The organism is Corynebacterium argentoratense DSM 44202 (assembly GCF_000590555.1).
GTDB classification, from domain to species: Bacteria; Actinomycetota; Actinomycetes; order Mycobacteriales; family Mycobacteriaceae; genus Corynebacterium; species Corynebacterium argentoratense.
Map to the genome: position 1 here is coordinate 977,232 of NC_022198.1, position 230,686 is coordinate 1,207,917.

A 230,686-nucleotide genomic window follows, 5' to 3' on the forward strand; every position below is an offset into this window, starting at 1 on the left:
GCGCGAGCCATGCAGCTGCTGTAGCGTACGCACCCCAGCGGGCACCGCTGCGTCATCACTCTCCGGCAAACCAATGGTGATGCAGCCAGCATCTGCCGCAGAACGCATACCGGTCGCCGAATCCTCGAAGGCCACGCAGGTGCTGGGATCTACCCCCAGCAGCCGCGCTGCATGCAGATACGGCTCGGGCGAAGGCTTACCCGCCGGCACCTCATCGCCACAGACAGTGTGGACGAAGAAATCCTCGCCGATCGCTCGGATAGATCCGGCCGCAATTTCACGCGGAGTATTGGTAACCAACACCATGGGTACCCCCTCAGCCCGCAGGGCTTCCAACAACTCCCGCGCCCCCGGGTTCAGCGTCAACCTCGTGGCGAATAGCTCCTGCATGCGCTCGACGGTAAAGCGGTAATTGTCTGCAATGAGCTGATCATTGAGCTTAACGCCAGCGTGCTCAGCGGCGATCGCAATCGTGTTGCGGAACGACCCGCCGATCGTGCGCTCCCGCAGCTCCGGGGTGAGGCGGCGGCCCAGTCGCTCACTCATTTCAAAGGTCGCGATACTCCACAGCGGCTCGGAGTCGACCAGAGTTCCGTCCATGTCCCAGAAAACAGCACTAAAAGACCTCACGATCCCTCACACTACACGTTGAAGTACTTAGCCTCCGGGTGGTAGAGAACGAACGCGTCCGTCGACTGCTCCGGGTGAAGCTGAAGCTCCTCAGACAGCTCAACCCCAATGCGGCCTGGCTCGAGAAGCTCGACCATGGTGGCACGATCCTCCAGGTTGGGACAGGAACCATAGCCGAAGCTGTAGCGAGCACCACGATACTCCAGGTCGAAGAAACGCGTTGGGTCTGTTGCATCAAAGTCGCCGACCTTCACACCACTGCCCAAGTCGAGCTCTCCACGCACGCGCGCATGCCAGTACTCGGCCAATGCCTCCGTAAGCTGCACGCCAAGGCCATGGACCTCCAGGTAATCGCGGTACTCATCGCGGGCAAACAGATCATTAGCGAAGTCCGCAATTGGCTGGCCCATGGTGACCAATTGTAAAGGCATGACGTCGACCTGGCCGGTAGCCTTCGCACGCTCCCGGCTGGTGATGAAGTCCGCAATGCACAAGAAGCGGCCCCTGCTTTGGCGGGGGAAGTCGAAACGCGCACGCACCGCGGCGTCAGGATGCGGTTCCTCCAAAATCAACACGCTGTCACCCTCGGAGACCGCGGGGAAATAACCGTAGACGACGGCCGCATGGTCCAGGATGCCCTCGGACTTCAAACGATCAATCCAGTAGCGCAAGCGTGGGCGGCCCTCCTGCTCCACGAGCTCCTCGTAGCCGGGGCCCTCTCCCCCACGCGTCGGCTTCAGGCCCCACTGGCCCATGAACAGCGCGCGTTCATCCAGGTTAGGCAGATACTCGGCCAAGGGTAGGCCCTTGACAATGCGGGTTCCCCAGAACGGCGGGGTCGCGATGGGAACGTCAACCTCCACGTCAGAGCGCTCCGGAATCTCCACCGGGGCTGCCTCCGCTTTACGCTTTTCTGCGATCTTCTTCGAGCGTTCGTGGCGGGCCTTGCGCTCCTCACGCTTCTTCTGCGCCGCTAACGCAGTCTCGAGAGCCTCGGCGCTTTGCTCAGTCGTCGAACCCCCCTTTTTCAGCGCCATGATCTCATCCATCAGACGCAGGCCCTCGAAAGCATCGCGGGCATAGTGCACGTCGCCCTCGTAAATTTCTGTGAGGTCATTTTCCACATAGGTACGCGTCAACGCCGCACCACCGAGGATGACGGGAATATCTGCCGCGCCGGCGGTGTTCATCTCCACCAGGTTTTCCTTCATCACCACGGTGGACTTAACCAGCAGGCCGGACATACCAACGACGTCCGCGCCAGCATCCCGCGCCGCGCTAATAATGGTGGAAATTGGCTGCTTGATGCCCAGGTTGACCACGTCGTAGCCGTTGTTGGACAAGATGATGTCCACCAGGTTTTTACCAATGTCGTGCACGTCGCCCTTGACGGTGGCCAGCACGATGGTCCCCTTCGAACCGGTGTCATCGCTAGCCTCCATGAACTGCTCCAGGTAGGCCACCGCAGCCTTCATCGTCTCAGCGGACTGCAGGACGAACGGCAGCTGCATTTTGCCCGAGCCGAAGAGTTCGCCCACCGTCTTCATGCCGCTCAACAGGTCTTGGTTGATGATCTCGATCGGTGTTTTTTCCTGCATACCTGCGTCGAGGTCCGCTTCGAGACCTTGTTTTTCACCGTCGATGATGCGCTGGGACAGCCGCTCAAACAAAGGCAACGCGGCCAGTGCTTCCGCACGCGCATCTTTTGCTGACGCCGCGGAAACACCCTCAAACAATTCCATGAAGGTTTGCAGGGGGTCGTAGCCTTCCCGACGACGGTCGTAGACCATGTCGAGGGCCACTTCGCGCTGGCGTTCGTCAATGCGGTTCATCGGCAGGATCTTGCTGGAGTGCGCGATGGCAGTATCCAAGCCGGCTTCGATGCACTCGTTCAAAAACACCGAGTTGAGAACCTGGCGGGCAGCCGGGTTGAGGCCAAAGGAGATATTGGACAAGCCCAGCGTGGTGTGCACGTCTGGGTACTTGGCCTTGAGCTGACGGATCGCCTCGATGGTTTCGATACCGTCGCGGCGGGTTTCTTCCTGGCCAGTAGAAATGGGGAAGGTCAGCGTGTCGACGATGATGTCTTGCTGGCGTAGGCCCCATGTGCCGGTGATGTCTTCGATCAGACGGCTGGCGATCTCTACCTTCTTCTCAGCCGTGCGGGCCTGACCTTCCTCGTCAATTGCGAGGGCCACCACCGCCGCACCGTGATCTTTAACCAAGCGCATGATCCGCTGGTAGCGGGAATCCGGACCATCGCCGTCTTCAAAGTTGACCGAGTTGACCGCGCAGCGTCCACCCAAGTGCTCCAACCCAACGCGGATGACCTCCGGTTCGGTGGAGTCAATCATGATCGGCAAAGTCGAGCTAGTGGCCAACAAACCAGCCAACGTAGCCATGTCCTCGCGGCCATCACGGCCCACGTAGTCCACGCACAAATCGAGCATGTGGGCGCCGTCGCGGGTCTGCTGCTTTGCGATATCGACGCACTTTTCCCAGTCCCCCGCCAGCATCGCTTCACGGAACGCCTTCGAACCATTGGCGTTGGTGCGCTCGCCGATCATGGTGATGCCCGTGTCTTGGGTCAGCGGCACGCTCGTGTACAAGCTGGCCACATGGTCGCTGGTGTCCGGATGCCTGTCTGCCTTGATGACGGCAGGGGTGGCGTCATCACCCAACACGGCGGTGCGGACTGCAGAAATGTGCGCAGGTGTCGTACCACAGCAGCCGCCGACCATAGACAGGCCGTAGCCGGTGACAAACTGCTGGAGGGCCTCGGCAAGTTCCGGGGCAGTCAAGGGGTACTCCGCGCCATTTTTGCCCAAGATCGGGAGACCAGCGTTGGGCATGACGGACACGGGGATAGTGGAATGCTGGGACAAATAGCGTAGGTGCTCGCTCATCTCCGCGGGGCCCGTCGCACAGTTCAGGCCAATCATGTCGATACCCAAAGGTTCAAGAGCGGTGAGTGCCGCGCCGATTTCTGAACCCAACAGCATGGTTCCGGTGGTCTCCACCGTGACGTGGCAGATGATCGGCAGGCGAACACCTGCTTGCTCGAACGCCTCGTGGCAGCCCAACACAGCTGCCTTTACTTGCAGCAAGTCCTGTGCGGTTTCCACCAAAATTGCATCTGCGCCAGCCTCGACCATGCCGAGTGCAGCCTTGATGTAGTAAGCCTTCAAGTCCTCGTAAGGGGCGTGACCCAGGGAAGGCAGCTTGGTACCCGGGCCGAGCGAACCGACGACGAACCTGGGCATCCCGTCCGGGCCGGGGCCCATCTCGTCTGCAACCTCGCGGGCGATCTTCACACCCTTGTAGGCCAGCTCCTGGCAGCGATCCTCGATGCCGTAATCAGCAAGGTTGGGTAAGTTGCAACCAAAGGTGTTGGTCTCCACCAAGTCTGCGCCGGCCTCAAAATAGGCGCGGTGGATCTCTCGTAATACATCGGGACGGGTGTCGTTGAGGATCTCATTACAGCCCTCAAGGCCTAGAAAATCCTTGTCGACATCCAGGTCGTAGCCTTGCAGCTGAGTACCCATCGCCCCGTCGCCAATGAGCACGCGAGTAGAGAGGGCATCCAGGAATTCAGTGCGGGTTTTCAAAGCCATGAGTAGACAGCTTAGTCCATTTTCTTCGAGGGGCTGTCATTGGGGGTTGTGAAAAGAAAAAACCCCACGTCATGCGGGGTTTTTGTGTGTGAGTATTTTAGGGCCGGAACTCAATCGCATCAACATCAAGCTCGACGCCACGGGCCTGACCCATGCGCGCAATCCACTGCCGTAGATCGGCCTCTTCCTCCAACTCGACCACCGCATAGTCATGCTTGGCATTGAAGGCGTCCACAGCCGCAGCAAAGGGTGCGATCCACGCATCCCACGCTTCCCCAGGAGCATCCTCTTCAGGCAGCGCATCCGCAAAGTCCAACAAGATAGCCTTCAACTCCGGCACGACAGCCGGATCAAAGGGCTGATCCCAGAAATCACGATCGTCCTCCGACAGATAAGAACCCGAGCCGAAGGCCTCCAACTGCTCGGTGAACTCGTCGATAAACGACTGCATAAATTCAAAAGGAAAACGGGCCATTAGGGAACCAACCTCACGCCCAACAGGGCCTCAATAGCATGTGCAACCTGCTCGGAGGACTCGCTCAAAGCAGCAGCATCCGCCGCATCACCAGCATAAGCAGACTGTTCAAGGCGGGCATCCGCCCACTGGTCAATCAAGAACAACACCCGTGGTGTGTCCAGATCATTAGCCAACGTCGCGTGCACGCCACGAACCATCGCCCGGTCACGCTGCACACTACCCGGCAGCTTGAAGGCCTCACGCCACCGCTGCAAGCGCTCGATCGCGGCGTCAAGAATCTCAGTCGACCACTCGCGATCATCACGATAGTGGCTGGCATAGAGGCCCAAACGAATCGCCGAAGGGTCCACACCCTGCTCAATCAACTTGGAGGCAAACACCAGGTTGCCCAGCGACTTGCTCATCTTTTCGCCATCCAAGCCGATCATCCCCGCGTGCACATAGTGGCCCGCCATGCGATCAATGCCGTAGCAAGCCTCCGCATGCGCCGCAGAGAATTCGTGGTGAGGAAACATCAAATCGCTACCGCCACCCTGGATGGAAAACACAGAACCAATACGGTTCATCGCGATAGCCGAACACTCCACATGCCAACCCGGGCGCCCCGCACCAAACGGAGCCTCCCATGAAGGCTCACCGGGACGAGCAGCACGCCACAAAAGCGCATCCAAAGGATCCTGCTTGCCTTGCCTATCCGGGTCTCCCCCGCGCTCGGCAAACAGTGCCTCCATGGTTGGCCGGTCGTAGTGCGACTCGTAACCAAACTGCTTGGTGGCGTCCACCTTCGCATACACGTCCGGGTATTCGCCCTCAACCTGGTAAGCGGCACCCTTATCGAGCAGCGTCTGGACCATGTCGATGACTTCATCCACCGACTCCATCGCACCAACGAATGCCACCGGCGGAAGGACGGACAATTGCTCCATGACGTCGCGGAACACCTGGATCTGCGAAGAGCCTAGCTCGCGCCAATCCACCCCGTCGCGCTCAGCACGTTCAAAGAGCGGATCGTCCACGTCGGTGACGTTTTGTACATACTCCACGCGTACCCCCTGCGCGAGGAGCATTCGATAAACCAGATCAAAGGTCACATAGGTCGCGGCATGCCCCAAGTGCGTGGCGTCATAGGGAGTGATGCCGCAGACATACATGCCTGCAACAGCCCCCGCGGCGTCATCGTTAAAAGCCTTGACCTCCCGCACAGTCTGCGAAGCCGAATCGTACAGCGACAGCTGCTGATCGGACAGAAGAGCGGGGGAAATTTCAGGTAAAGACGGTCGAGACCACGAATGCATGCGCTACAGCTTAGCCTGCCGACAGCACGCCGGTAGCGAGCAGGCCCATCACCAGCAGCCCCACGGGGATGCGGTAGGCCGCGAACCAACTGAAGGAATTGTTGGACACAAACTTCAACAACCACGCAATCGAGGCGTAGCCCAACACGAAAGCGATGAGCACACCCACCAACAATTGCGACCCCGTCGCCGCCTGACCAGCCTCAGGTGCGAAGGCATCCTTCAAACTAAACAGTCCGGACGCCAACACCGCAGGGATCGCCAGAAGGAAGGAAAAACGGGCCGCAGCCTCGCGCGACAAGCCCACAAACATGCCCGCCGAAATAGTGCCGCCTGAGCGAGACACACCCGGGATCAGAGCCAAGCACTGGGCCAAGCCCATGATGATCGCGTCTTTCATAGTGAGGTCTTTTTCTTCGCGCTGTTTCCTGCCCAGCTTTTCCGCAGCGATAAAAATGAAAGAAAAAGCGATGAGCACAGCGGCGGTGATCCACAGGTTTCTCAACGCCTCCCGGATGTAATCCTTGCCGAGGAAGCCAATAATCGACACCGGCAGGGTACCGACGATGACCATCCACCCCATCCGATAGTCCAAGCCCTTTTGTCCCGTGCGAAACTCCTTGTTGGCCAGTCCCTTGAACCAGCCTGTCAGGATGCGCCAGATGTCTTTCCAAAAGTAGACCAGCACAGCCGCTTCCGTCCCAAGCTGGATCACGGCAGTAAAGGATGCGCCGGCGTCGCGTCCCCACAATAGTTCCGACACGATACGCAAGTGCCCGCTGGAGCTAATCGGTAGGAACTCGGTCAAGCCCTGGACGATCGACAAAATAATGGTCTGTGCCCACGTGACGCCGTCACTGCTGTGGGCGGCGTCTGCGGCAGCAAGGACGCTGGTTACGCTTTCATTCACGCCAAGCCACGCTACCAGCCTGAGGGCGTGCGGGCGGTTAGGTGAGGGACATTGTTCGCTATTGTTGAGCCCTATGAGACAGCGCTTGGTTGGCAACAGTGGTTTGCGTGTGTCACGTATGGGTTTAGGCACGCGCGGTTGGGGTGCTGACGTCGCGGAGGAAGAGGCCCGCAGGATTCTTGCGGAATTCTTGGGTGCCGGTGGATCCGTAGTGGAGACTTCCCCCGCCTATGAGCAAGGACGTTCGGAGGCCATGCTGGGGGCACTGGTGCGTGAATTACCTACGTCTGTCCAAGACACCGTGATTATTTCGACTGCGGCGGGTGTGAACCCGCATCAGCCTTTGGGGCGCCGGGTGGATTGTTCTCGGCGCACGCTGTTGGCCGACTTGGATAGAACGCTGCGGGCGCTGGGGCGCGAATACATCGACATTTGGAATGTTGGATTTTGGGACGCAAAAACCCCTGCAACGGAAGTCGTTGACACTGTTGAGTATGCGGTGCGCAGCGGCAAGGTTCGTTACGCCGGTGTGCGTGGGTATAGCGGGTGGCAGTTGGGGCTCACGGCCGGTATTAGTGCGGCGCGCGGATCGGGTGGGTCGGCACTGATCGTCGCGCAGGCTGAATATAACCTGCTTGTGCGGCGGCCGGAAGAAGAATTGTTGCCTGCGGTACGCCACATGGAGATGGGCTTTTTTGCTGCCGCTCCCCTAGCTCAAGGCGTGTTGACCGGTAAGTACCGGTCGGGCATTCCCCACGGGGCACGTGCTGAAGATGCCCACCGCGGCGCCGAGGTCCAACTGTATTTCGAGGAGCGCAACGATGCCATCGTTGATGCGCTGACTACAGCTGCCTCCGGTTTGGGGTACCCGCCCAGCGTGTTGGCCACCGCGTGGGTGCGCGACCGGCCCGGCGTGACCAGCGCGATTGTGGGGCCCAAGACGGTAGAGCAAATGCGCGAATACATCGCATCGGAAGACATCCGCGTGCCACAGGCCATCAGCGAAGCCTTCGATGACATCACGTTGTAAAGTTAGCCCCATGCATACACGCAGGCTTCCCCGCGCTTTTTCCTCCTTCCGATTGCATCCCACCGCACTTTCTTTGGCTTCTGTTGCCTTGACCAGCGTGTCGTTGGTCGCGTGCACCCAGATGCCCGGTGGTTTGGAGGAACCCGGCGAGCTCGGACACGCCACACCCGTGGCTAACCCATCGGATAGCACTCCGGCCGGTGAGGTAGTCGACGGTGCCCTATCCGGCATGAACATTCTTGATGACGTCGCGGTGCTGCGGGCTGGAGGTGACGCGGCGTCAACAGTGCTGACTGTCCTCCCCACAACCGAGTTGGCGAGCGGCGGCGCGCTGGGCAGCGACAGTCCGCAGGCCAAAGAGATCACTATCGATGCGCACTGTGGCGAGCCCAGCGTGGGCTACACCCCGGCGGGAGGCAGTAATGACGAAAACGGCGGCGCGAAGGCTTCGACCCTGGTGATCGCCTGCGACGACGGTATTCACCTGATCGATGCCGCAGCCGGGACCGACACCCGCCTTGACACCGGTGATAAGACCTACACCACCGCTGCGCTGACCACCGATGGGGTGCTGGCTGCCGGAAACAACCAGTCCCTCGAGGTCGATGTGTACCGCGACTTCACCGCTGATCGTGGCGGGGAGCTTGGGCAAGCAAGCACCTTTAAAATTGACCGGGCGCCCGACCAACTCGTGGCTACCAGCAGCTATCCGGGAAATATTGCGGCGATCAACCGCTCCGAAACAGCCATCCAGCAGCTCAACCTTGAGAAAGACACCCGCGGCGCAGCACTGCGCGTGGGCACCGGAGTAGGACAGGCCGTCGGCGCGACCGGAGTTGCCCGCGACGTCATTTTCGCAACAGACACCGAAGGCGACCACCTCAACGTGTACACCATGAGCCCCATCGTTATGCTGCACCAAGTAGCCCCCGTAGACGACAGCCCCTACGCGCTGGCATGGGACACCAAGAGGCAGCTCGTGTGGGTTGCATCCACCGGCACCAACGCTGTTCAGGGCTTCGACATCAGCTCAGGTGTACCGGAGGAAGTAGCGCGGCTTGATTCCATCTCTGATGTCGCACAGCTCGGTGTTGACACCCAAGGAAACCTCTTTGCAGCCAGCGCAACACAGCTGCAGAAGATCAGCGCACAAGCCGTCGATGCAGCGAAGAAGTCCTAACAGCCTAGTAGAACCCATCCGAAAGTCGACCATTATGGCACACCCCATCCGCACCAAGGCCTACTCGCTCGCACTCAAGGCGATGTTCCAACTCAAGCCCGAACGCATCCACGTGCTGATGAACGACGGGCTGTCCGCCCTCCACTGGGCAACGCCGGTCAACCGCATCCTCAACAAAATGCTTCCCGTGCACGACGAGCGCCTCGCACAGGAGGTGTTCGGAGTGCGCTTCCCGCGCCCGCTGGGCTTGGCGGCCGGTTTCGATAAAAACGCCTCTGCTGCGGATGTGTGGTCCCCCATCGGTTTCGGTTTCGCCGAGCTCGGAACCGTCACCGCATCGCCACAACCCGGCAACCCCACCCCCCGGCTATTCCGACTACCCGAAGACAAAGCGATCCTGAACCGCATGGGCTTCAACAACAAGGGGGCCGCTGCCGCAGCCGACAATCTGCGACGGCGACAGTCCAACGACGTCATCGGAATCAACATCGGCAAGACCAAGGTAGTGCCCCCGGAGGGCGCTGTTGACGATTACCGCCGCAGTGCCACGCTACTGGGCAACCTTGCTGATTACTTGGTGGTCAACGTCTCCTCCCCCAACACGCCGGGTTTGCGTGATCTGCAGGCAGTGGAGTCCCTCCGGCCGATTCTCCAAGCCGTGCAGGAAGCTACCAACGTCCCCGTGCTTGTGAAGATTGCCCCGGACTTGAGCGATGAAGACGTCGACGCTGTGGCAGATCTCGCTGTCGAATTGGGACTGGCGGGCATTGTCGCAACCAACACCACCATTTCCCGCGAAGGACTCAACACCCCGGCCGACCAGGTAGAAGCCATGGGGGCTGGTGGAATCTCCGGTCCGCCCGTTGCTGCCCGCGCGCTCGAGGTGCTCAAGCGGCTCCACACCCGTGTTGGGGACAAACTCGTGTTAATCGGAGTCGGCGGAATCGACACTCCGCAGGCTGCATGGGAGCGCATCGCCGCCGGAGCCACCCTTTTGCAGGGCTACACCCCGTTCATCTATGGCGGCCCCGATTGGATTCGGGACATTCACCTCGGTCTGCTTACGCAGCTCGATGCCCACGGTTTCGATTCGATTTCTGACGCCGTCGGCTGCGGCCTCGACTGGGTGGACTAATACGCACCGGGGCGGGTACGGCAAACATTGCTCGCTTCTCTGTTCTCTACACCCTGGGTCTTCTTGCCTCCAGCATCGACCTGACCGTCACCGTCCGCAATGGGCATTCCCTCACGGGAACCAGTTTCGGTGGAGGTGGAACATCTGCCTACGCACTTATGGGCTGCGGCATTTTGTTCGCAGCAAAGTTCGGGATGAGGCTCATCGCCGTTTACGGGCCACGCCGCATGTTCACCATCGCAGGGTTACTGGCGGCTGGACTGTGTCAGCTGCGGGATGATCGTTGGCTCGCTGGTCTAGTCCTGCGGGATGACAGAGCGGCGCAGCCACAATCCCGCCAACAGAGCAATGCCCGCGTACATGATGATCCAGTACTGATCCATCACCATCAGCACTGGGCTTTGAAGCAGACGTGACAACAACACCATGACCACGGCAAGGCCCAAAGCGATGACGCGGCTGCGGGATGCCGCATCGCCCGAACGGACACCACCGAAAGCTCCCAGCAGCAGCGCAGCGACGACGATCAGCACAAAACCCGGTGTGATCACCAAAGGGGCCATCCAGCCTTGGGTGAAAATCTGGACGAACAACAGCAGCAACAACATGACTGCAAGGGTGATGAACGCCCCGCCGATGCGCAGCGTCATGGGAACGTTGGCACTGCTGCCGTTAGAGGGGACATGCTGTTGCTGCGGGTGGTCTGCGGAGTGGCGGCGCTGTGACATATCGCCCTAGTGTAGCGCGCGACACACAAGCATCAGTAGTTGGTCCTGTCGCGCGTCTCGGAGTCAGGTGCTAGTCGTTTTCGTACCAACCCCACGCGATGCTACGAGCGAGCGTGTGGAAATAGAGGTTGAAGCCCAGCACGGTCGGTGTTGCGTCGGGGTCAATATCGAGGGTTTCAACGTCCACGGCGTGCACAGCGAAAAGGTAGCGGTGCGGGCCGTGCCCGGAGGGTGGCATGGGGCCGAAGTACTGACGCAAACCAGAGTCACCCTTGAGTGTCACAATGTGCTCAGCGCCATCAACTGAGCTGATCCGCTCGAGTGCAGCGGTGGAGCCTGCTCCCGTGGGCAGTTCGTTGACCTCTACCGGGATGTTGAATACTGCCCAGTGCCAGTATCCGGAGCCGGTCGGCGCGTCGGGGTCGAGGCAGGTTATGGCGATGGACTTGGTTCCCTCGGGGAGGTTCGACCAGCTCAACTGTGGGGAGAGGCCGGGGTTATCTTCAGTGGCGACGATCCCGGGGCCAAACTTGTCACCGTTGTTGAAATCGGTGGAGCTCAAGGGGAATGTGGGGTGGTCGCCAAGCGCTGCGTAAGGATCAGGGCCCGGGAAGCGCGGGTCGACGTAATCAGGACGATCAGAGTTAGTAGACATACATCCCATTGTGCATGAAAACGTGGCCTACGGCACGTGTTTTGATCATTCCTCCTCCTTAGTACCGCTCCACCGCCTGAAGAGATCAGCGTAAGCGCCACCTGCCGCAACAAGATCATCGTGGGTGCCGTCTTCGATGATCTGGCCGTGATCCATCACCACAACACGATCCGCAGCCATCGCCTGATCCAAACGGTGAGCAACAACCAGTGTCGTCCGTCCCTTGGCTGTTCGAATAGCGGCTTGCTCCAGTGCCCGGCCGGATTGGCTCCCGGCTTCCGAGGTGGCCTCGTCCATGATCAGAACCGGGGCGTCGCGCACAATGATGCGCGCGAGCGCGATCTGCTGGGCGATCTCGGGCGGAAGATCATCGTTTCCGGCGCCGATGGCCGTGTCGAGCCCTTGAGGCAACCACCGCACCCAGCTTTCGCTGCGCGGGGACAAGCCCACCTCTGCCAACACATCAAGCAGCTGCTCATCGCTAGCTTGCGGGGCGGCGACCTTGAGGTCATTTCTCAGGCTGCCGGAAAACAGGTGCACCTCTTGGCTAATCAGGCTGACGTTTCTCGCTAGCCAAGAATTGTTGACGTCGCGGGTCACCACGTTGCCGATACGGATCGTGCCGGCGGTTGGGTAATGAAGGCCGGCAATGAGTCCCGCCACTGTCGATTTACCGGCGCCGGATGCGCCCACCAACGCCGTCGTAGTTCCGGGTTCTAAGGCGATCGAGAGGTTGTTCAAGATTGCCGCGCCTCCCGGATACGCAAATGTCACGTCATCAAGGCGAACCGGTACCGGACGAACAAGTTCCGGTCCGTCCGGCAAACGTCGTGAGTCGGAGCCCAAGAGAGCTAGGGCGACTGCACGGCCCAATGACGTCGCCGCGCGTTGGATGTCGCCGGCGAAAAAGAGCACGTTAAACACGACCATTTCCAGGCGGAGCACCAGCACCATGGCGGCGGAGGCCGCACCCGCTGAAATAGTCGATTGGCTCACCAGGACTACAGCCACAGCCATTGTGCTTAAGGCCAGCACACCATAGACGATGCTCCCCCATCGCAGCAGTCGAATCATCTGCGGAATAAAATCCGCCTGCGCCTGTACAGTAGCCCACGATTGACGGCGGAAACGCCCAATGGCCCACGGGCCGATCCGCAAAGCTTTAATAGTCGGCAACCCACGAATAGTGTCCAGAAGAATTTGGTTGCGGCGCGCCTCCGCACTCGACAACAGATTCGCAGCCACCGGAATATCGCGTGCGGCCACCCGAACCATCGGAACCAAAAGAGCCCCGATAATTAAAAAGACCACGATGAACCATGGTGACAATGCCAGCATCGACGCCGCCGTGAAAGGAACGAGCAAAAGCGACGTCAACAAGCGAACACCAATAGAATTAACAACACGAACAAAGGCATCAATATCGCTGGTCAGGCGGGTAAGAACATTGCCGGTGCCGAGCTCCATCACCTCTGGAATAGGCGCGCGCAACGTAGCCTCCACGCCTGCGGCACGCAGATCCACGCCCACCAACTTCGAACGAGCACTCAACAAGTACTCGCCCACCGTGTTGAACGCTTGCTCACCGACCAGAGCAAGGGACATCACAGCTGCCAAGGACCAGAAACGAGCGGTGTCACCAGTAGCCAATGCGGTGACCGTGAAACCCGTGAGCGTTGACGAACCCACAATGCACACCGTCTTGGTGCAAAACACAGCCCAGAAACCCAGCCACCACCCGCGATGCGGCCACCGAGGGCACTGCCTAACAACCGAGAAGCTTGTGCGCATGGACGCAGGGGCCAAAGCATCCGCGAGGCGATGCTCCGCAGTTGCTGCTTGGGTACTCATCAGAACTCCTCCACGTTATCGGCGCACACTTCCCACGGCCGAGAGGAAGTAATCACGATCGTCGTCTTGTTCCGACGCAGCAACGCCGTAGCGCTAGCCACCCGATCCAGTGTGACAGCATCAAGACCCGTAGTTGGCTCATCCAACACCAAGACCTCCGGGCTGCCCGCCAAGGCCCTAGCTAGTGCCACGCGCTGGCGTTGGCCACCAGACAGATTCAACCCTGCCTCACCGATCGGCCCGTCCGGCAGACGACCATCCGGCTGCCTACCGCCCAGTCGCACAATGATGTCTTCACAGCAGGCCACATCCAACGCGGCGTCAATAGCGCAAGCAGTCAGTCCCCTGCCCGCATCGATGTTGTCGAACAGTGAACCTTCAAACACACCAGGCGCATGGGGCGAATAGATAGCGTCAACCGAGCTATCGGCGATCGCTTGCGCATACTGTTGGGCAGCAAGCAAGCCATCCGCAGAACGCGGCGACAATACCGTCAGCCCCCGAGCAAGCTCAGTTGCATGAGCGTCGGACACGCCCTCGCGCATGGAAGGCTCGGCGCCAAATTCCGGCGGGTGATCAATCGCATGCTCCAATTCACGAACTCGCTGCGTCGCGGCCGCACCACGGGACCACACGAAAATCAAATAGCCATACGAACGCCCCAAAATGGTCATAGCCGGGCGAGCCAACAAAGTGATCGTGACAAAATCACCAACGCTCATGGCGTCCTGAAGGACCAGCCAACCCGAGTAGCCAAACACCGCGGCGCCCACAGCAGCGGGAAGGGTCTGCCGCCACAACGACATCCACGCATTAATCCGCGCTTCTTTGAGCAAAGCAGAATCAACCTCGGCAGTCGTACGCTGAAAACGCCCAAGGCTTTCATCCACCGCCCCCAGGCCCTTGACCACCCGAGAGCCCTGGGCAAGATCAGTAGCCAACGACGCCGAGGCCGTCTCCGCCTCTCGGCGCTGGGTTGCCGCATGTGTCAGCGGCGTCGCAGTCAGACGCGCAGCCACCGTCGTCGCCAATGCACCAGCAACAACGACACCACCGACCGCCGGTGAAATCGGAAAAATAATCGCGACCGTCGTGCCCAAGTAAAACAACATGCCAGCCGGGAAGCCGAAGACTTCCTTAATCTCGCCGACAGCGTTTGTGTCCTCATCGGTCGTATTCAACACATCGCCCGGCTTAAGATGCCGCGTATCCCCACCGATGAGTGCCTTGGTTAGTGATAGTCGCAAATCATGAACGGTCCGCGCCCGAGAGATTCCCTCTAGGCCGTCGAACACCAACTCGGCGACATAAGCAACAGCAATGAGCGCCAGGAACACAGCCATCGGCGGTGCAGCTGCCCACAGTGCATCCATAACGCCCTGCCAACCACTGCCGATGCCCTGGTCGTATCGGCCGAACACTGCGTCCGTGGCATGGCCGATAATGGCTGACTGCACCGCGTTGGAGGCGTTGATAACACCCTGCAAGATCACGATCGCCAGGACGATTTTCGGATAGGTCAGCAACATCGCACGTGTTGACGTCGCGCGCAGTGGACGGTCTTCAGGTGGTTCGGGTGGGGCGAACCAAGCCCAGAGTGGTGAACGGCGTAAACGTGCGGGAGCGGACATGCGCCCATCATATACGTCGCCAAGCGCACGCCCGAAGATCCTAGGCGCTCCGTGCACGCGCAAATAGATCTTTGAGCTGGGAATTTGTGTAGGTTAGCGGCGCAGGTCTATAGTTTAACGAGTGCCGAGGCCGTAAGGTCTCAAACACCCGGCCCGGGTGGCGGAATGGCAGACGCGCTAGCTTGAGGTGCTAGTGTCCTACTAATGGACGTGGGGGTTCAAGTCCCCCCTCGGGCACAAATTATGAGGCCTTGCTTAACAGCAAGGCCTCATTTTTTCTGCGACAACCCAGTTCTTCGCGGCCGCGATAGCGGCCGCTTGCAGCTTCCACCTAAGACGAAGTGTCTACCCCGTCAAAGGCATTGAGTACACGCTCGGCGCCCAAGGTCGGGGTGATCTGCCCGTCGCGCAGCTGGGATTCCACCAAAGCACGGACGGTCTTGACGTCCTCATTAGTGTTGAGCCGCTGAAGCAAGGTCTCGTGCACCATCGACCACATCCAACCCACCTGCTGTTCGCGGCGATTATGGTCGAAACGTCCAGATTCAAGCATCGCCTCATGATGCTCAAGCACAGTATCCCAGAACCTGTCCACGCCTTCGTGCTCGAGCGCAGACATCGTCATAGTCGGCGGATGCCAGAGGGAATCTTCGCTGCGCACCATACGCATCGCGGCAGCAAGCTCGCGGGCAGCACGCTTGGCATTCTTCAGATTAGGGCCATCGGCCTTATTGATGGCGACAAGATCAGCCATCTCCAGCACACCCTTTTTAATGCCCTGCAACTGGTCACCCGCGCCCGCCAATGCCAGGAAGGTGAAGCAGTCGACCATGTTAGACACGGCGACCTCGGACTGGCCCACACCAACCGTTTCCACCAAAATAGTGTCGAAACCGGCGGCCTCAAACACCACCATAGATTCGCGGGTAGCTTTGGCCACGCCACCGAGAGTGCCCGCTGAGGGTGAGGGACGAATAAACGCGTTGTCCTCAGCGGAAAGCTTCGCCATGCGGGTTTTATCACCCAGGATCGATCCCCTGGTTTTGGTCGACGAGGGGTCAATCGCCAGCACAGCAACGCGGTGGCCCTCCCCTATCAACTTCATCCCTAGAGCTTCGATAAAGGTAGATTTTCCGACACCGGGTACGCCAGTGATACCGACTCGCAAGGCCTTGCCGGAGAAAGGCAGAAGACGAACGAGTAGTTCCTGCGCTAGGACACGGTGAGCGGCCGCTGAAGACTCCAAGAGCGTAACCGCACGGGAGATAATAGTGCGGTTGCCCGCGCGGACACCGTCGAAGAGTTCGTCGACGTCAATCCTGCGACGCGCCCTTTTGACGATCTCTGGTGCGACTGCGGTGGCAGCACCCAGATCGGTGCCCGCGGTGGTCATGAGTGAACCGAGATGGTGTTCGAGAAACTCGTTGTGTTCCAACATGGCTTACAACACTCCTTAACTTCAACTGCCCGCAGGCTGCACAGTGGCGACCTGCGGGCAGAAGCGGGGGCCTTTTAGGCCTCCTCTACATCCAACTCCAGGCCGAGGCTGGCCGCGAGCTTGGTGATCATATCGATTGCGGAATCCGCGATGACCGTTCCGGGCGGGTAGATGGCGGCAGCGCCGTCATCGTAGAGCTCCTGGAAGTCACCCGGGGGAATCACGCCACCAACAACAATCATGATGTCTTCGCGTCCGAGCTTTGCGAGCTCTTCCTTTAGCGCGGGCACCAGGGTGAGGTGGCCAGCGGCGAGGGAAGATACACCCACAACGTGCACGTCGGCATCGACTGCTGCGCGGGCTGCTTCAGCAGGGGTCTGGAACAGCGGTCCGACGTCGACGTCCATGCCGAGGTCGGCGTAGGCGGAAGCGACAACCTTCTGGCCGCGGTCGTGGCCGTCCTGGCCCATCTTTGCGATGAAGATACGTGGGCGGCGACCCTCTTCAGCTTCGAAGGCGTCGGCCATTGCGATGGCTTTAGCAACGTTAGACACGGTGCCCTCCTTAGCAACTTCCTCCTTGTAGACGCCGGACAGAGTGCGGATCTCAGCCTCGTGACGGCCGAAGACCTTCTCCAAAGCGAAGGAGATCTCGCCGACGGTGGCCTTCGCACGTGCAGCGTCAACTGCTAGCTTGAGCAGGTTGGTATTGAGGTCGCCGGGCTCGCGGGTCTCCAAGCGTGCGGCTGCCTCAAGGGCATCCAGGGCGGCCTGGCAAGCTTCTTCGTCGCGTTCTGCGCGGAGGCGTTCCAGCTTATCGAGCTGTTCGGCGCGCACCTTGGTGTTATCGACCTTGAGAACTTCGATCTGCTCGTCTTCGTCAACGATGTACTTGTTGACGCCGATCAACGCCTGGCGGCCAGAATCGATGCGCGCTTGGGTGCGTGCAGCGGACTCTTCGATACGCAGCTTCGGGATGCCCTTGATCGTCGCCTCAGCCATACCGCCGGCGGCCTCGACCTCTTCGATGTGCTTACGTGCACGGTTGGCGAGCTCGTTGGTCAGCCACTCGATGTAATAGGAACCGGCCCACGGGTCGACGGGGCGCACGGTGCCGGATTCCTGCTGCAGCAGCAGCTGGGTGTTACGAGCAATACGCGCGGAGAAGTCGGTGGGCAGAGCCAGCGCCTCGTCGAGGGCGTTGGTGTGCAGCGACTGGGTGTGGCCCTGGGTTGCTGCCATGGCCTCGATGCAGGTACGAGGAACATTGTTGAAGACGTCCTGGGCGGTCAGCGACCAACCGGAGGTCTGAGAGTGGGTACGCAGCGACTGCGACTTGGGGTTCTTGTTGTCGAACTTGGCGACGAGCTCGCTCCACAGCAGACGGCCGGCGCGTAGCTTAGCGATCTCCATGAAGGTGTACATGGAGATGCCCCAGAAGAAGGACAAACGCGGTGCGAATTTGTCGACATCCAGGCCTACGTCTTTACCCGCGCGGATGTATTCCACACCGTCGGCCAGTGTGTACGCCAGCTCGAGGTCAGCGGTCGCACCGGCTTCCTGGATGTGGTAGCCAGAAATTGAAATCGAGTTGAATCGGGGCATCATCATCGAGGTGTACTCGAAGATGTTGGAGATGATCCGCATCGAGGGGTTTGGGGGGTAGATGTAGGTGTTGCGGACCATGAACTCCTTCAGAATGTCATTCTGAATGGTGCCCGCGAGGCGGTCAGGGGTGACACCCTGCTCTTCGGCGGTAACAATGTAGAGCGCCAGGACAGGTAGCACCGCGCCGTTCATCGTCATCGACACGGACACGCTGCCCAGGTCGATGCCCTCGAAGAGCTGGCGCATGTCCAGGATGGAGTCAATGGCCACACCGGCCATACCGACGTCGCCGACGACGCGCTCGTTGTCGGAGTCGTAGCCGCGGTGGGTTGCCAGGTCGAAGGCGACCGACAGACCCTTCTGGCCGGCGGCCAGGTTACGACGGTAGAACGCGTTGGATTCGGCAGCTGTGGAGAAACCTGCGTACTGGCGAATAGTCCACGGCTGGTTGGTGTACATCGTGGGGTACGGGCCACGCATGAACGGTGCCATGCCCGGGAATGAATCCAGCGGGTGTGCGGGACGCTCGTCGGTTTCTTCCAGCGTCGCGTTGCGGTCTGCACGGTCGAAGACGCGTTTGACGTCGATACCCTCAGGTGTCGACCAGACCTCCTGCCCCTCGTAGGGGTGTGCGCCGGCAGCAGCTTGTGCTGCAGCCTCGTCGACGCGCGGAGTTGAACTGAAATTAGGAATGGTGCTCATTTTAGGCTCCCAACTTATCCAGCAGCTCCGACAAGGTTGCCGCTGCGTCGATCTTCATGTTCAGGTAGCCGTCCGGAGCGACCTCGGCGCCTTCAAAGGAAGCGGGTGCGCCTGCTAGCAGCACCGTGGATACCCCTGCTTCGCGGAGTGCCTTGACAGCCTCTACACCGGATTCGGCGTACTCCGGGTCGGTACCACAGATAACGGCGATGTCTGCAGCGCGTGCAGCAGCTGCAAACTCCTCGGTACCGGGAACGACCTGGCCGGGGTTGAGCGCCTCGATGCCGCCGGAAGCCAACAGGTTGGTGCTAAAACCAGTGCGCACGTTGTGCTTAGACAGGGGGCCGAGCGGAATGAGGCCAACTTGGGGGCGCTGACCGTTAGCTTCGAAGAAGGCATCGGAACGGTTGCGCATCTCGGCGAAGTCCACCGCCCAGCGGCGAACGCCCTTGGGCTCTACGCGGCGGGAAGCATCCAGGGGCTTCTCGCCAAGGTTCGGGAACTCATTGATGCCGGTGATCTGCTTACGGCGGTGAGCAACATCGGCACGCAGGCGCTCGAAGGAAGCATCAAGGGCTTCTGCAACTGCGCCCGAGGCGGTGTTGGTGATAAAGCCCTCATTGGCTTCCACGCCAGTGAAGACCTCCCAGGCCTTGTCAGCCAATTCGTCAGTCAGGGCTTCAACGAAGTAGGAGCCACCGGCTGGGTCGACAACGAAACCGAGGTGGGATTCTTCCAACAACAACAGGTTGGTGTTGCGGGCGATGCGGTGCGCGAAGTTACGAGACGTACCTTCCAGGCCGCCCTTAACAGCCCAGTCGAAAGGCAAAACCTCAACATCGGTCGCACCACCCACGCCTGCGGCAAACGCGGCCACAGTACTACGCAGCATGTTGACCCACGGGTCGCGCTGGCTGAACATCAGCGGCGCGGTGACGGCGTGCTGAGGTGCAGAACCAGCCTCGGGAGCACCCACTACGGAAGCAACGCGAGCCCACAGTTCACGAGCAGCACGGAACTTTGCGATCTGCGCGAACTGGTCGTCGGTAGCCGCAAAGCGGAAAGTGATTTGCTCCAAAGCCTCGGCAGCGGACAAACCAGCCTCGGTCAGTGCACGCAGGTACTCGACACCGGCCGCCAGAGAGAAACCGACCTCTTGAGCATCGGTGGCGCCCTGGTTAGACAGCGAGACACCGTCGACGACAATGGCGCGAACCTTGCCGGGACGCTTGGAACAAGCCACAGCCAATTCCACAGCCTCATCCAAGCTCACAGTGTCGGTCTCATCGAAACCGGCGGTCAGCGGGCACGCACCAAGCTCGAGCACGCTGCCCTCAGCAACCCCCGCGGCGTCAACAAGCGAAAAGATCTGCTGAGCGGCGTCAGCGACCTTCGCTCCGGCCTTCAGACGGATCGGCGCCAGATCAAGGTAAACATCCTGCAGAACGGCAGGAAGATCGGCGGCCGAGAGCCCCTGGGTGAGATCAATAACGATGTTGGTGGTGCCATTGGCCAGAGCATGCAGCAGCTGCTTGTTGACCTCAGTGGGCGACACACCCGGAACGGAACCGAAGGTCTCGGTCACGCCCCAACCAATGCGGCTCGGGTCAGATACCTGCGCGCCACGGACAAACGGGAAGACGCCCGGCTCGGCGGCCTCCTGCAATTCATCCTGGCGGGTATACAGCGGATTGATGTCGATGCCGTCATAGGTTGTGCGGACAAGCTTCTTCCACACATCCAACGGGACATCTGCGACGTCCTTCTTCTGCACACGAGCGAACACACCCGCTACTGCCTTGTACCAAGCGTCGTACTTGGTGGACAGTTCGGGCAGCTCACTCGCGGCAGCAGACTGGTTGTCAGTCACGGTGGACTACTCCCCTCATGAGTATTCTCCAAAAATATAATCAGTAAATTGTGACGCGAACCCTCCGTGCGATAAGAAGGTCGAGTAGGCCACAACTCCTTCCCATATAGTAGCGCTGCTGCCTGCGCCACGCTCAACTCAGCTGACCCTCACACCCCAAGTGTGGCCGTTGTCACTTTCGCGTTGACCGCGGGTGGGCAGATCGCATGCCGCCATCCCGACTATGGCGGCGCCAGCGAAACAAGCCACGCGCCACAGGCTAAGGTCTCTAGACGTGAAAAGATTCCAGCACACTGTGCACCGCGTGCAGTCCGTGCGGCAGGTGTTCCAACGCCTCGTGCAGCAGCTAGTGCGTGCGCTGGCATCACTGTCGCTGGGTAAAAAAGTCACCCTAGCTGTTATCGCTGCAGTCGGCGTCTATGCAGTCTTCTTTGTCGACACCCCACCGCTATCCCAGGTGCGCGCCTACGCCGATCAGGCCGACTCGTGGCTGCTTCCCGTCTTTTTCATTCTTTATATAGTCATTACCCAATTCCCTATCCCCCGGACTTTTTTGACACTCAGCTCCGGCATTTTGTTCGGGCCCGTAGTGGGCTGCGTCGTTGCCCTGAGTGCCACCACAATTTCCGGCGGTCTAGCTTTGTGGGGCATCCGAAAATTTTTCGTTAATGACGCCGCGCGCGCCCGCATCAACGGACGCACCATCGACGCGATCAATGCGCGCCTGAAGGCCCGAGGCTGGTTGGCTATCGCTTCGCTCAGGATGATCGGTGCTGTGCCTTTTTTCGTCCTCAACCTCACGGCATCGTTTACCCAGGTGTCCCTCAAGCATTTCGTTATTGCCACCTTCGTCGGCTCGGCGCCGGCGACCATCGCCACCGTTTTCATCGGGGATGCCCTCACTGGTACGGCCAACCCGGCGCTGATTGGCGTTACCGGGGTGCTGCTCACCCTCGGTCTCATCGGGTTGGCTCTGGACTACAAGCTCCCCGTGGCGTAAGGGGGAATCAAGCCGCTAGGATTGACGGCATGTACGCTCTTCACGCCACTTACCGTGGCCACGCCACACGCCGGGCCGAACTGGTTAAACGATCTGCGGTTGCACTCTCCCAGCTGCCAGGTGTCCCAGAAGTGGAAGTGGTCGGGATTGAAGAGATCGCAGCAACGCTCACAACACCCGAGTCCGTTACAGACATCACCATGGCACTGCTAGCCGCAGGCGAATGGGCTATCGGCATTGGTGTTAGCCCCCTCGATACCGTCGCGCAAACTCAAGCGCACAAAATTTTAGGCAAGTCCCCCAAAGCCGCCAAGGTCTACGTTAGCCTCATCGACTCCGCCGAAGGACTGAGCGAAGACCTCGCCGCCACCTTCGAACTGCTGGCCTTCGTGTTAAGCAAACGAACCCCCGAAGGTCGCGAAGCTACCTCGCTGATCCGCAGAGGCCTCACCCAAACCGAAGCTGCCGCAGAACTGGGCGTGAGCAAACAAGCCGTCTCCCAACGCCTCCAAGCCGCAGGGTGGGTGGCAGAAACCCAAGGGTGGCGGCTGGCGGTTCGACTACTATCCCGGGCTACAGAAGATCTTCCTTCCGAATCTCCGGCACAGTAACAAAATCGACCAAACGCTCCACCGCCCCAATCAGGGTCGAATCCAAATCCCTGAAAGAATTCACGGCGGAATACACCCTGTTCCAGCCCTCACGAGTGTCACCCCAACCAAGCCTGTGGCAAATACCAGTCTTCCAATCCTCATCCCGGGGAACCTCCGGCCACTGCTTGATGCCTAGACGCTCCGGCTTGACCGCCGCCCAAATGTCGATAAAAGGATGGCCCGTGACCAACACATGCGGGCCCACCGACTCCGTCAACCGGGTCTCCTTAGAACCACTGACCAAGTGATCAGCCAAAACCCCCACCCGCCGACCCTCCGAAGGACCAAACTCCGCCAAGCGCTCCGGAAGATTATCCAAGCCCTCCAAAAACTCCACCACAACCCCCTCCACGCGCAAGTCATGACCCCACACCTTTTCCACAATCGCGGCGTCATGAATACCTTCGACCCAAATGCGCGACGGGGCCGCAACCTTAGCCTCCACCTGTGCCACGCGGCGGGAACCAGAATTCGAATGCTTCATCGCCTGGGCCAACTGCCGAGCCTGGTCAGTGACATAACGCGTGAGAGTCACAATGCGACCATCGATCATAAACGCACCCTCGCGCAGCTTAAACAGATTCTCCCGCCCATGGCGATCCTCCAAGCGCACAAAATCACCATCATAAGTGCGCTCAAAACCGGTGACCGCCCCAACAAAACCCGTCGCGCGAACCTCAACAACAAGCCCAGGCTCAGCGGGAACCTTCGGATACTCCGTAGGAGATCGACGAGAATGCCCCTTCAAAATGTCGCCACCATAACGATCAAAGCCAGTCATGACTGACTACCTTATCCGCTAGGCTATTGATCCTTATGGATTTCCGCTCACAGGTCTATTCGCCAGCACAAAACATCGCAGTGTGGATCGCCGCCTGGCACCTACACCACACCTCGACAGACAACTTCACCGACGCCATGCTCGCCCTCGGCGGCCCCACCGACCTCACCCTTCTCGCCCGCATTCGCGCGCTTCTTGACGCCGCCCACGCCCAGGCCCCAATGGAACAACCGCTCGTCCGGCTGGCGCTGAGTGGCCCCGGCGACCCCGGCCCCCACGGCGTCATCATTTCCAAAGGAGCACACCCACACGAGGCCCTGCTGCTCAGAGAGGTAGACACCCCGCCCGCATTGGCAGAACTGGACCCGCATCGGTCGGCAGAATGGGATCTGGTCGACCCCGGAGTGCTACCACCGTCCGACTACCTCATGCCCGGTGACGCAGACAGACTACTCGCGCAAGCCACCGCAGTAGCAGCCGACATGATCGAAGCCAAAGGGTTTAGCACCGACGCCCTCCACAACCCTCGACTTACCGTCGGCGCGCTAAGCGACTTCTACGACACCCCAGGCCTGCCCGACGCAACCCCCGGCAGAGCCGCCCAGCTATTCGCCCGCGCGGACCGCGTCGCAGCGATCATTGAAACCGTCGGCGATCGCATGGGCGAACACAGCGTCGACACAGAACTTATCCCGCTGTGGCGACACATCCGCCGAGCGCGCATCACAGGCGTCGAATATGCTGCCCGCGACATGCGACGATACGCACGGCCCTAAGTTCGTGCCCCGGCGTCCCGCACTCCGGCTAAGCGCCAGGCCTAGCCCCACCATGGGCAGCCGGTCGCTTCCTCGGGGCACAGCACCCCTGTGCGCACGGCTCACCATTAGCCCTACACCCGCGAAGCGCCGGAACCCCACCAGGAACATCCGAGGCGCCGCCAGGTCGTGTGCTATCAACGCGTGCAACGGGGGCCCCGCACTCCAGCTCCTCCAGCAAATCCACAACCATCGCCGCGAAATCAGCCGTTGGACCCGCCGTTCGGGTACGCACAATATCAATATCGAAATCGGCGGCCTCCTGCTGCAACTCCGAATCCAAATCCCACACCACCTCAATATGGTCTGAGACAAAACCAATCGGGCACACAACCGCAGCATCAACGTCCCCATGGATCGCCGCAATATGATCCACCACATCAGGATCCAACCACGGCACATGCTCAGGGCCCGACCGGGATTGCCAGACCACATCGTAGAAACCGTCAGCAGCGTGCGCACCAACAGCCGACGCGGCGTCATCAATCGGAGAAAAACCACAGCGCTGGGCAACCAACTCTGAGGCATAACGGATCTGGGAAGAATACAAGGCGCCGTCGGAATCCACACCCGACGATCGATCCGCGGACAAAGGGATGGAGTGGGCGGTAAACACCAAACGAATACGATCGCCGCGCCCGTGAGCACGCACCTTCGCTAAGGCCTCATCCACCGCGTCGACCATCGCATCTATATACCTGGGGTGGTCGAAGAATTGCCGCAACTTCACCATCTGAACGCCCTCGGCTAGGCCGCGCTGCTCCAGGTGCTGCATACAGCGGGCGATATCTTCGTGATATTGCCGACAACCCGAATACCCACCCCACGCAGAGGTCGCGAACACAGCAATCCTGCGGTGGCCGGCCGCCACCATCTGCTCCACCGTATCCTCAGCGAAAGGGTGCCAGTTGCGGTTGCCGAAGAAAACCGGCAGATCACGCCCCCGAGTGTGAAGCTCCTGCTCGACATGGTCGATAATTTCGCGATTGAGGGAATTCAAAGGACTCACTCCGCCGAAGTGGTGATAGTGCTCCTCCACCTCATCCAGGCGCTCAGGTGGGATACCCCGACCCCGGGTGACATTTTCCAAGAAAGGCCGCACGTCCTCGTGGCCTTCAGGGCCACCAAAGGATAAAAGCAGCAGTCCATCAAAAGGATGATTGTCCACTGGGTCGATAGTGTGCTTTTCGGGCATGTATAGCACTGTAGCCCGCTGCAAACGCAACGGGCTACTAAGGATGACCGAGCTAACTGACCTCGATGTGAAAAACCGGCCGAGAGCTAGATCATTCGCACAACGTACGGGCTCATACCGCCCCAACGAACCGGGCTGATCTTCACCGTAGAACCGGACTGGGGAGCCTCGATCATCTGCCCATCACCAAGGTAAATAGCGACGTGGTTTTCAGCATTCGGGCCGTAGAAGATCAGGTCGCCGCGCTGCATATCGCTGGGCGATACCTTAGTTCCCCGCTGGTACTGGTAGCCGGTGTAGTGCGGAAGCGAGATACCCGCAGCTGCGAAAGCGTAGAGAACCAGGCCAGAGCAGTCGAAGCCGTACTTGTTGTAGTCGCCGTGAGCATCAGCCACTCCACCGTCTCGAATACCGAGGGTCGGACCGTTGGCGTCGCCACCACCCCAAGCATAAGGAGTGCCTAGCTGCGACATTGCCCGGTTAATGACAGCCTCGATTTTCTCGTCTCGGCTGCCAGACACAACCTGGGTTGTTGCGGCAGTGATGTCGCGTGCGGTTTGAGGCGCCTTGTTGGTGCCTTCAGTGATCTGGTCGAGCAGATTAATCAGGCCACCGATGACGTCGTTGTCGCCGTCGGTTGTGCCTTCGGTGGTCTGGCTGACAGTGTCACCCGTAGCAGCATCGTTGCCTGCGGTCGGCTGCTGCTGTGCCGCGACAACCGCATCGGCGGCCTCTTCATCCGTCGGGTATGGGTTATCCAGCGCGGTGTGGTTCGGGGCGGTCGCAGCGATGACTGCTGCGGCGGCGGCGCTAGCGGCAGCAGCTGCGGCTTCGCGTGCCTGCTGGGCTTGCGCTTCGGCTTCTGCGCGCTGCGCGGCCTCGGCCTCGGCGCGCTCAGCCTCAGCCTTTTTGGCTGCTGCTTCCTCGGCCGCCTTGCGTGCAGCTTCTTGGGCCCTACGCTGTTGCTCGAGCTCTTGGGCAGAGGGGCCCTGCTCGTTGCCTGTCGCCGGTGCCTGGGGAGCTGTGGCTTGTTGAGCAGCCTGCGTGGCTTCCTCAGCGGCCCGTGCGGCGGCTGTGGCTTCCTGTTGAGCCTGCTGTGCTTGTTGCTGTGCTTGGTCGGTGGCTGCTGCAGCTTCGCGTGCTTGCTGCTCGGCCTCCGCACGTTGCTGCTTGGAGCGTTCGTAGTCCAGGTATTCCTGGCGTTGGCCCTCTAGGGTGCTGACAGTTCCGCGGGCGGAATCAAGCTGGCTTTGGGCACTATCGCGTCGCTCGACGAGTTGCTGGCGATGCGCTTGCTTTTCTTGGAGTGCGGCACCGTTGGTTTCGATCGCTTGGCGTGCGTGTGCCTCTGCGTCGGCGGCTTCCTGCTCGCGCTGCTCAGCAACCTTGCGGGCTTCGCGAAGTGCTGATTCATTGTTGGCTTTCTCGGTGCGCAGGCGATCGAGCTCGGCGATTGCTGCGCGTTGCTTTTCGGTTTGGACGCGCAGGAAGGTTTGGCGGTCCAGGCTGTCTTCGCTGTTGCGGGAGCCGGAAATCTCTCCGATGGGAGCGCCTGTTCCACCGCCACGGTAGGCCGTCCGTGAAATTTCATCGAGGGTGGCCTGGGCCTTGGTCATCTTTGCTTGCGTATCGTCAAGCTCGGCGCGCGCTGCCTTAGATTCCTGGCGGGCGCGTTCGGCTGTTGCTTGGGCATCGTGAAGATCGACCAACGCTTTATTCACCGCTTCGCGCAGGCCGCCCATTTCGTTTTCGAGGCGCGCGATGTCAGCTTCGGTTTGAGACAATGACGTCGCGAGCGATGCAACGTCGGAAGAGCGCGAATCGACGTCGTTGTGGGCTTGGGCGATGTGTGCGTCGTTAGGGTTGGTCGGCTGTGCATACGCAGGCAGGCTGGTCGCACTGAGGGCGACCGATAGCGTGATTGCGGTGAGCATCCGACGGCTGTTCTTAGTGTGCTTGTTGACAAAGCGGTCAGCGTGGCGGGCGCGTGGGGTGCTATCAGCACGGTGCGAGGCGAAAAGCACGAAAAAGCTCCTGCGGTAGACAACGAGAGGTAGTCAAGGCCGGTGGCCTGACCTAAGTGTTCACTCGCACGAGTGGAGACACGCAGGAAAGCTTCCCCACTTACCTGAAGTGTAGTGCATGGACTTGACTGGAGTGCTTGCTGCATCCCATTCAATTCAACTCAACTCACACGAGTGAACAGTTAGAACCTTATGCCACTTAAGTAACAGCAGCCCCTTTGAGTATCAGGTTTAACGTGGGGTGATAGCCCTTTAGTGCACAGTTTTTCGAAAACGCATGCGTGTGACCTGCACTGTTCGACACGCCGTAAAAAGTTGTGATCTTTACTACATAATAGAGTTGCAACGGTGCAATTTTGGAGATGTGTCCCCGATATACATATTCGGACCCTAGGCGGAGAAGCTGGAAATCGCTACTGTCCATCAAGTGTGGAAGCTTGACTAATTAGTACTGTCCCGGAGGCGCTCCCATGTGAAAGCTGCTGAGGTGACAAGTGCGGCCGCGACGGCAATGCAGGCGTTAATTAAAGGCCATGGGGTTGACTGGTGGCTGAGAGTGTCGATGAATGCCTGAAGTCCGGTGGATAACTCAGGGTGTGAAAGTAGTGCGCGCTGGGCCGTTTCCAAATCCGCCCGAGAGTAGGCGTCGGACACCACGGCTCCGGAACCGGGCGCCCTGACGATGATGATGTCCTGCGGAGCTTTTGTGGAAAGTTCCTGGGCGATGTCGCGTAGATCTGCTGTCATCCCCGGAGTTTGGTCGAGATAGACGACGCCGATGTCCCCCACCGGCGAACCCTCGGCCAGTGGGCTGATCTCATTTTTAATTTCCACTGGATCAATACCTGACGCCAGTGAAGGGTCGAGGTCAACCGCAACGTTACCCGACTCTAGCTGTTGGGCAAGGTCGTCAACATTAACGAAATCGGGAATCATGGTCTTGATATTAGGAACTCCCCCGCATTTATTTATGCGACACACCCCATGGCACCCCCAAAATTAAGCAACAGAACGCTCGTACTGTTATATTAGTTGCAGGACGCACGCAAGGCCCAGCCCAAGTAGCCTCGCGTGCTGAAACCGTAACAACTACTGCACCTACATAGGAAGTGGAGCTAACAACTATGACTGCTAGCAAAAACTCCTTCAATGCCCTGAGCACCCTTGAGGTTGGCGAAAAGTCCTACGACTACTACGCCCTCAACGCTGTTCCCGGTATGGAGAAACTCCCGTACTCTCTCAAGGTTCTTGGCGAGAACCTGCTGCGCACCGAAGATGGTGCCAACATCACTGCTGAGCACATCGAAGCTATTGCCAACTGGGACGCATCCGCTGAACCCAGCATCGAGATTCAGTTCACCCCGGCACGTGTCCTTATGCAGGACTTCACCGGTGTTCCTTGTGTGGTCGACCTGGCAACCATGCGTGAAGCCGTCAAGACCCTTGGTGGCGACCCCGACAAGGTTAACCCCCTGAACCCCGCAGAAATGGTCATCGACCACTCCGTGATCATCGAGGCATTCGGCTCCGAAGACGCTCTGTCCAAGAACGTTGAAATCGAGTACGAGCGCAACGAAGAGCGCTACCAGTTCCTGCGTTGGGGCTCTAAGGCATTCTCCAACTTCCGCGTCGTTCCCCCGGGAACCGGCATCGTCCACCAGGTCAACATTGAAAACCTGGCACGCGTCGTCTTCGACAACCAAGGTCTCGCATACCCCGACACCTGCATCGGTACCGACTCCCACACCACCATGGAAAACGGCCTCGGCATCCTGGGCTGGGGTGTTGGCGGCATTGAGGCCGAAGCAGCAATGCTTGGCCAGCCCGTCTCCATGCTGATCCCCCGCGTCGTCGGCTTCAAGCTCACCGGTCAGATCCCCGCTGGCGTCACCGCAACCGACGTCGTTCTTACCATCACCGAAATGCTCCGCCAGCACGGTGTTGTCCAGAAGTTCGTCGAGTTCTACGGCTCCGGCGTTAAGGCTGTTCCGCTGGCCAACCGCGCCACCATCGGCAACATGTCCCCGGAGTTCGGCTCCACCTGTGCCATGTTCCCGATCGACGAAGAGACTACCAAGTACATGCGTCTGACCGGCCGCTCCGAGGAGCAGGTCGCACTGGTCGAGGCTTACGCCAAGGCTCAGGGCATGTGGCTGGACGAGAACACCCCCGAAGCCGAGTACTCCGAGTACCTCGAACTCGACCTCTCCACCGTGGTTCCCTCCATCGCTGGTCCGAAGCGTCCCCAGGACCGCATCCTGCTGTCCGAGGCCAAGGAGCAGTTCCGCAAGGACCTTCCCACCTACTGCAGCGACGAAGTTGTTGAAGACGAGTCCCCCGCCGCTATTCGCATGGGTGCTGAAGGCGAGGCCCAGGATGACAACGAGAACCTGGCCCCCAACTTCAACTCTTCCCGCGAAGGCCACGGAGAGTCCGCAGCTGTAGGTGCAAAGGGCCGCGCATCCAAGCCGGTCGTCGTCAAGTCCCCCAACGGTGGCGAATACACCCTGGATCACGGCATGGTAGCTATCGCTTCCATCACCTCGTGCACCAACACCTCCAACCCCTCCGTGATGATCGGCGCAGGCCTCATCGCACGCAAGGCAGCAGAGAAGGGCCTGAAGGCAAAGCCGTGGGTCAAGACCATCTGCGCCCCCGGCTCCCAGGTTGTCGACGGCTACTACAAGCGCGCTGACCTCTGGAAGGATCTCGAGGCTCTGGGCTTCTACCTCTCCGGCTTCGGCTGCACCACCTGCATCGGTAACTCCGGTCCCCTGCCCGAAGAGATCTCCAAGGCCATCAATGAGCACGATCTCACCGCAACCGCAGTGCTGTCCGGTAACCGTAACTTCGAGGGCCGTATCTCCCCCGACGTGAAGATGAACTACCTCGCGTCGCCGATCATGGTCATCGCCTACGCTATCGCCGGCACCATGGACTTCGACTTTGAGACCCAGCCGCTCGGCCAGGACCAGGACGGCAACGACGTCTTCCTGACCGACATCTGGCCCTCCACTGAGGAGATCGAAGCCACCATCGAGCAGGCCATCTCTCGCGAACTCTACGAAGCTGACTACGCTGACGTGTTCAAGGGCGATGAGCAGTGGCAGAACCTCCCCACCCCCGAAGGCAAGACCTTCGCATGGGACGAGAAGTCCACCTACATCCGTAAGGCTCCCTACTTCGATGGCATGACCATGGAAGTTGCGCCCGTCAAGGACATCAAGGGCGCACGCGTCCTAGCCAAGCTTGGCGACTCCGTGACCACCGACCACATCTCCCCTGCTTCCTCCATCAAGCCCGGCACCCCCGCCGCGCAGTACCTGGATGAAAACGGCGTGGCACGCAACGACTACAACTCCCTGGGTTCGCGTCGTGGTAACCATGAGGTCATGATGCGTGGCACCTTCGCCAACATCCGCCTGCAGAACCAGCTCGTTGACATCGCTGGTGGCTACACCCTTGACTTCACCAAGGATGACAAGCCTCAGTCCTTCATCTTTGATGCTTGCGTGAACTACAAGGAAGCCGGCATCCCGCTGGTTGTCCTCGGCGGTAAGGAATACGGCACCGGTTCTTCCCGTGACTGGGCTGCTAAGGGCACCAACCTGCTCGGCGTGAAGGCCGTCATCACCGAGAGCTTCGAGCGTATCCACCGCTCCAACCTCATCGGCATGGGCGTCATCCCGTTGCAGTTCCCCGCTGGCGAGTCCCACGAGTCCCTCGGCCTGACCGGCCACGAGGTCTTCGACATCGAAGGCATCGAGGAGCTCAACAACGGCACCACCCCGAAGACCGTTCACGTTACTGCGACCAAGGAAGATGGTTCCACCGTCGAGTTCGATGCGGTCGTCCGCATCGACACCCCCGGTGAAGCTGACTACTACCGCAACGGCGGTATCCTTCAGTATGTGCTTCGCAACATGGCTAAGGCCTAAAGCCTGTGCCTGACACGGCGTCATAGATCATTGTGACGCCGCACCTCCCGCCCACCACTGCGCCACATGGTGTCACTGGTGGGCGGGGTGCTTTATCAACCAGTCACTAGTCGAGGAGAATGGCAGTGCCAAAAGTCAGTGACGCCGACCTAAACCAGCGGCGACATGACATTCTAGAAGGCGCCCGCCGCTGCTTTGCCGAATACGGCTACGAAGGAGCGACCGTCCGCCGCCTCGAAATCGCAACGGGTAAATCCCGAGGCGCAATCTTCCACCACTTCACGGACAAAGAAAACCTCTTTCTGGCCCTTGCGCGCGAAGACGCAGCCCGAATGGCTGAAGTAGTTGCCGGTGAAGGCCTCGTCGAGGTTATGCGAGACATGCTCACCCACCCTGAGCGCTACGACTGGTTGTCCACCCGACTAGAGATCACCCGTTTGCTGCGAACCGACGCAGCTTTTTCCGCACGGTGGCGCGAGCATCAGGCTGTCCTTGATGACGCCGTGAGGGTTAGGCTGCAAGCAAACGCCGCAGCCGGCCGCATGCGCGACGATGTTCCCGTAGGGGTGTTGCAGGTCTATTTGGACACCGTCATGGACGGTTTTATCTCCCGCCTCGCCTCTGGTGAAAACACCAGTGAGCTGGTGCAAGTGCTCGACCTTGTTGAGGATTCAGTTCGCCGGCATTAATGGGGCACTGTACGGGGTTAAGGCTCCTGCCCCACCTGTAGACTGCTTGGTATGCGATCATTCTTGCTAGTGTCACCACGCCACGGACAAACCATTGCTGCAGCGGAACACCGCGACTTTCTCACCGCCGCTGGTTTAGAACCCGAGGAACTAGACCAAGTAATGATCGACACCGCACAGGCAGAGCTACCTGACCTGTCTGGCTACGATGGCATCTTTGTTGGCGGTAGCCCTTTTAACATCAGCTCGCCCGAGTACGGCGAAGAACAATTGCACGTTCACGAATTGCTCGCCGAACTGATCGACAGCAAGACTCCCGTCATGTTCGTCTGCTTTGGCAACGGCCTCATCGCGCACCTCGACGGAGGAGCAGTGGGACACACCCACCCAGAGTCTGCCGGCCCAACCACCGTGGAGATCACCCCACTGGGGGCCTTGGACCCTCTGTTACGCGATATTCCCCAGACCTTCACCGCTTTAACTGGCCATACCGAAAACGTCACTGTGGTGGGAGCTCACTCGGTCGTTCTCGCTACCGGTGAAACCTGCCCTGTGCAAATGGTTCGCGCCAATGACACAACGTGGGCATGCCAATTCCACGCAGACATGGATGCCATTGCGATGAAAAACCGCATGGATTTCTACAAAGACTACGGCTACTTCAGCCCTGAAGCCTACGACAGTATCGTGTCCTCGCTGCCCGAGATCGATACCACCCACGCCAACCAGATCCTGCGAAACTTTGTTCGTTACTGCACCACTTAAACCCTAGAGACCTCACCATGCGCCCCTTCCTTCTTTTATCCACTCGGCCCGAAACTCTGGCAGCTGAGGCTGAATACGCGTCTTTTGTCGACTGCCTCCACATCGCCCCGTCACAGTTGGAACAGCGCAGGGTCGATCAGGCACCTCTAGGCGATGTGTGTCTCGAGGACTACGCAGGAGTTATTTTGGGCGGAGGCCCGTTCAACAACACCGACACGGATAAGTCTGATCTTCAACGCCGCGTTGAAGCCGACCTCGCGCAGCTCGCAGCCCAGTTGATTGAGAAAGACTTCCCTACTTTCGGTGCTTGCTATGGGGTCGGAATCATTGGCACAGCGATAGGTGCTGACCTTGATAGGGCCTATGCGGAGGAACCCGCTGCAGTGCCTATCTCCTTGACCCCCGAAGGACTGGCAGACCCCTTGTGTGAGGGGCTGCCTCCAGAGTTTCACGCACTGGTCGGGCACAAGGAAAATTGCTCCTCCTTGCCACAGATGGCCACCGTGTTGGCGACGGGACAACAATGCCCGATCCAGATGTTTAAAACTGGTGACAACGTCTACGTCACACAGTTCCATCCCGAGCTCGACCATGACAGCTTCGCACAGCGGCTAGATATTTATGAAGACGAAGGCTACTTTGACCCGACAGAAAAGCGTCGGATCAATAGCCAAGCTGCGCGCTACGCTGTCGACACTAGCGCACGCCTACTACATAATTTCGCTACCCGTTACATGCCTTGGAGGTAGAGTTTCGCTGCGAGATGCTGGGCGGGCACGCCGAGGTAGCCGATAAGCCGTTTCGGCTTTGACACCGCGTATACGTAGCCTCTCACGGCACCTCGCTTGTCCATTGACACGGCGAAGCATTCTTCGCCTTGCTCTGGGTGCTTGTTGGTTGTGCCGTAGCTGAAACAAGCCCACCGGTGCTCGATACGCTCGACGTCCAAAATGATGCACTCAGCATGAACAGGGCCGATATGTAGATCAACAATGCGCCCTGAGCTGTCTTCACTGAGCTCTGTAGCGTCTGCCCGGAGCAAAGGAAGGCTGTTGTGCATCCGCCAAGAAAAGATGTTCCTAACTGCCTCTTCCCAACGCTGCGGGCCGTAGCCCAGCATCTTCGAGTGTTTCAGCGTGAGAAAACCGCTCGGCAATTGAGTCCGGCTAGTGCTAGAAGACACAGATTTGGCTTCGATGCCAAGAGCCTTCTTGAGAAGGGATAGTGCACTGCCTCTTAGGGACTCGGGATAGCTTAACGATGGGGGCAAAGGCGCCATGTGGCCACCTTACCCCGTTAATGACAGTTGTCTACGCCTTTGAGGCAGCTTAGGGTTGGTATTGGGGCAATGCGTCTAGGTCTTGGGATCCGAGAGTGCCGCAGCTGTCGTCCTTGGTCTTCCCCAAGTGATATGCCGCGACAGCTAGAAGTCCCCACACGACCGCGAGGTAGACGAGCATCATGACTAGTGCTGTAGTACTCATTGTCTAGGACTCCTTAGCGAACTCGGGTTTGAGCTGCATGTGTTCTGCATCTGCTTGAGGGTCTACAAGATGCTGTCCGAACGGGGCGCCCTTGCCAGTCAACGGCACACCGAAGTCACCGGCAGGAGGACCATCGACGATGGTGCCTCGAGGCCACGGGATTCTCGACAAGCCAAAGGCACCCAGATATAGCATCAACCCGAGAATCCAGCCGAAGATGACGACCTTGTGGCTGGCGTAGCCGCCGTAGCCTTCGATCAACAGTAGGCGGACTTCCAGGATAAATGTGATGCCTAGGATCAGTGGCGTGATCACCGTCAGACTGAAATCCCACCAACGGCCAAGCTGGAGGGAAGATACGGCGTTGACGTGAGAGCGTAGTTCGGGGGTTCGTTTGAGCACCCACCCAATGGTGACGGTGGAGATCACAGCGATGAGTACGATGCCCAAGACATTGACGAACTTGTCGACGATATCCAAGGAGCCTAGGCCAGTGGTGACGGGGAACAGCACTAGAGAAGGAACTGCGCAAGCCACACCGACAGCGATGGATGCCGTACGACGTTCGAGACGGAACTTGTCTTGGAAGCTGGAGACGACAACCTCGACGATGGTGACCAGCGAGGTAAAACCAGCGATAAACAGGGAGCCGAAAAACAGCACGCCAAATAGGGGGCCGCCAGGCATTTGGTTAATAATGGTCGGGAAGGCGATGAACGCTAATCCAATTCCTGAGGTTGCGACCTCATCAACCGCAACACCGGAGGTGGAGGCCATGAAACCGAGGGTTGAGAACACGCCGATACCGGCCAAGACTTCGAAACCGGAGTTGGATAGTCCGACGACGGTGCCCAGGCCCGACAAGTTTGAACGGCGCTTGAGGTAGCTAGCTTGCGTCATCATGATGCCGAAGGCGATTGCCAGAGAATAAAAAATCTGCCCATAGGCTGCCATCCACACAGTCGGGTCGGCTAGTGCCGACCAGCGTGGGGTAAAGAAGGCTTCGAGCCCTTCACCTGCGCCTGGTAGAAACAGAGAGCGCCCAACCAGAATGAGGAATAGGACGATCAAAGTGGGGACGAAGACGCTCGAGAGCATTCCTGTTCCCTTGCGAATGCCCAGAGCCATAACCGCGACGATGAGAACCCAGATCACTGCCAGGGTGATGGCGATGGGCCACACCACGGTCGTGGAATTGATGGATTCATTATCGGCATGGAGAAAGTCTCCGACGAAGAAAGCCTCGGGATCTTCGCCCCACGCAAGTTTGAGCGAAAACCAGGTGTAGATCGTAGACCAAGCAAGAATCACTGCGTAGTACACGGCGATGATGTAGGTGATGATCGTCTGCACCCAACCGATGGCCTCGGTCCGGGCGGAGATACGCCTCCACACCAGTGGTGCGGAACCACGGAAGCGGTGCCCGAGCACATAATCCAGTACGAGAACTGGAACGCCTGCGGTTATAAGAGCGACAACATAGGGCAACAGGAATGCTCCGCCGCCGTTGTCGTAGGCGATGTACGGGAAGCGCCAAATATTTCCAAGACCGATCGCGGAGCCTATAGCAGCGAAGAGGAACATGCTGCGCCCGGTCCACGTTGCACGCGCAGGTGCCTGGCTCATAGGGGTTGTCCTTTATTAAAGAATGTTCAATCACTGACCTGGGGCGGTAGCTCGACTAGAGCCCCAGACGTTGTTGAACTTATCAGACCAACCGGTATGTCTTCTTATTGGGTCGACAGATAAGTGAGCGCCCATGTCTTAGGCTAGTTCCACGATCTCCATGTAGTCGTCATTCCACAGGTCTTCAACGCCGTCGGGAAGTACGATTACTCGTTCGGGGTCGAGTGCGCGCACAGCGCCCGGATCGTGGGTGACCAACACGACGGCGCCCGTGTACGAGCGCAAGGCATCAAGGACCTGTTCACGCGAGACGGGATCCAGGTTGTTCGTGGGCTCGTCGAGCAACAGTACGTTCGCGCGCGAGGAAACCAAGGCGGCCAACGCAAGACGGGTTTTCTCACCACCGGATAGGGTGCCGGCGGGCTGTTCAAGCTGCTCGCCTGAAAACATGAATGCGCCCAGGAGGCTACGCAAGTCCTGCTCCCCTGCATCCGGGCAGGCGCGGATCGTGTTCTCCCACACCGACAGTTCGCCATCGATCGTGTCGTGTTCCTGAGCGAAGTACCCAATTTTCAGCCCATGGCCACTGACGATTCCGCCCTCGCCGTCTGTTCGTTCCACGCCTGCCAACAGCTTGAGCAGGGTTGTCTTACCCGCGCCGTTGAAGCCGAGAACCACGACTCGCGAGCCTTTGTCGATAGCTAGGTCTACACCCGCAAACACTTCCAGAGAGCCGTACATTTTGGTCAACCCGGTCGCATTGAGTGGCGTTTTTCCACAGGGTGCGGGTTCGGGGAAGGAAATATGCGCCACCTTGTCCGCTTGGCGTAGATCATCGGTGCGCTCCACCATTTTTTCTGCCCGGGCCAGCATCTGCTTGGCTGCTGCAGCCTTGGTGGCTTTCGCCCCAAGCTTGGCGGCTTGTTGGCGCAGCGCTGCGGCTTTCTTTTCGGCGTTGGCGCGTTCGCGGCGTCGGCGTGCTTCGTCGGTTGCACGGGCGTCAAGATATTTTTTCCAGCCCATGTTGTAGATGTCTGCCTCGCCTCGCACGGCGTCGAGGAACCACACTTTGTTGCACACTGCCTCGAGCAGTTCCACGTCGTGGGAAATCATGATCAACCCACCCTCGTGTTTTTTGAGGAATTCCCTCAGCCAGGAGATTGAGTCTGCGTCAAGGTGGTTGGTTGGCTCATCCAGCAGCAAGGTCGTTGTGGATTTTCCGGAACCTTGTGACGCCGCGAAAAGGATCCGCGCCAGTTCAACGCGACGTCGTTGTCCGCCCGAAAGGGTTTTGAGCTGCTGATCCAGAATCCTCGCTTCGAGCCCCAGGGCATCGCAGATGCGGGCTGCTTCGCTGGAGGCTTCGTAGCCGCCGAGCGCGTGGTATTGCTCTTCTAACCGGGAGTATTTGCGGATGGCGGCGTCGCGTTTTTTGTCATCGCTGGTGGTTTCCATGATGGCTTGTTGGCGATCCATCGACGTCATGATTTGGTCCAGGCCGCGGGCCGACAGCACTCGGTCTCGGGCGGTGACTTCGATGTTGCCTTCCCTGGGGTCCTGCGGCAGATAGCCGATGTCGCCGGAGCGGATGACGGTGCCTCCGTAGGGTTCGCCCTCCCCCGCCAAAATACGCATCGTGGTTGTTTTACCAGCACCGTTGCGCCCAACTAGCCCGATGCGGTCGCCGGGCTGTACCCGTAACAGTTGTCCAGGGGCGTTGAGCAATGTTCGGGCGCCGACGCGTACTTCGAGGTCGTTGGTGACAATCACAGGGTGCTACTCTACCGCGTGCTTTTAGGGTTTGCGGATTGAGGCACCAAACACCACTGCGGCGATGAGTAGGCACATTCCTCCGATGCCAATGAGCAGGCCGCGTAGCCAGCTTCCTTGTGGCTCAGTGGTTGCGCTGAGTTCGGCGGCCGCAACTGTTGTGGCGGCGGCATCATCATTCGGTGTGCTTGATGACGTCGCGTTGGTTGGTGTTGCAGCTGTGCCTGCCGGCTTCAGTGGCGTGACCGGGGGTGCCGAGAGGATAGGATTTGCGGGTTTCACCACCGGTTTGGGTGCGGCGGTGTGTGGCATAGACACGTCCTTATTGGAAATAGAGAAAGCCTTATTGAAAGGGGATTTGATAAGATGACGGGCCGAATTTTAGACATTCGCACATTGTTGCCAATAGAACCGCTACTGCTTACCCCCGGTTTTTGAACACTAAATGAAAATCCCCGCGTTGTAAGTAGCCGCACAGGTGCTAAAAGAACCCGGCTGCGGCAGCGCACTACCCCCGGTTATAGTCACACCATGGACAGTGCACCACAGGCCATACCGCAACAACAGCCGGTCCCCGACCTGACAAAGCCCTATGACCTGGTGATCATCGGGCTCGGGCCGGCGGGTTGCATGCTGGGATCACGCGCAACCCACGCCGGCCTCCGTGTCCTCGGAATCGACCCCATACCACAATGGAATAACACCTACGGCATATGGGACTACCAGGTACCACCATGGCTGCCCACCGACGGCGCATCCTCAACACCCGCCCGCGTGCACGCCAACGGCACATCACGCAAGCTGCCCGGCCGCTACCTGATCCTCAACAACCAATGCACACGGTCACGCTTGATCACCTTCGACACCATTGCGGTCCAGGCGACAATCCTCTCCCCCACCAGCGTGCGCGTGGCAGGACACAACATCACAGCGCCCATTGTCGACTGCACTGGCGCAACCCACGAACAGCCTAGTGGCGGTGAAACGACAGTCGTCCAGCAAGCCTACGGCCGAGTGTTCACATACCTGCCCAAACACGAGGACAACACACGCTGGATGGACTTCCACACGCCCTGGGCACACACCCCGCACGACGAACCCCCACACAGCACCGAGACCTTCGGATATGTCGTGCTCACGCCCCAGGGCCTACTGATCGAAGAAACGCTGCTCTTGGGTGCACCCACCACTTGGAAGCAACTAGAGCAACGACTTCACGCACGAATCATCGATGTGCTCGACATCCCCCACCCCACACCCGACGGGCCGGTCGAAAAAGTATTCATCCCCCTGCACACCCCTCTGACTGACCGCACGCCCAACGGAGTGCTGGCCTTTGGAGCGCGGGCGGGATTCATTGACCCCATGTCCGGCTACAGCCTTGCAACCAGCGCACACTACGCAGACGCCTACGTTCGATGGTTGATGGACCACCGCGACGTCATCACCCAAGGACACAAACCAGCAGCACCAGTACCCTGGCTGGTTGCCTCCGCTCGTGCAACAAGGGCGCTGAGGCGTAGCTGCGCATGGGTCATGGGCATCCTCGGGACCTATGGGCATCAATTGGAACTCGTCCAGGCATCACTGCTGTTGCCTGGACGACAATTCAAGGCCTTCATGACGCCGTGGGTCTCCCCGTGGCGCTTTGCGAGCCTGCTACCGCTCGTACTGCTCAAGCTGGTCACAACCCGCATCAAGGCACGGCGGGGAACTACACGCTAAAGCCCAAGGCGCGCAGCTGCTCGCGACCCTCCTCAGTGATCATCGCGGGCGTCCACGGGGGCATCCACACCCACTGCAGCGTGAGCTTGGTGGCTACACCGTTGCCCACAACAGCAGCCTCTGCCTGGTCCTCCAGGACATCAGTCAACGGGCACGCCGGCGAGGTAAGCGTCATGTTGACGACGGCCTCCGTGCCATTTTCAATCCAGATGTCGTAGACCAAACCGAGATCAACAACATTGATACCCAGCTCCGGATCAATGACATCGCGCATGTACTCTTCCACGTCGCTCGCGCGCGCAAGATCCTCAGGTGTTTGGGTGTCGGGGCGTTCCCGCAGCTCCTTGGGCTGGGCGTCTGAATCTTCGGTGGTGTTTGTGGGTTCTTCCGAGGTCATGGTGCTCCTGTGAAAAGTAGATTGTAAGAAGGGGGCTATTGTTCGTCGAGTGCTTCTGCCGTGGCAGCCTGGAAGGCTTTCCACCCCAGCAGTGCACACTTGACTCGCGCTGGGTACTGCGCAACGCCTGAAAAGGCCACGCCGTCGCCGATCAGATCTTCATCGCCCTGTTCCTTGCCGCGGGAAGTAATCATCTTCTCGAACTCCGCGAGTTTGGCCATGGCCTCTTCCACAGGACGGCCGATGATCTCCTCAGCCATGACAGAGGTCGATGCTTGCGAGATCGAGCACCCCTCGGCGTCATAAGAAATGTCTTCAACTGTTGTGCCGTCCTTGGAGAGGTGCACGCGAAGTGTCAGTTCGTCGCCACAGGAGGTGTTGACGTGGTGCACTTCGGCGTTAAAGTTGTCCCGAAGGCCGGCATGTTGTGGGTGCCGGTAGTGATCAAGGATGACCTCTTGGTACATCTGCTCAATGTTCACCGAAGAACTCCTTTGCTTTCCTGACCGCGGCAGCAAGCCTATCGACTTCCTCACGCGTGTTGTAGAGGTAAAACGACGCCCTGGCGGTCGCTTGTGCTCCCAGAGTACGGTGCACGGGCCAAGCGCAATGGTGGCCGACGCGGATGGCGACTCCCTCGGAGTCTAAAATTTGCCCCATGTCGTGAGGATGCACACCTTCCAGCAGGAAGCTGACAGCGCCACCCCGCAACGTCATGTCCGTAGGCCCAACGATACGCACACCGTCGATAGCTGTGAGCTGCTCAATGGCGTAGCTCACCAGCTGGTGCTCGTGAGCGCTGATGGCATCCATACCGATGGAGCTCAAAAACCTCACCGCAGCGCCAAGAGCGACCACCTGGCTGTTCATCTGGGTGCCGGCTTCGAAACGCTCCGGAGCCGGTTGATAGGTGGAATGCTCCATACGGACGATTTCGATCATGCTTCCCCCGAAGGTAACCGGAGGGAGCTTGTCACGCAACTTGGGCGCGATGTAGCAGACGCCGATGCCGGTGGGACCACACATCTTGTGCCCGGAGAAAGCTCCGAAATCTACGCCGAGTTCCGCGAAGTTAACGGGCATGTGCGGCACGGATTGGCAGGCGTCAAGCACGGTGAGTGCCTGGGGTGCTTCGCGCTGAACCTTGTCCATCATCGCGGCGACGTCAGTGATAGCGCCGGTGACGTTGGATTGGTGGGTGAAGGCAACCACCTTGACGCTGGCGTCGAAGGCCAGGGAGTCAAGGTCGATGCGCCCGTCCGCGGTGGCGCTCAACCAGCGTAAAGTCGCTCCCGTACGCCGTGCTAGTTCCTGCCAGGGTACTAGGTTGGCGTGGTGCTCAAGTTCGGTCACCACTATGGTGTCGCCCGGCCCGACCGCAAGGGGGTTGGCGGCAGTGGCGTCCTGCGTGCGGCTCGCTTTCTTGTCACCTGAACGGGAGTCGCTAAAGAAATAGGCGATGGTGTTCAGCGCTGCAGTGGCGTTGCTGCAGAAGGAAATGTCCTGGCTGCTGGCGCCGACAAATGCAGCGATGTCCGCACGTGCTTGTTCGTACGCATCGGTTGCCAATTCTGCTAGCTGGTAGGCGCCGCGGTGAACCGGAGCGTTGGTTCCCAGCACGAATTCCTCTTCGGCCTTCCACACTGACCGTGGGCGTTGTGACGTCGCGCCCGAATCAAGGTAAGCGAGCGTCTGGCCGCCGCGCACGCGTGTGCTGAGGATCGGGAACTCCTCCCGGATGGCGGCGGTGTTGAGGCTGCCATCCGGAAGAGTGAACGCTGGGGTGCTCATGCTACTTGATGAAGCGATCGTAACCGTGTGCCTCGAGTTCGTCAGCAAGTTCGGGGCCACCAGAGGTGACGATCTTGCCGTCGGCAAACACGTGGACAAAGTCGGGGTGGACGTAGTTAAGGATGCGCTTGTAGTGGGTGATCATCAAAATGCCTCCGTTTTCGCGTTCCTTGTAACGGTTGATGCCCTCGGATACGACACGGAGCGCGTCGACGTCCAGACCGGAGTCGGTCTCGTCCAATACGGCGAACTTTGGCTTCAGGAGACCAAGCTGCAAAACCTCGTGGCGCTTCTTCTCGCCACCGGAGAACCCTTCGTTAACGCTTCGCTCAGAGAAAGACTTGTCGATGGAAAGCTCCTCCATTGCTTCGCGAACTTCCTTAACCCATTCGCGGAGCTTGGGAGCTTCGCCACGGATTCCGGATGCTGCTGTGCGCAGGAAGTTAGCCATGGACACGCCGGGTACCTCGACGGGGTACTGCATAGCGAGGAAGAGACCAGCACGGGCACGCTCATCGACATCCATGTCGAGAAGGTTCTCGCCGTCGAGTAGGACTTCACCCTCGGTCACTTCATACTTGGGGTGGCCGGCGATGGTGTACGAAAGGGTGGATTTGCCGGAGCCGTTGGGGCCCATAATGGCGTGAGTTTCACCAGAGTTGATGGTGAGGTTGACGCCTTTGAGAATTTCTTTACCTGCTTCGTCGTCGTTGGTGACGACCTTTGCGCGAAGGTTTTTGATTTCGAGAGTGCTCATGTGTGTTTCCTTATGATCCCAGTGAATGAATGTATCCGTTAGCGCTGCGTTGAGCGCGAATGCGTTTACAGCTCCGTTTGTTCGAGTTCTTCAGCAATTCGGCTTTCGAGTGCATCGCGTATGGCCGGCACCGGGATGCGGCCAATGACCTCAGAGAAGAAGCCACGAACGATAAGTCGGCGGGCTTGCTCGCTAGTGATACCGCGCGACAGCAGGTAGAACAGCTGCTCGTCATCAAATCGTCCAACGGTCGCGGCATGGCCAGCACCAGCAATTTCGCCAGTTTCGATCTCCAAGTTGGGCACAGCGTCTGCGCGAGCACCCTCGGTGAGGACAAGGTTGCGGTTGACCTCGTAGGTGTCGGTGCCCTGCGCATTGGAGCGGATAAGGACATCGCCCACCCAAGAGGTTCGGGCGCCCTCGCCTTGCAGCGCGCCCTTGTACATCACGTTGGAACGGCAGTTGGCGACAGCGTGGTCCACTAGCAGGCGCTGTTCAAAGAACTGCCCTGCATCGGCGAAGTACACGCCGAGCATTTCCGCATCTCCACCGGGCTCGGTGAAGCGCACAGAGGGAACGAGTCGCACCAGTTCCCCGCCGAAGCAGGCGACATTGTGGCGGAAGTAAGAATCGCGGCCAAGGACAGCCTTCTCGCCGGCGAGGTGCACGGCGTCATCATTCCAATCCTCGTGCACAACAACGGTCAGACGAGCATTGTCGCCCACCAGGTATTCGTGGTTGTCAGCATGGGTACCGGAACCAACAAAATGAAGGTTGACGAACGCCTCGGCGCCCTCCTCCACGTCAATGGTTAGTGCACCAAAGGAGGTCACACCGTCCCCGCGCCCCGTGACAGTAATGGTGATGGGCTCGTTGACAACCGCGTTCTTCTTCACGGTCACCAGCGTTGCCTTCTCGGCAGCAGTCCACGCCTGTGCACCAACGCGGTCAACCGCGCCGCCGGCACGACCAATCCGATCGTCATCGACCGAGACGCGCTCGACAGTGACGTCGGCGCCTTCAGGAACATCCACCGCGACGTCAGGACTGACAGCTTCGGCAAAAGTGCCATCATGAAGGCCGCGCAGGGAACGCAGGGGTACAAAGCGCCACACCTCGTCGCGTCCCTTGGGCACATCAAAATCTTGGACGTCGAAAGAGGTGAAGAGGTCACCCTTGTTGTTGTGGTACGTGGCGTTTTTCACCGGCATGGTGATTTCAGTTTCCTGCATGGTTCTTAGCCCACCGATCCTTCCATCTGCAGTTCAATCAGGCGGTTGAGTTCCAGCGCGTACTCCATTGGGAGCTCCTTAGCGATAGGCTCCACGAAACCACGAACGATCATCGCCATAGCTTCGTCCTCGGGGATGCCTCGGCTCATTAGGTAGAACAGCTGATCTTCAGACACCTGAGAGACAGTAGCCTCGTGGCCAAGAGACACGTGATCGTTGCGGATGTCGTTGTATGGGTAGGTATCCGAACGTGAGATGTTGTCAACCAGCAAGGCGTCGCACTCAACGTTCGAGGTCGAGTGGTGGGCATCCTTGTTGATCTGAACCAACCCGCGGTAAGCGGCGCGACCGCCACCACGCGCAACCGACTTCGACACAATATTCGAGGAAGTGTGCGGTGCCATGTGCACCATCTTGGCGCCGGTGTCCTGGAATTGGCCTTCGCCGGCCATCGCAACAGACAGCACCTCGCCCTTGGCATGCGGACCAGTCATCCACACAGCGGGGTACTTCATCGTCACCTTGGAACCAATGTTTCCATCGACCCACTCCATGGTGGCGCCCTCTTCGCACTTGGTACGCTTAGTCACCAAGTTGTAGACGTTATTCGACCAGTTCTGGATGGTCGTGTAGCGGCAGCGACCGCCCTTCTTCACAATGATCTCCACCACGGCGGAGTGCAAAGAATCAGACTTGTAGATCGGCGCCGTGCAGCCCTCGACGTAGTGGACGTAGGCGTCCTCGTCAACGATGATCAGGGTGCGCTCGAACTGACCCATGTTCTCGGTGTTAATGCGGAAGTACGCCTGAAGAGGAATGTCGACGTGGACACCCTTAGGAACGTAAATGAAAGAGCCGCCAGACCACACTGCGGTATTCAGTGCAGAGAACTTGTTGTCACCTGCGGGAATGACCGTACCGAAGTACTCTTTGAACAGTTCCTCATGCTCGCGCAGCGCGGTGTCGGTATCGACAAAAATCACGCCCTTTTCTTCCAAATCCTCGCGGATTTGGTGGTACACGACCTCAGACTCGTACTGTGCTGCGACACCGGCGACAAGGCGCTGCTTTTCAGCTTCCGGAATACCCAACTTGTCGTAGGTGTTTTTAATGTCCTCGGGAAGTTCTTCCCAGCTGGTGGCCTGCTTCTCAGTGGAGCGGACGAAGTATTTGATGTTGTCGAAATCGATGTCCGACAAGTCGGCGCCCCAGGTGGGTAGCGGCTTCTTATCGAAGATGCTCAGAGCCTTCAAACGGGTGTCAAGCATCCACTGTGGTTCGTTCTTCTTGGCGGAAATGTCAGCTACGACATGAGCGTTGAGGCCTCGTTGGGCGGAGGCACCAGCGATGTCTGGGTCATGCCAGCCGTAGTTGTATGCACCAATTGACTGGATAATTTCCTCGTCAGTTTTTGGCGCGTCCACAGTTGTTTGACTCTGAGTCATCGTCCGCTCCTTTCAAGTGTGTTAAGTGTTTGTATCCGAATGTGTGACGGTGTCGCCTTCAGCGTCCGAACAGCAGTGCTCTCGAGCGCGTGAGTGAACGACTGTCAAGGGGATGTGCGTCGTACAAATGCCATGGCCTCCCGCGATGGAAGCCAGAGGCTGAATGTGCGTGCCGAGCAGTTCAGCAATCACATCGTGCTCGGCCTCGCAGAGCTCAGGGAACTCCGCTGCCACTGCCGAAATAGGACAATGGTGCTGGCATAACTGCACACCGTTGTTGGTGTCGCCGAGCGAAGCTGCGTAGCCATGCTCAGCGAACTTGTCGACGAGGGCCCGGGCTGTGGCCAAAGTCGACTCCCTATGCGGGGCGGTGTCGTGGGCTAGCTCGCCCACTATATCCTCCACTCGGCTGCGAGCGAAGGCATAAATTGCGTCAGATCCACCGACTTCACGCAGCGAACGCAACGCCGCTGCCGCCAGTGAATCGTAGTTGTGACCAAAGTGGGCTCGCCCTGCATCGGTCAGTCTAAAAAGCTTTGCAGGTCGACCCCTGCCGCGGCTACGGCCGACCCCACCGTGTGGGGCCCGTGGGTGGAAGAATTCTGCAGAGCCTTCGTCAACAAGGTTGTCCAGGTGGCGACGGACACCTGCGGCCGAAAAGCCGAGTTCATTTCCGATGTCCGCCGCGCTCAAAGGGCCACCATGGAGCAACAGGAGGAGGATTTGACTGCGGGTGTTGGTGTGCGCCGAAGCGGACGAGGAAACATGGGTACTACCCATGCTGTCGCCCTGCATGTTCGCGTTGTTCGCGCTCGTATTCACCTGCTTCAAAGATCCTCAATGCTCAAGGTGTGAAAACCCGTCGGGGGACGGTATCGGAAAATTAGACAACACCAGTGTTCCTTAATTCTTTATTTCGCGCCAATTGCCCAGTTGAGAGCGAAATTCTATACACTAGTGCGGGTGAGCAATTCCCCCCTGCAGCGCGCCTGGCGCTATCTTCAACGCGACCTCCCCTCATTGGGAGCCTTGGGTTCGAAGACCTCCACGCTGCACGTGGAAAACCGACCTGCGGCTCCCACAACACCTCCTACGCGAGGCTACCGGGACCTCACCATCGCAGAAACTGTTCGCTTCAACATTTTGCGCTGGTTGGGTACCGTCGGCGCCTTGCTGATTGGGCTTGGTGGGCTGGGAGCAGGGGCGTTACCTGTCGTTGACAACAGGTACTGGAGGTTCCCCGGAGGGAGCATCATGGGTCGGCTGCTGCAAACCTCATCCATGGTGACCATGGTCGGCGTCGGGTTCCTGGTGACAGCATGGTTGCTGGCCATTCCTTTCGTAGGTGTGGCGTTGACGACCGCAGACAAGATTCGCCCTCGCGCATCGAAGTCATTAGTCAAAAGAACGTTTATCACGTGGGTGGCGCCAATTATTCTTACAGCGCCATTGTTCAGCCAGGATGTTTATTCATATTTGGCCCAGGGCTCAATAGCAGCTCAGGGCCTAGACCCCTACTCAGGAGGCCCCGCCGACCTATTGGCTGTAGATAACCCGCTCGTTCGCTCGGTGCCTTACATTTGGGCCCACTCCGGTTCCCCCTACGGGCCCGTGGCTCTTGGCATCGCCGAAGCAATATCTCGGGTAACACATGATCACATTGTGGCCGCGGTGTTCGTCCACCGATTGGTGTCCATCGTCGCGATGGTTGTCACCGCGTGGGCATTGACCCGGTTAGCAAAGCGCTGTGCCGTCAGCGCTCAGGCTACTTTGTGGTTGGCCATTCTCAACCCGCTAGCGCTCCTACACCTGGTTGGCGGTGTGCACAATGAGACCATCATGCTCGGGTGCGCACTCGCTGGTTTGGAATGTGGGTTGCGTGGCATCGACCACCTCAAAATGGGTCTTCGGCGCAACGCTGTGCTCTGGCTCGTGTGCGGCTCGGCACTGATTTCATGCGGCGGAATGGTCAAAGTCACCGGCTTCATTGGGCTCGGATTCCTTGGGATGGCCGTCGCCCGCGTGTTACGTGCCCGTGACGTACCGCAATGGCTGGCCTTGTCTGGCGCTGCCGTATTCGAGGCTGTGTGCTTGGTTGCTTCAGTGGCTCTGGTTACCGGTGTGACGGGCATTGGGACCGGGTGGATTAGTGGCCAGGGCGGTGCTGCAACCATCCGCAGCTGGATGTCGATGACAACCAACGCCGCCGTGGGGGCCGGAACCTTGGGAATGCACCTCGGCCTCGGGGACCACATTGATAGCATCGCAATTTTCACCCGAGGCGTGGGCATGGCTGTCGGGGCGGCGCTGACCCTCCGACTACTTATTGCGACCTACCTCGGAAGAATCCACCCCCTGGGCGGTCTCGGCGTGTCCACGCTGGTCCTCGTTGTACTGTTCCCCGTAGTCCACCCCTGGTACGTGCTGTGGGCAGTGGTTCCGCTTGCCGCATGGGCGAACCGGCCGGTGTTCCGCATCCCCGTTATTGTCTACTCGGCTTTAATGAGCTTCTTCGTCCTCCCCAGAGGTTTGGCGCTCCAACCCGGCACCGTATTGAGCATCTATCTCGGTGCGCTTCTGGTGTACCTCAGCTTTATGCTGTGCGCCTGGTGGCTGTTTCGCAAGATCCTGGCCTAAACTGGTCTGTCGTGACTGACATGCCTATATCCACCGCAGCCTTACAGGCCTCTCAACCAGCAACGGCACAACGCCCTGCGGCCCTAGAGCTACGCGACGTCGTTAAGCGATTTGGTGACTTCACGGCGGTGGATGGACTGTCCCTCAGCCTTCCCCCAGCCTCAGTCCTAGCACTGCTAGGCCCCAACGGAGCTGGCAAAACAACCACCATCGAGATGTGCGAAGGGTTCAGCAAACCCACCTCTGGCCAGATCCGTGTGCTCGGCCTCGATCCAAGTACACAGGCCAATGAAGTTCGCCGCCGCATCGGCATTATGCTGCAAGGTGGCGGCGCCTACCCGGGTATTAGGGTCGCTGAAATGCTTCACCTGGTGGCCTCCTACAGCGCTAACCCGCTGGATGAACAATGGCTGCTGGATGCCGTAGGGCTATCCGCGCACGCCAAAACCTCTTTCCGAAGGCTTTCTGGGGGCCAGCAGCAACGCCTGTCTCTAGCCTGCGCGCTTGTGGGTCGACCGGAACTCGTATTTCTCGATGAACCCACGGCAGGTATGGATGCGCAATCGCGACTGGCGGTCTGGGAATTAATGTCCAGGCTGCGGGAAGATGGCGTCACCATAGTGTTGACGACACACCTCATGGACGAGGCCGAAGCGCTCGCCGACCATGTTGTCATCATCGACCAAGGTCGAGTTGTTGCACAAGGCACTCCAGCGCAGTTGCGTGCGCAGGGGGCTGGCAGCATTGTCTCCCTGGAAACGACCACCCCGCTCGACGCTGCGGCTTTCGAACGCGCCGTACCCGGAGTATCCCTTGGTGCGGTTCGGCCTTCGAACTACCGCGTGGAATGCAGCACAGACATAACCCCAGAATTAATTGCTTCGATTGCCCATGCCGCTGCCGAGCAAGGTTGCTTAATCCGTCACTTAGACACCGATCAACAGTCTCTTGAAGATGTATTTTTGTCCATCACCGGGCGAGAGATGAGGAACTAGACCATGACTACCCCCATAACGCACGGTAGCGGTCGCTTCGACAATGTTTCTTTCGCACCCGACCCTCGAAGGGCTTCCACAGCCTCTATGGTGCGGGCGCAGACGGCTATCGAATCGAAACTTTTTCTACGCCACGGAGAGCAACAACTGCTCAGCCTGGTAATCCCCTTTGTATCTCTTGTGACCCTCACCGTTTTTGACGTGGTGGAAATGGGTTTGGACGTTGTTTTCCCCTTGACCTTGGCGATTTCTGCCATGAGTTCGGGTTTCACGGGACAGGCCATCGCGGTGGCCTTTGACCGTCGTTATGGTGCGCTTAAACGCATCGGCGCCTCCGGTGTTCCCCCGTGGACCATCATCGCGGGCAAAGTTGCGGCTGTGCTTGCCGTTGCTGCGGTACAGACCCTCATCTTGGGTGTGACTGCCGTGGTGCTAGGATGGCGCGCCGCGCCTGTTGACGTCGCGTTGGCTGCGGTGGTCTTGATTCTGGGCGTCGCAGCTTTCTGCGCACTCGGTTTGCTTCTGGGCGGTACCCTCGGCTCAGAGTTTGTGCTTGCGTTCGGCAACCTGCTGTGGTTCTTATTCGTCGGCATTGCTTCTTATGCGACTATTCGCCTGGGGGCTACTCCCCCGCTATGGCTTGAGCTTGTTCCTAGCGTGGCTCTTGCCGAAGGCCTCGAGTCCGCTTTCGCGGGGCATGTTCCAGTGGCTGAATGCGTGATCATCGGTGCATGGGCGCTGGTCGGATCGGTCGCTGCTACCCGATTGTTTAAATTCACATAGATTTCTTCTTGTAGCTGGGGTGTCCTTGGCTGCTTTGAGGGTGTGCCTGCGTCTATGCTGTTTAACGTGACTGATAAAAAACCCCAGTTTGTCCAGCGTTTTTTGTCTTCTTTGCGTAGCCAGAAGGGGCAGATGAGGGCAGCGATGGTGCTGCTTGTCTTCCAAGCCGGACTCGTATTCACCGGTTCACTTGTGCGCGTGACGGGGTCTGGTTTGGGCTGTGTGTCCTGGCCGAATTGCCACCCAGGTTCCCTGGTTCCCGTTGCCGGGGCCGCACCCTGGCTTCACCAAGCAATTGAGTGGGGTAATCGTCTACTAACCTTTGTTGTTGCCGCCGGCGCAATCGCATTCTGGTACGCGGTATTCGCTGGTGGGCGCCGCCGCGAGTTGCGCTACCACGCCGTGTTCCAGTTCGTTGGCGTGGTCATTCAAGCCTTGTTGGGTGCGATGTCGGTGTTGCTTAAACTCCAGTGGTGGTCGGTGGCTATGCACTTCCTGCCCTCGATGATCCTGGTATGGGCTGCTGCGGTCGCATGGGTGCGCGTGCAAGAACCTGATGACGGCCACCGCGTCGCCTTCTTCCCCGAACCTCTACGCTGGTTGGCTGTAGGCTCCGCGGCGTCATTGGCTTTGGTGCTGGCGACAGGCACAATGGTGACGGGCGCGGGACAACATGCAGGCGATGTGGACGTTACTGAAAGCTCACGCTTAGCTATTGATCTTGCTGAGATCGCGCACGTTCACGCCCACTTCATGTACCTCTACCTCGGCCTGACAATCGGCTTGATTGTTGCTTTGTACGCGGTGGCAGCGATCAAGGGATCCGTGCTGGGTGATAACCCCGAGGCCGCCCGCCATGCCCTGCGCTACGGTTGCGTGCTCATTGCCTTCATCGTCGTGCAGGCAGCCATCGGAATTATCCAGTACCGTTGGGGCGTTCCTCGGTGGACTGTCCCCTTCCACGTGGGTTTGTCCGGCGTGGTGACTGCCTACACCGGTTTTGTTTTCGCGTTTGGCCGCAGGCGTGTGGCTTAGGCGCTAGTCTGGGTAGCCATGAAGGCTATCGTTGTTTCCAAGCATGGTGGACCAGAGGTTCTGGTCCCGTCAGAAGTTAATGCCCCCACCCCGAGTGACTCGGAGGTTCTTGTGGCCGTCGACGTCGCCGGGGTGAATTTTATTGACGTGTATTTCCGCGAAGGCGTCTATCCCCATGAACTTCCACTGACCCCCGGGTTTGAGGGCACGGGTCGGGTACTTCATGATCCTCGGGGCGAGATCGCCGAGGGAACGCTTGTGGCCTGGTGTGACGCGTTCGGTTCCTATGCGGAGCAGGTGTGTGTCCCCCGTGATCGCTTGGTGGCCGTACCAGAGCAGGTAAAGCCTGAGGTCGCGGCGTCAATGTTGCTTCAGGGCATTACTGCGCACTACCTGACTGATGGGGTGTTTCCTTTGCAGGAAGGCCAGATCTGCTTGCTGACTGCTGGCGCCGGTGGCGTTGGTTTGCTGGCCACACAGATGGCGAAGGCACGTGGCGCACGCGTGATTTCAGTAGTGTCCACCGACGATAAGGAGGCCCTAGCGCGCGAAGCTGGTGCGGATCATGTTCTGCGCTACGGCGACGACCTTGCGGACCGCGTTCGTGCGCTGACTGATCGCCGCGGCGTGGATATTGTCTACGACGGGGTGGGTAAGGATACCTTCCAGCACTCCCTTGATGCTGTGCGCACACGTGGCACTGTGTGTTTGTTCGGTGCTGCTTCCGGGCCGGTAGAGCCTCTGGATCCGCAGGAGTTGAATGCACATGGCTCCATTTTCCTCACCCGCCCCAGCATCGGAGCGTGGACTAGCGAGCCTGGCGAGTTCGCTTATCGTGGCCAAGCTGTCGTGCAAATGATTGTCGATGGCACTTTAGACGTGCGAGTGGGGGCCGAGTTTGATCTTGATGACGCCGCGGTGGCTCACCGTGAGCTGGAACAGCGCCGCACCACAGGTTCGGTTGTGTTGAGGGTGTCTAAGTAATTGCCGTTGTGAGGCGGGGCCTACCTGCCTGGGTTTTAGATCAGGGTGGGTAGGCCTAGCAGGGCGTCAACGGACAGCGCTAGGAACACGGCTGACAAGTAGTTGTTCGACATGATGAAGAGGCGCATGGGGCGAACCTCTACGCCTTTTTTGACGCCCTGGTGAAGGCTGATTGCTAGCCAGGTAAACCAGATTCCAGCAGCGACAGCCACCACTGCGTAAAGCCAACCGGCAGCCGGCAGCAGAGCAAAGGTGGTGAGGACGGTCGCCACCGTGTACGCGATAATTTGTTTGGTGACCTCGAGGGGCTTTTTCACCACGGGCATCATTGGAACCCCTGCGGCTTCATAGTCTTCGCGGTAGCGCATCGCTAGAGCCCAGGTGTGCGGCGGCGTCCAGAAGAAGATGATGAGGAACAGTACGATGGCTTGCCACCAGTTGTGGGGCTGTCCCGCAGGTAGGTTGTCCACGATGACTGCCCAACCGACCATCACGGGCATACATCCAGCAGCGCCGCCCCAGACGACATTCATTGGCGTCGAGCGCTTAAGCCACTTAGTGTAGACGAAGATGTAGAAGGCTATGGTCGCCATGACGAACAGTGCAGCAAGCAGCGAATGGCACAACAGCCAAAGCCAGAAGAAACTAATGACGGTCAACGACCACGCGAAAATGGTGGCGTTTCGGTTGGATACCGTGTGCTTGGCTAGTGGTCGCCGTTCGGTGCGCTTCATCACCTTGTCGATGTCGGAATCGGCGATCATGTTGAAGGTGTTCGCAGCAGCAGCGCCCATCCACCCGCCGATCACGGTCAGCAAGATGAGAGCGATGTGGTTTTCGCCGCGGTCGGCCTGCAGCATTGCTGGGAATGTGGCGACCAGGAGCAGCTCAATGACCCTAGGCTTCGTGAGCGCAAAATAGGCCTTGATTGTCTCCAAGGGATTTTCCTCCAGCGCACGGTCGGTGCGGTTCGTGGTTACAAGTGCTAACTAGGACATGCTAGCCGTTTGTGTTGCTTATATCGACTCAGACACTACGACGGGGCTATGACAGTGGTCCTGCACACTGTACTCGTGGGGCGGCGTACGGCTGCGGCTGCTAAGCTGGGCCGAGTAAAAGTCACGCCCAATTTGATCGAGGGAGCCACCCATAGTGAGCGATAAAACCACCCATAACGCCCAGGATATTATCGATCAGCTTCCCGCTGACCTGCAGGGTCTCCTGAAGCCCTCATATCCTTCCGATTGGTCCCCAGTTGATTCGAAGGCTGTTGATACCGCCCGCCTGCTTGCTGCAGACGCAGTTCAAAAATGTGGCTCCGGCCACCCCGGCACTGCGATGAGCCTTGCACCTCTGGCCTACACCTTGTACCAGAAGGTAATGAACGTCGATCCGGCTCACCCGGAGTGGATGGGGCGCGACCGTTTCGTGCTGTCCTGCGGCCACTCTTCCCTGACGCAGTACATCCAGTTGTTCTTTGGCGGCTATGGCCTTGAACTTGATGACCTTAAAGCTTTGCGTACCTGGGGCGCCCTCACCCCCGGTCACCCTGAGTACCGTCACACCGATGGTGTCGAAATCACCACCGGCCCGCTGGGCCAAGGCTTGGCTTCTGCCGTCGGTATGGCGATGGCCGCACGCCGCGAGCGCGGACTATTCGATCCGGAGGCTCCCGCTGGCAAGTCCCTGTTCGATCACTTCATCTACGTGATCTGCTCTGATGGCGATGTTCAAGAGGGCGTCACCGCAGAGGCGTGCTCCCTCGCTGGAACCCAGCAGCTGGGCAATTTGATTGTCTTCTGGGACGACAACCGCATTTCCATTGAAGAAGATACCCGCATCGCCTTCACTGAGGATGTCGTCGCGCGATACAAGGCCTACGGTTGGCAGACCCTGGAAGTCGATGGCGGTGAAAACGTCGAGGGCATTCTCGAGGCTGTAGCCAAGGCTCAGTCCGACCCGCGCCCCACTTTCATTCGTTTGCGCACCGTGATCGGCTACCCTGCCCCGCGGATGAACACCGGCTCGGTTCACGGCGCAGCACTTGGAGCGGAGCAGATCGCTAGCGCCAAGCAGTTCCTGGGGTTTGATCCCGAAGTCGATTTCGCAGTGTCCGATGAAGTTCTCAAGCACACCCGTGCGCTTCGTGAGCGTGGCGCTGAACGCTACTCCCAGTGGCAACAGCGTTTTGACCAGTGGGCTAAAGCTAATCCGGAACGCAAGGCGCTTCTCGAGCGCGCGACCGCACGTGAATTGCCGCAGGATTGGGCAGACTCGTTGCCCACCTGGGATGCGGACCCCAAGGGCATGGCCACCCGCAAGGCATCAGAGGCCGTCATCCAAGCCGCAGCAGCGGCTCTCCCCGAGCTGTGGGGAGGCTCTGCGGACCTCGCTGGTTCCAACAACACCGTCATCAAGGGTGCTGATTCCTTCGGCCCCGAGGAGATCACGACGGACACCTGGACTACTTCGCCGTACGGACGCAATGTTCACTATGGCATCCGTGAGCACGCAATGGGCGCAATCATTAACGGTGCTGCCCTGCACGGCCCGACCCGTATGTACGGCGGAACCTTCCTGATCTTCTCCGAGTACATGCGTCCAGCTGTGCGTTTGGCCGCACTGATGGGTACCGATGCTTATTACGTCTGGACCCACGACTCCATCGGCTTGGGTGAGGATGGCCCGACCCACCAGCCGATCGAGCAGCTTGCCGCACTGCGCGCTATCCCCGGCGTATCCCTGCTGCGCCCTGCCGATGCTAACGAGACCGCAGCCGCATGGAAGGCTGCTCTGGAATACCGGGAGGGGCCGAAGGGCTTGGCCTTGACCCGCCAGAACGTTCCCGTGCTGGAAGGTACAAAGGAAAAGGCTTTCGAGGGTGTTACCCGAGGTGCCTACATCCTGGCTGATGTGGAGGATCCGCAGGTCGTGCTGATGGCTAGTGGCTCTGAGGTACAACTCGCAGTTGAGGCAGCAGCCGAGCTCTCTAAGGACGGTATTCGCGCCCGCGTTGTGTCGGTTCCTTGCATGGACTGGTTCGCGGAGCAGCCTCAGTCCTACATTGATGAGGTCCTGCCTCCGACTGTCCGCGCCCGCGTCTCTGTCGAGGCCGGGATCGCTATGCCGTGGTACCGCTGGCTGGGTGATGCAGGTGTGCCGGTATCACTGGAGCACTTCGGTGCATCCGCGCCGGCTGAAGAATTGTTTGAGAAGTTCGGCATCACCGCACAGGCTGTGGTCGACGCCGCTCGCGAATCCATGGAGGCCGCACGATGAGCAACCAGATCGCTCAACTATCCGCACTCGGTACGTCAACGTGGCTTGATGACTTGTCTCGCGACCGCATCAACAGCGGCAACCTCGCTAAGCTCATCGACAGTAAAAACATTGTGGGTGTCACCACCAACCCTGCTATTTTTGCAGGAGCCATGGGTGGGGAGTCCGACGCCTACGATGAGCAAATTGCGCAGCTCAAGCAGCGCGGTGCTGCTGCAGACGAGGCCGTGTTTGCAATGGCTATTGATGACGTCGCGGCTGCGTGCGATGTTTTCGCTCCCGTTCATCGTGCCACGGCTGGCGTTGACGGTCGGGTGAGCATCGAGGTCGATCCCCGCTATGCCGAGGACGCCGCGGCGACTGTGAGGCAGGCGAAGCAACTGTGGGAAGCCGTTGGTCGGGACAACGCGATGATTAAGATTCCCGCCACCAAGCAGTCCCTACCGGCGATCACGGAGGCTCTCGCCAACGGAATCAGCGTGAACGTCACTCTGATTTTCTCGGTTGAGCGTTACCGAGAAGTGGTTGATGTCTACCTTGAAGGAATTCGGCGTGCGCACGACGCAGGTTTGGATGTGTCCAAGATTTTCTCGGTAGCGTCGTTCTTCGTGTCTCGCGTGGATGTGGAGATTGACCGTCGCCTGGAAGCAATTGGTTCTGAGGAAGCCTTGGCGCTTCGCGGTAAAGCTGGTGTTGCGAATGCTCAGCAGGCTTACGCTGCATTTAGCGAACTGTTTAGCCGCGCAAAGGCGATGGGTGATCTTCCTCGCGGAGCCAACGTCCAGCGGCCCTTGTGGGCATCCACCGGAGTGAAGAACCCCGATTACCCAGCAACACTATACGTGTCTGAACTGGCCGGACCGGATACTGTGAACACAATGCCGGAGTCGACCATCGATGCTGTTCTCGCTGCAGATGATCTGCACGGTAAGACCTTGGTTTCCAATGATTCTGCCAAGGTCATGCAGCAGTTGCGCGCGGTCGGCGTTGACCTCGATGATGTTTTTGCCGTCCTCGAGCGCGAAGGCGTGGAGAAATTTGTTGACAGTTGGCAGCAACTACTCGACACCATTGAACAGCGCCTCTAACGCAGTTAACACAGTCGATCGAAAGAAACAGACAAATCCGTGAGTAATTCTCTTACTGGTGCTCAAGATAGCGCTCCGTGGTTCAACCCGCTGAGAGACTCTGATGACAAACGACTGCCCCGCATCGCTGGCCCGTGCGGGATGGTTATTTTTGGCGTAACAGGTGATCTGGCGCGTAAAAAGCTGCTTCCGGCTATTTACGATCTTGCCCATCGTGGCCTCTTGCCCCCAGGTTTCTGCTTGGTGGGTTACGGTCGCCGCGATTGGAGCAATGAAGAGTTTCAGGACTACGTGCTCGATGCCGTCAAGGCAGGTGCTCGTACCGAGTTCCAGGACAACGTGTGGAAGCGACTCACGGAAGGGATGGTGTTCTGCAAGGGAAACTTCGATGATGACGCCGCGTTCGACAACCTGGCAAGCACGCTGCAGTATCTCGATGAAACCCGCGGCACCGCCGGTAACTGGGCGTTCTACTTGTCTGTCCCGCCCGACTTTTTTGCCGACGTATGCCACCAGTTGGATCGCTCGGGGATGGCGCAGGCTACCGAGGAACATTGGCGCCGCGTCATCATCGAGAAGCCTTTTGGCCACGATCAAGAATCCGCACGGGCACTCAATAAGATCGTTAACCAGGTGTTCCCGGAGGACTCGGTTTTCCGCATCGACCATTACCTAGGTAAAGAGACCGTCCAGAACATCATGGTGCTGCGGTTCGCTAACCAGTTGTTTGACCCCCTGTGGAACAACCAATTCATTGACCACGTGCAGATCACCATGGCCGAGGACATCGGCCTGGGTGGACGCGCAGGTTATTACGACGGTATCGGTGCCGCCCGCGACGTCATCCAGAATCACCTGCTGCAGTTGTTGGCCCTGATCGCGATGGAGGAACCCATCGCCTTCACTCCGGCGCAACTCCAGGCAGAAAAGGTCAAGGTTCTTCGGGCTACGAGCCCCGTCTATCCCCTAGCGAAGACCACTGCCCGAGGCCAGTATTCTGCGGGGTGGCAAGGCTCGAACTATGTTCAGGGCCTTCGAGAGGAAGAAGGGTTCGACCCCGAGTCCGCTACGGAAACATATGCGGCCTGTACCTTGCAGGTTAAGTCGCGTCGTTGGAACGGTGTTCCGTTCTACCTGCGCACAGGTAAGCGTTTGGGGCGTCGAGTCACCGAGATCGCGCTTGTGTTCAAACCCTCCCCTCATCCGCCCTTTAGCGAAGAGTCGGCTGGGGAGGAAGCATCCAACAATGCGGTGGTTATCCGTGTGCAACCCGACGAGGGCGTGCTGATGCGTTTTGGATCTAAGGTGCCTGGCTCCACGATGGAGGTCCGCGACGTCAACATGGATTTCTCCTACTCTGAGGCCTTTACCGAAGAGTCCCCGGAGGCCTACGAGCGGTTGATCCTGGACGTCATGCTGGACGAGGCCTCCTTGTTCCCCACAAACGAAGAGGTGGAACTATCCTGGGCGATTCTGGATCCTATTCTCGAATACTGGGCTCAGCGCGGGAAGCCCGAGCAATACCCCGCAGGAACGTGGGGTCCGGAATCAGCAACCCGGATGATGGCCCGCGAAGGCCGCGTCTGGCGTCGTCCATAGTCACCTTTTAGCTAACGGAGTACAGCGATGTTAATCCACCTCGAAGACACTGACTCTTCAGCGATCGCCAAGCAGTTGGGCACCCAGGTGACCACAGGACGCGTCCTAACCCTTATCGTGGTGTGCAGCCCCGATGACGATATCGACTGCCTGATCACAGCAACCAATGATGCCTCCCGTGAGCACCCCTCGCGTGTACTCATGCTGGTTGCTGACCCCGAGGCTGAGACCGCCGGCGTCGACGCTGACATCCACCTGGGGGGTGACTCCGGGGCCTCCGAGCTAGTGGTGATGCATTTGCGTGGTGACGTCGCCCGGCATCTGGATGCTGTGGTGCGGCCACTGTTGCTGCCGGATACCCCGGTGGTCGCGTGGTGGCCTGCTGCCGCACCGATTGACCCTGCGGTCGACCCGATCGGTGCTCTCGCTCAGCGCCGCATCACTGATGCTTTGTTTGATCCACCGGTCGATAGTATTTATCGGCGTCGGAACAACTACACCCCGGGCGACTCAGATATGTCGTGGTCACGTATCACCCCGTGGCGTGGAGTCGTGGCTGCCACCATGGATCAGCCTCCACACGAGGAGATCATCGATGGTCGCGTTTTCGGCCCTGCGGACTCCCCCAGCGTTGATCTTGCTGCAGGCTGGTTGGCTGATCGACTGGGCGTCAACATTGTTCGGGAATCTACAGGCCAGCCGGCTATCCCTGTTGATGATGAGGGTAACCCGTGCATCGCCATCACCAAGGTGGAGATCATGCGCACGTCCTCAACTATCACCATCGAAGTCGCAGACGCCACCACACTGTCAGTGCAGATGCCTGGCAGGCCTCCGGCGCTGGTCGCTTTAAGTCGACGCTCGCAATCGGATTGCCTTGCCGAGGAGCTGCGTCACCTTGACCCCGATCGGGCTTATGGTCGTGCGCTTCGTGGCTTGAGTCGCGTTCGTTACGTTGATACGTTCAGCGCCCAGTAGTACCTAGCCGACTAACGGCCGACCAGCTACCGCCCTCTAAAATTTTCCGAAGGATCATGTGAGTCATATGAGCACCACCGAAGCCCCCGCCCCCCAGGTCAGCACTTTCGCAGACCTCGATCAGCTTGTTGATGCAGCTGCCCGGCAATTCGTCGAACTGGCGTGCAGCACCTTAGATAATCGCCCGCCGGAGGAGTCTTTCAACGTCGTGTTCACAGGCGGTACCGCGGGAATCGCAACGTTGCGTCGCATCGCAGAGCTTGACGCCGCGTCGCGCGCGCAGGCAGACAACTTCCCTATCGCCTCCATCGATTGGTCTCGTGTCCAGGTATTTTTCGGTGACGAACGCGATGTTGCTGTCAGTGACCCGGAATCCAACGAGGGGCAGGCGCGGGAAGCACTGCTCGACCACGTTGATATCCCTGAGTCCAACATCCATGGTTGGGGTTTGGATGGTAGCGCCGAAGAACTCGTGGAACGCGCTGTGGCCTACGCGGAAACCCTATTGGAGTTCGCGCCCAACGGATTCGATCTGCATCTTCTAGGAATGGGACATGAGGGGCATATCAATTCACTATTCCCGGGATCGGCTGCTACCAAAGAGCAGGGCGCTTTGACAATGGCTGTTACTGACTCCCCTAAGCCACCGGCATGCAGGGGGACCTTGACCTTCCCCGCTATCAACAGTGCCGATCATGTGTGGTTGCTCATAAGCGGTTCGCAAAAAGCGGAGGCTGCATCACAGGCCATCGCGGGTGCTGATCGCAACCAGTGGCCGGTTGGTGAAGCTCGAGGAAGGATCGAAACCACCGTGTTTATTAGCGAAGATGCCCAATATGCTGCGCCCAAGGCCGACATCGCGGCACGTGCAGATAATGTCGTGAAACGATACGGCAAGGACGATACCGCTGTGACCGCCTTGGGCGGCGTCAATATTGAGTTCCACAAGGGCGAGTTCACAGCCATCATGGGGCCTTCTGGATCTGGCAAGTCCACGCTGATGCACTGCATGGCAGGGCTGGATTCCGTTACCGAGGGCCATACCTACATCGGCGATACGGATTTGTCGACGCTCAAAGATAAGCAAATCACTACTCTCCGCAGGGACCGCCTAGGGTTTGTGTTCCAGTCCTTCAACTTGGTGCCCACCCTGTCCGCCGCAGAGAACATCACCCTACCGGTGGATATTGCTGGCAGGAAGGTCGACGAGCAATGGTTCGAAGAGGTCACCACTCGGCTGGGGCTGGATAAGCGACTCAAGCACCGCCCGAACGAATTGTCGGGTGGCCAGCAGCAGCGCGTGGCGGTGGCCCGCGCCTTGATTTCCCGTCCAGAAATCATCTTTGGGGACGAACCGACCGGAAACCTCGACTCGAATGCATCGAGCGAGGTCCTAGGTATCCTTCGCGCCGCTGTGGATGACCTTGGCCAGACAGTGGTGATCGTTACCCACGACCCCAAAGCTGCGAGCTACGCCGACCGAGTTGTCTTCTTGGCGGACGGTCAGTTGGTTGAGGATATTCGGCAGCCCTCTGTCGATGACATTTTGAAGGTCATGGCGAAGATTGAGGAGGTCTAAATGGCTTCCTCTCCCATGCGCACAATTTCTCTCCGTACCATCGCTGCCCACAAGGTTCGTCTGTTTCTAACCCTGTTGTCGGTGGTGTTGGGAACCGCCTTTATCGCTGGTTCTTCCATGTTTACTGCAACGTTGCAGCACAGTTTTGAATCCGTCGTGTCGACGGCGTTTGATGATGTCGACGTTGTGGTGCAGCAGGACATAAATCCTGCCGGCATTGACTATGCCGAGGCTGAGAAGCTGCGTAAAGACCCGCGGGTGGAGTCAGTGTCCGTTAGCGCCAGAAACGTCACGGTGGTTATCGGTAACGATAAGGGTGAACGCCTCGAAGGCAGCGGTGGTGCCCCCTCCGAGGCCTTGGCTTTTGTTCCGGGGGCTGCGACTAATAAGCAATTCGAGCTCACGGAGGGTAACTACCCCGAGGCCGGTCAGGTTGCTATCAATGACCGTACTGCTGAGCTCAACGGGATCAAACCGGGTGATACCTTAACCGTGATCACTCCGAAGGGGCGCAGTAAGGTGCCCGTGAGCGGCATCTACCACTACCCCACGTCGACCGGCGGCTCGAGCAGTTTGCTCTACCCAGAGTCTGACTTTGTCCGTGAGTTCACTGATGGCACCCACGTGTCTAGTGTCAGCATTGAGCTCAAAGATCACGACGAGGCTGCCACAAAGGCTTTTCGTGATGACGTCGCGAAAATGTTTCCCGATGAGAAAATCGCCGACGCCAAGGTGTTGGCGGAGCAGTTGACTGACACGATCAAAAAAGCGCTGAGCTTCGTCAACTATTTCCTGTGGGCCTTTGCGGGCATCGCGTTGATCGTTGGCACCTTCATCATTTCCAACACCTTCGCGATGATTGTGGCGCAGCGTAACCGCGAGTTTGCGCTGCTACGTGCCATTGGTATTTCGCGTAAGCAGATTACTCGTTCAGTGGTGTTTGAGGCCGTGGTTGTTGGCCTGTTTGGTTCGCTGCTGGGCATTGTCGCGGGCATGGGGTTGGTGAAGGCCTTGACTGCGCTGATGGAGGCCAAGTCTCTTGGTTTGCCGGATGCGGGCTTGTCTTTGTCCCCGCAGGGCATTATCGCGCCGCTTGTCGCGGGTACTTTGGTGACGGTGGTGTCTGCGTGGGCTCCTGCGCGCGCAGCTGGGCGGGTTCATCCCGTGCGGGCTATGCGTTCGCAAGAGCAGACCAGCGTGCGTTCCTTGTTGCTGCGCAGCATTATCGGTGGTGTGCTGGTGGTTGGCGGCGCCGTTGCCTCCGTTATGGCTGCCTACAGTGATGGCGAGGTCAAGCTCCGGTCGATCACCATCGGTGTCGCAGCCCTGGCCATCATCATCGGAACCTGGCTGATTTTGCCACTATTGTCTATTCCTTTCGTCGCTGGTATCGGACGGGTCTTGGGGCTTCCATTCCGTCGCGTTGGCCACTTGGCCTCGACCAACGCGCGGCGTAATCCCCGGCGGACAGCCGCGACTGCTTTTGCATTGACGCTCGGTTTGATGATGGTGTCCTCCATCGGCATGTTGGGTGCTACGATGCGTTCCTCCCTGTCGGACATGCTGGACACGGGGCTGAAGGCTGAGCTACTGCTCACCACCCCTCAGGGCAGCAACCTTTCGATCCCCGGCGACGCCATCGATAAAGTCCGCGAGGTGGACGGTGTCCGCGACGTCGTTACCGGTGCGTTGATTTCTGGTAGCGCCGAGGATATGTCTTTGGCCAGCCCGTTTGGCCCACCCACGTTGCCCATCATCGATGGGGATGTCACCCAGGCTATTGAGGTGGACAAAGTCTCCGGTCAACTTACTTCTGATCTGGTGGTCAACACGACCGTCAAGGATGCGTTGACAGCAGCCGGAATTTCCGATGTGAAGTTGGCTCACCTTAACAACAGCCTGACCCGCAGTGTCGGTGGCGTATTCAAAGACAATCCCATTTTGGGCCAGGGCTATATCAGTCCCGCCGTCGCCCGGGAGATTGCGCCGGGTGAAGACCTACCGGTCAATTCGGTGTTCCTCACATTGGACGAAGGCGCTAATGCTTCTGCCGTCCGCGCCGAAGTCGAGGCCGTGACCAAGCCGTACATGACCATTAACGTGCAGGACAAGGAAGAATACAAGGGTGAATCTGTTAAGACTGTCTCGACAATGCTGAGCGTCCTGTACGGGCTGCTGGGGCTGTCTGTGATCATTGCGGTGTTGGGCATTATCAATACTCTTGCCTTGAGTGTGATCGAACGTCGACAGGAGATCGGCATGCTGCGCGCGGTGGGTATGCTGCGCAGTCAAATCAGACGAATGATTTACATCGAATCTGCTAATATCGCGGTGTTTGGTGCGCTGGTTGGCGCCGCAATTGGTCTTGGCGTCGGCTGGTGTTTCGTCACTACCCTGTCCGGCCAGGGTCTCGATAGCATCATTGTTCCTTGGGCCAATATGGCGTGGATGATTGTCGCGTCGGGTGTTATTGGAGTACTAGCAGCTGTTATTCCGGGTACACGCGCAGCTCGCACCAAACCTCTTGAAGCGATCACGGACTAAAAGGGTTGTGCAGTGAGCATTAACAAGCATTCGACACTGGCTGGTGTCGGATTAGGTTTCAGCCTTGTGTATCTGGGCATGCTCGTGAACATGGCGTACAACGGCTTCCAGATGGATCTTCAGGTCTTCCAGGACGCAGGGTTTGCCATCGTCCGTGACGAGCCTCTATTCGACGGCTTTCACACTCGCTCAGGCTTCGCTTTTATTTATCCCCCCTTTGCTGCCTTGCTGATGGCTCCGATGTCCGTGATCGGGGCTGTACCCTTGCAGCTTGCGTGGGCTGCTGTGGAGGCGTTCAGTGTCGCTGTGACGATTTATGGTGGCCTGCGCCTTGCCCGAGTGGACAAGGATCACGCGTGGTGCTGGGCCGCGTGCTTGCTCGGCATCGGTCTGTGGATCGAGCCGATTCGCAACGGCTTGTTTTTCGGCCAGGTTGATATCGTTTTGGTCGCTTTGGTTGTTGCGGATTTGGCAGGAATGACGCCGCGTCGCTTCCGCGGTGTGCTGATCGGTATCGCCGCAGGCATCAAGATCACTCCCCTCGCTTTCCTGTTAATTCTTGCTTTGCGCAAAGACGTCGCGAGCATCCTGCGCGCCATCGTTACTCTGGCAGCAACCATCGTTATCGGTTTCGCGGCCCGACCCTCGGATAGTCGTCTGTTTTGGACGGAAGTTGTTCTGGACACCAACCGTGCCGGGGACAAGTCTTTTTTCCGCAATCAGGCTCTGACGGGATTGCTCAGCCGCCATGGTCTAACCCCGGATACTGCCCTGTTTGTGGGTGTGTGGGCCGTGCTCGTTGCGATCGTGTTGATTATCGCACTGTACGCCTTGGTTGTTTTGACCAAGCGCGGTGATCAGCTGGGGGTTCTATTCGTGTTTGCGTTGTTGGTGTGCACAGCGCAGCCGTACGCGGTTACCCACCACTGGGCGATCATGAGCGTACTCGTTCCCCTGGTTGCTGTTCAGTTCGCTCGCGGCTTTGAGTACAAGTGGTGGTGTGTGTTGCTGCTTGTCATACAGGGCGCTGGCCCCAACTGGTTGGCTGATCCGGACCGTGGTTTTTCCTCAAACCCTGTTCTCAGCGCACTTGGAGATATCCAAGGGGTTACTGCGATTATTGCTTTGGTGTGCTGTGCTTTGTTGGTGCGCCGCGGTATGGTGCTTACTCCCCCACCGCAGCAGCCAGTTGCCGCCACCGTGTAGCTAATAAAAAGAATGCCTCTACCAGGAACTCCTGGTAGAGGCATTAATTTTGAGGCTGCGGATTAGGCGTATGCTTGGAGAAGATTCAGGCCGATGATGCAGGCAATCCAGATGATCGCCATGATAATCGTCATGCGGTCAAGGTTTTTCTCAACCACAGTTGAACCCGAGAGGTTGGACTGGACACCGCCGCCGAAGAGGCTAGACAGGCCGCCGCCTTTGCCCTTGTGAAGAAGGACGAACATGGTCATAGCGAGGCTAGACACGACGAGGATGATCTGAAGAGTCAGTGCCATAAAAATTAAAACCTGCTTATCTCTGCGAGTAAAAATCGGACTTCGATGAGTATAGCCCACCGGAGCATAAACATTCACGTAGGCCGGGGCGTGTGAACATCCCCCGGCCTACGTGTTGGTTGCTCTATCGAGCGGCGTTGGCTGCCAGCTTGGCGAAGGCCTCGCCATCAAGCGAAGCGCCACCAACCAACCCACCGTCGACGTCGGGCTGTCCAACGATTTCTGCGACAGAGTCAGCCTTGACGGAGCCGCCGTAGAGGATGCGGATGCCGGCTGCGACATCTGCTCCGGCGAGCTCCTCAATAGCTACGCGGATGGCGTGGCAAACTTCCTGGGCGTCAGCTGCAGAGGCAACCTTGCCTGTACCAATCGCCCAAACGGGTTCGTAGGCGATGACAGTGTTGGACAAATCCTCGGCGCTGAGGCCCTCTAGCGATGCCTTCAGCTGGCTGACGACGTAGTCGACGTGGGTGCCAGCTTCGCGGATTTCCAGGGGTTCACCAACGCAGACGATGGGGTGGATCTCTTGGCCGAGTGCGGCCTTGGCCTTGGCAGCAACGACCGCGTCGGTTTCGCCGTGGTATTCACGACGCTCGGAGTGCCCAACCACAACCCAAGTGCATCCGAGTTTAGCCAGCATTTCGGCGGACACTTCGCCTGTGTAGGCACCGGAGGCATGCTGGGACACATCCTGTGCACCATAGGTGACCTGAAGCTTGTCGCCTTCGACGAGGGTCTGTACGGAGCGGATATCGGTGAAAGGCACGGTCACTGCGACGTCAACTGCCTCGTAGTATTCCTTCGGAAGTGCAAAAGCGAGCTTTTGCACGGTCGCGATGGCCTCGAGGTGGTTGAGATTCATCTTCCAGTTGCCGGCGATGAGTGGCTTACGAGCCATGGGATTCTCCTTGATGAGTTTCGGGGTTGTGGTCTAGGAGGCGAGTACAGCAACGCCTGGCAGCTGCTTGCCCTCAAGGTACTCGAGGGATGCGCCACCACCGGTGGAAATGTGGCTGAAGCCTTCTTCGTCGAGGCCTAGCACGCGAACGGAGGCTGCGGAGTCGCCGCCACCGACCACGCTGAAGCAGCCTTGCGCTGTTGCGTCGATGATGGCTTGCGCGACACCGCGGGTGCCTGCTGCGAATGCGGGGAACTCAAAGACGCCCATGGGGCCGTTCCAGAAGACGGTCTTGGCGGAGTTGAGTGTCTCTGCGAACAATTCGACAGACTTCGGTCCGATGTCCAGGGACATCCAGCCTTCGGGGATTGCGTCGAGAGCGACAACCTGATTGGCTGCGTCGGCAGCGAAGGTTTCGGCAGCTACGAGGTCTACGGGAAGAACGATCTTGTCGCCATGGCGCGCGAGGAGGTCCTTGCAGGTGTCGATCATTTCTTCCTGCAGGAGTGACTTCTGTACGTTGTAGCCCTGTGCAGCGAGGAAGGTGTAACACATGCCTCCGCCAATGATGAGCTTGTCAGCCTTGGTGGACAGAGCTTCGATTACGCCCAGCTTGTCAGAGACCTTGGAACCACCGAGGACCACGACATAAGGCTGCGCAGGCTGTTCGGCGACCTTCTTAAGAACGTCGATTTCCTTGCCGACCAGTTTGCCGGCGTAATGCGGCAGGCGCTGGGCAACATCGTAGACAGATGCCTGTGCACGGTGGACAACGCCGAAGCCATCGGAAACGAAGACACCATCGGGAACGAGGGCCACCAATTGGTCGGCGAATTCGCCGCGCTCTGCTTCGTCCTTGGAGGTCTCGCGGGGATCGAAGCGAACGTTTTCCAGAAGCAGGACGTCACCTTCAGTGAGGCCGTTGGCGCGCTCGTGTGCGTCCTCGCCTACAACATCCGATGCGAGGGCAACGTACTGACCGAGAGCGTCGGACAGGGCTTCTGCAACTGGAGCCAGAGAGAACTTCGGGTTAACTTCGCCTTTGGGGCGACCCAAGTGGGCCATGACGACGACCTTTGCGCCGCCCTCAGCTAGTGCTTTAAGGGTGGGCAGCGAGGCGGTGATGCGACCGGGATCAGTAATCACCCCGTTGTCGTCGAGGGGAACGTTGAAGTCGGAGCGTACGAGGACGTAGCGCCCGTCGACGCCTTCATCGAGGAGGTCCTGCAGGGTTTTAACAGCCATGATTGATCCTTGTGTTGTAGTAGTGCCGCGCCAACTGTACTGATAGTGCGGTTGTAGCAGCTCACGCGCTATGACGCTGTGGGGGTGAAAGTACAAAGCCCGCGCGGGCTTCCTAGTGGAAACTCGCGCGGGCTCTGCATGCTTATAAGCCTAGTGAAAAACTAGAGGCGCTCGCCAACGTACTCGGTGAGGGTGACGAGCTGGTTGGAGTAACCCCACTCGTTGTCGTACCAAGAAACGACCTTGACCTGGTCGCCAATGACCTTGGTCAGGCCAGCATCGAAGATGGATGCGTGGGGGTCGGTGACGATGTCGGTGGATACCAACGGCTCTTCGGAGTAAGCGAGGATGCCCTTGAGCGGGCCCTCTGCGGCAGCCTTGATAGCAGCGTTAACGTCTTCGACGGTCACGGGCTTTTCAGCGGTGAAGGTCAGGTCGGTAGCGGAGCCGGTCGGAACGGGGACGCGCATTGCGTAGCCGTCGAGCTTGCCCTTGAGCTCAGGAAGAACCAAAGCAACAGCCTTGGCTGCACCGGTGGAGGTAGGCACCATGTTGATGGCTGCGGCGCGGGCACGGCGCAGATCGCGGTGCGGTGCGTCGAGGAGGCGCTGGTCGCCGGTGTAAGCGTGGACGGTGGTCATCAGGCCGCGCTGGATACCGAAGGTATCGTTGAGGACCTTGGCCATCGGAGCCAGGCAGTTGGTGGTGCAGGATGCGTTGGAGATGACGTTGTGCTTCTCCGGATCGTAATCGGTGTGGTTCACACCGACGACAAAGGTTGCGTCCTCGTTCTTTGCAGGTGCAGAGATGATGACCTTCTTGGCGCCGGCTTCAAGGTGTGCCTTCGCGGCCTCAGCATCGGTGAAGAAGCCGGTGGACTCGATCACGATATCGACGTTGTGCTCGGCCCACTTGAGGTCCTTGGGGTCGCGCTCTGCGGAGACGAAGATGCGGTGGCCATCGACGGTGATGGACTCATCATCGAAGGTGACGTCAGCATCCAGGCGGCCCAGGGTGGAGTCGAACTTCAGCAGGTGAGCAAGAGTCTTGTTGTCGGTGAGGTCGTTAACAGCGACGATCTCGAAGTCGCTGCCACGCAGGCGTGCTGCGCGGAAGAAGTTGCGGCCAATGCGGCCAAAGCCGTTAATACCAACGCGAACGGTCACGATGTTCTCCTTGAGAAGGTTGTGGAACTTGTCCATTTAGGATGCTCTTAGCCCCAACACTTGCCGGTTGACTACTGTGCCTGGGGGGCTGTCCATCCCGGTAATTCCAACTGTAGACCAGCCTTGCCCGCTTGTGCACGAGATCGAGTCCGATTTATGCCCGTTTTCAGAAGGGTGAATGAAGCCGTGCTTAAACATGCTGGTCAAGTGGCTGATAATAGCGCGAAAAACGGTGGTGAGAATAGTCACAATTCCCACACAATCGGACATGATTCAACATTTGTCGGGCGTTGGATTCCACACCAGCCTGTTGTGGACTGTGCAGCCGTGGGACGCGTATGACCGCACGGCCTTACACGTCGTTGAGCAGTTCTTCCGTTACAGCAGCGTGGGTATCAGGGATGCCCATGTCTTTCGCTCTTTTATCAGCCATAGACAGCAAGCGCCTGATACGGCCTGCGACCGCATCCTTGGTCATCTGTGGGTCCGCTAAACGGCCGAGCTCTTCCAAAGACGCCTGACGGTGCTCCACGCGCAGCGTTCCAGCCTCCGCCAGGTGTTCCGGGACGTCATCACCCAAAATGGCCAGGGCACGCTCCACACGTGCAGCCGCCGCCACAGCCGCCCTCGCAGAACGCCGCAAATTAGCATCGTCAAAATTGGCCAATCGATGTGCCGGAGCGTGAGTTTGGCGTTCCGCGCGCGTTGATTCCCACTGCAGGCGCGACACTTGTGCGCCCATGCGAGTAAGCAGAGCGCCTACCGCGTCCGAATCCCGCACCACAACACGATCCTGCCCGCGTGACTCCTTGGTCTTTGCGCCAATACCCAGCCTGCGAGCAGCGCCCACAAGAGCCAAAGCGACCTCAGGACACGGGCAGATTACCTCTACCCCACTGACGCGCCCCGGATCAGTAACGACGCCGCGTGCCATGAACGCACCACGCCACACCCCCTCGGCGTCAGCCACCGTGCCGCTGACAACCCGAGGAGGCAGACCCACAACATACAGTCCATTGCGGCTGAGCAAACCTACCCGACGCAGCAAGTCCTCAACCTTGTCATCGGTGTGGAGTGTGTAGACAGTTGCTTTACGATGACTGCCATCCGACGCCGAAGACAGCGAAACCTTCCGGTTGAACTCCCCGGTCAAGACGTCCTGAACCCGTTGGGCAACATCTTCGCGATCGAGTTCGATCGTCAGCGAAGCCGCTGCGGAACCCGGAACCCCTGGATCAGGCAGTTCCACCGAACCAGCACAACGAATCAACGTCGCAAGTTCCGCTATACGAACCGACGGGCGTGTCACAGTGGCAGCCGCCAGTTCATCTTTGACCTGTGCGGTTAAAGCAACCATCGCCACATCCCTCTTTCACTTCAACAACTGCCGCGACGCTCGCAGCAACAAAACAGCCCTCAACATGCTACCGCACAGTGCGCCGCAACTTCCCCCGCTACGGTTCACCATCCGCATCATCCAACGGCAGCCGTCACGCTGAGAGTGCCGCAAGCGCAGCAGCCAGCTTATGGGGATCATGCCGTGGAGACTTCCAAGCCACCGAATCACGACCCTGCTGCCCATCTTCAACCAATGTAAGATCAGCGTACTCGACGCGGGCCCCAATAGACTCTGCAGCCCTAACCACATGCTCCCGTTCGCTCCGCGACAACAGGGTGGAAGAATCAACCAACACAGTATCCAAACGCAGCATCGGCGCATGCTGGCGCAACATATGGATATGGCGCTCCGTGGAAAAGCCCTGGGTCTCACCAGGCTCGGAAGTCAAGTTCAGAACCACTACTCGGTGCGCCGAGGTGTCATTCAACGCCTCCACAATCTCGGGAACTAGCAGGTGCGGAATGACCGAACTAAACCAAGAGCCCGGGCCCAACGTCACCAAGTCAGCCTCCATGATCGCAGACAAAGCCTCAGGTGTTGCCGCGGGTTGTTCAGGTACCACCCGCACCCGACGGACTTCACCCGGCGTAGTCGCCACAGCGACCTGGCCACGCACAGCCCGCATCATCCGGGGATCATCCTCAAGCCCCGCGACGTCAGCCTCAATATCCAAAGGAATCGGGCACACTGGCAGCACACGGCCACGAGAACGCAGCATCGACGCCAGCATGTCAAGGGCCTGGACGTGGCTCCCCAAAACATCCGACAAGCCCACCAGCAACAAATTGCCCAGCGCATGCCCCGCCAGCGCACCGTGGCCGCCGAAACGATGCTGGAGCGTCTCCTCCCACAAATTGCCCTGCGGAGTATCCGGAGACAACGCAGCCAACGCCATCCTCAAATCACCCGGGGGGATCGTATCCATCTCCCGGCGAATACGGCCCGAAGAACCACCATCATCAGCGACAGTCACCACCGCAGTGATCGCATCAGGCTCAAGCAATTTCGCGGCCGTTAACGTTTGAAACAGGCCATGACCGCCGCCCAAACACGCCACCGACCGAGGCGTACTGGAAGCACAACTACCCACGGCACTCCCCTAGTTTCGCGCAATATCGCGGTGGGTCACAGAGACATCCAAACGCTCATTGACGCTCAGCCGCCGAGCGAGTTCCTCTGCAACCGCCACCGAACGGTGATGCCCACCAGTACAACCAACGCCGACCGTGATGAAACTTTTTCCCTCACGCAAATAGCCATCAGTCATAGTGCTGAACATCCGGACAAAATTATCCAAAAAATCTTGCGCAGCTTGCTCACCCAACACATAATCCGACACCGGACGATCAACGCCACGGAACGGGCGAAGCTCCTCCACCCAATAGGGGTTCGGCAAGAAACGCATATCCACCACAATGTCAGCATCCTGTGGAGCACCATGTTTGAAACCGAAAGACTGAATAGTCACGTGCTGACGCTTGTCATCGGCCGACGCAAAACTTGACTCAATCGCTCGGCGCAGATCATGCACAGACAAATTCGACGTATCGATCACAATGTCGGCATCTTCCCGAAGCTTCGACAACAACTCACGCTCACGCTCAATGCCAGTGAGCAACGTGCCCGACCCCTGCAAAGGATGCGTCCGACGAACAGTATCGAAACGCTGCACAAGCACATCATCCCGCGCCTCCATAAACAGCACCGTCGGATTGATGCCCTCAGACTTCAACTGCGAAATAACCGTATCGATTGATCCCGTGAACTCCCGCGTGCGCACATCGGACACAACCGCGACACGCTCCACAGAATGCGCCCCCTGGGTCGCAATCTTAACCAAACTGACAATCAGCTCTGGCGGAAGATTATGCGCCACATACCACCCCAAATCCTCCAGCACCCGCGCCGCGGAGGACAAACCAGCCCCCGACATGCCAGTAACCAACACAGGATTCGTCGAATCGGGTGACATCGGAACGGGTTTCAAAGCCGGAGCACTCATAGGCAACAGTCTAGCCGCCAGCCCCTTCATCATGCAGCGCCTCAAACACCGACGCAGCCAACTTCGGGCCAAAACCACTGACCGCCTTAATATCAGCCACCGATGCCTCACGTAACTTCTTCATGCTGCCAAAATGCTTAATCAACGCCGCACGTCGCGCATCCCCAAGCCCCGCGACGTCATCAAGCACAGAGGTCTTCATCCGTGACGAACGCTGCTGCCTATGGAACGTGATCGCAAAACGGTGGGCCTCGTCACGCACATTCTGGAGCAAAAACAGGCCCTCGGACGTGCGCGGAAAAATCACCGGATAATCATCATCCGGGACCCAGACCTCCTCCAAACGCTTGGCCAAACCAACCACCGCCACATTCGAGACACCCAACTCCTCCAACACAGCTGCGGCCACATTAACCTGCGGCTTACCGCCATCGACGATGTACAAATTCGGCGGATAGGCAAAACGGCGACGGCCCGCCACCTCCCCCTCATCCTCAACCGGCGGCGACACATGGCGCTCAAAACGACGCCGCGTCACCTCCGCAATCGACGCGACGTCATTGGAATGCCCATCGCCGGCAGCCTCACGAATCTTAAAACGCCGATAATCCGAGCGCTTCGACAAACCGTCTTCAAAAACAACCAACGAGGCCACAACATCTGTGCCCTGAATATGCGAGATATCCACACATTCAATCCGCAACGGGGCGTCATCCAGCATCAAAAAGTCCTGAATCTGCTGCAAGGCCGCCGAACGGGCAGTCAAATCACCCGCACGCCGCAACTTATGCTGACGCAAAGACTCCGACGCATTCGCCACCACAGTCTCCATGAGCGCGCGCTTATCACCGCGCTGCGGAACACGAACTTCTACCGAAGAACCGCGCCACTGCGCAAGGGCCTGCTCCACAACCGCGCACTCCGCAACCTCGTGGCTCACCAACACCGAACGCGGAACAACCCCAGACGCATCCTCCCCCGCCTCTTCGGCGTGCTCCACGGCATCTCCATAAAACTGCGTCAGGTAACGCTCCAACAACACACCAATCCCCTCGGCCCCGTCCTCACTGGACGGTAGTTCCACCACAACACCACGCTGGCCCTGAATACGCCCCTGACGCACATGGAACACCTGAATCGCCGCCTGCAACTCATCCGCAACAACCCCCACGACGTCAGCATCAGTACCATCACCGAACACAACCGCCTGGCGCTCCATCACCTTCTCAATCGCGCCCAAGTCATCACGCAAACGAGCAGCACGCTCAAAATCAAGCTCTTCTGCCGCCTGATGCATCTGCTCCTTCAACGACGCCACCACAGGCCCCGTGCGCCCAGCCAAAAAGGCACACAGACCATCAACAATCTCGCGATGCTCAGCCTCGGAGACCCTGCCCACACACGGCGCGGCGCACTTATCGATATGCCCCAGCAAACACGGCCGACCCAACAGATTATGACGCCGGAAAACGCCTTGTGAGCAGGTACGCATAGGGAATACGCGAATCAAGGAATCCAGGGTTTTGCGAATAGCCCACGCATGTGAATAAGGGCCAAAATAGCGAACACCTTTACGCTGCGGCCCTCTATAGACCCACGCCCGGGGAAACTCCTGTCCAACAGACACCGCAAGCATCGGATAAGACTTATCGTCCCGATACTTCACGTTGAAACGCGGATCGTACTTTTTAATCCAGGTGTACTCCAGCTGAAGGGCCTCGACCTCACTGCCAACAACAGTCCACGTCACCCCGACCGCGGTAGTCACCATCTGACGGGTCCGAGGATGCAGCTGAGAAAGATCCTGGAAATAGTTAGACAGTCGAGCCCGGAGGTTTTTCGCCTTACCCACGTAGATGACTCGGCCGTCAGCATCACGGAAACGATAAACGCCCGGCTCCGTCGGAATCGTACCTGGGGCCGGGCGGTAGGTGGAAGGATCAGCCACAGCGTTTAGTCCTCCGGCATATAGCGATCTTCGAGGGCGCGGAAATCGGCGACGGCCTTCATCACACGCTCGCCATCCGCGGCGAAGAACGCCCACATGGCGACGTATTCAAACTCGGGCAGCTCAAGTCGAGCCCAGTGATCGCCCTTCGGGAAGGACAAACCATAGACCAAGTCCCACGGGTAGAAACGGGTACCGATGAAATTGCGGACCTCTACTCCATCGGAATTCACACGTACCCGAGGACGCGTAATCCCCAGACAGCACAGAGAAATAATGATCCCGATACCGACGAACGCCCACTGATCGACCGTCGTGACGGTCGCACCAGTGTCCCCAATCGCAACCACCACGGCCAAGAAAATGTGCGCGGCCATGACCACGACGATCGCGCCGGCTGCGATAAACTTCAAGCGACGCGACGTCACCACCAATTCCCAAGGTTTGTTGGTGGTAGTGGTTGGGTCAGCAACGGCGTAGGCTAGCTGCTCGTCAACAGAGACATGGTGCTGCTCGTTAGTCACGGAAGCTAAGCTTACCCCGATCACCCGAGGGTGTTGAATTACCCGCGCACAGCGTCCTTCGCGCACTCGCGCAACGCATCAACTTCCGCACCCGGATCTGACGCCTTGAACACAGCTGAACCGGCCACGAAAGCATCGGTACCCGCGGCGGCAGCAGAAGCAATGGTCTCGCGGGAAATACCGCCGTCGATCTCGATCAGCGTCGACAAACCCCGGCTATCAATGACGTCGCGGAGCTTACGGACCTTGTCTAGTTGATCCGGCATGAAGGACTGTCCACCGAAGCCGGGTTCGACGCTCATCACCAAGGCGAGATCGAACTCGTCCAGAACCTCCAAGTAGGGTTCGATGTCGGTACCGGGGCGCAGGGAGAAGCCCGCGCGGACACCCGCTGCACGAATATGGCGGGCCAAAGCTACCGGATCCTCAGTGGCTTCCACGTGGAATATCACGCACGAGGCGCCCGCCTTGATGTAGTTGTCCACCCACTTCTCCGGGTGTTCAATCATCAGGTGGACATCCAGCGGGAGGTCCGTCGAGCGGAACGCTGCGGCAGTGATGTCAGCGCCGAAACTTAAGTTCGGGACGAAGTGCCCATCCATGACATCGACGTGGATCCAGTCGGCGTTCGACACTGCTGCGATCTGCTCGCCGAGGCGGGAAAAATCAGCTGCGAGGATGGAAGGGGAAATAATCGGTGCTGTGCGCTCAGACATACCTCAGAGTGTAGAACAGTATCGCGCCTACGTGTTTTAGAGTTTGCGCAGCACCGAGAAGAACATTGCATCTGTACCGTGCTTGTGCGGCCACATCTGGACGCTGGGGTACCTACCGAGGTCCTCCATGCCGCACGCAAGCGGGTGTGCGTCTAGTTCCTCTACCTGCCCCTGGTTGTTTTTCAGCAACCGGTCGACAATCCCGCGGGTTTCGCGCAGATCTGGCGAACAGGTGGAATAGACCATGACGCCGCCGGGACGAAGCAAATCAAGCGCGGCGGAGGCCAGCGCGTACTGCAGGCCTGTGAGTTCGTCGATGTCTGATTCCTGTTTACGCCAGCGTGCATCGGGGCGACGTCGAAGCGCACCTAGGCCCGAACATGGTGCATCGACCAGAATACGGTCATATCCCTTGGCTAGCCCGCTGTCGCGCCCATCGGCGACGTGCACGTCTACGGGAAGGCCCTCACAGGACTTTTCCACGAGTGCAGCCCGGTGAGCTGCCGGTTCAACGGCGTCAACCCGTGCCCCGTCGACGCGCGCTAGCCCACCCAGCAAGGCTGCTTTTCCGCCGGGTCCTGCGCACAAGTCGAGCCAGCGCCCAGAGTCTTGACCGTTCGTGGGGGCCTCTGCGAGCGCACGGGCAATGACCTGGCTGCCCTCATCCTGAACTTGGGCGAGTGACTGCTTGACGGGCTCCAAGTCACCGGGGTCGCCGGATTCGAGGTAGACGGCGTAGGGGCTGTAGGCCCCCACTTCTCCACCGGTCAATACAGCAAGTTCTTCAGCGCTGAGCTCGCCGGGGCGGGCCGCCAAGTGAACAACCGGCCGTTGTGAATCGGCCTCGAGTGCTGCCTCGAGGTCATGCATGCCCAAGACTCGGGCGAAGCTCTGGGCAATCCATTCGGGGTGGGAGTGTCGAAACGCCAGACGTCCAAGTTCTGTGCTGGGTTGTAGGCGCTCAAGCCACACATCGACGTTGGTACGAGTGACCGTACGCAAAATGCCGTTGACGAAGCCTCGGGCCCGCTCCTGGCCAAGGAACACCACCAATTCCACGGTCGTGTCCACAGCTGCATGCTGGCCCACACGGGTGAACAACGATTGGTACACGCCCAGGCGCAACGCCGCGCGCACCTCCGGAGCCATGGACTGCAGTGAGCGGCTGGACACCTTGGCTAACACGGCGTCAACAATTCCCTGAGCACGCAACGTGCCGTAGAGCAATTCGGTTGCGAACGCAGCATCGAGGCCGCTAAGTTTTTCAGCGCGCAGCAGTTTCGGCAAGACCAGGTTGGCGTAGGCTCCGTGCTCGCTGACCTCAATCAAGGCGCCGACGGCAACGATACGCGGTGCATCTACTCTGCCGCGTTGCGCCTTGCTCGAGCCACGATCGTTGGAGCTGCGGCCGTTATGGCCACGGGCGCTCGGCGCTCGATTGCCGGAGCGGCGCTGGTTCGAGTTGGTTTCACGGGCTGGTGTGTGCCCGGCCGACTTATTCGATGATTGGTTCTGAGTGGAGCGTGAACGAAAGCCACCAGCCATGTTTAAGAAAACCTCATCCCATCAATGTCGGTTCCGCGCGCAAAGTCCTCAGCGGCCACCATTTTCTTACCCGGCGCCTGCAGCGCACCCAGTCGCACAGCACCATCTCCAGTGCCGACAAACACCGACGACTTGGTCGTCTTGATCAGCCCGGGCTCTAAGCCAGGCTCCTGCGCGGGTACAACCGGGCCGATCTTGAAGCGTTGATCTCCCAGTAGCGTCCACGCACCGGGAGCCGGCGTGTGCGCACGAATGGCGCAATCAATTGCCTTCGTCGACTGATGCCAGTCGATGCGGGCATCCTCCTTGGTTATCTTTGGTGCATAGCTCGCCTCGCCGGACTGGGCACGAAGCACGGCTGTCCCCCGGCCCAGCTGGTCCATCGTGTCGACGAGCAGTTCCGCCCCACGATAAGCCAAGCGTGTCAACAGATCATCGGCCGTATCAGTGCCTTCGATCGCGTACTCGCGCATGTCGATCACGGGGCCGGTATCCAGCCCTTCGTCGATGCGAAACGTGGACACGCCCGTGCTGGATTGACCGGCTTTGATCGCGGCTTGGACGGGGGCTGCGCCCCGCCACTGCGGCAGCAGGGAGAAGTGCAGGTTCACCCATCCGTGGGGTGCGATATCTAGTAGGTCCGGGGTGATGAGGTTGCCGTAAGCAACCACGGGAATGCAGTCGGGCGCAAGCTCTTCGAGCCTCTGCCTAATCTCCACCCCATCATCCGTATCCGGTTTAAGGCTGGTGGGGCGCAGCACCTCAATTCCATGCTCTAGTGCGCACTGGGCAACAGGAGAAGGCTGCAAGCTGCGGCCACGACCCCGCCGAGCGTCGGGGCGGGTCAAAACAGCAACCACGTCATGCTCGGAAGCCAGTAATGCTTCGAGGGCTACCACGGCGGGTTCGGGGGTGCCTGCAAAGACAAGGCGCATTAGATAAACCACTCCGATTCGCGAATCGTCTTCATTGCACGCTTCCTGCGTTCGGGAGTGAGGCGCTGCAGGAAGAGCACGCCATCGAGGTGGTCGGTTTCGTGCTGAATGCAGCGGGCAAGCAGACCTTTAGCCTTAAACTCCACGGGCTCGTTGTCCTTGGTGACGCCGCGAACAATCACGGCCTCATGCCGCTCAACCTCTTCGTACACACCGGGGATGGACAGACAACCTTCGCGGGCGAGGACCTTGCCGGGTTCTCCCTCTAGAGCCTCACCTTGGTCGTAGTCGGCCCCTTTGACCTCTTCGACCTCGCTGACGTCGATGGGTTCCCACACAGGGTTGATCACGTGCCCTCTAGCACCTGGGACCTCATGGGAGCAGTCGTAGACGAAGACGCGGCGCAGAACACCTATCTGGTTAGCTGCCAGGCCCACCCCCTGTTGTTCATCCATAGTGTCGAGCATGTCACTGACGAGCTGTTCCAGGCTGTCATCGAAAGCAGTGACCTCGTCTGCGCGCGTACGCAGCACCGGGTCACCGAATAGGCGGACGGGGCGAATACTCATGCCGACCATCCTAGCGCGCCAACTGTTGGGCATTGTCATCTGATCTGCACAGCGATTATCCGATGTTCAGCGGGTCGACCTGGACGCGCAGTGGCAGGTTCTCTTTGCGTACTGCTCGCTGCACAAGTGCGGATTTCAGTGCCTTTCCCAACGCATTGCGCGAAGCCAATGGGCAGCGAACCAGCATGCGTTGCGCGGGCCCATAGGTGCTTGCGTCGTAGTCGCCCGGAAGCGTCGTGCCGGGCGGCAAATCTACAGGCCCGAGGATTTCCGTTCCCGCCGGAAGCTCAGAGCTATGCTGCAGCGCATCAAAAAATACTCCGAGCGAGTGCTCGGGCCCATCCACCGCAGCCATGTGCGCTGCCGGCGGCAAGTGCGTGTCCGCCCGTTCAGCAAACTCGCGAGCAGCGGCGCCCGCGGCGTCAAAGCGAATGAGCGACTGCACCACCGCAAGACCTGGGTCTGCCACGACAACGACCTCTCCCCCACGTTCGTAGGGGCGCACCAATGACGCCGCGTTCATCCAACGCCCCAACGCCTGCTCGCCGGCCCGAAGGTTTTGCTGGCCCAGAAAAGCCCAAGTATCCAAGATGACCAGGGCGCCATATCCCTGCTCGGCGACAGGCTCAGCCCCTGGTGTCGCGATCACGATCCGTGGTGAATCGCCCACCTCGCCCACCACATGGGAACCTCCCGAAGCAACCACAGGGTAGCCAGGAAAAGCCCGCCCGAGTTCCTCCGCTGTACGCTCACTACCGATCACTACCGCGCGCAGCCGCATCGCGCCACACTCAGGGCACCGATAGCGAGCATCCGCACGACCGCACCACCGACACGTCGGGGCGACTGGCTCCTCACCCACAGCATGGGGCAGGCTCAGTGGGCCATGACAGTGCCTACAACGTGCTGGCTCCCGACAACTACCACACGCAAGCGTCGGGACATAGCCCTTGCGCGGCACCTGGAACAACACCGGCGCACCAGACTCTAGGGCCTTGCGCACCGCAGCGAAAGCCACACCGGGAATGCGAGCAGTGCGCGCGTGTGGGTCCCGATCCAACGCGGCGTCATTATCCCCCACTGCACGAATCCGCGGAGACACAGCACGTAGAACCGGGGCCGGGGCAATCAGATTGTGTGCCCAGCCACGCTCAACCAGCAGGTGAGTCTCAGCCGTGCGATGGAAACCACCGATAATCATCGCGCAACCCGACTGCGCGCTACGAGTGGTCAACACTTCCCGCGCATGCACATACGGCGCCCGCGGATCAACCAGGTTATCGTCGCCATCGTGCAAAAGCACTGCCAGTCGCAAATCAGCCACAGGCGCGAAAGCCGCACTACGCGTACCGATGACTATCCTCGAACGACCAAGCAATATATCCACGAAACGCCGGTAGCGGGCCTGTGGGCCAAGCTGGGAATTAAGGACCGTGATGTGCTTAGGGCTCACGTGCTGCGTACAGGCGTCCACCAAACGGTCAACATCGCGCTGATCCGGAACCACCACCAACACCCCGCCCCCAGTCAAAGCAGTTTTGACGATCAGTGCACTTAGCGCCTGCAACCAATCCCGGCCGGGCAGCATCTGCCACGCAGCACGCGCAGGCGCCCCACCCAAAACAGCATCAACAAAAGACTGGCCATGTGCGTAGGCCATCCAGTCAGACAAATCAGGCTCAGATACCCCGCCCAGCTCTTCCCAGGTCGTGGATGCCGCGAGGGCGGCCTTTTCTGCAGCGGCGTGGCGTGGCGGAATGGCTGCGCGAAAAATGTCGCTGCGGGTTCCGGCATAACGCAATGCCAAGGAATCAACCAGGCGCGCTGTAGCAGGCGGGTATACCACCAGCTCAGATATCACCCGGTCAATCCATGCAAGCTCACCGCTGTGGTCAGTATCTGACAGGCGCTCGATGATCAGCGCGTCAACTTTGCGGCCGGCGAAGCGGACACGGATGCGCACACCCGGCTGGGCTGCGGCGCTCAAATCCTCTGGAACCTGGTAGTCATAGAACCGGTCGAGCTGCGGAAGCCCCAACAACGGAACAACGCGCGCCACCGGCCTGTCTGAGGCGGGGACGCGCGGAGTTGTAGCCATAAGCCCGATAGTTTACACGGATACAGCCAGGGGGTTAGGCGATACCTGCGGCAGCTTTGAGCTCATCAACACGGTTGACCTGCTCCCAGGGAACGTTAAGGTCATCGCGGCCAAAGTGCCCATAGGCTGCGGTCTGTGCATACATCGGGCGCAAAAGATCGAGCTCGCGAATGATCGCGGCGGGGCGAAGATCGAACACCTTCTCCACTGCGGCCTGAATGCAGGAGTCAGTGAGCCCTTGCTGGGCGGTGCCAAAGGTTTCGACGTAGAGCCCAACCGGCTTGGCGCGACCGATGGCGTAGGCTACCTGAACCTCAGCGCGGTGGGCCAGGCCAGCTGCAACGATGTTTTTAGCAACCCAACGCATTGCGTAGGCCGCGGAGCGGTCCACCTTGCTGGGGTCTTTACCGGAGAAAGCGCCGCCGCCGTGGCGAGCCATGCCGCCGTAGGTGTCGACGATGATCTTGCGTCCGGTCAGTCCTGCGTCACCCATGGGGCCTCCGAGGATGAAGGAGCCCGAGGGGTTGACCAGCAGCTTAAAATGCTCGCCCAGGAGGTTCGAGAGGTTGCTTGCCTCGACGACCGGCTTGACCACGTTGTCCAGTAGTTGGGTGTACAACCAGTCTTGGCTGATGCCGGGGTCATGCTGGGTTGAGATGACGATGGTGTCGATGTACAGCGGTGTGCCGCCATCATCGTAGGCGAGGGTCACCTGGGTCTTGCCGTCGGGACGCAAGTGGTCGACGATGCCTTCTTTGCGGACCTCGGTCAGGCGACGTGCCAGCTTGTGTGCCAGGGAAATTGGCAGGGGCATAAATTCGGGTGTCTCGTCAGTGGCGTAGCCAAACATCAGGCCTTGGTCGCCCGCGCCGTTTTGGTCTTCAACCTCGGTGTTTTCGCCGCTGCGTACCTCAAGCGCGGCGTCAACACCTGCGCCGATTTCCTGGCTCTGCTCGCCAATGGCGACCGTCACACCACAGGTGGTGCCATCGAAGCCGACCTCGGAGGAGGTGAAGCCAATGTCGCGGAGCTTGTTTCGGACCAATTGGGGGATCTCAACGTAGCCGTCGCAGCGAACCTCCCCGACGACGTGGACGAGACCGGTGGTGACTACGGTTTCAACGGCGACGCGCGAGTGGGGATCGACTGCGAGCATGGCGTCGAGGATGGTGTCGGAGATCGCGTCGCAGATCTTGTCCGGGTGTCCTTCGGTAACCGATTCGGAGGTGAATAGGCGCACTGTGTTGGCGTTGTTGGCGTTGTCAGCCACGGGGTTGGTCCTTCCAGCCGCTGTTCGCGGCGCGAGGTGAAGCGCTTAAGGTGTTCGTAGCCAATTTAGACTAAGCGGTCTAGATGTGCAAGCTGTCGAGAATCTTCGACGCGACGACCAGCTTGGAGGCGCGTTCAACGTCGCTATATCCGCCGTCTTTATTAACCAGCCAGCCTGCGTTGGTGGATTGCCCAAAAACCTTGTTGACGCCAACCTCATTACACATCAACACGTCACACCCCTTACGCGCGATTTTTTGCTGCGCATACTCGAGCGCGCTGTACTTATCGTCGCCTGTTTCGGCCGCGAACCCGACGATCGTCAAGTCGGGGTTATCGCCCGCGTCCCGTTGTTTAACGACGGTCGCGAGGATGTCCGGATTTTCCATCAATTGGATACTGCGCAGCTCATTGGTGCTGCCTTTTTTAATTTTTGACGTCGCGGTGTATTCAGGCCGGTAGTCAGCCACTGCAGCAGCCATAATCAACACGTCGGCCGCGGCAGCGCCATCGGCAAACACTTCTGTGCGCACGGCGTCAAGCATGTCTTGAGCCGAACGAACAGGGACGATCCGCGCCGAAATCGGGGCGGGCATGTCATCGACGTTGCCAGTGATCAGCACCACATCTGCGCCCCGCTGAGCCGCGATCTCCGCCAGGGCGAAACCCTGTTTGCCTGAACTTCGGTTAGAGATGAAACGCACAGGATCGATGTCTTCAACGGTGCCGCCAGCTGTGATGACAACCTTTTGGCCGTCGAGGTCGCGCGCAAAATTAGCGCCATCTACCGCTGCCAGTGCGAGCTGATGGATCTGTTCTGGATCCGGCAAGCGACCTGGGCCAGAATCGCTACCTGTCAACCTGCCGTGGGCGGGATCAATAACAATGACGCCGCGGCTACGCAGGGTCGCCACATTTGCTTGGGTCGCGGGATGTTGCCACATTTCAGTATGCATGGCGGGTGCCACGACCACGGGGCACGTTGCCATCAGCGCGGTTGCCGTGAGCAGATCGGCGGCACGACCGGCAGCCAAGCGTGCGATGAGATCCGCTGTAGCCGGTGCTATGACCAATAGGTCAGCGTTTTTCCCTACCGAGACATGGCGGACTTCATCGACAGCTTCAAACACCGTCGTAGAGACCGGGTTGCCGGACAAAGCCTCAAAGGTAGCGGCGCCAACAAAGCGAAGCGCGGACTCTGTGGGTACCGCAGTGACATCATGGCCTTGTTCTTTGAACAGGCGGATCAGATTGCACGCTTTGTATGCGGCTATTCCCCCCGCCACGCCGACCACCACGTTCAACCGGGCAGGCTTGTCTGTGGGTTTGTGTGCTGCAGATTGACTCATGCTTTTCCTCATTATCAGCGGGCAGTCCGTGGACCGTTGATGGTGGGTTGAAAAAACCTCCCCGAGGCATGGTGCCGTGAGGAGGTTTTCATCGTGTTCGAAAGCTACGAGAAGCTAGCATAGGGCGCGGTGCGCGACCGAGCTGCAGTTAGCCTTCGACGTGCTCGAGCAGACCGCGATCGATTTCGCGGAGCGCGATAGAAAGGGGCTTTTCGTTATCCTTCGGGGTAAGAAGCGGCCCAGCGAACTCGAAGACACCTTCGTCAGACTGGTGGTAGTAGCTGTTGATCTGACGGGCCCGCTTAGCTGCAAAAATGACAAGCGCATACTTAGAAGAAACCTTCTTCAGTAGGTTGTCAATCGGCGGTGCGGTAATACCAATCGGATCATCGAAGATGGCATCGTTGACCGAATTTTCTTGGTTAAGGACGTTTGTCACATTAAGCCTTATCGGTTGGTTTGAGAAGAATAGTGCGAAGCGCGTCGACAGCTCGGTCGACGTCTTCATTAACCACCACGCTGTCGAACTCGTCTTGCGCAGCGAGCTCAGCCTTGGCGGTAGCGAGGCGACGTTCGATCACCTCAGGCGTTTCAGTACCACGACCGGTGAGACGCTCGACGAGAATCTCCCAGGACGGTGGTGCAAGGAACACGGTTTCGGCGTCTGGGCACAATGCCTTAATGGAACGAGCGCCCACCAGGTCCACTTCAACGAGAACCGGACGCCCCTCGTCCAGAGCATTCCGGATGGGCTCGGCCGGAGTTCCGGAGCGTTGAATGCCCCCATGGATATCCGCCCATTCGAGCATCTCACCTTGATCGATGCGACGCTGGAACTCGTCCTTGGTCACAAAGAAGTAGTCGACGCCGTCGACCTCACCGGGGCGAGGTGCTCGGGTAGTCATAGACACCGAAAAATATAGACCGGGAACTTCCTCGCGTAGACGCTGGACAACCGTGGACTTACCCACGGCAGAAGGGCCAGCTAGAACAACTAGCGAGCCCCGAGAATCGCCGGACATACCTGTGTGACCTCGCGGAATTATTCGCCGAAGCCGAAGCGCTCGAGGAGGGCGCGACGCTGACGCTCGCCCAGGCCACGAAGACGACGGGTCGAAGCGATCTCGAGCTCCTCCATGATCTCCTTAGCCTTGACCTTGCCTACCTTGGGCATAGCCTCGAGCAGTGCGGACACCTTGGTCTTGCCGATGATCTCGTCAGTCTGAGCCTGCTCGAGAACTTCCTTAAGGTTGGTGCCGCCGCGCTTGAGCTTTTCCTTCAGCTCTGCGCGTGCCTTGCGTGCCTCAGCGGCCTTCGCGAGGGCTTCCTTGCGCTGCTCATCGGTCAACTTGGGAAGGGCCACGGGGTTCCTCCATCTAGATTGCGGTTATATAACCGGGGATTATTGTTAATAGCTGCGGTGTACGCCCAAAATTTTAGGGCACAGCGTCGCGGACACACAGCATAGCGCCTTCGAATAAAAGGCTGACCATTGCGCCTAAGTTGCAACGGTTTGTTCCGCGAAGCTTGGATCAGTGTAGCACCATCGTTATAAAAACACAGGTCGCTACCCCATTGTGCCAGCTCACCGGCTTGATTGAAACTACCTAGCACGATCAAAAATTGCCGCTGAACTGCGCTTTTACTGCGGTATTTTTATCGCTTTTCATGGAGCACTCAAGCGTGTTGCATCCCCCTAGTTGTGCCCCGCCCCGAGGTATTGTTGGACGGGTGATCGGTGTTATCCAGGGTTTTAGCATTATCTTCGCGGTGATAGCCGTCGGCTACGTGCTCGCACGTCTGCGCATCATCGGTGGAGATGAGCAAAGGCTGGTGCTCAACCGCGTAGCTTTTTTCGCCGCAACACCTGCGTTGTTGTTCACCGTCGTCGCACAATCCCCCGTCCACCACTTGTTTTCTCCAGTCATTGGTGTCCAGGCACTGAGTGCAATTCTGACCGCTGGGGTCTTTGTACTGCTATCCCTCAAGTGCTTCCCCTCCGACAAAGGCAGCACAGTCATGGGGGCCGCATCCACCGCGTACGTTAATTCCAACAACATCGGGCTTCCCGTCGGGATTTACGTGTTGGGTAACGCCGCCTATGTACCACCGCTGCTGGTACTCCAACTGGTGGTGTTCACCCCGTTTATTCTTGCCCTCATCGCCCCCGGTAAGGCCCTCGCTGCAGTGAAACAGGCGGTGCTGAGCCCCATCGTGCTAGCCACCGCAGCTGGTTTAGCCGTATCGATGAATCAATGGTCGGTCCCAGAACTCATCTGGGAGCCTCTGCACCTGTTGGGCGGCGCGTCCATCCCGATGATCCTCTTAAGCTTTGGCGCATCGCTCCGTGACGCCAGGCCTCTATCTGAGCCGCCTTTTAGGCGCGCTGCTCTCACCGGTACCGCGTTGAAAGTCGTCGGGATGCCAGCGATCTCTGCGCTCTTAGCCCTCGGCCTGGGTTTGAACGGTGATGCCCTCTATGCCTCCGTCATCCTGGCTGCACTGCCCACCGCACAAAATGTCTACAACTACGCCGCCACATACCAAAAGGGGACGGTGGTGGCCCGCGACGTCATCTTATTGTCGACGTTCATCGCTCTACCAGCAATGTTGATCGTGGCAATGGTCTTCGGCCGCTAGCGGCCATACCAAACCCCCGAGTCACGAGCGCCCACCCAGCAGTGTCCACTGGGTGGGCGCATAATGAGTGCGGATTTTAGGCGACGGGAAAGTCCCCTGCCGCTTGTGCTACAGCTGTGCGCAGAGCCTCAACATCGGGGCCGTGCTTAAGAATGCCGCGGGAGATATTCGGGAAAACAAGATGAGCACAATCCCCTGCGATGCGGGCGACGTCCCGCGCGCTACCGCCCTGAGCGCCCACACCAGGCATCAGGATGGGGCCATTAAGCCTATCCAACGCCGGCGGATTATCCAGCGTCGCGCCAACAACCACGCCCACATTGCCAACACTGCCCTGCTCTCCATGCGAAGCATTGGAATCGGCGGCACAATCAACCATCATCTGCGAGGTGCTGACGCCGCGGGGGTTAAGCGTGTCCTGCACCTGCCGGCCCTCAGGGTTGGAGGTCGCAGCCAATACGAATACCCCGCGACCGGTAGCTTCCGCGACATCTAACACCGGGTCGAGGCTATGGTAGCCAAGGAACGGAGACACAGTCACGGCATCGCTGCACAAGGGGCTGGAGTCATCCAGCCACGCCGCCGCATAACCAGCCATGGTCGAGCCAATGTCGCCGCGTTTAGCATCGGCGACAACCAAGGCGCCCGCATCCCGCAGGTCTGCAATCGCTTGCTCCAACACCGCAAACCCTTGGCTACCGAAGGCCTCATAGAAAGCCACCTGGGGTTTAACCAAGGCCGCAGTGTCTTTGAAGGCCTCGACACAGATCTGGGTGAAGGTGCGTAAGCCCGCGACGTCAACACCCAATCCCCACGCTTTAAGCAACGCGGCATGAGGATCGATGCCGACGCACAGTCGACCCCCGCGCTTGCCAGCTAGCTCGACAAGACGATCGCCAAAGGTGAGAGCATCTCCCGACATTAGGCCTGCACCTGCTCCTCGGGAGCCTTGTCACCGGAGTGATCGATCTCTTGCAAAGCGCGAACGGACAAGTCACCGGCACGCAGGGCCTCAATACCCTGCACAGCGGCCGTGACGCCCTGAACGGTGGTGACCAGAGTGACGCCGCCGTTGACCGCCGCAGCGCGAATGTCGTAGCCATCATGGCGAGCACCGGAGGAACCAGCGGGCGTGTTGAGGATCAGATCAACTTCGCCGGCCTTGATGATGTCGACGATCGACCGGGCCTCTGGGTTCTCCCCGGACTCCTGCATGCGCTTGATATCAGACTGCTTAAACACGGTCTCACACTCGACACCATTGCGACGCAGCATACGGGCGGTACCGGCGGTAGCCAGCATGCGGAAGCCCAAGGCGGCAAGACGCTGGATAGGGAAAATCAAGGTGCGCTTGTCGCGGTTCGCGACGGAGACGAACACTGTGCCCTCGGTGGGTAGCGCGCCATAGGCACCGGCTTCAGCCTTGCCATATGCGGTACCGAAGTTGTCGGCCAGGCCCATAACTTCGCCAGTGGACTTCATCTCAGGGCTGAGCAATGTGTCCAGCATGTGCCCTTCCGGTGTGCGGAAACGGTTGAAGGGCAGCACGGCCTCCTTCACTGCGATGGGGGCGTCGAGCGGCAGGGAGCCACCGTCGTGATCGGTAGGGATCATGCCTTCCGCCTGGAGCTCAGGAATGGTTGCGCCGAGCATGATGCGCGATGCTGCCTTGGCTAGCGGCACGCCAGTCGCCTTGGAGACGAAGGGCACGGTGCGAGATGCGCGGGGGTTGGCCTCGATGACGTACAAGATGTCGTCCTTGAGGGCGAACTGAACGTTCATCAAGCCCTTCACACCAATGCCATGAGCCAGAGCTTCGGTGGAGCGACGAACGTTAGCGATATCTTCTTCACCGAGTGTCATCGGCGGGAGTGCACACGCGGAGTCACCGGAGTGAATACCGGCTTCCTCGATGTGCTCCATCACGCCGGCGAGGTAGACATTCTCCCCGTCGCAGAGGGCGTCTACGTCAATCTCGATAGCGTTGTCCAGGAATCGGTCGACTAGAACCGGGTGGTCAGAGGTGATTTCGGTTGCGCGATTGATGTAGTCCTCGAGTGAGGCCTCATCGTAGACAATTTCCATCCCGCGGCCGCCAAGAACATAGGAGGGGCGCACGAGCACCGGGTAGCCGATGCCTTCGGCCACTGCCTTTGCTTCTGCGAATGACGTCGCGGTGCCGAATGCTGGCGCGGGAAGTTGCGCCTTGCGCAGAACTTCACCGAATTCGCCACGGTCTTCGGCGAGGTCGATGGCTTCGGGGCTGGTGCCAACTACGGGAACGCCTGCGTCGCGCAGGCGCTCTGCTAGCCCAAGCGGGGTTTGGCCGCCGAGCTGAACGATGACGCCAGCCACTGTGCCAGACTCGCACTCAGCATGGTAGACCTCCATGACGTCCTCGAAAGTCAGGGGCTCGAAGTAGAGACGATCAGCGGTGTCGTAGTCGGTGGAGACGGTCTCGGGGTTGCAGTTGACCATGACGGTCTCGTAGCCAACGCGGGAAAGCTCGAGCGCTGCGTGGACACAGGAGTAGTCGAACTCGATGCCTTGGCCGATGCGGTTGGGGCCGGAGCCGAGGATGATGACCTTTTCACGCTCGGTCTGGGGGGCGACCTCAGATTCCGCAGCGGGATCAAGCTCGTAGGCCGAGTAGTGGTAGGGGGTCTTGGCTTCGAACTCGGCGGCACAGGTGTCGACGGTCTTGAATACCGGACGAATACCCAGGGACCAGCGCAGGCGGCGCACGCCGTCTTCGCCTGCAAATTCTGGGCGCAAAGCGGCAATTTGCTTATCGGACAGGCCGAAGTACTTTGCGGTGCGCAGCAGATCCTGGTCAAGAACGGGGGCGTCGATAAGCACCTGGCGGAAATCGACCAGATTCTTCAGTTCAGCGAGGAACCACGGGTCGATACCTGAGGCCTCGTAGACCTCATCGACGGTAGCGCCAAGGCGTAGCGCTAGCTCAGCATCGTAGAGGCGCCCTTCGGTAGGACGCTTGAGGTCTTCAAGCACAGCGGCCTTGTCTCCGGCGCGCTCCCCTGCGAAGCTTTCGTCGGGAACCGTCCAGAAACCATTCTGCTTGTTTTCCAGCGAACGCATGACCTTGCCGAGAGCGGCAATGTAGTTGCGGCCCAGTGCCATGGCTTCACCCACGGACTTCATGGTGGTGGTCAGGGTGTCGTCTGCGCCGACGAATTTTTCAAAGGCGAAGCGAGGCGCCTTGACGACGACATAGTCGAGTGTGGGTTCGAAGGCTGCAGGGGTCACACCAGTTATGTCGTTGGTGATCTCATCAAGGGTGTAACCAATGGCTAGCTTCGCGGCGATTTTTGCGATCGGGAAGCCGGTGGCCTTGGAAGCCAGGGCGGAGGAACGCGACACGCGCGGGTTCATCTCGATGGTGATCAGACGGCCATCTGTGGGGTTGATGGCGAACTGGATGTTGCAACCACCTGTGTCCACACCAACCTCTCGAAGAATAGCGATGCCCTGGTTACGCATGATCTGGAACTCACGGTCGGTCAGGGTCATGGAGGGGGCGACGGTGACGGAGTCGCCGGTGTGCACGCCAAGTGCATCCACGTTTTCGATGGAGCAGACCACGACGCAGTTGTCATTGGCGTCGCGCATCAACTCGAGCTCGTATTCCTTCCAACCGAGGATGGATTCCTCAATCAGAACGTTGGCTTCGGGGGAGGCTGCGAGGCCGCCACCTGCGATACGTTCAAGATCTTCCTCAGTGAAAGCAAGGCCAGAGCCTAGACCACCCATGGTGAAGGAGGGGCGAACCACGACCGGCAGACCGAGTTCTGCAACGGTCTCGCGGACTTCGTCCATATTGTGGCACACGCGAGAACGGGCAGATTCTCCACCGATCTTGGCAACAATGTCTTTGAACTTCTGACGGTCTTCACCGCGTTCAATGGCGTCGATGTCGGCACCGATGAGTTCAACGTTGTACTTCTTCAGGCTGCCGCGGCGATCGAGTGCGATGGCTGCGTTGAGAGCAGTCTGCCCACCGAGGGTAGCGAGTACCGCATCGATGGGGTGACCCTGCTCGATTTCGCGCTCGAAAATCTTCTCGATGTATTCGGGCTGTATCGGCTCGACATAGGTGTGATCGGCGAATTCTGGGTCGGTCATGATCGTTGCCGGGTTGGAGTTGATCAGTGTGACCCGCAGGCCTTCTTCTTTCAGCACTCGGCATGCTTGGGTGCCGGAGTAGTCGAATTCGCAGGCTTGGCCGATAACGATCGGGCCAGAACCGATGACGAGAACGTGGTTGATATCGTTGCGCTTCGGCATTTACTTGGCACCTTCCATAAGGGCGATGAATTGATCGAACAAGGGGTTTGCGTCGTGGGGTCCTGCAGCAGCTTCTGGGTGGTACTGCACCGAGTACGCGCTGCCATCGACGAGGGCCACGCCCTCCACGACGTCGTCATTAAGGCAGGTGTGGGTGACTTGGGCAGGGCCGAAGTCAGTGTCGAACACTTCGCCAGCCTTCCCCTTAAGTGCAAAACCGTGGTTCTGAGCTGTGATATCGATTTTGCCCGTGAGGTGGTTCATCACCGGCACGTTAATGCCGCGGTGGCCGAACTTGAGTTTGTAGGTTTCCATGCCGAGTGCTCGGCCGAGGATCTGGTTGCCGAAGCAGATGCCGAAGAAAGGAATTTTTGCTGCGAGCACTTCACGAACGACCTCTACCATGGCGTCGGCGGTTGCGGGGTCACCAGGGCCATTGGAGACGAAGACGCCGTCCGGGTTGTGTTCCTTGATCTTGTCAAAGGAGGTATTGGCAGGAACAACAACGGTGCGGATACCGCGAGCAGCAAAATTTCGAGGCGTGTTGGTCTTAATCCCCATATCGAAAGCAACCACGGTGTATCGTGCTTCCCCCTCTGGTTCGACGATGTAGGTGTCGTCAGCAGACACATCGCCAGCGAGGTCGGCGCCCTTCATAGAGGGTTGGGAGCGCACGATCTCAAGTAGCTCCTCCTCGCTGTGCGCAGCGTCCTGCCCGCTGAAGATGCCGGCAGCGATGGAGCCTTCACTGCGCAGCGCACGCGTGAGTGCTCGAGTGTCGACGCCGCGAATACCGATGATCCCCTGCGACTTCATTTCCTCTTCGAGGCTACGCGCAGAGCGCCAGTTGGATACGCGCTGGGCTAGGTCGCGGATAACTAGGCCGGCAACCCAAATCTGGTCGTTGCGGGATTCGCCATCTTCATCGTTCCAGCCAGTATTACCGATCTGTGGTGCGGTGCACACCACGATCTGACGGTGGTAGGACGGGTCCGTCATGGTTTCCTGGTAACCGGTCATGCCGGTGGTGAAGACTGCTTCACCGAGTGTTGTGCCTTGAGCGCCGAAGGCGAATCCTCGATAGGTTTTGCCGTTGGCGAGAACCACGATCGCGGGGGTGAACTTGTCTGTCACGGTGTCATCTTTCTGGTTGTGCTGGGCACTCACTGCTATTTTCCTTCTACTCGCGGTTCAGCTGAGGCCTGAGTCTGCTGGTCGTCTTCGAGGCTGTATGTCACGTGTCCGCGAAGCAACGTGGCGGTGACGCGGGTGCTAAATTCCATGCCCTCGTAAGGCGTGTTGTTGGACTTTGATCGCATGTCTTCGCCGTTAGCAACCCACGTGTGGTTGGGGTCGACGAGGGTGAGATTGGCTGGCTCGCCCACTGCAATCGGGCGACCATGGCCGGGAAGGCGGACGATTTCGGCGGGCCGCTCGGACATGACCTTTGCTACGAAACGCCAGTCGGCAAGCCCCTGCTTGACGAAGAGGTCAGCGATGATGGCCAGCGAGGTTTCTAGCCCGAGCATGCCGGGGCGCGCCTTTTCGAATTCGCAGCACTTGTCTTCACTGCCGTGGGGTGCGTGGTCGGTTGCAACGCAGTCGATGGTGCCGTCAAGCAGCGCTTCGCGCAGAGCGATGGTGTCGTGCTCTTCACGCAGGGGTGGGTTGACGCGATTGACGCCATCGTAGGTGTCTAGGCGCTGGTCGGTGAGAATGAGGTGGTGCGGTGTCACCTCAGCGGTCAAGGAGATGCCTTGGCTCTTGGCCCATTTGAGGAGTTCAACGGTTCCCGTAGTGGAGGCATGACAGATATGTACGCGGCCCCCGTAGTCTCGGCCGAGAAGCGCGTCGCGGGCGACGATCATTTCTTCAGCAGCACGTGGCCAGCCTCGAAGACCCAGGCGGGCCGCCATGTCACCTTCGTGAGCTACCGCCCCCTCAGTCAGGTGGGGTTCTTCGCAGTGTTGGGCGAGCAACACATCGGCAGCGCGGGAATACTCAATCGCGCGGCGCATGAGCTGGGGGTTAGCCACGCAGACGCCGTCGTCAGAGAACATGCGCACCTTGGCTTCGGAGCGCGCCATCATTCCGAACTCAGTGAGCTCTTTACCTTGCAGACCTTTAGTAATGGAGCCGACGGGGTGAACGTCGCACAGTCCAATCTGTTGGCCTTTGGCCCACACGGATTCCGCGATAATCGGCTGGTCCATGACGGGGATGGTGTTGGCCATAGTGAACACGGCTGTGAATCCACCCTTGGCTGCAGCTGCGGAACCGGTTGCGATGGTTTCGGTGTCTTCCCGACCTGGTTCCCGGAGGTGGACGTGAATATCGACTAGGCCTGGCAGCAACACCGCGCCATTGCCTTCGACAACACGATCAGCCTGAGTATCCGACGCGGCGTCAACATCAGTGATCACGCCGTCTTCGATGACAATATTGACGCCGTCGGTCTCGCCGTAGGGTTTAACGTTACGGATCAACACGGTGCCGGCAAAGGGGGCAGCCAAGGTACCAGTAGCTGGGTAGGATGCTGCGTTGTCGGCGGTGCTCTTGCCGCCTAGTTGCGAATCTGCTGTGTTCATTACTAGAAGGTCCCTTCGCTGGTGTTTCCGCCGACAAGCAAGCTAAACAACACGGCCATGCGGACATGTACGCCATTGTTTACCTGTTGCAGCACTGCAGACTGCGGGGCGTCAGCCACCGCGTAGTTAATTTCCATACCGCGCAGCATGGGGCCGGGGTGCATCACCACAGCGTGTGGCTGCAGGCGCGCCAAACGCTCTTTGGACAGCCCATACAGCGTTGCGTATTCGCGATGTGAGGGGAAGAAACCACCCAGCATGCGCTCCTGCTGCACACGCAACATCATCACCACATCGGCGTCATGCAACTCGGAGTCCATGTCGAAACTGGTGCGCACCGGCCAGGTATCCACTCCAGCGGGCATCAACGTCGGGGGTGCAACCAGCACGACTTCCGCGCCGAGGGTAGTCAAAAGGTCAACGTTGGAACGAACAACCCGCGAATGCAAGCAATCGCCGACAATAACTACCTTGAGTCCCTCTATGCGGCCGAGACGCTGACGCATGGTGACCGCGTCGAGCAAAGCCTGAGTCGGATGCTGGTGCGCGCCATCACCGGCGTTAATCACGCTCGGTCCCACGCCTGTCGCTGGGTCTACAACCCACTCAGACAATTGCTGGGCGGCACCGGAAGAAGGGTGGCGGATGATAATCGCGTCTGCGCCAATAGAGCGCAACGTCAGCCCAGTGTCTTTAAGGGACTCGCCTTTTTTCACCGAGGAAGATGAGGCAGAAATGTTGATCACATCTGCGCTCATCCACTTTCCAGCGGTTTCAAAGGAGGAACGGGTACGCGTCGAATTTTCGTAGAAGAGGGTAAAGATCGTGCGGCCCCGCAAGGTCGGCAGCTTCTTAACCTCCCGATCTGACAAAGCCTCGCGGAAGCGATCGGCCTCATCCATCAACCCGATGATTTCATCGGCTGACAGATCCCCAATGTTTAGCAGGTGTTTCATCAGAATTGTTCTCGATTCTGTTGTGCCTCACAGCTATCGCCGGCCGATTGTGTGGAGTGCCGCAACAGCACCACGGCGTCATCACCATCGATTTCTTCCAGGCGGACTTCGACGTCCTCAGTACGGGACGTGGGTATGTTTTTGCCCACGTAATCTGCGCGGATCGGCAGCTGGCGGTGCCCCCGATCCACCAGTACAGCAAGCTGGATCTCTTCAGGACGTCCCTCGTCACGCAGGGCATCCAAGGCTGCGCGAATTGTGCGCCCCGAATACAGCACGTCATCGACCAACACGACCGTGGTACCATCCACTCCACAATCCGGGATGTGCGTCGGCCGCAGAGCCCGGTGGGGTTTTGAACGCAGATCGTCACGATACAACGTGACATCAATTGCCCCGGTCGGAACATCCACCCCCGAAAATTCCGAAATTCTGTCCGCCAAACGGCGAGCCAAGGGAACACCCGCAGAGGGAATACCCAACAACACGACCTTCCCAGCGCCGTGGGCGTCGAGAGCAGTCTTTTCTATAATCTGGTGCGCGATGCGCGCGATCGTCCGAGACACATCATCTGCAGACAGCAGCTCTGTGACATCGACACGTTCAATGTCGCTCATCGTGACCTCCTTCCCCGCCTCTCAGTGCGGTCCGTTAAAGGATGTCTGACAGTCTCCAACATTATCAGCACGGGCGCACTCTAACCACCCCAAGTTTATGTGTGCCTGCCCACGCCCCGCACGCTTTCGTGCACAATGGGTGGGGTGAGTATTGAAACCAGCCACTTCATCCCCTACCCGCGCACCATCGTATGGGACTGGCACAGCATGCCGGGGGCAGTCGTCAGGCTAACCCCACGCAACGTGCCTATGCAGCCGGTTCAACAAGCAGACAACCTGGCCAGCGGCCTCACGCGATTCAGTCTGCCAGCTGGGCTTGTGTGGGACGCACAGCACGAATTAGCCGGCTACCGAAAAGGCCATCAATTCGTCGATGTCTGCACTAGTGCTCCAATCAAGCTTTTTTCCCAGTGGCGCCACGTCCACACGTTTAAAGATGAAGGCCCCAGCGGCACCACGATCACCGACAGCGTGAGCACGCGAGTACCGGCACGGGCACTCAAGAGCCTGTTTGCCTTCCGCCAGCACGCACTGCTCGGCGACCTTAACGCTCTAGCGCGAATCAACGCGACCGCGCCAGAGTCTATGTACGCTGATCCCTCAACTGACTCCGAGGCACTGCCCTCTGTATTGTCACTGGGTCTACCCGATAATCGCAGACTTCGACCGCTGACCGTTGCTGTCACCGGCTCGCGGGGTTTAGTTGGCCGCGCACTGACAGCTCAACTCACCACAGCCGGGCACAAAGTCATTCAGCTGGTTCGAGGCGATGCCAAACCCGGACAACGCCATTGGACCCCCCAGCGCCCCGACCCAGATCTTCTTGATGATGTCGACGTCCTTGTCCACCTAGCCGGGGAACCACTGCTAGGCCGTTTCAACGATGAGCATAAAAAAGCCATCTACGATTCCCGGGTGTATCCCACCTCCAAGCTCGCTGAAGTCGTCGCATCTAGCCCTCGCTGCGCCACGATGGTGTGCGCCAGTTCGATCGGTTTCTACGGTGCAGACAGGGGCGAAGAAAAACTCAGCGAAGACTCTTCGGCTGGCGAGGGTTTTCTTGCCACAATGGTTCAAGACTGGGAAGACGCCTGCGAGCCCGCCCGGGAAGCCGGTAAACGCGTCGTCAACATTCGCACTGGCGTTATTCTGGCAGCCAACGGCGGAGTGCTAGCAGTACTCAAAATGCTCTTCAGCGCCGGTTTAGGCGGGCCTTTCGGAGAGCGGAACCCATGGTTTTCTTGGATCAGCTTAGATGATCTGACAGATATTTACCTGCGGGCAGCCATAGACCCCGCGATTGAGGGGCCAGTCAACGCTACCGCCCCCAATCCCGTGCCCAATACCAAGATGGTGTCCGCACTTGGTGCCGAGCTCAATCGTCCAACGATCATCCCGATTCCCTCGATCGGGCCCAAGCTGCTCCTGGGAACCGAAGGTGCAGAAGAACTCGCGTTGGCCAACCAGCGTGTGCTTCCATCCCGCTACCTAGAACTAGGACACGAATTCAGACACAGCGCCATTGAAACCTGCCTCGCCCACGAGCTGGGCGGCCAGGAACTGCTGAACAACGATCAAGGAAGCAACGATGCCGACTAACTCCACCAATGATAGCGCCCACCCCGATGCTTGCACTCCAGTAGATGCTGAGCGCATTCGAGCGTTCACATACAAGCTAGGCGTCACCGCAACACTCAACGGAAGCACCGTGGCCTACGCGTACCCGGAAGCAACCTTCGGCTTTTCCGTTCTAGACATTCCGCAGCAACCCCAGCAGCTGGTCAGCGAAGCCGTATGGTCTAGTGCTGTTCCCACACAAGATGCTCCCCTTGTTCTAGCGGCATGTAACGAGTGGAACCTCCACAACATCACCCCAGCATTGCATTTCATTGAACCTGGTGGGGACCACGCAGGTTACCTCGCATTGCGGATGCATCGTTCAGCGATCGTGGATGCGGGGTTAAGTGACAATCAACTCGGAGCTTTCATCACTACCACGATCGAACTTGGTCGGCGGTGCTGTGCATGGCTAGAAACCCAACTACCGAACGCCATCAATGCCGCTGATGTTAAAGGACAGTAAAAACCATGACTGACTCTCACGCTAAGCCCAGCGCAGCAAGCTCTCCAGGAAACGTCGAAGTCACCATGCAAGGTCTGTGCGATGTCATGGGAAACTTCGGAGTGACGCTTCACACACACGAGGTTGAACAACCCGATGCCCCAGAGGCCATGCATGCCCAAGTGGCCACGGCAAACCTCAACGGGTACAACATGTGCTTCGCGCTCATGGGTGGCGCATTCCTCGTTGTTAGGGCAGACCGCCAGTTAGACATCCCGAGCCAAGAAGGCGACCCTGTCCCCTACCTGGCATGCAACCAAGCTAACGCAATGGAGTTCGGCGCGAAATGCTGCATTTTCGACAGGGCAGACAACCTCCTGCTTCGGGTTGAACGAGAAACTATCATCGGTGCCGGGATGAATGATCAACAGCTAACCCAAGCCTTGCGCTCGAGCGTTGACTGCACGCTGCTGATCCAACAGCGCTTAGAACAAGCTATGCAGGCACTACGCGCAGCCGACTAAGGCAATGCCGCCTGTGCAGGCCACAACACGCTGAAGGGCCCTGGCTAGTTCCTCAACTAACCAGGGCCCTTCTCCATGCGCGTTATTCAGCGCTAGGTTGAACCTCTGCCTCAAAGTGGCCAGAATCGACGACCGGTTCGGATTCTGCAGCGGACTCGACGAGCTCAACATCATCTGCCTCAAACTCACCAGGGAGCTCAGTGACAGTATTCAGAGCACGGGCATCCAAAACCTCATCACTACGCTTAGCCATGGCATCGAGCACAGCATTGACGTAGTCAGGGGCGACCACGGTGGAGTACTGGGTAGCCAGCTCCACGGCTTCGGTCAGCGACACCGCAGCATCGACCTCGTCGTTGTACAGCAACTCCCAGGCGCACACGCGCAGGATAGCGCGGTCCATGGCGGGGATGCGTTCCAGAGTCCACTCAGCGGACAAGTGCGTCGAAATAGCGTCGTCCACAGCATCCAGCTGAGTAGCTACACCGGTCACGATCTCCCGGGTGTAGGGACGGACTGGAGCTGTTTCGGGAATCGGAAGCGAAGACAGGGTCTCGCGATCCTGAACGATAGCCACAGGGTCGATATCGCGAAGTTCCGCTTCATAGACAATCTCGACTGCGTGCGCGCGGGCACGGTAGCGTGAGCCCCGGCGGCGTTGCCGCGGAACGCGGCTGGACTGTTGATCCACCTGTGAATTCTCCACGCTTAGTTGTTCACGCGGGAGAGGTACTCACCCGTGCGGGTGTCAACCTTCAAAACGTTGCCGGTTTCGATGAACAGCGGAACCTGAATCTCTGCACCGGTCTCGAGGGTAGCGGGCTTGGTACCGCCAGTCGAGCGGTCACCCTGCAGGCCGGGGTCGGTGTGTTCGACCTTGAGCTCGACGGAGATCGGGAGCTCAGCGAAAAGGGGTTCACCTTCGTGGAAGGAAACCTGGACGGTGGTCTCTTCGAGGAGGAATCGGCCGGCGTCACCGAAGAGGTGGGGTGCTAGTTCGATCTGCTCGTAGGTCTTGGTGTCCATGACGACGAAGCTGGTGCCATCGTTGTAGAGGTACTGCATGTCGCGGCGGTCAACCGTTGCGGTCTCTACCTTCACACCAGCATTGAAGGTCTTGTCGGTCACCTTGCCGGAGACAACGTCCTTGAGCTTGGTGCGCACGAAAGCGGGACCTTTACCCGGCTTGACATGCTGGAATTCGATGATCTGCTGAAGCTTGTTGTCGATCTTAAGCACGAGACCGTTTTTGAAGTCGGCGGTGGTTGCCACTGGCTGAAACTCCCTCTATATAAGTATTAAAAAACCAAGACGCTACTCTACACGATGCGCAGCTCTTTGCCGACTTTCGTGATGATTTCCGGTGCACCTTCCCGAATGATCAGGGTGTCCTCAATGCGGACTCCCCCGCGGCCGGGCACGTAAATCCCGGGTTCGATGGTCAGCGTCATACCTGGTTCGAGCTCGCTGGTACCTTTGCGGTTCGAAGCATAGGGCGCTTCGTGTACGTCCAGCCCAATGCCATGTCCGGTGGAGTGCACGAAATACTCGCCATAACCTGCATCATTGATGACGTCGCGGGCTGCCGCGTCAACGTCCGTCAGCGGCGTTCCGGGAGTGGACGCCTCAACGCCGGCAAGCTGAGCGGCCAGCACGACGTCATAAATTTCCTTCAGGAATGGGTCGGGTTGGCCGATAGCAAGGGTGCGAGTCATATCCGAGTTGAAACCGCGATCGTGTGCGCCGAAGTCGATTGTGACAAGGTCGCCTTGTTCCAGGATTCGGTCGCCCGCCCCGTGGTGGGGCTTGGCGGAGTTAGGTCCCGAGGCGACGATGGTGTCGAAACTAGGGTGCTCGGCACCGAGTACTCGCATCCGGTACTCGAGGTCGGCAGCTACCTGGCGTTCGCTACGGCCCGCAGCTACTTCGCCAGCGGCCAACATGTCTTCGAAAGCCTGAGATGCGAGTGCTGCGACACCCCGCAGGCGCTCTAGCTCCAAGGGATCTTTGCGCAGGCGGATTTCTTCGATGACACCGGAAATCGGGACCAGTGTGATGTCCTCGGGTGCAGCCTCTTGTAGTGCCTCGAGTTGTTTGACGCTGACGAAATCTGCCTCGAATGCGACCCTACGCGGCCCGGTGATCCTGCTGAGCAATTCCAGGTCAACAGCCTTGGTTGCGATGACTTTTTCGAGGTCTGGAACCTCTTCTTCGATCTGGGTCAGGTAGCGGCCATCGGTCGCGATTGTTGCGGAGAGGTCTTTGTTGAGCAGCACGGCCCCATTGGAACCGCTGAAGTTAGACAGGTAGCGAACGTGTTTGAGGTGCGTCACCAGCACTGTGTCGATCCGTAACGCAGCCAATTGCGCGGCGAGGGCACGCCTGCGGTTGGAAAAGCGGGTGTCTGCAAGCATCGTCATCGTGGGGTCCATTCTTTCAGAGGTTGTGGCTAAAGTGCGGGCTAGTGGTGCACTAGTTAGCGTCGGCACATAAGTAACGCAATGCTAACTCATATCCCTGGGTGCCGCATCCAGCGATCACTGCGCGGGCGATCGGGCTCAGGTAACTGTGGTGGCGGAAGGGTTCGCGGGCGTGCACATTGGAGATATGCACCTCCACAAAACCCTGACCGTCAGCGATCTCCGCCAGCGCATCCCGCAGCGCGACCGACGTGTGTGTAAAGCCGCCGGGGTTGATGATCACCGCAGCCTGCTTGTCGGCAGCCTCATGCACGGCGTCGATCAAGACGCCCTCGTGATTGCTTTGCACGCAGACGAGCTCCGCGCCAAGCTCTTCGGCGCGCTGCTGCATCCCCTCGAGGACGTCCTCAAGGGTGGTGGTGCCGTAGATGTCCGGCTGGCGCTTGCCCAACCGGTCGAGGTTTGGTCCATTGAGTACGTAAATCAGCATGCGGTTCCTTAACACTGGAAAATGTTCACGGGCGTATGTGTGGGTCAGTCGGCTAAGGCCGCGTAAGCGTTGCGAAGTTCGTCGAGGTTGGCGTCCTCAATGCGGGTGGTTTCGCCGACATCGGTCAGTGCAACGAAACGGATGTGTCCATCGCGGTTCTTCTTATCACGTCCCATTGCGTTTAGTAGCTCATCGAAGCAGCCTTGCTCGTAGGTGGTGGGCAGCCCTATCCCCTGGAGCAGTGTTCGGTGTCGCTGCAGCAAAGCGTCGTCGATCAAGCCGCGGCCATGCGCAAGGTTGGCCACAAACATCATGCCTACGGCGACAGCACGACCGTGACGCCATTGGAACTGTTCGCGCAGTTCGACAGCGTGCCCAAACGTGTGGCCATAGTTCAGGATTTCCCGAAGGCCCGATTCCTTCAGGTCGCTCGCCACAACACTGGCCTTGACCGCCACACTGCGCTCAATCAGTTCTGGCAGGTAGCCGTCAACACGCAAGCAGGCCTGCGGATCGGTTTCGTAGCGTTCCAGGATCACGGGGTCAGCGATGAAACCGGTCTTGATAATCTCCGCCGAACCAGCAACGAGTTCTTCCTTCGGGAGGGTTGCAATAGCATCCAGGTCAATGAACACCGCATAGGGTTCGTGGAAGGAGCCGACCAGGTTTTTACCTGCCGCAGTGTTGATTCCTGTCTTGCCGCCGACCGCGGCGTCAACCATTGCAAGCAGCGTGGTCGGGACCTGGATCACCTTGATTCCACGCATCCAGGTTGCAGCGACGAAACCAGCAAGGTCTGTGGCTGCTCCCCCACCGAAACCAATAATGACGTCGCGTCGCCCAAAGTTTGCAGCACCCAAAGCGTCCCACAGGGTTGCGCACGTGCTGACGGTCTTCGCAGCCTCTGCGTCGGGGATTGGCAGCATATGGCATTCCAAGCCGCACTGTTCAATCGCAGCCTTTAGACGGAACAATAGATCGGTAGCTCCCCCCGGCTGATGAATAATAGCCACCTTGGTTGCACCCGGTGCCTTGGCAGCACATTCAGCGATGCGCGGAGCCAGGCCATGCTCAATAACAACCTCGTAGGGCGAAGCGGAGCTAACGTTAACGATCGACATGGCCGTCCTTTACTGAATCCTTTTGTGAGTCTTTCACTGCGTCAAGATGCGCAAGAATATCGGCAACAATTGCCTGGGGCCGCTTGCCATCAGTGCGCACGCGGTAACCCGAAACGGAGGAATACAAGGGACGACGCTGTTCGTGGAGCATCCGGTAGCGAGCCTCAGGATCATCGGCCGCCAAGACCGGACGGGAAGTGTCGTTGGCTGTACGGCGCACGCCTTCCTCCACGCTGACATCAATCCACGCGACGTCATGATCCAACAACAATTCACGGGTGCGTTCAGTAAGCACCGCCCCGCCGCCTAAGGACAACACACCGCCCATCGTCAGGGCCTCAGCGATAACTTCTGCTTCGACCTCACGGAATTTCTCCTCGCCCAAAGAACTAAAAACCTCGGAGCAGGGGGAGGAAAAACGCCGCTCGATCAACACATCAGAATCAACACAGGCGACATTAAGCGCGGTGGCCAAACGACGACCAATAGTCGTCTTGCCAGAACCCGGCATGCCGACCAACACCACTATAGGTTTAGGCATCTTCCATCACTCCTAGGAGAACCTATACACCGTTGTCGAAACGGAGACGACGATGAGTTTCCTCAAGATAGCTATTAATGTTCCGGCGGATTTCAGCAAGGCTGTCGCCACCAAACTTGGCTAGCACAGCGCGCGCCAGCACCAACGCAACCATTGCCTCCGCCACAACACCAGCGGCAGGAACCGCGCACACATCAGAGCGCTGATGAATCGCGGAAGCAGGCTGCCCAGTGGCCATATCCACCGTCTTCAACGCGCGTGGCACCGTGGAAATAGGCTTCATCGCAGCACGCACGATAAGGGGCTGACCATTGGTCATTCCACCTTCCAGCCCGCCTGCACGGTTCGTTAGTCGCGTAACCGACGCGGCGTCATCAGTACGCACCATTTCGTCATGAGCCTCAGAACCACGACGACGCGCTTCCTCGAAACCGTCGCCGATCTCGACGCCCTTAATGGCTTGGATGCCCATAACTGCGGCAGCAAGCTGTGCATCCAGACGATCCTCGCCGCTGATATGCGAACCCAGCCCAATCGGCAGGCCATCAACGACAACCTCAACAATGCCACCGAGGGTGTCCCCGGCCTTCTTCGCAGCCTCGATCTGCTCCACCATGGATTGCTCCGCCACAGCATCTGCGGCACGCACCGGTGAATTATCGATGACTTCAAGCAGATCAAAAGTCGGGGTCGGACCGGAATAGGGCTCAGAGCGGCCGATAGACAACACGTGGCTGAAAACCTCGACGCCCAAAGCCTCCCGCAAAAAATTGCGAGCGACTGTTGCCGCAGCAACACGGGCGGCGGTCTCGCGGGCAGATGCGCGCTCCAACACTGGGCGGGCCTCGTCAAAGCCGTACTTCAGCATGCCGGAAAAATCAGCATGCCCCGGCCGAGGCCGTGTCAGCGACGCCCCGCGTCCAGATTCCATCGCCGCGCGGACCTCAGCGTCCTTCATGTCGATCGGGTCGGGCGACATGATGGTCGTCCACTTGGGCCACTCGGTGTTACCGATCATGATCGCAATGGGGCTGCCCAAGGTCAGGCCGTGACGAATGCCCGCCAGAAGGGTGAGCTCATCGGCCTCAAACTTCATGCGAGCACCACGCCCATAACCCAACTTGCGGCGCGCAAGCTGGTACGAGATGTCCTCGCGGGTAATGGGAACACCTGCGGGCATGTGTTCGATCGTGGTGATGAGTGCTTGTCCGTGCGATTCGCCGGCAGTTGTCCATCGAAGCATGTGCGCTATTGTCTCACGAAGCCGGGAGCGAGTGCATCAATGGGGGCTCCCCACCCCAAACCATAAGCCGCCACCCCCAGTGCAGCCAGCAGCATCATCGGTCCGTGAGCGACCGTTGCCCTGCGCGTCACTACACCCACAAGGACCGTCAGCAGTTGCGCAACAACGATGGCCACAAACACGGCCTCGGGTGATACGGCTGCGGCCAAAGTGCCGGTAGAGAAGCCCAATTTAATGTCCCCTGCGCCGAACGCAGCCGAATATGCCGCGGCGCGGCGAGCAGACCGAGCACTCCTGCGTACGCGCCTGCGCAGGCGGCTCAGAGCGCGCATCAACGCGTACAGGCCAGCCCACACCAGGCCGCCAAGCAGCCAGCGTGGATTGCCCGTGCCCACAGACACAACGAGCGCGACAATCGCCCCAGTGTATGTTCCGATATTCGGTAAACGCCGGCGCATGATGTCATATGCGCTGAGCACAACGGCCCACACCACCACGCAGGTCGCCGCCCCCACCATCACCCACCCAGGAACATCCACGAACTACTCCGCAGTGCCCAGGTGGTGATCCAAAGCTGCACGCATCTCAACCCGCGGGGCATCCACGCCCGTGAACAACTCGAATTGCTCAAAGGCCTGGTGGGCAAGCATCGCGTGACCCCCCACCGCTGCCCACCCAGCTGCCCGCGCCGCGAGCACCAGAGGGGTAGGCCACGGGTCGTAGATCACATCGAAAACCGGCGCCTGCGCCAAGGCCTGCTCCATACCCTGCAACGCCACGGAGGGCACCGTGGAGACAACCAGTGCCGCTCCCCTGACCAACTCCGTCAACCCCTGTTGGTCCTGCGAGGGCCCTGGAGCGTCCGACCACAGTTCATCGAAGGTATGGAAACGCATCCGCAGCCCGGCGGCCTCAACAACGTCACGCAAATCATCGGACTTATCGCTTCGATTAATGACGTCGACTTCGGCAACGCCGAAATCATTGCCCAGGCTGTACAACACCGGCCTGACCGTTCCGCCCCCACCAATGACCACGACACGGGAGCCTTCCATATCTCGCGAAGCCTCGCCCTCAGCACCCGACCAGAGTTCCTCAATCGCGCCCCGTACGCCCGCGACGTCAGTATTGGTGGCAAACCACCCCGAGCCATCCCGCACCAGAGTGTTCGCAGCACCAACTGTACGGGCCACATCACTGACGCAATCGGCGCACTCCAAAGCGGCGAATTTTGCCGGCATGGTCACAGACAGGCCCCGAACCCCTTGCCCGAGCCCCTCAAGGAAACCCGAGAGTCCCTCCCCTGTGTGCTCTACCCGACCATACGACCACTGGGAATCAATGCCCGCAGCTGCATAGCCGGCGTTATGCAGCAGCGGCGATAGTGAGTGCGCAATAGGGCTACCGAGCACCGCAGCTCGACGCGGCGTCATCAAATGAAAAAGATCATCAGAGGCTGTCGACATGACAAAAGTGTATCCTGCCGCCGACGCTAAAGACCTTAGCGATTGGAATCCAACACACCGTTGTCGATTGACTTTTGCATGTCCTGCTGGTGCTCTTCAAAGGTGCGGTTAAATTCCGTCGTGCCTTTCTGATCAACAGTGACGAAGAACAGCCAGTCGCCATCGGCCGGGTTTTCCATCGCCTTAATAGCATCCAAGGAAGGAGAAGCGATCGGAGTATCCGGCAGGCCCACCTTGGCGTAGGTATTCCACGGGGTCTCGCGGGCCCGATCCTCGTCAGTGGTGGCTACCTCTTGGTCTTCGAGGTCGTAGTTAACCGTCGAGTCGAATTCCAGTTGCATGTCCTCGTCCAAGCGGTTGAGGATCACGCGGGCAACCTTGCCGAAGTCTCCCGCAGGGGCTTCACGCTCCACCAATGACGCCGCGGTCAACAACTCGTAGGGGGTCAAGCCGATGGTCTGCGCGCGCTCCAGGATGTTTGTCTCGTTGTAGGACTTGGTGGAGGCAGTCAGCAGTTGCGTAAGGACCTCCTGCGCAGTTGAGTTGGGCGATAGCACGTACTCACCTGGCTCAATCAACCCCTCCAGACGGCGGGGGTTGGCACCTTGGGCTCGAACTTTATCGTGGGCCCATTGTGGTGCGCCGAGTTCAGCAGGGTCGACGTTGGCAGCGACGTCTTCGAGTTCATCGACACTGAAGCAATTATCTGGCGATTGGGCACACATGACGTCGTGGATTTGGCTGAAGATCCCCGGCCGTACACTGCCTCCGACCACACGCACATCCATGAGGGTGGCACCATTGGCGATATCCAGAGACTGCACCCTGTTGGCCGGGTTAACAAAAGCGGCCACCGCAGCGGCAGCAGACATCTGCTGTTGCAGTCGGTACACCCCTGGCGGCAGCTGTGCTGCCTTCGGTTCATTTGCGGCAGCACTTTGGAAAGCTGCGTTGGACTTGACGATCCCACGCTGTTCGAGCTCGGGGCCGACGGCACTAACAGAGGAACCTGGTTCGATTTCGACCATCTCCACTACCCCATTGCCATCACCTTCAAAGTCACCAGGGTTTCTCACGCTGGAACGCTCCACTGCAATGTAGATCGTCGCGCCGATAAGCACGATGAGGGTAGCGATAATCACCGCGAGGCCGCGCTGCCGCCGCTTCACATGAACTGGATGCATACTGATCGAATGGCGCTTGGGCGAGTTGCTATTCATGGGTATCGATGGACCTTTCCGTGGTGGACTGTTGCGCGAGATAACGGGAACGAGAATCCAGCCAATGCTGCAAGATGGCAGTAGCTGCGATCTGGTCGATGACCGCCCGGCCCTTCTTTTGATTGCGGCCAGATGTTCTGAGGGCTTGTTTGGCGATCACGGTCGTCAGGCGCTCATCTGCAAATCGGAAAGGTATGGGCCGTGCACCACGCTGCTCGAGTGCTGTGCTCAAAGCATCAGCAAACTCGACAGCCTTGGTGACGCTGTCAGAACCGCGCCCTTTCAATGTGCACGGCAGGCCGATAATTACCTCAACTGCCTCGTAGGTGCAGATAAGTTCGGCCACGCGATCGGCGGCTTGGGACCCTGCCTGGACGGTTTCAAGCGGGTTAGCCATCAAGCAATCCCGATCGGAATAGGCTACGCCGATGCGCACGGAGCCCACGTCGATGCCGACCCTCCGGCCCCTACCTGGGTCGTCTATTCCGGGGGTGTCGGCAGTTGGGAACGTGTGCTTACGGCCTCGGCTCATCTTCAAGCATCCTCGGGTTGCGACTAGTAGGCGGCGAGTGCGTCTGCGACCGCATCAAAAGCTGTGCGGAAGGCCGCAGAAACATCATCAATGCCTGCTGCGGAACCGGAGCCTTGGGCCATGTCAGGCTTACCGCCGCCACGACCATTGACGTAACCACCCACGAGCTTGACCAAGTCACCGGACTTGACTCCTGCTTCGACAGCAGCGGGAGTTGCCGCAACTACGAAGGGGAGCTTGTCGCCGTTGTTGGATCCGAGCACGATCACGGCGGTATCGTTGCGAGCAGCTAAACGTCCCTTCAGGTCGGTAGCGAGCTGACGAAGATCGCCGGCGTCTGCGGCGTTTTCGACGATCGCAGAAACCAAGGTGACGTTGCCTACCACTCGTGCGTCATCCAGGTAGCGGGATGCTTGGGAGAGCAACTGCTGGCGACCAAGCTCAGCGATCTTCTTCTCTGCAGCCTTCAACTTGTCCGTCAGCTGCGCAATGCGCTCGGGTAGCTCTTCGCTGGGGGTCTTCAGCATGCCGGCTACACCACTGACCAGTGCGCGTTCCTTGGCGAGGTAGTCGAAGGAATACAGGCCAGAATACGCCTCGATGCGGCGAACACCTGACGCGACGGAGCTCTCACCCAGCACTGCCACAGGGCCGATCTGTGAAGAATGAGCCACGTGGGTTCCGCCACACAGTTCCATAGAGAACGGACCACCGATTTCGACCACGCGCACGATGTCGCCGTAGTTCTCACCAAACAGTGCCATTGCACCCATGGCCTTGGCCTCTTCCAGTGAGGTCTCGATGGTGTTGACGTCGTAGTCGGTATCGACAGCCTGGTTGGTGATGGACTGAATCTCTTCAAGCTGCGAAGGCGTCAACGCTTCCGCATAGTTGAAGTCGAAGCGTAGGTAACCCGGTTTGTTTAAAGAACCCGCCTGCACCGCAGTGGGTCCAAGCACCTGGCGAAGCGCCGCGTGGATCAGGTGTGTGCCCGAGTGCGCCTGGCGTGCTGCGTGACGCCACGCGGGGTCAACCTCAGCGCGCACCTGGTGGCCAACCTCCAGATGGCCGTCTTCAACGATGCCCTTGTGAATCCACAGCTTTTTACCGATTTTTTGAACGTCGTTGATGCGGACTAGTCCGTCGCCAGTACAGATGAGCCCTCGGTCGCCCAACTGGCCACCGGCTTCCGCGTACAGCGAAGATTCATCCAGGATGACCTCAACCTCGTCGCCGGCGGTCACCTCGGAGGTCTTCGCACCGCCCTTGACTAGGCCCAATACGCGTGCGTCATTGCTGAGCGTATCGAATCCGACAAAGCGAGTGGGATGCTCATCTACCCATTCGCGGTACAGGCTGAGATCCGTGTGGCCATGCTTCTTGGCGCGGGAGTCTGCCTTAGCGCGGGCGACCTGTTCGGCCATGAGTTTTTCGAAGCCGTCACGGTCAACGGTGAGCCCAGCTTCTGCTGCCATCTCCATCGTGAGGTCGATCGGGAAGCCATAAGTGTCGTGAAGGGTAAACGCTTGCTCACCGGGAACCACGTTGCGACCTTCGGCCGATGTGGCGGATGCAACCTGCTCAAACAGATGCGTGCCGGATTCGAGCGTACGCAGGAAGGCCTTTTCTTCGTTAACGGCGACCTGGAGGATGCGTTCGCGGTTGTCGGCGATCTCCGGATAGGACGGCGTCATGGTGTCCATGATGGTGGTGATGAACTGATTCATCGTCGCCCCCTGTGCACCGAGCAGGCGCGCGGAGCGAATGATGCGACGCAGCAGACGACGGAGGATGTAACCGCGCCCTTCGTTACCGGGAACAACGCCGTCAAGGATAAGCATCATCGCGGTGCGCGAGTGATCAGCGATCACACGGAAGCGGATATCGTCTTCATGCTTGGCGCCGTATGTAGAACCGGTCAATTTCTCAGCCTCCTCGATGACGGGACGCAGAAGGTCGGTTTCGTACACGTTATCTACATTCTGCAGAATGCAGGCGACACGTTCCACGCCAAGACCGGTATCAATGTTCTTCTTCGGCAGCGGGCCGAGAATTTCGAAATTGTCTTTACCGATACCTTCACCGCGTTCATTCTGCATGAACACGAGGTTCCAAATCTCCATGTATCGGTTATCGTCGGCGATCGGGCCACCTTCTTTACCGTATTCAGGACCACGGTCATAATAAATTTCCGAGCAAGGGCCGCAGGGGCCGGGGATTCCCATGGACCAGTAGTTGTCGGCCATTCCGAGGCGTTGGATGCGATCGGCCGGCAGTCCGATCTTCTTTTCCCAAATGTCCGCCGCCTCGTCGTCGTCGAGGTAAACCGTGACCCACAGGCGCTCCGGGTCGAGGCCGAAACCGCCTTCTTCAAGGCTGCCAGTCAGAAGTCCCCACGCATGGGTGATTGCGCCTTCCTTGAAGTACTGCCCGAAGGAAAAGTTACCGGCCATCTGGAAGAAAGTGTTGTGGCGGGTGGTGATGCCTACTTCTTCGATGTCCAGGGTACGGACACATTTTTGAATGCTTGTGGCGGTGCCGTTAGGGAAAGGCGGGTTTTGCTGGCCGAGGAAGTAGGGCTTGAAAGGCACCATGCCGGCGTTGACGAACAGAAGGTTCGGGTCGTCAAGGATGAGGGAGGCACTGGGGACCTCCTGGTGTCCAGCCTTAACGAAGTGTTGGATAAAGCGTTCCCGGATCTCATGGGTCTGCACGGCGAATAGTCCTCGCTTTGGGGTAGGTCGTTGCCAACATATAACGGCACTACTCTACCCCGTATACCTCTAGTGTCCGCGAATGATACGCCTAACGCGCCCAATGATGCTTGTCAGTGTGGCTTCGTTCCCCCTGCCGGTCGGGGTGTAATAGGTGCGTTCATGGAGCTCCACAGGCTGCGTCGGCAAGTATTGTTGAGCAACAACGCCGCGTGGGTCATCGTGGGGATAAACGTAGCCCTGGGCGTTGCCTAATCGCTGCGCCCCCTCATAGTGGCCATCGCGCAAGTGAGGAGGAACAGGCCCAACAAGGCCTTGTCGCACGTCGGCGATTGCGGAATCGATCGCGGCGATCACCGCGTTCGACTTAGGTGCCGTCGCCAAGTGAATTGTTGCTTGAGTGAGGCTAAGGCGCGCCTCGGGCAACCCCACAAACTGAGCCGCCTGCATAGCTGCGACCGCAGTGGTCAATGCAGTGGGATCGGCCAAGCCGATGTCTTCGCTGGCCTGAACAACAAGCCTGCGCGCGATGAAGCGGGGATCCTCTCCAGCCTCAATCATTCGCGCAAGATAATGCAACGCGGCGTCAACGTCGCTTCCCCGAATGGATTTGATGAAGGCGCTCACGACGTCATAGTGCTGATCGCCGTCGCGGTCGTAACGCACGACCGCCTTGTTAATCCCGGAACGAACGTCCTCGACCGTAATAATGGGGCCGGAAGCATCACTGGAATCCCAACTGCTCATCACGGTCTCGGCGATCGCCTCTAAATACGTCAAGCTGCGTCGCGCGTCTCCACCGGATAAAGCAATGATGTGATCGCGCGCAGCCGGATCGAGGGACACAGCGCCGCCAAGCCCGCGCTCATCGACCACCGCGCGGTCGAGCACCTTGCCCACGGCGTCGGAGTCAAGAGAATGCAGCTGCAACAACAAGCTACGAGACAACAATGGCGAAACGACCGCAAAACTCGGGTTCTCAGTCGTAGCAGCTACAAGCAGAACCGTACGGTTTTCGACAGCGCCCAGTAAGGCGTCCTGTTGGTTTTTGCTGAAGCGGTGGATCTCGTCGATGAACAGCACAGTTTGTTCGCCGTGGATCAAACGTCGACGAGCGTCCTCAATGACCTCGCGAACCTCCTTGACGCCAGAATTCAACGCAGACAACGCGACGAAACTACGGCCGGTAGCGGAACTCACCAACGACGCCAGAGTGGTTTTACCCGTGCCCGGGGGACCATACAGAATCACTGACGTGTCGCCTGCTCCCTCGATGAGGCGACGCAGGGGCTTCCCCGGACCGAGGATGTGCTCTTGACCGACCACCTCGTCGATGGTGCGAGGTCGCATCCGGGCGGCCAACGGCGCATTCGCACCGGCGGAGAAAAATTGGTGGGCAGAACCTCGTGGTGCTGACCCGCCAGGCTGGTCGGGCTGTGCCAACGTTGATCCGAAAAGATCGTCTTCGCTGGCACGGCCGCCATTGCGAGTGTTCATGTCGAGCCCTCCTTGTCCTCCCGGCAGGCGTCTATGAGCGCAGCTGCTCTAGACGCGCGCACACAACAGCGGCGAAATCGGCAACCTCGAGAAATTGCCCATGCAGCACTACGTCGTCACCAGCAGGCTCCTCCGCACACCGACGTGCGAAAGTAACGATGGCGGCGAAAGTCTCGTGAAGATCCTTGCGGGCATCTCCACCCTCGTTCAGTACCGAATCAAGGGAGCCGCCGATCAAGATATCGTAGTCAACGTCATCAAGAGCGTAGGTGGCGGTGGCGAGGGCCTCGGCTTGTGCAGAGGGGATGTCTCCGGCCTGCCCGGACTGCACCTGGGAAGAGGAAGACATCTGATTGACCAACTGGGACATGGATCCGTAATACAGGTACGACACGCTGGCGAAGGCCCACCCGAGCAGCGCGGTGATGATGCGCGCATTAAGCCGCTCGCGATTGTCAACGTTCGGCCACAATCCCCGCACCGCGTCAGCCCATGAGCGAATGAACGCGTCGGATTCTTCGGCATTGAGGGTTCGGCTAAACAAGTATTGGGGGAACCCGGCGATGACGCATGCCACGTCGAACGTGGCGTCACGGAATCCTGCCCATTCGTAATCAAGGAACTTCACGCGCTCCACCGCGCTACGCTCGGCGCCGGTACGGTCGGCGTAAATGATGTTGTCTGGTGACAGATCGAAAGGCGTGAACGCCCTGTGCTGGCCACTAGAGAGTCGGCGCTTAGCCTGCTGCGCCAAGGTGACAACAGTAGGGCTTATCTCAACCTGCGAAGCTTTAAGCAAGTCGATTCCGACGTCAATTGCCCCCAGCAAAGAAGCGTCGCGAAGCTCGTGAAGCTCCCTCGTATCCGGGTAACGCTGCAGCATACGGCTGAGCAGGATGTCGAAGTTCTGCTCCCTTTGGGCCGTACCCGCATGCATACGTCCGACGGCCTGTCCCAAGGTCCGCAGCAGAGCCACGCGGGCAGAAGGGTCTTCAATGTCGAGCAGGTGGTCAAAAGTATCGGCCTCGCCGGCGTCGGAGATCACCAAAATCCGGTGGTCAATATCGTAAGCCAGCAGTACCGGCCCAGGCCGAACGTCCTCGGGCAACGCCGTGGTGAACTGGTAGGACACAACCTCCCGAATCAACGCGGCGTCATCAAGCGGATCACCAGATGCAGGGCTGTACTTAATGACAATCGAACGCTGCTGAAGCACTGCCGTCGGGGCCACCTTCGCGCGGAGCACCACCGACGAGGATGATCCCGTCAGTTCAGCGACGTCATTGAAAATGACGTCTTCGCCATAGCGCTCGCTCAATAATTGGCGAGCGATCGCAGCGATCTGCTCGGAGGAAGGAAGAGAACTCACATCAACACCCTTGATTTAATCCAACCTACTGAGGCTGAGGGGTTTCCTTTTTGGCGGCCTTGGGGCGCGCGTCGATACCAGATTCTTTACGCTGCTCAGGGGTAATCTGAGCGGGCGCATCGGTGAGAGGATCAACACCGCCACCGGACTTCGGGAAGGCAATGACGTCGCGGATGGACTCGAAACCACCGAGCAGGCTGACGATACGGTCCCAACCGAAGGCAATGCCGCCGTGAGGGGGTGCACCAAAAGCGAAAGCATCGAGAAGGAATCCGAACTTTTCACGGGCTTCCTCTTCGGTGATGCCCATGACTTTGAAGACGCGCTCTTGCACATCGCGCTGGTGGATACGAATCGAGCCGCCACCGATCTCGTTACCGTTGCACACGATGTCGTAAGCGTAGGCCAGCGCAGAACCGGGGTCGGTGTCGAAGTTGTCCAGAGACTCGGGCTTGGGGGAAGTGAACGCGTGGTGCACCGCAGTCCACTTAGAGTGGCCAAGTGCAACGTCACCGGACGCAGTGGCGTCAGCGGAGGGCTCGAACATTGGGGCATCGACTACCCACGTGAAGGCCCAATCGCCATCCTTAATCAGATCGAGCTTACGGGCGATCTCGCCGCGGGCAGCACCAAGCAGCGCACGGGAGGACTTTGCATCGCCAGCGGCGAAGAATATGCAGTCGCCAGGCTTGGCACCCACATGCTCTGCAATGCCTGCGCGTTCCTGCTCGGTGATGTTTTTTGCTACCGGGCCAGCCAATTCGCCGTCTTCGCCGACGAGGATGTAGGCCAGGCCCTTGGCTCCGCGCTGCTTAGCCCATTCCTGCCAAGCATCGAGCTGACGGCGAGGCTGGGACGCGCCGTTCTCCATGACGACAGCGCCAACATAATCGTTTTGGAACACGCGGAACGTGGTGTCCTTGAAGAACTCGGTGCACTCGACAATCTTGATATCGAAACGCAGGTCGGGCTTGTCGGAGCCGTACAGACGCATCGCATCGGCGTAGGTCATGCGAGGAATCGGCGTGGCAATGTCGTAGCCGATGAGCGCCCACAGGGACTTGAGGATCTCTTCCGCCAGGGCGATGACATCCTCCTGGTCCACGAAACTCATCTCGATATCAAGCTGGGTGAACTCCGGCTGGCGGTCGGCACGGAAGTCTTCATCGCGGTAGCAGCGGGCGATTTGGTAGTAACGCTCCATGCCGGCAACCATCAGCAACTGCTTGAACAGCTGAGGCGACTGGGGTAGCGCGTAGAAAGTGCCGGGCTTAAGCCGTGCAGGTACCAGGAAGTCACGGGCACCCTCGGGAGTGGAGCGGGTGAGCGTGGGAGTCTCAATCTCTGTGAAGTCGTGGTTGTCCAGCACTGCGCGTGCCGCGCGGTTCACGGCGGAACGCAGACGGAGGGCTTCCGCCTGAGCAGGCCGACGCAAGTCGAGGTAGCGGTACTTCAAGCGGGTTTCCTCCCCCACCTCACCGGAGTAACCATCTTCGATTTGGAAGGGCAGCGCGGTCGACTCGTTAAGAACTTCAAGATCAGTAACGTTGACCTCGACATCGCCGGAGCTCAAGTTTGGGTTCTCAGACCCCTCCGGACGCAGCTCGACCACACCGGTCACTCGAATGCAGTATTCGCTACGCAGGTGGTGTGCGGCCTCGGCGACCTCGGAGTTACGGAACACAACCTGTGCGACACCCGAACGATCTCGAAGATCAATAAAGATGACGCCGCCGTGGTCGCGGCGTCGGGAAACCCAGCCGGTCAGGGTGACGGACTGGCCTGCTGTTTCTTTCCGCAGCTCGCCTGCAAGATGGGTGCGCAGCACGTAGTTACTTCCTTTCACACAAAATGAACACTAACGCACCACCCTACCGCACGGACAACACCTCTGAGCGCATAGGTGGTTGATATGCTTACGCTTATGACTTTTCGTGGTGACCTCAATCGGCCGACCCGCAATATATCCGGCGGTGGCGGTGGGGTAAAACTTGCAGCGGGCGGCGGCATCGGCACACTCGTGCTAGTGGGGCTGTTTTTATTGATGGGTGGTAACCCGGCAGATCTCGACCAGATCCTCGGTTCCAACCAGCAACAATCTGGCCCAGCCGAAGTAGACTCCGGGGATACCTCAACCTTCGATCACTGCCAAACAGGTGCCGACGCAAACACATTCAACGACTGCCGCCTGTGGTTCACCGCGGCGTCATTAGACCAGGTGTGGTCTAGTCAGTTACCGCAACAAGCGCAGCTGAAGTACACCGAACCAGGCCTCACATTGTTCAAGGGTGCAACCCAGACAGCTTGCGGCGCAGCCAGTTCCGCCACCGGCCCGTTCTACTGCCCCGGCGACCGCACCGCCTACTTTGATACGAGCTTCTTCGACCAACTCAAGCAGCTCGGCGGTAAAGACGCCCCATTCGCCCAGGAATACATCGTCGCCCACGAATTCGGCCACCACATCCAAAATATCGAAGGCACCCTAGGACTAAGCGACTACAACAATCCCGGCGCAGACTCCGCCGCAGTCAAAGTGGAACTACAAGCTGACTGCTACGCAGGCATCTGGGCCCACTATGCGGACAAGGGACAAGACGCCTTCCTTGAAGCCGTCAGCGAAGCGCAAGTCTACGATGCGGTAACCACAGCCCGCGCCGTCGGCGACGACAACATTCAGCAACGCACCAGCGGCAAAGTACGACCCGACATGTTCACACACGGAAGCTCAGAGCAGCGCCAACAAGCATTCCTCGCCGGCTACACCAGCGGGAAGATGTCATCCTGTGACTTCTTCAACCGCGGCGTCTACAACTGATCTAAGCGAACTAGCACCGACCTAGGGTTGGAGCCCTAAACGCTCTCGCTCGGCAGCAATGATCTCCCGAGCGAGTTTGCCTTCCGACACATCCACGGCGTCATCAATATCCGCAGACACAGACTCACGAGCAAACTCATCAAAAGCCTGCGACTTAACCTTCAAGATCTCCATGATGCGCTCGTCGACAGTATCCGCAGCAGCAATCCGGTGCACCTGCACACTCATCACCTGCCCCATACGATAAGCGCGGGCAATCGCCTGAGCCTCCGCAGAAGGCTTAATCTGCGGCTCTGCAATAACGACCACGCTCGCCGCCTGAATGTTCAAACCAACGCCCCCGGCCTGAACCTGGGAGAGTAGAACACACGGACCATCAAACTGCGTAAAAGCATCAACAAGCTCCTGCCGAGCAGCCGGCGACTGCGAGCCAGAAATCCGCCCAATAACTTCAACACCACTAGCGGATTCAAGCTCCTGTGCGATGCGATTCAGCGGCTCCAAGAAGAAGCTAAACACCAACACCTTGCGGCCGTGCTCCCCCGCCTGACTACAAATCTCAGCGATGCGTTCGACCTTCGCGCATGCACCATCGCCCAGGTAGGCCGCTTGGCGCATCTGCATCCAATGACCCGCCGCCACCGCCTGCCTATACGCGGCGTCATCACTATCACTTAACTCCACCCAGTCGATCGAATCCTCACGATCCGGCAACTCATCGAGAACATCCGCCTGATTGCGACGCAAATAGGCCGGCGCCACAGCCGCACGGAAGTCCTCCGCCCCCATCGAGCCCATACCCCGTTTAAGCAACTCGGGCTGCACATAGCGCACCAAGGTGACAAACTCCTCCACCCGGTTTTCTAGCGGAGTGCCAGTCATCAACAGCGCATATTCAGCATCCTCGACAAGCTCTGCTACCCGAAGGCTGCGCTTAACCTCCGGGTTCTTGACATAGTGCGCCTCATCAACAATAACGCAACGCACACCCTCCAACGGCAGCGTCCGCGAACCCGTGAAGGAACACACCAGCACTCCACCCTGGGATAACCATGCGGCCACGGCAGCATCCTTAGTGTCACCATGAGCCTTGAACACGGGCATGTAGCTAAACTTCGCAACCTCGCGCACCCAGTTGATAATCACCGACGCGGGGCACACCACCAGCACCCGCGGCAACACCACCCCGGACCAATCCGGAGCCCCTGAAGCGCCAGCCACTGGGCTACTGAGCTCCGGTACTGCCTCTGTGGCGCACACGTGTGCTGCAAACGCGATCGCCTGTACTGTCTTACCCAGGCCCATCTCGTCGCCCAGCACTGTCTTTTTCTGCACCAAGGCAAAACGGGCACCATACGACTGATAGCCACGCAAGAACAAGTCCTTGAGCAGTCGCGTATCAAGCTCCAAGCTGCGTATCCGGTCAACGATGGCGGCGTCATGAAGGACGGTGCCATCCTCTTCGGCCCGCCCGGGCTCGTCAAGAAGCAATGCCAACAGATGCTGGAATCGTGCCGGATTAGTACGGTAGTCATGCCACACCCCTATCCCCGGATCCACAGCGCTACGGGCAGCCAACAACCCGGTGTTACTGCGAGCCCACAAAAGATCATCGTAAAACTGCTCCAGCGCACCATGTCCGTGCGACAACACCCACAGGTGCGAAGATCCACTAGCGAGTAGTTGATCGGGGCGCAAACCGAAGAAATAGCGTTGCAAACGCATGCGACGCTCCCGCTGCACAGGATCAAGGCTGTTTACCTGCTCGAAACGCGCCAGAATGCGGAGCAAAGCGGTCGCTTCAGCTGATGGAGATACCTGCGACGTGTGATCGGCGAGGTTACTCAAGCTCGTTGCCTGGCTGCCGGTCGACGACGCCTCTTTGAACAAGGTGGTCGCCGCAGCACGCATCCGTTTGGCAGTCTGCTCCCCCACACCGTGTGCATTCATGAGCGTTGGGGTGGGCGTGCGTAAAACATCCGCTACCGTGCGCACAGAAATCGCGTCGAGACCGTCAAAGCGCAGACGTTCGTTAGTGACAGCCTTCAGTGCATCGAGGGGCAGTTGCTCCATCAGTATCATTGCGTTCTGCTCATAGAGTTGCTTCAGCACAGCTTCGGCCTCGGACTTGAGCCGGGCTTCCGAATCTGGTGATGCTGCCAATTCAGCCAACTGCTGGACGACCTGCCCAGCTGAATCCAGTGGTAAGGCTTCGATGGCAACGTCCGGATTATCAACCGCGGTGCCAAGACTTTGAGCGGCTGCTGCTTGGAAGGTAGGTCCTAAGCTGTCAGCACTGGGAATGGGAGTAGGGGGTACCCTGCGCTGCATCTCTTTCGAGCGCCGAACGAGCTCAAGCACCCTAACTGCAGCGTCATCTGTACTGCGGAAAGAGGGATTACCCATCAGGTAAGTGAGTTGCGATGCAGCAGCCTGGGCCACTGCGACACCGGACCGCGAACCTGAAGACCTGATGGTGCGGGAACGCTTCTTGGAGCTGCTGGAGCCGGTCAACCATGACAACCCCCGTGTGGCTGCGCCTTTGAAATCATTAGCGTCAAGAACATCATCGGGGATGAAGCCGCGGAGCACCTGGGGAATCTTCATTCCGACGGTGTCGGCGGCAGACAGATCGTCGACTAGCCGCGGCACTCCGGCGGTCTGCTCGATAAACGCTTTCAGTATGTTTACAGCGACCTCCACATTGGCACCTGAACCGGCGACACTGCCCTGTTCCAGCTCAACTCGTGCGTAGAGGGAATCTGGCCACGTCACCTCCCAGGGGGCAATGACCTCGATGCTTGCACTATCGTTTCCGACGCGACGTCGCTGCTGCAGTGCCGCAGGCAGCGGGTTGCGCTGCAGCTCCCCCACAACCGCAGTTGCTTCCGCGCGATTGCTGAGGATTGTTTGGGCCTGCTCGCGGATCTGCTGCAATTCCGCTCGGTTAAAAGTGCTCATATCTTCACTATTGTGCCAGCAGGCGTTGCAGCATTGGCGATTGGCGCCTAAGCTAACACAATAAACGGACGCGCAACTATCACTTTCGTGCGGCCGCAGGAATGCCAACACCAAGGAGCCAGCATGCGCAGCGACGCACTCGAACGGCGACGACGCATCATTACCGCAGCCGCCGAGATCTTCCGTACGCAGCCAGAAACCGTTGCACTTGAAACCATCGCAGAACGCGCCGGCGTCGGGATCGCCACCCTTTACCGCAATTTCCCCGACCGCTCCGCTTTGCTCTACGCCTGCGGAGCCTACTTCTTCGAGCAAGCACTAGCACTGCAGCACGACATCCTGGATTCCTTCGACGAACACCCCGCCGATAGCTGGAACACCTACGTCAACGAACTCGTCGATATGGGAATCTCCCACCTCGTATCAACCTTCGCCCCCGACGACCTCAATCAATTACCCAATGACGTCGCGGAACTGCGCCACCACACACAACACAACGGCGAACGCATCTTGCGCAAAGCAAAAGACCACGGGCTCGTAGCAGAAAACATCAGCTACAACACCTTCATCATCGGGCTCATCACAGTCACCCGCCCCCCGGTTCCAGGAATCCTGGCCCTAGAACCACACATCACCGATCAGCTGGTCAGCCTCTACCTCGGTGGGCTTGCGGCAGGCCTTGACAGCCCGCCACCAGACCGCGGCCAGCGCTAAGCCATGCGGCGCCGCAGAACCTGCACAACGTCAACCAACGCGACGTCAACCTGTTCGTGGGCCGCAAGATCCTTAACCACCACAGTGCCCTGCTCAAGCTCCTGATCCCCCAAGACCAAAGCATAACGGGCACCCGCCCTATCAGCACCCTTCATCGCACCCTTCAGGCCGCGATCACCATAGGACATGTCCGCCCGCAGACCCGCCTGCCTGACCTGATTGATCAAGTGCACCATCTGTGCCTTCGCTTCCCGCCCCATCGCGACGCCATACACGTCAACGCGCGACTGGGGGCCAAAGCTCTTACCCTCAGCCTCCAAGGCGAGCAGAGCGCGATCAAGCCCCAAACCAAAACCGATACCGGACAAATCCTGGCCGCCAAGCTCCGCCATCAATCCGTCATAGCGACCGCCACCACCGATGCCGGACTGCGCACCCAGACCGTCGTGAACAAATTCAAAACAGGTCTTGGTGTAGTAATCCAAACCACGAACAAGACGAGGATTGACCAAATAATCCACGCCCAAAGCATCCAGGTAGGAGCGAACGGTATCGAAGTGCTCGGCGGCTTCGGCACTCAAGTGATCAAGCATCAGCGGAGCTTCCGCAGTCATTTCTTTAACCTCAGGCCGCTTATCATCGAGCACGCGCAACGGGTTGATGTGCGCGCGACGACGGGTTTCCTCGTCCAAGGGCAGTCCTAGCAGAAACTCCTGAAGCTTCTGTCGGTACTGGGGCCGGCAGGTCGAATCCCCCAGAGACGTCAATTCCAGACGATAGCCGTCTAGTCCAATGGAGCGGAAGCATCGATCCGCCAGAGCAATAACCTCCGCATCCAACGCCGGATCGTCAACGCCGATAGCCTCGACACCAAACTGCTGCAATTGGCGATAGCGTCCAGCTTGGGGGCGCTCATAGCGGAAGAAAGGACCTGTATAGGACAGTTTCGCAGGAAGCTGGCCGCGGTCAAGCCCGTGCTCGATAACTGCACGCATTACGCCAGCGGTACCCTCGGGACGCAGCGTGACGGAACGCCCACCGCGGTCCTCAAAGGTGTACATTTCTTTGCTCACCACATCGGTGGACTCCCCCACGCCGCGGGCAAACAATTCGGTGTCTTCAAAGACCGGTAGCTCAACGTGGCCAAAACCAGCAGCTGCCGCATTCTGTGCAAAGGCCTCACGTACTGCAACAAAAGTCGCCGACCGAGAGGGCACATAATCCAGAACACCCTTAGGCGCGGAAAAGCTCTTGTTCTTCTTCTTGGCAGGACGCACTGCGTCTACCTGGGGGGCAGTTGTCTTCGAAGCATCGTCAGTCACAAGCAAACAGTGTAACCTGCCACCCCGACCACGGCGCTACTTGGCTTAGCGCGCTCCGAGGAAAGGATTAGAACGCAGCTCAGCGATGACAGACGTTGCTGGACCATGGCCTGGCAAGACCGGAAGATCTGTCGGGAGGTTCTTCACGACCGTTTCCAATGAATGCTCCATCGCTTCAGGATCTGAATAAGGAAGATCCGTACGGCCAATGGAGCCTTTAAACAACACGTCACCTGAAAACACCAGGTCCTCCCCAACCGCCAAGATGCAACCGGGAGAATGTCCAGGGGCGTGGCGAATGAGGAACTCCACACCAGCAAGAGAAATACGCTGACCATCGACCACATGGACGATCTGTGGCGGCGTCTCCATCGACGCGGCGTCAAACAATGCTGCGATCTGCGCGCTCACACCAGCAGCAGGCTTGGTCAGCATAAATGCGTCATCGGGATGAATAGACACAGCAACGTTGTAGAACTGCGCCACTTCGGCGGCACCGCGGGTGTGATCAATATGCCCATGGGTAAGAAATACGTCTGTAACCTCCGCATCCTGTGCGGCAATCTCTTCCTGGATCGCGGCTAGCGCACCGAGCCCGGGGTCAATAATCGCGCAACGTTTATCCCCGGAAGAATCCTCCACGAACAGCAGATAGCAGTTCGTCTGAAATGGACCTAACGGCGCGCAAGCGATGGACACATCTTTGATCAACTCTCCCATGCTTCAAAACAATAGACCGCCTGCCGCTAAGATGTCATGGGATGCATGCCGAAACTCGTGCAACAGCTCGTGGACACACGGGTGCCACCCAGACGATAACCAACACAGTGAGGCCCAACAGGTGAGCAATAACCGAGAACGCCGCGCCCAGGCCATGGACGCACTAAACAAGGAACTCAAAGCACGTGATCGATCTGAGAAGACACAACCGCTCGGTGTCGTCTTCGCAGCCTTGGCAGTGCTTGTCATCATCTGCGGAGGCATCTGGTTCGCCGCAACTCGCGATTCTTCAGGCAACAACGAGCAAGACACCGCAGCAGCAGAGTCCACCGCACCTGATGCAGCAACAGTACTCGACGGGAAGCCCAGCCAGGCCCTGCCCGAGACCGTCAGCTGTGAATACACCCCATCAGGGGACGCAGGCAGTGCAGACCTACCGAACGGCACCGACGTACCGGCAACCGGCACGGTGTCTATCGATTTCGCCACCAACCAGGGTGACATTCCCGTCACTCTGAACCGTGCCGCTGCACCCTGTGCAGCTAACGCTATCGAGCACCTCGCAAAGACTGGCTTCTATGACGGCAAAACCTGCCATCGCCTGACCACCAATGGCATCTACGTGCTCCAGTGCGGCAGCCCCAACGGTGATGGCGTAGGTGGCCCCGGCTTTAGCTACAGCGATGAATACCCAGTGGGCGACGCAGGTATCACCAGCCCGCAGGTAACCTACCCCCGTGGCAGCATCGCTCTGGCAAACAGCGGACCCAACACCAACGGCTCTCAGTTCTTCCTCAACTACAAGGACTCTCCCCTGGCCCCCAACTACACCTACGTCGGTACGATCTCCGATGAAGGTCTGAAAGTTATCGACAAGGTTGCCGAGGCCGGCGTCCAACCCGGATCTGGCAATGGACAAGGCGCCACGGACGGTACCCCCGTCGAATCTGTGACCATCAACTCTGCGAGCGTTAAGTAGCGTTCCAGCTACCACGACACCTCCCCACCTAAACCAACTCTGAACAGCTGTTTTACATATGGGGAGGCTCGTGGCGCCTCACACGCTTAGATGCACTGCACCGCAGCAAAAGATAGGCTAGAATCACCCGAGGACCCGTCAAGGGTTGAAAATTTTAAGAAACCGGTTACCCTTGGTGGTAACCCACTTCGGTTTTACGACTTTTAAGGACGCTTTACATGAAGCTCAACATCCGCAAGACCCTCACCGTAGCTACCGCTGTGGTCGCCCTGACCGCTGGCACCGTTCACGCTGCCCCCGCTTTCGCTGACGAGCCCGTTGCAGCTGCTCCGAGCAACGCTGCCCCTGCCCCTGCCGCTCAGGATGACCAGTCCGGCAAGGACAAGAACAAGGATCAGGACAAGGATAAGGACAACTCCACCTCCTCCAAGATCTCCGGCGCCCTGGGCTCCTCCGAGACCCCCAAGGACGGCGACAACGACGGCAAATCCAAGGTGACCACCTGGGCTGACAAGATCGGTGAGATCGTTAAGCTCATCGGCATCATCGCTTCCCTTTTCACCGCAGTTGTCTCCATGCAGACCGCTATTGAGAAGCTCACCAAGAACTTCGCACCCCGCTTCTAAAAGCGCCTAAAAAGCCGCGATGTGTGTTAACACATCGCGGCTTTTTCTTTCCTTAGGAAAGTTCCTGCCCCGTACTCCGATAGCGTCACCGTCTATTTAAGGCTATGCAGGGGCCGCCACACGGTAAACATCGAACACACCCTCAATGTTGCGCAGTTGCGTCATCAGCGACCCGAGTTGCTTCGTGTCAGATACTTCAAAAGTGAATGTACATACAGCCACATGGTCGTCCGATGAGCGGCTCGTCATCGCTACTACGGCCACTCGCTGCTCATTGATCACCCTTGTGAGCTCAAACAATAAACCCTGGCGATCCAGTGCCTCTACGCCGAGTGTCGCGGCGAAAACAGAGCTTCCAGACTCGCCCGCCCACGTGACCTCGATGAGACGCTCAGGTTCCTGATGGAGCCTTTCTGAATTGGTACAGTTCACGCGGTGCACAGACACGCCGCCACCCTTGGTGACGAAACCGAAAATCTGGTCACCGGGCACCGGCATGCAGCACTGGGCAACTTTGGCGAGTACATCAGGCTGGCCCTGGACCAACAAACCACTATCTTCAGAGCCTGCTTTGCGCTGCTTAACAAGGTCCTGGAGAATTCCGCTGCCGGCCGCCCCAACATCATTAGAGGACTTTTCCCCGAATAATGCCACCAAACGCTGCGCCACATGCTGCGCCGAAATACTACCGGCACCAATGGCGGTATACAGAGCGTCAACATCGTTATAGTTGAGGTCTCCCGCCACGGTTTTCATGGACTGCGGGGTGTAAAGTTTGCTCAGCGGCAAACCACCACGGCTAATTTCGGAAGCCATCGCCTCGCGGCCCTCTTCAAGGTGTTCCTCCCGGCGTTCCTTTGCAAACCACTGCCGAATCTTCGACTTGGCCCGCGGTGATACCGCAAAAGTCATCCAGTCCCGCGAGGGGCCGGCATGAACATCCTTCGAAGTAAAGATCTCTACCCTGTCACCCGATTTTAGGGACGATTCGAGGGCAACGAGCTTGCCATTAACCTTCGCACCGATACAGCGGTGACCGACCTCTGTATGCACCGCGTACGCAAAGTCCACTGGCGTCGCGCCGACAGGAAGGTTAACGACATCGCCTTTAGGCGTAAAGGTAAAGATCTGTTTCGCGGTTAAGTCGTAACGCAGACTGTCCAGAAATTCGTTGGGGTCCGCGGCGTCTTTCTGCCAATCCAACAGTTGTCGCATCCATGCCATCTGGTCGACTTCTGCTTGATCACCCTTGTGACTGCCCTTGGTCTCCTTGTAGCGCCAGTGGGCAGCGATCCCAAACTCGGCCTGATAGTGCATCTCGTGCGTGCGCACCTGCACCTCCAGGGGTTTACCCCCCGGGCCCATGACTGTCGTATGCAAGGACTGGTATACCCCGAATCGGGGTGCGGAAATATAGTCTTTAAAACGGCCAGGCAGCGCGTTATACAGAGAGTGCACTGCGCCGATCGCCGCATAGCAATTATTGACGTTATCGACCAAAATACGGATGCCCACAAGATCAAAAATCTCGTCAAAATCATGTCCGCGGACAATCATCTTCTGGTAGATCGACCAGTAGTGCTTCGGCCGTCCCATAACCTCGGCTGCAATATGGTTGTCTGACAGCACCCGCGACAGCGAATCGATGACGTCCTCCATATAACGGTGGCGGGAGGGTGCACGGTCTGCGACGAGGCGAACAATCTCCTCGTACTTCTTGGGGTACAAGATTGCAAAGGAGAGATCTTCCAACTCCCACTTCACCGAAGCCATACCCAGTCGGTGAGCTAACGGCGCGATAACTTCCAGAGTTTGACGGGCCTTCTTCGCCTGCTTCTCCGGGGGCAGGAAGCGCATGGTGCGCATATTATGCAGCCTGTCGGCCACTTTGATGACTAGGACACGGGGATCCTCGCTCATCGCAACAATCATCTTGCGGATGGTTTCAGCCTCAGCTGCTGCGCCAAGCGCCACCTTATCCAGTTTGGTAACCCCGTCGACCAGCCGGGCTACTTCAGGCCCGAAGTCCGCGGTCAGATCGTCGAGTGAATAATCGGTGTCTTCCACGGTGTCGTGGAGTAGCGCCGCAACCACCGTGGTGGTATCCATGCCAATTTCCGCTACAATCGTTGCAACAGCAAGTGGGTGGGTGATGTAGGGGTCCCCCGACTTGCGATACACCCCTTCGTGCAGACGCTCGGCGGTATCATAAGCCCGTTCGATGACCTGGATATCAGCTTTGGGGTGGATGCTGCGGTGAATGCTAACCAACGGGTCAAGCACAGGGTTTGTCTTGACCCGCGACCCGGTAAGGCTGCGCGCTAGGCGCGCCGACATGCTGAGCATCGTCGCTTGCTGCTTCGATGGCAATGCCTTGTGGCCTCGGGCGTTGCCGGGCCGTGGGGAAGATTGCGATCCTGTACCTTCTGGCATCACTATCCCCTGCTTCTCTTCACTCGATAGGACGGCCCATCAGCCCTGGAAGCAAAGAACCTTCCTCCAGGTGACGGACATTACACTTACACACTACCGTGCTACTGGGTAGCGCTAAACATTGGGGCAAGCGTTGCTCTCATCATTGCCAACAACTATCAACGGTGTGTCCCCCACTGCCTCACGGCCTCCGAGCCCCGGAACCTCCAAGACGACGGCACAACCAGTGACGACGGCGCCTGCACGTTCCAGCAACGACGCGGCGGCACTAAGTGTACCGCCAGTCGCCAACACGTCATCGACAAGAACGATCCGTTTATCTCGGACCAATGAATCATCGTGAGGAACCTCAAGCGCTGCAGTTCCATACTCCAGGGCATATTCTTGGGAGAACACCGGCGGAGGCAGCTTCCCAGCCTTCCGGATAGCCAAAATACCCAAGCCGAGACGATACGCAACCGCGGAGCCAAGCAGGAAACCCCTGGCGTCAAGGCCAGCAATAAGATCAGCGCCGCATTCCTTTACACGTTCCGCCAAGGTATCAACCACCAAAGCAAAAGCCTCAGCATCAGCAAGCACAGGGGTGAGGTCTTCGAACAACACCCCCGGCAGCGGAAAATCGGGAACCCTACGCATACGTGCATCTAGAGCCTCATGTACACAGGAAAAGCTCATGCTATTTTTTCTCGCCTTCTTGGGCCTGAGCCCAACGATCCATATTCCAGCCGATACCGGCTAGAGCCGTGTGGGCCACAACGTTAGCAACCCTTCTGTCAAAAACGAGAGTTCGCGGTTGCACCGACAACGGCACGGTAGGAACTGTCGACCACAACCGTTGTTCCTCCGCCCTCAACGACTCGACGTCGCTCACCGTGGCATTCGATGTGGGATAAGAGTAATAAGGGTCAATAGCAACCAATAATGCGTCGGCAGCACCATCAATGACTTCGCTCACTGACCACGACTGAGACCACTGTGCCGCAGGATCCTCCGACTGAGCTGCACCGAAACCATAATCAGAAGCATCAGAGGTCCTAATCACGTCACTCGGGTAGGAAGCCTGATCAGAAACATCGACCACCGTCACTCCTGCTTGGGCGCATGACGCCGCGATCGCCTGAACCATCGCGGCCTTCCGTGGATCCGGCCCCACATAGCCAATGCGCACCGTTGCATCCCTCAAAACCTCAGCCCCCGCGACGTCAGCAGTGATGTGCGCCTGGGCAATATCAGAAAGATTATCGTTGATAGGATCGTCCGCGGTGGTCAAACGCAAACCCATTGGCGCGACCTCAACACCCGCCACCTTCGACGATGCCGCTGCGACAGCAACCGGATCGACACAGGAAGCGAACGCACGTCTGGCAGCATTACTAGCAAAAACGCCGGCATTGCCCAAAGCCAACACCTCGTTAAGATCGCCCTCAACCGACTGGACATCAAAACGATTCTTCGGATCGTCACGATCCACCCAAGCCGGGAATCCGCTACCGACAAGATCAGCGATCTCAAGATCATTGTTGGCTGCCAACTCGGCGACATCTGCCCCAGCTGGCCACATGTAGATCTTGTCTAGTTCCGCAGGATCGCCAGGATAGGCCTCATTACGAACCAAAATCAAGGCCCCCTCCGGGGTACGGGACTCGATCATGAAAGGCCCACTCGAGGGAATAGACACCCCCTCAGGTGCGTCCAACCTAAACGCCGCACCATACGCCTCAGCTACTGAGGCAAGCTCATCCGGATCACGGCGATCCAAAGCATCAACCAACTGCTGAGAGTCCCACCCAACAGCCTGAGCAACCACGTGAGAAGGCATCACCGTTCCAGGAGAAAACAGCTCCCTCCAGCGCGACCCCAGACCGGGTTTAAAAAACAGTCGAAACTGCTTTGCCCCCGGTGCACAATCAACATGATCGACCTGATGCATCAAAGGCACAGCACTATGGAAGGTTTCCTTCATCACTCCGGCAGTGAAAGCAAGCAAAAAATCATCGCACGTTACTTCGACGTCGTCGGAATAACGCGCCCCTTGTGCAATCACATAGTCAATGACGCTACCGGCAGGTGCATCGGGAACAGAACCTTCACCGCTATAGAACGGTGCCGGCCCAGCGACGCCAGGAACATCCACCACTGAAGCCGTAGCGAAATCTCGGCTGGGAATAAACTGCCCCTCAGGCCCATGTACGAAAACACCCGGGAACAAGCGTGAGGCAATAGCGTCAGCACCAGTGGTCGCACCCAACTCGGAGCCAGCATTAACGGTTAAAAACTGAGCAGAAGTCGCATAGCCAAACTGATCCGGCCATTCTGGTTCCGGCTCCGAACAAGCCGTTGCACACAAACACGCAGCAGCCGAACAGAGTGCAATAGAAGACCGCAAGAGACCTCTTAGGGGCGCCACGTCAAACCCGCATCCGGATCCTGAGCAAGCGAAACGTGACGCTTTTCAGATTCCTCCACGACATCCACGGAAGCATCCACCAGATCGCCTGGCTCCTCGCCAGCAACCTGAACGCGAGCGCGCAGCACCGCGGCGTCATGCTTACGGATCTTCGCTTGACGAGACTTCAAAGACACAAGGAACGGGGTGGCGAGGAAAATCGAAGAGAACGTACCTTCGACCACACCGATCAGCTGGACCAAAGCCAGGTCCTTCAAGGTGCCCACACCCATCAACCACACAGCCACGACCATCAACGACGCGATCGGGATGGCAGAAAATAGTGTCGTAGAAATCGAGCGCATAACAGTCTGGTTGACGGCCGCATTAGCCAACTCGGCATACGTCCGGCGGCGTGACCCAAGGAAACCTGCGGCGTTCTCCTTAACCTTGTCGAAAACCACGACCGTGTCGTAAAGGGAGAAGGCCAGAACGGTCAACCAACCAATAACCGTCGCCGGAGTTACCTCGAAACCGGTGATCGCATAGATACCGGCGATCACGATGCCATCAACGCCCAAAGCGGCGATAGCAGAAATAGCCATATCACGCTCGAAGCGCAGGGTGATGTACCCGAAGATCAGAACGAGGAAAATGCCAAGCGACAGAAGCATGCGGTGGGTAATCGTAGAACCCCACGACTCAGACACCGTTGAATCGCCGATAGCGTCCGGGCTTGCCGTGCCGGTGGAATCCTTCGGCTGGTAAGCATCAAACAGCGCAAGACGCGCGGCGTCAATCTGACTCTGATCCAGGCGCTGAGAATTAATCTCCAAAATGCGAGACTCGCCGGAACCAACGACCTGAACCTGCTCGGGTTCAACACCGGTGGCCTCTTCAAAAGTCTGCGACACCGAACTTGGGTTGATGCCGCCCGCCGGCATGTTCATCTTAGTACCGCCGGAGAAGTCAATACCCAGGGAAAAACCGCGCAGAATAATCGCGGCGAAACACACCACAATTACCACAGCGGTGATCGAGTACCAGGTCTTCCTGCGTCCGACAAAGTCCAGACCGCCTGCACCGGTCAGCATCCTTTGAGCGACAGAAACTTTTGTGTCAGGAGTGGTATTCATAATCGCTACTCCCCTTTCTACTTAGCACCGGTGGTACCGGCCGTACCAGACGTGGAGGGGTCATCAGTTGCTGGTGACGTCGAAGACACCGCTGCGTCGCCTGGCAAGGACTCGCCAAGCGAGCGACGTTTCTGGGCGACCTTCATCACTCGGCCCAGGCCGTTGACTGCCGGGCGAGCAAACCACGCGCGGCGAGAAGCCAACACAAGCAGCGGAGCCGTGACCAAGAAGGTGATCACGAGGTCGAAGATCGTCGTCAACCCGAGGGTGAAGGCGAAGCCCTTGACATCTCCAACCGCAACGACATAGAGCACGACGGCTGCAATAAGCGATGCGAACGTGCCAGACATGATCGTGTGCTTTGCGCGGTTCCATGCGCGCGGCACAGCGGAGCGGAACGTACGACCGTCACGAACCTCGTCCTTAATGCGCTCATAGAACACGACGAAAGAGTCGGCGGTTGTACCAATACCGATGATCAGACCTGCAACGCCCGCCAAGTCGAGCGAGTAACCAAGCCAGCGTCCCAGCAACACGAGCGCACCGTAAATGAACGCACCGGATGCGAACAAGGAGGCGATGGCAAGGGTGCCAAACAGACGGTAGTAGGCCAGTGCGAACAAGCTCACCAGAATCAAACCGACAATGCCGGCGATCAGACTGGCCTTAAGCGATGCCAAGCCTAAGGTTGCAGGAACCGTAGTGGCGGTGCCACCAACTTCGCCATTTTCACCGGCGAAGGACAGCGGAAGTGCACCGTAACGCAGGTTATTAGCAAGGGCGATTGCTTCCTCGGTGGTGAAGCTACCGTCGATGGAGGTAGCGGAACCGATCGGAATGGCCGAGCGCATCACCGGGGCCGAAATCACCTTGGAGTCCAAGGTAATAGCGACCTGCTTGCCAATGTTCTCACTGGTCAACTGGGCCCAGGTGGCCGCACCTTCGTTGCCATCAGAGGACTTGAAACGGAAGGTAATTTCGTTTTGGCCCGATTGCGGGTTGAAACCACCGGTGATCGGGGAACCTGTGTCAATCTGGGAACCAGTCAGTCGCTGGCCATCAACACCCTGCTGGCCCTTCAACAATGGTGATGCTTCCAGCACTAGATTGTGGCCCGAGGTAGGATCACAAGCCACCAGGGGCAAAGCCGGGCTATCAGCACCAGCCAGCGGATCGGGATCATCGTTGCACACCATCAGTGCAGAAGCAGCAGCCAGTGTGGTTGGATCTTCCGATTGGCGATCAGCCTTAAGGACCTCAAGCTGCTTTGAACGTAACTCGGCCGCTTCGATGGAGTTCTCCGGTTTAGCCGGTTCCTCAGCATTCAAAGTGATGTTGGATTTCTCTGGCTGCGCCGGGGCTTCTCCCCCAGCCTGAGCTGCGGCATTCGCAAGCGCCGAGTTCAACTCGTCGTAAATAGCGTTGACGCGCTCCTGCGCAGCATCTTTGGAAATGACACCTGCGTGAACCCAGCGGGTTGCCATCTGCTCAACGGTGCTTGGCAGAGACTGGTAATCTACCCCAGCCCCCTCAGAGACCGGCCGGAAGACCAATTGGGATGTCTCACCCAACGTGCGAGCCTGAGAGGTATCCTCACCCGGCACCGTGATGACGAGGGTGTTACCGTCTGTCACCACGCTGGCGCCGCTAACGCCCATGCCGTTGACGCGCTTTTCCAAGATCGCACGGGCCTGTGCGAGCTGATCCTGGGTGGGTTGCTCACCCTGCGGCACGAGGGTGACGCGCGTACCGCCCTGAAGGTCAATACCGAGCTTCGGCATAGCCTGCTTGTTACCCGTGAAAAACACCAGCGAATATACAACGGCCAAAAGCAAGACGAACAAAGCGATCGCGCGCTTCGGCCAGGCAGCTGACCCGCTCGCCAGACGGCCGGCTTGTCGATCATTGAGGGCCAAGGGAAAAGCTCCTTATAAAGAAAAGAGAATGTCTATAAAAAAGACAAAGACCAAACACTTAACCTACCCTATTTGGCCAGAGCTTTACCCACCGGGGGCGAATTCTAAAGACCGATCGCGCCCTCGGGCGGTTCCAAACCCAAGTGTCGCCATGCAGCAGCAGTGGCAACACGGCCACGCCCGGTGCGTGCAACCATGCCCGCACGCACCAGATAGGGTTCGCACACCTCCTCAACCGTGGAGGGCTCCTCACCCACAGCGACCGCAAGGGTAGACACACCCACAGGCCCTCCCCCATGCCCGTTGATCAGCGCATCCAGTACTGCCCTGTCCAGTCGATCAAGCCCCATCTCGTCTACGTCAAACACCACCAGCGCTGCCTGCGCGGAGGAAAAATCGATGTGACCATCAGCATGAACTTCCGCATAGTCGCGTACGCGGCGTAGTAATCGGTTGGCAATACGCGGTGTCCCCCTCGACCGTGAGGCGATCTCAACCGCTGCATCAGGGTCAATGCCCACCCCAAGGATTCGGGCCGCACGCGTGACTACCTTCGTTAAGTCCGCGACGTCATAAAACTCCATCTGCGCTGTAAAACCAAATCGATCACGCAACGGGCCCGTCAGCATTCCAGAGCGGGTGGTCGCCCCAACCAATGTGAAAGGTGCGATCTCAAGCGGAATGGAGGTCGCCCCGGGGCCTTTGCCGACGATCACGTCGATGCGGAAATCCTCCATAGCCATGTAGAGCATTTCTTCCGCAGGTCGGGCGATACGGTGAATTTCGTCGATGAACAGCACGTCGCCCTCCATCAGGTTCGACAGCATCGCCGCCAGATCACCGGCTCGCTCCAATGCGGGGCCAGAGGTCATCCGCAAACTCGAGCCAAGCTCTTGGGCAATGATCATCGCCATGGTGGTTTTGCCCAAGCCAGGGGGGCCAGACAGTAGCACGTGATCCGGTACGACGCCGCGTCGTTTAGCACCGGTCAACACTAGGTCAAGCTGGTTGCGCACCTTGGGCTGGCCAATGAACTCCGACAGGCTCTTCGGGCGCAAGCCGGATTCGATGTCGTTGTCTTCGCTCTGGGCGGTCGGTTCGATGGGCGAGGAACCGTCTATCCTTTGCGACGTGGGTGTGCGTGCACTGGGGGCGATGTTGAATTCTGTGCGTTCAATCTCAGCCATTGGTGGTTATGTCCTCGCTCGGTGTCGGATGGGGCGGTTCCACTGTGTGCTTATTTGCCCAGTACTTTCAGGGCGGCGCGCAGCGCCTCTGAAGTCGAAGCATCCGGCTGGTTAGCGATCACTGTCGCTACGGCTTTGTCGGCCTGCGCTGCGGTAAAGCCTAGACCTGTCAGTGCCTCTACGACTGACTCTGTTACTAATGACGTCGCGGGGCTCGCCGCAGACGAGACAGTGTCGTTCGTTGCACTGGGTGCTGCTGCGTAAAGGTTGACCTTGTCTTTCAGGTCGACCACCATGCGTTCGGCCATTCGCTTGCCGACACCGGGAATTTTTTGCAGGCCTTTTACATCGCTAGTTGAGATGCGGGTGGCGAGATCTTGAGGCGTGTACACACTCAAAGCTGCGAGGGCTAGTTTCGGACCGAGCCCGGATACCGACTGCAGGGTGTTGAAAATGTCTCGGCTTGCTGTATCCGCAAAACCGTAGAGAACCATTGCGTCTTCACGAACCACCATTTGTGTGAAAATATGACGCTCTTGGCCTTTGTGCATTTCGGCGAGGGTTTGCGGGGTGGCGAGAATCGCGTAGCCGACCCCACCGCATTCGATGACGGCGCTGTTTAGCCCGACCGAGAGGACGGTGCCTCGAAGGGAAGCGATCATGTTCATTGGTACGTTGATCCTTTAACGGTGGCTAGTAGAGGCGCCCGCCAGCAGTGGCAGACTGCTAGCGCGAGGGCGTCTGCTGCGTCGGCAGGTTGTGGGGGTTCGCTGAGCCCAAGTATTCGAGTGATCATGGCGGTCATCTGTTTTTTATCCGCCCGGCCGTTTCCGCTAATGGCCTTTTTTACCTCGCTGGGGGTGTACATGTGTACCGGTATCCCCCGTTGCGCTGCTGCGAGGACAAGCACCCCGACTGCGTGTGCCGTGTGCATCACAGTCGAGACGTTGCTGCGTTCGAAGATGCGCTCAATGGCTACGACCTCAGGTTGGTAATCGTCCATCCACTGGTTAACGCCTTCGCTCAAACCCAGCAGGCGATCGGTGAGATCATCACCGGACGGCGTGCGCACGACCCCCACGGCAATCGGTAAAACCTGTCGGCCCCGGCCCGCCTGCACAACTGACAGTCCGCAGCGTGTCAGACCAGGGTCAATACCCATTACACGCAGACCCTCAAGGTTCATCATTGCCATAAATGGTCAACCCTCTGCCAGTTGTCGTGGGGGAAATACGAGGCTGATCTAGGCGTCAAGTGCAGCGACGACCTCATCGCTGAGGTCCATGTTGGAGAAGACATTCTGCACATCGTCGGAATCCTCAAGGGCGTCGATGAGCTTGATCATCTTCTTGGCGCCATCGACATCCAAGGGCACCTCGACCGATGCGCGGAAATCGGAATCCGCCTCGTCAATTTCAATATCGGCGGCGACCAGTGCTTCCTTCACCGCAACCATGTCACCGGCAGCAGAAACCACTTCGTACTTTTCACCCAGGTCATTAACCTCTTCAGCGCCAGCTTCCAACACTGCCAGAAGGACATCGTCCTCGGTCAGTTCGCCCTTGGCGACGGTAACCACGCCCTTGCGGGTAAACAGGTAGGACACCGCACCAGACTCGGCCATGTTGCCACCGTTTTTCGTCATAGCGGTACGAACTTCGGTGGCTGCGCGGTTGCGATTATCGGTCAAGCACTCGATCAGAACGGCTACGCCGCCAGGGCCGTAGCCTTCGTACATGATGGTCTGCCAGTCGGCGCCGCCGGCCTCTTCACCAGCGCCGCGCTTGCGGGCACGCTCGATATTGTCGTTGGGAACCGAGGCCTTCTTGGCCTTGCGGATCATGTCATCCAACGTGGGGTTGCCAGCAGGATCGCCGCCACCGGTGCGGGCCGCTACCTCAATGTTCTTAATCAGCTTGGCGAACTCTTTGCCACGCTTAGCATCGTTAGCGGCCTTCTTATGCTTGGTTGTGGCCCATTTTGAGTGTCCGGACATTAAGTAACGTCACCTTCCGATATATGTTTCGCTCGTTCTAAACCGTTAACTATAGCGCGCCCAGGAAACCAACCCGCGCGCCAGGCCGCGGGCAGCACCCGCGAACCTATCATCAGGGATGGGTATAGCCCGCTTGCTCAACTAAAGAGGCAAAGTACGCGTGCACTCGAGTATCGCCAGACACCTCGGGATGAAAGCTCGTCGCCATAACGTTGCCCTGCTGCACGCCCACGATCGCGCCGGCGTGTTCACCCGACGGCACGCGGGAGAGCACCGCGACGTCATCACCAACACGCTCAACCCACGGAGCACGAATGAACACTGCAGGCACCGTGCCCTCGACACCGGCGAAATCCAAGTCAGCTTCGAAAGAATCCACCTGACGCCCGAAAGCATTACGCCGAACGTCCATATCAATAGCACCCAACCAGTGCGCATCCGGACGTGTGTTGAGCACCTGGGAAGCAAGAAGAATCATCCCCGCACACGTTCCGTACGCAGGCAACCCCTGAGCCAGCGCCGATCGCAACGGTTCCAAAAGGCCCCCTAGCTCCAGCAACTTAGACATTGTTGTGGATTCACCCCCCGGCAAAATCAAACCATTGAGCCCTTCGAGGTGCTCTACGCGACGCACGGCCCGATGCTCGATGTTCAATTCATCTAGAGTGCGCTGATGTTCCCGTACGCCGCCTTGCACGGCCAAAATACCAATGAGCATGCCGCTAAGTGTAGCGACCGAGCCCCTCTTGAGTTACCACCGCCACCATGTTTCCTCCGGCGTCATAGAAGCGACCCTCTGTAAATACGCGCGCTCCGAAACCCGTCGGACTGCGCTTATCCAAAAACAGCCACTCCCCCACGTTGATCGGACGTTGGAACCACACAGCATGGTCCAAGCTGGCCTTATCAACATTGAGTGCCTCCGGGTGCTCGGCAGCCTCAACAGCACGAACAAATCCACTTTGCAGCACCGTCATGTCGGAGCAATAGGCCAACGCCATTTCATCAAAATAATGAAAGTCGCCAGCCGGACGCGGCCCCTTGTAACGAATCCAGGCCTGAAGGTTGTCATCGTCGGGTTGTTGCTTGGGTAGGATACGTATATCCCAATCCGTCCACTCATGTAGCAACAGCTGCACGAATTCGGGTGTCAGCCGGCTAAAGTCAGACTCTACCGATTCTGGGCCAGCGAAGAACACCTCTGGAGGCCTCACACCGTGATCGGGGCCAATGTCACCCGGTTTTTTAAAACTGCATTGGAGAGTGAAAATCAGTCGCCGCAACCCGGTTGGCTGCCCGTCAGCATCCAAACGGTCCTGGTACGCCCGCACACTTCGGAAGCAAAACCCACGTCCATCGCGCAATTTTTCCACTTCGTATGTGGTGTCGATCGTGGGGTTGCCTGGGGCCAAGAAATAAGCGTGCAGTGATTGCGGCGCGAAAGATTCGTGCACGCTGCGCAAAGCGGAAGTGAGTGCTTGAGCAACGACCTGCCCGCCGAACGTTCTCCATAATGTTGACTCGACGGGACGCCCCCGATATATCTGGAAAATCCCTCTGTGTTGGTCACTAATGAGGTTGCCTAGCGGATGCGACTGATCCCCGCCATCGGGCACGCACTCTTCAACGCAGTCGAGCTGCAGCGCTCGGAGCGTTTTTGTTAAGCGCATATCCAATGGCGTCATTAGAATTCACCTCACGTACCGCCGGCAGTTAATCGGCGGTTTGTGCCACTCTGCCAGAACTGTTTTTACCAGCCGCGTTCCGCAAGGCGGTGGGGCTGAGGGATTTCGTCGACGTTAATGCCGACCATAGCTTCGCCCAATCCACGGGAGACGCGGGCAACGGTGGCGGGGTCGTCAAAATTCTGGGTTGCTTGAACGATGGCGCGTGCGCGCTTCTCGGGGTCACCGGATTTGAAGATGCCGGAGCCGACAAAGACGCCGTCCGCGCCGAGCTGCATCATCATCGCGGCGTCAGCGGGGGTTGCGATACCACCGGCGGTGAATAGCACGACAGGCAGGGTGCCGGTTTCGGCAACCTCACGAACGAGCTCGTAGGGTGCCTGCAGTTCCTTGGCTGCGACGTAAAGTTCGTCTTCGGCCATGGAGCGCAAACGGTTGATTTCTGCGCGGATGGTGCGCATGTGGGTGACCGCGTTGGAAACGTCCCCTGTGCCTGCTTCTCCCTTGGAGCGAATCATTGCGGCACCTTCGTTGATGCGACGCAGTGCTTCGCCGAGGTTGGTGGCGCCACACACGAACGGAACGGTGAAGTCGAACTTGTCAATGTGGTTGGTGTAGTCGGCCGGGGTGAGAACTTCAGACTCGTCGATAAAGTCGACGCCGAGGGATTCGAGTACCTGGGCTTCGACGAAGTGGCCGATGCGTGCCTTCGCCATGACGGGGATGGACACGGCGTTGATGATGCCTTCAATCATGTCGGGGTCGGACATGCGGGAGACACCGCCCTGTGCGCGAATGTCGGCGGGAACGCGTTCGAGCGCCATGACTGCCGTGGCGCCGGCATCTTCCGCTATTTTCGCCTGTTCGGGGGTAACGACGTCCATGATGACGCCCCCCTTCAGCATTTCAGCTAGGCCACGCTTGACGCGCGCGGTACCACGGTTGGGGGCGTTGTTGGCAGCCTGATCGGCGGAGGTGCTCAAAGGAATCTGTCTCCTGTGCTGGTGTTTTTGCTCGTGCGGGGCAGGATCCTGCGCGGCGTCTAGAAGCCTTGAACGCATTCACTGTGCTGCCCGTGTCCTGTGACGAACAATATGCTACCTGACGCGTGGATCGAAACCGTGTTTCCCCCCACATGTGTGCACCTCCTAATGGTGGGCAAGGTGGTGCGCTGAGGGTTTCACTCGCAGCGTTCTGTGCGTTATGACGCCGCGTTGAGGTCGCAGTATTCAGGCAAAGGCGCGGTTCCTGCGAGTTTGAGAAACCTCACTAGTGGTCGGAGTCGCAGGGATCGCGTATCGGAGACTGCTTCGTTGTAGAAGCGGAATGCCAGGTCAACACGCGCCTGGCTGTCGACGACTGCGGGGTGGTCGGCGACAGCTGACTGGGCTATGGCTTGATTAAACATCCGTTCTTTGTTCGCCCTGGCCTCCACGCCTTGGTTTGCGAAGCGTAGCTGAGACAGTGCCTGGGCTTGTGTCCTTAGGGCTGGTTCGACGGCAGCGACGATGGCGGCTCTTTGGTCCAGAGCGACCTCGAGTTTGATCCGTGCTGCGTCGGTACGCACATGGAGGCGGTTGAGTCTTTGTGCGCTAAAAATCATCCAGGTGGCGAGTAGCGTCAGCGCCACGACGATGGCGAGGAACGCAAGAACAACCCCAGTGTTGGCGAGGGAGCCTACTGCGATAACTGTAGAGTTTTGGGCGGGGCTCATTCTTTATCCTCCTCGCATTCGCCTTGTGCGCCGTGCAGTGGGCTCGGCGAGTTAGCCTGCAGCCGTGCAGTTTTGAGTACGCTCAGAGGCTTGTCGCGGGGTTTTTCTAGCGTTACGGTGCTGCCGTCGGCGACCGTTTCATACACGCGCATAATGCTTGCTGCTACGTGGTCCCAGTCGAATTCCACGGCTCGTGCGCGTCCTGCGTTGGCTAGGCGGTTGCGTAGCGCTGAGTCGTTGGCAGCGCGGCGCAGTGCTTGTTGCAAGCTATCGCTATCGCCGCTTCGGAACAGCAGGCCTGCTGGCGAGTCACTGTCTGCATTACAGACAGCTTTGAACGCTTCGATGTCGCTGGCTACGACTGCACAACCTGCTGCCATGGCTTCGACAAGGACGATACCGAAGCTTTCGCCACCGGTGTTGGGGGCGACGTAGATGTCGGCTTTCCCGAGCAATCGGGCTTTTTCTTTGTCGCTAACTTTGCCGTGGTAGGCCACTCCAGGTGTGTCAATCGGTGTACCTGATCCGATGACGTCGACTGTAAGTTCAGGCTCCGTGTCGGAGCGGTTGTTTCTGCTGCGGTCGATGTGTAGCGCTTCCAATAGCAGTTGAAGCCCTTTACGTGGTTCATCGATGCGCCCTAGGAATACCACGCGCACTACTCCATCGCTGGCGGGTGCTTCCTTGGACCGGGCAGCAACGAACATGGACGTGTCGACCCCATTGGGTATGAGAACGGGGTCTGTTCCGAGCTGCTGTACTTGCCAACGCCTCGCCATTTCGGACACCGCGATACCGCCGCGTACTTTTTCTAGCAGGGGGCGCAGCATCGGTGCTGCTGCTTTAAGGAGCATCGAACCCGAACTGGACGCGTGGTAGGTGGCAACAATTGGCCCTTGGGCTAGTTTCAGTGCACGCATGGAGAAACTAGGTGAGTTGGGTTCGTGGATGTGCAGAACATCGAAGTGACCCTGTTCTATAAACTGAGCAAGCTTTTGGTCGACGGCTGGCCCGAGCGACAACCTAGCAACAGAGCCGTTGTAGGGGATCGGCAGGGACTTTCCGCCTTTAACAACAAAGCTTGGCACGGGGGTTTCTGGGCTGCATGGACCGATAACCCGAACGTCGTGCCCTCTGTCGATGAAGTGCTGAGCGACGTCGATGATGTGGGCTTGCACGCCCCCTGGTTCGTCGAAGGAGTAAGGGCACACCATGCCTATTTTCATGGTTGTTCCCCGGCCTCGTCGTCTATTTTGGGTCGGCTGAGTGGCTGCAGGACGTGCCAGTCTTCTGGGTGTGCGCGTAGCTGTTCGACCATGAGGTCTGCGACGGCTTGCAGAGTTGCGCCAGTCCCCCGTTGGATTAGCTGGCGATCGAGTTCTGGCGAGATGTCGAAGCCCCAGCCCTGTTGTCCTTGGAAGAAGCAGTGCGCAACGTGTAGAGCTGCACCTGTTTCCGCGGCTAAGGTTGCTGCACCGGTTGGCATGGTTGCCTTCATGGAGCCGAACTCTACGGGCATACCGTTATGTTTAAGGTCTCGTTCTCCCAGGAGGCAGACGATTCCGCCAGCGCGAAGGACGTTCTGCAATTGTGGATATGCGGGTTGCCCTCCGCTGAGAGGCAGCACGCGGAAACCTAGACCCTGGCGGAAGCTGAGGAATCGTTGGTAGAGGATTTCTGGTTTGAGGCGTTCTGCCACGGTGGTAAATTCCCCAGCATAATTGGCCAACCATAGGCCAGCCATGTCCCAATTACCGGAATGGGTTAACACAAGGATGACGCCGCGGCCTTCGGCTACTGAAGCATCTAGGTGCTGCTGGCCACGGACGCTAGCATCGAGCGTCTGCAGCAGTGTGCGTTTGCGGCTTGGGCTTGCGACTAGTTTGGGGAGTCTGAAGGCCTCGCACCAATATCGGGCGTAGGAGCGCACGGCGGCCAGCAGGAGTGCATCGTTGACTCGCTGCTTGCCAAGGATGGCTTCAAGGTTGCTTGATAGTCCGCTGAGTCCGCTGCCCCGTTGGGCTCGTCGCCAAGCTACGCGAGCACCAATGTCAAACAACGAACGAGCTAGCTTATGGGGTAGCCAGCCGACAATTTTCCAAGCTAAAAGGTAGCCCGCCGCAGACAGTGCTTGGGTGGGAGAAACTTTGCCCATTTATCGCTCCGATGGGCCGCGGAGCTCCTCAGCGGACTTCGCGCCGTGCGGGGCGGCTACACCTGCGGCTGCTTGTGGGTCGCGCGAGGCTAAGACTAGGCGTTGAACCACTGTGATAGCAGAGGCCACTGCGAGGATAACCATTGCCCAGTGGAGCACCGACACGAAGCCTACCGACGCAGCGAGCAGACCGATAAACGCGATGATGATACGTTCGGGCCGTTCGATGAGCCCGCCGTTTACTTTCATCCCTCCGGCTTCAGCGCGGGCTTTCACATAAGAGATCATTTCGGAAAAAATGATCACAGCGAGGGTTGAGCCTAGCACTATCCGCGGGGCCCCATCGGTATAGAACAGCCACCATGCGATAGCCGCAAATAGTGCACCATCGGTGAGTCGATCACAGGTGGCATCAAGAGTTGCACCGAAGGCTGTTCCTCCACCGCGCATCCGGGCCATAGTTCCGTCAAGCATGTCGAAAGCTGCGAAGATAGCGATCAGCACAACGCCCAAAAAGAACTTGCCTTGTGGAATTGTCATGACGGCAGAGGCGACCGTCACGAGGCTTCCTATCACTGTCACTGCGTTCGGTGTGAGGCCAACTTTGAGCAGTCCGCAGGCTATGGGCTCAACGACTACGGCAGCTGGCCCGCGGCCGCTACTGCTTAACACGAAAGGTCCTTCCAGGCTTCGGCGAATAATGCCCGCGTATCCCGGAGGCGTTGGGGCAACACCTTGGTGCTGTCTATGACAGTCATGAAGTTGGCATCACCAACCCAACGGGGCACGATGTGCATATGCAGATGGTCAGCGACTGAACCACCGGCGGCCTTGCCAAGGTTAAGGCCAACGTTGATCGCGTTTGGGCTGGACACCTGTTTGATAACCTTCACTGCCTGCTGGGCGTAGGCCATCAGCTCCGTAGATTCTTCAACGGTGAGGTCTTCCAGGTCACTGACTTTACGGTAGGGAACGATCAGCATGTGCCCGGGGTTATATGGGTAGAGGTTAAGAACGCAGTAAACGTTGCGGCCGCGTGAGACGATCAATCCATCTTCGTCCGATAGCTTGGGGACTTCAATGAAGGGATCCCGCGGAGCGGAGGACTCTTGTTCACGGTCCTGAGCACCCAGGGCAATATAGTCCATGCGGTAGGGGGCCCACAAGCGCTCTAATCTGTCCGGGGTTCCCAAGCCACAGTCAACAACGGTGCGTTGAGTATCTTCTGGCTCAGCGTGCCTGTGCTGGGTGCTCATAACCGCCTCTTTTTCTTACTGACTATCAGTGGCAGATGCCGCGGCCACCAGGGACGAGACGGCTTCTTCGCTGGGCTGCGTGTTATTGCGCTTACTGATCCACTGGGTGATGATGTCGACAGCTTGCGCCACCGGCACGCCGTTAACCTGCGTGCCATCTAGGAAGCGGAAGCTCACAGCTTGAGCTTCAACGTCCCGCTGTCCAGCGAGCAACATGAAGGGCACACGCGAGGTGGTGTGGTTGCGAATTTTCTTCTGCATACGATCGTCAGAGGTATCAACCTCTGCACGAATACCCCGATCGCGAAGCTGCTGTGCCACGCCCTCGAGATGGGGCACGAAAGCTTCGGCGACCGGAATGCCCACCACCTGGTGTGGGGCCAGCCAGGCGGGGAAGGCTCCAGCATAGTGTTCGAGAAGAACACCGAAGAAACGCTCAATGGATCCGAAGAGCGCACGGTGAATCATGATTGGACGCTTTTTAGTTCCGTCACTGGCGGTGTACTCGAGGTCGAAACGCTCGGGCAGGTTGAAGTCCAACTGGACGGTAGACATCTGCCAGGTACGGCCGATCGCGTCGCGTGCCTGTACGGAAATTTTGGGTCCGTAGAAGGCTGCTCCACCCGGATCGGGCACCAGGTCTAGGCCGGAAGCATCTGCCACGCGCTGGAGGATCGCCGTGGATTTCTCCCAGATCTCGTCAGAGCCAACAAACTTACCCTCGTCCTTGGTTGATAGCTCCAGGTAGAAATCATCCAAACCGTAGTCACGGAGCAGGGAGATGATGAAGTCAAGAACCTGCGTGAGTTCTTGTTCCAGCTGATCCTCTGTGCAATAAATGTGGGCATCGTCCTGCGTGAATCCGCGAGCACGGGTGAGTCCGTGGATGACGCCGGACTTTTCGTAACGGTAGACCGTGCCAAACTCAAACAGTCGCAAAGGTAGTTCACGGTAAGAGCGACCACGAGATGCAAAAATCAGATTATGCATCGGGCAGTTCATGGGCTTTGCGTAATAATCTTGGGGCTGTTTGGTGCAGTGGCCTTCCGCGTCATACTCGCCATCTAGCTGCATTGGGGGGAACATGCCGTCTGCGTAGAAGTCCAGGTGCCCGGACTTCTTAAACAAATCACCCTTAGTCAAGTGAGGAGTGTTGACAAAGCTATATCCAGATGCGATGTGGCGACGGCGGGAGTGCTCTTCCATCTCAAGGCGCACAATTGCACCATTCGGGTGGAACACTGGGAATCCAGAGCCGATCTCATCGGGGAAGCTGAAGAGGTCGAGTTCTGTGCCAAGGCGGCGATGGTCGCGGCGTTCAGCTTCTTCCAGCATCAGCTGGTAAGCCTCCAAAGCCTCCTTGGACTCCCAGGCCGTACCGTAGATTCGCTGCAATCCGGCATTGGACTGGTCCCCGCGCCAATATGCTGCAGACGAGCGCGTCAGTGCGAAAGCGGGAATGTATTTGGTGGTCGGAACATGAGGACCGCGGCACAAGTCGTACCATTCAACTTCACCCGTTCGCGGGTTGAGGTTGTAGTACCCGGTGAGCTCCCCGGCGCCGACCTCCGTTGCCTCGTCAGAATTGGGATCGACGTTACCTTTATCTTCAATGAGCTCCAGCTTGTAGGGCTCGTGTTTGAAGGCTTCCCATGCTTCTTCTTGGGAGGCGTAGACGCGACGCTCGAATTTTTGACCTTGTTTGATGATCTTCTTCATGCGCTTTTCGATGCGCTTGAGATCTTCAGGCGTGAAGGGCTCCGCGGCGTCAAAATCGTAGTAGAAACCGTTGTCGATCGCGGGACCGATGCCTAGGGTCGTTCCCGGGAACTCAGCTTGGACAGCCTGTGCCAGCACGTGAGTACACGAGTGACGGATGACAGCTCTGCCAGCTTCGGTGTTCGCAGGCACCGGGTAGAACACTGTGTCGGAATCAGGCACAAACGAAAGGTCCTTGAGGGTGCCGTCTTGCGTTTGCGCGCACACAATGGCCTCCGGCCCCTTGTTGGGCAGTTCCAACTCGCGCATCGCTGCACCGATGGCGGTACCTGCTGGAACAGTGAAGGGGGACAAATGGGCACTCGAGCTGTCAGTGATACACACGTTGGGTGTGCTCCTTCTATAAATTCAGGCGTGCCCGGCATACCTGGCCGGAACACGCGACGATAGTCCCCCATATCCTAGCGCGTCGCACACCGCTAGCTACATCCAACCGCGCCTTGGTGGCCAGTCTGCGCTAGCCCAGCAATTCCTGCCCCCAGTATTTCCCCTGCTGCGTGCCTGGTGGGCAGAAATATAAAGCGGAACCAATGTGAGTAATCCACTGATTAATCCGGTCGCCTTCATCTAGGCGCTGCTGGATCGGGCTGAATTGCTTTCGGTGATCTTTTTGAAAGCAGATGAACACGAGCCCGGAATTAGAGGTTTGTCCTCCCGCTAACGTCTGGCTCGTCGGTGGCAGGTCGTAATTGTAGGCACGCCTCCGAATTTGCTGCTCGGGTTTCCCGCGTGGAATGGTGGCGCGAGCCATGTGGCTCATAGGGTCTATTACCGGCAATCCCGTACCATCGGTAGCTCGGAAATCCGGGGCGTCGAATTCTTCCGTGCCAGACAACGGCGCACCCGTATCTAACGCTCGACCAAAGGCTGTCTCGCGGCTAGTTCGGTCAAGCTGCTCCCACGTGTCGAGGTTCATCGCAATACGCCTAACAACCATGACGGTCCCACCCCGCTGCCACTGTGGTCCTTGACCAATCCATACGACGTCGTCGTAGTCCCGCTGATCACGGGGGTTCACCGTGCCATCTTTTAGGCCGAAAAGATTCCGGGGGGTGCCCCGTTCGGCAGGCTCATTAAAGCCTTGTTGAATCCACTCGACTGCGACATATTCCACAGCGGAGCGAATCATGTGCCGGGTGGCGTGCGCGACCGTCACAGCATCATCCCCACAGATTTGCAGTGCAAGATCGGTCTGTCCCCACGCTGGGTCCAACTGATCTTTGCTAAACGAGGGAATAGGGCTGAGGATCTCTGGAATGTCGCGACCGAGAATTTCGAATAGCCGCGGACCGAAACCACAGGTAATAGTCATATTAGCTGGGTTTTCACTGAGTTCCGGCTCCAAGGAGCCCACCGGGTTGCGTCCGCTACATAGTGCGCGCGCGTCTTCGGTCCACAGGCGTAGCAGGTTGCGAATCGACGTGGGGTCGGTTTGAGCAAGGACATTAAAACCGACCAGATTCAATGTCGTTTGCGCCTCGGTGGAGATGCCTGCCTGATGGGGCCCATCAAAGCCGACTAACTGTGCTTTTTCCTGCGCTCCATCGCCTGTGGTGTGCTCAGGCTGGTTGTCACAAGCGGACAATGCGGCGCCCGCTGCACTAGCTGCGCCGAGGGCGAAACCGCCCTTTAGAAAAGCCCTGCGTGATACGCCCATGGCAGTAGTCTCATCTCCTTTGGCAGATGCCAGCCGCCCATTGGGGTTACGGCTGGCTCGTGCCGGTCATCCGCTAAGTGTAGCGCGACGACTAGTGGTTGTGACCGGCGTGCTCTGCGTGGTCGCCGTGTCCCTCATGACCTTCGTGGCCTGCTTGGTCGCCGTAGCTTTCCTCACCAGCTCCGAGGGTGCGCACCGGAAGGTTGTCGATGTGAGCGTGGGATCCATCCTCGAAGTTGAGGGTGAGGTCGACGTTAGAACCAGCAGGAACTTCTTCAGAGATACCCATGATCATCAGGTGATCATGACCTGGCTCGAGTACGTAGGTGCCATTGGCGGGGATCACGATGCCGTCAGCCTTTTGCTGCATTTTGCCGTCGACTACTTCGTGAATCTCGTAAGAGTAATCCCCAAGGTTGGTGCTGAAACCGGTGACGTGCTGGGGCGTGTCGCTTTCATTGACGAGCGTTCCGAAGATAGCCGTCATCTTTTTGTCTGCCCCCTTGGCTTTAACGTAACCATCAGTCATCGTGACGGGAGCATGGGAGTGCTTGTGCTCGTCCTTAGCCTCACTGGAGGACTCCGCGCTGGGCGAGGTGCTCTCAACAGAAGTAGCGGTGTCAACCTTGGTGTCGCTGGCGGTCTCGCTGTTGGAACACGCACTCAGGCCGAGCAGCGCAATGGTTGCTAGTGCTGCGATTGTGCGGGTGGTTTTCATAAGTTTTCTCCTTGGTTGGACGTTGGTTATTTATCGTTTCTTGGCACGGATGGCAATCGCTGCAACAGCAGTGGCGCCCAGCGCGATCGCAACGATGATGATCAATGGTAGGGGTACGCCGCTATTGTTGCCTGCATCGGCTTGATCCGGCGAAGATGCAGTTTGCTGTTGACTGCCGGAAGAGGATGAAACCGCAGCATCAGAGCCAGACACGGTAAACCGTAATTTGCCACGAGTGGCGTGGCCATCCGAGGACGTAATCTGGAAACCGATGATGTACTCCCCTGCTTCAGGCTGCACATCAGCTGGGGTTTCGAAACGCACGAACTGCTGATCGAGGGTCGGTTCGACAGTGAACAACACTTCCCCAGACTGAGCGTCACTCACAGCAACCGTGTTGAAGCTCTGCTGGGGGATGCCAGAGAACTCGAGTTCAAACTCTCGTGGAAAGCTCGCAACAACAGCCCCATCTGCGGGCGTCGATGCGACGACAGCGTCATGCGCCTGAGCCTGCGGCAGAGCACCGAAAACAATAGCGACGAAGGTGATAACGCTCCAGAGAATCTGCAGCGACCTACGACGCGAGGTGCCGGCGGATCTACTCGAGCCCTGTAACGACTGCCGAAGCCCAAGCCGCGGCGAGGTACTGCGCATCAACATCTGAGGCCCTTTTCTGTGAATGTGCGGGTGTGTGCCCTACTTGCACACACCAACAGTAGTCGGATCAACGGTCGGTTTAGTTCCCGCAATCGGAGTAATCACTACCGAGCCGCGCACCGGACAACCCAGATATAGCGTCGAAAGAATGAAAAAGGGCGCCGATTGGCGCCCTCTAGACTGGTGGTCCTAGCTGGGATCGAACCAGCGACCTTTCCGGTGTGAACGGAACGCTCTTCCACTGAGCCATAGGACCGAAGCTTTTAAAACATGCACGCACCGCGCAGTGCCTTAAGCCGTAAGAGAATCTAACACGCCGACATGCAAATTGAAAAACCACCATCGAGCTTTAGCCCCCATCGACTCGAAGCATCCGCGCTCGACTGGCATCTGGCACAGCTGGCGCCGCTCGGAGAGCGATAACAGAAGCGCTTGCGCCAGAGTTTAGGCCAGTAGTTTGGGCACTAAATTAGCGCCCGTTTTCGCCGGTAACAACGCACCCTTGTCGCAGATTTTGCTTTTTGCACCCTTGACGGTTAATGTTTCTTAGCGCACAAAGTGAGCAACTACTGAAGCGCAGCTACGCTGCTGCGAATGTTTTGTTTAATAGTGCATGCGGATGTAGCGCAGTTGGTAGCGCATCACCTTGCCAAGGTGAGGGTCGCGAGTTCGAGTCTCGTCATCCGCTCTGGATATACGCCATGTATGTCTAGTGAGCGCGTTTAGCTCAGCGGGAGAGCGCTTCCCTGACACGGAAGAGGTCACTGGTTCAATCCCAGTATCGCGCACCAGAGTCACGAACAGACTCTTTAAATAAAAGTTCGTGCGGATGTAGCGCAGTTGGTAGCGCATCACCTTGCCAAGGTGAGGGTCGCGAGTTCGAGTCTCGTCATCCGCTCTGGTAGTCAAGTGGCTAAGGCCGCGACTTACCCGAGGCGGCAACGCCACGGTGGAATGGCCGAGTGGTGAGGCAACGGTCTGCAAAACCGTGCACACGGGTTCGATTCCCGTTTCCACCTCGCAAAACCGGTTTACTGGTTTTCTAGCGCGTTTAGCTCAGCGGGAGAGCGCTTCCCTGACACGGAAGAGGTCACTGGTTCAATCCCAGTATCGCGCACCAGAGTCACGAACAGACTCTTTAAATAAAAGTTCGTGCGGATGTAGCGCAGTTGGTAGCGCATCACCTTGCCAAGGTGAGGGTCGCGAGTTCGAGTCTCGTCATCCGCTCCACTCAAACCTGCCCCTCGGGGCGGGTTTTTTCATATCCAGCTCAACGCCTCCCCCACCCTCCCGTGCGCCTGCCCCATCGAATCCCTCCCGATCACTACAGTTAGCCTTCGTGAACACTTCCACGACGGACCACAGCCGCCTTGCACCCAGCAGTAAGCTTCAACGGCTTGTAACGACCACCTGGGTGGCCGGCCCCACGCACCCCGCCCGCCGTTCGCACAGCACGCAACAAGACACACGGGCTGAACGTTCCGTGCACACTCCGGATCAGCAGGCTCTCCGTACCCTCGCATTGGCAGCACTGTGGCCTGTTGCTCTAGCACTGTTTGTTCATCGCGTGTTTATCCTCGGTGTCAACGGTGATCTCACCGATGATTTCTCTACGGTGTACTACGCCCTGCGGCGTTTTCACGAAGGCGTCGAGATCTATAACGAAAATTATTCCTTCGTCGACCCGCATTATCTTTACAATCCTGGCGCCACACTCTTACTGTCGCCTCTCGCGCTGACAACCCACATAGGTCTTGCACGCGTAGTGTTCATCGTCGTCAACGCGCTGGTCATTGTTGTGGCTTTGGCCTTGCTGACGCGACTGGCCGGCGCGAGCCTCCGGGGGCCTGTCTTCCCTGGCGTGATAGCTGCAGCATTTTTAACTGAGTCTGTCCGCAACACGCTCATTTTTTCTAACATCAATGGGCTCTTGCTTTTGGCTTTAAGCCTGTTTTTGTATCTATTGCTTCATGAGCGTGTTCTGCTGGCCGGGGTTGTGTTGGGTTTGGCGATTCTGGTCAAGCCCCTGTTTTTGCCACTAATTTTCCTTCCTTTGTTGAAGCTTCAGTGGCGTGCTGTGGCTGGAGCGATTGCAGTTCCAGCGTTGCTTAATGTGGTGGCGTGGCCTTTTGTTCCCGGCGCTTCCGATTATATTTTTCGGACCATGCCTTATCTGTCGTTGGTTCGCGACTATGCAAACAGTTCTTTGCCTGGAATGGCTGTGTATTTTGGCATGCCTGAGTGGCAGCAGAAGGTCTGGTTTGTAGTATTTGCCGTAGTTGTTGTGGTTGCGATCATTTTTGTGGCGAGGATTCGTTATGTGGATCCTTTTACGTGGGCTACTACTACCAGCGCTATCTTGCTGTGTGGGGTCTTCTTCTTGTCTTCGTTGGGGCAGATGTATTATTCGATGCTTTTGTTCCCTGTGTTTTTCACTGCGTTGCGGACTATGTCGGTCGTTCGTAATCCTGTGGTCTGGGCGGCTGCGTACTGCTTCTACACGACTGATGAGTTTGTCCCTTCGCGTTTCCCTAGCCAAGGCGAGTGGTTGACCGCCTTGTTGCCGACGGTTGGATGGGCTGCCTTTTTGCTTGCCTGCGCGGTGATCGCGCTATCGTGGTGGTATGACGAACGACGATCAGCATCCACGGCGGCCTAATTTTAGGGACATGTCGGAGGCTCAGTGGCGGGAGTTTTTGGGCGCTGCGGAGTTTGCGGTGTTGCGTCAGGCTGCGACTGAGCCTCCAGGCACGAACGAGTTTTTGGGTGATGACGCCGTGGGGGTTTATCACTGCGCTGGCTGCGGGTTGGAACTATTCCGCTCGGAGACGAAGTTCCACTCGGGTTGTGGTTGGCCTGCGTTTTATGCCCCGCAGGATAGTGATGCGGTGGTTTTGCGGCCGGATGATTCTTTAGGGCGCCGTCGCACGGAAGTTTTGTGTGCCGGCTGCGGCGGTCATCTGGGCCATTTGTTTGATGGCGAGGGGTTTAATACCCCCACCGATCAGCGCTTTTGTATCAATTCTGTCGCTTTGCGTTTTTCTGACAGCTAGATAACACAGCAAATAGCCGCCCCTGCAGCAGTCGGGGCGGCTATTTGCTGTGTTTAATGAGTTGGTGTCAGGGTAAGACGTTGATAATTTCTTCAATGTCGTCTACTCGACGGCCACTGTAGAAGGGGGTTTCTTCTCGTACGTGAAGCCGCGCCTCGGTATAGCGCATGCGGTGCATGAGGTCTACCATTCGGTGTAGCTCTGGCCCTTCGAAGGCGAGAATCCATTCGTAGTCTCCGAGTGCGAAGGACGGAACGGTGTTTGTCCGCACGTCCGGGAAATCACGGCCAGAGCGACCGTGCTCAGCGAGGATCCTGCGTCGGTCAGTGTCGTCGAGCAGGTACCAATCGTAAGAGCGGACGAAGGGGTAGACGGTAATCCAGTCGCCTGGCTCCTCCCCCATGATGAAGCTCGGTATGTGTGATTTGTTGAATTCTGCTGGGCGGTGCAGCGCGCTCGCTAACCAGACGTTGTCGGAGCAACGACCGAGGGTGGTGTTTCGGCGGAAGTCGTTGAAGGCTTGTTGAATGTCCCGAATTTCTTCAGCGTGCCACCAGATCATGTAGTCGGCACCTTCGCGTATGCCGGAGACATCGTAGATGCCGCGGGTGACAACGAGGCCTCGGTCCTGGAGCTGCTGGAAGAAGGAGCGCGCCTCTTCGATTGCTTCTTGGCGTGTATCTCCTAGTTCGCCGGGGCGGACACGGAAGACGGCCCATTGGGTGTAGCGCTGCACCTGGTTGAGTGTTGCGTAGTCGATACGTTTGTGGCTGCTAGACGTCATGGTGTGTGTTCCTCTCGGAGCATATGGTGTTGAAACTCGACGGCTGCCTCGACCTCTAAACCAAAAATAAAAGGTTGGCAACTGCCATCAATCTTAAGTTTGATTGCCGCGGCGTGCATCTTCGGGTACCCTAAGCGCCCCGTAGCCAGTGCGGCGCGTAGGTGTCGGCGCGCCTGACAGCCCCGAGGGGGGCCAGGCGCTAGCTTAAAATCTTGTGAGTGAACTTCGCACATCATCCGCCGCCGCTAGCGCTTCCGGCTCCGGCTCCGCTGACGGGCTGCCCAAGCTCTTCGCTGACGCTGTCGAGTCCATGCACAGCGTGTCATTGCGCACGGAAATCACCTTGGGCACTATTCGACCACCACAGCGCCTGGCTCCCTTCAGCCATGCTGTCGGATTGGAAATCGAGCACCCCGAGCTCGATGCTTCTTCATCTATGATCCCTACCCACACCGATGGGGATGCGTTTGGCCGGCTTATTTTGCTCCACGACCCGCAGGGGGAGGAAACGTGGGATGGCGACCTTCGGTTGGTGGCGTACATTCAGGCAGATATGGACGCCTCGGTGGCTGGGGATCCGCTCTTGCCTGAGGTTGCATGGGAGTGGCTCAGCGAAGGCCTCGATACTCATGACGCCGGGTACAACAATCTCGGCGGAACAGTTACTGCTACTGCGTCTTCACGCTTTGGTGACATCGGAGGGCCGCCAAAGGCATACCAGATCGAATTGCGCGCATCGTGGACCGCTGCTGATGAAAACCTTGGGCCCCATGTTGAGGCGTTTGCAGCTGTACTCGCCAATGTCGCCGGACTTCCGCCCGAGGGTGTCGCTACCCTCGGCAACGGGTCTTCTCACGCTTAAGGCCAAGTAGCCTGGTCTACTGTTTTTCCTCAGCCCAGTCGTAAACGGACTGGATGATGCCTTGCGCGTTGATGGAAAATTCCTCCAAAATTTCAGCACGTGACGCGTGCTCGAGGAACTGCTGCGGTACCGCGACATGACGCACCGGAACATCTACATCACTGCCCGACAGCGCGGTGTCAATCGCAGAGCCCACTCCCCCACGCACAACACCGTCTTCAATGACCACCACGACGTCATGCCCCGCAGCCAGCGCCACCAGTGAGGGCTGTACAGGCAATACCCAACGGGGATCCACTACGGTCACCACAAATCCTTCAGCCTCAAGCTGCTGAGCTGCCTCTAGTGCTTCCGCCGCCATGGGCCCGACGCTGACAATCAGCACGTCCACCGCGCGATCACTGCCCGCTTCAGTTGAGACACTGCTGTCCTCATCGGAATCAGCGCTGTAATAGAGAATGTCGACGCCATCAGACAAACGCTCAACAGCCGGTAGCTGCTGCGGCAAGGATCCCTTGGGGAAACGGACAATAGTAGGGCCGTCCTCAATGGAAACCGCCTCGTCCAGCTGTGCGACTAACTCGTCAGCATCGCGCGGAGCTGCAACACGAATGCCCGGGACAATCCCAGCCATCGACAAATCCCATACGCCGTTGTGGCTAGCGCCGTCAGACCCGGTGACACCTGAGCGGTCAAGCACCACGGTCACGGGCAAACTGAGCAGCGCCACGTCCATCAACAACTGGTCAAAGGCTCGGTTAAGGAAGGTCGAATACAAGGCGACCACCGGGTGAAGGCCGCCCAGGGCCATACCCGCAGCGGACGTCAGCGCATGCTGCTCGGCGATACCAACATCGACGAAGCGCTCCGGGAAGCGCTCACCAAAGGCAGCAAGTCCTGTAGGTCCGGCCATAGCTGCAGTAATAGCGACAATATCCTGGCGCTGCTCGCCAAGCTCGAGGAGGTGCTGGGAAAAAACACTTGTCCAGCCGGGCTGCGAGGCCTTGATCGGCGCACCAGTCACGGGATCGATAACGCCGGTGGAATGCATCAGGTCAGCGGCATTATTTTCAGCCGGCGCGTAGCCGCGACCTTTTTCTGTCACCACGTGCACAATCAGCGGACCGTTGTAGTCCTTGGCGTAGCGGAACGCGTGTTCCAACTGCTTGAGATTATGACCGTCCACAGGACCGACGTACTTCATCCCCAGTTCAGGGAACATCGATCCAGGCAGCACTGTGTGCTTCACGCCTTCTTTAAAAGCGTGCATGAGGTCGAACGTACGACGCCCCACCCAACCCATGGAATTCAAGGTGGATTTACCCTGCTCCATCACCTTGTCGTAGAAGGGTTGCATGCGCAGATCGGCGAGGTTCTCGGCGAAGCCACCGATAGTCGGCGAATAGCTTCTACCATTGTCGTTGACGACAATCACCAGGTTACGCTGCCTATCCGCCGCAATATTGTTCAGTGCCTCCCAGCACATCCCTCCGGTGAGTGCGCCATCGCCAACCACTGCCACCACGCAACGGTCTTTCTCCCCTTGAAGAGCGAAGGCTTTCGACAGCCCCTCGGCGTAAGACAACGACGCGGAAGCGTGTGACGATTCCGTCCAGTCGTGTTCGCTTTCGCTTCGGCTGGTGTAGCCAGACAGCCCGCCTTTTTGGCGCAGCGTGTTAAATTGCTGGGCTCGACCCGTCAGGATCTTGTGCACGTAGGACTGGTGGCTGGTGTCGAAGATGATGGGGTCACGGGGTGAGTCAAACACGGTGTGGAGCGCAATGCTGAGCTCAACCACACCAAGGTTTGGGCCCAGGTGCCCACCAGTGGCGGACACCTTGTCCACGAGGAAACTGCGGATTTCAGCAGCCAATTGCTCTAGTTGCTGGGTCGACAGGTCCTTAAGGTCCTGCGGCCCAGAAATAGAGTTGATCAGGGGTGTCTGCTGGCGCTGCTGGCCGTCGTTCGGGGTCTCCGTGGGCTTATTCAAACACTCGACCTTTCCTCGAATCCGGCGGACATGCGTGCTTCTGCTGTGCCCGCTGGGTGGTTCCACCCGGTAGGCGCGTGTGTTTTGTGCACTAGGGCATTAATCCTAGCGCTTGCTAATGCTGACCTCTATTAAGCCTCACCTGTTTAATTATGGGTGTTTTGGCGCGGCCGCAGCAAAGCCAGCGTCTCGAAGTGGTGAGTTCCAGGGAAGGCGTTCACCATGGTGATCTGCGTTGGAACGTAGCCCTGCGTGGACCACAGCCCGATGTCTCTGGAAAAAGCTACCGGGTCGCAGCCGATGTGGATGACTACCTCCGGCTGATGTTTGGCAATTCCCTTGATAACGGAGGCACCCGCACCGGAGCGTGGTGGGTCCGCTACAACTAGTTGCGGCCGCGCCGTGAGCGCTTGTTCGCAGGACACCCATCGCTCGACAGTACTGGTGATGAACTCAACGTTCGGCTGGTTAAAGCTATCAATCACTGGCGCCGACTCCACAGAGTAAATCTGCCCATAGCCGCATTGTTGCAGCACGGGAATAAACAGCCCTACCCCGCCGTAGAGGTCCCACGCGCACAGCTGTGAGCTTTCCGCGGCGTCATTGTTGATGGTTTCAAGCCACTGCCGGATGATTTCGTGATAGGTAGCGGCGGCGTCGCGGTGCGCTTGCCAGAATCCGTCAATGGTGACATCGAAGGTGTGGCCACCCACGACGTAGTGCTGTGTACTGCTCGGCCGACGGTTGTTAACCCGCGAGGAGGCAGCACGTTTGGCACGTTGCGGTTGATGACTCCGCGGGGGGCGCCGCCGGGGCTCGATAAGTTCGGTATGCAGGTTGCCTTGGTCGTCAACAGCACACAATAGTTCTTTTCCTGCATGGTGTGGCTGGGGTGCACGCTGCCAACGCGCGACCTCCGCGCTGAGCACCTCCGGGAACTGCAGGCATTGCTCGGTGATGACCTCATGCGATCGAGGGGCACGTTGCCCAAGGCGACCACTGCTATCAATCCCAAGGCGGAATCGACAGCGCCAGTGCTCACGATCAAGCTCGACGATGTCTATGGGCGCGATGGTCTCTAGCTTCCCCATCCGCTCAAGGTGCGAACGAAGAATTGTTCTTTTTACCTCGAGCTCATAGTCGGGATCGAGATGGGAAAAATCGCAGCATCCCGCACCGTGGGCCGCAGCCGTGCACCGAGGTTCTGTGCGGTGCGGGCTTGGGATATCAACCTTTAGAATCCGCGCCTCCAGGTGGCGCTTGGCCACGCGAGTGACCTCTACCTGGAGGGTGTCGCCGACCACACCACCCGCCACTAACACCACCACACCGGAGGGGGCAAAGCCCACCCCTTTGCCCTGGTGGGCCGGGCGCTGAACTGAAAGCGAGAAGGTGTCGCCGACCTGCTCGTTCGGCTTCTTCCCCACGTTAAGACTCGTTGTTTTCGGGAGCGCGCATCTGATCAAGCGCGGAATCCTCGCTGGTTACCTGAGCTGCCTGTTCGTTTTTTTGGGCCAGACGTTCAGCTTGCTCACGCCGGATGTTCGCCGCGATTTCTTCCCTGTTTTCCATTGCGTAGCGCACCTGCTTGGCCAGGTTGTCCGGCAGAACCACTGGAAGCGAAATGCCGGGAGCCATAGGTTCTTCACCACGCACGACGAAGCTTCGCGCCACAACGTTATGCGCTAACTCACGCAGCTGATCGGCCAAGCCGGAAGGACCGACGCAGGAGACACGAAGCATCCAGCGCGGTCCGTCAACGCCAATCATCCGGAAGGTCGTGTCGTTGACGATGCCGCGGGGCTCGCGACCCCAAGGGCCTGCTTCCATCCGCGCATCCAGGCCATTGTTCGCCATGTCCGCGACGATGTCTTCTGCAGCCTCGCGCCATTGGCCGGGAGACTTTGGAGCGGAGAATGCCACCGGGGTCAGACGCCCATACGGGGTAGTAACGTGCAACGCGACCGGGCCGCTCTCCCCCATTTCCACCTGTACTTCACAGCCCCGAGGCATTGCCAATTGCACCGAACCAAGGTCCAGAATGCCATCGGCGAAGTCAGTAAAATCGAACTCTTCGGGGGTGACGGTATCACCATCGAAGGGGCCACGCGCACCATTGATCGCATCGTGAACAGGATCGGGGCCGGCGATCACGTTGTCGGCAGCGCTACGATCAGCGTCCTGAGCATCCTCCTGCCCTGCTGCGTCAACCGCCCCGCGAACATCATTGTCCGCGACGTCATCCTTTTTAGAAAAAGGCCACAAACCCATCAAAGCTCTCCTCTTAAAAATTGCGTTGCCTGCCGGCGGCGCCAACAAGCAGTCGTCCTTTTCCACCGAATACAAGCAGTGGACGGACGCTTAGCTAGACCCCAGTCGAACCGTATCCAGCGGCACCACGAGACGTACTGCCATCGGCGAAAGAATCGACAAAACGGAAGTCACACAGTTCAACCTTTTGCACCAGTAGCTGCGCGATACGCTCACCTTTGTTGATGCTAATCGGGGTGTCGGGATCCAAGTTAATCAAGCACACCTTCACCTCACCCCTGAAACCAGCGTCAACGGTGCCCGGCGTATTGACGATACTGAGGCCCTGCCGAAGCGCCAGCCCAGATCGAGGATGGATCAGCCCCACGGTGCCAAGCGGCAATTCAAACGCCAATCCAGTAGCAACCAGGACACGCTGACCTGGTTCAATGGTGACGGATTCGACAGCTGTAAGATCAACCCCCGCATCGTCATGGTGGGCGCGCTGCGGAAGCGTCGCGTCAGGATGCAGGCGGACTACGTTAATGGGACCAATATCGCTCACCGCACCGAGAATACCCAACGCGCCCCAAAGCGCGTTAAAGTGGTGCTTTGTGAGCTTCGAGAGCACAGGGCACAATAGCCCAGACGGCAACCCGGCCAACGCTACCGTTTTGTATGAAGAACGGCAGTGGGTCCCCTGGTACTGGTGGATCCTCGCTGCGCTGATCGTGGCGCTAACAACTGCCCAACTGGCACACAACCGCAGCATCGTATGGCTCTACGCGCCGGCCGTGATCCTCAGCGGCGTCGCGATGTGGGTACTGCTGTCGCTTTCGTCCACCAGGGTTCGCGTGGAACAAGACCCTGATGGAACACGGTGGCTGATAGCCGGTAACGCCCAGCTACCCCACACTGCTGTCTCATCGACACTCGCGGTACCCTCGACCGCGCGCCGCAATGCAATGGGACGCCAGCTCGACCCAGCAGCCTATGTTGTCTCCCACGGCTGGGTGCCCGAAATGGCAATGTTTGTTCTTGATGACCCCGAAGACCCAACCCCCTACTGGCTGTTAAGCACCGTCGATCCGCAAGCTCTCATCGCTGCATTCGACAAGCACTAAATTCCGCGGCCCTACCAGCCGCGTCCTGACGCCGCAACGCTGTTCCAGCGTGAAACCTGGACCCGACACGGCGTCACAAATACAAGGGTGTTTAAGCGCAGTCCAGGCAGATGATCGAACCATCGTCCTCAGTGTGGCTGATCCGGTTACGGCGTTGCACGATAAAGCAGCTGCTGCAGGTGAATTCGTCTTCTCGGCGCGGCACGACAGTGACGTTGAGCTCTTCGCCGCTGAGGTCGACATGGGGAAGATCGAAAGACTCGACGATCTCACCGTCGTCATCCATATTGAACTTGGAGGACTCTGCGGCCTTCAGCCCTTCGAGGGAGTCTGTCTCGAGGTCATCTTCGGCGCGACGGCGGGGCGCGTCATAATCGGTAGCCATGGGTGTTTCGGTTCCTTCAGAAACGGGGGTCGAATTGCTGTATCGGGGGCATATCAAGTGATGCACGCTTCAAATGTCATATTGAGGGCGTTCCGCGTGTCGCCCCCGCATTATCTGCCCAGGTTACAGAGCTGGCAACGCGGAACTATACTCGACATATGCACAGCAGCAATTTGGAGCGTTCAGACGAAGCCCACGTCGGTTTCGGAATTGACATCGGAGGTTCAGGAATCAAAGGGGCCAGGGTTGACCTACGCACGGGGGAATTTATTGGAGAGCGAATAAAAGTAGCCACTCCACAACCGGCGACACCCACCGCCGTCGCCGATACCGTGGCCACAATCATCAACCAGGCTCACTGGGCGGGGCCCGTTGGCATCACCGTGCCCAGCGTAGTGAGAAACCAACAAGCCCTTACAGCGGCAAACATCGATCCGGAATGGATAGACTGCGATCTCTCCGACGTTTTCTCCACAGCCGTCGGCGGCCGCGAATGCGCAGTGCTTAATGACGCTGACGCCGCGGGGCTCGCTGAAGTAGCATTCGGCGACCCTCGTGCTCAGCAGGGTGTCGTCATCCTCGCCACCCTCGGGACGGGTATCGGCAGCGCCCTGTTAACCGATGGCACCCTGGTTCCCAATACAGAACTCGGCCATTTAATGATTCAACGCCCTCGCCGTTCCGGAAAGATTACCCTAGTGGAAGCGGAAGCCTACGCGGCGTCATCAGTAAGACAACGGGAAGAACTGAGCTACAAAAAGTGGGCTAAGCGCCTTAGCCACGTACTGAGCGAGTACGAGCGTTTGTTCTGGCCGGACCTATTCATCCTGGGTGGCGGCGTTTCCCGCAAGTTTGACAAGTGGGGTCCGCTGCTGGAAGTAGACACCCAGGTTGTGCCCGCACGGTTACGCAATAGAGCCGGAATAGTTGGGGCGGCGATGGCAGTAAATCGCGGAATCCGGCCCTAAATCCTGCCCGTCGCTGGGCTTTCCTATATACTGGGGGGCCGATTGTTAACCCCGGTTGACTTTCGAGGGACGCAGCGTTGCCAAAAATAGCTGCCATGCACTGTTTTTACCTTTAGGGTGAGCTCCGTGCGGACAACTCAGCACCGCCGGGACCTCCTTCTACGGAGATCCGATGAAGCCACGCTCTGCGCCCCCGAAGGCCTCCCGCAGGTTTTACGATGGCGTGTTCCCACCCGGGTAACACGCATTACTGACCGTTCCACGTGAAAGGGCTTAAGTGGCAGCCACTGAAGCTTCCAAGAAAGCAACTGCTCAACACACAACCGACGATGCGGACACCGCCGCCGGGTCAGCTTCCGCATCTCGGACCGTAGCTAAGAAGACAGCCAAAAAGGCTGTCAAGAAGGCTGCAAAGAAGACGGTCGCTAAAAAGGCAGCTAAAAAGACCGCCAAGAAAGCCACAACCGCAGCCCCCAAGAAGGCTGTGAAGAAAACCGCCAAGAAGGCCAACCAACCGGCTAACTCGTCCATAGAGGCAGCGGACGTCACCGACGCACCTGCTTCCAATGGCGGTGCCGCCACGGACGCTCCGGCAAAGAAGACCGCCAAGAAGGCCACCAAGAAAACAACGTCCGGCACCGGCACCAAAGCAACCAAAAAGACTGCCAAGAAGGCTGCAAAAAAGACCACTGCGAAGTCCGCTGCCGCTGAGGACACCAACGCGACTGCCGTTGTGCGCAAGGCTAAAGGCCTCGTCGACGGAGCAGATGGTGACGACGTCGACAACGACGTTCTAGACCCGGATCTGCAGGACGACACTCTTGATGATGATCTCGATGCGCCCATCGAGGATGATTCTGACGACGAGTATACCGATCTGCCCGCCGACGATGACAACGAAGACACCGACGACTCCGATGACGAAGAGGACGACGGTTCTTCTGTCTGGGACGAGGACGAATCTGCTGCCCTACGGCAGGCTAGAAAAGATGCCGAGCTTACTGCCAGCGCCGACAGCGTCAGGGCGTACCTCAAGCAGATCGGCAAAGTCGCGCTGCTGGATGCGGAGCAAGAGGTATCGCTTGCTAAGCGCATCGAGGCCGGCCTATACGCCACCTACCGCATGGAGCTGATGGAGGATCCCGAGACGCCTACTAAGGAACGCCTCTCCCCCGCCATGAAGCGCGACCTCCGGGCAATCGCCCGGGACGGCCGCAAGGCGAAAAATCACCTCTTGGAGGCGAACTTGCGCCTCGTTGTGAGCCTCGCCAAGCGCTACACAGGCCGTGGTATGGCCTTCCTCGATTTGATCCAGGAGGGCAACCTTGGCTTGATCCGCGCTGTTGAAAAGTTCGACTACACCAAGGGCTACAAGTTCTCTACCTACGCCACCTGGTGGATTCGGCAGGCCATCACTCGAGCCATGGCCGATCAGGCGCGTACCATCCGTATCCCGGTGCATATGGTCGAGGTTATTAACAAGCTTGGCCGTATCCAGCGCGAACTTCTACAGGATCTTGGCCGCGAGCCCACACCACTGGAGCTCGCTAAAGAGATGGACATTACCGAGGACAAGGTCCTTGAAATCCAGCAATATGCACGCGAGCCCATCTCTCTCGACCAGACCATTGGCGACGAGGGCGATAGCCAGCTCGGAGACTTCATCGAAGACTCTGAGGCGGTCGTTGCAGTGGATGCTGTGTCCTTCACCCTCCTGCAGGATCAGCTCCAAGATGTCCTCAAGACATTGTCGGAACGCGAAGCCGGCGTCGTCCGGCTGCGTTTCGGCCTCACCGACGGTATGCCGCGTACTTTAGACGAAATCGGCCAGGTGTACGGCGTCACCCGCGAACGTATTCGCCAGATCGAATCGAAGACTATGTCGAAGCTGCGCCACCCGTCCCGCAGCCAGGTGCTTCGCGATTACTTGGAGTAATCCTCCGCCGTGTAAAGGCTTCTGGTTTTATCTGCATAAGGCGTTGGGGCCAGCACGTCAGGTGACGTGCTGGCCCCAGCGCCTTATCTCACATGCCCCATACTCGGGCTAGCGGCTACCAACGCCGCAAATATGCGATGCGGTCTCTAAGCTGCTCTGCTGTAGCCAAAGCAGTCGGCGGACCACCGCAGGCCTGGCGTGCTTCGGTATGGATAGCTCCGTGCGGCCTGCCTGTGCGTTGCGAAGTGATAGCAACCAGTGCATTGAGTTCTTTGCGCAACTGCGGGATCTCTTGGCTCGCAACGCGTTGTTCCGCAGCCTGTGCTCCGGCACTGCCGGGGCCTGAAGTGCCACTGGCAGTGCCGGAGCAAGCTGAAGCCGCATCCTCCCCTGCTCCAGCCTCTCGTTCACGCGCATCCAATTGCTCAGCCTGCCGTTGCCGAAGCAGCTGACGCATCTGCTCTGCATCGAGCAGTCCCGGTAGGCCAAGATAATCAGCCTCCTCATCGGAGCCTGCGATGGTTGCAGTTCCATAGGTCGAGCCGTCATAGATCAACGAATCAAGCTCAGCTTCCGCACCAAGTGCCTCGTAGGGCTTGATCAGCGCATCCGGTTCGTCTTTCTTCTGGTTAGCCTGCTGCAGTAGCTCGTCATCCCAGCCTTCCTTCACCCGGTCGGGTTTACCCAACACGTGGTCACGTGAGGTTTCCATTTTCGCTGCTAGGTCCAGCAAAACTGGAACGCTAGGGAGGAATACCGAGGCTGTTTCTCCCGGCATGCGCGATCGAACGAAACGACCAATCGCCTGCGCGAAAAACAGAGGCGTACTAGCTGAAGTGGCGTACACGCCCACGGCGAGCCTCGGGACGTCAACGCCTTCACTCACCATGCGGACAGCGACCATCCACTCGTCAGTATTGTGAGAAAACTCTTCGATACGTGCTGACGCTGTGGGATCATCGGACAAAATCACCGACACCCGAGTCGAGCTCAAACCCTGAAGAATTTTGGCGTAGGCCCGGGCCGTCGTTTTGTCCGTAGCGATCACTAGGCCCCCCGCATCAGGCATGTTGGTGCGCAATTGTTTAAGCCGAGTATGTGCGGCCCCAAGGACGGCCGGGATCCAGTCACCTTTTGGATCGAGTGCGGTTTTCCACGCGCGGGCAGTCTGTTCAGCATTGAGAGGCTCTCCAAGGCGGGCGCTGTATTCCTCCCCCGCACTGTCACGCCAACGGGCTTCTCCAGAATAGGCAAGGAATACGACAGGGCGCACCACCCCGTCAGCCAAGGCGTCAGCATAACCATAGGTGTGGTCAGCAGATGACTTTAAATGGCCATCGCCGTCTTCCTCGTAGCGCACAAAGGGAATGGCGGAATCGTCAGAGCGGAAAGGGGTACCTGTGAGGGCAAGGCGTCGCTCCGCATCACAGTAGGCTTGGCGGATTCCATCGCCCCAGCTTTTTGCGTCGCCACCGTGGTGAATCTCGTCCAGAATCACCAGCGTGCGCTTGGCCGTTGCAAGCTGGTAGTGCTTGAACGGATGCATCGCCACCTGTGCGTAAGTAACCACAATTCCGTCGTACTGGGGGTTGATAACACCGCCCGAGTTCGAAAAATGGGGATCCAGGGCAAGCCCGGCACGCTGCGCGGACTCAGCCCATTGCACTTTAAGGTGCTCGGTCGGCACGACCACGATGACTCGATCGACGGTGCGGTTGCCTGTCAATTCTGTTGCGACGCGCAGGGCGAAAGTCGTTTTGCCCGCACCGGGGGTGGCGACCGCGAGAAAGTCCTTGGGTTTGTTGATCAGGTACTTGGTGAGCGCCGCGCGCTGCCAAGCACGAAGTTGACTACCCACTATTTGCGCAGACTCTTGTAGATTTCTTCACATTCGGGGCACACGGGCGAACCTGGGCGGGCCTGTTTGGTGACGGGGAAGGTTTCGCCGCATAGCGCTTGAACCATGTTTCCGCTGATTGCGGAGTCAACGATCTGGTTGCGTTTGACGTAGTGGAAGAACTTTGGGGTGTCGCTGTCCTGTTCTAGTTCTTCGCGGACGTCCGGACGTTCGATGGTCTGGGTTCCTGTGCTCACGTGACCATAATGCCGCACTTGGCCGGGGTCCTCAACAATACGAGATCTGCGGGTGGTTTATGGTGGAGTTGTGCGCGTGGCGCCAGGGCGCTTCCCGCGTGTTGCACCCAATGGTGAATGTCCCTGGGAGGTTGTTGCTGTGTCTGTGTGGAGTCGATTGTTTCATTCGAAGGATGTCGAGCTCATTACTGATGCCCGCCGCTCCCCTTACGACAACTGGTTGCATCGCAAGCGTGTGTACAACATTTTGCAGGGTTTGCGCATTCCTTTCCTGCTGTTGTCCGCCTTGACTTATCTTGTTCTTCATAGCGTGTGGTTGTCCGCCGTTTTGTTTGTGGTGTCTGTTCCTTTGCCGTGGATTGCGGTGGTGATTGCCAATGGAGCTGGCGAACCGCAGGATTCGCGTGCACCGAAGGTATACAAGCCTCAGGTGGCGCGGGAGGCCTGCCAAGGGGGCCTTGCCGTGGATTCGGGCTCGCGCGCCATGGGTGTGTTGGGAACCTCTGTCCAGGCCGGTGGCACGCAGGATGCATCGGCTTCAGTGTGCAATGGTGATGACGCCGCGGGGGACGACGAAGCAATCATTATTGATCATGACGATGACGGTGGACTCGAGGCTGGTTCTTAGTCGTTCATGCTTTAAGGTGTCTCATATGGTTGCACCCAGCGAGCACACTCATATTTCTTCGACTTCTTCTCCGTGCCCGGGGCCGGGGTATCAGCCTCCTCATGATCTGGGCCCTCTTGTTACGCATGCTCGTGTCTTGAGTGAGGCTTTGATCGCTGAGGGCTATTCGACTGCGGGGTTGGCGGATTTCCTCGATAGTCGTATTCCTGGCGCTTATTCGGCTGTTATGGCTGGTAACCCCGGCGTCGCGATTGCCGCCTGCGACGGCGAGAGCGCGTTGGATATTCTGGTCCGTTCTTTGTTGCTTCATGTTCCGGATCCGCGGCTCCGTGGGTGGATGGATGGGAACTGTGGACCACATGTGTATGAGGATTTGCTCCACGGTGGCTTGATCATTGAGCCTTCGCAGGGGGCCTGGTCCTGGGATGGGGCGAATTCTTCCTCCGACCAGGGGGCTGTGCCTTCTTATTGTGCTTTTGATGCACGGCCGTTGGCGGAGGGGCCGTTGGTGTTTTCCGATGTCGATGCCTCTTTTGTTGCGCATGTGCCCGGTTCGGATCATGTGTTGGGGATTGGCGCGGCGTCATTGTCTTTAGCGCAGGCGGTGCCTGATTCTTCTGTTTCTTCCATTCTTGATGTGGGGACGGGTGGGGGTATTCAGTTGTTGGTTCAGGCAGTGCGTCATGCGGCTTCTGCGGACGGGAAGCCTCCGCGCCTGGTGGGAACGGATATTCATCCGCGGGCTTTGGATTTTGCTCGTGCCACTCTGGCTGCGGCTGGGTTGGATGAGGATGTTGATTTGCGCCAGGGCAGTTGGCTAGAGCCTGTGGCTGCGGGTGAGCGTTTTGAGCGCATTATCGCTAATCCGCCGTTTGTGGTGGGCCTTCCCGAAGTCGGCCACGTCTACCGTGATTCTGGGATGAACCTCGATCAGGCCACTGAGATGTTGGTGCGCACGGTGCCTGAGTTTTTGGAATTGGGTGGGATAGCTGTGTTGATGGGGGCGTGGGTTGGGGATGCGGCACGCGTATCTGCGTGGGTTCCCGAGGGCTGTAGTGCGTGGGTGATTGAACGTGATCATGTGAGCGCGGCGGAGTATGTGGCTACGTGGACTGCTGACGAGGGTGTCGATCCGCGTAGCCCCGAGGCCATTGAGCGTACGCGCCGTTGGTTGAAGCACTTTAAGGATCATGACGTCGCGTCGATCGGGTTTGGCTATATCGCTGTGCGTCGCAATGGGCCAGATCAGCAGGATTATGTTGTCGCTGAGCGTATTTCTCAGCCTCATACCGACCCTATTGGTGTTGAGGTTGAGGGCTTCTTTGCGCTGAATGACTGGGCGTTAAACGTTTCCGAGGAGGAGGTGTTGGCTTCGCGTTTTGCAGTTTCTCCTGCGGCTGCGCTTGATGTTGTTTCCCAGGTTGCCCCGGATGCGCAGGGTGGTTTCGAGCATACGGTCACTCGTTTGTCGCGCTTGGATGGTGTGCTGTTTAGCCACGACATCGACCCCGCTTTAGCCACGATTATTGCCGGGTTGCGACCGGACGGATTGTGCTTGGGTGAAGTTATTGACTTGTATGTCTTGTCGACGGCCTTGCAGTCTGGAGAACAGCCCGCGTTGGGCGAAGATGAACAACAGTTCCGTCGTTTTGTTGCTGGGTCGATCGTAGAGCTGGTGCGTCACGGCCTGGTCATCCCTGAGCAGCTCGTGGCTGACACAACGCACGGCTGTCGTTAGCGGACGTTTTTTAGGAAGTTTTTAGGTGGGTTGTTGTGAAAGCTGTTCTTATCCGAGTCAGTGAGGCTTCGGTGACGGTCGACGGTGAGGTTGTCGGCTCTATCTCATGCCCAGACACTGGCGGACTACTCGCCCTTGTTGGTGTTGGGCGGGAGGATTCCGACCAGGCCTGGGAAACAATGGTTCGTAAAATCGCTGAACTCCGCATTCTTGACGGGGAACGAAGCGTTGAAGATGCGGGCGCGCCAGTGTTGTTGGTTAGCCAGTTCACTCTTCACGGGCGCACGGCTAAAGGCCGTCGTCCTGCGTGGTCGGATGCCGCCCCAGGCGACGTTGCCGAGCCGGTCATCGAAAGGATTGCTCAGGGGTTGCGTGAGAGAGGAATCCATGTCGAACAAGGACGCTTCGGAGCGATGATGAGCGTATCCAGTGTCAACGAAGGGCCCTTTACTGTCCTCGTCGAGGCTGATTAGTGCACCGTGGGGGCACCGCTTTCCCTTCAAACGGACACTCCGGGAACTTTTTTCACCCGCGTCGCGTTGGAGGGGGTAGGAGCATCACGCATCCCGCACTACTGACGCATTGGAGGCACTATGTCAGCCGTAGCAACGCAGACCGCCAGCGATACCGAGTCCCTACCCGCTGTGGACGGGACCGAAGAGGTTGACCGAGGCAGTCGGCGCGGCCATACCAATGACAATCCCTCTGCGGATCTCGTCCGCGTCTACTTAAACGGGATCGGCAAAACAGCACTACTGAGCGCAGAGGACGAGGTTGAGCTCGCCCGAACCATCGAGGTCGGCCTCTATGCCGAACATCTTCTGAACAATCCCGGTGACAAGCCCCTCACGCGGGCTAAGCGTCGTGATCTCAACATCATCGCAAAACAAGGCCGTGCGGCGCGCACCCACCTGCTCGAAGCTAACCTACGTTTGGTCGTGTCGCTGGCCAAACGCTACACCGGCCGTGGGATGCCTTTGCTGGATCTCATCCAAGAAGGCAACCTGGGTTTGATCAGGGCCATGGAAAAATTTGATTACACCAAGGGCTTTAAGTTCTCTACCTATGCCACCTGGTGGATCCGTCAAGCTATTACGCGCGGGATGGCTGACCAGTCTCGAACCATCCGCCTGCCCGTGCACTTGGTTGAGCAAGTCAACAAGCTGTCACGTATTCGTCGCGAAATGTATCAGCACTTGGGCCGCGAAGCGACCAACGAAGAACTCGCCGAAGAATCAGGTATCGACGAGTCAAAGATCGAACTGTTACTTCGTCAATCGCGAGATCCAGTGAGCTTGGACATGCCTGTTGGCGCTGATGAAGAAGCACCGCTTGGAGATTTCATCGAGGACTCAGATGCAGCGGATGCTGAATCTGCGGTGGTCGCTTCCCTCCGCCACTCGGATATTCGGGCGGTCATCGATTCCCTTGAGCAGCGCGAACAAGACGTCATCATCATGCGCTACGGACTCGATGATGGAGTTCCACGCACCCTCGACCAGATTGGTCGCCGGTACGGACTATCCAGGGAGCGCGTCCGACAAATTGAGCGCGAAGTGATGGCGAAGCTCCGCGATGGCGAGCGTGCTGACCGCTTACGTGCCTACGCTTTTTAAAAAAAACCCAGGTTAGGGTATGTTAAGCATAGGCAATGCCCGGATGCGCCACGCTAGCGGTGTAGTATTCCGAGCAGCACCCGGCTATTGTAGGTAGTCTTACTATTTAATAGCGCTGCGCCACTCTAGCGAAGCCCCAGCTCTACAGTTAAGGAAGGTTTAGGTCACCGTGAAGGATCTCGTCGATACAACAGAGATGTACTTGCGCACTATTTACGAACTCGAAGAGGAAGGCATCACTCCGCTTCGTGCTCGAATTGCCGAGCGTCTCGAGCAATCCGGCCCCACGGTGAGCCAGACCGTTGCACGTATGGAGCGTGATGGCTTGGTTATCGTCGCCGGTGACCGCAGCCTTAAGATGACCACCGATGGTCGCCGCCTAGCTACCGCCGTGATGCGTAAGCACCGTCTGGCTGAGCGTCTGCTCACCGACATCATTGGGCTTGACATCGCAAAGGTTCACGACGAAGCCTGCCGCTGGGAGCACGTCATGAGCGATGAGGTGGAGCGTCGCCTCGTTGAGGTTCTTCCCTCCTACGACCGCTCCCCCTTCGGCAACCCGATTCCGGGATTGTCGGAGCTCACCCACGATGATGTGGAAGAAGCATCGCCCGGCATCCGTCTCAACGACCTTCCTGATGGCCAGGACTTCCGTGTCCGTATCGTCCAGCTCAACGAGATCCTCCAGGTTGATGATGAGCAGTATCGCGAACTCACCAACGCTGGTATCACAGTAGGCGCCGAGGTTGACGTGCTGTACGCACGCGGTCTGGTCCGTGTCACGACCGACGTGGCCACCATCGATCTTGATGAAGACCTCTCCCACGCTATTCGCGTGGACTTCGTTGACTAGTCGCGATCATTTTCATGGCATAGTAATGCCATGAGGATTTTGGTTACAGGCGGCGCAGGCTACGTTGGTAGTACCTGCGCCGCTGTTTTATGTGAACAAGGGCATGACGTCACCATCATCGACGACTTCAGCACGGGCAATCGTGACGCTGTGTGCCCAGATGCAGCACTGGTTGAAGGTCGTTTAGAAGACGTCATTGACGATGTATTAGGCACTTCCAACTTCGATGCCGTCATGCATTTCGCGGCCCGCTCGCTGGTTGGCGAGTCCATGGACGAACCCGCCACCTATTGGAACGACAATGTTGTCGTCACCCTCAAGCTGCTTGACTCCATGCGCGCACACGGCGTCAACAACCTAGTGTTTTCTTCAACCGCCGCCACCTATGGCGAACCCGAGGTTGTTCCGATCACAGAGGATCTACCCACCCAGCCCACCAACCCCTACGGCGCAACTAAGCTCGCGATTGACTACATTATCACCAGCTATGCATCGGCCTACGGCCTGGGCGCCACCAGCCTGCGCTACTTCAATGTCGCCGGCGCCTACGTTGATTCAGACTATGGCACCATCGGTGAACACCGCGAAGTAGAAACCCACCTAATTCCGCTCGTGCTTCAGGTGGCGTCGGGTGACCGCGAAGAAATCGCCATTTTCGGCGACGATTGGCCTACCGAAGATGGCACTGCAGTACGCGACTACATTCACATTCGCGATCTCGCAGATGCGCACCTCCTCGCATGCCTAAGTAATACTGCGGGCGTTCACCGCATTTTTAACCTTGGCTCCGGGCGTGGCTACTCCGTCAAAGAAGTCGTTGATATGTGTCGAGAAGTCACCGGCCTTCCCATCCCCGCACGTATCGCAGATCGGCGTCCAGGTGACCCCGCAGTCCTCGTGGCATCTTCCGAACGCGCCATTAAGGAACTTGGCTGGTCCCCCTCCCGGACGTCACTGCGAACTATCGTCGAAGACGCGTGGGCTTTCTGGAGTGACTACTCTGGGGCTTCAACATAGGACGCCACTCCCCTGCGTAGTGTGTCCATGAGTTCTTTACTCTTGCCCTGATTCAACGCTGCCAGCATTAGCCTGCTGAGGGTATGTTCAGGGTGGTTGTCATACGCGACGCGCAGCGCCGCTGTGGCAAGCGGAACCAAGCCGTCATGAATGCACACAACAGCGAACACGCACAACGCGTTGCTGCGCGCCGAGCCTCGCGCTATGCGGCTCAGTGCCAGTAGCGCGTCGCGGTAGGGTGCATCCGACACAGGGTCCGCGACGTCATCACCCCATTCGCAAAACAGCTCGTAGAACACCAAATCACGCGAATGATCCGACGCGCACAGTTTCCACAGGCGTTCCCATGAATTCCAATACGCCTGGCAGTGCGTTCCGCTTAGGCGAGCTTCGGTTTGCGCTAGCCCATCGAGGCCATTGACTGCTTCGTGAAACTCCCGCGCCACATCAGGCACAAGCTCCCTCGGGCTCGACGCAGACAACACCGCATCAAGATCCCTACCCGTAGCAAAATCTGCCTCAAGTCTGTCCAACCGCTGCTCATGTTCCAACACCGGCGGCACAATGGCGGCAGCTTCCGGTTCGAAGGAAGCATAAAGATCTTCCCGACTGAGCTCCGGAACCACCCCAGCCGCAGCATAACGATGCAACGCCTTGGTGTGCAGGGTGCCGCCCAAACACCCGCCCCGCCATTGCGCAGGTGTTTGTCGCACAGCCAGGTTGCGATTCATATGTAACAAGCGATACGTCTGCCCGGGCTCGATGCGCTCAATCGTCCACGCCAGCGCGATCGGCACACCATACAGTCCCTCCAAGGCCTCAACGGCTCTGGCACCCTCACTGTCCCCGAACTCGCTTACCACCACGGCTAGGACGAGGATGCACGGCTGGCTGCTAAAAGCTTCGGCAATCTCCCGCAAACCCGCGGCGTCATCAATGTCTACCCGACCCACGGGCCCAAGCACTGCGGTAGAGGCGGTTCCACCGTACCCATCCGAGTGCCCGGTAGGCGATGATTCAACAAAACCTGCAAGCACCACCGACTCAGCCGGGTAGAAACCAAGCAAGGAAGGGACACTAGAGATGAACTCGTAGGGGTCAAAGCTGTCGCTGATCAGCGGCATTGTCGCAGCTGAAGGATCACCCTGCGCTGAACTTTTATAAAACTGTGCATTTTCCATAGCGCCATTATCAAAAGTGCAGCCTGCATGCACCAGCAGCAACAACATCCTGTGGATAAAACAGCGCATCGCAGCGAATTATCCACAGAACAATCGCAACGCGCTTTTATCTTCTACCGGGGCCGTCTACAATGGTTCGGCTACGCCCGCACACCGCAGCAAGGGCTTCCCCCCCAGGAGGCGCCACCACGGAAACCCAGCACAACCAGGTAGAGTAAAGGCACTATGTACGAGCTCGAATACCCAGCACCAGATGTCCACGACGGGCCAGGCGATCCCACGCTCATCGTCGCACTGCACGGGTATGCGGACGCAGGTAACGCCATCTACGCATCCTCGACGCACCTACTCGACGCCCTCGAACACACCAAACTCGCGACTTTTCACAACGACGAACTCATCGACTACCGGTCCCGTCGCCCCACCGCATTCATCGATGCCAACCAGGTTGTCGACATCGACCCCATGGACATTGGCGTCGACCTCCTCCGCGACATCAACAATCGCCCCTTCCTCCTACTCAGCGGCCCCGAGCCGGACATGCGATGGGAAGCCTTCAGCGACTCAGTGCTCAAACTCGTCAAAGACTTCGACATCAAGCAAACGATCTGCCTCTACTCCGCGCCGATGGCTGTGCCCCACACGCGCCCACTGGTCATCACCGCCCACGGAAACGAACCAGCATTACTGAAGGATTACTACACGCTGGACGCCAAAATTTCCCTCCCCGGCGCCGCCCAGTTGCACATCGAGCACACCCTCAGCACCAATAATCACACTGTCACTGGGCTGACAGCACATGTACCCCATTACGTCGCCAACGCCGACTACCCGCAAGCAACCCTGAGCCTTCTGCAAGCTCTCGAGCGCAGCGCCCAGTTGACGCTACCACTTGGAACGATTGAACAAGACGTCGAAAAAGCCAGCATTCAGCTTGCCGAGCACACTGACACGACACCCGAAGTACAGCACGTGGTGGCCGCATTAGAGCAGCAATATGACGAAGAGATGAGTCGCTACAACGAACGGAAACAAGCTGCTCAAATTGAGGGAGGTCTGCCAGCGAACCCCGAGGATCTCCCCAGTGGCGACGACATAGCAGCTGCCTTCGAAAACTACCTGGAGGATTATCTTCCGGAAGACAGCACCGACCTTCCACCACAGGAAGACACAGAACCTGATGACTAACCCGCGCGAGATCCGCAGCCTGACCTCCCTGCTCCCCGACCTCGATGATGTGCCTGAGTCCCTCATCGACGAAGCAATTTGGGATAGTTTCACCGCCTGGACGCGGTCGAAGAACATCACCCTCTACCCTGCCCAGGAAGAGGCCGCGCTGGCTGCGCTCGCAGGCGACAACGTCATCGTTGCCACCCCCACAGGATCCGGCAAATCAATGGTGGCTATCGCCGCTCACTTTTTCGCACTAGCCCGCGGCCAGCGCTCTTTCTACACCGCACCCATCAAAGCGCTCGTTAGCGAAAAATTCTTCAGCCTCTGTGAATATTTCGGCCCTGAAAATGTTGGCATGATGACAGGAGATGCAAGCGTAAACGCCGGCGCATCGATCATCTGCGCGACTGCTGAAATCGTGGCCAACATCGCCCTCCGAGAAGGCAACCGGGCGCGTATCGATCAGGTGGTGATGGACGAATTCCACTATTACTCAGAACCAGACCGTGGTTGGGCCTGGCAGGTTCCCCTTTTGGAGCTAGACAAAGCTCAGTTCGTGCTGATGTCGGCAACCCTCGGCGACACCTCGTGGCTGGAAGAAGACCTACAGCGCCGCACTGGTCGCACCACAAGCATGATCAGTGGTACCACCCGGCCTGTGCCTCTTGATTTCCACTACGTGTACACCCCTGTCCACGAAACCATCGACAACCTCCTTAAAGACGGCAAGGCTCCCATTTACGTCGTCCATTTTTCCCAACGTGATGCTATCGAGCGTGCCCAATCGCTGACGTCATTGACGATCGTTACACCAGAAGAAAAAGAAGCAATTGTAGAAGCAATCGGGGCCTTCAGTTTCAGCAGTACCTTTGGCAAGACTCTGTCCAAACTTCTGCGGAAAGGCATCGGAGTCCACCACGCGGGGATGCTGCCCAAGTATCGCCGTCTCGTCGAGAAGCTTTCACAGCAGGGCCTCCTAAAGGTTATCTGCGGCACCGACACCCTAGGCGTTGGAATCAACGTGCCCATCCGGACCGTGCTGTTAACCGGTTTGGCGAAATTCGATGGAACCAAACAGCGCCTCCTGAAGTCTCGAGAGTTTCACCAGATAGCGGGCCGCGCTGGCCGCGCCGGTTACGACACCGCCGGGACTGTCATCATTGAAGCCCCCGAACATGAAATAGAAAACTATCGCTTGCGTGCGAGGGCAGGGCAAGACCCCAAGAAGCTAAAAAAGCTCCGTAAGAAATCTGCCCGTCCCGGCGAGGTCGCTTGGACCGAAAAGACCTACGAGCGTCTCACCACTGCGGAACCAGAACAACTGACGAGCCAATTCAAGGTATCCACCTCGATGCTCATCAACGTTTTGACCCGACCCGGTGACGGTTACGAGCATATGAAGCGCCTGCTGCGCGGCAACCACAACACGCGCACCCAACAAAACAGGGACATTCAAACCACCATCGAGCTTTTGCGTGGACTCGTTGCCGCCGGAGTAGCAACGCGGCTTGACACCCCGGACCCCACCGGCCGACGCTACGAACTAACCGAAGACCTGCAACCAGATTTTGCCTTAAACCAACCACTCGCCCCCTTCGCCCTGGCAGCATTGGAGCTGTTAGACAAAGAAGCAGACAGCTACACCCGCGACGTCATTAGTGTGTTTGAGTCTATTTTGGACGATCCACGGCAGGTTCTCATCGCCCAGCAGAAAGCCGAACGGTCAGAAGAGCTAGCCGCGCTGAAAGCAGAGGGCGTTGATTACACCGAGCGGATGACTATCTTGGAAGAGATCACCTGGCCGAAACCGCTCGAGGAATTGCTGGAACAGGCTTACACCACCTATTGCGAGGGGCATCCGTGGGCTAGGGAGTTCAGTATCTCCCCCAAGTCAGTCGTGCGTGACATGATTGAAAAGTCGATGACGTTTTCCGACCTTGTCGCCACCTATGGCTTGGCTCGGTCAGAAGGCGTGGTGCTGCGCTACCTCACCGATGCGTGGCGAACACTGAAGCACTCTGTTCCCACGGAGGCCTACACGGAGGAATTGGATGACGTTATCGAATGGCTTGGGGAGCTCATCCGCCAAGTCGATTCTTCCCTCGTCGACGAGTGGGCACTCATGGCTGATCCCGACGCCCCAATTAGCGAAGAAGCGCTGCAGCAGGAGCTTGCTTTTGGAGTGAAGGATCCCAACGCCCTATCTGCTAACCCGCGGGCTTTCGGGATCATGATCCGAAACTTTATGTTCCGAATTGTTCAACTTTTCGCCTTCGAGAAAGAAGACGAGCTCGCCAATAGCGTAGACTACCTGCGAGATATCGGCGCTACGATTCCTGATTTCGGCGCTGCCTTAGACGCATACTTTGATGATTACGCTGACCTCGACGTTGGGCCAGAGGCTCGTGGCCCCCAATACTTCATGCTCAATAAACATCCTGACGACGCGGAACTCAGGGAGCTGCTGAACGCCCCCGCGCCCGAAGGTTCGCGCTTGTGGTTGGTCCGCCAGGTTGTGAAGGATCCCGAAGACGACTGCGCGTTCTCTTTTGTTGGCCTAGTCGATCTTGATGCCAGCGATAGCGCCGGAGAAGTTCGACTGCGTGCGCTACGAATTGACTACTGACGCAGGTCCCGGCGGTGTGGCCGGGTGTGGTGCAGTGTTGTGCAGTAAAGGGTGAGTAGCAATAGTTAAAGCCCCTGGCTACGTCTTTAGTGACTGTAACCAGGAGCTTTCGCCTAGCTGCGAGCGATCGAACCGCTACAGCTCAGGGGGCTTGTGGCTTAGCGTGCTTCTTCGATCTGCACTGCCTGAGCAACACCCTGCATGGTGGCGGCAATCTTGACTGCCTCGAATACCTGTTCCTTGGTGAGGCCTTCGCCACGAACGGTTTTGTCGTGGGCAGCGGTGCAGTTTTCGCAACCGTTGATGGTGGATACTGCCAGAGCCCACAGCTCGAAGTCAGCCTTTTCCACACCCGGGTTAGCGATGATGTTCATGCGCAGACCCATCTTGACGGGCGTGTAGTCGCTACCGAGGAACTCCTTGGCGCGGTAAGCCACGTTGTTCATAGCCATGATGGTGGCTGCACCAAGGGCTGCGTTGAAAGCTTCGTCGGAGAGGTGCTCCTTGGCTTCGTCAGCGATCTCGGAGAAGACAGCGTCGTTGCGGGTAGCCGCGGCGGTGGCGACGAAGGTGCCCCACAGCTGCTGTTCGCTCAGCTCGGTGCTGCGTGCGAGGGTGCCCAGGTTGAGCTTGAGGTCCTTAGCGTACTCGGGCAGACCGCTCTTGAGGTTATCGATCGACATTTACTTCAGGCCCTCCTGCAGCTGCTCCATCTTGTTGATGTTCTTGGTGGGGTCGTTCTTCTGCCAGTTGCAAGCGCAGACCTCTTCGGACTGAAGAGCGTCAAGAACGCGGAGAACTTCGTCAACGTTGCGGCCGACAGCGTCGGGGGTAACGGAAACGAACTGGATGATGCCGTCGGGATCGATGATGAAGGTCGCACGGTCAGCAACGCCGTCAGCGTTTTCGACACCGAGAGCCTTGATCAGGTCGTGCTTAACATCCGCGAACATCGGGAAGGGAACTTCCTTGAGCTCGGGGTGGGTTGCACGCCAGTTGAAGTGGCAGAACTCGTTATCGATGGAGCCACCGAGAACCTGGGTGTCGCGGTCTTCGAAGTCCTCGTTGAGCTTGCCGAATGCAGCAATCTCAGTGGGGCAGACGAAGGTGAAGTCCTTCGGGTAGAAGAACACGACGAGCCACTTACCGGGGTAAGAGGTGTTGGTGACGGTCTCGAAGTAGTCTTCGGGCTGGGAAGCCTCAATGTTGTGGAGGTCGCCGCCCTTGAGTGCGGTGAGAGTGAACTCTGGGAACTTATCGCCGATGGTTAGCAATGCCATGGAAAATCTCCTCACTCGATGTTTCGAGTCGATTGTTTTTTAGGACGCCTTCCACTATGCCTTGGAATAGCCAAATCGTCAAGAGGTCTTTGTTTCGGGTGTGTTATATAGTGATAAGAATGACTAATAAAGACTACCGCCCGACGCTTGCCCAGCTGCGCACTTTCGTCACGATCGCTGAGAAAAAACACTTCGGAACAGCCGCACAAGCTCTAGGTATCTCGCAGCCTTCTCTTTCGCAGGCCCTCGCCTCCCTTGAAAAAGGGCTTGGAGTGCAGCTCATCGAGCGCTCAACACGGCGGGTTATCGTCACCCCCGCAGGGGTGGAGTTGCTCCCCTTTGCTCAGGCAACCTTGGAGGCTGCAGACGATTTTCTTACCCAAGCACTGGTAGTTGACGACGACCTCGGCGGTCCATTGCGCATTGGGGTTATCCCCACCATCGCCCCCTATCTCCTACCCCAGTTCTTAACTATTGCCCGTCAGGATCTTCCTGCCTTGGAGCCGAGGATTATCGAGGATAAGACCGATGCTTTGATAGCAGCTTTGCGGGATGGACAGCTTGACGTCGCGGTGGTCGCTCTACCCGGCCCTTACGCCAGATTGTCAGCCCTTAAGCTCTACGAAGAGCCCTTTTTAGTGGTCACTCCTGACACGCACCCTCTTGCCGGCGCATCGTCAGTAACCATTGAGGATCTCGACGGAAGTGAGCTGCTTTTGCTAGACGACGGCCACTGTCTGCGCGATCAGGTGGTGTCGCTGTGCAGCACCCACGCGTCTTTAGCTCAAGCCTCTGATAGCCAACACAGCAGCACGCAGCTCCCATCGCAGGATTTGAGCGAGCAAGCAGCAGACGACACGGGCCCCACTACCGCGTCGATTACAGCATCCGCCACGAGAGCTGCCAGCTTGCCGACAATCATGCAATGCGTCGCCGGTGGCCTAGGCATTTCCATGATCCCCTTGTCCGCCCGACAATCAGAGGCCTCGCGCCCGGGTCTGGCTGTAGCCCAGTTTGCCCCAGAGGTTAGTGCCCAGCGAACCATTGGGCTGGTGTACAGAAACTCTTCGGCTCGCGGCAAACACTTCGCCACTCTCGGAGACATCCTGACGCGCGCCTACCACGAGTCTCTTTAATTACAACTTAATTACAACCCGTTTTCGCACCGTGCGCTGCGCGGAAGGCAAAGAAAAGGACGCCCACACTGTCTGTGAGCGTCCTTTTCACCTTTCAGCCCGATAAATGAATGGGCCGCAGGATGCTACTGGATTTGTTCGGGCACTACTGTGGTGCCACCGATGAGGCTGCGCCAGAAGTGAGCCGACGCCAAGACTGCGGCTGGCATGGTGAGAAGCAAACCAAAACCGCAGAGCAGAGCGCCCGCGCTGTTGAGCAGGCCGATGATGACCGTGAAACCGAGGGTCTTGAGGTAGTTGTTCTTGGCAACGTTGAAGCCCCGTTTGAACGCCTGGCCAACACTAAGATTTTCGTCGACCAAGGCGTAGACCATGAGGCTAAACAGTGGCGAGATGAGCAAGTACAAGATAGCCGACACTGCGGCAGCGCCGAAGAAAATGGCGATGCCGGCCAGTGCGCCGTTGGGGTCGTCATCGGCGGTGAAGGCAAGGGGGATGAGGCCGAAGGCCAGCGGAATCATCGCGAGCCCCTGAACCACGGCTACAAGCAGCTGAAGTCCGATGACTCGGCCAAAAGGTACGCCACTGAACATCTCGCCGATGGTGATCTTCCGGCCATTGACCTGCTTGATGGCGCCCAACGCCGCAATGGCGGTAATGACGAAGGTCGCGAGCACCGTGATGACCTGAACAATGGTCCCACCGACGCTCATAGTGTCAGCGACGGTCACCTCAGCGCCAGGCTCCGGGTAGGACCGGGTGAAGCTCTCCACGAAGCCATACACACCATTAGGTATCTGGACGGCGAACATGATCAGGCTGAACAGAATCCAGGGGCCAAAGTTCGCAAAGAAGCTGTTAAAGCCATAGCCAACGGAATCAAAAACCCGAGCACCTGCGGGCGCGGTGTTGTAGTTCGGGTAAACAGGGGCACCATAGGCGGGAATTTCGCCGTATGCTCCTGCTCCCGACTGCTGCGGCGCGGTCGGAGGCGTCACCGAGGCAGGTTGGCCCGGCTGAGGATACGGTGCTGAGTTATTGGATCCTGACTGCTGCGCAGCGTCGCCGGGATAAGCCGGGTAGCTGGGTGTGCTATCGAAACCACCGGCTGGTTCCGAGGGCTGAGGAGCTGATCCCCCCTGAGGCCCTTGAGGCTGTTGTGGCTGCTGTGGATCTTGAGAATTAGTCATGTAGACCACATTAGCTATAGCTATGTTTCTGTGCACACCGTACCCCCATGCGCACTGGCCGGTTGCTTGGGATCGAGTGTCAGCTGAGCACTACACTGGGTGGAATCATGTCGACACAGCCCCATCGCCGAAACAGACGCTCTTCATCTACCAAGAAGTCCTCCCGTAGTTCTCGTAACAGGACAAACCACGTCGCTTCTTTCCGGAAGGAACTCGATCGCCGGCGTACTGCGCGCATGGCGCATGGCTGTCCGCCTCTCACCTTCCCCAAGGCCTTGCCTGTTACCTCGCGCCGTGAGGACATAGCCGATGCCATCCGCGACAACCAAGTGGTGATCATCGCCGGCGAAACCGGGTCCGGTAAAACAACGCAGATCCCGAAGATTTGTTTGGAATTGGGCCGCGGTGTGGACGGGATGATCGGGCATACACAGCCGCGGCGCCTTGCTGCACGGTCAGTTGCTGAGCGTATTGCCGAAGAACTTGGCCAACCTGTTGGCGAATCGGTGGGTTATGCCATTCGTTTCGACGACAAGGTTGCGGCGCATACATCGATCAAGTTGATGACGGACGGTATTTTGCTCGCTGAGCTTCAGCGCGACCGTCTGCTTGAGGCTTATGACACCATCATCATTGATGAAGCCCACGAGCGTAGCCTCAACATCGATTTTTTGCTCGGGTATCTCAAGCGGCTGCTCCCCCGCCGTCCTGACCTCAAGGTCATCGTTACTTCAGCAACTATCGACCCTGAGCGCTTCGCGGAGCATTTCGCGTCGGCGGACGGTGTTCCTGCGCCGATCATTGAGGTATCGGGACGTACATACCCGGTAGATATTCTTTATCGCCCTTTGGAGGTGCCGGATCCTTCGAATCCTGAGCGATCAATCCAGCGGGATCCCCTTGAAGCACTCGGTGACGCGGCGGAAGAGTTGGCCCGCATGGGCGCTGGCGATATCTTGTGCTTTTTCGCAACCGAGCGCGAGATTCGGGATGCTCAGGAAGCTTTGCAGCAGCGCGCGTCTTCTGGCGGCCCTTTGAGGGCAATGGAGTTTGTCCCTCTATTTGGCCGTTTGTCGAATGAGGAGCAGCACCGAGTGTTCTCCCCTGGTTCACGACGCCGCGTTGTGCTGGCCACCAATATTGCGGAAACGTCGCTAACGGTTCCGCGTATTCACTACGTTATTGATACGGGCACTGCGCGTATATCCCGCTATTCGACGCGCACGAAGGTTCAGCGTTTGCCTATCGAACCGATTTCACAGGCGAGTGCTAATCAGCGCAGTGGCCGCTGCGGGCGCTTGGCTGATGGCGTAGCTATCAGGTTGTATTCAGAGCAGGATTTCCTATCACGGCCAGAGTTTAGCGATCCAGAGATTTTGCGTACCAATTTGGCGAGCGTCATCCTTCAGATGGCTTCTTTGCGTTTGGGCGCGGTGGAGGATTTCCCATTTATTGCACCACCTGAGTTTAAGGCTGTGCGCGATGGTCTGCTGCTGTTGCACGAGCTTGGCGCTCTGGATGAGCGCGCGGATCATTCTTCACCGCGGTTGAGTAGGGTCGGCAAATTGTTGTCCCGCATCCCTTTGGATCCGCGTTTGGCTCGGATGATGGTTGCCGCTTCTGATCACGGGGTTCTGCATGAGGTTTTGGTGATTGTTGCGGCGATTACGGTCCAGGATATCCGTGAGCGGCCACAGGATAACGAGGCCCAAGCAAAGCAGTTGCACGCTCGTTTTTCTCACCCCACGAGTGATTTTTTGAGTTATTTAGCGTTGTGGCGCTATCTCAATGAGTTACAGCAGGCTCTGAGCGGCAATGCTTTGCGTAAACGGATGAAGTCCGAGTTTCTGCACTATGTTCGCTTCCGGGAGTGGCGTGATCTTTACCGGCAGCTTGTAGGTATTGCTTCTGATTTGGGTTGGGAAGTTAACCGTGACTCTGGTGTGGGTTCAGCGCTTGCTGAGCTTGAGCAAGCCTCCGCGCCCGGGTCTAGCCCTCGTGCTGGCGTCATTACGGCTGGTGTGACAAGCGATCAAAGCGATCATATTCATCAGAGCGTGCTGAGCGGTTTGCTCTCGCACATCGCAGCCAGAGTATTGGAGTCCAAGGAGTTTCGTGGGGCACGCGGAACGACTGTGATGATTTTCCCGGGTTCTTCTGTTGCTAAGCGGCCTCCGGAGTTCATCATGGCTGCGGAGTTGGTCGATACCAGCCGGTTGTGGGCACGCGAAGTAGCAAAGATCGATCCACGCTGGGCGGAACGTCTGGGGGAACGCCTGCTCAAGCACCAGTATTCCGATCCAGTCTGGTCACGACGTCGCGGGGCTGCTGTCTGCACGCAAAAGTCGACGTTGTTTGGTGTGACGCTTGTTGCAGACCGCACGGTGACTTACGCGACTGTCGACCCCCACGCTGCCCGCCGAGCGTTTATCGAGCATGCACTTATTGGTGGCGAATGGTCGACCAAGCATAGGTTTTTCCATGACAATGTCGACAAGTTGGAACAGGCCTCGACATTGGAGGATAAGGCGCGGCGTCGTGGCATCGTCATTGATGAACAGGTGCTGTTTGATTTCTACGACCGGCGGCTTCCAGAAAGCGTAGTGTCGGCTAAGCATTTCGACGGGTGGTGGAAGAAACAGCGATCTGAGGATCCACATTTTCTTGATTTCGATCCGGAGCGCCTTCTCGCTGAGGATGCCCAGGATGTGTCGGAGGATGCGTTTCCTGATGTATGGAGGCAGGGTAGCTTTGATTTCGAATTGAGCTATCGTTTCGAGCCTGGTGCTGCCGATGATGGTGTGAGCGTACGCATTCCTATCCCCTTACTCGCAGGTGTTCGTGGTGATGGCTTCGATTGGCTGGTTCCTGGTCTGCGCGCCGAATTATTCCAAGAGTTAATCAAGACACTCCCCAAGCCCCTTCGACGCAGCGTGGTGCCGGCACCGAATTTCGCCCAAAAAGCACTTAGCGCGGTTGAGCCGGGCGAGCCCTATCACCGTCCGGTCGTGGAGGTTTTAGCGGAACGCCTGCGCGGACTAGGTGGTTCAGGTATCGATGCGCGAGATTTCCAGCCCAGTAAGTTGCCGCCTCATTTGAGGGTGACATTCGCTGCGGTGGATAAGCGTGGCGAGATTATCGACAGCGACAAAGAGCTATCGCGCCTACAGTCACGCTGTTCGGAAAAGATCAGCGCTGCGCTACGCACGACCTCGGTTCGAGATGCTCGTGAGAGTGGCGCCGCTGCCTCTCTCACTCAGTCAGCCAGCAAACGAACGAAGAAAAAACCAGCTCCTGGCAAGCAACGCTCTGACAGTGATTCTTCTGCGGTCTTTGTGGGGTGGACTCGGGAAGGTCTTGGGGATATTACCCCCGTTGTACAGCGTCATATTGATGGCCGTGACGTGCAGATGTACCAGGCCGCGACTGTTGTACCGCGTCGTGACGGCGACCAAGCTGCTTCCGCGACTGCGCCACTACTGGAGTTAAAAACATATCCCCTCGAACAACAGGCCACGGCGGCTATGTTTTCGACCACGCTGCAACTGGTCCTGAGTGAGGTGAAGGTCAACAGCAAGCAAATGTTTAAGGGATTACCGCTACAGCAACGCGTGGCTGTCGACAACTACCCTCACGGAGGACCAGGCGGTCTCTGTGCTGATGCAACTGCCGCTGCCACACGGGATGCTATCAGTGCCCATGGTGGACCTGCGTACACCTACGATTCTTTCTGTGCTTTATCATCTGCCGTCCGAGCCGAAGTCCCAGGCGCTGTGAGACGAATGCTCGTTGAGGTTATTCCGTCCGTCACGGCTGCGGTGACCTTGCAGGACACCCTCGCCGGTGATACCGGAGATGTAGCAGTAGAGCTAAAAGAACAACTGGATTTTATGTTCCCTCAACACGCCATCACAGTCCACGGCGTTGCACAGCTAAAACATGTGCCACGGTATGTGAAAGCGATGCACATGAGGCTGGAAGCCGCACGCAGGGATCCAGACCGCGACCTAGACTTGTGCCAGCCGATCTACGCGGTGGAAGAACAGTTGGATGCAGTAGTTGCCGCTATGCCAGCCTCGCGACGGTCTTCAAAAGAAGTGCGGGCGATTCGCTGGATGATTGAGGAATTCCGGGTGAGCATTTTTGCCCAGCAACTGGGTACTGCTCACAGTGTCAGCGCCCAGCGTATTTCGAAGGCCATAGCGAAGCTTTAGAGCGACTCAAACTCATCGCGATTAAGGCGCTTCATCCGGCGAATCTCCGCTAGGAAGTCATCGGCGCTATCGAAGCCTCGGTACACCGATGCGAACCGCAGGTAGGCTACCTCATCAAGTTGACGCAAAGGATCCAAGATCGCAAGGCCGATGTCGTTTGCATTCACCTGCGAACGGCCCTGGCTGCGAATGGCTTCTTCTACCTCTTGTGCAAGCCTCTTCAGTGCATCGTCTGATACATCCCGGCCTTGGCAGGCACGCCGCACACCTTGAATAACCTTTTCTCGCGAGAAAGGCTCGGTAATTCCGTTGCGCTTCATAACTAACAGGACAGATTTCTCCATTGTTGTGAAGCGCCGGTCGCACTCGGTGCACACACGCCGCCGTCGAATTGCAGATCCTCCGTCTACCACGCGTGAGTCGATCACCTGGGAATGGGAGTTGTGGCAAAAGGGGCAGTGCATAGGCTCTCACTTTAATGAAAGGACCGGCGGACGCCCCTCAGCCTAGTCGACCGACCTCTAAACCAGTACACCAGCAAGCATGTAGTAGACAGCTCCACCAAATCCGATTGCGCTTAGTAGCAAGCTTGATCGGTCTACTAGGCGTTGAACAAAGCTTCCAGGTGTGGTGAGCATTGCACGCGAAGACTGGGGCGTTTCCGCCATGTCGGAGCGACCCGTGGCGTGATAAAGGGTCCGAACTTCGCGGACAGGCTTGGGGGTCTCTCCCCAATGCTCTGCAGGAAGAACCGTCTTGAGGGCCGTAGCTTGTGTCTGTTTGTTCATCATGGCTGCAACGTTAGAAAGTCGATCGGACAGTACGTGGAATTTTCGCCGATCATTCGTTCTAAAGTGAGTTCACCAAGCACGACTAACTGCTGCATACAGGACAGTTTCGACAAAACATGAAATATCGAACATAATTACACCTGTGGCGCCCCCTGAACCCCATTCGTAATGTAGACTGTCCTCGGGAACACCCCACGAGGTCACACCCGGGGGTGACGCCATGAACGACCTTTTAACAACCGCTTTTTAAAAAGGACTTGAGCGTAATGGGACGACGACCAAAATCTGCAGACGCCCCTCTCACCCCGCGCCAGCGCCGGGTGCTGGAGGTTATCAACGACTCGATTGCCATCACTGGTTATCCACCGAGCATCCGAGAGATCGGCAATGCTACCGGGCTGCAGTCGACGTCCTCGGTCGCATATCAACTCCGAGAACTAGAGAAAAAAGGGTATCTTCGGCGGGATCCACAAAAGCCCCGAGCGCTGGATGTCCATTCGGTACGCCCCGTCCCTAAGGAAACCCGCCCACGGACCTCCGGCATGACAGGCGGAGCGGTCCCCGCCTACGGCTACCAGGAGGGCGCGGACCTCAGCCACCATGTCCCCCCGCACTATATTCCGGTTATTGGGCAAGTTGCTGCGGGCGACCCAATCCTGGCTCATCAAGATATTGAAGAGTTTTTCCCCATGCCGGCGACTGTGCTGGGCGGCGGGGAGTTCTACATGCTCCGAGTTGTTGGCGAGTCGATGCGCGACGCCGGAATTTTACCAGACGACTGGGTTGTCGTTCGCGCTCAAGTTACTGCGGAACCCGGCGATTACGTCATTGCGCTCATCGATGGTGAGGCCACAGTCAAGGAATTCCACCGGGATGACACCGGCATTTGGCTGATCCCACACAACCCAGCGTTTGAGCCGATCCCAGCTATGAATTCGCGAATCCTAGGCAAGGTCGTTTCCGTTTTCAGGAAAATGTAGCAACATTCCCACCGAGAGTCACACCCCCCAGATGTGGGGGTGTGACTCTTTTTTTCAAATGGGCCACCATCGCGCAGCTTTTCCAGCCTCAGCTCTTTGACCCGACGGACGATCCCGATTTAACTGAGCCGCTACTCCGCCACAATTTACCAGGTAAACAACATATTTAAGATTGCTTCTTTGCCGCCGGATACCAATCTCACCCCGTTCCAAAAACAACACAGCAACCACACAATCCACACAAAACCTCAAAAAATAAACATACTCGGGCACGTTTACCCGACATGATGCCCGAAATGGTGAGACACTAGAGTCTAGAAAACGTACATAAAAGTCACATACCGCCGAAGCTAGATGTCCGAGCGGCAGGTGATTCGAAGAAAAGAGGGACCGAACGATGTATGCCGAAGAACGGCGGCGCCAAATCGCCTCACTGACGGCCGTCGAAGGTCGCGTCAACGTCACTTCACTAGCAGCCCGTTTCGACGTCACTGCGGAAACAATCAGGCGTGACCTGGCAGTGCTGGATGCCGAGGGTGTTGTGCATCGAGTCCACGGCGGTGCAGTAGCTAGCCAAAACTTTCAAACAAACGAGCTTACAGTCGATGCACGTTTCCGCTCTGCATCCCACGCTAAACATGCCATCGCAAAAGCAGCCCTAGAATTCTTACCCAGCGCCCAAGGCGGCATTTTTCTTGATGCTGGAACAACCATTTCTGCGCTCGGTGATTTAATTGCGGAACATGCGGTGTCGAAGCACTGGTCCATCGTCACCAATTGCCTACCGACAGCCTTAAACCTAGCAAATGCTGGCCTTGGCCAGGTTCAGCTCCTCGGTGGTAACGTCCGCGCGATCACCCAAGCAGTGGTGGGAGATACCGCCCTGCGCTCACTCGCCCTCATGCGCGCCGATGTAGCTTTCATCGGAACCAACGCTCTGACCCTTGATCACGGGTTGTCCACAGCGGATTCCCAAGAAGCCGCAGTCAAGCGCTCCATGATTATTAACGCCCGCAAAGTGGTCGTGTTGTGTGACGCGTCCAAGATGGGCTGTGACTTCCTAGTCAGTTTTGCGACAATCAGCGATATTGATGTTGTCATCACCGACGTCCAAGCCCCAGAGAGCTTCGTAGAAGCACTTCGTGACCAGGGCGTGGAAGTCATAATCGCCGAATAGGTACCACTATCCGCCATCCTGCATTAACTATTAACGCGTGGGGCTCCACCTTCCTTAAGGTGGAGCCCCACGCGTCTAAGAAACCGTGTTATATAACAGTTCTAAAATTCACAAACCTTGGATGAATTCGCGGACGGCGCTTCGAGCCTCAGTAGCGCCCTCAGAGTCCAAAGCGATCCGTGCAGCCTGCTGGCAATCCTCTAGTGTCAAGGAGGCCAGCTGCGCACCGACACCTGCAATGGCAGTCGACGCAGCGGACAAGGATGTCACGCCGAGGCCTGTGAGCACGCATGCAAGCAGCGGGTCGGCAGCAGCTTCACCACAGACGCCAACGGCAGTGTCGAACTTTTTACCCTGATTGCAGGTGTGCTCGATCAATCGCAACACCGCCGGCTGCCACGGATCTGTGAGATAAGCCAACTGCGGTGACATACGATCGGCAGCCATGGTGTACTGGGTGAGGTCGTTCGTACCGATCGAGACAAAGCGCAGGTGAGGCATGATTTTATCTGCCATCAGGGCTGCCGCCGGGACCTCAATCATTGCACCGGGGATTAGACCGCGCTCTTCACACAAGTCTGCAAACCACCGGGCCTCGCGGGCGGTGGCAACCATCGGGGCCATGACCCACGTCGGCGCATCGTCGCCTCGACCCAGCTCCTGAGTGGCCTTTGCGATGGCGTCAAGTTGTCGAGTCAGCAGTGGCTCATTCGCACGAGCAACGCGCAAACCACGAACACCCAATGCAGGGTTCATCTCGTCAGCCATAGAAGCAAAAGCGACTGGCTTATCAGACCCAGCATCAAGGGAACGTACAACAACCTTGGAGGTCGGGAACTGCTCAAGCACCTTGGCATACACAGCAGCTTGCTGCTCTACCGAGGGCTCCTCGACGGCCGACAGGAAGCACATCTCTGTGCGGAATAAACCAATGCCCTCTGCCTGAGTGGAGGCAGCCACGCGGGCAGCGTTGCCGTCCTGAACGTTGGCAAGAAGCTGAACACGGTGGCCGTCCTTGGTCCGTGCAGGGCCGCGCCACGATGCGACACGTTCAGCAAACAGCTTGTATTCGTGAACTGCTGCGGTGGCCGTATCGGGGTCTGCATCGAGAGTCAAGGTACCCAGAGAACCGTCAACCAAGACCTTGGTCCCGGGCTCAATCTGGTGCAGCTTCTCCCCCACTGCCACGATGCAGGGAACATTAAGCTGGCGAGCGATGATCGCAGTGTGGGAGGTAGGTCCGCCAAGCTCGGTAACCAGAGCGGTAAACAACGACGTATCCAAGGCTGCGGTATCTGCTGGCGACAGGTCGTCGGCGCATAGCACCACAGGGCCGCTGACGGAAGGGAGCCCCGGTTCTTGCTCACCACGAAGTTCAGCGATCACACGGTCTCGAATGTCGCGAAGATCCGTAACACGCTCGGCCATCACGCCGCCTGCCGCTTCGAACATCGAAATGAATTTTGTGGTCGCGGCGACCACAGCATAGTCGGCGGGATGGCCGGAGTTAATGTTCTTTTTTACGGCTTTTCGCCAGCCTCGGTCGCGCACCATTCCTGCGGTCGCGGAGAGGACTTCTTTAGCTGCCCCCTCTGCTGCAGCAGCGCGTTCGTCGAGACGCTCCGCCACCGTATTGGCGGCCTTTTCGAAGCGTTCGAACTCTTCAGCGCGACCTTCCTCTGCGACAACTGCTCCTGCTTGAGGGAGTTCGGGGCGCGGGTGGATCCACACAGCTTCTGCGTAGCTGATGCCGGGGACAACTGCCGTCCCCTTAATAGTCGTGTCTCGTGTCACATTATTCACGAAAGACCACCTGTCTTCACTAGTTGGGTACTGCCTACAAGATACCACTTTTTCGGGCACAAACAGCAATGCTTTTCCCGAAGATGTGCCTAAAACAACACACGATTACTCCACAAACCCGCGCAAAATCCACACAAACGGGCATATGATGGGAGTATCTCTGTGCATCCTTTAGGCACGGCAGCTCACGTTGACAACTAACACGAAGGTACCCACTTCACATGATTCTGACGGTGACCCCCAATCCGAGTATCGATCAGACATTGGTGCTCGGGGAGCGCATCACAAGGGGTACCGTGCAACGTCTCCAATCATTTCACGCTGTCGCAGGCGGAAAAGGGGTTAACGTCAGTGGGGCCTGCGCTCTAGCCGGCCAAGCCACAAGAGCCTTGTTCATCTCTCCCACCACCGACCCATTCGTCCACCTCGTGGCCAACACTGGAATAGACACCCGCTTCGTCCCCACCGAAGATCAGGTTCGTACCAACATCACGATCGTCGAGCCCGGCGGGGAAACATCCAAACTCAATGGAGCGGGGCCACTCATCACTTTGGAAGTGGCCGCTGCGCTTGCAGACACCGTTCTGGAAGAGGCAGAACGACTACCCGATAACAGTTGGATAGTGCTCGCCGGTTCCCTACCGCCCGGATTACCCGAATGGTGGTATGCCGAAATCATCCCCCTGATTCGCCAAGCCGCGCCCACCACCAAAATCGCCGTTGACACCTCCGATGCACCACTCAGGTCTCTAACTGCCCCCATCGCGCCAGACAGGCCGTCGACAACGCTAAGAGGCGAAGCCAAAAACCGACTCCCGGATCTGCTCAAACCCAACGCCTTTGAACTCGCGCAGCTTGTGCAAGGACAACGCGACGCGGCGTCATGGGCCACAAGGTTCGAGCAACAGGCAGAACGCGGCGACTTTAGTGACGTCGTTGCTGCAGCCCGGACGGTAGTGAACAAAGGAATACCCCACGTCCTGGTCACACTGGGGCCATCTGGTGCAGTATTGGCCACAGCCGACGGTGCCTGGATAGCGCAACCGCCACAAACCAACGTCGTATCTACCGTCGGCGCCGGAGACGCAACACTGGCGGGTTTCTTACTCGGCCGACTAGCCAAGCAGAACCTCGAGGACTGCCTGACCCAAGCTGTAGCCTATGGCACAGCCGCAACAACCCTCCAGGGCACACAAATGCCCTCGCCGCACCTTGTCGCTAAGGTACGCTCCAAGGTTATAGGCACAAACATCACGGGGTAAGCGATCAAGGAGTCTGGCATTTGAACATACGTGAATTTTTCACCACGGCAACCGTGCAAAAAATCTTTGCCCGCAGCAACAGGCCAGCCCGCACGAACACCCCACCCAACGAGGAACCTACCGACCGCAGCCCCTACGCAACCGAAGACTTAGTGGTGTTCGACGTCGACGTCGACGACCATCCATACGCCGTACTTGCCTTCCTCAGCGAACTTCTGCACGAACAACAGCGGTGCACCGACCCACAACAACTATTGAGCGAGCTGTGGGACAGAGAGTTAAAAATGGATACCGGGATTCCCCTTGGCATCGCTATACCCCACTGCCGTTCTACTGCCATCACAGAACCCACCGTAGCCATGCTGCGCCTAGCCCAAGGCGTTGACTTCAGCGGCCCGGACGGTCCCTCAGACCTTATTTTCTGCATAGCATGCCCAGCTACTAGCGGACGCGAGCACCTTAAAATATTGTCGCGACTGTCGCGACACCTTGTCGACCAGGCCTTCGTCGCTTCACTTCGCTCAGCATCCAGTCCCGATGCTGTAGCTGCGCGCATCAATCAGGCCGTGACCCACGGGTGAGATGCGAGAAATCTCACCTCTGCCCCTTAAGCAAGTCAGGCCAGCACTCACCTGGGTGTTTGTGGAACCCTGTGGTTTTTGAATGTCCGATTATTTCGTAGTTGCTGCGATTTTGTTGGGATATGTGGATTGACTACAACCCAACTCAACACCAAACGGGTAGGGTGGGAGATGTTCGCTAGACAATTTCGAGAAAGGACCATGTTCAATGGTTTCCAAGACTGTTACCGTCGGCTCTACTGTTGGCCTCCACGCTCGCCCCGCCACCATCATCGCGGAGGCTGCCGGCGAGTACGACGAGGACATTTACCTCGCAATTCTCGGTGAAGAAGACGAAGAAGATCCCACCGAAGCCGCATCCTCCCTCATGATCATGGCGCTGGGCGCAGAGCACGGCGATCAGGTTGTCGTCACCTCCGAGAACGCTGAAGCTGTTGAGGCTATAGCAGCTCTCATCGAAAAGAACCTCGACGAAGAGTAAAAATCTCTCCAACGTCGCAAAAGCGGGGCCCTGCATCAACTGCAGGGCCCCGCTTTTTCGGCCTAAACTGCGGACTTTAGCCTGCTCAGGCTAAAGTGCTGAACTGCCCTTCACCAACTTTTTCGTACAGCACCTTAAGCACGGGGTAGACGATGATGATACCGGCACTGCCCCACGCGATGCCTTGCAGCTCAATCCCACCGACGGTCAAGGTGAGGTTACCAATTCCGGCAATAAGCGCGGTGGCTGCCGCACACAGATTAACGGGATTGCTGAAGTCCACTTTGTGCTCCTGCCAAATTTGTATACCCAGCATGCCGATGAGCCCGTACAGCACAAGAGTCGCGCCTCCCAGAACACCACTAGGAATACTGAATATTAAGGCACCGAACTTTGGAATGAACGCCAGGATAATCGCGGTAAATGCAGCAACCCAGTAAGCTGCGGTCGAATAGACCTTAGTCGCAGCCATAACGCCAATGTTTTCCGCATAGGTTGTGGTACCCGAGCCACCAAACCCACCGGCAAGTGTTGTGGCAATGCCGTCAGCCAGCAGCGCGTCACCCGCAAGATCATCCATTGGCCGACCGGTCATGGACGCCACAGCTTTGACGTGCCCGACGTTTTCGGCAATGAGGACAATCACCACCGGAAGGGAAATCAGTACCGCACTAACAGTGAATTCCGGGGTATGAAAGGTCGGTGCTCCGAACCACCGAGCTTCGCTGATAGCCTGGCGCGCGGCATCGTCGATGCCACCGGATAACCAAGCGAACACCCAGCCGATGATCACGCCGAAGAGGATGCTCAACCGTGACACCATCGCCCTACCGGCTACGTTCAGGATCAGGATCGCTGCCAGGGTGACGGTGGCGATCAGTGGTTGATTCTGGTAGCTCGAGGTTGCTGCAGGGGCGAGGTTAAGCCCGATGAGTGCAACGATGGCGCCGGTCACTGCTGGTGGCATGACCGCATCAATGACGCCGCGCCCCAACACCTTGACAATCACGCCAACGAGGATCAACGCGATGCCGGCTGCGACCACTCCACCCATCTGCAAGGCGATGCCGGACGCTTGGGTTGCAGTAAGGGGCGCGATAAAGGCAAACGAGCTTCCTAGGTAGGAAGGCAGTCGGTTGCGGGTGATCAGCAGGAAGAGAATTGTACCGATACCCGAAAACAGCAGGGTTGTGTTGACCGGGAATCCGGTAAGTGTGGGTACTAGCAATGTAGCCCCGAACATGGCTACGACATGTTGCATGCCGATGCCTATTGTTCGAGGCCAGCTGAGGCGTTGTTCAGGTGCGACAACGGCACCTGGCTCAATAGTCTTGCCGTCGCCGTGGACGGTCCATCCTAGAAATGTAGACACGTCCCGTTAGTGTAGTCGGGGCTGGTGGGACTAGGAAGCCCGCACTGCCTCCGTAGCCGCGGCATAGTTGGGCTCGCTAGTGACCTCTCCAACAAGCTCTGTGTATGTCACGGTGCCGGCCTCGTCCAGCACAACGATAGCGCGAGCCAGCAGGCCAGCTAGGGGCCCGTCGACCATGGTGAGACCGTAGTCCTTGCCGAAGGACGACCGGAAGGTCGAACCCATCAAGACATTGTCCAGTCCTTCAGCTGCGCAGAAGCGGGCACCTGCGAAGGGAAGGTCTGCGGACACACACAGGACCACTGTGTTGGGCAAAGCGCTGGCTTCCTCATTGAATCGGCGGACGCTTTGCGCGCACACCGCGGTATCAACCGAGGGGAAGATATTCAGAACTACCCGCTTGCCATGCAATGAGGCGTCATCGATGCTTGAAAGATCAGCGCCCACGACGTCAAAAGCCGGAGCTTTATCACCAACAGCGGGAAGCTCACCGACCGTGGAAATTGGACTGTTTTTGAAATTAATCGTTGCCATGATTCTGTTCTACACGAAACTCTTCCAACTCTGCCGCCAGAGAGGGAGGCAGCCGCACATCGAGGACCGTTCCGGAACCGTCGTAGGTCTCCGCCAACACGGTCCCTTGCTCGTGAATTCGGGCAACAATATCGCCCCGCGTAAAAGGAATAGACAGGCGCACGTGGGAATCGAGTGAATTAAGGAATAGCTCCACCCGTGCCTCTAATTCATCAATCCCCTCACCTGTGTGGGCAGAAACGAACACACAGTCATCAACTGCATGACGCAGCTCCGCCAGCGTCAATGGATCTGCGGCGTCAATCTTGTTGACCACGACGATTTCTGGGGGTGCTTCAGCGCCTTGCTCGCGAACAATATCAGCGATGACGTCGTTGACGGCGGCGATCTGCTTCAGGGGGAACGGATCTGAACCATCTACTACGTGCAGAACCAAATCTGCCTCGATGACTTCTTCCAGCGTCGACCTAAACGACTCGACCAGTTGAGTCGGCAGGTGGCGGACGAAACCGACAGTGTCGGTGAAAACAACAGCGCGGCCGTCAGCTAATTCAGCCCGACGGGTCGTAGGGTCGAGGGTTGCAAACAGTGCGTCCTCAACCAAAACACCAGCACCTGTCATAGCGTTAATCAGCGACGACTTACCCGCGTTGGTGTAGCCAGCGATCGCGATTTGGGGAATGGTCGACGAACGCCGCTTGGAGCGCTTAATATCGCGCGCAGTCTTCATGCCCGCGAGTTCTTTACGCAACCTCGCCATGTCTTGGCGGAGTCTGCGCCGGTCAGCCTCGATCTTTGTTTCACCAGGACCACGGAGGCCGACGCCCCCGTTGGATCCGGCACGTCCACCTGCCTGGCGGGATAGTGCGCCACCCCAACCACGCACACGGGTAATGAGGTACTCCATCTGTGCGAGCGATACCTGTGCTTTGCCCTCTTTGGACTTCGCGTGTTGGGCGAAGATGTCCAGGATCAACATGGTGCGGTCAATGACCTTGACGTCGAGGGCTTTTTCCAGCGCGATCATCTGGGATGGGGTGAGTTCACCATCACACACCACCGTGTCCACGCCGGTCGCCTGCACGATCTCTTTGAGCTCCTGCACCTTGCCGGAGCCGATGTAGGTGCCTGCGTCGGGTTTGTCGCGTTTTTGATAGAGCATGTCTTGAACATCCGCCCCGGCAGTTTCGGCCAGGGCGGCAAGTTCGGCCATGTTGGCTTCGATCTCACTGATGGTTCCCGTGGTCCACACACCCACGAGGATGACTTTTTCCAGCCTGAGCTTGCGATATTCGACGTCGTAGCCGTCTTGCTGCTCCGTGTCGTGAATGTGGGAGCCGCGAGTGAGACGCCGTAGGCTTGAGCGTGCTTCGAGGTCGAGCTCACCCACAGTGGGGGTAGCGTCCGTGGGAGCTGCCGTGTGCAATGTTTTTTCTTCTTCTAGCATTAGCTGCCATTGTCGCACAGTTTTGTTGCATGTCGTGCCTGCCGGTTTCTCCATCTGATTGGGCGACAACCTAATATGGGGTTATGACGCAAGATCTCAGCAGTATTGGCATGGCTTTTCCACGTTGGCAGGACGCCGTAGAACAGGCCATCAGCAGCAACCGTCTCGGCGTCGTCGGCGAAGTACGGGGTGGCCAACTGGTCGCAGCAGTCGATAGTTCTGGCGCCAGGCTCACTGTGCTTGCTGTGGAACCGTTTGCCACGTTCGCAGGTTTCGACGGTGCAACGGAAGCAACTGCCCATGTCCAGATGCTCAATGACGTGTTAGCACTGTGTGATGTGGTTACCGATGACGGCGATCCCATCGCAACGGTGACGTGCAACTTGGCCCAAGGGCCGCTGATCGTCGACGAGCCCGTATTCAATTTCGAGCGCATCAACCTTTCTGCTTTGGGTGTTGACGTCGCGTTTTTCGACGATACAGACGCCTACACGTCGGCAACCGGTGGCGCGGTAGGGGTATTCGCCAGTGTGGGTGCAGGGGTGGTCACCCGGGGTGATGGTTCCCAAAGCCCTACTGCCGCAGCCAATCTTGTGTTGGAAGTAAAAGATGCCCACTATCGTTTCAACACCATGACTGACCAGCGCTTCGTACACCTGGACGTTGTGGCGCCTTTTCCTTTAGACGTCGTTGTCTCAGATATGGCCGAACTCCCCACGCCAGGATCGATCATCGCGGGCACGTTTACTCTCAGCGGCTCCATCATCGCCCCTGCCGGATGCGGGGACAGCTGCGGTTCTGGCGGGTGCGCCTGTGGCTCTGGGGGATGCAGTAGCCATGGTTGATCATCCTCCGGTGCATCCTGAAGAACCACCGGAGGATTCACCGAGCACATTGTTCGCAGCAGACAAAATTACGCCTGCGGTGATTGTCCTGTGCGCCATCACCCTGGTAGTTCTGCTGAAAACGCCCGGCATAATCTTGTCGATTCTTCTGGTCGGGCTCGGTGCCTTCATTATGCTGTCGCGCCCCAACACTGCGTAAACAAACGCGCTGATCACCTCGTTAGATTTGTCTGCGCAAGACATTCGCGACGTCATCGAGGGACACCAAGTACTCTTGCACGGAACGGACGCGAAATCACTAACCGACCGCACACTGTACAGGCCGGAATTAGCCAACGCAGACTCCGACGTAGAAGAAATATCTGAGTTTTATTACGAGTTGGCCGCAGCAGAACGCTTCGTTTGCAGACTGCCTTCGCGGATTCGTACGCATAGTAGCGTCGCCAGCCTGGAGAAGCTCCTAAGCGTGGCTGATACACGGGCAGCCCAACTACGTGAAAGCTGGCCCAGTACCCGGGCTGCAGCTCGGAGACTCAGCGCCGACGACTAAGACTCCCTCAGGAACAGTCGACCTCTACCGCGCCGGTAGCAACAATCACCGACGGCCCCCGAAGAGTCGAAGTCTCGCCATCGATGACCACCATCACCGTTCCTCCCGGAACCACCACCTCCACACGGCCATCAACACGACCGCGATCAGCAAGCGCCGCCCGAGCAGCAGCGACAGTCCCGGTACCACAGGAACGGGTCTCCCCTGCGCCACGTTCGTGGACACGCATATGCACACGGCCATCCAACGCCTCAGCACCATCGCCAATGTCCTGGAGCTCCGTCAACACTTCAATGTTGGTGCCCTGGGGGAAAAACTCCTCATCCCACCGAGCATCAGCATCAACAGGAAGACCCGCCAGCCCTTGGGCATCCAAACCAGGCACCACGCACGCAATATGCGGGTTACCCATATCGACCGCCAACCCCGCAAAGCTCATGTCACCTAGACGGCAGGTCGACACCCCAAAAACCTCAGCGCAGCCCATCTGAACCTCAACATCAGCGCGCAAAGAATCCGCCTCGTGAACCCGCACCTCACGCGCACCCGCGCGAGTACCCACCACAAACGCGGCGTCATCAACCAAACCACGCGAATAAACCCAGTGGGCAAAAACACGGACACCATTGCCACACATCTCCGCGAGAGAACCATCAGCATTGCGATAATCCATAAACCAATGCTCCGGTTCAACGCCATCGGGCAAACAATCAAGCACTCCCTTGCCCAACAACTCCGCAGCGCGAGCCACACGGATCACACCATCCGCACCCAGGCCTGCCCGACGATTGCACAAAAACCGCACTACATCAGCGGTGAGATCAACATCAACGGCAGCATCTGGAAGCAGTACAAAATCATTCTCCGTGCCATGGGCCTTAGCAAAAGCAATCCTGGTCATGCCGACCAGTCTAACCAGGCATCCACCCACTGCGTACGCGGATCCCGCTTAAACCAACTCCGCTGACGACGCACATAGCGCCGCGTACCCAACACCGTCTGCTCCCGAGCCTCATCAGCGCTGATATTCCCCTCAAGCATCTGCAACACCTGCGCATAGCCAATAGCGCGACCGGCCGTCGACTGAGCAACCAAGCCATGCTCACGCACCAACTGTTGCACCTCATCAACAAAACCGGCCTCAAACATCAACTCAGTGCGTAACTCAATCCGCGGATTGAGCCAATCGGGCGTCGTGCGCAAACCAATGATCACTGTCCCCCACCGGGCAGGCGCATTAATGGGAGGCTGACTGGCCGCGAAAGGACGCCCCGTCAACTCAATAACCTCCAACGCTCGCACCGTACGCCGAGGATCCTTGCGCTCAATAATCGCAGCGGCCTGTGGATCGATAGCGGCCAATCGGTCATGCAAACGCTCAACCCCCACGCGCTCCAACTCCTGCTGCCAGCGCGCACGCACCGCGGCGTCAGTAGGCGGAAACTGCCAATCATCCACCAAAGACTGCACGTATAGCATCGACCCCCCAACCAAAATCGGCCGCTTACCTCTAGAGCGAATATCCTCTACAACAGCCACCGCGTGACGTTGATACTCCGCCACCGACGCAGCGTCCGTCACATCCAAAGCATCCAGCATGTGGTGCGGCACCCCCTGTCGCTCCTGCTCACTGAGCTTGGCCGTGCCGATATCCATACCGCGGTAAAGCTGCATGGAATCCGTATTAACAACCTCACCGTTCAACTCTCTGGCCAGCCACACGCCTAAAGAAGACTTCCCTGAGGCCGTCGGGCCAACGATAGCGAGTGGAACAGCGGGATCCCGCGGCACATCCACCGGCAAACCACGGAAAAAACTATCGGGCACACTCATGGGTAGCCAGTCTATTCCTGCCCCTGGACAACAGCCACACCATGCACCCTGCGCCACCAATGCCCGCTATGATGATGGAGGTAACGTACACGCGTGCTGGGGGCCACATGGCAGCCAGCGCCATTGGCTTTGCGCGGCTATGCGCACGAAGGACGACTCATGAGCACCAACTCCTCTTCCACCACCCCGGCACCCAAGCCCGGGCCCCGACCTGGAGCACACATCCTGCCATCAGCCGTCCCCAAGAAAACACCCGCAGCAGCCCCCGCCCCCTCGACCGCGCGACCCGCCAGCACCCTGGCGCAGATCAAAAAGTTTGGGCGTATCGACGACAACGGTGACGTCTACGTCCGTACCGCCACCGATGAGCGACTCATCGGCTCGTGGCAAGCAGGCAGCGTAGAGGAAGGGCTGCTGCACTACGGCCATCGCTACGACGATCTGGCGACCGAAATCGAGCTCCTCAACGTGCGTCTAGCATCCCATCCTGCTGAAGCAGCAACCCTGCGAGCACAAGCTGAAGCGATCGCAGACACCCTCGGCAGCGCAGCAGTGATCGGCGACATTGCCCTGCTCGAGCGCCAACTCGCCGGCATCATCACCGACTCCTTCACCGCCGAGGAACAAGCTAAAGAAACCAAAGCACAGCAACGGGCCCAAGCCATCGCGCGCAAGGAGCAGTTGGTTGCGGAAGCTGAAGAACTCGCTGCTCACTCCACCGAATGGAAGAAAGCCGGCGACCGCCTCCGCGACATCCTCGAAGAATGGCGCACCATCAAAGGCGTCGATCGAAGCACAGACGATGCTCTCTGGAAGCGCTACTCCGAAGCCCGCGACAGTTTTAACCACCGCCGGGGTGCGCACTTCTCTGAACTAGACAAGACCCGGGCGGCAGCAAAACGTGCAAAAGAAGAACTCGTCGAACGTGCTGAGGCGCTGAAGGATTCCACTGACTGGGCCGAGACAGCACGTGCCTACCGCGACCTCATGAGCGAATGGAAGAAAGCCGGCCGTGCTCACCGCGAGGCGGACGACCGCCTATGGGCACAATTCAAAGCCGCACAAGATCACTTCTTCGGGGCGAGGGACGCAGAGGCCCGTGAGAAAGATGAGAAGTTTGAAGCCAACGCCGCAGCCAAAGACGCCCTCATCGCTGAATACACGCCCCTTATCGACCCCGCGACGGATCTCGAAGGCGCACGCCTGAAGCTGCGGGAACTACAGGACAAGTGGGAAGCCATCGGATATGTTCCCCGCGGCCGAGTAAGCGAATACGAAGACAAAATTGCCGCTCTAGAACGCACCGTTTCTGACTACGCTGACGCTCAGTGGCGACGCACTGACCCGGAGGCGCAGGCACGCGTCAAGCAATTCCAGGACAAAGTCGAAGAACTGCAGGCACAAGTCCAAGCCGCAGAAGCCTCAGGGAAAACTGCACAGGCCGCCGACCTTCGCGCCCAGGCTGAACAATGGTCACAGTGGGCACAGGCCGCAGCCGAAGCACTCGAGCAGCGCTAAAAAACTAACCTTGCTCCCTCTTGCGGCGCTGGGCGGCACGATGTCGTCGATCGTCAACTAGCAAAGGATTGTCCTGGCCTTCATTAATCCGGCGGGCTTCCTGATCGAGAATACTCATCTGCGTCTGAGCAACCTTGTCCTCCGCGCGAGGATTACCCCGGCGCCGCACAGCGTCCAAAGCCTTCTGTAAAGAAGACTTATGGACGATAACAAAACTCCACGACACAGCAGCTACCAGCACGCACACCGCGCCCATAATCAAGCCAAACGACGGGCCCACACCAGGATCCGTCGGCGGGCGGGACTGTCGCATCCACATCGCGAAAATGGAATAAAACAGCGACACGCCACTAAAGAACCACGCGAGATACCCGACGAGGGCCAAACGCGTCACTATCGCGGCGACCGTCAAAGCAACGACCCCGACGACACCCGCCCACACATAAATCCGCTCCGGAAGAGTCGTCAGATAAAAACGGGCAGTCTCAGAGTCGAACAACACGTCAATCCCCAGCACTTCACCTGAGTGCGGGAAAAACAGCGACAATACGAAACCGATCATCGCGATGCCCAAAGGGACCTGCTCGCCTTTAAACGTCAATTCCCGCGCCGCGGATTTCTCGGCTGCAGCAACATCGCCACCGTGGGCAGCGATGTGCTCCTCCACTGTCATCCGGGAACGTACACGCGTCCCACCAGCCGAGGACTTGGGCCGGCTGTCGTCGGCCCCTACAAACTTGGACTCTTTCGGTGCTTGACTCACAACGCTTTAGGCTAGCAGCCGGAGCACCCAGTCGCCTCAACCTGCCTGGGGTTGCCGATAGAAGGCAACCCCAGGCCCACGCCGATCGGGGCCGTTGTGGGCACTTTACCTGCAGCAGACATGTCGCCTGCCTTGGTCGCACGATAGGTCAGCACCCCATCATCGGCAACCAAATAATGCGCGGCAGCGTCGGTAACAACAACCGTCACAATATCTCCGGGACGGATATTTCCCGCGACGTCATCACCCAAGACCGCCACCGAATCCTCAGCAACATCACTAGGCTTCGGGGTGAAGTGAACCAAACGGCCATCGCGGGCACGGCCTGTCAAACGATGCGTCTCGCTGTTCTTACGACCCCCATCAGCCTGGACCAGAAGCTCCACGGTGGAGCCGATGAGCGCCACATTTTCTTCCTTACTGATGCGCTCTTGAAGCGACATCAGACGCTCGAAGCGCTCCTGGACAATCTCCTTCGGGATCTGATTGTCGTACTCCGCAGCAGGAGTACCCGGGCGAGGACTGTATTGGAAAGTGTAGGCACTGGTAAAACGAGCACGCTCCACCACATCCAGAGTCTGTTGGAAGTCCTCCTCGGTTTCTCCCGGAAAACCCACGATGATATCGGTGGTGATGGCCGCATGGGGCAGCTTCTCACGAACCGAATCCAGAATGGACAGGAACTTCCGAGAGCGATAAGAACGGCGCATCTCCTTCAAAACGCGGTCTGACCCTGACTGCAGAGGCATATGCAACTGCGGACAAATATTAGGAGTCTCAGCCATCGCATCGATGACGTCTTCGGTGAACTCCGCCGGGTGCGGCGAGGTAAAACGAACACGCTCGAGGCCCTCGATATCGCCGCAGGCCCGAAGCAACTTCGAGAAAGCACCCCGGTCCCGTGGTGCGTCAGGATCCGCAAAGTTGACCCCGTAGGCGTTGACGTTTTGGCCCAACAAGGTCACCTCACTGACACCTTGATCCACCAGGGCTTTAACCTCAGCGAGAATGTCGCCTGGTCGACGGTCAAGCTCCTTGCCACGCAGGCTGGGAACAATACAAAAGGTGCACGTGTTATTGCAGCCGACGGAGACACTTACCCAGCCTGCGTAGGCGGACTCACGCTTAGCAGGCAACACCGAGGGGAATTGCTCGAGAGAGTCGACGATTTCGACTTCTGCGCGTTTGTTGTGGCGCGCCCGATCGAGTAGCGCAGGAAGTGAGCCAATGTTGTGCGTACCAAATACCACGTCGACCCATGGGGCTTTGCGGACGACCGTGTCTTTGTCCTTCTGCGCGAGGCACCCCCCAACCGCGATCTGCATACCGGGGTGTTCCCGCTTGGTCGCCCGCAAATTACCGAGTGTGCCGTACAGACGCATATCTGCGTTTTCGCGCACTGCACAGGTGTTAAACACCACTAGATCTGGGGTGTGTCCTTCGGCGACAGGCACGTAGCCGGCTTCTTCCAGCAAGCCAGACAGGCGCTCGGAATCGTGGACATTCATCTGGCAGCCAAAGGTGCGCACCTCGTAGCTGCGTGCGGGAGCATTTTGAATCACGGAGGGTCATTCTAACCACTACGACAGCGTGGTGAAACTTAGAAAGACCTTGGCATTACGAGCAGCCGGGTAAGTTGGCTGCCTTAGAATCTCCGAAGCGGCTCCAGAGCTTCCCGGCACAGGTTCAGCGCCAACGAGGTGCCAAACCCTCGGCGGGCGAGCTTTCCTACCAAGCTGCGTAAAGCTTTGTCATAGTGCCGACGGTCTGCCAACTCCCCCACCTTCGCGACTTCTTTTTCGACGAGCGCGCGTGCGACGTGCAGTTCGTCCTCGTCACTGAGTTGAGACAGCGCGCGCAAGCGAACCTCTTCCGCAACTCCCTTGTGGATGAGTTCCTGGTCAAGCACTCGCCGGGTCTTACCGCGCCGTTGATGCCGCTCCCGCACCCACTGTTCGGCGAAGAGATCATCGTCGATGAGGCCTACGCGTTCGAGGTCGTCAAGCACCTCGTTGATAACGGTGGGGTCAACAAGTGATGACGCCGCGTCTGTAGCGACGTCATCATCGCCGGACTCGGCGGTCTGCTGGCGTTTGTGTTGGCTTTGCGTTGGTGTGCTCAGCCGGTCGAATAATTCTTTACGTGAACGCCGCCTGGAGTTAAGTAGGAGCAGCGCCCGGTGACGGACGGCGGATTTCCTTTCCTCCGCCACCGGGTCGATAATCGTCGGAGAATACTCGCCGGATTCATATTCCTCTATGGCTCGAGCGAGCTGTGCGAGTTTTTCTTCGTGTGGGTTGTGCTTAGGACTCGTCGTCATCGAAATCTACGTTGGGCACCATGTCGACGGGCTCATCGCTTAGGTCGTCCCCGCCTTCGGCAGGCTCAAGCAATCCTACTTTTTCGAAGATCTTCTGCTCGATTTCGTCCGCCAACTCCTTGTTTTCCTTCAGGTAGAGGCGAACCTTTTCCTTACCCTGTCCCAGCTGGTCGCCGTTGTAGGTGAACCAGGAACCGGACTTTTTAATGACGTTGTTGTCTACACCCAGGTCGATGAGGGAGGATTCGCGAGAAATTCCTTCACCGTAGATGATGTCGAACTCGGCAATCTTAAACGGCGGCGACACTTTGTTCTTAACAACTTTAAGCTTGGTGCGGTTGCCGATGGCGTCGGTACCGTCCTTGAGCGTCTGGATGCGGCGCACGTCGCATCGCACGGAAGCGTAGAACTTCAACGCTTTACCACCGGTTGTCGTTTCGGGAGAACCAAACATGACGCCGATTTTCTCGCGCAGCTGGTTGATGAAGATCGCGGTAGTGCCCGAGTTGTAGAGGGCACCGGTCATCTTGCGCAGGGCTTGGCTCATCAAACGGGCTTGCAGACCGACGTGGCTGTCGCCCATTTCGCCTTCAATTTCAGCTTTAGGGGTCAGTGCGGCAACAGAGTCGATGACGATGATGTCGATCGCGCCAGAACGGACCAACATATCGGCGATTTCGAGCGCTTGTTCACCTGTGTCGGGCTGAGATACAAGCAACGCATCAGTGTCGACGCCCAGTTTCCGTGCGTATTCGGGATCTAGTGCATGCTCTGCATCGATGAATGCGGCGATTCCGCCGGCCTGCTGTGCCTGTGCGACGGCATGAAGGGCCACAGTGGTTTTACCGGAAGATTCGGGCCCGTAGATTTCCACGATTCGTCCGCGGGGAAAACCGCCGATACCTAGAGCAATGTCGATTGCAGTGTTGCCAGAGGAAATAACCTGGATTCTGGGGCGGGTTTCATCCCCAAGGCGCATCACGGCACCTTTGCCATAATCCTTCTCGATTTTTGCTAATGCGGCAGCCAGCGCCTGATCGCGATCACCTGCGCCTGCTTGGGCGACCTTCGCACTCTTTTTTGCAGCCATGATGTGGGCCTTTCTGTAGTCTCAATCTTGTTTATGTTTAAAGTTGTTCGGGTTTCAAACTGTGCGGCGGTACCCGTTTGTGGACACTGGGCTACGCGCCAAGTTGTGGGTCTAAATGTCTTCTCCGAGCCAACGCTGCTCGGGTACGTCGAATTCCTTACAGATGTCCAGCCACACGTCACGTAGGTCATCCCCACGCTCGATGGCTTCGCGTGCGCTTATCCCCCGAAACGGCAACACGTGTGAAGACAGAATCCAATCGCCATATGAGCGTCCGAATTCACCTTCGATCAAAGCATAAAATTGCGCTAGGCGCACGGTTCCTCCGTTGCCACGGCGTGAAAGCCGAGCGTTGTAACTGGTACACCCCACCCAACCGTGCGGTCACAACAACCGAGGGGGTGGGGTGGGGTGCGATTTTAGCCCTGCTCGCGTAGCTCGCGAAGGCGGCGCTCAACCGGGTCTTCTACCGGCTGTTGAGTACCCTGGATGGCTTGCTGCTCGGGAGCTTTGCCGACGGCGGGGGTGCTAGAGCCACTGTTCATCTCAGCGCGAATCTGCTCAAGACGGGAGTGACCGGCGAGTTCTACGCCAGCTGCTTCAATTTCCGCCATGCGACCCTGAACAGAACTTTCAGCAAGTTCGGCCTGCCCAAGAGCGTTAGCATAGCGGCGTTCGATCTTTTCGCGAACTTGGTCAAGGTTCGGGGTATCGCCGCTTGCAGTCAAGGCATCCATGCTCTTGAGGGAGTCTGCAACCTTTTCCTGCATCTTGGCTTGCTCCAGCTGGCTGAGCAGCTTCGTGCGCTCAGCTACCTTCTGCTGTAGTGCCATGGAGTTACGCTCGACGGCCTTCTTAGCAGACTGAGCCTGCTGGAGAGCTTGGTCGTGCAGCTGTTTGGTATCTTCAACAGATTGTTCTGCGGTCACTAGCTGTGCCGCGAAGGCCTCTGCTGCATTGGTGTATTCGACTGCTTTGGCTTCGTTGCCGTCAGCGCGGGCTTTGTCTGCCAATTGAATAGCCTGGCGGGTGTTGCCCTTGAGCTTTTCGATCTCGGTAAGTTGGCGGTTGAGCTGCATCTCAAGCTGACGCTGGTTACCAATGACAGCTGCGGCCTGGCGGGTGAGCTCTTGATGCTGCTTCTGCTCAGCCTCAATGGCTTGTTGGATTTGGATCTTGGGGTCAGCGTTCTCTTCGATCTTGGAATCGAACAGTGCTAGGAAATACTTCCATGCTTTGCTAAAAGGGTTAGCCATGAGTGTGTGCAGAACCTTTCTCTACATCAGGTTGTCTCGGTACACCCGTCCACTGCGCCGAGTATGTTCTACGTCGGACGAACGCTCTGTCAAGTGTAGTTCGGTTTAGCGTGTCAGTGCTAGATCTGCGTCTATGGACGTGGCGGCCATGGAACCAGCTGCTTCAATGAGTACGTCGGCGACGGAAGTTTCTAGCGCATGGCACACGGAGGCCAAAACCTCAGAGGAGACTTCTTTTCGTCCCCGTTCCAGTTCCGAGAGGTACCCTGGGGAGACGCTGGATAGCTCAGCAAGCTCACGGAGGGTGACGCCGCGATCCGAACGGAAGGCACGTAGTGCAGTGCCTAAAGCCTCCCGGAGCAATGGCTCCTTGTGCGTTGTTGCCAACGCGGAAAGCTTCTGCGATGCGGATTGAGACTTGGGGTTTACGGGCGCATGCGGTGTATGACGCGCGTGGGCATGTTGGCGGCTGGCTACACCGGAGGAAAGCCGGTGCGGCCGCTCGAGCACAGCAGTGTTAGTTACCATCACTTATCCCAACGTTTCACTGCTTGTTTTTGTTCCCATGCAAGCAAGTCAGTTACGGCGATTCGCCCTGAAAGGTGTGGCGGGCAGTTTCGCCACATGTTCTGCCAGTCTAGCTAAAACTAACTCGACGGTGCGCCGACGGATTGACTCGCGGTTTCCTGAAAGCACCCGCGGTGCTTTCTCTAGACCCATTGAGCTTTCAGTCACTTGCCAATAATGCTCTATATCGTTGGGGCCTACGATTGCTGCCCAGACCTCACCCACTGGGTGATTGTCCTGGCGATCTGGACCCGCAACCCCAGTAAAGGCCACGGCCCAGTCGGCATCGAGGCGGCGCTGGGCACCGCGAGCCATTTCAAGTGCGCAGTAGCCACTGATAACCCCATGGGTTTCGATGGTGGTCGGATCAACCCCAGCAAGATGCACCTTGACATCAGTGGCGTAGGTAACCAACCCGCCTCTAAGAACCGCAGATGCGCCAGGCACACCTGCGATCGTTGCGGCAGCTAATCCCGCAGTCAAGGACTCACAGGTAGCCACGGTCTGATTACGCTCGCACAGCAACTCCACCAGATGCGCTGCGACATCCATCATTACGCCTTAGCCGCCGGGGAGACACGGAAGGAGTCGACTAGATACATCACACCAGTCACCACTGTCACCACAACCGCAGCCAGCATCAGGCCAACAGCAATGTTATGAACGACCGGGCCCAAGGGAAGGAAATAAGCAGCGACGGCTGCAGCCTGGAGAGTGGTTTTGATCTTGCCGCCCTTGGATGCTGGCACCACCACTCCCCTGCGCAGCTGAACCATGCGCCACAGAGTAATGCCGAGCTCACGGGCGATGATCACGACTGTTATCCACCACGGAAGCCCGCACCACAGGTTGAGGCACACCAATGCGGAAATCATCAGAGCTTTGTCTGCGATCGGGTCGGCAATCTTACCGAAGTCAGTCACTATCCCACGGGCGCGGGCAATGTCCCCATCGAGCTTGTCGGTAATCATCATTGCAATGAACAAAGCGACGGTAACCCACATCCACGCGATACTTCCGCGGGCAGCACCCGACGCGACGTCATCACGCGAAAAAATAACACCGGCACCACCACCGGCATAGGCCGCGAATACGAATACCGGAATCAACACAATCCGGATACCAGTCAGCACATTCGGCAGGTTCACATTGCTCGGCTTTACAGGTTCAGACACAAGACACAGCCTAGTTCAGCGCCGCACGGCGAGCATCGGAGCGGCTCTTTAGCAGGCTAAGTATCGCGGTCACAGCCAATATCGCGACGATAATCAACAAAGACAGCACCGTCGGGAACTCGTAAACATGCAGCGGCTGCCCACCGTTGATAAACGGAACGTGGTTTTCATGCAGTGCATGCAACAACAGCTTCACACCGATAAAAGCAAGGATCACGCCCAACCCGTAAGACAAGAACACCAAGCGCTCCAACAGAGCATCCAATAGGAAGTACATCTGCCGAAGCCCCATCAACGCAAACGCGTTAGCGGTAAACACAATGTAGGCCTCTTGTGTCAAACCAAAAATAGCCGGAATGGAGTCGAAAGCGAACATCACGTCAATAAAGCCGATAGACAACAAGCAAATAAACAGCGGTGTCAACATCAGCCGACCATTCAAGCGAGTCAACAAACGATCACCATCGAAAGTGCTCGACACCGGGAACGCTCGGCGAACAAGCTTGACCACAGCCATGTCATCCACATGGGTTTCCTCTGCCCCGCGGACCTCGTCCACGACGAGTTTGATAGCGGTGTAGAGAAGAAAAGCGCCAAAAATGTAGAACACGAAGGCAGCCTTGGAAATGACCACCGCGCCCAGCGCAATAAAAATGCCACGGAACACCAGAGCCAATGCAATGCCAATAAGAAGAACCTTTTGCTGGTAAGCGCGTGGGACTTTAAAGCTTCCGATGATCAGAGCAAAGATGAACAGATTGTCGATGCTCAAGCTGAGCTCGGTGATGTAGCCGGCAAAGAATTCGATAGCGTGATCATGCTGTCCCTCTGACCCGCCCCAGGTGAACCAGAGAAACATGCCGAACGCTGCAGCGAGCGCCATGTAGAAAAGCATCCACCCCGTGGCCTCCCGCATTGAGGGCTCGTGCGCACTACGCACATGCGAGACAAAATCGAAAGCCAGCAGGCCTAGTACGACGATGACGGTAATAGTCCACGTCAATGCATTAACTTCCACAAAAACCTCCGGTGAAAAACTACAACAACCGGAGGTCTCCCCCACCACTAATGGTGGCCAGCGCGACCGGGGTGGGTGTCCACGCCGTGTTGACGATCAACGCTGTAGGTCGGGGTACTCCCCTCCAATGACACCCCACTGTAGCCTACTGGACCCGCCTGTGGCGACTAGAACACGCCGCCTGTCGGGTTTGCGTCAACGATGTGTGTATCTTGGTCATCGTTATCCCGGGGGGCATCTTCTGGGTTAGCACCTCGGAGCATCCACAGGGTGGTTTCGAGCTCGTCTTCGCGCACGAGGACTTCGCGGGGTTTTGAGCCTTCGGACGGCCCGACGACGTCGCGGGACTCAAGCAAGTCCATGAGGCGACCTGCTTTCGCGAAGCCAATGCGCAGCTTTCGCTGCAGCATGGATGTCGATCCCAGTTGGGAAGTGATGACTAGTGTCGCGGCTTCGATCAAGTCATCGAGGTCGTCGCCGATGTCAGAGTCGATATGCTTCTTTTCGACCTTTTCTTCGGTGACGTTTTCCTCGTAGTGCGGTGCGCCTTGTTCCTTCGCCTTTTCAACCACTGCGTGGATTTCTTCGTCGGAGACGTAAGCGCCTTGGATACGCAGTGCGTTGCCACCCTGCGGGATGAACAGCCCGTCACCCATGCCGATGAGCTTTTCGGCTCCGGGTTGGTCGAGAATGACTCGGGAGTCAGTCTGACTTGAGGTTGCGAAAGATAGTCGAGAGGGAACGTTGGTCTTGATCAAACCGGTCACGACGTTAACAGAGGGGCGCTGGGTCGCAAGCACAAGATGAATACCTGCGGCGCGTGCTTTTTGGGTGATGCGCACGATGGAGTCTTCAATTTCCTTGGGCGCAGTCATCATCAGGTCAGCGAGCTCGTCGACTACGCAAATAATCAGCGGATAGGGTTTAAGTTCCCGCTTGCTGTCCGGCGGCAGTTCGACTTTACCGGCGCGGATTTTCGCGTTGTAGTCCTTGACATGACGCACCCCTGCCTGGCGCATGTCCATGTAGCGCTGTTCCATCTCCTCAACAAGCCAGTTGAGCGCCGCGGCGGCCTTCTTGGGTTGGGTGATGATCGGGGTGATCAGGTGTGGAATGCCCTCGTAGGGGGTTAGCTCCACCATCTTTGGGTCGACGAGGATCAAGCGGACTTCCTCTGGGGTTGCCCGAGTGAGAAGCGACACCAGCATGGCGTTAACGAACGCTGATTTACCCGAGCCGGTGGCACCAGCTACAAGCAAGTGTGGCATCGCGGCGAGGGAGTGCGCGATGTACTCGCCTTCAACGTCTTTGCCGATGCCGATGAGAACCGGGTTGTCATCGTTGGCGACGGCGGGTGCGTTGAGCACGTCGCCGAGACGGACCATTTCGCGGTCTGTGTTCGGCACCTCGATGCCCACGGCTTGTTTTCCGGGAATCGGGCTGAGGATACGCACATTTTCGTTGGCTACGGCGTAAGCCAGGTTCGCCTGCAGGTTGGTAATTTTGCTGACTTTGACGCCGCGTCCAAGTTCCACTTCGTAGCGGGTCACTGTCGGTCCTCGGGAGAAGCCGGTGACGATCGCATCGATGTTGAATTCTTGGAACACGCCGTTGATCTGCTCGATCGTCCTGTCGTTGGCCTCAGACCTGGTGATCGCCGGAGCTCCGGGGGTCAGCAAGTGCGGTGAGGGCACTTCGTAGGGATCATCCGAAGGTGCGGCACTCAAGTCTGTTGAATGCGCAACGGAATCATCTGTGCCTGCAACCGCCTTGGCGGCCCTGCTTGCCGCTACTACTGCAGCGGCGGGTGCTGCTGCTTGGGCTGCGGCAGATTCCGTGGCCTTGGCGGCAGCGCTGCCTGCGGCTGCTGCGACCGTGTCCAATCTGCTTGCGGCAGCTTCAACCGCATCACGGGCAGCAGAGGTGTCCGGGCGCAGGGTGCGTGCCGAGGTGCTCGGCTCCTGATCGAATGTCAGCATGGGTTCGGAGGCTTCGTCGTAGAGATTGTCCTCCCTGCGTGACTTCTTTCTAGGCGACGGAAGCGTGACGGTAGGTTCATCGCTGTGGCTATCCAACGGATAGTTTTCCGCCGGGGTCAACCCTCGCGCGCCTGTATTCGAGCGGGTTGCGCGAGCCGAGGACGGCGGCCGCGTGCTCGATGGAATATCTGCACGGTAGTCGTCGATGTGAAGCTCGTCGTCATCCTCATCTGCGACATCATCCCACTGCTGCTGTTCATAGCGGCCGTCGGCACCGCGAACAATGTCACTGATGTAGGTGACGAACTCTCGGACCGTTACGTCGGTGAGCTTCAGCGCGCCGTAGACAATGACCAGAATGAGGATCGGTATGGCGATGTAGCTGGTGAGACCCGCTGCGAGCGGACCACCAACAATAGTCCCTAGGAAACCTCCGGCTGTTTTGCGGCCTGCCCATTCTGAGGGCAGGCCGGCAAAAATATGGATTAAGCCGAGCATTGGGAGTGCCAGCAACACGAAGCCCAGGGCGCCACGCTGCTTGGCCTGTGCACCGGGTAGATAGCCGAGCATCAGAGCTACAGCGGCGGCGGCGAGAATAATGGGCAGGACTACAGCCCCTGCGCCAATCGAGTAGTAAGCACCGTCGGCGATGACCCGGCCCACGGGGCCCGCGACATCAACCCATACGCACGCGCCAAGAATAACCGCGATACCAATGAGGGCGAGCCCGATACCATCGTGTCCCCCATCGTTAGCAACAACACCCGGCTGGGGCTGCTTCAACGCGGGGACGTCACTCTTTTTGCTGGCACGTGTGCGATGTCCGCGGCGGCTAGAAGAAGGAGAATCAAGCACGACGGTCGCATCGTCATCGACAGTCGACTCACTATCGGATTCAAGGGCGTCGTCGTCATGGTCATAGCGGTGTCCGCGACCGCGTCCCCCCAGGGAGCGAGTCAGGACACCGAGCCCGTGGGCGGTGCCGCGGAAGGCTGCACCTAGTCCCGCACCCACACCACGAAAGGCGCTGCCAGTTCGCTCTTCAGCTGTTTCTGATGCACGCTGAGCTACGGGCACTACCCTACCTTGACCGCTCTGGGAGCGGCTGCGCCGGTTGCTTGCCGAGGCTTTGGCGGGGGCGGACTTTTTCCGCGGTCCGTTGTGACTGTTCGAAGCAGACTTCGCCCTCGAGCGTGTTGAAGCAGGCATGGGCTGAAGTTTATCCCTCTTTTCCACACCAGTCACAACAGACACACCGGCCACACACTAAACATTGACCGGCATCGGTATAGCTATCGACCACTACCCCGGCTAAATCAGCTCTACATCACACCGAAGAGGCTACAATTTGCGAAGGCGGAGACCGTGCACGTTCCCTTCAAGGTCAAGCCCTTGCGATTGACGGCCGAAGAGATGAAGGAGAATTTCCCCAACATTTCCACGAATCCTCACAACATCATCGCCGGCTCGGGCTACGCCCCTCTGGTCATGCAACACCACACGCGGAAGGCCCGATGGGTAAGCAATAACAGGCGCGGTGCTGGGAGAGACCAACATTGCACCGATCGTCTTCAAGGGGGTGAGCAATGCTTGCTGGGCATCCTCTGGTAGGGCGCGTGGCTGCCATCCGTGTTGTGCGCGGCGGACATCTTCGTGGTGAATGAAGTTTTCGGCGGTGTTCATCCGTGCGTCTACGGGCTTGAGCAGCTTTGGAGGGCCAGCCGCCCATGCTTCCACCACGCCTTCAAAGCCGAGGTCAGCTGAAACTCGTCGAGCAGTCCTCTCAGTGTGGCGAGCGAAAGGTGTGAGGAACATTCCGAGAGCCGCGTCGGGACGATGTTCTCTGAGGTAGAGGTGGACTGCGAGATCTTGTACCGACCAGCCTTCGAGGCTCGTAGGTGCCTCCGGCCCCAATTCCAGCATGAGCTTTGCTAGGTCTGCGCGTTCGCGTTGATGAAACTTCACACAATAAACAATAGCGGGGTGTGGGCAGCTACATTATGCAGCGTGCCCACACCCCGCGGGTGACAACTCGATCTAGAGGCTCTGGCGCGCAGCAGCGATGTCTTCGTCGCTGACGTGAACCTCGCCCGCAGTCGGAACAACAGTCGGGATGATCATAGGCTTGCGGCGCCACTTTTGCTCGACGTAGCGGGAGACGGTCCGGCGCAGCTTTTGCACCATTCGGTACACCTCGTTTTCGCCCTCACCAGCAAGGTCAAGCATAGTGTTTTCAACGAGGTCGGTAACCTCTGGCATCATCGCGAGGTGGTCCTCTGAGAAGCCCTTGGCCTGAACCGTCGGGCGCTCCAGAGGACGCCCGGTACGGTTGTCGATGACGACGGTAATGGAGATCAGGCCGCCTTCACCCATGGAGGTGCGGTCTGCGAGCACTTCTTCATCGATGTCACCCATGGTGACGCCGTCGACGTAGAGGTTACCGACGTCGCGCTGACCAACGACGCGAGCGTTGCCATCGACCAAGTCAACGAACACGCCATTTTGAGCGAGGACAACATTGTCACGGTTGACACCCGTGGAGATAGCGAGCTCTTTGTTCGCTCGCAGGTGGCGCCATTCGCCGTGGACCGGCATAGCATTAGTTGGGCGAACCGCGTTGTACAGGAAGAGCAGCTCACCGGAATAGCCGTGGCCGGAGGTGTGAACCTTAGCGTCACGGCCGGTGATCACGGTTGCGCCGATCTGGGCCAGCATGTTGATGACGCCAAAAACGGCTTCCTCATTACCGGGCACCAGCGAAGAGGAAAGTATGATCAGGTCGCCATCACGTACGGTGATCTGGCGGTGTTCGCGACGCGCCATGCGTGACAGGGCTGCCATGGGCTCACCCTGGGTACCTGTCGTGATCAGAACAACGCGATGGGGTGCCATTTTGGCGGCTTCGTCCATGGTGATGATGGTTCCGCGAGGTGCCTTGAGGTAACCCATCTTTTCCGCGATTTCCATATTGCGGATCATCGAACGACCGTTGAAAGCCACCTTGCGACCTGCGGCGACCGCTGCGTCAACAGCGGATTGGACACGGTATACGTTGGAGGCGAAGGAAGCAAGGATCACACGCTGCTTTGCCTCGCCGATGAGTCGCTTCAGAGTGGGAGCAATATCAGCCTCTGAACCGGAAACGCCAGGAGTTGTTGCGTTGGTGGAGTCACACAAGAACAGGTCAACGCCTTCGTCACCAAATCGAGACAGCGCCGGAAGGTCAGTCGGTCGACCATCAGTCGGCGTCTGATCCAGCTTGATGTCGCCGGTGTGGACGACGAGCCCAGCGCCGGTCTTGATAGCGATACCCAAGCAATCCGGGATGGAGTGATTAACCGCGAAGAATCGCAAGTTGAACGGGCCCCGGTTGACGTCCGACTGCTCGTTGACCTCGATGAGCTTGGGGCGCTGGCGGTGCTCCTGGCATTTAGCCTGGATGAGCGCGCAGGTGAAGCGCGATGCCAAGATCGGTAGATCCGGGCGCAGCTTAAGCAGCCAAGGAATAGCACCGATGTGATCCTCGTGGCCATGGGTAACCACAAGGGCTTCGATCTTGTCGAGCTTGTCTTCGATGTAAGAGAAATCGGGAAGGATGAGATCCACACCCGGTTCTCCGGAAGACGGGAACAAGACACCACAGTCGACAATCAGCAACCTGCCGCGGTACTCGAAAACGGTCATGTTTCGACCAATTTCGGAAATACCACCGAGGGCGACGATACGAAGACCGTCCTTAGGGGCCTTCGGAGGTTGGGGAAGTCGCTGCGTGAGGTCTGCACCCTGCATGGACTTGACAACATTGCGACGGGGACTGCGATTGCGGTTGCCATTACTGTTGCCACCAGAGTTGGAGGAACCCTTATTGTTGCCGCCGCGAGATTCGCGGTTGCTGGATCCGTTGGAATTGCCACCTCGGCCGCGGGAGCGACGGTTACGGCTGTTCGAAGAGCGTTCGCCGTTGCGGCTCGAGCCACCACGCTGAGCGCCTTTTCGTTCACCGTCGTTCGCACCGGAAGACTGCTTGGCGCCTTCCGAGGAAGAAGCAGAGGAACCGCTGTCCGATCCTTCAGCCGGTGCCGAGGGTGCTTGGAACTCAGGGGTCTCAGGAGGCCCGGCCTTGCGAGTTACTTTGCGGGATCGGGTACGGGGTTCAGTCATGTTATAGGACTCCAGCCTGTGTTAAATCTTCAGTCAGTGGGCCCAAATCGGCTTCACCCGCATGAATCTGCGGGAGCCTGGGCTCTCCGACCTGCATACCCATCAAGTTCAGGGCAGCTTTCGCGAAGCTGACTCCGCCCAAGCGTGCCTGAGCGTTGGTCAGCGGGGTCAAAGTGGCGTTGATCTCCCGCGCACGGGCGAGGTCGCCTTCCTCGAAGCTTTCCAACAGTTGACGCAGCTGCGCTGCTGCAACATGTCCGATCACAGAAATAAAACCAGTGGCACCAATCGACAACCATGGGAGGTTGAGTGAGTCATCGCCGGAATACCAATCCAGTCCAGTGGTGGCAATCAGCGAGGCGGCTGCACCAAGATCGCCTTTCGCGTCCTTGAGCGCCTGAATATTCTTGTGTTCGGCTAGACGCTTAATGGTATCAGAATTAATCCCCACTGCAGAACGCGATGGGATATCATACAGGCAGATCGGCGTGTCGGTCGCATCAGCGACCGTGGTGAAGTGCCGATAGATGCCTTCCTGACTGGGGCGCGAGTAGTAAGGAGTAACGACAAGTAGACCGTCGGCGCCAGCTTCGGTTGCCTGCTTGGCTAGCTCAACGGATTCAGCAGTGTTGTAGGTCCCGACACCTGCCGTCAGCTTGATGTTGGGACCGACAGCTTCGCGCACCGCCTGAATGAGTGCGCGTTTTTCCGCAGGGGTCGTTGTGGGAGATTCTCCGGTAGTTCCGGACAAGACAAGAGCATCGCAGCCTTGTTCCACCAAGTACGAGGAAAGACGAGCGGCAGCATCGAAGTCGACCCCTCCTTCGGCGGTGAAGGGGGTAACCATAGCTACCGAGACGGTACCGAATACGGAAGCGGCGGTGGAGATGGATATGACGTTCGGAGCGTTCATAACTCACTAGAGTACAGGTTTTTATCGACGTTTCGGGCAACACGCACGTCACACCACACAAATAATGAAGCATTGCTTCAGCCACCGCAATTTTAATTAACTGCCAAGTGCGGGCTTAAAAATCGGTTACATACGGGCTGGTAGCCATCAGGGAGCCATCAGGCAGAGAATCGATTTGAAAGTCGCCAAACGCCGTTGGAGCTTGGTCTGACAGCAGTCGGCAAATCTCTACAGCGACTGTGCGAATCTCTACATCCGCATGCTCACTAGCGCGCATTCCTATGAAGTGACGCCACGTCCGGAAGTTGCCGGTGACCACCAAACGGGACTCAGTAGCTCCAGGCAGGATCATCCGAGCAGCCTGCCGCGCCTGCTTCATTCGCAGCAACGCATTGTTTTCCCCGTGCTCGTCCGTCAGGCGCTGTTCCAAAGCACTTAGAAGCTCTTCGTACGCGAATCGGGACTCGTCAGCTGCTCGCTGAAACAGGCTCAATAAAGCGTCATCCGCGGCGACCAAAGGCGGCACAACCACCGGATTGTCATCGTGTACATACCGCTGGGAAAGTTGAGAACAGGAAAAATGCCTGTGGCGCATCAGTTCGGCTGCCGCTACCCGCGAGATACCACGGATGTACACGGTCGCGGTGGCATGCTCGAACAGTGCCATGTGACCGACCTCGAGCACGTGACGGATGTACGCGTCGTAGTCTCTAGTGCGAGGATTGGGCTTATCAAAACTCTCGTAACAAGCACGCCCCGCAAATTCAATCAGCGCTTCCCCACCCTGGGCCTCCGTCGCGAAATCAACCGACGACGGAGGCAGGAAGTTCGAACAACCGACTAACTCGACGCTCAACGATGCTTGATTCACCATAGGACCTAAAGACCCATGAAATGCTCAAGCCCCACCGTCAACCCGGGATGCGCGGCAATGTCACGCACACCAAGCAGCACACCCGGAACAAAGCTTGACCTGGAGTAGGAATCTTGGCAGATTGTCAGGGTTTGACCTTCAGCGCCAAAAATAACCTTTTCGTGGGCAACCATGCCTGTCATGCGGACAGCATGGACGGGGACGCCATCAACATTGGCACCTCGTGCACCGTCGAGAGACATCTCAGTTGCATCGGGCTGCTCGTCCAGACCTGCTTCGGCGCGCGCGCGAGCGATACCGCGGGCTGTGTGCACGGCCGTTCCCGACGGAGCATCGAGCTTGTTCGGGTGGTGCAATTCGATGACCTCAGCGGAATCAAAGAATTGAGCAGCCTGCGCTGCCAATACCATCGTCAACACAGCAGAGATGGCGAAGTTCGGTGCAATGAGTACGCCGACCTTCCCCTTGCCTTCTTCCGCACACCAGCCACGAACAGTAGCCAGGCGTTCATCGTCGAATCCGGTCGTACCGACAACGCAGTGAATACCATGGCTGATGCAGAACTTTAGGTTGTCCATAACGACACCCGGTTGGGTGAAGTCGACGATGACTTCCGCACCGGATTCTACGAGTTGTTCCAGGCTATCGCCGCGATCGATCCGGGCTACTAGCTCGAGATCCTTTGAGGCTTCAACGCCTTCACACACTGCAGAGCCCACTCGGCCTGATGCACCGAGGACACCGACTCTAATGGACCGTTGGGAGCTCATCATTACTCCTTGTCGTCGACAGGGACCAAGGAAATCTTGCCACGGGAATCGATATCAGCGATTTCAACCTGAATTTTGTCCCCAACGTTGACGACATCTTCGACGTTCTCGATGCGCTTACCGCCACCGAGCTTGGAGATGTGCACCAAGCCGTCGCGTCCCGGCAAGAGGCTCACGAAGGCACCAAAGGCAGTCGTCTTCACAACCGTTCCGAGGAAGCGCTCCCCCACCTGCGGAAGCTGGGGATTAGCAATGGCATTGATTTTCTCAATAGCGGCATCTGCTGCCTCACCCGCAGTGGCGGAGATGAATACGGTGCCATCTTCCTCGATGGAAATATTCGCACCGGTTTCCTCGGTGATCTGGTTGATGGTCTTACCCTTCGGGCCGATCACCTCACCAATCTTGGACACCGGCACCTTGATGCTAGTGATACGCGGAGCGAACGAGCTCATCTCATCAGGACCATCGATGACCTCTGCCATCGTTTCCAAAATGGTGTGGCGCGCATCCCGCGCTTGAGACAGCGCATCGGCAAGTACCTTCGAAGGGATACCGTCCAGTTTGGTATCCAGCTGCAACGCAGTGATGAACTCAGCGGTGCCAGCAACCTTGAAGTCCATGTCGCCGAAAGCATCCTCAGCACCCAAGATATCGGTCAGTGCAACATAGCGAGTCTCGCCGTCAACCTCGTCAGAAACCAAGCCCATAGCGATACCGGCGACAGGCGCCTTCAACGGAACACCCGCGTTGTACAACGACAGGGTCGATGCACACACCGAGCCCATCGAAGTAGAACCATTGGAACCGAGGGCCTCTGAAACCTGGCGAATGGCGTAAGGGAACTCCTCACGAGAAGGAATTACGGGGACCAAAGCACGCTCAGCCAGTGCACCGTGGCCGATCTCGCGACGCTTGGGGGATCCAACGCGGCCGGTTTCGCCAGTGGAGTACGGCGGGAAATTGTAGTGGTGGATATAACGCTTATGATCGACTGGGCTCAGCGAGTCAATCTGCTGCTCCATCTTGAGCATGTCCAACGTGGTGACGCCGAGAATCTGTGTCTCACCACGCTCAAACAAGGAAGAACCGTGGGCGCGGGGAATCAGATCAACCTCTACGCCAAGATCACGGATGTCAGTCAGCCCACGACCGTCAATGCGGTATTCCTCGGTCAAAATACGACGGCGAACCACAGCCTTGGTGACAGCACCGTAAGCGGCGCGGATCTCCTTTTCGGCAGCAGCGACCGCCGCGGCGTCATCAAGATCCTCGTAGAAATCAGCAACCTTGTCTACAAGCTGCTCAACAATGGCGTTGGTGTGCTCGACAACAGCCTCATCGCGCTCCTGCTTGCCCTTGATGGACATGAGCTTCTCGATCTTCTTAGCTGCAGCCTTGTCGACCATCGCGTAGGTCTTGTCGCCATAAGGCGGGAACAAGGGGAACTCTTGGGTTTCCTTGGCTGCGCGCTCCGCCAAACCAGCCTGTGCTCGGCACAGAACCTCAATGAAGGGCTTCGCAGCCTCAAGACCCTCGGCAACCACAGACTCGGTAGGAGCGGGTGCACCGTCAGCAATACGTTCCACAACGTTCTCGGTGGCGCCGGCTTCGACCATCATGATCGCGACGTCATTAACCTTCTTGCGTCCCTTGGTACGGGTGACAATTCGGCCAGCGACAACGATCTCGAACAACGCGTCCTTGGACTGGGTATGGGTCGGGAAAGCCACCCACTGGCCCTTGGGATGCTTGTCGTCCGCAATCAAAGCCATGCGGACACCACCGACCGGACCGGACACAGGCAAGCCACTGAGCTGCGTGGCAGCAGAAGAAGCATTGATTGCGACGACGTCATACATGTCCTCGGGATCCATGGACATGACGGTCACAACGACCTGCACCTCATTGCGCAGACCCTTAACGAAAGTGGGGCGCAGAGGGCGGTCGATCAAACGACATGCGAGAATCGCCTCGGTCGACGGGCGACCTTCACGGCGGAAGAAAGAACCGGGGATACGACCCGCGGCATACATGCGTTCCTCAACGTCCACGGTCAGCGGGAAGAAATCAAAACCTTCACGCGGTTTTTTGGACGCTGTGGTAGTGGCAAGCATCATGGTGTCGTCATCCAAATATGCGGTGACGGAGCCGCCGGCCTGGCGGGCTAACTGCCCGGTTTCAAATCGAATGGTGCGGGTGCCAAAATCGCCATTATCGATGGTGGCAATAGCTTCGGTGATTCCGAAGTCGGGGTCATTGGCAAAAGTTACGTCGCTCATGGGCGCGTGTCTCCTCTTTACATCAGTCTGCGCTCGGCGATCATCGGTGTCGCCGAAAAATAATCCTCTTATTCGCAGTTGATGCCTAACACTACCAGACGCTTCCGCCCGAAAGAATAAACAAAAACGCCAACTGCATCACAGCAGTCGGCGTTTATTGCTCCGTTGACGCCTCCCATCCGCGGACGGGAGGGCAACCCACTAGCGGCGCAGGCCCAGGCGGGCGATCAGGTCGCGGTAGCGGTCAACATTGTTGGCAGCGAGGTACTTCAGAAGGCCCTTGCGGCGACCAACGAGAAGCAGCAGACCACGACGAGAGTGGTGATCGTGCTTGTGCTCCTTGAGGTGCTCGGTGAGCTCCTTGATGCGGACGGTCAGCAGTGCAACCTGAGCCTCCGGAGAACCGGTGTCAGTGGGGTGCAGGCCGTACTCTGCAAGGATTTCTTTCTTCTGCTCAGTGCTTAGAGCCATAGTGAGTTCTCCTCGAACATTTTTCAGTCCACATGAATGAATCCACGACAACGCACTCTGCCGACTTGAGCCGGTTTCTGCTGTTTATCGTGGTGCCAAGCAACTGCTGTGGACCGCAGTCACAAAACACTGAGATGTTAGCAGATATCTGACAGTTCTTCTAGCTGTCGGAGTGTTGACGCCGCGTGGGCTCTGATTGGGCAAGTATGGTGCGCGTTTGTTTCACGTCATTGGCCATTGCGTCGAGCAGTTCGTCTACCCCACTGAATTTCTTCATGCTGCGCAGGTGGTCGACGAATTCTACTTCGCACCGGCATCCATAGAGGTCGGCGTCTTGGTCGAGCACGAAGGGCTCGACGCTGCGGCGGTGGTCGCCAAATGTTGGGTTGGTACCGATGGAGATTGCTGCGGGGTAGGCCACCTCTGGCTCCATGGTGCCGCTGATAGTTGTTTTACCCGGCGCCGGGTCGAGTATGCGGAACCAACCACAGTAGACCCCGTCTGCTGGCAGGGCGACGGTGTCCGGAAAATACATGTTCGCTGTGGGGTAGCCGAGTTCACGGCCTCCACGACCTGCCCCATGTTCGACGATGCCGCACACAGTATAGTTTCGCCCCAAAACGTGGGCAGTTCGTTGCACGTCGCCTTCCGCCAGCAGTGAGCGTGCGTAGGACGATGACAGCGCTGTGCCGTCCTCGTCTTCCTCTGTGAGTAGGTCCACGACGTGCGCCTCGAAGCCCCTAGATTCGCCGAGTTCGCGCAGTGTTTCTGTGGTGCCGGATGCCTTGTGCCCGAAGGTGAAGTTTTCTCCAACAAATACCGCGCGCGCATGTAGGCGCCCTACGACGATGGTGTCAATGAAGTCTTGGGGGGATAGTGCGGCGAGATCACGGGAGAATTCGACCGCGAGGAAGTAGTCGACGCCAAGTTCCTGCGCACGCCGCGCGCGTTCGTCGATGTCGCAGAGCAGTGGCGGGACGCGATTGGGGGCGACTACTGCTAGCGGGTGTGGCGCGAAGGTCATCAGTACTGCGGGTACGTCGAGTTCTCGTGCTCGTTGTACCGCTGCGGTTATCAACTGTTGGTGGCCGCGGTGGATCCCGTCGAAAACCCCGATGGCGGTGACGCATTGAGCAAAATCTTCGGGGATGTCGTTCACGCCGTGCCATGTCTTCACCCCTGACACACTACCGCCTACACTGTTGTTCCATGACCTCCCCCTCCCCTATTGATCCGTTGCAGTCTTCTGGTGTGCTGATTGTTGATAAGCCTCAGGGCATGACCTCTCATGATGTGATTAGTCGTGTTCGACGATTGTTTGGCACCCGTAAGGTGGGGCATGCAGGTACGTTGGATCCGATGGCTACTGGTGTACTGGTGCTTGGGTTGGAGCGTGGTACGAAGTTTTTGGCACATGTCGTTGCTGAGACGAAGACCTATGAGGCGACGATTCGTTTGGGTTCGGCGACTCACAGCGATGATGCCGAGGGCGATGCTGTCTTTGTAGCTCCTGAGGGTGCTGTGGATGCGCTCGATGACGCCCCGTTACTCGCTGCTGTAGGTAAGTTTCGGGGCGACATTATGCAGCGCCCGAGCTCTGTGAGTGCGATCAAAATTGATGGTAAGCGTGCTCACCAGCGTGTTCGCGAGGGTGAAGAGGTAAGTATTCCTCCTCGGAAGGTCACTGTGTTTAGTTTTGACGTCGCGGGAATTCGTCGGCTTGTTGCGGACGGCGCGCCCGTGGTTGATGTTGATGTTCGGGTTCATTGTTCTTCTGGGACCTATATTCGTGCGCTGGCGCGGGATCTTGGCGAGTTGCTGGGGGTTGGTGGCCATTTGGTTGCGTTGCGCCGGACGGAGGTGGGGCCTTTTTCTTTGGCTCAAGCTCGGACTCTGGAGCAGTTGGAGCACAGCCCGTCGTTGAGTTTGTCTTTGGATGAGGCTCTGACTGTCTGTTATCCGGTGGTTGAGGTTAGCGCTAAAGAAGCACTGGACTTGTCGATGGGTAAGTGGCTGGAGCCTCGGGGTTTGAAGGGTGTGCATGCCGCGGTCGCACCGAATGGGGCGGCTGTCGCTATGGTTAAGGAGCAGGGCAAGCGTTTGGCTACGGTCTTTGTGGCGCGTCCTAATACTTTGTAGGTGTTTTTCAGCGATGACGCCGCGTTGTGTTGGCGTCGCTCTTAGACTACTGCTGTGGAGGCTAGCACGAGTCCGTCGCGGATGACCCACTGGCCGCTGATGAACGGCACGGGTGTGGGGCGTACTAGCAGATAAGAGATGAAGGTGCCGTCTTCTCGGATGTCTACTTCTGCTTGTTCGAAACCTAGCCATCGGTGGGTCAGGGGGAACCAGGCCTTGTAGGTGGCTTCTTTTGCACAGAACAGGATGGTGTCCGGGCAGTTCACTCCAGCGGCGCGCAGCCTGGACAGTTGGGTGAGTTCGCTGTCGCGGGCGATGGAGCCTAGCACGCCTTCTGGGAGAGCTGTCGCTATTTCTGCGTCGAGTCCCATCGAGCGCACGAGGAGTCGTGGGGCTACGACCGCTGCGCGGAATCCTTCGGTGTGCGTCAGTGACCCGGATACAGAGGCGGGCCACAGTGGCATTCCCTTGTCACCGCGAAGAATGGGCTCTCCCGAGTCTCGCCCTAGTTCTGCGAGGGCCTGGTGCGCGCACCACCTGCCGTCGCCGAATTCAGCTTTGCGCCGGGGTGCAGCGTGGGCGACGAGGGCTTTTTCCGCAGGGTGAAGGGCTTCGAAGTTGGACATGTCCCCTGGGGTTGAGGTCAGGTAGCAATAGCGGGCAGACCCTGGGAACAGGCTTGGATCAAGCATCGCCCACCTCCATTACAGGAAATGGCCATTGCCTGCCTTCTAGGTTTGATTGCCACTCTCGTGGGTATCCCAGTGATACTTCGTGATGTTTGACGCCGTCGACGACTACGGTTCCTGGCATGTGCAAGTGCCCGTAGATGACGCATTGGGCGTTGTATCTAGTGGCCCAGCCTCTTGTGTGCCGACTTCCGCACCATAGGCCAAGCTCTGGGTATGCCATTTTCTGGACGGGCTCTATGACCAGCGGCCAGTGGTTGATGAGGATGGTCGGGCCTTCAACTTTGGATAGGCGCTTAATCGAATAGGCGAGCCGGTCCCAACACCATGCGCGAATGTCGACAAAGGGCGCGATCGCGAATTCATCGGTCATCATCACTTGACGGTCGTGAGCAGCCTGTACGGCGTTTTCGATGCTGTATCCCTGAGGGCGGAAAGAGTAATCGTACAGTGTAAAAAGCAGAGCGATGGTTACTCCGCCAAAAACCGGATAAGGGTCCTCGGGAGTGAGGACATCTATGTCCCGGCATGCTTGTACGAGCGCATCGTATTTCGCCCTACCTTTGTCCACGTCAGTTGCCCGACAGAAGAGCTCGTGGTTTCCTGGCACCCACAACACCCGGGCAAAACGCTGCCGGAGTGTTTTCAACACGTCGACGACCACCGCCGTGCGCTCAGCTACATCGCCGGCGACAATCAGCCAATCGCCTGGGTTGCGAGGATGGATCGCGTCGATAGCATCGGCGTTAGCTTTGACCGCTGCGTGCAGATCGGAGACAGCCCACAGGGTGCGACGCGCACCAGCGACACCCGCGGCGTCATCACTGTTGGTCGGCTTAAGGCTCACCCGAGGCCCTCCTCTCTTTGCACTCGACGGTTGAAAGAAACTAGCTCATGTACGGCTTGCCCTACAGCCAATTTAGCTGACTTTGGCCCATTTCATCGATATAAAACGGGCCCCAATAAACACGCAGCGAAGCAGCATGAACGCAGCAATGCCAAACCAAATTCCCGTCAGGCCGACACCCACCGCCCAAGCAATCCAAACCCCGGGGATAAAACCACAGGCTACGGAAGCTAAGGTGGCATTTCTTAAGTAGGTAGCGTCACCCGCCCCGAGTAACACGCCATCGAGCGCATAGGCACAGCCCCCCAGAATGACCATGCCCGACAAAATCCACCAAGGGGTACCCAATCCGCTCAGCACAGCGGCGTCGCGGGTGAACAAGCCGGGGATCCACCGGCTGCCAGCGACCAAGACAGCCGACATCATCGCGGCCGCTGCAAGCGAAAAGCCAATCACCTTCATGCCAACACCGCGCGCGCGAACGGCACTACCTGCACCCAGCGCGGCACCCACCAAGGCTTGCGCTGCGATTGCAAGCGAGTCCAGCACCAAACTTAAAAAGTTCCACAGTTGCAAAAGGATCTGGTGCCCCGCCAATGCCGCCTCGCCCATACGGGAGGCCACCCCAGCAGCTGATAAGAAGGCAACCTGGAAGGCCAGGGAACGAAGAATCAAATCACGCCCAAGCACCAGCTGAGAGGAGATAACCCCAAAATCAGGGGTGAGCGAACGGCGCCCGGGTTGACGGAAGAGACACACTAGAAACAGGGTCGCGGTGATACTCTCCCCTACCACGTTGGCATAAGCGGAGCCGACAAGCGAAAAACGATCGACGAACACCGGCACGAGAACCGTCGCAGGAACAACCCCGGCAAGAGTGAAATACAGGGGCAAACGGGTGTTTTGGACGCCGCGCAACCAACCATTTCCAGCCATCACTACAAGAGCAGCCGGGATGATGGGTGCGCAAGCTCTCAACCATTGGGCAGCAAGCTCAGCGGGCTGACCTACCCCGAGCAGCCACCGGCATAGTTGTGGGGCACCAATGATCATCCCCAAGCCCAACACCGCGCCGACGGCGAGAGCTACCCAGGTTGCCTGCATGCCTTCTTCGACCGCTGCCTGCCTGCGCCCTGCACCGAACAGTCGAGCTGCGCGAGCGGTCGTTCCAAAAGACAGGAAGGTCAGCTGCGTGGTGACCACCGCCTGTATAGCTACCGCTCCGCCAAGAGCAGCTAATTCGGTGGCCCCAAGACGACCAACCACCGCGGTATCCCACAGCATGTACAGCGGCATCGCCGCGAGGACGCCCAGTGCGGGCAGAGCCAAAGATAGGATCTGGCGTACTGAAACGGACTCGGTTTGTCCTCTTAGATCCCCATCTGTGCCTGGGAGATCTTGAGGAGTCTGGCTGTTTCCGGACTTACTCGTGTTCGTCATCGGCCTTTTTGTAGGGGTCAGCCTCGCCGGCGAGCCGGGCGTTCTCCGCTAGCTTGCGCAACTCTTCGTCACGCTTACGGGCGCGTTCTAGCAGCGCTTCCATGTGCGCACTAGTCTCTGGCACGGTGTCGTGGCTGAAGCTCAACGTTGGCGTGTAACGCACACCGAGCTGCTCACCCATGATCTTTCGCAGTTGACCACGGGCACGCTTCAGTGCTTCAGCCGCGACCGCGACGTCAGGCTCTTCATTGACTGTGCGGCCGCGAACCGTGTAAAACACGGTGGCGTCGTGGAGGTCTCCGGTGACTTTGCAGTCGGTGATTGTCACGAGTTCCAGTCGACTATCTTTAACTTCTAATTCGATGGCATTTGCAACGATCGTCTGGATGCGTTTGGCGAGACGAGCTGCGCGGGCATGATCAACCATAAGTCAACTCCTTGAACAGTGAAAGTTGTTGTTCATTGTATGCTCTCAAGGCCTTTATACAGCCTCGATTGGAAACACCGAGGGCCCGTGGTGCGCGATCTCTTTTATAAGTGCGCACCACGGACCCTCGGCTCAGGCGGTCCCCGGGCGGCGAGTGTTAGCTCGCTGCCCTCAGCCCAGTGCTAGTCGCGGGGAACCTCGACCATTTCGAATACCTCGATGATGTCGCCGACCTGGATATCCGGGTAGGACAGCACCATACCGCACTCGTAACCGGCTGTAACTTCGGTTGCGTCGTCTTTTTCACGGCGCAAGGAGTCAATGGTTGCCTTCTCCGTAACGACGTTGCCGTCGCGGACGAGGCGCACCGATGCATTGCGGCGAACCTTGCCGGATTCCACCATGCAGCCGGCGATGAGGCCGACGGAAGATGCCTTGAACAGCGCGCGGATTTCGGCTCGGCCGATTTCCTTCTCTTCGTAAATCGGCTTGAGCATACCCTTGAGGGCTGCTTCCATTTCTTCGATGGCTCGGTAGATAACGCTGTAGTAGCGGATTTCGACGCCTTCGGCGTTGGCTTCCTCGGTGGCTTTGCCTTCGGAGCGAACATTGAAACCAATGATCACAGCGTTGGATGCTGCCGCGAGTGAGACGTTGGTCTGCGTGACAGCACCGACACCACGGTCGATGATGTTGAGCTGAACTTCGTCGTCGACCTCGATCTTGAGCAGGGCCTCCTCCAGGGCTTCCACCGAACCTGCGTTGTCGCCCTTGAGGATGAGGTTGAGGGTGGAAGTTTCCTTAAGTACGGAATCCAGATCCTCGAGGGAGATACGCTTACGCGCCTTGGCCTGCAGTGCGTTGCGCTTGCGGGCGTTGCGCTGGTTGGCGATCTGGCGGGCAACACGGTCGTCTTCGACAACCAGGAGGTTATCGCCTGCACCGGGCACAGAGTTGAGACCCTGAACCTGAACGGGACGGGACGGACCGGCCTCGTCGACGTCATTGCCGTACTCATCGACCATACGACGGACACGACCGTACGCATCGCCTACGACGATGGAATCGCCCACGCGGAGGGTACCGCGCTGCACGATGACGGTGGCCACTGGACCACGACCGCGGTCAAGGTGGGCTTCGATTGCCACACCCTGGGCGTCCATGTCCGGGTTAGCGCGCAAGTCCAGGGATGCATCTGCAGTCAACAGCACAGCTTCAAGCAAGCCATCGATGTTGATGCCCTGCTTTGCAGAGATGTCGACGAACATCGAATCGCCACCATATTCTTCCGGAATAAGACCGTATTCGGTGAGCTGGCCACGGATTTTCTCCGGGGATGCGCCTTCCTTATCGATCTTGTTCACGGCGACCACGATCGGAACGTCAGCAGCCTTAGCGTGGTTGATTGCTTCAACGGTCTGAGGCATGACGCCGTCGTCAGCAGCGACGACAAGGATCGCGATGTCGGTGGACTTGGCACCACGGGCACGCATAGCGGTGAAGGCTTCGTGACCGGGTGTGTCAAGGAAGGTAACGAGGCGTTGGCGGTCTTCGAAAGCCACCGGAACCTGGTATGCACCGATGCCCTGGGTAATACCACCGGCTTCGCCACCGCCCACATTGGATTTGCGGATGGTGTCGAGCAGGCGGGTCTTACCGTGGTCAACGTGACCCATAACGGTAACAACCGGGGGTCGCTTCGCGAGGTCTTCTTCGTCGCCCTCATCTTCACCGAATTGAAGGTCGAAGCTTTCGAGAAGCTCACGGTCCTCATCTTCGGGCGAGACGACCTCTACCTTGTAGTTCATTTCTTCGCCGAGCAGCATCAGTGTCTCGTCGGAGACCGACGCAGTCGCGGTCACCATTTCACCGAGGTTGAACAATGCCTGGACGAGTGCCGATGCGTCAGCGCCGATCTTGTCAGCGAAGTCAGACAGCGATGCACCGCGAGCCAGTCGCAGCGTGGAGCCGCCGCCATCGGGCAAACGTACGCCGCCGATGACATTGGGTGCCTGCATTGCTTCGTACTCATTGCGTTTCTGCCGCTTCGACTTACGACCGCGACGCGGAGCGCCACCCGGACGTCCGAATGCGCCAGCAGTGCCGCCACGACGTCCGCCGCCACCGCGGGGGCCGCCACCAGGGCGTCCACCGAAGTTTCCGCCGCGTCCGCCGCCACCGTTGTTGCCGTCACGTCCGCCGCCACCGGCAGAAGAACGGGAAGGCATCTGTGCGGGGTTGGGGTGCGAAGGCATCATTGCGGGCGAAGGACGACGTCCTCCACCTTGGCGCTCTCCGCCTTGCTTGTTACCGGCAGCACCGCCTGGGCGGGGGCCACCCTGTCCGGGGCGCTGGCCACCAGACTTCGATGCACCGCCAGGGCGCGGTCCGCCACCGGGGCGAGGTGCCGGGCTGGTTCCGGTCGAGAATGGGTTGTTTGCAACACGGGGAGCACGTGCACCAGGCTTGGGCCCCGGCTTTGCCATGGGCCGCGGCATAGCTGAAGGCGTGGATGCAGAACCAGACGGCTTCGCCGGTGCTGCAGCCTCAGGTTTAGCGGCAGACTTGGCCGCGGGCTTGGCAGGGGTTGCCTTGGCTTTTGCTGCTGACTGTGCAGCAGGCTTCGGTGCAGGCTTAGTGGCCTTAGCCTCAGCCTTGACTTCCGATTGCTTTTTCTCGGCAGCGGCCGGCTTTGCAGCTGGTTTCGCGCCAGGCTTGGGGGCAGCAGATGCGGCAGGCTTCTTAGCCGCCTTCGAATCAGCGGCTTTAGCCGAGGATTGTTGTGCGTCGCCGTCTCCTGCGCCTTCTGCGGCGCGCTTGTCGGCGTAGAACTTCTCCATTTTCTTCACGACCGGCGGCTCGACTGTGCTCGAGGCGGTCTTGACGAATTCACCCTGCTCTTTCAGGGTAGCGAGTAGTTCTTTACTGGTAATTTCCAGCTTCTTTGCGAGTTCGTGTACGCGAAGCTTTCCGGGCACTATGCTCCTCTAATCTTTTTTAGGAAGCCGGTGCCGCCCGGTGCTTCGTGTCTCCTTGGATAAATCCGAGGGGGTGCAAGCGGGGCCTAGGCGCCTACCGGCTTCTAGTTGTTTATGACGTTCATCGCTGATGCTTCATCGTGCGCTCATCAGTGTTCGGTCTCCACATTCTTGGTCTTTGAGGTGTGCTCCTTGATGTAGGAGCACAATCTCTCTGCGTCTACCGGGGCAGACACCTTAAACGCGCGGGCAAACTGCCTACGTGCAATAGCTATCTCCACGGCCTCCTGTGCGGGAGTGATCCACGCGCCACGCCCAGGTAGCTTACGCTGCGGGTCGGGCTGTACGAAGAACTCACCCTGCACTTTGTCTCCAGCAGATCGTCGCCGAAGAACAACCCTCAACAGCTGAGAATCAGGATGCCGTGTTCGTGTGGCAATGCAGGTACGGATGGGGTGACGTCGGGCGTGTCCTACGCTGCTCGCCAACCGTTTCACCGTCCTGAACGTATGCCAATTTTATCCTTACACGCACACACGCATGAGCGCCTGTGCAGGCCCCCTACGCCCACGATCGAATGATCGGGGCCCATTGTCAGCTGGTTGCCGTTATAGCTACCAGCAGGTAAATGGTGACGTGGCAGAAAGCCACACCTATAGGGCCTTGTAGGACTTTACGCGAAAAGTGCCGATATGACAACGATGCAACTCTTTAGTCCACCGTCCGAAGGCGAGCTAGTCGACGTCTTGCTCAGATGCCTGGGCGTGCAAATCGCCGAGTACAGCGTCTGCCGCCTGATTGGCTTCTGCCTCTTCCTCCATGCCCCGAGCGCCGCGCGTGGCCTCATACTCAGAGTTCTGTTCACGGAATTTTTCTCGCAGAGCTGCCAGATCGTCCGCGCCGAAATCTTCGGTGTCAGGGTGGATATCGATCTTCCATCCGGTCAGGCGCGCAGCCAGACGAGCGTTTTGCCCTTCTTTGCCGATCGCCAGCGATAGTTGGTAATCAGGCACGGTAACGCGCGCAAACTGTGATTGTTCGCTAATGACGTCGACTCGGACAATCTTTGATGGAGACAAGGCGTTGCCAACGAATCGCGCACCGTCTTCATCAAAGTCAATGATGTCCAGTTTTTCGCCGGCGAGCTCACGCATAATGTTGCCAACGCGCTGCCCGCGTGGGCCGATGCAGGCACCTTTGGCGTTGAGTCCCTTGACGGTTGAGCGGACCGCAATCTTCGTACGGTTGCCCGCTTCACGAGCGATCGACACGATCTCGACAGCCCCCTGCGCAACCTCGGGGACTTCGAGTTCGAAGAGTTTCCGGATGAGCTCTGGGTGAGTGCGGGATAGGTTGATCGCAAGTCCGCGGTGGGCTCGCCCCACGCTGACAACGTACACCTTGACACGATCGCCGTGCTCGAGCTTTTCGCCTGGGATTTGTTCGGCTGGAAGCAGGAGGCCGTCTTGACCATCGAGCTCTGTTCCAAGGTTGACTACTACGATGCCACGTTCATTGGCGTGGGCGTCACGTTGAACGACACCACTGACGACGGTGCCTTCGTAGCCTGCGTACTCGCCAAGTCGCTGATTGGTTTCGGCTTCGCGGAGGCGCCCCACGATAGCTTCGCGAACGGCCTGGGCACCGACACGGGCGAAGTTGACGGGGGTGTCGTCTTCTTCCGGGCCTGCTACGCCGTCTTCATCGAATTCCTGCACCATGACGGCGACGTCACCAGTGTATTTGTCGATGACCACGCGGGCGCGCGAAGTCTTGGAATCGTCGCGGTCTTCGAGGTAGGCCTGGAGCAGTGCTCGGGAGATAGTGTCGAGAAGCTCTCGTACCGGAATGCCGCGTTCCTTCTCAATTGTTTCTAGTGCGTGGACGTCAATGTTCACTTGTTTTTCCTTATGCAGGTTGTGTAGTTATGTTCCGCAGTGTGGTTCTTTCTTGAGCTGCGGAGGTTGAGCACATTGCGATGAAGGCTCGGGCAGCCACTTTAATCTTCAAACGGCGCTTGTGCCAGTTCTAGTTCTGCGGCCGGTGGTTGTTTAAACTCGACATCCACGGTTGCCCCACTGACCTCTACAAGTGGGCGAGGTGAGCTGGTGAGAGTTTTGCCTTTGGTTTCAATGGCCATCACAGCGTCTTCAGCATCGTTAAGTGCACCGATCCGGAAGCGCTGCTTCTTGCCTTCCACTACGACTACTGCGATGCGTCCCTGGTTGCGGCGCCAGTGGCGGGCAAGGGTCAGGGGCAGGTCCACGCCCGGGGTGGAGACTTCGAGGGCGTATTCCTGGTTGCCGAAGCGTAGTTCCCCGCGGTCTTCCGCTGCGTCAAAAGCTTCGGAGATCTGCTTGGAAACTATCTCTAACAGATCAAGGTCTGGCCGGGTATCTCCGTCAACAGCGATAAGGACCCTGGTTTTTGCTCCGGCGGGTTTGACGGCGAGAGTTTCAACGTCGAGGTGGTGTTGTTCTGCGATTTTTTCAACGATGGGTGCAAGCGTATCTGCTTGTGGAAAAGCCATGGGGTGAATTATTGCACACCCGAGTGCAGTGGGCTGAGGGCTTGTTCGGTTTATGATGGCGTGGTGATAGCTACTCCCCCATCTTTAGCCCAGCGTGTGTCATTTGATCGTCCGGCATGGGGGCTTAAGTCTGCGCGTATCTTGGCTACGGTTGCGGGGGGCCTCATCGTTTTACCTGGATGTTCCTTCGCCCCCGAACCTGTTCCGGATCCTACGTTAATGTTGCTGGCTCACACTGCCTTGGCGGATGCGGATGCTTTTTCCGGGACCGATCCTGATTTTTCGGCCTTGCGTCAGCAGCAGGGGTCCGAATTGGTTGATGAGGTTCGCCGCCTGTGCGGGTATGAGCTGCATGGCGATGGCGATGACGCGCAGAAGGTAGTTCCGCCTAGCTGCGATGTGACTGTCGATAGTGTTCGTGAACAGGGCGAAAACACCCCCGGTGTGAAGGTGGAGGGCTCTGCTGGCGAAGTTGCGCGGGATCGCGCCAGTGAGCTGACGAGGGTTGTCGCTGCTCTTCCAGAATCGTCGATGGGGCTCATTGCTGCGGATTACACGGAGCTTGTAACCGTTGCCGCTGGCGGTGGTGTGGAGGTTCCGCGCGTGCATCTGTCAGCTACAGCAGAACCTGCGCAACCAATTGATGTTGAAGGCATTGAGCTTTCAACGGATATTCGACCGGATAGTGTTCCGGGCGCGGGGTCTAGTGAAAGTGATGACGCCGCGTCGGCTCTTGCTTGGCAGTATTCTGCTCTGTTTGCATTGGAATCTTTGCAGTCTGTCGTCGATGGTGATGCCTCACGTGAGGTAGCGGAGTCTATCGCTGCACACCAGGACATGGTGGCTATGTTGAGTGCTTTGCTGAGCGATGCTTCCCTTGCGCCGATGGCTTACGATGTACCCTCCGTGTCCGATGCAGCTTCGGCGGTGGATGTCGCGGCGAGTATTGAAAAAGACGCCGAGCAGTTGTGGCTGCATACGGCGTCGTTGGCGGGGACCCCCGGGTGGAGGGCCGCCTGTATGAAATTTGCTGGGGCCGCTGCTGTTCGTCACATGGAGCTTGTCAGCAGCGTGTAGATCCTGGCCGCGCACCGGCCAGGCGGATCATTCTTAGTTGTTAGCCCTGAGCGACAGCTTCTAGCAGGATTTCTAGGGCTTCAGCTGCGGGCACCTCACGGGTCTCACCGCCGCGTTCGCGGATTTCGATGGTGCCGTCTGCGAAGCCGCGTCCGAGGATTGCAACCAGCGGCATGCCCAGCAATTCGGCGTCTTTGAACTTCACTCCGGGACTGACCTTGGGACGATCATCGAGGAGTACCTCTACCCCAGCCTCGTCGAGTGCTTGAGCGAGTTCTTCGGCGGCGGCGGCTGCGGCCTCGTCCTTGTTCGCGCAGACGACATGCACCTTGAAGGGAGCGACCTCCATCGGCCAATTCAGGCCCTTGTCGTCGTGGCGCTGTTCGGCCAGCACGGCGATGAGTCGGGACACACCGATGCCATAGGAGCCCATGGTGGGAACGGAACGCTTACCGGACTCGTCGAGGAACTGAACGTCGAACGCTTCCGTGTATTTGCGGCCGAGCTGGAAGATGTGCCCGATTTCAATGCCGCGCTCCAGGGTGAGCGTGCCCTGTCCCTCAGGTGCGGGATCGCCTTCGCGAATTTCCGCCGCTTCGATAAAGCCGTCTGGGGTGAAGTCGCGGCCGCACACCATATTGACAGCGTGACGCTGCGGGGCGTCTGCACCGGTGATCCACGCGGTGCCTTCAACAATGCGTGGGTCGGCGAGTACCGCGACGTCATTAGCTGCGAGGGCTTTGGGGCCCACGTAGCCCTTGACGAGGAAGGGGTTGTTTTTGAAGTCTTTCTCTACCGCCATCTCGACGGTTGCGGGTTCCAGGGAAGCCTCGAGGCGCTTAAAATCAACCTCGCGGTCGCCGGGCACGAGGATGCCCATCAACTGCGGTTCCTCACCGGGCTTGGTGACCTTCACGACGACGCACTTCAGCGTGTCAGCTGCGGTGACTTCACGGCCGTCGACAGTAATTCCTGCGCCGCGGGCCCATTCCACCAGTGCTGCGATGGTCTCGGCGTTGGGGGTGTCGTGCTCCACAGACGCGGGTTGGCCCTCAATGGGGCGGGTCTGGCCGGGCTGAGTGACCACGGCTTCGACGTTGGCTGCGTAAACACCGTCGGTTGCGCGCACGAAGGTGTCCTCACCATTGGGCGATACCGCGAGAAACTCTTCTGATGCAGAGCCACCCATGGCGCCGGAGGTAGCCGCACAGATGGCGTATTCCACGCCCAGACGGTCAAAGACGTTCTGGTAGGCGCGGCGGTGCTTCTGGTAAGCCGCATCCAGGCCATCGTCGCTCATGTCGAAGGAGTAAGAATCCTTCATGACGAACTCGCGACCACGCAGAATTCCGGCGCGCGGGCGCTCCTCGTCGCGGTATTTCGTTTGGATCTGGTACAAAATCGCCGGTAGATCCTTGTAGGAGGAGTACATGTCCTTCACCAGGCTGGTGAACATCTCCTCGTGGGTGGGGCCCAGGAGGTAGTCGGCACCTTTGCGGTCCTTGAGGCGGAACAGTGCGTCACCGTATTCGGTCCAGCGACCGGTCACCTCATAGGCGTCGCGCGGAAGCAGTGCGGGCAGCGAGATTTCCTGCCCCCCGATGGCGTTCATTTCTTCCCGCACAACGTTTTCGATGTTCTTGAGCACTTTCAGGCCTAGCGGCAGCCAGCTGTAGACGCCGGGGGCGACGCGACGGATGTAGCCGGCACGAACCAGCAACTTGTGGCTGGGTACTTCGGCGTCGGCTGGGTCTTCACGCAAGGTGCGCAGGAACAGGGTGGACATGCGAGTAATCATGTGTAGCTATGCTACCCGTATGTTGATTGTGTTACCTCCTTCGGAGACCAAAGCTTTCGGCGGGGATGCTTCGCTCGGCCCCCTCGACATGGATCGTTTGAGTTTCCCCAGCTTGAACGCCCCGCGCCAAGGTATCGCTGAAGCCCTAGTGGCAGCCTCCGCCGACATAGACGAGGCGTTGGCGATGCTGAAGGTTAAAAACCCCGCGGAAGTCGAAGCCAACCGTGCGTTGTTTGTCTCCCCCACGATGCCGGCGATTACGCGCTACACAGGCGTGTTGTATGACGCTTTGGACGCGGCGTCGTTACATGAACAGTGCTTAAGCCGCCTGGCGATTGGTTCCGCCCTGTTTGGCGTAGTGGGTGCGGCTGATCATATCCCCCATTACCGCTTGTCTGGTGGCACGAAGTTGGGTGGCAAGACGATGAAGGCGTGGTGGGGCAAGGCGATCACGCAGGCGCTCGAACCTGTGCATGAGCAAGGACTCTTGCTGGATATGCGTTCTGGCGCGTACCAGTCACTTGGTCCGGTCAAGGGGGCCGCGACCGTGCGGGTGGAGACCACCGAGGGCAAGGTTGTCAGCCACTTCAACAAGCATTACAAGGGCGAATTGGCGCGGGCGTTGGCCTTGCATCAGCAAGAGGCCGAAACACTTGATGACGTCGCGGGGGTTGCTGCCGCCGCCGGCTTTGAGGTGCGCGTTGATGGCCAGCTGTTGACCATGGTGGTTGATCGTTAGTCCTCAGCGGGGGCTGATTGGGCGGCTTTTTCGGCCTTTTTCCCCTCGGCGATGTCTGCCGGGGTGAAGCGCACGAGGGTGATGGAGATAAGCACGATGGCTGCGGCGAGCACGGCGCAGATGAGCAACGAGTTGGTGTAGCCTGCTCCGAATGCCGCTTTTTGTGCCTGGGTGAGGGCCTCGCGGTTAATACTGTCGAATGCTGGGCCCAAGATGCTGCGTGTTTTCATTTCGGCGGCGGCCATCACCGCTGCGAGTCCTAGAGGGCCGCCGAGCGTTTGGGACACCAGGGATGTGGCGGTTAGCGGCCCCACGGTTTGGGGTCGTGCGCCGGCGACCACGGATAGGGTGAGTGGGATGAGCACGATTCCGACGCCGATACCGATGACGAGGATCGGCATAAGTAGGTCGGGCCAGTAGCGGGTGTGCTCGTCTAGACCGGATCCGAAGATGAAGCCGCCGACGAGGATCAGTCCACCGGCAGCGGCAATCCACCGGGGGGCGACGCTTTCGGCCAGTTTGGAGGCGATGGCGGAGCCTGTGCCCAGTGCGAAAGCAAAGGGGATGAACGCCAGGCCGGCACGCAAGGGCCCGTATCCGAGGACCTCCTGAACGAAAAGTGCCACTTGCACGGTCATGGCCATCAGTAGTGCGCCTGCGAGGATGAGGCAGACGAAGACGGCTGCGCGGGAACGGTGCCGGAACATTCCCAATGGGAGCACGGGGTTGGTTGCCACGCGTTGGGTTTGGAAGAACCACAGAAGCACCAGGGCCCCTGCGAACAGGGCGATGACGATGGTGGGGCTGAGTCCGCTGCCCGCTTCTGCAAGACCAAAAACGAGCAGTGTGGATGCTGACGTCGCGAGTATTGCGCCGCGCACGTCAAGGCTCAGGCGTTCATGTGGGGGCGTTGCTGTGAGTACTGCGGCACCGGCGAAGAGGATGAACGCTCCGATGGGCACGTTGATCAAGAAGATCCAGCGCCAGCTCGCTTCGGTTAAGGCACCTCCGATGACCAGGCCTAGTACCGAGCCGAGGCCTGTCATCATTGCGAACACTGAGAAGGCTTTGTTTCGGGGTTTTCCTGGGGGAAAGGTCACGACGATGAGTGCCATTGCGGTCGGTGAGGCAACCGCCGCGCCGATGCCTTGAATGACTCGGGCGGCGAGCAGCACACCTGGTGTCGTGGCCAAACCACAAGTAAGTGACGCCACGGTGAATAGTCCGACGCCGGTGAGGAAGGCCCTCTTCCGCCCAAAGACGTCGCCTAGTCTGCCGCCAAGTAACAGTAGACCGCCGTATGCCAGGGCGTAGCTTGTCACAACCCAAGATCGCAGGTTGTCGTTAAGGCCGAGTTCGACCTGAATGCGGACCAGTGCCAGGTTGACGACGGTGCCGTCCAGCACAACCATTAGTTGCAGGGCGCTTAAGACTGCGAGTGCCCATCCGAGAGACCCCTGGGCGTTGGGAATGCCGAAGGTACGGGGTGTTCGCTTATCCACCTGCGCCGCCTGTGGCCTCGAGCCCCGCGACGTCACCAACGATGATGACCGCCGGTGGTGCGATGTGATTGTCGGCAATTGAGCGCCCGAGCTGGCTCAAGGTGGTGCGCACTCCGCGTTCACCGTCTGTGGAGCCTTCTTGGATCACGGCTGCGGGAGTGTTCGGATCCATCCCGTGGCCGATCAGTGCGTCTGCGATGGCGGGGCCGTTTTTCACGCCCATGATGATCGCGAGCGTGCCCCCGGTTGCGGCTAGCGCTTCCCAATTGTTCAGGGATTGTGGGTGCCCCGGGGGCAGATGGCCGGAGATAACGGTGAAATTATGGACGACGCCGCGCATGCTCACCGGGATGCCGAACAGTGCGGGAACTGAGATGGCGGAGGTGACACCGGGGATGACCTCGACTGCGATGCCTTCGGCGGCGCATGCTTGGAGTTCCTCGAATCCGCGGCCGAATACGTAGGGGTCTCCCCCTTTGAGCCTGGCTACGGTGCGGCCGGCCCGGGCGTTATCAACGATGTAGGCGTTGATTTTTTCCTGGGCGACTTGTTTTCCGTAGGGCAGTTTGGATGCGTCGATGATGGTTTTTGTGGCCACGTCGCATAGTTTGTCGAGTTCAGCCGTGGGCCCTAGATGGTCGGCGATGATGACGTCCGCTGCTTGCAGTCGGTGCATGCCTCGTACGGTGATCAGGTCCCAAGCGCCGGGGCCTCCACCGATGAGGCTGACGGGTGGGGTGGGTGCGCTTGGGGTGGAGCTCATGGGTGTAAATCCTAGCGCCTAGCCTAAGTGGTGCCCAATGGGACCGATGGGGTTGTTCGCGGGTGTGTCTTTTGGTGGGCGCCTGCTACGCAAAATTCGACTAAACCGAACCCGAGCAAAAAGGCCCTTTTCGCGCCTTCCTGATTGTAGAGCAACCCGATGTTCGCGACCGCAGAAAAGATCCCAACCAATGGGAATGTTAACGCCAGATAAAAAAAGAAGGAGTATAAGTGAATCTTCAAGGTCAGTACCAGGGAAGACCCCTCCAGTCAGTTCAAGCGGCCAGAATAGGGCGATCGCAGGCGGCCAACGACTAGTATTACATCGCTTGCACGAACCTTGACACCGCCTGCGGCGCCGACGCCGGGTGCACATGCAGATAACTGGCGTGAATATTGCCGGCAACAAAACCCTCTTGCTTGGGCCCATGCCAGCCCTTCCACCCCCAGGCCGGGCCGAAACCTTCCGCTTGTTCACTGGTGAGGGCCGTGTGGTGGAACTCATGTCCGGTTACCCGCTCCCCTGTCCGGTACAACAGGCTGTCGCTTAAAGCCACAGCCTCCCGGTAGCCCAGGGTAAGCCGGCGCCCCATTGCCGCGTGCGTGGGGATCAACCCAAGCATGGGGTGGGCGTCCAAGGTTTCGAGCAGCCACAGCAAACCAGCGCACTCGCCATGTATCGGCGCACCCGAGGCAGCCAACGCACGAATATCTTCACGAAGATCTGCGCGCCCAGCTAGTTGCTCCACGTGCTCTTCCGGGAAGCCACCAGGGATTATCAACCCATCGCACTCCGGCAGCGGGTCATTCAGCGGATCAAAATCGACCACTGTGGCACCGGCAGCGCGCAACAATTCCCGATGCTCCGCATAAGCGAAGGTAAACGCCGGCCCACCGGCCACAGCAACGCGTTTGCCACTGGCAGCTGGCCTGGGGCCGACAGATCCAGCAGGCGCGGCGTCATCACTCTCTGAGATGGCAGCTGCAGGATCCCACGCCTGGCCCTGATAGCCACAGCGCGCCAAGGCAACAACAGCATCCAAGTCGACGTGGGCTTCCACAAGGTCGGCCATTCGGGTAATGACGTCGAGGGTCTCACAGTTTTCCGCAGCTGTGACCAAACCCAAATGGCGGCTGGGCACGTCCACATTCATACGGGGAACAGAACCCACCACCGGAACGCCAACAGCTTCAATTGCTTCCCGACACACTTGGTCATGCCTATCAGTACCGGCACGATTGAGAATGACACCGGCGATCCGTATGCCTTCGGCGGCGCAAAAACCACGCACCAAGGCGCCGGCGGACTGGCTCATCCCACGTACATCGACCACCAAAATAACTGGCATATCCAGCAACTGGGCAACCTGAGCAGTGGAACCAGGCGCGCACATCGGATCCGCCCCCAGGGCGATGCGGCCGTCAAAAAGCCCCATCACGCCCTCCACTACCGAAATATCGCACCCCTTTGATCCATGAGCATACAGCGGTCCGATGAGCTGTTCGCCGCACATGACGGAATCCAAATTGCGGCCGGGCCTACCCGCAGCAACACCGTGGTAACCAGGGTCGATGTAATCAGGGCCGACCTTAAAGGGTGCGACCTCCATGCGGCGTGACAAGGCCGCGATCAACCCAGTAGCAATAGTGGTTTTGCCAGTGCCCGATGCAGGAGCCGCGATCACGACACCCGGGACTGCTCGAGGGGTGGAAGGAGCTAACACGTTCCTACCACTCAATACCCTTTTGACCTTTGCGCCCCACATCCATCGGGTGCTTAATCTTGGTCATCTCCGTGACCAAGTCCGCGACCTCAATTAGCTTGGGGTGGGCGTCGCGGCCAGTCATCACCACGTGCTGCGTGCCGGGGCGTGTGCGCAGGACCTCCGCGACGTCATCAATATCAATCCATCCCCATTTGATCGGGTAGGTGAACTCGTCGAGCACATAAAACTCGTGGGTTTCGGCCGCCAATCGCCGCTTGATCTCAGCCCAGCCATCAGCAGCATCGCGTGCATGGTCCTCCTCCGAACCAGCCTTCTTGGCCCACGACCAACCCTCCCCCATCTTGTGCCACTCAACAGCACCGCCCTCGCCGGTGTCCTCATGCAACTGGCCGAGACGCTTAAAGACCGCTTCCTCGCCAACCTTCCACTTCGCAGACTTCACGAACTGGAAAACCCCCACGTTCATGCCCTGATTCCACGCACGCATGGCCATACC

General features: G+C 58.3%; 201 protein-coding genes, 8 tRNA genes and 4 pseudogenes (2 of these 213 only partly in view). 66 read left to right on the top strand and 147 right to left on the bottom strand.

Annotated features, from left to right (window positions below; translation table 11 throughout):
* From CARG_RS04720 to CARG_RS04740, 5 genes are all read right to left on the bottom strand, one after another.
* Window positions 1–630, bottom strand: partial view of an HAD family hydrolase gene (locus CARG_RS04720; RefSeq protein WP_268750375.1) — the 5' portion only. Its footprint begins 48 nt before the window's first position; the window shows 630 of its 678 coding nt (coding positions 1–630); the start codon lies at window positions 628–630; the stop codon falls past the left edge of the window.
* A gap of 11 nt (window positions 631–641) precedes the next feature.
* Complete coding sequence (gene metH, locus CARG_RS04725; RefSeq protein ID WP_020976263.1) at window positions 642–4,244, bottom strand: methionine synthase; 3,603 nt, start codon at window positions 4,242–4,244, stop codon at window positions 642–644.
* Between the two features lie 97 nt (window positions 4,245–4,341).
* Window positions 4,342–4,719, bottom strand: coding sequence for a hypothetical protein (locus tag CARG_RS04730; RefSeq protein ID WP_020976264.1), 378 nt, complete (start codon window positions 4,717–4,719; stop codon window positions 4,342–4,344).
* Window positions 4,719–6,017: a cysteine--1-D-myo-inosityl 2-amino-2-deoxy-alpha-D-glucopyranoside ligase gene (mshC, locus tag CARG_RS04735; RefSeq protein ID WP_020976265.1), complete on the bottom strand. Its 1,299-nt coding sequence runs from the start codon at window positions 6,015–6,017 to the stop codon at window positions 4,719–4,721. Before mshC ends, CARG_RS04730 begins: the two co-directional genes overlap by 1 nt.
* A gap of 10 nt (window positions 6,018–6,027) precedes the next feature.
* A complete protein-coding gene (locus tag CARG_RS04740) occupies window positions 6,028–6,927 on the bottom strand; it encodes an undecaprenyl-diphosphate phosphatase (RefSeq protein WP_020976266.1) in 900 nt (299 codons plus the stop codon).
* Between the two features lie 73 nt (window positions 6,928–7,000).
* Here CARG_RS04740 and CARG_RS04745 point away from each other — a divergent pair, with 73 nt between their 5' ends.
* From CARG_RS04745 to CARG_RS04755, 3 genes are read left to right on the top strand one after another with little or no spacing between them, the layout of a single operon-like run.
* Complete coding sequence (locus CARG_RS04745; protein ID WP_020976267.1) at window positions 7,001–7,957, top strand: aldo/keto reductase; 957 nt, start codon at window positions 7,001–7,003, stop codon at window positions 7,955–7,957.
* A 10-nt stretch (window positions 7,958–7,967) separates the two neighbouring features.
* A complete protein-coding gene (locus tag CARG_RS04750) occupies window positions 7,968–9,137 on the top strand; it encodes a YncE family protein (protein WP_020976268.1) in 1,170 nt (389 codons plus the stop codon).
* 34 nt (window positions 9,138–9,171) lie between these two features.
* Window positions 9,172–10,272: a quinone-dependent dihydroorotate dehydrogenase gene (locus tag CARG_RS04755; protein WP_020976269.1), complete on the top strand. Its 1,101-nt coding sequence runs from the start codon at window positions 9,172–9,174 to the stop codon at window positions 10,270–10,272.
* A gap of 296 nt (window positions 10,273–10,568) precedes the next feature.
* Here the strand turns inward: CARG_RS04755 and CARG_RS04760 are convergent, their stop codons facing one another.
* The 4 genes from CARG_RS04760 to CARG_RS10240 form a co-directional block, all read right to left on the bottom strand.
* Window positions 10,569–11,000 (bottom strand): hypothetical protein, encoded by a 432-nt coding sequence (locus CARG_RS04760; protein WP_020976270.1) that lies wholly within the window; start codon window positions 10,998–11,000, stop codon window positions 10,569–10,571.
* A gap of 70 nt (window positions 11,001–11,070) precedes the next feature.
* Window positions 11,071–11,655: a YbhB/YbcL family Raf kinase inhibitor-like protein gene (locus CARG_RS04765; protein ID WP_020976271.1), complete on the bottom strand. Its 585-nt coding sequence runs from the start codon at window positions 11,653–11,655 to the stop codon at window positions 11,071–11,073.
* A 45-nt stretch (window positions 11,656–11,700) separates the two neighbouring features.
* Complete coding sequence (locus CARG_RS10595; RefSeq protein WP_020976272.1) at window positions 11,701–13,506, bottom strand: ABC transporter ATP-binding protein; 1,806 nt, start codon at window positions 13,504–13,506, stop codon at window positions 11,701–11,703.
* Window positions 13,506–15,137, bottom strand: coding sequence for an ABC transporter transmembrane domain-containing protein (locus CARG_RS10240; RefSeq protein WP_169733206.1), 1,632 nt, complete (start codon window positions 15,135–15,137; stop codon window positions 13,506–13,508). The genes CARG_RS10595 and CARG_RS10240 overlap by 1 nt, the downstream gene beginning before the upstream one ends.
* 151 nt (window positions 15,138–15,288) lie before the next feature.
* Between CARG_RS10240 and CARG_RS04780 the strand changes: the two genes are divergently transcribed.
* Window positions 15,289–15,374, top strand: a tRNA-Leu gene (locus CARG_RS04780).
* Between the two features lie 94 nt (window positions 15,375–15,468).
* Here the strand turns inward: CARG_RS04780 and meaB are convergent.
* From meaB to CARG_RS04795, 3 genes are all read right to left on the bottom strand, one after another.
* Window positions 15,469–16,575 carry a methylmalonyl Co-A mutase-associated GTPase MeaB gene (gene meaB, locus CARG_RS04785; protein ID WP_020976274.1) on the bottom strand — a complete coding sequence of 369 codons (1,107 nt, stop codon included), beginning with the start codon at window positions 16,573–16,575 and terminating at the stop codon, window positions 15,469–15,471.
* A 74-nt stretch (window positions 16,576–16,649) separates the two neighbouring features.
* Entirely contained in the window at window positions 16,650–18,884 is a 2,235-nt protein-coding gene (gene scpA / locus CARG_RS04790) for a methylmalonyl-CoA mutase (protein WP_020976275.1), read from the bottom strand.
* Between the two features lies 1 nt (window position 18,885).
* On the bottom strand, window positions 18,886–20,754 hold the full coding sequence (locus CARG_RS04795; protein WP_020976276.1) for a methylmalonyl-CoA mutase family protein: 1,869 nt from the start codon (window positions 20,752–20,754) through the stop codon (window positions 18,886–18,888).
* A gap of 274 nt (window positions 20,755–21,028) precedes the next feature.
* On the opposite strand from CARG_RS04795, the gene CARG_RS04800 reads away from it, so the two are divergent.
* The gene (locus CARG_RS04800; RefSeq protein WP_052331900.1) at window positions 21,029–21,754 is read left to right on the top strand and encodes a TVP38/TMEM64 family protein; all 726 of its coding nucleotides are present in this window, start codon (window positions 21,029–21,031) and stop codon (window positions 21,752–21,754) included.
* Between the two features lie 29 nt (window positions 21,755–21,783).
* Window positions 21,784–22,365 (top strand): MarR family transcriptional regulator, encoded by a 582-nt coding sequence (locus tag CARG_RS04805; RefSeq protein WP_020976278.1) that lies wholly within the window; start codon window positions 21,784–21,786, stop codon window positions 22,363–22,365.
* Here the strand turns inward: CARG_RS04805 and CARG_RS04810 are convergent.
* Window positions 22,328–23,188 (bottom strand): DUF3097 domain-containing protein, encoded by an 861-nt coding sequence (locus CARG_RS04810; protein WP_020976279.1) that lies wholly within the window; start codon window positions 23,186–23,188, stop codon window positions 22,328–22,330. The two genes, CARG_RS04805 and CARG_RS04810, sit on opposite strands and share 38 nt — an antisense overlap.
* Before the next feature lie 35 nt (window positions 23,189–23,223).
* Here CARG_RS04810 and CARG_RS04815 point away from each other — a divergent pair, with 35 nt between their 5' ends.
* A complete protein-coding gene (locus tag CARG_RS04815; RefSeq protein WP_020976280.1) occupies window positions 23,224–23,964 on the top strand; it encodes a hypothetical protein in 741 nt (246 codons plus the stop codon).
* Between the two features lie 28 nt (window positions 23,965–23,992).
* On the opposite strand, the gene CARG_RS04820 is transcribed toward CARG_RS04815, so the two are convergent.
* From CARG_RS04820 to CARG_RS04830, 3 genes are all read right to left on the bottom strand, one after another.
* On the bottom strand, window positions 23,993–25,198 hold the full coding sequence (locus CARG_RS04820; RefSeq protein WP_020976281.1) for a ferrochelatase: 1,206 nt from the start codon (window positions 25,196–25,198) through the stop codon (window positions 23,993–23,995).
* Between the two features lie 86 nt (window positions 25,199–25,284).
* Window positions 25,285–27,222 carry a DIP1281 family NlpC/P60 protein gene (locus CARG_RS04825; protein WP_020976282.1) on the bottom strand — a complete coding sequence of 646 codons (1,938 nt, stop codon included), beginning with the start codon at window positions 27,220–27,222 and terminating at the stop codon, window positions 25,285–25,287.
* Window positions 27,223–27,663: 441 nt separating this feature from the next.
* Window positions 27,664–28,158 carry an Rv1476 family membrane protein gene (locus tag CARG_RS04830; RefSeq protein WP_020976283.1) on the bottom strand — a complete coding sequence of 165 codons (495 nt, stop codon included), beginning with the start codon at window positions 28,156–28,158 and terminating at the stop codon, window positions 27,664–27,666.
* A gap of 188 nt (window positions 28,159–28,346) precedes the next feature.
* On the opposite strand from CARG_RS04830, the gene acnA reads away from it, so the two are divergent.
* The 4 genes from acnA (at window position 28,347) to CARG_RS04850 (ending at window position 33,363) form a co-directional block, all read left to right on the top strand.
* Complete coding sequence (gene acnA / locus CARG_RS04835; protein ID WP_020976284.1) at window positions 28,347–31,160, top strand: aconitate hydratase AcnA; 2,814 nt, start codon at window positions 28,347–28,349, stop codon at window positions 31,158–31,160.
* Between the two features lie 125 nt (window positions 31,161–31,285).
* Window positions 31,286–31,849, top strand: a complete 564-nt coding sequence (locus tag CARG_RS04840) for a TetR/AcrR family transcriptional regulator (RefSeq protein ID WP_041747455.1) — start codon at window positions 31,286–31,288, stop codon at window positions 31,847–31,849.
* A gap of 51 nt (window positions 31,850–31,900) precedes the next feature.
* Window positions 31,901–32,614: a glutamine amidotransferase gene (locus CARG_RS04845; RefSeq protein ID WP_020976286.1), complete on the top strand. Its 714-nt coding sequence runs from the start codon at window positions 31,901–31,903 to the stop codon at window positions 32,612–32,614.
* 17 nt (window positions 32,615–32,631) lie between these two features.
* Window positions 32,632–33,363 (top strand): glutamine amidotransferase, encoded by a 732-nt coding sequence (locus CARG_RS04850; RefSeq protein ID WP_020976287.1) that lies wholly within the window; start codon window positions 32,632–32,634, stop codon window positions 33,361–33,363.
* On the opposite strand, the gene CARG_RS09635 is transcribed toward CARG_RS04850, so the two are convergent.
* The 5 genes from CARG_RS09635 to CARG_RS04870 form a co-directional block, all read right to left on the bottom strand.
* Window positions 33,345–33,893 carry a DUF1990 family protein gene (locus CARG_RS09635; RefSeq protein WP_020976288.1) on the bottom strand — a complete coding sequence of 183 codons (549 nt, stop codon included), beginning with the start codon at window positions 33,891–33,893 and terminating at the stop codon, window positions 33,345–33,347. The two genes, CARG_RS04850 and CARG_RS09635, sit on opposite strands and share 19 nt — an antisense overlap.
* Window positions 33,894–33,942: 49 nt before the next feature.
* Entirely contained in the window at window positions 33,943–34,098 is a 156-nt protein-coding gene (locus CARG_RS09850; protein WP_020976289.1) for a methionine/alanine import family NSS transporter small subunit, read from the bottom strand.
* A 3-nt stretch (window positions 34,099–34,101) separates the two neighbouring features.
* Window positions 34,102–35,724: a sodium-dependent transporter gene (locus tag CARG_RS04860; RefSeq protein ID WP_020976290.1), complete on the bottom strand. Its 1,623-nt coding sequence runs from the start codon at window positions 35,722–35,724 to the stop codon at window positions 34,102–34,104.
* A gap of 138 nt (window positions 35,725–35,862) precedes the next feature.
* A complete protein-coding gene (locus tag CARG_RS04865; protein ID WP_020976291.1) occupies window positions 35,863–37,494 on the bottom strand; it encodes an ABC-F family ATP-binding cassette domain-containing protein in 1,632 nt (543 codons plus the stop codon).
* A 24-nt stretch (window positions 37,495–37,518) separates the two neighbouring features.
* Complete coding sequence (locus CARG_RS04870; RefSeq protein WP_020976292.1) at window positions 37,519–37,806, bottom strand: hypothetical protein; 288 nt, start codon at window positions 37,804–37,806, stop codon at window positions 37,519–37,521.
* Window positions 37,807–38,025: 219 nt separating this feature from the next.
* Between CARG_RS04870 and CARG_RS04875 the strand changes: the two genes are divergently transcribed.
* Window positions 38,026–39,219 (top strand): lycopene cyclase family protein, encoded by a 1,194-nt coding sequence (locus CARG_RS04875; RefSeq protein ID WP_041746991.1) that lies wholly within the window; start codon window positions 38,026–38,028, stop codon window positions 39,217–39,219.
* Here the strand turns inward: CARG_RS04875 and CARG_RS04880 are convergent.
* The 7 genes from CARG_RS04880 to CARG_RS04910 form a co-directional block, all read right to left on the bottom strand.
* Window positions 39,209–39,616, bottom strand: coding sequence for a metal-sulfur cluster assembly factor (locus CARG_RS04880; RefSeq protein ID WP_020976293.1), 408 nt, complete (start codon window positions 39,614–39,616; stop codon window positions 39,209–39,211). The genes CARG_RS04875 and CARG_RS04880 overlap by 11 nt on opposite strands.
* Before the next feature lie 35 nt (window positions 39,617–39,651).
* Window positions 39,652–40,098 carry a Fe-S cluster assembly sulfur transfer protein SufU gene (gene sufU / locus CARG_RS04885; RefSeq protein ID WP_020976294.1) on the bottom strand — a complete coding sequence of 149 codons (447 nt, stop codon included), beginning with the start codon at window positions 40,096–40,098 and terminating at the stop codon, window positions 39,652–39,654.
* A complete protein-coding gene (locus tag CARG_RS04890; protein ID WP_020976295.1) occupies window positions 40,088–41,407 on the bottom strand; it encodes a SufS family cysteine desulfurase in 1,320 nt (439 codons plus the stop codon). Before CARG_RS04890 ends, sufU begins: the two co-directional genes overlap by 11 nt.
* Before the next feature lies 1 nt (window position 41,408).
* A complete protein-coding gene (gene sufC / locus CARG_RS04895; RefSeq protein ID WP_020976296.1) occupies window positions 41,409–42,164 on the bottom strand; it encodes a Fe-S cluster assembly ATPase SufC in 756 nt (251 codons plus the stop codon).
* A 65-nt stretch (window positions 42,165–42,229) separates the two neighbouring features.
* Window positions 42,230–43,396 (bottom strand): Fe-S cluster assembly protein SufD, encoded by a 1,167-nt coding sequence (gene sufD, locus CARG_RS04900; RefSeq protein ID WP_020976297.1) that lies wholly within the window; start codon window positions 43,394–43,396, stop codon window positions 42,230–42,232.
* Window positions 43,397–43,401: 5 nt separating this feature from the next.
* A complete protein-coding gene (gene sufB / locus CARG_RS04905) occupies window positions 43,402–44,841 on the bottom strand; it encodes a Fe-S cluster assembly protein SufB (protein WP_020976298.1) in 1,440 nt (479 codons plus the stop codon).
* Between the two features lie 21 nt (window positions 44,842–44,862).
* Complete coding sequence (locus CARG_RS04910) at window positions 44,863–45,636, bottom strand: helix-turn-helix transcriptional regulator (protein WP_390886788.1); 774 nt, start codon at window positions 45,634–45,636, stop codon at window positions 44,863–44,865.
* Window positions 45,637–45,804: 168 nt separating this feature from the next.
* Here CARG_RS04910 and mptB point away from each other — a divergent pair, with 168 nt between their 5' ends.
* From mptB to CARG_RS04935, 5 genes are all read left to right on the top strand, one after another.
* Window positions 45,805–47,478, top strand: a complete 1,674-nt coding sequence (mptB, locus tag CARG_RS04915) for a polyprenol phosphomannose-dependent alpha 1,6 mannosyltransferase MptB (RefSeq protein ID WP_020976300.1) — start codon at window positions 45,805–45,807, stop codon at window positions 47,476–47,478.
* A gap of 20 nt (window positions 47,479–47,498) precedes the next feature.
* The gene (locus CARG_RS04920; protein WP_041747465.1) at window positions 47,499–48,473 is read left to right on the top strand and encodes an ABC transporter ATP-binding protein; all 975 of its coding nucleotides are present in this window, start codon (window positions 47,499–47,501) and stop codon (window positions 48,471–48,473) included.
* A 3-nt stretch (window positions 48,474–48,476) separates the two neighbouring features.
* Window positions 48,477–49,256, top strand: coding sequence for an ABC transporter permease (locus CARG_RS04925; RefSeq protein ID WP_041746993.1), 780 nt, complete (start codon window positions 48,477–48,479; stop codon window positions 49,254–49,256).
* Between the two features lie 66 nt (window positions 49,257–49,322).
* Complete coding sequence (locus CARG_RS04930; RefSeq protein ID WP_041747466.1) at window positions 49,323–50,291, top strand: COX15/CtaA family protein; 969 nt, start codon at window positions 49,323–49,325, stop codon at window positions 50,289–50,291.
* An 18-nt stretch (window positions 50,292–50,309) separates the two neighbouring features.
* Entirely contained in the window at window positions 50,310–51,275 is a 966-nt protein-coding gene (locus tag CARG_RS04935; protein WP_020976304.1) for a quinone oxidoreductase family protein, read from the top strand.
* 35 nt (window positions 51,276–51,310) lie between these two features.
* On the opposite strand, the gene CARG_RS04940 is transcribed toward CARG_RS04935, so the two are convergent.
* Window positions 51,311–52,228 (bottom strand): heme o synthase, encoded by a 918-nt coding sequence (locus CARG_RS04940; RefSeq protein WP_081761612.1) that lies wholly within the window; start codon window positions 52,226–52,228, stop codon window positions 51,311–51,313.
* A 235-nt stretch (window positions 52,229–52,463) separates the two neighbouring features.
* Between CARG_RS04940 and tkt the strand changes: the two genes are divergently transcribed.
* The 7 genes from tkt to CARG_RS04975 all read left to right on the top strand — a co-directional run bounded on the left by tkt (window position 52,464) and on the right by CARG_RS04975 (window position 63,548).
* Window positions 52,464–54,554, top strand: coding sequence for a transketolase (gene tkt / locus CARG_RS04945; protein WP_052331965.1), 2,091 nt, complete (start codon window positions 52,464–52,466; stop codon window positions 54,552–54,554).
* Window positions 54,551–55,642: a transaldolase gene (gene tal, locus CARG_RS04950; RefSeq protein WP_020976307.1), complete on the top strand. Its 1,092-nt coding sequence runs from the start codon at window positions 54,551–54,553 to the stop codon at window positions 55,640–55,642. Before tkt ends, tal begins: the two co-directional genes overlap by 4 nt.
* Before the next feature lie 39 nt (window positions 55,643–55,681).
* A complete protein-coding gene (gene zwf / locus CARG_RS04955) occupies window positions 55,682–57,241 on the top strand; it encodes a glucose-6-phosphate dehydrogenase (RefSeq protein ID WP_020976308.1) in 1,560 nt (519 codons plus the stop codon).
* 27 nt (window positions 57,242–57,268) lie between these two features.
* Window positions 57,269–58,219, top strand: coding sequence for a glucose-6-phosphate dehydrogenase assembly protein OpcA (locus tag CARG_RS04960; RefSeq protein ID WP_020976309.1), 951 nt, complete (start codon window positions 57,269–57,271; stop codon window positions 58,217–58,219).
* A gap of 67 nt (window positions 58,220–58,286) precedes the next feature.
* The gene (gene pgl / locus CARG_RS10600) at window positions 58,287–59,798 is read left to right on the top strand and encodes a 6-phosphogluconolactonase (RefSeq protein ID WP_020976310.1); all 1,512 of its coding nucleotides are present in this window, start codon (window positions 58,287–58,289) and stop codon (window positions 59,796–59,798) included.
* Window positions 59,799–62,342, top strand: coding sequence for an ABC transporter permease (locus CARG_RS04970; RefSeq protein ID WP_020976311.1), 2,544 nt, complete (start codon window positions 59,799–59,801; stop codon window positions 62,340–62,342). It abuts the gene before it with no gap.
* A gap of 12 nt (window positions 62,343–62,354) precedes the next feature.
* A complete protein-coding gene (locus tag CARG_RS04975; protein ID WP_020976312.1) occupies window positions 62,355–63,548 on the top strand; it encodes a glycosyltransferase 87 family protein in 1,194 nt (397 codons plus the stop codon).
* Between the two features lie 62 nt (window positions 63,549–63,610).
* Here the strand turns inward: CARG_RS04975 and secG are convergent, their stop codons facing one another.
* The 19 genes from secG to mihF form a co-directional block, all read right to left on the bottom strand.
* Complete coding sequence (gene secG, locus CARG_RS04980; RefSeq protein WP_020976313.1) at window positions 63,611–63,844, bottom strand: preprotein translocase subunit SecG; 234 nt, start codon at window positions 63,842–63,844, stop codon at window positions 63,611–63,613.
* 124 nt (window positions 63,845–63,968) lie between these two features.
* A complete protein-coding gene (gene tpiA / locus CARG_RS10485; protein WP_020976314.1) occupies window positions 63,969–64,742 on the bottom strand; it encodes a triose-phosphate isomerase in 774 nt (257 codons plus the stop codon).
* A 33-nt stretch (window positions 64,743–64,775) separates the two neighbouring features.
* Window positions 64,776–65,987 (bottom strand): phosphoglycerate kinase, encoded by a 1,212-nt coding sequence (gene pgk, locus CARG_RS10490; RefSeq protein WP_020976315.1) that lies wholly within the window; start codon window positions 65,985–65,987, stop codon window positions 64,776–64,778.
* Between the two features lie 161 nt (window positions 65,988–66,148).
* On the bottom strand, window positions 66,149–67,153 hold the full coding sequence (gene gap, locus CARG_RS04995) for a type I glyceraldehyde-3-phosphate dehydrogenase (RefSeq protein ID WP_041747472.1): 1,005 nt from the start codon (window positions 67,151–67,153) through the stop codon (window positions 66,149–66,151).
* Window positions 67,154–67,505: 352 nt separating this feature from the next.
* Window positions 67,506–68,510 carry a DNA-binding protein WhiA gene (whiA, locus tag CARG_RS05000; RefSeq protein ID WP_020976317.1) on the bottom strand — a complete coding sequence of 335 codons (1,005 nt, stop codon included), beginning with the start codon at window positions 68,508–68,510 and terminating at the stop codon, window positions 67,506–67,508.
* Window positions 68,511–68,643: 133 nt separating this feature from the next.
* Window positions 68,644–69,642: a gluconeogenesis factor YvcK family protein gene (locus CARG_RS05005; protein WP_041746997.1), complete on the bottom strand. Its 999-nt coding sequence runs from the start codon at window positions 69,640–69,642 to the stop codon at window positions 68,644–68,646.
* A 9-nt stretch (window positions 69,643–69,651) separates the two neighbouring features.
* Window positions 69,652–70,554, bottom strand: coding sequence for an RNase adapter RapZ (gene rapZ, locus CARG_RS05010; protein ID WP_020976319.1), 903 nt, complete (start codon window positions 70,552–70,554; stop codon window positions 69,652–69,654).
* A gap of 10 nt (window positions 70,555–70,564) precedes the next feature.
* On the bottom strand, window positions 70,565–72,502 hold the full coding sequence (gene uvrC / locus CARG_RS05015; RefSeq protein ID WP_020976320.1) for an excinuclease ABC subunit UvrC: 1,938 nt from the start codon (window positions 72,500–72,502) through the stop codon (window positions 70,565–70,567).
* Between the two features lie 5 nt (window positions 72,503–72,507).
* The gene (locus CARG_RS05020; RefSeq protein ID WP_020976321.1) at window positions 72,508–73,026 is read right to left on the bottom strand and encodes a PH domain-containing protein; all 519 of its coding nucleotides are present in this window, start codon (window positions 73,024–73,026) and stop codon (window positions 72,508–72,510) included.
* 38 nt (window positions 73,027–73,064) lie between these two features.
* A complete protein-coding gene (gene rpe, locus CARG_RS05025; RefSeq protein ID WP_020976322.1) occupies window positions 73,065–73,742 on the bottom strand; it encodes a ribulose-phosphate 3-epimerase in 678 nt (225 codons plus the stop codon).
* A 36-nt stretch (window positions 73,743–73,778) separates the two neighbouring features.
* Entirely contained in the window at window positions 73,779–75,287 is a 1,509-nt protein-coding gene (locus CARG_RS05030; RefSeq protein WP_020976323.1) for an RsmB/NOP family class I SAM-dependent RNA methyltransferase, read from the bottom strand.
* Between the two features lie 2 nt (window positions 75,288–75,289).
* On the bottom strand, window positions 75,290–76,222 hold the full coding sequence (fmt, locus tag CARG_RS05035) for a methionyl-tRNA formyltransferase (RefSeq protein WP_020976324.1): 933 nt from the start codon (window positions 76,220–76,222) through the stop codon (window positions 75,290–75,292).
* Window positions 76,222–76,791 (bottom strand): peptide deformylase, encoded by a 570-nt coding sequence (locus CARG_RS05040; RefSeq protein ID WP_020976325.1) that lies wholly within the window; start codon window positions 76,789–76,791, stop codon window positions 76,222–76,224. Before CARG_RS05040 ends, fmt begins: the two co-directional genes overlap by 1 nt.
* 55 nt (window positions 76,792–76,846) lie before the next feature.
* On the bottom strand, window positions 76,847–78,889 hold the full coding sequence (locus tag CARG_RS05045) for a primosomal protein N' (RefSeq protein ID WP_041746999.1): 2,043 nt from the start codon (window positions 78,887–78,889) through the stop codon (window positions 76,847–76,849).
* A 34-nt stretch (window positions 78,890–78,923) separates the two neighbouring features.
* On the bottom strand, window positions 78,924–80,129 hold the full coding sequence (gene metK, locus CARG_RS05050; RefSeq protein ID WP_041747476.1) for a methionine adenosyltransferase: 1,206 nt from the start codon (window positions 80,127–80,129) through the stop codon (window positions 78,924–78,926).
* Window positions 80,130–80,238: 109 nt separating this feature from the next.
* Window positions 80,239–81,507, bottom strand: coding sequence for a bifunctional phosphopantothenoylcysteine decarboxylase/phosphopantothenate--cysteine ligase CoaBC (coaBC, locus tag CARG_RS05055; protein WP_020976328.1), 1,269 nt, complete (start codon window positions 81,505–81,507; stop codon window positions 80,239–80,241).
* Between the two features lie 148 nt (window positions 81,508–81,655).
* Entirely contained in the window at window positions 81,656–81,946 is a 291-nt protein-coding gene (rpoZ, locus tag CARG_RS05060) for a DNA-directed RNA polymerase subunit omega (RefSeq protein WP_020976329.1), read from the bottom strand.
* Window position 81,947: 1 nt separating this feature from the next.
* On the bottom strand, window positions 81,948–82,529 hold the full coding sequence (gene gmk, locus CARG_RS05065) for a guanylate kinase (RefSeq protein ID WP_041747000.1): 582 nt from the start codon (window positions 82,527–82,529) through the stop codon (window positions 81,948–81,950).
* Window positions 82,530–82,549: 20 nt separating this feature from the next.
* A complete protein-coding gene (gene mihF, locus CARG_RS05070) occupies window positions 82,550–82,870 on the bottom strand; it encodes an integration host factor, actinobacterial type (protein WP_020976331.1) in 321 nt (106 codons plus the stop codon).
* Between the two features lie 368 nt (window positions 82,871–83,238).
* On the opposite strand from mihF, the gene CARG_RS05075 reads away from it, so the two are divergent.
* The gene (locus tag CARG_RS05075; RefSeq protein WP_020976332.1) at window positions 83,239–84,147 is read left to right on the top strand and encodes an AEC family transporter; all 909 of its coding nucleotides are present in this window, start codon (window positions 83,239–83,241) and stop codon (window positions 84,145–84,147) included.
* Between the two features lie 76 nt (window positions 84,148–84,223).
* On the opposite strand, the gene pyrF is transcribed toward CARG_RS05075, so the two are convergent.
* The 6 genes from pyrF to pyrR are packed head-to-tail and all read right to left on the bottom strand — an operon-like array spanning window position 84,224 to window position 92,613.
* Window positions 84,224–85,069 carry an orotidine-5'-phosphate decarboxylase gene (gene pyrF, locus CARG_RS05080; protein WP_020976333.1) on the bottom strand — a complete coding sequence of 282 codons (846 nt, stop codon included), beginning with the start codon at window positions 85,067–85,069 and terminating at the stop codon, window positions 84,224–84,226.
* Window positions 85,069–88,452: a carbamoyl-phosphate synthase large subunit gene (gene carB / locus CARG_RS05085; protein WP_020976334.1), complete on the bottom strand. Its 3,384-nt coding sequence runs from the start codon at window positions 88,450–88,452 to the stop codon at window positions 85,069–85,071. The genes pyrF and carB overlap by 1 nt, the downstream gene beginning before the upstream one ends.
* Window positions 88,453–89,619, bottom strand: coding sequence for a glutamine-hydrolyzing carbamoyl-phosphate synthase small subunit (carA, locus tag CARG_RS05090; RefSeq protein ID WP_020976335.1), 1,167 nt, complete (start codon window positions 89,617–89,619; stop codon window positions 88,453–88,455). It lies immediately after the preceding gene.
* 2 nt (window positions 89,620–89,621) lie between these two features.
* Complete coding sequence (locus CARG_RS05095; protein WP_020976336.1) at window positions 89,622–91,040, bottom strand: dihydroorotase; 1,419 nt, start codon at window positions 91,038–91,040, stop codon at window positions 89,622–89,624.
* A 2-nt stretch (window positions 91,041–91,042) separates the two neighbouring features.
* Entirely contained in the window at window positions 91,043–91,996 is a 954-nt protein-coding gene (locus tag CARG_RS05100; protein WP_020976337.1) for an aspartate carbamoyltransferase catalytic subunit, read from the bottom strand.
* Entirely contained in the window at window positions 91,996–92,613 is a 618-nt protein-coding gene (gene pyrR, locus CARG_RS05105) for a bifunctional pyr operon transcriptional regulator/uracil phosphoribosyltransferase PyrR (RefSeq protein WP_020976338.1), read from the bottom strand. The genes CARG_RS05100 and pyrR overlap by 1 nt, the downstream gene beginning before the upstream one ends.
* A 144-nt stretch (window positions 92,614–92,757) precedes the next feature.
* On the opposite strand from pyrR, the gene CARG_RS05110 reads away from it, so the two are divergent.
* Genes CARG_RS05110 through CARG_RS05120 form a run of 3 tightly spaced genes read left to right on the top strand, consistent with a single transcriptional unit; the run spans window position 92,758 to window position 95,199 of the window.
* Window positions 92,758–94,212 (top strand): TIGR01777 family oxidoreductase, encoded by a 1,455-nt coding sequence (locus CARG_RS05110; RefSeq protein WP_020976339.1) that lies wholly within the window; start codon window positions 92,758–92,760, stop codon window positions 94,210–94,212.
* Window positions 94,202–94,696 carry a YbjN domain-containing protein gene (locus CARG_RS09640; protein WP_020976340.1) on the top strand — a complete coding sequence of 165 codons (495 nt, stop codon included), beginning with the start codon at window positions 94,202–94,204 and terminating at the stop codon, window positions 94,694–94,696. The genes CARG_RS05110 and CARG_RS09640 overlap by 11 nt, the downstream gene beginning before the upstream one ends.
* 5 nt (window positions 94,697–94,701) lie before the next feature.
* Window positions 94,702–95,199 carry a YbjN domain-containing protein gene (locus tag CARG_RS05120; protein WP_020976341.1) on the top strand — a complete coding sequence of 166 codons (498 nt, stop codon included), beginning with the start codon at window positions 94,702–94,704 and terminating at the stop codon, window positions 95,197–95,199.
* Between the two features lie 82 nt (window positions 95,200–95,281).
* Here the strand turns inward: CARG_RS05120 and nusB are convergent, their stop codons facing one another.
* From nusB to aspS, 15 genes are all read right to left on the bottom strand, one after another.
* Entirely contained in the window at window positions 95,282–95,890 is a 609-nt protein-coding gene (gene nusB, locus CARG_RS05125; protein ID WP_020976342.1) for a transcription antitermination factor NusB, read from the bottom strand.
* Between the two features lie 17 nt (window positions 95,891–95,907).
* Entirely contained in the window at window positions 95,908–96,471 is a 564-nt protein-coding gene (gene efp, locus CARG_RS05130) for an elongation factor P (protein WP_020976343.1), read from the bottom strand.
* A 47-nt stretch (window positions 96,472–96,518) separates the two neighbouring features.
* A complete protein-coding gene (locus tag CARG_RS05135) occupies window positions 96,519–97,631 on the bottom strand; it encodes an aminopeptidase P family protein (protein ID WP_236620133.1) in 1,113 nt (370 codons plus the stop codon).
* A 40-nt stretch (window positions 97,632–97,671) separates the two neighbouring features.
* Entirely contained in the window at window positions 97,672–98,109 is a 438-nt protein-coding gene (gene aroQ, locus CARG_RS05140; protein ID WP_020976345.1) for a type II 3-dehydroquinate dehydratase, read from the bottom strand.
* 44 nt (window positions 98,110–98,153) lie between these two features.
* On the bottom strand, window positions 98,154–99,230 hold the full coding sequence (gene aroB, locus CARG_RS05145) for a 3-dehydroquinate synthase (protein WP_020976346.1): 1,077 nt from the start codon (window positions 99,228–99,230) through the stop codon (window positions 98,154–98,156).
* The gene (locus CARG_RS05150) at window positions 99,217–99,771 is read right to left on the bottom strand and encodes a shikimate kinase (protein ID WP_052331902.1); all 555 of its coding nucleotides are present in this window, start codon (window positions 99,769–99,771) and stop codon (window positions 99,217–99,219) included. Before CARG_RS05150 ends, aroB begins: the two co-directional genes overlap by 14 nt.
* 22 nt (window positions 99,772–99,793) lie before the next feature.
* Window positions 99,794–101,014, bottom strand: a complete 1,221-nt coding sequence (gene aroC / locus CARG_RS05155) for a chorismate synthase (RefSeq protein ID WP_020976348.1) — start codon at window positions 101,012–101,014, stop codon at window positions 99,794–99,796.
* Between the two features lie 5 nt (window positions 101,015–101,019).
* Window positions 101,020–101,553, bottom strand: coding sequence for a prepilin peptidase (locus CARG_RS05160; protein ID WP_020976349.1), 534 nt, complete (start codon window positions 101,551–101,553; stop codon window positions 101,020–101,022).
* A 3-nt stretch (window positions 101,554–101,556) separates the two neighbouring features.
* On the bottom strand, window positions 101,557–102,480 hold the full coding sequence (locus CARG_RS05165; RefSeq protein WP_020976350.1) for a shikimate dehydrogenase: 924 nt from the start codon (window positions 102,478–102,480) through the stop codon (window positions 101,557–101,559).
* Window positions 102,481–102,515: 35 nt separating this feature from the next.
* Window positions 102,516–103,700: an endolytic transglycosylase MltG gene (gene mltG, locus CARG_RS05170; RefSeq protein WP_020976351.1), complete on the bottom strand. Its 1,185-nt coding sequence runs from the start codon at window positions 103,698–103,700 to the stop codon at window positions 102,516–102,518.
* Window positions 103,693–104,232: a Holliday junction resolvase RuvX gene (gene ruvX, locus CARG_RS05175; protein WP_041747005.1), complete on the bottom strand. Its 540-nt coding sequence runs from the start codon at window positions 104,230–104,232 to the stop codon at window positions 103,693–103,695. The genes mltG and ruvX overlap by 8 nt, the downstream gene beginning before the upstream one ends.
* 23 nt (window positions 104,233–104,255) lie before the next feature.
* Window positions 104,256–106,946, bottom strand: coding sequence for an alanine--tRNA ligase (alaS, locus tag CARG_RS05180; RefSeq protein ID WP_020976353.1), 2,691 nt, complete (start codon window positions 106,944–106,946; stop codon window positions 104,256–104,258).
* A 69-nt stretch (window positions 106,947–107,015) separates the two neighbouring features.
* Window positions 107,016–108,443, bottom strand: a complete 1,428-nt coding sequence (locus CARG_RS05185) for a replication-associated recombination protein A (protein ID WP_020976354.1) — start codon at window positions 108,441–108,443, stop codon at window positions 107,016–107,018.
* Window positions 108,444–108,474: 31 nt separating this feature from the next.
* A complete protein-coding gene (locus CARG_RS05190; protein WP_020976355.1) occupies window positions 108,475–109,812 on the bottom strand; it encodes a phosphotransferase family protein in 1,338 nt (445 codons plus the stop codon).
* A gap of 25 nt (window positions 109,813–109,837) precedes the next feature.
* The gene (aspS, locus tag CARG_RS05195; RefSeq protein ID WP_020976356.1) at window positions 109,838–111,640 is read right to left on the bottom strand and encodes an aspartate--tRNA ligase; all 1,803 of its coding nucleotides are present in this window, start codon (window positions 111,638–111,640) and stop codon (window positions 109,838–109,840) included.
* A gap of 96 nt (window positions 111,641–111,736) precedes the next feature.
* Here aspS and ypfJ point away from each other — a divergent pair, with 96 nt between their 5' ends.
* Window positions 111,737–112,627 carry a KPN_02809 family neutral zinc metallopeptidase gene (gene ypfJ / locus CARG_RS05200; protein ID WP_041747492.1) on the top strand — a complete coding sequence of 297 codons (891 nt, stop codon included), beginning with the start codon at window positions 111,737–111,739 and terminating at the stop codon, window positions 112,625–112,627.
* 21 nt (window positions 112,628–112,648) lie between these two features.
* Here the strand turns inward: ypfJ and CARG_RS05205 are convergent, their stop codons facing one another.
* Window positions 112,649–115,588, bottom strand: coding sequence for a DEAD/DEAH box helicase (locus tag CARG_RS05205; RefSeq protein ID WP_020976358.1), 2,940 nt, complete (start codon window positions 115,586–115,588; stop codon window positions 112,649–112,651).
* 123 nt (window positions 115,589–115,711) lie between these two features.
* On the opposite strand from CARG_RS05205, the gene CARG_RS05210 reads away from it, so the two are divergent.
* Window positions 115,712–116,302, top strand: coding sequence for a TetR/AcrR family transcriptional regulator (locus tag CARG_RS05210; RefSeq protein WP_020976359.1), 591 nt, complete (start codon window positions 115,712–115,714; stop codon window positions 116,300–116,302).
* Here CARG_RS05210 and hisS read toward each other — a convergent pair.
* Window positions 116,299–117,579, bottom strand: coding sequence for a histidine--tRNA ligase (gene hisS / locus CARG_RS05215; protein ID WP_041747495.1), 1,281 nt, complete (start codon window positions 117,577–117,579; stop codon window positions 116,299–116,301). The two genes, CARG_RS05210 and hisS, sit on opposite strands and share 4 nt — an antisense overlap.
* A gap of 90 nt (window positions 117,580–117,669) precedes the next feature.
* Window positions 117,670–118,344 carry an MBL fold metallo-hydrolase gene (locus CARG_RS05220; protein WP_020976361.1) on the bottom strand — a complete coding sequence of 225 codons (675 nt, stop codon included), beginning with the start codon at window positions 118,342–118,344 and terminating at the stop codon, window positions 117,670–117,672.
* Window positions 118,345–118,465: 121 nt separating this feature from the next.
* On the opposite strand from CARG_RS05220, the gene CARG_RS05225 reads away from it, so the two are divergent.
* On the top strand, window positions 118,466–119,323 hold the full coding sequence (locus CARG_RS05225; RefSeq protein WP_041747008.1) for a peptidylprolyl isomerase: 858 nt from the start codon (window positions 118,466–118,468) through the stop codon (window positions 119,321–119,323).
* Between the two features lie 218 nt (window positions 119,324–119,541).
* Window positions 119,542–119,949 (top strand): hypothetical protein, encoded by a 408-nt coding sequence (locus CARG_RS05230; RefSeq protein ID WP_020976363.1) that lies wholly within the window; start codon window positions 119,542–119,544, stop codon window positions 119,947–119,949.
* A gap of 102 nt (window positions 119,950–120,051) precedes the next feature.
* Here CARG_RS05230 and CARG_RS05235 read toward each other — a convergent pair.
* The 22 genes and pseudogenes from CARG_RS05235 to CARG_RS05340 form a co-directional block, all read right to left on the bottom strand.
* Window positions 120,052–122,379 (bottom strand): annotated as a pseudogene (locus tag CARG_RS05235) (RelA/SpoT family protein); the annotation flags it as partial.
* A gap of 117 nt (window positions 122,380–122,496) precedes the next feature.
* Complete coding sequence (locus tag CARG_RS05240; RefSeq protein ID WP_020976365.1) at window positions 122,497–123,057, bottom strand: adenine phosphoribosyltransferase; 561 nt, start codon at window positions 123,055–123,057, stop codon at window positions 122,497–122,499.
* A 1-nt stretch (window position 123,058) separates the two neighbouring features.
* Window positions 123,059–124,768 carry an ABC transporter substrate-binding protein gene (locus tag CARG_RS05245; protein WP_020976366.1) on the bottom strand — a complete coding sequence of 570 codons (1,710 nt, stop codon included), beginning with the start codon at window positions 124,766–124,768 and terminating at the stop codon, window positions 123,059–123,061.
* Between the two features lie 8 nt (window positions 124,769–124,776).
* Window positions 124,777–125,904 (bottom strand): protein translocase subunit SecF, encoded by a 1,128-nt coding sequence (secF, locus tag CARG_RS05250; protein ID WP_020976367.1) that lies wholly within the window; start codon window positions 125,902–125,904, stop codon window positions 124,777–124,779.
* Between the two features lie 17 nt (window positions 125,905–125,921).
* Window positions 125,922–127,685, bottom strand: coding sequence for a protein translocase subunit SecD (gene secD, locus CARG_RS05255; RefSeq protein ID WP_144198685.1), 1,764 nt, complete (start codon window positions 127,683–127,685; stop codon window positions 125,922–125,924).
* Between the two features lie 239 nt (window positions 127,686–127,924).
* The gene (gene ruvB, locus CARG_RS05260; RefSeq protein WP_020976369.1) at window positions 127,925–129,007 is read right to left on the bottom strand and encodes a Holliday junction branch migration DNA helicase RuvB; all 1,083 of its coding nucleotides are present in this window, start codon (window positions 129,005–129,007) and stop codon (window positions 127,925–127,927) included.
* Window positions 129,008–129,057: 50 nt separating this feature from the next.
* Complete coding sequence (gene ruvA, locus CARG_RS05265; RefSeq protein ID WP_041747502.1) at window positions 129,058–129,669, bottom strand: Holliday junction branch migration protein RuvA; 612 nt, start codon at window positions 129,667–129,669, stop codon at window positions 129,058–129,060.
* A 2-nt stretch (window positions 129,670–129,671) separates the two neighbouring features.
* On the bottom strand, window positions 129,672–130,193 hold the full coding sequence (ruvC, locus tag CARG_RS05270; protein WP_041747504.1) for a crossover junction endodeoxyribonuclease RuvC: 522 nt from the start codon (window positions 130,191–130,193) through the stop codon (window positions 129,672–129,674).
* Between the two features lie 57 nt (window positions 130,194–130,250).
* Window positions 130,251–131,003, bottom strand: coding sequence for a YebC/PmpR family DNA-binding transcriptional regulator (locus tag CARG_RS05275; protein ID WP_020976372.1), 753 nt, complete (start codon window positions 131,001–131,003; stop codon window positions 130,251–130,253).
* 112 nt (window positions 131,004–131,115) lie between these two features.
* On the bottom strand, window positions 131,116–131,721 hold the full coding sequence (gene pdxT / locus CARG_RS05280) for a pyridoxal 5'-phosphate synthase glutaminase subunit PdxT (RefSeq protein WP_020976373.1): 606 nt from the start codon (window positions 131,719–131,721) through the stop codon (window positions 131,116–131,118).
* Between the two features lie 4 nt (window positions 131,722–131,725).
* Window positions 131,726–132,688 carry an acyl-CoA thioesterase gene (locus tag CARG_RS05285; protein ID WP_020976374.1) on the bottom strand — a complete coding sequence of 321 codons (963 nt, stop codon included), beginning with the start codon at window positions 132,686–132,688 and terminating at the stop codon, window positions 131,726–131,728.
* Between the two features lie 65 nt (window positions 132,689–132,753).
* A complete protein-coding gene (pdxS, locus tag CARG_RS05290) occupies window positions 132,754–133,671 on the bottom strand; it encodes a pyridoxal 5'-phosphate synthase lyase subunit PdxS (protein ID WP_020976375.1) in 918 nt (305 codons plus the stop codon).
* A 218-nt stretch (window positions 133,672–133,889) separates the two neighbouring features.
* On the bottom strand, window positions 133,890–134,402 hold the full coding sequence (locus tag CARG_RS05295) for a hypothetical protein (protein ID WP_020976376.1): 513 nt from the start codon (window positions 134,400–134,402) through the stop codon (window positions 133,890–133,892).
* Complete coding sequence (locus CARG_RS05300; RefSeq protein ID WP_020976377.1) at window positions 134,399–135,628, bottom strand: glycosyltransferase family 4 protein; 1,230 nt, start codon at window positions 135,626–135,628, stop codon at window positions 134,399–134,401. The genes CARG_RS05295 and CARG_RS05300 overlap by 4 nt, the downstream gene beginning before the upstream one ends.
* Window positions 135,625–136,557: a phosphatidylinositol mannoside acyltransferase gene (locus CARG_RS05305; protein ID WP_020976378.1), complete on the bottom strand. Its 933-nt coding sequence runs from the start codon at window positions 136,555–136,557 to the stop codon at window positions 135,625–135,627. The genes CARG_RS05300 and CARG_RS05305 overlap by 4 nt, the downstream gene beginning before the upstream one ends.
* The gene (pgsA, locus tag CARG_RS05310; RefSeq protein ID WP_041747011.1) at window positions 136,558–137,229 is read right to left on the bottom strand and encodes a phosphatidylinositol phosphate synthase; all 672 of its coding nucleotides are present in this window, start codon (window positions 137,227–137,229) and stop codon (window positions 136,558–136,560) included.
* Complete coding sequence (locus tag CARG_RS05315) at window positions 137,223–137,813, bottom strand: HIT family protein (RefSeq protein WP_020976380.1); 591 nt, start codon at window positions 137,811–137,813, stop codon at window positions 137,223–137,225. The genes pgsA (CARG_RS05310) and CARG_RS05315 overlap by 7 nt, the downstream gene beginning before the upstream one ends.
* A 15-nt stretch (window positions 137,814–137,828) precedes the next feature.
* On the bottom strand, window positions 137,829–139,841 hold the full coding sequence (gene thrS, locus CARG_RS05320; protein WP_081761712.1) for a threonine--tRNA ligase: 2,013 nt from the start codon (window positions 139,839–139,841) through the stop codon (window positions 137,829–137,831).
* Between the two features lie 208 nt (window positions 139,842–140,049).
* A complete protein-coding gene (locus CARG_RS05325; RefSeq protein WP_020976382.1) occupies window positions 140,050–141,249 on the bottom strand; it encodes a Dyp-type peroxidase in 1,200 nt (399 codons plus the stop codon).
* A 91-nt stretch (window positions 141,250–141,340) separates the two neighbouring features.
* Window positions 141,341–141,967, bottom strand: a complete 627-nt coding sequence (locus tag CARG_RS05330; protein WP_020976383.1) for a copper chaperone PCu(A)C — start codon at window positions 141,965–141,967, stop codon at window positions 141,341–141,343.
* Between the two features lie 30 nt (window positions 141,968–141,997).
* Complete coding sequence (locus tag CARG_RS05335) at window positions 141,998–142,627, bottom strand: copper resistance CopC family protein (RefSeq protein ID WP_020976384.1); 630 nt, start codon at window positions 142,625–142,627, stop codon at window positions 141,998–142,000.
* A gap of 178 nt (window positions 142,628–142,805) precedes the next feature.
* A tRNA-Val gene (locus tag CARG_RS05340) sits at window positions 142,806–142,880 on the bottom strand.
* 359 nt (window positions 142,881–143,239) lie between these two features.
* On the opposite strand from CARG_RS05340, the gene CARG_RS05345 reads away from it, so the two are divergent.
* The 8 genes from CARG_RS05345 (at window position 143,240) to msrB (ending at window position 145,677) form a co-directional block, all read left to right on the top strand.
* Window positions 143,240–143,312, top strand: a tRNA-Gly gene (locus CARG_RS05345).
* Between the two features lie 28 nt (window positions 143,313–143,340).
* A tRNA-Val gene (locus CARG_RS05350) sits at window positions 143,341–143,415 on the top strand.
* A gap of 34 nt (window positions 143,416–143,449) precedes the next feature.
* A tRNA-Gly gene (locus CARG_RS05355) sits at window positions 143,450–143,522 on the top strand.
* 50 nt (window positions 143,523–143,572) lie between these two features.
* Window positions 143,573–143,643, top strand: a tRNA-Cys gene (locus CARG_RS05360).
* 26 nt (window positions 143,644–143,669) lie between these two features.
* Window positions 143,670–143,744 (top strand) — tRNA-Val (locus CARG_RS05365).
* A 34-nt stretch (window positions 143,745–143,778) separates the two neighbouring features.
* A tRNA-Gly gene (locus CARG_RS05370) sits at window positions 143,779–143,854 on the top strand.
* 109 nt (window positions 143,855–143,963) lie between these two features.
* On the top strand, window positions 143,964–145,283 hold the full coding sequence (locus tag CARG_RS05375) for a glycosyltransferase family 87 protein (protein ID WP_169733207.1): 1,320 nt from the start codon (window positions 143,964–143,966) through the stop codon (window positions 145,281–145,283).
* Window positions 145,249–145,677, top strand: a complete 429-nt coding sequence (msrB, locus tag CARG_RS05380; protein WP_052331903.1) for a peptide-methionine (R)-S-oxide reductase MsrB — start codon at window positions 145,249–145,251, stop codon at window positions 145,675–145,677. Before CARG_RS05375 ends, msrB begins: the two co-directional genes overlap by 35 nt.
* Window positions 145,678–145,744: 67 nt before the next feature.
* Here the strand turns inward: msrB and hemQ are convergent, their stop codons facing one another.
* Entirely contained in the window at window positions 145,745–146,461 is a 717-nt protein-coding gene (hemQ, locus tag CARG_RS05385; protein WP_020976387.1) for a hydrogen peroxide-dependent heme synthase, read from the bottom strand.
* 214 nt (window positions 146,462–146,675) lie between these two features.
* Between hemQ and CARG_RS05390 the strand changes: the two genes are divergently transcribed.
* Complete coding sequence (locus CARG_RS05390) at window positions 146,676–147,323, top strand: DUF3000 domain-containing protein (protein ID WP_020976389.1); 648 nt, start codon at window positions 146,676–146,678, stop codon at window positions 147,321–147,323.
* A gap of 16 nt (window positions 147,324–147,339) precedes the next feature.
* Here the strand turns inward: CARG_RS05390 and dxs are convergent, their stop codons facing one another.
* The 4 genes from dxs to dut form a co-directional block, all read right to left on the bottom strand.
* Window positions 147,340–149,259 carry a 1-deoxy-D-xylulose-5-phosphate synthase gene (dxs, locus tag CARG_RS05395; protein ID WP_041747517.1) on the bottom strand — a complete coding sequence of 640 codons (1,920 nt, stop codon included), beginning with the start codon at window positions 149,257–149,259 and terminating at the stop codon, window positions 147,340–147,342.
* A gap of 200 nt (window positions 149,260–149,459) precedes the next feature.
* On the bottom strand, window positions 149,460–150,740 hold the full coding sequence (locus CARG_RS05400; protein ID WP_020976391.1) for a class I SAM-dependent RNA methyltransferase: 1,281 nt from the start codon (window positions 150,738–150,740) through the stop codon (window positions 149,460–149,462).
* A 1-nt stretch (window position 150,741) separates the two neighbouring features.
* Window positions 150,742–151,584, bottom strand: a complete 843-nt coding sequence (locus tag CARG_RS05405) for a DUF3710 domain-containing protein (RefSeq protein ID WP_020976392.1) — start codon at window positions 151,582–151,584, stop codon at window positions 150,742–150,744.
* 94 nt (window positions 151,585–151,678) lie between these two features.
* Window positions 151,679–152,128: a dUTP diphosphatase gene (gene dut / locus CARG_RS05410; protein ID WP_234871045.1), complete on the bottom strand. Its 450-nt coding sequence runs from the start codon at window positions 152,126–152,128 to the stop codon at window positions 151,679–151,681.
* Between the two features lie 49 nt (window positions 152,129–152,177).
* On the opposite strand from dut, the gene CARG_RS05415 reads away from it, so the two are divergent.
* Window positions 152,178–152,687: a DUF3093 domain-containing protein gene (locus CARG_RS05415; protein WP_020976394.1), complete on the top strand. Its 510-nt coding sequence runs from the start codon at window positions 152,178–152,180 to the stop codon at window positions 152,685–152,687.
* 91 nt (window positions 152,688–152,778) lie between these two features.
* Here the strand turns inward: CARG_RS05415 and CARG_RS05420 are convergent, their stop codons facing one another.
* Window positions 152,779–153,072, bottom strand: coding sequence for a DUF4193 domain-containing protein (locus CARG_RS05420; protein ID WP_020976395.1), 294 nt, complete (start codon window positions 153,070–153,072; stop codon window positions 152,779–152,781).
* 158 nt (window positions 153,073–153,230) lie between these two features.
* Between CARG_RS05420 and ppgK the strand changes: the two genes are divergently transcribed.
* Both ppgK and CARG_RS05430 read left to right on the top strand, forming a co-directional pair.
* Window positions 153,231–154,040 (top strand): polyphosphate--glucose phosphotransferase, encoded by an 810-nt coding sequence (gene ppgK / locus CARG_RS05425; protein ID WP_020976396.1) that lies wholly within the window; start codon window positions 153,231–153,233, stop codon window positions 154,038–154,040.
* Between the two features lie 277 nt (window positions 154,041–154,317).
* Window positions 154,318–155,976: an RNA polymerase sigma factor gene (locus CARG_RS05430; RefSeq protein WP_020976397.1), complete on the top strand. Its 1,659-nt coding sequence runs from the start codon at window positions 154,318–154,320 to the stop codon at window positions 155,974–155,976.
* 115 nt (window positions 155,977–156,091) lie between these two features.
* Here CARG_RS05430 and CARG_RS10740 read toward each other — a convergent pair.
* The 3 genes and pseudogenes from CARG_RS10740 to CARG_RS05440 form a co-directional block, all read right to left on the bottom strand.
* A pseudogene (locus tag CARG_RS10740) lies at window positions 156,092–156,283 on the bottom strand (ATP-dependent helicase); the annotation flags it as partial.
* Window positions 156,284–156,372: 89 nt separating this feature from the next.
* A pseudogene (locus CARG_RS05435) lies at window positions 156,373–157,834 on the bottom strand (DEAD/DEAH box helicase); the annotation flags it as partial.
* The gene (locus CARG_RS05440) at window positions 157,834–158,070 is read right to left on the bottom strand and encodes a DUF3039 domain-containing protein (protein WP_020976399.1); all 237 of its coding nucleotides are present in this window, start codon (window positions 158,068–158,070) and stop codon (window positions 157,834–157,836) included. The gene CARG_RS05440 and the pseudogene CARG_RS05435, both read right to left, overlap by 1 nt.
* A gap of 70 nt (window positions 158,071–158,140) precedes the next feature.
* Here CARG_RS05440 and CARG_RS05445 point away from each other — a divergent pair, with 70 nt between their 5' ends.
* The 6 genes from CARG_RS05445 to galE all read left to right on the top strand — a co-directional run bounded on the left by CARG_RS05445 (window position 158,141) and on the right by galE (window position 163,922).
* Entirely contained in the window at window positions 158,141–158,698 is a 558-nt protein-coding gene (locus CARG_RS05445) for a DUF3099 domain-containing protein (protein WP_020976400.1), read from the top strand.
* A gap of 25 nt (window positions 158,699–158,723) precedes the next feature.
* Window positions 158,724–160,436 (top strand): DUF7782 domain-containing protein, encoded by a 1,713-nt coding sequence (locus CARG_RS05450; protein ID WP_020976401.1) that lies wholly within the window; start codon window positions 158,724–158,726, stop codon window positions 160,434–160,436.
* 35 nt (window positions 160,437–160,471) lie between these two features.
* Window positions 160,472–160,909: a D-aminoacyl-tRNA deacylase gene (gene dtd / locus CARG_RS05455; protein ID WP_020976402.1), complete on the top strand. Its 438-nt coding sequence runs from the start codon at window positions 160,472–160,474 to the stop codon at window positions 160,907–160,909.
* 120 nt (window positions 160,910–161,029) lie between these two features.
* The gene (locus CARG_RS05460) at window positions 161,030–162,052 is read left to right on the top strand and encodes a sigma-70 family RNA polymerase sigma factor (protein WP_020976403.1); all 1,023 of its coding nucleotides are present in this window, start codon (window positions 161,030–161,032) and stop codon (window positions 162,050–162,052) included.
* Between the two features lie 169 nt (window positions 162,053–162,221).
* Window positions 162,222–162,905 (top strand): metal-dependent transcriptional regulator, encoded by a 684-nt coding sequence (locus tag CARG_RS05465; protein WP_020976404.1) that lies wholly within the window; start codon window positions 162,222–162,224, stop codon window positions 162,903–162,905.
* A gap of 30 nt (window positions 162,906–162,935) precedes the next feature.
* Window positions 162,936–163,922 (top strand): UDP-glucose 4-epimerase GalE, encoded by a 987-nt coding sequence (gene galE / locus CARG_RS05470; RefSeq protein ID WP_020976405.1) that lies wholly within the window; start codon window positions 162,936–162,938, stop codon window positions 163,920–163,922.
* Here the strand turns inward: galE and CARG_RS05475 are convergent.
* Window positions 163,901–165,151, bottom strand: coding sequence for a DUF4192 domain-containing protein (locus tag CARG_RS05475; RefSeq protein ID WP_020976406.1), 1,251 nt, complete (start codon window positions 165,149–165,151; stop codon window positions 163,901–163,903). The two genes, galE and CARG_RS05475, sit on opposite strands and share 22 nt — an antisense overlap.
* Before the next feature lie 177 nt (window positions 165,152–165,328).
* Here CARG_RS05475 and CARG_RS05480 point away from each other — a divergent pair, with 177 nt between their 5' ends.
* Together CARG_RS05480 and CARG_RS05485 are read left to right on the top strand one after the other, a co-directional pair.
* The gene (locus CARG_RS05480; RefSeq protein WP_020976407.1) at window positions 165,329–166,291 is read left to right on the top strand and encodes a PAC2 family protein; all 963 of its coding nucleotides are present in this window, start codon (window positions 165,329–165,331) and stop codon (window positions 166,289–166,291) included.
* A complete protein-coding gene (locus tag CARG_RS05485; protein WP_020976408.1) occupies window positions 166,284–168,902 on the top strand; it encodes a DEAD/DEAH box helicase in 2,619 nt (872 codons plus the stop codon). The genes CARG_RS05480 and CARG_RS05485 overlap by 8 nt, the downstream gene beginning before the upstream one ends.
* Before the next feature lie 158 nt (window positions 168,903–169,060).
* Here CARG_RS05485 and CARG_RS05490 read toward each other — a convergent pair whose 3' ends face one another.
* Complete coding sequence (locus CARG_RS05490; protein ID WP_020976409.1) at window positions 169,061–169,585, bottom strand: carboxymuconolactone decarboxylase family protein; 525 nt, start codon at window positions 169,583–169,585, stop codon at window positions 169,061–169,063.
* Window positions 169,586–170,182 (bottom strand): peroxiredoxin, encoded by a 597-nt coding sequence (locus CARG_RS05495; RefSeq protein WP_020976410.1) that lies wholly within the window; start codon window positions 170,180–170,182, stop codon window positions 169,586–169,588. It abuts the gene before it with no gap.
* 119 nt (window positions 170,183–170,301) lie between these two features.
* On the opposite strand from CARG_RS05495, the gene CARG_RS05500 reads away from it, so the two are divergent.
* Window positions 170,302–171,318: a hydrogen peroxide-inducible genes activator gene (locus CARG_RS05500; RefSeq protein WP_020976411.1), complete on the top strand. Its 1,017-nt coding sequence runs from the start codon at window positions 170,302–170,304 to the stop codon at window positions 171,316–171,318.
* Between the two features lie 125 nt (window positions 171,319–171,443).
* On the opposite strand, the gene CARG_RS05505 is transcribed toward CARG_RS05500, so the two are convergent.
* Window positions 171,444–172,508: a hypothetical protein gene (locus CARG_RS05505; RefSeq protein ID WP_144198562.1), complete on the bottom strand. Its 1,065-nt coding sequence runs from the start codon at window positions 172,506–172,508 to the stop codon at window positions 171,444–171,446.
* A 47-nt stretch (window positions 172,509–172,555) separates the two neighbouring features.
* On the opposite strand from CARG_RS05505, the gene hrpA reads away from it, so the two are divergent.
* Window positions 172,556–176,722: an ATP-dependent RNA helicase HrpA gene (hrpA, locus tag CARG_RS05510; protein WP_268869931.1), complete on the top strand. Its 4,167-nt coding sequence runs from the start codon at window positions 172,556–172,558 to the stop codon at window positions 176,720–176,722.
* Here the strand turns inward: hrpA and nrdR are convergent.
* Together nrdR and CARG_RS10075 are read right to left on the bottom strand one after the other, a co-directional pair.
* Entirely contained in the window at window positions 176,719–177,186 is a 468-nt protein-coding gene (gene nrdR / locus CARG_RS05515; RefSeq protein WP_041747016.1) for a transcriptional regulator NrdR, read from the bottom strand. The two genes, hrpA and nrdR, sit on opposite strands and share 4 nt — an antisense overlap.
* Before the next feature lie 57 nt (window positions 177,187–177,243).
* On the bottom strand, window positions 177,244–177,513 hold the full coding sequence (locus tag CARG_RS10075) for a hypothetical protein (protein WP_144198565.1): 270 nt from the start codon (window positions 177,511–177,513) through the stop codon (window positions 177,244–177,246).
* Window positions 177,514–177,779: 266 nt separating this feature from the next.
* Between CARG_RS10075 and lexA the strand changes: the two genes are divergently transcribed.
* Together lexA and CARG_RS05525 are read left to right on the top strand one after the other, a co-directional pair.
* The gene (lexA, locus tag CARG_RS05520; protein ID WP_041747017.1) at window positions 177,780–178,493 is read left to right on the top strand and encodes a transcriptional repressor LexA; all 714 of its coding nucleotides are present in this window, start codon (window positions 177,780–177,782) and stop codon (window positions 178,491–178,493) included.
* A 397-nt stretch (window positions 178,494–178,890) separates the two neighbouring features.
* Complete coding sequence (locus tag CARG_RS05525) at window positions 178,891–179,670, top strand: DeoR/GlpR family DNA-binding transcription regulator (protein ID WP_020976416.1); 780 nt, start codon at window positions 178,891–178,893, stop codon at window positions 179,668–179,670.
* Between the two features lie 108 nt (window positions 179,671–179,778).
* Here the strand turns inward: CARG_RS05525 and ptsP are convergent, their stop codons facing one another.
* Window positions 179,779–181,473 carry a phosphoenolpyruvate--protein phosphotransferase gene (gene ptsP / locus CARG_RS05530; protein ID WP_020976417.1) on the bottom strand — a complete coding sequence of 565 codons (1,695 nt, stop codon included), beginning with the start codon at window positions 181,471–181,473 and terminating at the stop codon, window positions 179,779–179,781.
* A 221-nt stretch (window positions 181,474–181,694) separates the two neighbouring features.
* Between ptsP and CARG_RS05535 the strand changes: the two genes are divergently transcribed.
* The 3 genes from CARG_RS05535 to CARG_RS05545 all read left to right on the top strand — a co-directional run bounded on the left by CARG_RS05535 (window position 181,695) and on the right by CARG_RS05545 (window position 183,797).
* On the top strand, window positions 181,695–182,735 hold the full coding sequence (locus CARG_RS05535) for a 1-phosphofructokinase family hexose kinase (protein WP_020976418.1): 1,041 nt from the start codon (window positions 181,695–181,697) through the stop codon (window positions 182,733–182,735).
* A gap of 20 nt (window positions 182,736–182,755) precedes the next feature.
* The gene (locus tag CARG_RS05540) at window positions 182,756–183,316 is read left to right on the top strand and encodes a PTS sugar transporter subunit IIA (protein WP_020976419.1); all 561 of its coding nucleotides are present in this window, start codon (window positions 182,756–182,758) and stop codon (window positions 183,314–183,316) included.
* Window positions 183,317–183,524: 208 nt separating this feature from the next.
* Window positions 183,525–183,797 (top strand): HPr family phosphocarrier protein, encoded by a 273-nt coding sequence (locus CARG_RS05545; protein WP_020976420.1) that lies wholly within the window; start codon window positions 183,525–183,527, stop codon window positions 183,795–183,797.
* 85 nt (window positions 183,798–183,882) lie between these two features.
* On the opposite strand, the gene CARG_RS05550 is transcribed toward CARG_RS05545, so the two are convergent.
* The 3 genes from CARG_RS05550 to hflX are packed head-to-tail and all read right to left on the bottom strand — an operon-like array spanning window position 183,883 to window position 187,150.
* Window positions 183,883–185,169: a uracil-xanthine permease family protein gene (locus CARG_RS05550; protein ID WP_041747019.1), complete on the bottom strand. Its 1,287-nt coding sequence runs from the start codon at window positions 185,167–185,169 to the stop codon at window positions 183,883–183,885.
* Between the two features lie 30 nt (window positions 185,170–185,199).
* Window positions 185,200–185,703 (bottom strand): thiol peroxidase, encoded by a 504-nt coding sequence (gene tpx, locus CARG_RS05555; RefSeq protein WP_020976422.1) that lies wholly within the window; start codon window positions 185,701–185,703, stop codon window positions 185,200–185,202.
* The gene (gene hflX / locus CARG_RS05560; protein ID WP_041747528.1) at window positions 185,690–187,150 is read right to left on the bottom strand and encodes a GTPase HflX; all 1,461 of its coding nucleotides are present in this window, start codon (window positions 187,148–187,150) and stop codon (window positions 185,690–185,692) included. Before hflX ends, tpx begins: the two co-directional genes overlap by 14 nt.
* Before the next feature lie 83 nt (window positions 187,151–187,233).
* Here hflX and CARG_RS05565 point away from each other — a divergent pair, with 83 nt between their 5' ends.
* Genes CARG_RS05565 through CARG_RS10080 form a run of 3 tightly spaced genes read left to right on the top strand, consistent with a single transcriptional unit; the run spans window position 187,234 to window position 188,545 of the window.
* A complete protein-coding gene (locus CARG_RS05565; protein WP_020976424.1) occupies window positions 187,234–187,995 on the top strand; it encodes a hypothetical protein in 762 nt (253 codons plus the stop codon).
* A complete protein-coding gene (locus tag CARG_RS09645) occupies window positions 187,988–188,194 on the top strand; it encodes a hypothetical protein (protein WP_020976425.1) in 207 nt (68 codons plus the stop codon). The genes CARG_RS05565 and CARG_RS09645 overlap by 8 nt, the downstream gene beginning before the upstream one ends.
* 27 nt (window positions 188,195–188,221) lie before the next feature.
* Window positions 188,222–188,545, top strand: a complete 324-nt coding sequence (locus CARG_RS10080) for a hypothetical protein (protein ID WP_144198568.1) — start codon at window positions 188,222–188,224, stop codon at window positions 188,543–188,545.
* Between the two features lie 7 nt (window positions 188,546–188,552).
* Here CARG_RS10080 and dapF read toward each other — a convergent pair whose 3' ends face one another.
* Together dapF and miaA are read right to left on the bottom strand one after the other, a co-directional pair.
* Window positions 188,553–189,446: a diaminopimelate epimerase gene (dapF, locus tag CARG_RS05575; RefSeq protein WP_020976426.1), complete on the bottom strand. Its 894-nt coding sequence runs from the start codon at window positions 189,444–189,446 to the stop codon at window positions 188,553–188,555.
* A complete protein-coding gene (miaA, locus tag CARG_RS05580) occupies window positions 189,443–190,378 on the bottom strand; it encodes a tRNA (adenosine(37)-N6)-dimethylallyltransferase MiaA (protein WP_020976427.1) in 936 nt (311 codons plus the stop codon). The genes dapF and miaA overlap by 4 nt, the downstream gene beginning before the upstream one ends.
* A 159-nt stretch (window positions 190,379–190,537) precedes the next feature.
* Here miaA and CARG_RS05585 point away from each other — a divergent pair, with 159 nt between their 5' ends.
* On the top strand, window positions 190,538–191,896 hold the full coding sequence (locus CARG_RS05585) for a DUF349 domain-containing protein (RefSeq protein WP_020976428.1): 1,359 nt from the start codon (window positions 190,538–190,540) through the stop codon (window positions 191,894–191,896).
* A 4-nt stretch (window positions 191,897–191,900) separates the two neighbouring features.
* Here CARG_RS05585 and CARG_RS05590 read toward each other — a convergent pair whose 3' ends face one another.
* The 19 genes from CARG_RS05590 to CARG_RS05680 form a co-directional block, all read right to left on the bottom strand.
* Window positions 191,901–192,659 carry an Rv2732c family membrane protein gene (locus CARG_RS05590; protein ID WP_144198571.1) on the bottom strand — a complete coding sequence of 253 codons (759 nt, stop codon included), beginning with the start codon at window positions 192,657–192,659 and terminating at the stop codon, window positions 191,901–191,903.
* A gap of 11 nt (window positions 192,660–192,670) precedes the next feature.
* Window positions 192,671–194,221 (bottom strand): tRNA (N6-isopentenyl adenosine(37)-C2)-methylthiotransferase MiaB, encoded by a 1,551-nt coding sequence (miaB, locus tag CARG_RS05595; protein WP_020976430.1) that lies wholly within the window; start codon window positions 194,219–194,221, stop codon window positions 192,671–192,673.
* A gap of 83 nt (window positions 194,222–194,304) precedes the next feature.
* Window positions 194,305–194,979 (bottom strand): regulatory protein RecX, encoded by a 675-nt coding sequence (locus CARG_RS05600; protein WP_020976431.1) that lies wholly within the window; start codon window positions 194,977–194,979, stop codon window positions 194,305–194,307.
* On the bottom strand, window positions 194,963–196,069 hold the full coding sequence (gene recA / locus CARG_RS05605; protein ID WP_020976432.1) for a recombinase RecA: 1,107 nt from the start codon (window positions 196,067–196,069) through the stop codon (window positions 194,963–194,965). Before recA ends, CARG_RS05600 begins: the two co-directional genes overlap by 17 nt.
* 111 nt (window positions 196,070–196,180) lie before the next feature.
* Entirely contained in the window at window positions 196,181–196,387 is a 207-nt protein-coding gene (locus CARG_RS05610; protein ID WP_020976433.1) for a DUF3046 domain-containing protein, read from the bottom strand.
* 101 nt (window positions 196,388–196,488) lie between these two features.
* Complete coding sequence (locus CARG_RS05615; protein ID WP_020976434.1) at window positions 196,489–197,325, bottom strand: PspA/IM30 family protein; 837 nt, start codon at window positions 197,323–197,325, stop codon at window positions 196,489–196,491.
* A gap of 105 nt (window positions 197,326–197,430) precedes the next feature.
* Complete coding sequence (locus CARG_RS05620) at window positions 197,431–197,853, bottom strand: helix-turn-helix domain-containing protein (protein ID WP_081761624.1); 423 nt, start codon at window positions 197,851–197,853, stop codon at window positions 197,431–197,433.
* Window positions 197,854–197,901: 48 nt separating this feature from the next.
* Window positions 197,902–198,447: a CinA family protein gene (locus tag CARG_RS05625; protein ID WP_020976436.1), complete on the bottom strand. Its 546-nt coding sequence runs from the start codon at window positions 198,445–198,447 to the stop codon at window positions 197,902–197,904.
* Entirely contained in the window at window positions 198,447–199,067 is a 621-nt protein-coding gene (gene pgsA / locus CARG_RS05630) for a CDP-diacylglycerol--glycerol-3-phosphate 3-phosphatidyltransferase (RefSeq protein ID WP_020976437.1), read from the bottom strand. The genes CARG_RS05625 and pgsA (CARG_RS05630) overlap by 1 nt, the downstream gene beginning before the upstream one ends.
* Before the next feature lie 10 nt (window positions 199,068–199,077).
* Window positions 199,078–200,085, bottom strand: a complete 1,008-nt coding sequence (locus CARG_RS05635; protein WP_020976438.1) for a TerC family protein — start codon at window positions 200,083–200,085, stop codon at window positions 199,078–199,080.
* A gap of 167 nt (window positions 200,086–200,252) precedes the next feature.
* Window positions 200,253–203,273, bottom strand: a complete 3,021-nt coding sequence (locus CARG_RS05640; protein WP_081761625.1) for an FtsK/SpoIIIE family DNA translocase — start codon at window positions 203,271–203,273, stop codon at window positions 200,253–200,255.
* Between the two features lie 132 nt (window positions 203,274–203,405).
* Entirely contained in the window at window positions 203,406–204,029 is a 624-nt protein-coding gene (locus CARG_RS05645; RefSeq protein WP_020976440.1) for a TIGR03085 family metal-binding protein, read from the bottom strand.
* Between the two features lie 72 nt (window positions 204,030–204,101).
* On the bottom strand, window positions 204,102–206,225 hold the full coding sequence (locus CARG_RS05650) for a ribonuclease J (protein ID WP_020976441.1): 2,124 nt from the start codon (window positions 206,223–206,225) through the stop codon (window positions 204,102–204,104).
* 1 nt (window position 206,226) lies between these two features.
* Window positions 206,227–207,138: a 4-hydroxy-tetrahydrodipicolinate synthase gene (gene dapA / locus CARG_RS05655; RefSeq protein ID WP_020976442.1), complete on the bottom strand. Its 912-nt coding sequence runs from the start codon at window positions 207,136–207,138 to the stop codon at window positions 206,227–206,229.
* A gap of 115 nt (window positions 207,139–207,253) precedes the next feature.
* Window positions 207,254–208,012 carry an FAD-dependent thymidylate synthase gene (thyX, locus tag CARG_RS05660; RefSeq protein ID WP_020976443.1) on the bottom strand — a complete coding sequence of 253 codons (759 nt, stop codon included), beginning with the start codon at window positions 208,010–208,012 and terminating at the stop codon, window positions 207,254–207,256.
* Between the two features lie 5 nt (window positions 208,013–208,017).
* Entirely contained in the window at window positions 208,018–208,782 is a 765-nt protein-coding gene (gene dapB, locus CARG_RS05665) for a 4-hydroxy-tetrahydrodipicolinate reductase (RefSeq protein ID WP_041747024.1), read from the bottom strand.
* 2 nt (window positions 208,783–208,784) lie between these two features.
* Window positions 208,785–211,064 carry a polyribonucleotide nucleotidyltransferase gene (locus CARG_RS05670; RefSeq protein WP_020976445.1) on the bottom strand — a complete coding sequence of 760 codons (2,280 nt, stop codon included), beginning with the start codon at window positions 211,062–211,064 and terminating at the stop codon, window positions 208,785–208,787.
* Between the two features lie 201 nt (window positions 211,065–211,265).
* The gene (rpsO, locus tag CARG_RS05675) at window positions 211,266–211,535 is read right to left on the bottom strand and encodes a 30S ribosomal protein S15 (RefSeq protein WP_020976446.1); all 270 of its coding nucleotides are present in this window, start codon (window positions 211,533–211,535) and stop codon (window positions 211,266–211,268) included.
* Between the two features lie 160 nt (window positions 211,536–211,695).
* A complete protein-coding gene (locus tag CARG_RS05680) occupies window positions 211,696–212,721 on the bottom strand; it encodes a bifunctional riboflavin kinase/FAD synthetase (protein WP_041747026.1) in 1,026 nt (341 codons plus the stop codon).
* A 23-nt stretch (window positions 212,722–212,744) separates the two neighbouring features.
* Between CARG_RS05680 and truB the strand changes: the two genes are divergently transcribed.
* Window positions 212,745–213,674 carry a tRNA pseudouridine(55) synthase TruB gene (gene truB, locus CARG_RS05685; RefSeq protein ID WP_020976448.1) on the top strand — a complete coding sequence of 310 codons (930 nt, stop codon included), beginning with the start codon at window positions 212,745–212,747 and terminating at the stop codon, window positions 213,672–213,674.
* 41 nt (window positions 213,675–213,715) lie between these two features.
* On the opposite strand, the gene CARG_RS05690 is transcribed toward truB, so the two are convergent.
* The 8 genes and pseudogenes from CARG_RS05690 to rimP form a co-directional block, all read right to left on the bottom strand.
* Window positions 213,716–214,366 (bottom strand): 4'-phosphopantetheinyl transferase family protein, encoded by a 651-nt coding sequence (locus CARG_RS05690; protein ID WP_020976449.1) that lies wholly within the window; start codon window positions 214,364–214,366, stop codon window positions 213,716–213,718.
* Entirely contained in the window at window positions 214,359–215,210 is an 852-nt protein-coding gene (locus CARG_RS05695) for a metallophosphoesterase family protein (RefSeq protein ID WP_020976450.1), read from the bottom strand. The genes CARG_RS05690 and CARG_RS05695 overlap by 8 nt, the downstream gene beginning before the upstream one ends.
* A gap of 72 nt (window positions 215,211–215,282) precedes the next feature.
* Complete coding sequence (locus CARG_RS05700; RefSeq protein WP_041747028.1) at window positions 215,283–216,650, bottom strand: MATE family efflux transporter; 1,368 nt, start codon at window positions 216,648–216,650, stop codon at window positions 215,283–215,285.
* Window positions 216,634–217,077 (bottom strand): 30S ribosome-binding factor RbfA, encoded by a 444-nt coding sequence (rbfA, locus tag CARG_RS05705; protein ID WP_020976452.1) that lies wholly within the window; start codon window positions 217,075–217,077, stop codon window positions 216,634–216,636. The genes CARG_RS05700 and rbfA overlap by 17 nt, the downstream gene beginning before the upstream one ends.
* A 182-nt stretch (window positions 217,078–217,259) precedes the next feature.
* Window positions 217,260–220,055: a translation initiation factor IF-2 gene (gene infB, locus CARG_RS05710; RefSeq protein WP_020976453.1), complete on the bottom strand. Its 2,796-nt coding sequence runs from the start codon at window positions 220,053–220,055 to the stop codon at window positions 217,260–217,262.
* Window positions 220,056–220,204: 149 nt separating this feature from the next.
* On the bottom strand, window positions 220,205–220,543 hold the full coding sequence (locus CARG_RS05715) for a YlxR family protein (RefSeq protein ID WP_041747535.1): 339 nt from the start codon (window positions 220,541–220,543) through the stop codon (window positions 220,205–220,207).
* Window positions 220,544–220,969: 426 nt separating this feature from the next.
* Window positions 220,970–221,953 (bottom strand): annotated as a pseudogene (gene nusA, locus CARG_RS05720) (transcription termination factor NusA); the annotation flags it as partial.
* Between the two features lie 101 nt (window positions 221,954–222,054).
* A complete protein-coding gene (gene rimP, locus CARG_RS05725; RefSeq protein ID WP_020976456.1) occupies window positions 222,055–222,585 on the bottom strand; it encodes a ribosome maturation factor RimP in 531 nt (176 codons plus the stop codon).
* 219 nt (window positions 222,586–222,804) lie between these two features.
* Between rimP and CARG_RS05730 the strand changes: the two genes are divergently transcribed.
* Window positions 222,805–223,662 carry a DUF4439 domain-containing protein gene (locus CARG_RS05730; protein ID WP_020976457.1) on the top strand — a complete coding sequence of 286 codons (858 nt, stop codon included), beginning with the start codon at window positions 222,805–222,807 and terminating at the stop codon, window positions 223,660–223,662.
* Window positions 223,663–223,702: 40 nt separating this feature from the next.
* Here CARG_RS05730 and CARG_RS05735 read toward each other — a convergent pair whose 3' ends face one another.
* Window positions 223,703–225,460, bottom strand: a complete 1,758-nt coding sequence (locus CARG_RS05735) for a proline--tRNA ligase (RefSeq protein ID WP_020976458.1) — start codon at window positions 225,458–225,460, stop codon at window positions 223,703–223,705.
* A gap of 19 nt (window positions 225,461–225,479) precedes the next feature.
* On the opposite strand from CARG_RS05735, the gene CARG_RS05740 reads away from it, so the two are divergent.
* Window positions 225,480–226,199: a YaaA family protein gene (locus CARG_RS05740; protein WP_041747539.1), complete on the top strand. Its 720-nt coding sequence runs from the start codon at window positions 225,480–225,482 to the stop codon at window positions 226,197–226,199.
* Here CARG_RS05740 and CARG_RS05745 read toward each other — a convergent pair.
* The 4 genes from CARG_RS05745 to cobO all read right to left on the bottom strand — a co-directional run.
* On the bottom strand, window positions 226,196–227,701 hold the full coding sequence (locus tag CARG_RS05745; RefSeq protein WP_236620134.1) for an MFS transporter: 1,506 nt from the start codon (window positions 227,699–227,701) through the stop codon (window positions 226,196–226,198). The two genes, CARG_RS05740 and CARG_RS05745, sit on opposite strands and share 4 nt — an antisense overlap.
* On the bottom strand, window positions 227,694–228,464 hold the full coding sequence (gene cobA / locus CARG_RS05750; protein WP_020976461.1) for a uroporphyrinogen-III C-methyltransferase: 771 nt from the start codon (window positions 228,462–228,464) through the stop codon (window positions 227,694–227,696). Before cobA ends, CARG_RS05745 begins: the two co-directional genes overlap by 8 nt.
* A 319-nt stretch (window positions 228,465–228,783) precedes the next feature.
* Complete coding sequence (locus tag CARG_RS05755) at window positions 228,784–230,229, bottom strand: cobyrinate a,c-diamide synthase (protein ID WP_081761627.1); 1,446 nt, start codon at window positions 230,227–230,229, stop codon at window positions 228,784–228,786.
* Window positions 230,192–230,686, bottom strand: the 3' portion of a protein-coding gene (gene cobO, locus CARG_RS05760) for a cob(I)yrinic acid a,c-diamide adenosyltransferase (protein WP_020976463.1). Its footprint extends 126 nt past the window's final position; the window shows 495 of its 621 coding nt (coding positions 127–621); its start codon lies off the right edge, out of view — the gene reads right to left on this strand; the stop codon is at window positions 230,192–230,194. Before cobO ends, CARG_RS05755 begins: the two co-directional genes overlap by 38 nt.

Excerpts from the sequence above, each read along its gene's own strand:
- metH (WP_020976263.1), bottom strand. The coding sequence starts at position 4,244 with ATGGCTTTGAAAACCCGCACTGAATTCCTGGATGCCCTCTCTACTCGC.
- CARG_RS04730 (WP_020976264.1), bottom strand. The coding sequence starts at position 4,719 with ATGGCCCGTTTTCCTTTTGAATTTATGCAGTCGTTTATCGACGAGTTC.
- mshC (WP_020976265.1), bottom strand. The coding sequence starts at position 6,017 with ATGCATTCGTGGTCTCGACCGTCTTTACCTGAAATTTCCCCCGCTCTT.
- CARG_RS04745 (WP_020976267.1), top strand. The coding sequence starts at position 7,001 with ATGAGACAGCGCTTGGTTGGCAACAGTGGTTTGCGTGTGTCACGTATG.
- CARG_RS04750 (WP_020976268.1), top strand. The coding sequence starts at position 7,968 with ATGCATACACGCAGGCTTCCCCGCGCTTTTTCCTCCTTCCGATTGCAT.
- CARG_RS04755 (WP_020976269.1), top strand. The coding sequence starts at position 9,172 with ATGGCACACCCCATCCGCACCAAGGCCTACTCGCTCGCACTCAAGGCG.
- CARG_RS04760 (WP_020976270.1), bottom strand. The coding sequence starts at position 11,000 with ATGTCACAGCGCCGCCACTCCGCAGACCACCCGCAGCAACAGCATGTC.
- CARG_RS04765 (WP_020976271.1), bottom strand. The coding sequence starts at position 11,655 with ATGTCTACTAACTCTGATCGTCCTGATTACGTCGACCCGCGCTTCCCG.
- CARG_RS10595 (WP_020976272.1), bottom strand. The coding sequence starts at position 13,506 with ATGAGTACCCAAGCAGCAACTGCGGAGCATCGCCTCGCGGATGCTTTG.
- CARG_RS10240 (WP_169733206.1), bottom strand. The coding sequence starts at position 15,137 with ATGTCCGCTCCCGCACGTTTACGCCGTTCACCACTCTGGGCTTGGTTC.
- meaB (WP_020976274.1), bottom strand. The coding sequence starts at position 16,575 with ATGTTGGAACACAACGAGTTTCTCGAACACCATCTCGGTTCACTCATG.
- scpA (WP_020976275.1), bottom strand. The coding sequence starts at position 18,884 with ATGAGCACCATTCCTAATTTCAGTTCAACTCCGCGCGTCGACGAGGCT.
- CARG_RS04805 (WP_020976278.1), top strand. The coding sequence starts at position 21,784 with ATGTACGCTCTTCACGCCACTTACCGTGGCCACGCCACACGCCGGGCC.
- CARG_RS04810 (WP_020976279.1), bottom strand. The coding sequence starts at position 23,188 with ATGACTGGCTTTGATCGTTATGGTGGCGACATTTTGAAGGGGCATTCT.
- CARG_RS04815 (WP_020976280.1), top strand. The coding sequence starts at position 23,224 with ATGGATTTCCGCTCACAGGTCTATTCGCCAGCACAAAACATCGCAGTG.
- CARG_RS04820 (WP_020976281.1), bottom strand. The coding sequence starts at position 25,198 with ATGCCCGAAAAGCACACTATCGACCCAGTGGACAATCATCCTTTTGAT.
- CARG_RS04830 (WP_020976283.1), bottom strand. The coding sequence starts at position 28,158 with ATGATTCCCGATTTCGTTAATGTTGACGACCTTGCCCAACAGCTAGAG.
- acnA (WP_020976284.1), top strand. The coding sequence starts at position 28,347 with ATGACTGCTAGCAAAAACTCCTTCAATGCCCTGAGCACCCTTGAGGTT.
- CARG_RS04845 (WP_020976286.1), top strand. The coding sequence starts at position 31,901 with ATGCGATCATTCTTGCTAGTGTCACCACGCCACGGACAAACCATTGCT.
- CARG_RS04850 (WP_020976287.1), top strand. The coding sequence starts at position 32,632 with ATGCGCCCCTTCCTTCTTTTATCCACTCGGCCCGAAACTCTGGCAGCT.
- CARG_RS09635 (WP_020976288.1), bottom strand. The coding sequence starts at position 33,893 with ATGGCGCCTTTGCCCCCATCGTTAAGCTATCCCGAGTCCCTAAGAGGC.
- CARG_RS09850 (WP_020976289.1), bottom strand. The coding sequence starts at position 34,098 with ATGAGTACTACAGCACTAGTCATGATGCTCGTCTACCTCGCGGTCGTG.
- CARG_RS04860 (WP_020976290.1), bottom strand. The coding sequence starts at position 35,724 with ATGAGCCAGGCACCTGCGCGTGCAACGTGGACCGGGCGCAGCATGTTC.
- CARG_RS04870 (WP_020976292.1), bottom strand. The coding sequence starts at position 37,806 with ATGCCACACACCGCCGCACCCAAACCGGTGGTGAAACCCGCAAATCCT.
- CARG_RS04875 (WP_041746991.1), top strand. The coding sequence starts at position 38,026 with ATGGACAGTGCACCACAGGCCATACCGCAACAACAGCCGGTCCCCGAC.
- CARG_RS04880 (WP_020976293.1), bottom strand. The coding sequence starts at position 39,616 with ATGACCTCGGAAGAACCCACAAACACCACCGAAGATTCAGACGCCCAG.
- CARG_RS04890 (WP_020976295.1), bottom strand. The coding sequence starts at position 41,407 with ATGAGCACCCCAGCGTTCACTCTTCCGGATGGCAGCCTCAACACCGCC.
- sufC (WP_020976296.1), bottom strand. The coding sequence starts at position 42,164 with ATGAGCACTCTCGAAATCAAAAACCTTCGCGCAAAGGTCGTCACCAAC.
- sufD (WP_020976297.1), bottom strand. The coding sequence starts at position 43,396 with ATGCAGGAAACTGAAATCACCATGCCGGTGAAAAACGCCACGTACCAC.
- sufB (WP_020976298.1), bottom strand. The coding sequence starts at position 44,841 with ATGACTCAGAGTCAAACAACTGTGGACGCGCCAAAAACTGACGAGGAA.
- CARG_RS04910 (WP_390886788.1), bottom strand. The coding sequence starts at position 45,636 with ATGCAGGGCGACAGCATGGGTAGTACCCATGTTTCCTCGTCCGCTTCG.
- CARG_RS04920 (WP_041747465.1), top strand. The coding sequence starts at position 47,499 with ATGCCTATATCCACCGCAGCCTTACAGGCCTCTCAACCAGCAACGGCA.
- CARG_RS04925 (WP_041746993.1), top strand. The coding sequence starts at position 48,477 with ATGACTACCCCCATAACGCACGGTAGCGGTCGCTTCGACAATGTTTCT.
- CARG_RS04935 (WP_020976304.1), top strand. The coding sequence starts at position 50,310 with ATGAAGGCTATCGTTGTTTCCAAGCATGGTGGACCAGAGGTTCTGGTC.
- tal (WP_020976307.1), top strand. The coding sequence starts at position 54,551 with ATGAGCAACCAGATCGCTCAACTATCCGCACTCGGTACGTCAACGTGG.
- CARG_RS04960 (WP_020976309.1), top strand. The coding sequence starts at position 57,269 with ATGTTAATCCACCTCGAAGACACTGACTCTTCAGCGATCGCCAAGCAG.
- pgl (WP_020976310.1), top strand. The coding sequence starts at position 58,287 with ATGAGCACCACCGAAGCCCCCGCCCCCCAGGTCAGCACTTTCGCAGAC.
- CARG_RS04970 (WP_020976311.1), top strand. The coding sequence starts at position 59,799 with ATGGCTTCCTCTCCCATGCGCACAATTTCTCTCCGTACCATCGCTGCC.
- secG (WP_020976313.1), bottom strand. The coding sequence starts at position 63,844 with ATGGCACTGACTCTTCAGATCATCCTCGTCGTGTCTAGCCTCGCTATG.
- tpiA (WP_020976314.1), bottom strand. The coding sequence starts at position 64,742 with ATGGCTCGTAAGCCACTCATCGCCGGCAACTGGAAGATGAATCTCAAC.
- pgk (WP_020976315.1), bottom strand. The coding sequence starts at position 65,987 with ATGGCTGTTAAAACCCTGCAGGACCTCCTCGATGAAGGCGTCGACGGG.
- whiA (WP_020976317.1), bottom strand. The coding sequence starts at position 68,510 with ATGGTTGCTTTAACCGCACAGGTCAAAGATGAACTGGCGGCTGCCACT.
- rapZ (WP_020976319.1), bottom strand. The coding sequence starts at position 70,554 with ATGAGTGCTCCGGCTTTGAAACCCGTTCCGATGTCACCCGATTCGACG.
- rpe (WP_020976322.1), bottom strand. The coding sequence starts at position 73,742 with ATGTCTGAGCGCACAGCACCGATTATTTCCCCTTCCATCCTCGCAGCT.
- CARG_RS05030 (WP_020976323.1), bottom strand. The coding sequence starts at position 75,287 with ATGGCTGGTGGCTTTCGTTCACGCTCCACTCAGAACCAATCATCGAAT.
- fmt (WP_020976324.1), bottom strand. The coding sequence starts at position 76,222 with ATGCGCCTTGTCTTTGCAGGCACCCCCGAACCCGCCGTGGTAGCCCTC.
- CARG_RS05040 (WP_020976325.1), bottom strand. The coding sequence starts at position 76,791 with ATGAGTATTCGCCCCGTCCGCCTATTCGGTGACCCGGTGCTGCGTACG.
- CARG_RS05045 (WP_041746999.1), bottom strand. The coding sequence starts at position 78,889 with ATGGCTACAACTCCGCGCGTCCCCGCCTCAGACAGGCCGGTGGCGCGC.
- coaBC (WP_020976328.1), bottom strand. The coding sequence starts at position 81,507 with ATGAGTCAATCTGCAGCACACAAACCCACAGACAAGCCTGCCCGGTTG.
- gmk (WP_041747000.1), bottom strand. The coding sequence starts at position 82,529 with ATGTCCGGCGATTCTCGGGGCTCGCTAGTTGTTCTAGCTGGCCCTTCT.
- pyrF (WP_020976333.1), bottom strand. The coding sequence starts at position 85,069 with ATGTCGGGAGATGCTCTCACCTTTGGCGATCGTCTTGTCGAGCTAGCT.
- carB (WP_020976334.1), bottom strand. The coding sequence starts at position 88,452 with ATGCCGAAGCGCAACGATATCAACCACGTTCTCGTCATCGGTTCTGGC.
- CARG_RS05095 (WP_020976336.1), bottom strand. The coding sequence starts at position 91,040 with ATGAACACAGCAGATTCGCAACTAGGCGGCAAGAGCACCGCCGACAAC.
- CARG_RS05100 (WP_020976337.1), bottom strand. The coding sequence starts at position 91,996 with ATGAAACACCTGCTAAACATTGGGGATCTGTCAGCCGATGAAATCATC.
- pyrR (WP_020976338.1), bottom strand. The coding sequence starts at position 92,613 with ATGAGCGACATTGAACGTGTCGATGTCACAGAGCTGCTGTCTGCAGAT.
- CARG_RS09640 (WP_020976340.1), top strand. The coding sequence starts at position 94,202 with ATGCCGACTAACTCCACCAATGATAGCGCCCACCCCGATGCTTGCACT.
- CARG_RS05120 (WP_020976341.1), top strand. The coding sequence starts at position 94,702 with ATGACTGACTCTCACGCTAAGCCCAGCGCAGCAAGCTCTCCAGGAAAC.
- CARG_RS05135 (WP_236620133.1), bottom strand. The coding sequence starts at position 97,631 with ATGGACCCCACGATGACGATGCTTGCAGACACCCGCTTTTCCAACCGC.
- aroQ (WP_020976345.1), bottom strand. The coding sequence starts at position 98,109 with ATGCTGATTTACGTACTCAATGGACCAAACCTCGACCGGTTGGGCAAG.
- aroB (WP_020976346.1), bottom strand. The coding sequence starts at position 99,230 with ATGTCGATCGTTAACGTTAGCTCCGCTTCGCCCTACGAGGTTGTTATT.
- CARG_RS05150 (WP_052331902.1), bottom strand. The coding sequence starts at position 99,771 with ATGCCTAAACCTATAGTGGTGTTGGTCGGCATGCCGGGTTCTGGCAAG.
- aroC (WP_020976348.1), bottom strand. The coding sequence starts at position 101,014 with ATGCTTCGATGGACAACTGCCGGCGAATCGCACGGACAAGCACTCATC.
- CARG_RS05165 (WP_020976350.1), bottom strand. The coding sequence starts at position 102,480 with ATGTCGACAGCCTCTGATGATCTTTTTCATTTGATGACGCCGCGTCGA.
- mltG (WP_020976351.1), bottom strand. The coding sequence starts at position 103,700 with ATGAATAGCAACTCGCCCAAGCGCCATTCGATCAGTATGCATCCAGTT.
- ruvX (WP_041747005.1), bottom strand. The coding sequence starts at position 104,232 with ATGAGCCGAGGCCGTAAGCACACGTTCCCAACTGCCGACACCCCCGGA.
- CARG_RS05185 (WP_020976354.1), bottom strand. The coding sequence starts at position 108,443 with ATGAACACTCGCAATGGCGGCCGTGCCAGCGAAGACGATCTTTTCGGA.
- ypfJ (WP_041747492.1), top strand. The coding sequence starts at position 111,737 with ATGACTTTTCGTGGTGACCTCAATCGGCCGACCCGCAATATATCCGGC.
- CARG_RS05205 (WP_020976358.1), bottom strand. The coding sequence starts at position 115,588 with ATGAGCACTTTTAACCGAGCGGAATTGCAGCAGATCCGCGAGCAGGCC.
- CARG_RS05210 (WP_020976359.1), top strand. The coding sequence starts at position 115,712 with ATGCGCAGCGACGCACTCGAACGGCGACGACGCATCATTACCGCAGCC.
- CARG_RS05220 (WP_020976361.1), bottom strand. The coding sequence starts at position 118,344 with ATGGGAGAGTTGATCAAAGATGTGTCCATCGCTTGCGCGCCGTTAGGT.
- CARG_RS05230 (WP_020976363.1), top strand. The coding sequence starts at position 119,542 with ATGAAGCTCAACATCCGCAAGACCCTCACCGTAGCTACCGCTGTGGTC.
- CARG_RS05240 (WP_020976365.1), bottom strand. The coding sequence starts at position 123,057 with ATGAGCTTTTCCTGTGTACATGAGGCTCTAGATGCACGTATGCGTAGG.
- secF (WP_020976367.1), bottom strand. The coding sequence starts at position 125,904 with ATGAATACCACTCCTGACACAAAAGTTTCTGTCGCTCAAAGGATGCTG.
- secD (WP_144198685.1), bottom strand. The coding sequence starts at position 127,685 with ATGCCGAAGCTCGGTATTGACCTTCAGGGCGGTACGCGCGTCACCCTC.
- ruvB (WP_020976369.1), bottom strand. The coding sequence starts at position 129,007 with ATGGCTGAGATTGAACGCACAGAATTCAACATCGCCCCCAGTGCACGC.
- ruvA (WP_041747502.1), bottom strand. The coding sequence starts at position 129,669 with ATGATCGCTTCCCTTCGAGGCACCGTCCTCTCGGTCGGGCTAAACAGC.
- ruvC (WP_041747504.1), bottom strand. The coding sequence starts at position 130,193 with ATGAACCTTGAGGGTCTGCGTGTAATGGGTATTGACCCTGGTCTGACA.
- CARG_RS05275 (WP_020976372.1), bottom strand. The coding sequence starts at position 131,003 with ATGTCCGGACACTCAAAATGGGCCACAACCAAGCATAAGAAGGCCGCT.
- pdxT (WP_020976373.1), bottom strand. The coding sequence starts at position 131,721 with ATGCTCATTGGTATTTTGGCCGTGCAAGGCGGCGTACGGGAACATCAG.
- CARG_RS05285 (WP_020976374.1), bottom strand. The coding sequence starts at position 132,688 with ATGACGCCATTGGATATGCGCTTAACAAAAACGCTCCGAGCGCTGCAG.
- CARG_RS05295 (WP_020976376.1), bottom strand. The coding sequence starts at position 134,402 with ATGAGCCCCGCCCAAAACTCTACAGTTATCGCAGTAGGCTCCCTCGCC.
- CARG_RS05300 (WP_020976377.1), bottom strand. The coding sequence starts at position 135,628 with ATGAAAATAGGCATGGTGTGCCCTTACTCCTTCGACGAACCAGGGGGC.
- CARG_RS05305 (WP_020976378.1), bottom strand. The coding sequence starts at position 136,557 with ATGGGCAAAGTTTCTCCCACCCAAGCACTGTCTGCGGCGGGCTACCTT.
- CARG_RS05315 (WP_020976380.1), bottom strand. The coding sequence starts at position 137,813 with ATGAGCACCCAGCACAGGCACGCTGAGCCAGAAGATACTCAACGCACC.
- thrS (WP_081761712.1), bottom strand. The coding sequence starts at position 139,841 with ATGCGCGAGTTGGAACTGCCCAACAAGGGGCCGGAGGCCATTGTGTGC.
- CARG_RS05325 (WP_020976382.1), bottom strand. The coding sequence starts at position 141,249 with ATGGGCGTATCACGCAGGGCTTTTCTAAAGGGCGGTTTCGCCCTCGGC.
- CARG_RS05330 (WP_020976383.1), bottom strand. The coding sequence starts at position 141,967 with ATGAAAACCACCCGCACAATCGCAGCACTAGCAACCATTGCGCTGCTC.
- CARG_RS05335 (WP_020976384.1), bottom strand. The coding sequence starts at position 142,627 with ATGTTGATGCGCAGTACCTCGCCGCGGCTTGGGCTTCGGCAGTCGTTA.
- msrB (WP_052331903.1), top strand. The coding sequence starts at position 145,249 with ATGACGAACGACGATCAGCATCCACGGCGGCCTAATTTTAGGGACATG.
- hemQ (WP_020976387.1), bottom strand. The coding sequence starts at position 146,461 with ATGACGTCTAGCAGCCACAAACGTATCGACTACGCAACACTCAACCAG.
- CARG_RS05405 (WP_020976392.1), bottom strand. The coding sequence starts at position 151,584 with ATGGGTTTGTGGCCTTTTTCTAAAAAGGATGACGTCGCGGACAATGAT.
- CARG_RS05420 (WP_020976395.1), bottom strand. The coding sequence starts at position 153,072 with ATGGCTACCGATTATGACGCGCCCCGCCGTCGCGCCGAAGATGACCTC.
- ppgK (WP_020976396.1), top strand. The coding sequence starts at position 153,231 with ATGCACAGCAGCAATTTGGAGCGTTCAGACGAAGCCCACGTCGGTTTC.
- CARG_RS05450 (WP_020976401.1), top strand. The coding sequence starts at position 158,724 with ATGGTTGCACCCAGCGAGCACACTCATATTTCTTCGACTTCTTCTCCG.
- CARG_RS05460 (WP_020976403.1), top strand. The coding sequence starts at position 161,030 with ATGTCAGCCGTAGCAACGCAGACCGCCAGCGATACCGAGTCCCTACCC.
- galE (WP_020976405.1), top strand. The coding sequence starts at position 162,936 with ATGAGGATTTTGGTTACAGGCGGCGCAGGCTACGTTGGTAGTACCTGC.
- CARG_RS05475 (WP_020976406.1), bottom strand. The coding sequence starts at position 165,151 with ATGTTGTTGCTGCTGGTGCATGCAGGCTGCACTTTTGATAATGGCGCT.
- CARG_RS05480 (WP_020976407.1), top strand. The coding sequence starts at position 165,329 with ATGTACGAGCTCGAATACCCAGCACCAGATGTCCACGACGGGCCAGGC.
- CARG_RS05485 (WP_020976408.1), top strand. The coding sequence starts at position 166,284 with ATGACTAACCCGCGCGAGATCCGCAGCCTGACCTCCCTGCTCCCCGAC.
- CARG_RS05490 (WP_020976409.1), bottom strand. The coding sequence starts at position 169,585 with ATGTCGATCGATAACCTCAAGAGCGGTCTGCCCGAGTACGCTAAGGAC.
- CARG_RS05495 (WP_020976410.1), bottom strand. The coding sequence starts at position 170,182 with ATGGCATTGCTAACCATCGGCGATAAGTTCCCAGAGTTCACTCTCACC.
- CARG_RS05500 (WP_020976411.1), top strand. The coding sequence starts at position 170,302 with ATGACTAATAAAGACTACCGCCCGACGCTTGCCCAGCTGCGCACTTTC.
- CARG_RS05505 (WP_144198562.1), bottom strand. The coding sequence starts at position 172,508 with ATGACTAATTCTCAAGATCCACAGCAGCCACAACAGCCTCAAGGGCCT.
- hrpA (WP_268869931.1), top strand. The coding sequence starts at position 172,556 with ATGCGCACTGGCCGGTTGCTTGGGATCGAGTGTCAGCTGAGCACTACA.
- nrdR (WP_041747016.1), bottom strand. The coding sequence starts at position 177,186 with ATGCACTGCCCCTTTTGCCACAACTCCCATTCCCAGGTGATCGACTCA.
- CARG_RS10075 (WP_144198565.1), bottom strand. The coding sequence starts at position 177,513 with ATGATGAACAAACAGACACAAGCTACGGCCCTCAAGACGGTTCTTCCT.
- lexA (WP_041747017.1), top strand. The coding sequence starts at position 177,780 with ATGGGACGACGACCAAAATCTGCAGACGCCCCTCTCACCCCGCGCCAG.
- CARG_RS05525 (WP_020976416.1), top strand. The coding sequence starts at position 178,891 with ATGTATGCCGAAGAACGGCGGCGCCAAATCGCCTCACTGACGGCCGTC.
- CARG_RS05535 (WP_020976418.1), top strand. The coding sequence starts at position 181,695 with ATGATTCTGACGGTGACCCCCAATCCGAGTATCGATCAGACATTGGTG.
- CARG_RS05545 (WP_020976420.1), top strand. The coding sequence starts at position 183,525 with ATGGTTTCCAAGACTGTTACCGTCGGCTCTACTGTTGGCCTCCACGCT.
- tpx (WP_020976422.1), bottom strand. The coding sequence starts at position 185,703 with ATGGCAACGATTAATTTCAAAAACAGTCCAATTTCCACGGTCGGTGAG.
- hflX (WP_041747528.1), bottom strand. The coding sequence starts at position 187,150 with ATGCTAGAAGAAGAAAAAACATTGCACACGGCAGCTCCCACGGACGCT.
- CARG_RS05565 (WP_020976424.1), top strand. The coding sequence starts at position 187,234 with ATGACGCAAGATCTCAGCAGTATTGGCATGGCTTTTCCACGTTGGCAG.
- CARG_RS09645 (WP_020976425.1), top strand. The coding sequence starts at position 187,988 with ATGGTTGATCATCCTCCGGTGCATCCTGAAGAACCACCGGAGGATTCA.
- dapF (WP_020976426.1), bottom strand. The coding sequence starts at position 189,446 with ATGACCAGGATTGCTTTTGCTAAGGCCCATGGCACGGAGAATGATTTT.
- miaA (WP_020976427.1), bottom strand. The coding sequence starts at position 190,378 with ATGAGTGTGCCCGATAGTTTTTTCCGTGGTTTGCCGGTGGATGTGCCG.
- CARG_RS05585 (WP_020976428.1), top strand. The coding sequence starts at position 190,538 with ATGAGCACCAACTCCTCTTCCACCACCCCGGCACCCAAGCCCGGGCCC.
- CARG_RS05600 (WP_020976431.1), bottom strand. The coding sequence starts at position 194,979 with ATGACGACGAGTCCTAAGCACAACCCACACGAAGAAAAACTCGCACAG.
- recA (WP_020976432.1), bottom strand. The coding sequence starts at position 196,069 with ATGGCTGCAAAAAAGAGTGCGAAGGTCGCCCAAGCAGGCGCAGGTGAT.
- CARG_RS05615 (WP_020976434.1), bottom strand. The coding sequence starts at position 197,325 with ATGGCTAACCCTTTTAGCAAAGCATGGAAGTATTTCCTAGCACTGTTC.
- CARG_RS05620 (WP_081761624.1), bottom strand. The coding sequence starts at position 197,853 with ATGGTAACTAACACTGCTGTGCTCGAGCGGCCGCACCGGCTTTCCTCC.
- CARG_RS05625 (WP_020976436.1), bottom strand. The coding sequence starts at position 198,447 with ATGATGGATGTCGCAGCGCATCTGGTGGAGTTGCTGTGCGAGCGTAAT.
- CARG_RS05640 (WP_081761625.1), bottom strand. The coding sequence starts at position 203,273 with ATGCCTGCTTCAACACGCTCGAGGGCGAAGTCTGCTTCGAACAGTCAC.
- CARG_RS05650 (WP_020976441.1), bottom strand. The coding sequence starts at position 206,225 with ATGACTGAACCCCGTACCCGATCCCGCAAAGTAACTCGCAAGGCCGGG.
- dapA (WP_020976442.1), bottom strand. The coding sequence starts at position 207,138 with ATGAACGCTCCGAACGTCATATCCATCTCCACCGCCGCTTCCGTATTC.
- thyX (WP_020976443.1), bottom strand. The coding sequence starts at position 208,012 with ATGGTGAATCAAGCATCGTTGAGCGTCGAGTTAGTCGGTTGTTCGAAC.
- dapB (WP_041747024.1), bottom strand. The coding sequence starts at position 208,782 with ATGAGCTCCCAACGGTCCATTAGAGTCGGTGTCCTCGGTGCATCAGGC.
- CARG_RS05670 (WP_020976445.1), bottom strand. The coding sequence starts at position 211,064 with ATGAGCGACGTAACTTTTGCCAATGACCCCGACTTCGGAATCACCGAA.
- rpsO (WP_020976446.1), bottom strand. The coding sequence starts at position 211,535 with ATGGCTCTAAGCACTGAGCAGAAGAAAGAAATCCTTGCAGAGTACGGC.
- truB (WP_020976448.1), top strand. The coding sequence starts at position 212,745 with ATGACCTCCCCCTCCCCTATTGATCCGTTGCAGTCTTCTGGTGTGCTG.
- CARG_RS05690 (WP_020976449.1), bottom strand. The coding sequence starts at position 214,366 with ATGCTTGATCCAAGCCTGTTCCCAGGGTCTGCCCGCTATTGCTACCTG.
- CARG_RS05700 (WP_041747028.1), bottom strand. The coding sequence starts at position 216,650 with ATGACGAACACGAGTAAGTCCGGAAACAGCCAGACTCCTCAAGATCTC.
- rbfA (WP_020976452.1), bottom strand. The coding sequence starts at position 217,077 with ATGGTTGATCATGCCCGCGCAGCTCGTCTCGCCAAACGCATCCAGACG.
- rimP (WP_020976456.1), bottom strand. The coding sequence starts at position 222,585 with ATGGCTTTTCCACAAGCAGATACGCTTGCACCCATCGTTGAAAAAATC.
- CARG_RS05730 (WP_020976457.1), top strand. The coding sequence starts at position 222,805 with ATGTTGCTGGCTCACACTGCCTTGGCGGATGCGGATGCTTTTTCCGGG.
- CARG_RS05735 (WP_020976458.1), bottom strand. The coding sequence starts at position 225,460 with ATGATTACTCGCATGTCCACCCTGTTCCTGCGCACCTTGCGTGAAGAC.
- CARG_RS05740 (WP_041747539.1), top strand. The coding sequence starts at position 225,480 with ATGTTGATTGTGTTACCTCCTTCGGAGACCAAAGCTTTCGGCGGGGAT.
- cobA (WP_020976461.1), bottom strand. The coding sequence starts at position 228,464 with ATGAGCTCCACCCCAAGCGCACCCACCCCACCCGTCAGCCTCATCGGT.
- CARG_RS05755 (WP_081761627.1), bottom strand. The coding sequence starts at position 230,229 with ATGTGGGGCGCAAAGGTCAAAAGGGTATTGAGTGGTAGGAACGTGTTA.